The organism is Stenotrophomonas muris (assembly GCF_052751275.1).
On record NZ_CP199879.1, the window covers coordinates 906,709 to 1,131,217 of the forward strand.

Genomic DNA, 224,509 nt, shown 5'->3' on the forward strand with positions numbered 1-224,509 from the left:
AGGCGCGCGCCAAGTACCAGCCATCGGCCAGCCGTGGCAGGCGCGGGCGGGCGGGCAGCAGGTGGCCCTGCGCCAGCACGGTCCCGGCCAGCACGCCGATGCCCACCGCCTGCAACTGGTCGATCAGCGGTTCGCGGTCCTGCTGCAGGGCGTTGTAGTCCAGCAGCACCACATCGAAGGCGTCGGGATGGGCGATCATCCAGCGCAGGGTCGAGGCCGAGTGGGTGTTGATGCCGGTGTGCCGGATCAACCCGCGTTCGCGCAGGCGCTGCAGCGCGGCCAGCAGGTCGTCGTTGATGTCGTGCTCGCTGGCGCCATGCAACTGGTAGATGTCCAGGTGATCCAGGCCGAGATTGCGCAGCGAAGCCTCGCAGCTGGCGATGATGGCTGCCGGCGAGAAATTGCGTTGCTCGGCGCCGCTGACGCCGGCCTGGCCGGTCAGCGTGCCCCCCTTGCTGGAAATCACCAGCGCGTCGCGTGGGTATTGTTTCAGCAACGGGCGCAGGATGCGGCCCAGCCGCGGCTCGGCGTGGAAACCGGAGTAGTTGTGGCCGGTGTCCAACAGGTTCACGCCCTGTGCCAGTGCATGCTCGACCACGTTCGCGGCCGATTGTTCCGGGAATCGGCGATGCCCCCAGAAGCCGGAACAGCCCAGGCCCACCGGCGAAACCGCCAGGCCGGTGCGGCCCAGCGTGCGGCGTTGCTGTGCCAATGGCATCAGAATTCCAGGTCCAGCGCCGCGCACAGGTAGTCGACGAACGGGCCGAGCGCGGCCAGATCCTTGCCCAGCGTGGACAGCAGGCGCGGACCGGTCATGGTGGCGTCGTCCAGCGAGCGCCACATCACCCAGTTGCGGTGCTTGAGGTCGTCGATGAACTCGAAGTCGGCGGGGAAGCCACGCGGCGGACGCACCAGCTTTTCGCTCTCCTCGAAATCGAAGCGCTTGCGCAGGCCCGGTGCGTGCGCGGCGGCCTTCCAGCTGCCCGGGTTGTCGAGGATGAAGTGGCGCACGCGGCGCTGGGTTTCCGGTTCCGGATGCCACAGGCCGGCACCGACGAAGCTCTCGCCCGGCTGCAGGTGCACGTAGAACGAAGGCGCGGCTACTTCACGGCGGCGCTCATGGAACAGGCGTGCGCCCTGCCAAGTCTTGTACGGTGACTTGTCGTTGGAGAAGCGCGCGTCGCGGTGGATGCGGAACAGCGAGCCGCCGACGCCGCGCGTATCGGCACGGAAGTGTTCGCTGACCTCGGCCAGGGCCGGTTGCAGGTCGCCCAGCAGGCGCAGGAACGGCTGCCGTACGTGGTCTTCATACTGCTGGCGGTGGTCGTTGAACCAGGCCTTGTCGTTGTGCCGCGCCAGGCTGCGCAGGAACCTGAAACTGGCGTCCGAGAAGTAGGTGCTCACAGTGTCTCCCGCAGGTGCTGGCCCCAGTCGCGCAGCGATTGCAGCAGGGCCTGGCGCCGCGCATCGTCGGGCGCTTCGGCGGCCAGTGCATCGAGCTGCTGCTGGTACTGGGGCAGGTTGAGTTCGCCCAGCCCGCCGTCGCCGAGCAGGCGCTGGCGGCGGTAATCCTGCCAGCGCTGGCGTTCCGCCGGCGCGAGGCTGTCGGGGTGGTTGCGCGCGCGGTAGCGGAACAGCAGCTCCGGCAGGCGCGGGTCGCGGAAACGGCCTTCCAGCGCGGCCAGCTGCTCGGGCGCGGTGGTGCGTGCCAGCGCAAGCAGCGGTTTGTCGCCGTTGCCGAGGAAACCGTCGTACAGCGAGGCATCGACGTCGGCCACGGTGGCGACGCGGGGCTGGTTGTAGACCTGGCGCGCCTTCTCGGCCAGCTGCGGGGCGAACGCGCGCAGCCGTTCCACCTTGGCCTCGATCGCGGCCACGTCCAGGCCGAGGCGCGCGTGGTCATCGGCGCGCAGGTGGTTCCAGGCGATCAGCGCTGGCACCTTGTTCAGATGCACTTCCTTCAGCGGCACCCGCGCCACGCCTTCGGGCAGCTCGCTGGCGCGCAGGTAAAGGCGCTGTGCGATCACCTCGGCCGGCAGTTCCAGCAGGTCGTCGATCTCGCCTTCCAGGTCGAACACGATCACCCGGTTGTTGATGATGGGGTGCACGGCCAGCGGCAGTACTGGCGCCGCGCACAGGCGACTGGCCGGGTAGCGCATGGAAATGTGCAGTACCGGCTTCATCGCGGCCACGTCCAGCAGGCCGCCGACGAAGCGCTTGTCACGCAGCTTCAGCGCGTACTCCCACAGGCGCGGCTGCGACTGCTTGAACAGGCGTGCCATGCCGATGGTGGCACGTACGTCGGACAGCGCTTCGTGCGCATCGCCCTCGCGCACGTTGTTGGCCTCGGCCAGGTGCTCGAGCTTGAACGAGGTGGCGCCGTCCTCGCGCAGCGGCCACTGGATGCCGTCCGGGCGCATCGCGCGCATCAGGCGCAGCATGTCCAGCAGGTCCCAGCGCGAATTGCCGTTGCGCCACTCGCGCTCGTACGGGTCGTGGAAATTGCGGAACAGCCCGTAGCGGACGAATTCATCGTCAAAGCGCAGCGTGTTATAGCCCAGCGCGCAGGTGCCGGGGCGCGACAGCTGTTCGTTGATGCGGTCGAAGGCCTCGGCCTCGCTGATGCCCTCGGCCAGGGCCTGCTGCGGGGTGATGCCGGTAACCAGGGTGGCCATCGGCGAGGGCAGCAGGTCATCGGCCGGGCGCACGAAGAAGCTGACCGGCGTATCGATCTCGTTGAGGTCGGCATCGGTACGGATCGCGGCGTACTGCGAGATGCGCGTGCGCCGCGGGTCCTGGCCGAAGGTTTCCAGGTCGTAGAACAGGAAGCTGTCGGCCATCAGTGCGCGCCCTCCAGGACCGGCAGCTGCGCGTGGATCTGCGCTTCCAGCGCGGCCCAGTCGATGTTGTCCAGTGAATCGTGACCGGTGGTGGCGGCCACCAGCATGTCGCGTTGCAGTTCGGTGCGGCGCAGCGCCTCGGCGTACGGTGTGTGCAGGAAGGTGACCATCGTGTAGTGCGGCACGAAGCGGGTCGGCCAGCGCCGCTGCAGTTCCTGCTCCAGTTCGCGCTGCAGCAGGAACGCAGGATCGGCGACACGGTCGCGCATCTCCAGGTAGTTCTCCAGCGCCATCTGCTGGATGGCACGTGCATTCGGCTTGCGCTCGGCTTCGAACGCGGCGAACGCGCCTTCCAGGTCATCCGCTTCCATCAGGTGGCGGGCCAGCGCAACGCAGTCCTCGAACGCGCAGTTCATGCCCTGGCCGTGGAACGGCACCATCGCATGCGCGGCATCACCGATCAGTACGGCGCGACCGTGCTGGTGCCAGCGCTCCAGGGTGAGCGTGCCGAGCAGCCCCGGCGGGTGCTGTTCCCAGTCCGCGCGCAGGTTCGGGATCAGCGGCAGGGTGTCGGCGAACTCCCGCGCGAACAGCGCCTCGGCCTGCGCGCCGGTGTTGACCGTGGCGAAGCTGGGATCGCCCTGGTTGGGCAGGAACAGGGTGACGGTGAAGGTGCCTTCGTGGTTGGGCAGGGCGATGCACATGTAATGGCCACGTGGCCAGATGTGCAGCGCATTGCGCTCGATGCGGAAGCTGCCGTCGGCGGCCGGAGGGATCTCCAGCTCCTTGTAGGAGTGGTCGAGGAAGGCGATGTCCTCGCCCAGCGGGGCACGGCGGTTCATCGCTGCGCGCAGGGCCGAACCGGCGCCGTCGGCACCGATCAGGGTGTCGAAGCGGATGTCGTGCGGGCTGTCGTCGCGGTCATCGATGAAACGCGCGTAACCGGCGTCGAAATCAACGGTGTGCAGGCGCCGATGGAAGTGCACGGTGGCGCCGGCCTGCTCGGCCAGTTCCAGCAACGTGGTGTTCAGATCGCTGCGGTGGATCGACCAGATCACTTCGCTGTCATCACGGCCATAGCGCTGCAGCTGCGGTTCGCCGTCGCGGGGGTGCACCATGCGGCCGCGCATCATCACCGCGCGTGCCATCACTTCGTCCTCCACACCCGCCTGGCGCAGCGCATTGCGCCCACGCTCGGCCAATGCCAGGTTGATCGAGCGGCCACTCTCGTAATCAGCCACGCGCGGATCACCGCGGCGTTCGTACAGGGTGATGCGCCAGCCTTGCCGCGACAGCAGGATGGCCAGCAGGGACCCGGCCAGGCCGGCACCGATAATGCTCAACGAGCGGGAAGCATGTGCGATCAACGAACTGTCCAGCAGCAGGGGAGGGACCGGCTCAAAGGCCGGCCCAGGCTTCCACTTCCTCGACGAAGTGGTGCACGTCCAGGTAGCGGTTGTAGAGCGGGGTGGGCGAGATGCGGATCACGTCGGGTTCGCGCCAGTCGCCGAGCACACCGATGCCGCGCAGGTGCTCGAACAGTGCGCGGCCACGCTCGCGGCCACCGATCACGCGCAGCGACAACTGGCAGCCGCGGCGCTGCGGATCGGCCGGGGTGATGATGTCCAGCACCTGCGGCAGGCGCGCGCGCACCAGTGCTTCGAGCATGCCGGTGAGCGCCAGCGATTTGCTGCGCAGCGCCTCCATGCCGGCACGTTCGAACAGGTCCAGCGAGGCACGCAGCGGTGCCAGGCCGAGGATCGGTGGATTGCTCAGCTGCCAACCCTCGGCGCCGATGGCCGGGGTGAACTGCGGCGCCATCTGGAAACGGGTGGCTTCCTCATGGCCCCACCAGCCAGCAAAGCGCGGCAGGGTGGTATCGCGGTGGTGGCGCTCGTGCACGAAGGCGCCAGCCACTGCGCCCGGGCCGCTGTTGAGGTACTTGTAATGGCACCACACGGCGAAATCGGGGGCCACGTCATGCAGGCGCAGCGGCAGGTTGCCGACCGAGTGCGCCAGGTCGAAGCCGATGCGTGCGCCCTGCAGGCGGGCGGCGCGGGTGATCGCATCGAGGTCGAAGGCCTGGCCGGTGCGGTACTGCACGCCAGGCCACAGCACCAGCGCCAGGCGCGGGCCGTGTTCGGTCATGGCGCGCTCGATGGCGTTCAGTGAAATCGTGCCGTTGGCTTCGTCCGGCTGCACTTCCACCAGGCACTCGGCCGGGTCGAAGCCATGGAAGCGGATCTGGGCTTCCACCGCGTGGCGATCGGTCGGGAACGCGCCGGCTTCCATCAGGATCACCGGGCGCTGCGTGGTCGGCCGGTAGAAGCTGACCATCATCAGGTGCAGGTTTACGCTCAGCGTGTTCATCGCCACCACTTCGCTGGGCAGCGCGCCAACCACGCGGGCCAGCTGCGCGCTCACCAGGCGGTGGTAGGACAGCCATTGCGTCGGGCCGGTGAAGTGGCCTTCCACCGCCAGTTCGCCCCACTGCTTCATCACTTCCTGCACCGCTGCCTGCGCGCCGCGCGGCTGCAGGCCCAGCGAGTTGCCCACGAAGTAGGTCTGCTCGCCGCCCTCATGGCGCGGAATCAGGAATTCACTGCGCAGCGGGCGCAGCGGATCGGCGGCGTCCAGGGCGATGGCGTGGGTGCGGCTGAGCAGGTCGGACATGGTCGGGCAACAGGCTGCAACGGGACCGCCAGTGTAGCGCCTGGGGCATGGCCCGGTAGCAGCCGGCCCGGCACCAGCGCCGTGTGATCCGGTAGTCGCCAACCTTGGTTGGCGCACGTACAAGAAAGCGCCCACCAAGGTGGGCATCTACCAGGGCGGGAGCGAGCAAGCGCCCACCAAGGTGGGCGACTACCGTTCGAGGGGCTCAGCCCGCCGCCGGCGCCGGCAGCGGATCCACGTGCCCGCACTGGCTGCAGGTACGCAGCTCCAGGCTGGCGTGGTAGCGCGCAAACACCTTGGGCAGGTCGGTCTCGATGTTCTGCAGCGGGAAGAACTCTTCGTGCAGCTTGTGGTTGCAGCGCTCGCAGTGCCAGATCACGCCGTCCATCTCGTGCGGCAGGCGCTTGCGCTCGACCACCAGGCCGATGCCACCGGGCGGGCGCCGCGGCGAGTGTGGAACCTTTGCCGGCAGCAGGAAGATCTCGCCGGCGCGGATCGGGATGTCGCGCACCGCGCCGTCTTCCTGCACCTTCAGCACCATCTCGCCTTCGAGCTGGTAGAACCACTCGGGGCCTTCGTCGTAGTGATAGTCGGTGCGCGAATTCGGCCCGCCGACCACCATCACGATGAAATCGCCGTTGTCGATCATCTTGTTGCCCACCGGCGGCTTCAGCAGGTGGCGGTTCTCTTCGATCCAGGCGTGCAGGTTGATCGGCGAAGCGAGCATGATGGTCATCCGTAAGGGATCAGTCGCGCTTGCCCTTGCGCGGGATGTAGGACAGGGCCTTTTCATATGCAGGCTGCAGCTCTTCCTGCGAACCGACGTCGATGCCCATCTCGCGCACGCGTCCGTCCTTCAGGCTGTAGACCCAGCCATGCACCATCAGCTTCTGGCCGCGGGCCCACGCATCCTGCACGATGGTCGAGCGGCACAGGTTGGCCACCTGCTCGATCACGTTCAGTTCGCACAGGCGCGCGTGCTTGAGCTCATCGGTCTCGATCGCATCGAGGATGCCGGTGTGCTTCTGCATCACGTCACCGACGTGGCGCAGCCAGTTGTCGGCCAGGCCGACGCGGGTGTTGTGCAGGCAGGCATGCACACCGCCGCAGCCGTAGTGGCCAACGATCAGGATGTGTTTCACCTTCAGCTGGTCCACCGCGTACTGCACCACGCTCAGGCAGTTCAGGTCGGTGTGCGCGACCACGTTGGCGACGTTGCGGTGCACGAACACTTCGCCCGGGGCCATGCCGATGATCTGGTTGGCCGGCACGCGCGAATCGGAGCAGCCGATCCACAGGTATTCCGGGTGCTGCTGCTTGGCCAGCTGGTGGAAGAACTCGGGGTCTTCCTTCTCGATCCGGTCGGCCCAGTCGCGGTTGTTCTGCAGCAGCTTGTGGATGTCTTTCATGTTCGGGTCCCTGGCGTCGGGTGGGGGCGCGCCGCAGCCGTCCGGCTGCGTCGTCGCGGGAATCTGCGGCGTTCAGTCGCTGCGGGCGGCCTGTTCGCGGTGCCAGCGCATCCACTGCGCCAACTCGGTGGAAGAGGGGGTGCCCAGCTGTTCCAGTTCGGCGATCACCGCACGCTGGTTGGCGTCGGGATGGTTCTGGCTCAGCTTGAGCTTCATCTGCACATGTTCGACCTGGAAACGGAAGCCGACGATGGCGCGCAGCTCCGGGCCATGTTCGGCACGCGTGGCATCGAACTGCCAGGCCTGGCCGACGCTGGCTTCGAAGCGGTCGCTGATCGCGCCGACCAGCTCCGCCAGCGCGCCGGCATCGTCGAAGGTCTGCAGCTGGCCACGCAGCTCGGCAGCAGCGTAGTTCCAGGTCGGTACCCGCGCGGCAGGCTCCTTGTCCGGATACCAGCTGGCCGAGACGTAACCGTGCGGTCCATCGACCAGCACCTTGGCCGCGCCGCTGTGGCGCGACTGCGGGTTGGCGCGGGCCCAGTGGCCGCGCAGTTCGATCTGGTCGCCGTCACGCCGGTACAGCACCGGCATCCGGGTCAGCTCCGGCAGGCCATCGCTGCCGGGGGTGAGCACGGTAACGAACGGGTCGCGCGCCAGCAGGCGGTCCAGCCAGAGCAGGTCGGTCTCGGCGAAGGCGCGCGGGGTGAACATGCAGGGGTCAGGCGCGCCCGCCGAGTGACTGGATCATGCGGCCACGCAGGCCCTCGTCGCTGTCGGCCTGCGGCGGCTGCACTTCGTGCAGGCTGAAGCCGCGCACCAGTGCGTCCTCCTCGTCCAGGCCGTCGTACTCGACGAACTCGGCGTCGAACAACTGCGAACGGGCGGTGTCTTCGCTGTCGTAGCTCAGCGTGTTGCCATCGCTGTCGAGCACTTCGGCAGTGCCGGCCGGGCGAACGCGCAGGCGCGCCCAGATGAGGGTGTTGCCGAGGCTGGCCAGCCACCAGCTGTCGCGCGAGGCGGTGATGTCATTCATGAGCGTATTACCAGAGCGAGGCCAGCCAGAGCAGGGCGGCCATGCCCAGTCCGGACAGCAGGGTCAGCAGCGATACCCAGGCCGGTGTCGCCAGCCCGGACAGCGAGCGGTCCGGTTGCTGCCGATAGTCGCGTCGCAGCAGCCAGGCCAGGGCATCGGGCTTGAGGAAGGCGCCGCTGCCGAAGCGCGCGGCGAGCGCCGGATGGCGGTCGCGCACGTGCACCAGGGTCAGCGGCCAGAAGATCACGAAGGCACTGAACCCGGCCACTGCAACGCCGACGAAACAGAGGGCGAAGAACAGGGTCATGGGGCGGTACCTCCGTGGTCGTGTGGGGCTTAGAAGTCCGCGCTGCCCGGCGCGCGCGGGTAGGGGATCGCATCGCGGATGTTGGACAGCCCGCAGACGTACACCACCAGGCGTTCGAAGCCCAGGCCGAAGCCGGCGTGCGGCACCGAACCATAGCGGCGGAAATCGCGGTACCAACTGTAGTGCTCGCGATCCAGGCCGAACTGGGCCATGCGCGCGTCCAGCACGTCCAGGCGCTCTTCGCGCTGGCTGCCGCCGATGATCTCGCCGATGCCCGGGGCCAGCACGTCCATCGCGGCAACGGTCTTGCCGTCGTCGTTCAGGCGCATGTAGAAGGCCTTGATGTGCTCCGGATAGTTGGTCACCACCACCGGGCGGCCGACGTGTTCCTCGGTCAGCCAGCGCTCGTGCTCGGTCTGCAGGTCCAGGCCCCATTCGACCGGGAAGTCGAACTTCCTGCCGGACTTCTGCAGCAGGCTGACCGCGTCGGTGTAGTCGATGCGCTCGAACGGTGCGTTGATGAAGTCTTCCAGCTTGGTGATCGCGTTCTTGTCCACGCGCTCGGCAATGAAGGCCAGGTCGTCGCTGCGTTCGTTCAGCACTGCGCGGAACAGGTACTTCAGGAACTCTTCGGCCAGGCGCGCGTCTTCGGCCAGGTCGGCGAAGGCGATTTCCGGCTCGATCATCCAGAACTCCGCCAGGTGGCGGGTGGTGTGGCTGTTCTCGGCGCGGAAGGTCGGGCCGAAGGTGTAGACCTTGCTCAGCGCCAGGCAGTAAGCCTCGACGTTCAGCTGGCCGGACACGGTCAGGAAGGTTTCCTTGCCGAAGAAGTCGCGGCTGAAATCGATCGCGCCCTTCTCGTCACGCGGCAGGTTCACCATGTCCAGGGTGGACACACGGAACATCTGCCCGGCGCCTTCGGCGTCGGAGGTGGTGATGATCGGGGTGCTGATCCAGTTGAAGCCGTTCTCGTGGAAGAAGCGGTGCACGGCCTGGGCCAGGCAGTTGCGGATGCGGGTGACCGCGCCGAACAGGTTGGTGCGCGGACGCAGGTGCGCCACTTCGCGCAGGAACTCCGGCGACATCGGCTTGGGCTGGATCGGGTAGGTGAGCGGGTCTTCGACCCAGCCGACCACGTCCAGCGTGCTGGCCTGGATCTCGAACGACTGGCCCTTGCCCTGCGACTTCACCAGCGTGCCGGTGGCGATGACCGAGCAGCCGCTGGTCAGGCGCTTGATCTCATCGAAGTTGGCCAGGCTGTCGCCGGCCACGACCTGGATCGGGGCGAAGCAGGAGCCGTCGCTCACATTCACGAAGGCCAGATTCGCTGAACCGCGCACCGTGCGCACCCATCCGCGTACCGTGACTTCGCCGCCTTCCGGGATCTTCCCGGCAAGCGCATGTTCAACGCTGACCACCGTCATGACTTGAATCCTCTGCTGATCGACTCGATCTGTGAACACGGGAGTTTACCGGTTGCAGCGTTCTGCTTGCGAGGCATTTTTCGTGGCAACGGCTCCTTATAATGTCCCCGTACCTCTGGAGTAGCCCCATGGCCGTCAGCCTGACCCCCATTGCCTTTGAGCGCGTGCAGCGCTTCGTCGCCCAGACCCCCGGCGCGCTGGGCCTGCGTTTCGGCGTGACCAAGACCGGCTGCTCCGGCTGGGGCCACGTGACCGACCTGGCCCGCGAAGAGCGCGAGGGCGACACGGTGTTCGAGCAGGAGGGCGTGAAGATCTACGTCGACGCCAAGAGCCTGGCCCTGGTGGACGGCACCGTGATCGACTTCGGCAAGCACGGCCTGAGCGAGACCTTCACGTTCAGCAACCCGAACGCCACCGCCGAGTGTGGCTGCGGCGAGAGCTTCACCACCGACGCCGACAAGGCCTGAGGGCCCGCCACCGGGCATGGCCCGGCGCTGACCAGGCGCGCTCTGGTGGGCGCCGACCTTGGTCGGCACGCTGGGCTCGGCAGGGATCCCACGGATGGAACGACCGCTTTTCACCTATCACCCCAACGCCTACGAGCTCTCCTTCGAAGAGGTCGAGGGGATCTGCGACTGCTGCGGCCAGGCGCGCGCACTGCGCTATCGCGGACCGTTCTACACCCGCCTGCGCCCGGATTACCTGTGCCCCTGGTGTATCGCCGATGGCAGGGCTGCGGCCAGTTACGAGGGGGAGTTCACCGGCTGGAGCGATATCGAGGGGGTATCCCCGGATCCGGCTGATCCGCCGCCGACCATCGCCCGTGAGCTGCTGCTGGAGGTCTGCGAGCGCACCCCGGGCTACTCCTCCTGGCAGCAATCGGTCTGGTTGAGCCATTGCGAACGGCCCTGCGCCTTCCTCGGCTACGCCGGCAGCGACGATCTGCTGCCGATCCTCGACCAGGTCCGGCCGGACGTGGCGGCGGTCAATCCGCGCGACGCCGACTGGGTGCTGGAGCATCTGAGCCGGGACGGGATGATGGTCGGCTGCCTGTTCCAATGCCTGGAATGCGGCCAGCATCGTCTTCACGTCGATCTGGAATGAGCACATGCCGGACATGGGCCGGCGCTCCCGTTCAGGTTGCCCGGTCTGCGCCCGGTTGCCCGGTGGCGCCGCTTGCCGCATAATGCGCGGCTTCCTGCCTCCCCGGCGGGAATCCTTGCCCCACCGCGGTCTCAACGGCGGGGGGCTGTCCGGCCGCAAGGCCACATCCGAAAGGTAGAAAAAAACATGAGTCGTCATTACGAAATCGTGTTCATGGTCCACCCGGACCAGAGCGAGCAGGTCCCGGCCATGATCGAGCGCTACAAGTCGCTGGTCGAGAACGGCAACGGCACCATCCACCGTCTGGAAGACTGGGGCCGCCGCCAGCTGGCGTACCCGATCCAGAACCTGGTGAAGGCCCACTACGTGCTGATGAACATCGAAGCCGACCAGGCCGTTCTGAACGAACTGACCGAAAGCTTCCGCTTCAACGACGCCGTGCTGCGCAACCTGGTCATCAAGCGTGACGAGGCTGACACCGAGCAGTCGCTGATCATGAAGAGCAAGGACGAGAAGGGTGACAAGCCGGAGCGCGGTGAGCGCCGTCGTCGTGACGACGAAGAAGGCGAGTCCACCACCACCGCTGACAACGAAGCCGGCGACGACGCCGCTTCCGCCGCCTAAGGAGCCTTCCCATGTCCAAGTTCTTCCGTCGCCGCAAGTTCTGCAAGTTCACGGCTGAAGGTGTGAAGGAGATCGACTACAAGGATCTCAACACCCTGCGCCAGTACCTGACCGAGAACGGCAAGATCGTGCCGAGCCGCGTCACCGGTACCAAGTCGAAGTACCAGCGCCAGCTGGCGACCGCCGTCAAGCGCGCTCGCTTCCTGGCCCTGATCCCGTACACCGACAACCACGACGTCTGATGCCCGGCGGGGCGGCCCGGCGCCGCCCCCGCTGTGCCAGCTATTCGGACAGCCTTTGTTGCGGGGCATCGCCTCGCTAACGAATAACTCATCTGGAGCAATACCATGCAGCTGATCCTCCTGCAGAAAGTCACCAACCTCGGCAACCTGGGCGACCTGGTCGACGTGAAGCCGGGCTACGGCCGTAACTTCCTCGTGCCGCAGGGCAAGGCCGTTCCGGCCACCGAGAGCAACAAGGCCGAGTTCGAAGCCAAGCGCGCCGAATACGAAGCCAAGGCCCAGGCCATCCACGCCGACGCTGACGCCCGCAAGGCCAAGCTGGACGGCGCGAGCGTGACCATCCCGGCCAACGCTTCGACCGAAGGCAAGCTGTACGGCTCGGTCGGCGCCCGCGAAATCGCCGATGCCTTCACCGCTGCCGGCCTGCCGGTCAGCAAGAGCGAAGTCATCCTGGGCGAAGGTGCCTTCCGCAACATCGGCGAGTACGACGTGCTGATCCACCTGCACGCCGACGTCGAGACCACCGTCAAGGTCGTCGTCGTCGCCGAAGCCTGATCCCACGCCGCAAGGCCTGGCATCACCGCAGAACGGGCGCCCGCAAGGGTGCCCGTTTTGTTTTATGGCTCCGTTTCGTGGCGTGCGGCCACGTCCGGCCGACGGGGTGGGGCTGGACAATGTTCCACGCCCATTCGTAGAACACGGCCACATCGGTATACTCAGGGCGTCACACCCGTTCCACGGGCATCGATCCCAGCAGGATCAATGACTTGGAGGGTAAACGCAGGCCGCTTGCCGGCCCCAGTCCGGAACCCCTATGCGTCTTTCCACGATCAAGCTGTCCGGCTTCAAGTCGTTCGTCGATCCGACCACCCTGCACCTGCCGACCAACATGACCGGCGTGGTGGGCCCCAATGGCTGCGGCAAGTCGAACATCATCGATGCCGTGCGCTGGGTCATGGGCGAGAGTTCGGCCAGCCGCCTGCGTGGCGACTCGCTGACCGACGTGATCTTCTCCGGGTCCAATGCCCGCAAGCCGGTCTCGCAGGCTACCGTCGAGCTGATCTTCGACAACTCCGACCACACGATTTCCGGCGAGTACGCCTCGTTCAACGAAATCTCGGTCAAGCGCACGGTCAGCCGCGACGGCACCAGCAACTATTACCTCAACGGCACCAAGTGCCGCCGTCGCGACATCACCGACCTGTTCCTCGGCACCGGCCTGGGCCCGCGCAGCTACTCGATCATCGAGCAGGGCATGATCAGCCAGATCATCGAGGCGCGACCGGAAGACCTGCGCGTGTACCTGGAAGAGGCAGCCGGCATCTCCAAGTACAAGGAGCGCCGCAAGGAGACCGAGACCCGCATCCGCCACACCCGCGAGAACCTGGACCGGCTGGGCGACCTGCGCGACGAGATCAGCAAGCAGCTCGAACACCTCAAGCGCCAGGCCAGGCAGGCCGAGCAGTACCAGGCCCTGCAGGAAGAGCGCCGGGTCAAGGATGCCGAGTGGAAGGCGCTGGAATTCCGTGGTCTCGACGGTCGCCTGTCGAAGCTGCGCGAAGGCCTGTCGCAGGAAGAGACCAAGCTGCAGCAGCTGATCGCCGACCAGCGTGATGCCGAGGCCCGCATCGAGACCTCGCGCGCGCGGCGCGAAGAGGCCGCCGACGCGCTCAACACCGCGCAGGCCGCGGTCTACCAGGTCGGCAGCACGCTGGCGCGCCTGGAACAGCAGATCCAGCACCAGCGCGAGCTGTCGCAGCGCCTGCACAAGGCGCGCGATGAAACCCAGCAGGCCCTGGCCGAACTGGGCCAGCACATCAGCGGCGACGAGGCCAAACTGAGGGTGCTGCGCGAGGCAGTGGAGGCCGCCACCCCGCAGCTGGAAGCGCTGCAGGAAGAGAACGAGATCAAGCAGGAAAGCCTGCGCGAGGCCGAAGACCGGCTGGCTAGTTGGCAGCAGCGCTGGGAGCAGCACACCTCGCAGAGTTCGGAGGCGTCGCGCGCCGGTGATGTCGAGCGCACGCGCGTGGACTACCTGGACAAGCAGATCCTCGACGCCGACCGGCGTCGCGAGGCCCTGGCCGCCGAGCGCGCCGGGCTGGACGTGGACGCGCTGGAAGAGGCCTTCGAGCAGCTGCACCTGCAGCACGACACGCAGAAGGCCGCGCTGGATGAACTGAGCGAAGACGTCGAGCTGCGCAAGCAGGGCGTGGCGGCCGTGCAGGAACAGCAGCGCAATGGCCAGAACGAACTGGCCGAACTGCGCAAGCAGGCCAACGGCCTGCGCGGTCGCCTGGCCTCGCTGGAAACCCTGCAGCAGGCCGCGCTGGGCCAGGAGCAGGGCGCGGCCGTCGCGTGGCTGAAGGCGCGCGGGCTGGATTCGGCGGCACGTGTCGGCGAACGCCTGGACGTCGATGCCGGTTGGGAAAACGCGGTGGAAAGTGCGCTCGGCCAGCTGATCGAAGGCGTGCTGGTCGATGACCCGGGCAGCCTGGTCAACGCCCTCGGCGAACTCGGCGACGGCCACATTGCGCTGGTCGCCAGCGCGGATGCCGAGGTCAAGGCTGCACCGACGTCGCTGGCCGCACGCGTGCGTGGCCCGGCGGCGATCCGTCGCCTGCTGGCGCACCTGCATGGTGCCAAGGACCTGTCCGAGGCGAAGGCCCTGCAGGCCAGCCTTCCGGAAGGCGATTCGATCATCACCCAGAGCGGCGAGCGCCTGGGCCAGGGCTGGCTGCGCGTGTCGCGCTCCGGTGCAGCCCAGCAGGGCGCTCTGCTGCGCGAACGCGAGATCAACGAGCTGCGCGAGCAGATCGAGCAGCTGCAGGACCGCGAGGCCGAGCTGGAAGAACAGCTGGCCGGTTTCCGCGAGCAGCTACAGGCGGCTGAACAGCAGCGCGAAGACGCGCAGCGTGCGCTGTACCAGGCCCATCGCGCGGTGTCCGAGCTGGCTGGCCAGCTGCAGGGCCAGCAGGGCAAGGTAGAGGCTGCACGCACGCGCATCGACCGCATCGAAGGCGAGCTGAAGCAACTGCAGGAAACGATTGAAGCCAACAACGCGCAGGCGCGCGAAGCGCGCTCGCGGTTGGAGAACGCGGTCAGCAGCATGGGTGACCTGGAGTCGACCCGGCAGCGGCTGGAGGGCGAGCGCCGCCAGCTGACCGAGGCGCGCGACCTGGCCCGCGATGCTGCCCGTGCAGTGCGCGAGCGCTCGCATTCGCTGGCCCTGACCCTGGAATCGCAGCGTGCGCAGCTGGCCTCGTTGAGCCAGGCGCTGGAGCGCATGGGCACCCAGCGCGGGCAGCTGGATTCGCGGCTGGGCGAGCTGCATTCACAGCTGGACGAAGGTGATTCGCCGGTCGAAGCGCTGCAGGCCGAACACCAGAACGCGCTGGAAGAGCGCGTGCGCGCCGATCGCGTGCTGACCGAGGCGCGGACGCTGCTGGACGGCATCGACGCCGAGCTGCGCAACTACGAGCAGACCCGCCACCAGCGCGACGAACAGGCGCTGGCCCAGCGCGAGCGTATTTCGCAGCGCAAGCTGGACCAGCAGGCGCTGGTGCTGAGCGCGGACACCCTGCAGGGCGCGGTGGAGAAGGCCGGTTTCGTGCTGCAGGACGTGCTCAACGCACTGCCCGAGGATGCGCGCCTGGGCGACTGGGAGCAGGCCGTGCATCAGATCGACGCACGCATGCGCCGGCTGGAGCCGGTCAACCTGGCCGCCATCCACGAGTACGGCGAGGCTTCGCAGCGCTCGGATTACCTGGATTCGCAGCACGCCGACCTGACTACGGCGCTGGAAACCCTCGAGGATGCCATCCGCAAGATCGACCGCGAGACCCGCGGCCGTTTCAAGGACACCTTCGACCGCGTCAATGCTGGCGTGCAGGCGCTGTACCCGCGCCTGTTCGGTGGCGGCCACGCCTACCTGGAGCTGACCGGTGAAGACCTGCTCGACACCGGTGTGACCATCATGGCGCGCCCGCCGGGCAAGCGCGTGTCCAGCATCTCGCTGCTGTCCGGCGGCGAGAAGGCGATGACGGCAGTGGCGCTGGTGTTCGCCATCTTCCAGCTGAACCCCGCGCCATTCTGCCTGCTGGACGAGGTGGACGCGCCGCTGGACGAAGCCAACGTCGGCCGGCTGGCCAACATGGTCAAGGAAATGAGCGAGAAGGTGCAGTTCCTGTTCGTCAGCCACAACAAGGCGACGATGGAGGCCGCGCACCAGCTCTCGGGCGTGACCATGCGCGAACCGGGCGTCAGCCGCCTGGTCAGCGTGGACCTGGAAGAAGCCGCGCGATTGGCGGGCGCGGCCTGACGTGCCATCCTAGTTACCTGAATGGACTAGCCGGAGAACCTATCGAATGTCCGACACGGCACTGTTGCGCATCGGCATCCTGGCCGCCGGCCTGCTGTTGATCGCCGCGATCTTCCTGTTTGGCCGTCCGAAGAAGAAGCCCCAGGGACGCCGCGTGGAAAGCGCGGAACCGGCCAGCGGCGAGCGCCGCGAACCGGTATTGGGCGAGGACGGCGTTGTCGTGGCCGATGGCCGCGTCGAACCGGGAATGGGCACGGAAGGCGAACAGGCCGAACTCGGCCTGGGCGATACCGACCCGGGCGCCAGCGATCTCGGCAAGCGCGCCACCCAGGATTTCGACAAGATCGTTTCGCTGTTCGTGGCCGCCCGGGCCGGCGAGCAGCTGCGCGGCGAAGACATCGTGGTAGCGGCGGAGAAGACCGGCCTGGTGTTCGGCCACATGAACGTGTTCCACCGTCTGGTGGAAGGCCATCCCGAGCGCGGGCCGATCTTCTCGATGGCCAGCATCATGAAGCCAGGCAGCTTCGACATGGCCAACATCCGTGCCATGGAAACCCCGGCCATCGCCTTCTTCCTGACCCTGCCGGCGCCGCTGACCGCGCTGGATGCCTGGGAGAAGATGCTGCCGACGGTGCAGCGCATGGCCGAACTGCTGGATGGCGTGGTGCTGGATGACAGCCGCAACGCCCTGGGTCGCCAGCGCATCGCGCACATCCGTGACGAGCTGCGCGCCTACGACCGCCAGCACCAGGCGCCGCCGCTGACCAAGACCCCGCGCTGGTGAGCGCCATGGCGTGCCGACCAACGGTCGGCACCCACCCCGACCAACGGTCGGCACCCACAACAGTAGATCCACGCCATGCGTGGATGGGGTCTACGCCGGTACGCCGGCCACCTTGGCAAACGCGCGGCGGAACGCGGCCATCTCGTCCTCGCTGCCGACGGTCACGCGCACGTGCTGCGGCCAGATCGGCCAGCTGCGCCCGATCACCACACCGTTGTCGGCCATCGCCTTGGCGAACGTGCTGCCGTCGCGTTGCACGTCGACCACGAAGCAGTTCGCTTCCGACGGCAGGCAGCTGAAACCACGCTTGCCCAGCCATGCGATGGTGGCCTGGCGCACCTTGGCGTTCTGCAGGCGACGCTGCGGAATCAGCTGCGGATCCTGCAGGCTGGCCAGCGCCGCCGCCAGCGCGGGCACCGGTAGCGGGTTGTCGCCGGGGCTGGCCAGCTCGCGCAGACGCTCGGGATGTGCGGCCGCCAGGCCCAGGCGCAGGCCGGCCATGCCGTACAGCTTGGAGAATGTACGCAGTACGATTAGATCGTCGCGCTGCGCCACCTGCGCGATCAGGCTGGGCTGCTCGCTGTATTGCAGGTAGGCCTCGTCGACCAGCACGCGGGTGGAAGCAGGCTTGTGGGCCAGCAGCCAGGCGAGCTCATCCGGTGGGCTGATCGAACCGGTCGGGTTGTTCGGATTGCACACGTATAGCAGCCCGGTCGGGCGCGCATGCGCGGCTGCGACCATCGCACGCAGGTCGTGTGCGCCGTCATTGCGCAGCGGCACCTTCTGCACGTGTGCACCATGTGCGGCAGCGACCTCGCCCAGGGTCTCGAAGGTGGGGTCGGCCACCACCAGTCCCGCCTGCGGGCCGGCCCACAACGTGGCGGCGCGGTTCAACGGTTCGCTCGAGCCCGGATAGAGGCGCACATGGTCGGCCGGGATACGGGCCTGCTCGATGAAGGCATCGCGCACCTGTGCCGCCAGGGCGAAGCGGTAGCGGCCGCAGCTGGCGATGCTGTCGCGCGCCGCCTGCTGGGCAGCGGGGGAGGGGCCGTAGGGGCATTCGTTGAAGTTCAGTAGTACCGCGCCTTCGGCAGGGGCCGCACCGACGGTGGCCACGGATTGGGCCTGGCCACGCAGCGGCAGGCCGCTGCCGGCGACGGCAAGGCTGGCACCGGCCAGCTGCAGGAAGCGTCTACGGGAGTCAGGCAGGGTCATGGGCAGGATTCCGATGGGGCCGTCGCACGCTAGCGCCGGCGTGAGCGGGCGGCAAGGTGCTTTTTGTGGCGTCGAGCCATGCTCGACTACAGACGTGCCAACCAAGGTTGGCACCTACCGGAGCGGGGAGTGCCCGTCGAGCACGCTCGACGCTGCAAAGGCGGGGCGTTACAGGGCCTGACGGCCGGGCGCGGTAGAATCCCCGGCCATCCCAGAACCACCGGATCCCGATGAGCCCCAGCCCCGCCGAACGCGCCGAAGATCTCCGCCGGCAGATCGCCCAGGCCAACCGCGCCTACCACGAGCTGGACGCGCCGGAGATCCCCGACGTCGACTACGACCGGATGGTGCGCGAGCTGGAAGCGTTGGAGCGCGAGCACCCGGAACTGGCCCGTGCCGACAGCCCGACCCAACAGGTCGGTGCACGCCCGTCCGGCCGCTTCCCCGAAGTGCGCCATGCGGTGCCGATGCTGTCGCTGTCCAATGCCTTCAGCGATGAGGAAGTGGCCGACTTCGTGCGCCGCATCGATGAGCGCCTGGGCCGCCGCAGCCTGCAGTTCTCGGCCGAACCGAAGATGGATGGCCTGGCGATCAGCCTGCGCTACGAGGACGGTCATTTCGTACTCGGCGCAACCCGCGGTGATGGCAGTACCGGCGAGGACGTGACCGCCAACCTGCGTGAAATCGGCGATGTTCCCAAGCGCCTGCACGGCAAGGACTGGCCGGATGTGCTGGAGGTGCGTGGCGAGGTGTACATGGCCCGCGCCGATTTCGAGGCCTACAACGAACGTGCGCGCCAGCAGGGCGGCAAGGTGCTGGCCAACCCGCGCAACGCGGCAGCGGGTTCACTGCGCCAGCTCGATCCGAAGATCAGTGCGCAGCGCCGGCTGAGTTTCTTCGCCTACGGCACCGGTGAAGTGCAGGGCGGCGAGCTGCCGGACACCCATTCGGGCACACTGGCCCAGCTCGGCGCCTGGGGCTTCCCGGTCAGCGGGTTGTGCAAGGTGGTGCAAGGCGCCGACGGCCTGCTCGGCTACTACCGTGACATCGGCGAGCGTCGCGATGGCCTGCCGTTCGACATCGATGGTGTGGTCTACAAGCTGGATGACCGCGCCGGCCAGCAGGCCATGGGTTTTGTCTCGCGTGCACCGCGCTGGGCCATCGCGCACAAGTTCCCGGCGCAGGAACAGAGCACCACGGTGGAGGCGATCGAGATCCAGATCGGCCGCACCGGTGCCGCCACGCCGGTCGCGCGGCTGGCACCGGTGGCTGTGGCCGGCGTGATCGTGTCCAATGCCACGTTGCACAATGCCGATCAGATCGCGCGTCTCGATGTGCGTGTCGGTGACAGCGTGATCGTGCGACGTGCTGGCGACGTGATTCCGGAAGTGGTCAGCGTCATCCTCGACCGCCGTCCACAGGGCACCTCGCCCTGGCAGATGCCGACGCGCTGCCCGGTGTGCGGCTCGGAAATCGTGCGCGAGGAAGGTGCAGCTGCGTGGCGCTGTTCGGGCGAACTGTCCTGCCCTGCGCAGCGCAAGGAGGCCATTGCCCATTTCGCTTCGCGCCGTGCGATGGATATCGACGGCCTCGGCGACAAGTACATCGAAACCCTGGTCGACGCCGGCATCGTCAGGAGCGTGGCCGATCTGTACCGGCTCAACCGCGACCAGCTGTTGCACCTGAAGCTGGTGCTGGATGCCGAGGACCCTTCCGCACTGGCCGCCGCGCTGAAGCTGCACCTGCCGGCAGAAGGCAGCGGCGCGGTGCTCAATGCGGTGCTCAAGCTGGATGGCAACGATCCGGCGTGGCGCGCGCAGGCGCTGGCACAGCCGGCCAGCTTCGAATGGAACACGAAGAAGATCGCCACCAGATGGGCCGACAACCTGATCGCGGCAATCGACGCCAGTCGCGCAGCCACGCTGGAGCGCCTGCTGTTCGCACTTGGCATCGAGCACGTCGGCGAGAGCACGGCCAAGGCGCTGGCGCAGTGGTTCGGTGACCTGGAACTGATCCGCCACCTGCCATGGCCGTTGTTCAAGCGCGTGCCGGACATCGGTGGCGAAGTGGCGCGTTCTCTCGGCCATTTCTTCGAGCAGCAGGGCAACCAGCAGGCCATCGACGACCTGCTGCAGGTCGGGCAGGTGCGCATCAGTGATGTGCACGCGCCCAGTGCCAAGCTGCGCGAAGGCCTGGATCTGGCGCAACTGCTGGTCGAATCGGAAATCCCCGGCATCACCCGCCTGCGTGCGGAGAAGCTGGTGGCTGCCTTGCCGGGTGCCCAGGCGGTGCTGGATGCCGAGCATGGCCAGTTCGTCAACGCCGGCCTGCCGGACGACACTGCGCGCGGTCTGGCCGACTGGCTCGATGCCGATGGCCATGGCGCGATGCTGCTGGCAGCCGAGAAGGCGATGCAGCAGATCCTGGCCAAGGCGCCGGCGCTGGCCGAGATCGTGGCCGGCCCGCTGGATGGGCAGACCGTGGTGCTGACCGGCACCCTGGCCCAGCTCACCCGCGATGCCGCCAAGGAACGCCTGGAAGCGCTGGGTGCCAAGGTTTCCGGCAGCGTGTCGAAGAAGACCAGCTTCGTGGTCGCCGGCACCGAGGCCGGCTCCAAGCTGGACAAGGCGCAATCGCTGGGCGTGCCGGTGTGGGACGAAGACCGCCTGCTGGCCTACCTCGCCGAACACGAATGATGACCCGCCGGGTGCCCGGCGCCCGGCATGAAAGACGAAGGAACACCGATGCAGACCGCCCCGCTGGATTTCCGCCTGGCCACCCGTGCCGACGAAGAACTGTTGATCGCGTTGATGCGCGAGTTCTACGCCGAAGACAGGATCGACTTCGATGACGCGCGCGTGCGTCGCGGCGTGGACGCGCTGCTGGCCGATCCGCGCAATGGCGAAGTGCTGCTGTGGCTGGACGAGGCCGGCGAGGTGGTCGGCTACGCGGTGATCGCGATGGGCTTCAGCCTGGAGCAGGGCGGCCACTTCATGCTGCTGGACGAGCTGTACCTGAGTCATCGCGCGCGCGGTCGTGGTCGCGGCAAGCAGGCGCTGGCCATCTGTGAACAGCGCGCTCGCGGGCGTGGTGTCAGCCGCCTGCGCCTGGAGGTGAACCACCACAACGAACTGGCCCGCCGCCTGTACCTGGCCAGCGGCTACATCGACGACACCCGCGATCTGCTGACCCTGCCGCTCGACCATCCGCGCCCGGAGGGCATCCTGTGAGCGACGCCCTGCTGCGCGCGCTGCAGCAGCGCGCCACGCTCAATGCACTGGTGCGCCGCTTCTTCGCCGAGCGCGATGTGCTGGAGGTGGAAACGCCGATCCTGTCGGTGGCAGGCAACACCGAGCCGAACATCGACAGCTTCCATACCGATTTCACCGGCCATGTCGATGCCGGTGGCCGTCGTCGCTGGCTGCGCACTTCGCCGGAATATCCGCTCAAGCGCCTGCTGGCGGCCGGTGTGGGCGACTGCTACGAACTGGGCCGGGTGTTCCGCAACGGCGAGGCCGGTGGCCGCCACAACCCGGAATTCACCATGCTGGAGTGGTATCGGGTCGGCTGGGACCACCACCGGTTGATGGAGGAAACCGCCGAGTTGGTCGGCCAGGCGCTGGCCCTGGTCGGACGCCGTGCAACGCTGCGTGTGTTGAGTTACCGCGAGCTGTTCCAGCAGCACGTGGGCCTGGATCCGTTCGAGGCCGATGAAGCCGCGCTGCGTGTTGCACTTGGCGACGTGCACATCGACCCGGTCGGGTTGACCCGTGATGACTGGCTGGACCTGTTGATGACCCACCACATCCAGCCGCAGTTCGATGACGCGGTGATGACCGTGGTGCATGACTGGCCGGCCAGCCAGGCCGCGCTGGCCCGCATCCGTCCGGGCACGCCGCCGCTGGCCGAGCGTTTCGAGCTGTACCTGGGTGCAGTGGAGCTGGCCAACGGCTATCACGAACTGAACGACGCCCACGAGCAGCGCGCCCGGTTCCAGCGTGACCAGCAGCGCCGCCACGAACGTGGACAGGTGCAGCCGGCCGTGGACGAGGCACTGCTGTCGGCGTTGCCGTCGATGCCTGCCTGTGCCGGCGTGGCGGTGGGTGTCGATCGCCTGTTGATGGCGATGAACCGCACGCCACGCATCGCCGATGTGCTGGCCTACGACTTCGCCCACGCGTGATCCCCGCGTGTTGCTGAACATCGCAGGCTGAACGAAACGCGGGTTCGGTGCGCTTGCGTCGGTAAGCACGATGATGCTCTTATCACGGCCAATGCCGGACACTGGCATCCAGTTCATCCATTCCTGCTGGGGAAGGCTTTGGTCAAGTGGTTCGCGGTTGTCGCTGCACCGGTGTACTCCATTGCGCTCTGGGGTGCCTGGCTGCCGTCGCCGGCGTCGGCCCAGCAGGTGGGCTACGACGATGAAGTGGTGACCTGCGAATCACGCGACATGGGTTGGGTGCACTGCGATATCGAGGTTGCCAACGGCGTCGACCTGGTACGCCAGCTGTCCAGCAACAGCTGCATCCGCGGCAGCGAGTGGGGCACTGACCGCAGTGGTGTGTGGGTCACCCTGGGCTGCCGTGCCGAGTTCCGCGCCCGGCGCGCAGCGGGCGCGGCGCCGCCGGCTGACAGCTCGGGCAAGCGCCTGGTGCGCCGTGTGGTGCGCTGCGAGTCCAATGGCCGTCCGCAGAGTTGCCCGGTACGACTCGATGGCGCGCCGGTGCGCCTGCTGCGCCAGTTGTCGGTGTTGCCGTGCCGCGAAGGGCAGGGCTGGGGCTACAAGCGCAATGAAGTCTGGACCAGCCGTGGCTGCCAGGGTGACTTCGAAGTGGCCGATGACGATGGCCGCTTCGTCGACATGCCGCGCCGCCTGACCTGCGAATCGAAGTCGAAGAAGCGGCGCTTCTGCGGTGCCAGCATCTCGGTTGGCGCCGTGGTCTCCGAGCAGCTGTCCAGCACGCCCTGCGAGGAAGGCAGTACCTGGGGCTGGAGCCGCAACGGGATCTGGGTGGACGGCGGCTGCCGCGCCGAATTCTCGGTGAATTGAGCCCGGGCAGGCTCCAACCCTGCGGGGCGTGGCCCTACAATGGGCCCATGAACACTGCCTCTGACATCGACTACGCCCGTTACGACCACATCCGCCCGATCCTGTGGACCGGCGATGCCCTGCAACTGCTGGACCAGCGCAAGCTGCCGTTCGTGGTCGAGCACGTGGTCTGCCATGACAGCGACGAGGTTGCCAGCGCGATCCACGCATTGACCGTGCGTGGCGCGCCGGCGATCGGCATTGCCGCTGCCTGGGGTGTCGTGCTGGCTGCACGCGAGGTGCAGGCCGCCGATGGTGCGCACGCCCTGCAGCAGCTGGAACCGGCCCTGCAGCGCCTCAATGCATCGCGCCCGACTGCGGTCAACCTGGCCTGGGCGCTGGCGCGCATGCGCCGTTGCCTGAACGCCGCCGGCGCCGACTGGAAGGCGTTGCTGGAATCGGAAGCGCAGGCCATCGCCGAGGAAGACCTGGCCGCCAACCGCCACATGGGTGCACTGGGCGCGGGCCTGATCGAGGCTGGCAGCGGCGTGCTGACCCACTGCAATACCGGCTCGCTGGCCACTGCGGGGTTCGGTACCGCGCTGGGCGTGATCCGCGCCGGCATGGCCCAGCACCGCATCGCCCGCGTGTTCGCCGGCGAGACCCGGCCGTGGCTGCAGGGGGCACGCCTGACCGTGTGGGAACTGCAGCAGGACGGCATCGATGCCACCCTGATCGCCGATTCGGCTGCCTCGCACCTGATGAAGACCGGCGCCGTGCAATGGGTGATCGTGGGCGCGGACCGCATCTGCGCCAATGGCGATACCGCCAACAAGATCGGCACCTACCAGCTGGCCATCGCCGCCCGCCACCACGGCGTCAAGTTCATGGTGGTCGCACCGTCCTCGACCGTGGACATGGAGACCGTGGACGGCAGCCAGATCGAGATCGAGCAGCGCGACCCGGGCGAGCTGTACGGCGTGGGGGGTACCCGTACCGTCGCCGAGGGCATTGCTGCCTGGAACCCGGTGTTCGACGTCACCCCGGGCGAGCTGATCGACGCCATCGTGACCGAGCGCGGGGTCATCCTGAACCCGACCGCCGGGAACATGCGCACCGCCTTCGGCGGCTGAGGCGGGCAGGAAGGTCCCGGGGTCGGATCCCTTTTCGCAGGAAAGGGCTCTGACCCCAGGCAGGCCTCATCCACGCACGGCGTGGATCTACTGATTTCGCGCAGCCGAGCATGGGCTCGGCTCTACAGGGGCGGTATGGGGCCCTAAGTTCCTGATTTGTGCCGGTAAAATCCCCGTAAAGGGAGGCGGAAAACGGCCTGTTGTGGTAGTATCCACAGGTTGAATCGAGGTTCCGGCGCGACCCCCTCCCGCAGAGGGCTGCGCCGGACTGGACCGCTACCAGACAACGGAACCCGAATGGCAGAAACCGCCAAGGAAATCATCCAGGTCAACCTGGAAGACGAGATGCGCAAGAGCTACCTCGATTACGCCATGAGCGTGATCGTGGGCCGCGCGCTGCCGGATGCGCGCGACGGCCTCAAGCCGGTGCATCGCCGCGTGCTGTACGCGATGAACGAACTCAACGCGCACAGCAACAAGCCCTACTTCAAGTCGGCGCGTATCGTCGGTGACGTCATCGGTAAGTACCACCCGCATGGCGATCAGTCGGTGTACGACACGCTGGTGCGCTTGGCACAGCCGTTCTCGCTGCGCTACATGCTGGTCGACGGCCAGGGTAACTTCGGTTCGATCGACGGCGACTCCGCTGCAGCAATGCGATACACCGAGGCGCGCATGTCGCGCCTGGCGCATGAGCTGATGGCGGACATCGACAAGGAAACCGTCGATTTCCAGCCCAACTACGATGAGAAGGAACTGGAGCCGACGGTCATGCCGACCCGGTTCCCGAACCTGCTGGTCAATGGTTCGGCTGGCATCGCGGTGGGCATGGCGACCAACATTCCGCCGCACAACCTGAGCGAATCGATCAACGCCTGCATCGCGCTGATCGACAACCCGGACATCGATGTCGACGGCCTGATGGAATACATCCCGGGCCCGGATTTCCCGACTGCCGGCATCATCAACGGCACTGCCGGCATCGTCGCCGGCTACCGCACCGGCCGTGGCCGCGTGCGCATCCGTGCCAAGGCCGATATCGAAGTGGCCGACAACGGCCGCGAATCGATCATCGTCACTGAAATTCCTTACCAGGTGAACAAGGCGCGTCTGATCGAGAAGATCGCCGAGCTGGTCAAGGAAAAGAAGATCGAAGGCATCAGCGAGCTGCGCGATGAGTCCGACAAGGACGGCATGCGCATCTACATCGAGATCAAGCGCGGTGAATCTGCCGAGGTTGTGCTGAACAACCTGTACCAGCAGACGCAGATGGAATCGGTGTTCGGCATCAACATGGTGGCGCTGGTCGATGGCCGCCCGCAGTTGATGAACCTCAAGCAGATGCTGGAGGCGTTCGTCCGCCACCGTCGCGAAGTGGTCACCCGCCGCACCGTGTTCGAGCTGCGCAAGGCGCGCGCCCGTGCCCACGTGCTGGAAGGCCTGACCGTTGCGTTGGCCAACATCGACGAGATGATCGAACTGATCAAGACCTCGCCGAACCCGAACGAAGCCCGCGAGCGTATGCTGGCCCGCGTGTGGGAGCCGGGCCTGGTCGGTGCGATGCTGGGTGCGGCCGGTGCCGAGGCCTCCCGTCCGGAAGACCTGCCCAAGGGCGTGGGCCTGATCGAGGGCGGCTACCAGCTGACCGAGATCCAGGCCACCCAGATCCTGGAAATGCGGCTGCACCGCCTGACCGGGCTGGAGCAGGACCGCCTGACCGACGAGTACAAGCAGCTGCTGGAAGTGATCGCCGGGCTGATCCACATCCTGGAAGATCCCGACCGCCTGCTGCAGGTGATCCGCGAGGAGCTGGTCAACGTCAAGGCCGAATTCGGCGACGAACGTCGCACCGAAATCCGCCACAGCGAAGAGGACCTGGACATCCTCGACCTGATCGCGCCGGAAGACGTGGTGGTTACCGTGTCGCATGCCGGTTACGTGAAGCGGCAGCCGGTGAGCGTGTACCGCGCACAGCGCCGTGGTGGCCGTGGCCGCAGCGCGGCGGCGACCAAGGAAGAGGATTTCATCGAACAGCTGTGGCTGGTCAACACGCACGACACGCTGCTGACCTTCACCAGCTCGGGCAAGGTGTTCTGGCTGCCGGTCTACCAGCTGCCCGAAGCCGGTTCCAACGCCCGCGGCCGTCCGATCATCAACTGGATCCCGCTGGAGCCGGGCGAACGCGTGCAGGCCGTGCTGCCGGTGCGCGAGTACGCCGATGGCCAGTTCGTGTTCTTCGCCACGAAGAACGGTACGGTCAAGAAGACCCCGCTGAGCGAGTTCGCCTTCCGCCTGGCCCGCGGCAAGATCGCGATCAACCTGGACGAGGGCGATGCCCTGGTCGGTGTCGGCCTGACCGATGGCGAGCGTGACATCCTGCTGTTCGCCTCCAACGGCAAGACCGTGCGCTTCGGTGAAGACAAGGTCCGCTCGATGGGCCGTACCGCCACCGGCGTGCGCGGCATCAAGATGCCGGCCGGCGAGGAAGTGGTCAGCCTGATCGTGGCCGAAAGTGCCGGTGGCAGCGAGGACGAGAACGAGGACGACAGCGGTGTCGAGGAAGCCGCTGCCAATGGCGACGCGGTGATCGACGGCGCCGACGACGCCAGCGTTCAGTACATCCTTACCGCCACCGAGAACGGCTACGGCAAGCGCACCCCGCTGCCGGACTACCCGCGCAAGGGCCGTGGTACGCAGGGCGTGATCGGCATCCAGACCACCGAGCGCAACGGCAAGCTGGTCGCCGCAGTGCTGATGGGCTCCAGCGACGAAGTCCTGCTGATCTCCGATGGTGGCACCCTGGTGCGTACGCGTGGCTCGGAAATCAGCCGCGTCGGCCGCAACACCCAGGGCGTGACCCTGATCCGCCTGTCCAAGGACGAGAAGCTGCAGGCGGTGGAGCGCATGGATGCCTCGATCGACGAGGACGAGGATGAGGTGGCAGTGCCTGCCTCTGCCCCGGCCGCGACCACGACCGATGGCGCCCCGGCGGCTTCCAGCAGCGAGGACGCCGCGCAGGAGTGATCCTGCCGCAAGGTTGAGCTACGCGACGACGCCGGCCCTGTGCCGGCGTCGTCGTATCCGGATGCCGCACATACGCGCGCGCTTCACGTCGGCGGTGGGATAACGGCGCATGCTGCCCCCGGAGATCGACGATGTCCGCCACGCCGCCGTCCGCTCCTGCTCCCGTCCGCGCCTCCCGGCATCCTCTCGTTACCGTGCTGTCGCTGCTGCTGGTCCTGCTCGGCCTGGTCATCGGCGGGCTCGGCGCATGGCTGCTCAGCCTGGGCGGCTCGGCGTACTACGCCATCGCCGGGGCCGGCCTGCTGGCCAGTGGCCTCCTGTTGTTCGGCAATCGCCGCAGCGGCGCGCTGCTGTATGCGCTGGTGTTCGCCGGTACGCTGTTGTGGACCTGGTGGGAGTCGGGCAGCGACTACTGGCGCTGGGTACCGCGGCTCGGCCTGGTGACCGCGCTTGGCATCGTGCTGGCGCTGCTGGCGCCCACCCTCCACCAACCGGTTTCCAGGCGCCTGTCGCGCAGCGTGGCCGGCGTGCTGATGCTGGTGTTCGTCGCTGCCTTCGGATTGGCGTTCGCGCCGCACGGCGAAGTGGACGGGCACCAGCCGTTCCCGGAAGGCGCGGCCAGCGTCGGGCTGGAACCGACCCGCGACACCACCGGCCTGCAGCCGGCCGACCAGCCTGCCGAAGGGGACTGGCCGGCGTGGGGGCGCAGCAATGCCGCCACCCGCTATTCGCCGCTGCAGCAGATCACCCCGGCCAACGTGGCCACGCTGCAGCTGGCCTGGCAGTTCCGCACCGGCGATATGCCGAAGAAGCGCTGGGGTGCGGAAACCACGCCACTGAAGATCGGCGACCGTCTGTACCTGTGCACCGCCCGCAACCGCCTGATCGCACTGGATGCGGCCAGCGGCAAGGAAGTGTGGCGGTTCGATCCGAAGGTAAAGGACGCTTCGATTCCATACACCGCCGCCTGCCGTGGCGTGAGTTATTACGAGCAACCGGCCACGCCGATCCTCGCCGATGCCGCATTGGCCGATGCCGCTGCTGATCTGGCGTTGCCGGAACCGCCGCCCAGTGCCACCCGCAGCGCTGCACCGGGCAGTCGTCCGGCATGCTGGGCGCGCATCATCGAGGGCACGCTGGACGGGCGCATCATCGCGGTGGATGCCGACAGTGGCCGCCCCTGTGCGAATTTCGGCAACAACGGCCAGGTCGACATCACTCTGGGCATGGGCGAGGTGCCACCGGGCTATGTGTCGATCACCTCGCCACCGGCCATCGTGCGCGGGGTGATCGTCACCGGCCACCAGGTGCTGGATGGTCAGCGCCGCGACGCGCCGTCGGGCGTGATCCAGGCCTACGATGCGATCACCGGCAAGCTGCGCTGGGCGTGGGACATGGACCAGCCCGAACGCAGCGGCCTGCCGCCGCATGAGCAGACCTACACGCGCGGCACGCCGAACATGTGGACCACCGCGACCGGTGATGAGGCGCTGGGGCTGGTCTATCTGCCGCTGGGCAATTCCGCTGGCGATTACTGGAGTGGCTCACGCACGGAAAACCAGAACCGCTATGCGACGTCGCTGGTGGCGATCGATGTGGCCACCGGCAAGCCGGCCTGGCATTTCCAGGCGGTGCGCAAGGATGTGTGGGACTACGACCTGGGTTCGCAGGCCAGCCTGATCGATTACCCGACGGCGGCTGGCAAGGTGCCGGCGCTCCTGCTGCCGACCAAGCAGGGTGATCTCTACATCCTTGACCGCCGCAACGGCCAGCTGCTGACCGCCGCCGAAGAGCGCAGGGTGCCGGTCGGCGGTGTCGAACCGGAACAACGCTCACCCACGCAGCTGTTCTCGCTGTATCACACGCTGCGCCGGGAGCATGACCTGACCGAGCGCGACATGTGGGGCATCACCCCGGTCGACCAGCTGATCTGCCGCATCCAGTTCCGCAAGGCGTACTACGAAGGCTTCTACACCCCGCCGAGCAGTGATCGCCATTCCATCGAATATCCCGGCTACAACGGCGGTTCGGATTGGGGAAGTGTGTCCATCGATACGCGCCGCGGCGTGATCGTGGCCAACTACAACGACATGCCCAACTACAACCGGCTGGTGCCACGCGCCGAGGCCGACAGGCTGGGCTGGCTGCCACGCGAGAAGGTCCGGTTCGACAAGGGCGGCGCCGAAGGCGCGGGCGACCCACAGGTGGGCACACCCTACGCCATCCAGGTGAACGCCGGTTGGCGCCTGCCGTTCACTGGTCTGCTGTGCAAGCAGCCACCCTATGGCGGCATCCGGGCCATCGACCTGCGCACCGGCAAGCTGCTGTGGGACCGTCCGTTCGGCAGTGCGCGCGGCAACGGACCATTCGGCATCCGTTCGGGCCTGCCCATCGAGATCGGCACGCCGAACAATGGCGGTTCGGTAGTCACCGCCAGCGGCCTGATCTTCATCGCCGCCGCCACCGACGACCTGCTGCGCGCCATCGACCTGAAGACCGGCAAGGAGCTGTGGCATGCCAAGCTGCCCGCGGGTGGCCAGGCCAATCCGATGGTGTACGCGCAGGGCGGGCGCCAGTACGTGGTGATCATGGCTGGCGGCCACCATTTCATGGAAACCCCGAACGGCGATTACGTGATGGCCTACGCGCTGCCGAAATAGCGCTGCCGGCCTGAATGCGGCCTACGGGCTGTGACCGCTGGTCGCTGAAGTTGCGCTGGCGACCGGGCAGCATCCATCATCGGAACAGGACGGGGCCGGCCAACGCCCCCAGGGAAGGAAACGCATGCTGAACTCCGAACGCCTGCCGGGGCGTGCCACCCGGTTGCTGGCAGGACTGCTTCTGCTTGGCCCTTGCCTGTGGACAAGCGCGCAGGCGTCGCCCCAGGCCGCGGCACGCAAGGTGCCCAGCGGTGCCGAACTGATCGCAGGCGATGCGCGCTCTCTGAGCCCCGCCCATGCGCCCTGCATGGCGGCCGCAGGCACCGCGCTGGACGCCCGTCGCCGTTGTGCCGACGCTGAACTCAAGGTGCACGACGATGCACTCAATGCCGCCTACAGCGCGGCGCGCTCCGCACTGACCGCCAGTGATCAGCAGGTGCTGCGCGATCTGCAGCGGCAATGGCTGCACCAGCGCGACAGCCGGTGCCCGGAAGGCAGCACGGCCGTTGCCCAGCTGGATTCACAGCAGTGCCGCACGCACATGACCCTGCTGCGTGCCCGCCAGTTGCAGGGCGGCGGTGCGGCGGCGCTGGTGGCGGAAGCCAAGGCGGCCCCGGCGCCGGCGCAGGCCGCTGTGCATGCCGCCGATGCCGCGCCCGACAAGCAGGGCAGGATCGTCCTGCGGCCCGGCGAGGGCAGGCTCACACCGGCACTGCAGGTGGTCTTCCAGGTGACCGATTGCAGCGGCACCGACAACGTGACGACCTGCCAGGTGCGGAGCATGGGCGTGACCCGTGGTGGGCGCAACGTGGTGGTCACGGACGTGCAGCCGCGCCTGACCCGCGCCGGCACCGGTGCCCAGGGTGCGACCGCCGTGCTGCTGACCGTTTCGGATTTCAATGGTGATGGCGTGCCGGACCTGCAGGTGTGGCAGGACAACAGCGGTGTCTACAACGTTCCGGTGCATGCGTTCTACCTGTTCGATGCCAAGCGCAACCGCTATGTGCGTGCCAAGGCGTTGGAAGCGGCCATCGGTGGGCGCGACATCGACCATATCGACAATGGGCGGTTCGTGCTTCGCGCGAAGGTCAGCCCGTGCGAGCGCGAGGACAAGGTCATCCAGCTGCGCGGAACCGGCGCGCGCACGTTGCTGCAGCGCCGCTATGACACCTGCAGGGGCGAGGCCCCTACCGAATCGGACCTGCTGAAGTAGGTCTTCCCCCGACGAATGGATGCGTTCCGGAACTGGAGAGCTGAAGGATGAGCGAAGGCTATGGAAAAGGTGGGTCGGGCTTCGGCCTGACCCGGGACCAGTCGGTCGAGATGATCGTGCGTACCTGCATCGACAACGGCATTACCGACCATCGGCAGATTGCCTATGTGCTGGCCACGGCGCAGCACGAATCGCGTGATTTCGCCGCGCCCGAGGAAGACTGGGGCAGGAAGCAGGCGGTGGATCTGCGCTACTTCGGCGGCGAGGAGTACTTCGGCCGGGGCTTTGCCCACCTCACCCACGTCAACAACTACGAGCGGCTGGGCGAGGCGCTGGGGATCGGCCGCGAGCTGGTCGAGCATCCGGAACGGGCTGCCCAGGCAGACATCGCCACCAAGGTGCTGGTGGTGGGGATGCGCGACGGCCTGTTCGGTGCGCGGCTGTCCGACAACGTCAACGCCAACCATGCCGACTACCGGCAGGCGCGGGCCTCGGTCAATGGCGGTGAGCTGAACAACGGCAGTCCCTATCCAGACGCCATCGCCACACGGGCCACTGAATGGGAATCCCAGGTTGCCGGCCTGGTCCAGCGTGTGCAGCAACCAGGCTTCCAGATGCCGGTGCCGACCCCCCAGGCGCCCGCCGGGGCGATGGACCTGCACCGGGGTGACGCCAACCAGCACGTGCTGGAAGCGCAGCAGTACCTGCAGCGCTTGGACATCCGCAACAACGCCAATGCCGCGATCAAGCCCGACGGTGATTTCGGCGCCTCCACCGAGCAGGCCGTGCGCCGCTTCCAGACCGAGCGGGGTATCAGCCCGGCCAATGGCCGCATCGACGCTGCGCTGCTGGAACGCATGCGCAGCGACACGCTGGCGGTCGATCCGGACTTCAAGCGCCGGACGGTGACCGACCTGACCGGCCCGCTGGCCGACGGCAACCTGGGCCCCGGTGAGAAGGGCGAGCCGGTGTTCGAAATGCGCCGGCAGCTGGAGGCGTTGGGGTACCTGACCGAACCGAACCCACGTGCCGAGCGCGATGCGCGCACGTTTGATGCCGGCATGCAGGCGGCCATGCGCAACTTCCAGCAGGACTATGGCCTGCCGCTGCGCCCCGGCGGCGTCATCGACACGGATGCGCGCCGGCAGTTGAACGATGCCGCCGTCGCTCGCGAACATGCGCCGACCACCGAGTTCGACCGCGCGGAGAACTGGCCGCCGCAGCGTCCGCCCTATACGCGGGCGGAGTTCCAGCCGGAGCAGGTGCAGGCGCGGCAGCAGGCCGCGGCGAATGCACCGGTCGCTGGTCCGGCCGCGCCGGAGCCCGCACCGCAGCCCAATGGCATGGAATCGCTGTCGCCCAGGGACGCCGCGCTGTTCGAGCGCATCCGCCAGGGGGTACCTGGCACCATCGGCGACGAGCACGTCATGCAGGCAGTGCTGGAGTCCAAGCGCAACGGCATCGATGATGCCGCGCGCGTCGACCGGGTGATGATGGCCGGAGACCGCCTGTGGGTTGCCGGGTTGATTCCCGGTGAGCGCGCCAGTGTGGATACGGCACAGCCGGCGCGCTCGATGGAGGAAACGGTGAATGATCTGGCCGGTGACAACCGGCAGCGCGAGCACCAGCTCACCCTCGAAAGCCGCCAGCATGAGAACCGCGGGCCTTCAATGGCCTGAGCCTGCGGCAGCGACGTGCCCGCAGTGGGTCCGTCGCTGCCGGCAGGGTGTTTACAGCGTCACCACCACTTTGCCGATCTGTTCGTTCGATTCCAGGTAGCGGTGGGCGTCCTGGATCTGTGCGAAGGGGAACACCTTCGCGATCTTCGGCGCCAGCGTGCCCTTGTCCAGGCCGTCGACGATGAACGCCTTGGCACGTGCCAGCGCGGCATCGTCGGAGACGATTTCCGAGTACAGGTAGCCCTTCAGCGTCAGCGACTTGCCCAGCACGTTGAACAACGGGAACGGGGTGGGTTCGCTGCTCAGCGCGCCGTATTCCAGCAGGATGCCGCCACGGGCCATTGCCTCGGTCAGCGGCACGAACTGCGGGCCACCGATCGGGTCGAACACCACGCGGGCGCCGGCACCGCCGGTGATGCGCGCCACTTCGGCTGCCAGGTCCTGTTCCTGGGTGGCGATGACATGGGCGGCACCGGCATCGAGCAAGGCCTGGCGCTTGCCCGGGCCACGGGTCACCGCAATCGGCGTGGCACCCACTGCATTGGCGATCTGGATCGCGGCCAGGCCGACGCTGCTGCTGGCAGCGGTGATGATGACGGAATCCCCGGCGGCCAGCTGCGCCTGCTCCAACAGTGCGCCCCAGGCGGTGACGTACTGCATCCACACCGCAGCCGCCGTTTCGAAGCCCAGCGCCTGCGGGTGCTTGACCACCAGTCGTGCCGGCACGTTGGCCAGCTCGCCGTAGGTGCCCCAGCGGGCGATGTCCAGCGGCGGCACCACGCTCACCGCATCGCCAGCAGTGAATCCGCTCACCGCACTGCCGACCGCCTCGACCATGCCGGCCGCTTCATAGCCCAGCCGGCTGGGGAACTGCGCCTCCTGCAGATAGGCGCCGTTGCGGAACATCACCTCGGCACGGTTCAGGCCGATGGCCTTGACCCGGATCTGGACCTCGTCGGCGGCGGGGGCGGGAACATCGATGTCGTCGATGCGCAGCACATCGGCGCTGCCATATTCGTGGATGCGGACAACCTGGCTCATGGGGGGGGCTCCTGGGCAAGGCCGGCGCTGGGGCCGGCGGAAAGGTGGAGGCTACTGTGCGCGTGGCCTGCCTCCAGAATAAGGGGTAATCTGGCGTTTCATTGAAAACCAATTGTTTGCAATGGACCTGATCGCTCCCCTGCGGACCTTCGTCAAAGTGGCCGAGGTTGGCTCCTTCGCCGCTGCCGCCGACGCGCTGGGCCTGTCGCCGCAGCTGGTCGGCAAACACGTGCAGTCGCTGGAACAACACCTGGGCGTGCGCCTGCTCAACCGCACCACGCGCAAGCAGAGCCTGACCGACTTCGGCCAGGCCTATCTGGCCCGTGCGCGGGTGATCCTGGAGGAGGTGGAAGGCGCCGAGCAGCTGGCCGAAGTGGCGCGCGGGCGGCCGATGGGGCGCCTGCGCGTCAGCGCACCGGTCACCTTCGGCGTGCATGCACTGGGACCGGCGGTGGTGGCCTACCTGCAGCAGTACCCGGACGTGCAGGTTGATCTGAACCTGTCCAACAGCCTGGTGGACATCGTCGAGGACGGCTTTGATCTGGTATTCCGCACCGGTGATCTGGCCGACAGTGGGCTGGTGGCGCGACGGCTGGGGCCGTATCCGCTGGTGCTGTGTGCATCGCCGGCGTACCTCGCATCGCGCCCGGCCATTGTCCATCCGGCCGATCTGAGTCGGCACGAGTGCCTGGGCTTCGCCCATTCGATCATCCGCACGCGCTGGAGTTTCCGCGATGCTGACGGCAGCGTGCTGAGCGTGCCGGTGTCCAGCCGCTTCATGGTCAACCAGGCCGAGCCGCTGCTGACCGCGGCAGTCGGAGGGCTGGGGTTGATCCTGCAGCCCCATGAAATGCTTGCCGCCGCGCTGGCGCGTGGTGAACTGGTGGAAGTGCTGCCGGACTACGTGCCGGTATCGACGTGGATCAACCTGGTGTACCCGCGCGACCGCCAGCTGACGCCCAAGCTGCGCAGTTTCCTGGACTTCTGCGTGGCTCGCTTCAGCGAGCAGACGATGGCACGGCGATAGCACGGCATCGGTTGGTATTCCTGTGACTGCCTGCGAAGGATCGCCCTGAGACGATTGGCCGGTTGCCGCTGCGTAGCGCGCGCTTGCTGCTGGGGCTGGCGGCATTGCTGTTCGCCGCCAACGTGATTGCGCAGCAGACGACTGCGCAGGCGCTGGCCGCGTGGGAAGCGCAGGGGCGTGCGGATGGCCTGGCGCGACCGGATATCGAATGCCAGGATTTCCTGCAGGCGATGGGCCGGAAGCCTGCGGGACTGGAATACAGCGGCTGCAGCCAGGACGACGCGTCCTGCATCAAACCCATGCAGGCCCACTACCGCGTTCCAGGTACCCAGGCAGTGAAGGTGGAAGCCTATCTGCGCGAGACCTTTGCCATGCCTGCATTGCGCTACGCCTGTTGCGGCTGGAGCAATGGCGCGCCGTACTACTGGCGCGACGGCCCGGATGCGGTGAGGTACCAGATCGGCATGGGCGTGGAATCGCTGCCGCATGAGCGGGGCGATTGGCATCGCATCGAGGCGTTCATCGTCACGGCTGAGGTGCTGCGGCAGGGTCCCTGGCATGGATGCAGCGGGCGGTTCCATGATCTAGGATGCGCCCAGGGATACCCGCAAAGGAACTGCCATGAAGGCTGTTGGATGCCTGCTGCTCTGCAAAGTACTGGCCTGTTCGGTGCTGATGACGCTTTGGGCTGTTCCGGCAGTGGGCGCCGCCTCCAGCGTGCGTGCACATCCGCATGCGCAGGACGCCATCGGTGACTGGCTTGCGGCCTTCAATGCGGGCAGCCTCGAGGGGTTGCAGGCATTCGCCGATAGATACGCGAAGAAGCAAGGCAGCGGTCCCAAGGACTATCTCGAGTTCCGCGAAAGCACAGGCCCCTTGCGCGTACTCGAATCAACCGAGAGTGCACCCGGCCAAGCGAAGCTGCTGGTGATGGGCCAGATGAACGAACGCGCGATGTGGGTGACCGCCGTCATGGACCCGGCCAATCCGTCGCACCTGATGCAGTTCCAGATCGAGGGTACTGAAACGCCGGACAAGCACAAGCCGGCACGGGTTGCATTGCCTGCCCTGATGGCCGACGTCACAGCAAGGCTGGAGGCGCTGCGGGCACAGGACGCGCTGTCGGGCGCGTTGCAGGTGGCACAGAATGGGAAGGTGCTGCTGGACTGGCGCGGTGGTAATGCCGATCGCAGCACTGGAATTGCAGTGGGCGTGGAGACGCAGTTCCGCCTTGCGTCCTCCAACAAGATGTTCACCGCCGTGGCCATCCTGCAACTGGTGCAGGATGGCAGGCTCAGTCTCGATGACACGATCGGCAAGCACTTGCCGGACTATCCGAACAAGGCTGTCGCCAGCAGCGTGACCGTGCGCGAGTTGCTGTCACACACCAGTGGCCTGGGGGACTTCTTTGGCGATGGTTTCGAACAGTATTCCGCGTCCCTGAAGACGCTGGATGACTACGTGCAGCGGTTCGCCAGGGATGCGCCGCAGTTCACGCCCGGCAGCCAGGACAGCTACTCCAACTATGGCTTCATCGTATTGGGACGCATCATCGAGGCGGTATCGGGGCAGTCGTACTACGCATATGTGGAGGAGCACATCCTGCACCCGGTGGGCATGACCGGCACCGGCTTCGAGCCGGAAACAGCGAGCGTTCCAAAGCGTGCCGTCGCTTACACGAAGCACGATGGGCAATGGGTCCGTGAAACGAAGTCGCTGCCCTGGCGCGGCATGTCGGCCGGTGGTGGCTACAGTACAGTGGCCGATATGGTGAAATTCGCCGAGGCACTGCAAGGCGGGAAGCTGGTTTCACCTGCATTGCTGCGGCAGGCCACTACGGCGCAGAACCACAAGGGCTGGTATGGCTTTGGTTTCGTGGTTCAGGGCGAGGGCAGGGAGCATCAGTACGGCCACGAAGGCGGTGCGCCCGGATCGAACAGTGCCATCGTGGTGCTGCCGGCGCAGGGCTACGTGATCGTTGGCCTGGCCAATGTCGATCCGGATGCGATCGGCAATGTGGTCAACTACATCGCGCGAAGGTTGCCACTGTGAACGCGGCAGGTGCCGTTCATTCCGGTACCCGCACCATCTTCGTCATCAAGTGTTCCACCACACCCGCCGGGTCCGCAGTGCGGCCGACATGCGTGCTCGACATCTGTACAACCGAGCTGCGCTTGGCGGTGAGGAAATGAAAGCGGGCGCGCGCGGGCAGCTTTGCGATGGGTCCGGCGCTGGCGTCGCCACGGCAGATGGCCACGATTGCATCCAGCCATGGCTGCAGCGCGTCCTGGTCCAGCGCCGGTGCGAAGGCACGCAGGCGCTCAGGATCGATTTCGATGGCCGCCTCCAGATGGCGCGCGCCAGGGCAGGAGACGATCACCCCGACGTTGATGAATTCCTCGCGTTCCACCCGCGGCACGACGCGGATGACCGCATAGTCATACGTGTGCAGCGTGGGCACGGATGGCCTCCTGCACGAACACTGCACGCACTTTCAGGCGGTGCTTGAGATAGTCGATATAGCCCTGGCGATAGGCCTGTGGGCTGTCGAACGCCGGTTCGTCCACCAGCCAGCTGTCCGGCACCAGGCCAACGATGCGCTCGATTTCGGCATCGGTCAGGCACGCAGCCAGTTCTGCGTCCACCTCGGCAATGCGGCTGGCGAACGACAGCAGCACGTGGTCGCGGATCAGCACGAACGGCTTCTCGCAGGCATCGCCGGCGCTGGCCCAGTCGTGGTGGAAGTACATGGCCGCACCGTGGTCGATCAGGTACAGCTTGCGATGCCATACCATCAGGTTGGGGTTGCGGGTGGTGCGATCGACGTTGCTGGTGAATGCATCGAACCAGACGATGCGCGAGGCCAGCTCGGCATCCACAGGCATCGCGGCCGGGTCGTAATTGATTGCACCGGGCAGATAGTCCAGGCCCAGGTTCAGGCCCTCGCTGGCGCGGATCAGCTCCTGGATTTCCGGGTCGGGCTCGGTGCGGGCGAACTCGCGGTCCAGCTCGACGAACAGGATTTCCGGAATCGGCAGGCCCAGCGTGCGTGCCATCTCGCCGGCGATCAGCTCGGCGATCAACGCCTTCGGGCCTTGGCCGGCTCCACGGAATTTCAGCACGGCCATGCCGTCGTCGTCGGTCTCGACCACGGCGGGCAGGGAGCCGCCTTCCCGTAACGGGGTGATGTAGCGGAGGGCATGTACGGTGCGCATGGACGCATTCTAGCGTCCTGCCAGGGCAGGCGTGCCGCAGCAGAGCGGGGCGCCAGCTTAATGAACGGGTACCGCGCGAACCGCTTGTTGCAGGTCGCCTGCAATCTTCACTTGTTCCTTCCGCGTGGAGTGGCAGCATTCGTTCCAACGGAGCAACGCACCCGCGTGTGACCTTCAACAGGAGGCGCTCATGCCACTACAGTGCAGCTGTCACGCTTCACCGTGTATGCAACGCAACGCGTGGTGTTGATCTTGACCTGACACGGTCACGCCATCGGCGCAGGTGGCCATCCGCCGCAGTTCCAGCCAAGTTCCAGACACCTTTCACCCATCGCACCCCCGCGTTGCCCGGTCGGGCCTGCGATCCAGCTACTTGCGCCCCGAGAGAGATTCCTGCGTTGCCGTCGACGCTGGCAGCGTGGGACCGCCGAACCCACGCTATCCCCACAGGCTTTGGAGGTGCACCGATGAACGACGAATTCAATGCCATGCTGCCCCCACTGGACGATGCCAAGGCCGAGGAAATGATCGGCAAGGTCGTGCTGGTGGGTGTCACCCGCTATGGTGGCGACGGCCAAGTGCAGGGTCTGGAGCAGTACGCGGGCACCGTGCTGCGCATCAGCGCCGACGAAGGCGTGGTGCTGGCCGACGAAGACGATGGTCATGAGCGCTACCTGCCGCCCATGCTCGACCAGTACCAGCGGGCCGAGCCAGGCGAATACCGCATGCGGAACAGTGGCATGATCGTGGTCGACCCCGATTACCTGACCGCCTGGGACCTGCACGCCCAGCAGTGACGACAGACCACGTCTGGCAGATGCCGGTCCATTGCCGGCCTCTCCGGGCGTGTCCCACTTTGCCCCATCCGGCCTCTAGCCCTTCCGGCCCATTCACCCCATCCCCTGCGGTGCTAGATTCGGGTCCATGCCCGATTCCGGGTACCCATTCACACCCAGGGGATAAGGATGCTGATCCGTCGAACCTCTCTGGCGGCGGCTGTTGCCGTTGCCACCGTCGGCCTGTTGGCCGCTGGCCCGGCCTTGGCCGACTACGCCAAGCCGCCGGAACACCTGCTCAAGGTGCTGAAGGCACCGCCACCGCCGGCGCCGAACGTGGCCCCGGGCGGCCAGCGCCTGCTGCTGACCACCGCGCAGACCTATCCCTCGATCAGCCGCGTCGCCCAGCCCTACCTGAAGCTGGCCGGCGTGCGCCTGGAGCCGAAGAACCGCAGCCGCCATGACACGCCCGGTGGCTACGGCATTCCGGCCTGCGTGGCCGACTTCACCCTGGTCGACATCGGCAGCGGCAAGGAGACCAAGGTCAACCTGCCGCAGGGCTGTGCCACCGGCGCGCTGTGGTCGGCCGATGGCAGCCACTTCGCCTTCCAGAATGCGGTCGATACCAGCGTGCAGCTGTGGGTGGGCGATGCGTCCACCGGCCAGGTGAAGCAGGTGCCGAACGTGCAGTTGAACCCGATCTTCGGCAACACCGTGCAGTGGCTGGGCGGCAGCCAGAACCTGCTGGTGAAGCTGGTCCCGGCCAACCAGGGCCCGGCGCCGTCCAACGGTGGCGTGCCGACCGGCCCGGATGCACAGGAGTCGCTGGGCAGCAGTGGCGAGAGCAGCACCTATGAGGCCCGCGACACGCTGACCAGCGTGCACGACGAAAAGCTGTTCGCTTACTACGGTGCCTCGCAGTTGGCCGTGGTAGATACCGCCGCAGGCAGCGTGCGCCCGGTCGGGCAGCCGGCACTGTTCAACGAAGTCAGCGCCGCGCCCGATGGCGTGCACGTGCTGACTGAATCGATCAAGGCACCGTATTCGCACGCGGTGACCTACCAGCGTTTCGCCAACGACGTGGCCGTGCTGGATATCAGCAGTGGCCGCAGCACGCCGATCGCCAGCCTCCCGCTGGCCGACCGCGTGCCGGTGCACGGCGTGCCGGAAGGCCCGCGCGGTTTCGACTGGCGCGCCACCGATCCGGCTACCCTGGTCTACGCCGAAGCGCTGGACAAGGGCGACTGGAAGGTCAACGTGCCGCATCGCGATCGCGTGCTGATGCTGAAGGCGCCGTTCAACGGCAAGCCGACCGAAATCACCCGCACCGCGCAGCGCTTCGAAGGCTTCGCGTGGACCGCCGATCCGGCCGTGGCCTTCCAGTACGAGAACGACGAGAATCGTCACTGGATGCAGACCCGCATCGTGGATGTGGACCAGCCGAAGAAGGAAGGCCGCCTGCTGTGGGACATGTCCAGCGATGAGCTGTACGGCAACCCTGGCAATCTGGTCTTCACCCGCCTGCCGAATGGCGCGCAGGTGGTGCGCCGTGAGGGCAACCATGTGTTCCTCAGCGGCCGCGGTGCCTCGCCGCAGGGCGACCGTCCGTTCCTCGACCGCCTCGACCTGGCCACGTTGAAGAGCGAGCGCCTGTTCCGCAGCAGTGCAGACGCCTACGAACAGTTCCTCGGTTTCAGCAACACGCCGGGCCACTACCTGACCTGGCATCAGTCGGTGATCGATCCGCCGAATGCCTTCGTCCGCCAGCAGGGTGAGGCGGTGGCTGATGCGAAGGCCGGCGAAGCGCAGTTCGCGTCCACCGCGACCGCACTGACCAAGCTGGTCGACCCGACACCGGAAGTGCGCCAGATCAAGAAGCAGCTGGTGACCTACAAGCGCGCCGACGGCGTGGACCTGTCGTTCACCCTGTACACGCCGCCGGGCTACAAGGAAGGCCAGCGCGTGCCGGCGATCCTGTACGCCTATCCGGCCGACTTCGCCAACGCCGCGCAGGCGGGGCAGGTGTCCGGTTCGCAGCAGACCTTCACCCGCCTGCAGCCGTACCGCCTGATGCTGCTGGCCGGCTACGCGATCATCGACAACGCCTCGTTCCCGATCGTGGGCGATCCGAAGAACGCCTACGACACCTACCTGGAGCAGCTGGAAGCCGACGCCAAGGCGGCGGTGGACAAGGCCGTGGACATGGGCGTGGTTGACCGCAACCGCATCGGCGTGACCGGCCACAGCCACGGCGGCCTGATGACCGCCAACCTGATCGCGCACACCAAGCTGTTCAAGGCCGGTGTGGCGACCAGCGGTTCGTACAACAAGACCTTTACCCCGTTCGGCTTCCAGAACGAGCGTCGCTCGGTGTGGCAGGCGCAGGACGTGTACCTGAAGGCCTCGCCGTTCTTCTATGCCGACAAGATCAAGCTGCCGCTGCTGCTGGTCCACGGCGAGGACGACGCCAACCCGGGCACCGAGCCGTTCCAGTCGCGCAAGCTGTACCAGGCGATCCGCGGCAACGGCGGCACCACCCGGCTGGTGATGCTGCCGAACGAGCCCCACTGGTACACCGCGCTGGAATCGAACGAACAGTTGGTGGCGGAAATGCTGAACTGGTTCGATACCTACGTGAAGAACGCCAAGTGAAGGAACAGGAAGGCCGCCTCAGAGCGGCCTTCCTGCATTCTGTAGAGCCGAGCCCATGCTCGGCTGCCGCTCGTCGGAACCCCAGAGGCAAGGCAGCTCCATGAAGATTTGGTTGTTGGGACTGACAGCGGTGTGCGCATCGTCTGCGGCGATGGCGGCACAGCCACAGATGAGCGTCGATGTGAGATACGACTGGTACGGCTGGGGCTCGGTATCAGAGCACTGGGTGATCCGGCGCGATGCCTATGGCCTGACCACCCGCGTGCAGGTGGTGGAGACGCCCGACGGCAAGGCGCGATTGCCGGAGCTGCTGCCGTTTGGCGCCATGGCGGCGCTCGACACCGCGCTGCAGACCGCCCCGCTGACCAGGGCGGCCGCGGTGCAGCGGATCGCTTCGCGGCTGGATCGCGCCGAAATACTGTCCCTGGACCCGGGGCTGCACAGCTTGGACACGGATGCCTGTTCGTTCGCACAGCAGCGCGCGTGGGCGCGCAAGGCGCTGTCCGGACGGAGCCTGCAGTCGCGTGTCGACCGGCATTTCTCCGGGCTCTGGACCGATGATGTGCCGATGATGACGGTTGTCGTGAGCCGGCCGGGGCGTCCGGATGTGGTGCTGGTGTCGACCTCACAGAAGGTAATGATGCTGCCCTGGAAACGCCTGCCCTCGGTGGTCTTCGAGCAGCAGGACCTGGACAACGCGCAGGAGCAGTGGCACCCGGAACTGAGCGAAGCGGTGATTGCCCTGCTGCCGGAAGGGGAAGACTCACGCAGGCGTTTCCAGACTCGCTGGTTGCATGACCGGCTGCGCAGGGATCTCGCGATGGAGTCGCTGGACTGTGGCGCCAGGGGCAGGGAATCCGCCATGTGATCAATTGCGCATGTCCTGAAATCAACCGTGGAGACACGGTAACGGCGTGTTACCGGCACATTCGCACGCCACGCAAATGATCTAGGCTGAACCTGATAGCTCGTTTCAGGTCACTGCGATGAAAGCCATTCTCCTTGCTGCAACGTTGTCGTTGGCCCTGGTTTCAACCGCCCATGCCCAGTCGTTTCCTGCTGAGCTGACGCAATTGGGCATCGTCGCCGGCATGCCCTATGCCAAGGCCAAGCGCCTGCTGGATGCGGCAGGTTGGCAGGCGAGTCCGGCACAGGGCGCCCCCGAGTCACTTGAGGGCTTTCCGGAAGTCGGATGCCAGAAGGGCGGAAAGCAGTGCGCGACAATCTTCGAGAAGGGCGGGCAGCAGATCGCGGTGCAGCTGGGCACTACCTTGGCAGGGCAGCCGTTCGTGCAGGGCGCTGATTGAGCGTCTGCCACTCTCACGCCAGCGGTAGGCGATCCTGCGCGCGTGACAGCCGGTCATGCAGGTCACGCACATGCTCGGCCTTGGCATGCACCCGGGTGGTATCACCGAAGCTGCGCAGGTAGGCGCAGGCGGCGAAGCCGGCACTCTTCTTTTCGTAATCGGCAATCCAGGCCAACCGGTCCGGGTTGTTGGCCTGTTCGGCTGACCACGCAGCCACCGGTGGCCTGATGCGATAACGCAGGCCGACGCGCCACGGCTTCGGTGTCAGTCGGGCACGGAAGCAATGCTGCAGCCGGCACATGCGCGCGTACAGGGTGTCGGTGCCCAGTGCCTTGAAGAATGACTGGAGCTGCTCGTCCTCGGGTGAGAACGTGGCATGCATCGCCAGCACGCGCAGCCCCGCCGGGGTGCGGTAGACGCGCAGATGCCAATCGGGATGCTGCTCGCTGAAGGCGTCCACGCGCTTCAGCGCAAGCCCTTCAGCACCGCCGGCAGCGGCCAGGCGCTGCTTCCGCCGCATCAGCAGTGCCGCGTTGACCAGCAGCACTGCCGCCACGCCCAGTACCAGGCCCACCAGCCAATGCCAGAGCACGGTGCCGATGACGGCGCCGGCAAGCAGTACGACCGCCGCGACGATGGCCGGTATCACGCATCCAGCCGGTGGCTGCGCATGGTCGATGTCGGCGAACAGCACGTCGGGGCTGTTGAGGCACAGCGCGCCATAGCTGTTGCGGGTGATGATGACATCGCCATCGCGCTGTACGATCTGCTCGCGGATCGGCACGCCCTCCACACCGTAGTTGCTGCGCACTTCGCGACGCGGCAGCACCTGCCCGGCGATGATGGCGTTGAGGGCTTCATGGGCACGTGCGTCGGCGTGGGCCTGGGCTTGGGCAGGCCCCTCGTCGGACCAGCCGAAGCGGCGCACGACCATCGGCCGGCCACGGAAACGGGCCTGCAGGCGGGCTTCGGCCCAGTACGCGGGAACGATCATCATCGTGCGGTGCTCCATCATCCATGGCAGGTGCCTGAGTGAGTCTGGCACAGCCCCGAAGGGCCTGCATGTGCCCGCTGCGGTGGCCGGGGCGGAGTGGTAGATTGCGCGCTTCGCATGCACTCCACCAAGGACGGAGCGATGTCCAGTTTCCTGCGTTGCCTGCTTGCCCTGGCCTGTGCCGGGGCGGTCGGCGTGGCGTCGGCGGGAACCCCGCCGGGGCCGCAGATCCTCACCACCGATGCCAGCCGCTTCTACGCGCTCTACGACAGCACCGGCGGCAAGCCCAGCATCGCCCAGCTGGCCGGTTACCTGGCCGAAGGCAGTCCGGGCCTGGGTGAACTGGCGAAGGCGCGCCGGGTCACGCCCGAGCGTATGGCCGAGGCCATTGCCAGCCAGCCCGGGGTGTATGCGCAGGGACGCGGTTGCCTTGCAGAGCTGCCGGCGGTGAAGCAGCGCCTGGTGCAGGTGTTCGGCAACCTGCAGGCGATCTATCCGCAGGCCGCGTTTCCGCCGGTGACCATCGCGGTCGGCCGCGGCCGACCGGTCGGGTTGACCTCCAAGAATGGGGTGATCATCGGCCTGGAAGCGCTGTGCGCAGCCGATTTCATGAATCCCAATGTGCAGGACCGCTTCGTGCACGTGATCGCGCACGAGTACGTGCACATCCAGCAGACCGGCCTGACCGACGTCGAGCCGGGCGACCCGCATGCGACGGTGCTGCGTGTTTCACTGGGCGAAGGCATCGCCGAGTTCATCGGCGAGCTGATTTCCGGCAATGTCGGCAACGGTCGCCACGCGGCCTGGACCCGTGGCCGGGAAGTACATATCGAAAGCGCCTTCGCACTGGATGTGGACAGCACCGATCTGTCGCCGTGGCTGTACAACTACAAGCCCGGTTCGCAGGAACCCTATGATCTGGGCTACTGGGTGGGCTATCGCATCGCCAAGGCCTATTACCTGCAGGCCAAGGACAAGCGTGACGCGGTGCGTGCGCTGATCCAGCAGGACAACCCGAAGGCGATCCTGGCCGCCAGTGGCTGGACGCCAGGCATGTGGATGCCGGCCAAGGTGACCGGCGTGGCGGCGCGGTCGGCGGCACGCTGAGCGCGGGGCCGCGCGCTAGACTGGCGCAGACATTCAACGGAGAGACCCCATGCGTTCCTTGTCCGCTGGCCTGGCCGCGGTTGCCCTCGGTAGCGCGATGAGCGCCCATGGGATGGCGGCCGACGTGCCCGCCGTCAACCCGTTGTTGGTGGAACCTGTCGAGCGACTGCGCCCGGACGAGGTGCGCTTCATGCAGCAGCGCCTGGCCGATTGGCCGGAACTGCAGCGTTACCGCGATGCCAACGCGCGACTGCCTGCCGCCGTACCGGGGCAACCACGCGTGGTGCTCTTCGGTGACTCGATCACCGAAGGCTGGGGCAGGGAGGGCAGCGCGACGTTCTTTCCCGGCAAGGGTTGGCTCAATCGCGGGATCAGCGGCCAGACCACGGCGCAGATGCTGGTGCGTTTCCCGCAGGACGTGCTGGCACTCAAGCCGCGGGTGGTGGTGATCCTGGCTGGCACCAACGACATCGCCGGCAACACCGGCCCGTCCACGCAGGCGATGATCGAAGACAACCTGCACGCGATGGTGGACCTGGCTCGTGCACATGGCATTGCCGTGGTGCTGGCATCGGTGCTGCCGGTCAGCGATTACCCGTGGTTGCCGGGCACGGCACCTGCGCCCAAGGTGCGCGCATTGAACGCGGCATTGAAGCGCTATGCCGATGCGAAGCAGCTGGTCTATCTGGACTACTACACGCCGATGGCCAATGCCGCCGGAGGGCTGGATCCGCAGCTGGCCGACGACGGCGTGCATCCCACCGCGAAGGGCTATGCGGTGATGGCGCCGTTGGCCGAGGCGGCGGTCAAGCGCGCAATGGCGCTGGAGTAGGCACAGTACCCGCACTGCACAGGATCCAGCCCGCCAAGGTACAGTGGCGCCGAAGATGGCCACGCCGCGTGGCCGCCAGGGACGATGGGGTGGGTGATGCGGAAGGGAATCCAGGGATGGCTTTGCCGCAGTGGCGCAACGATGGCCTTGCTGCTGGCCGCCGTGCCGGCGTTCAGTGCAGACACGGCGGTGCCTTCGCCGCTGACGCGTGAACCGGTGGGCGGCGTTTCGTTGGCCGAATGGACCGCCCGCTGGTGGCGCTGGGCCGACGCCCAGGGCGGCGCGCCCTATCTCGACCCGGATGGCCGTGTGTGTGATCTGGGCCAGGAAGGCCCGGTCTGGAACCTGGCCGGCACCAATGGCCGTTTCCGGCCACATCGCGAATGCGTGGTGCCGGCTGGCAAGTACCTGTTGCTGCCGATCATCAACATGGCGCACTACCAGGTGGATGAGGCTGTGTCCTGCAAGGAGCTGCAGGCGGGGGCGGCGGTCAACAACGATTACCTGATCAGCGCGGTGGTGCTGCTGGACGGCCAGCCACTGGGCGACATGCGCAGGCATCGGGTCCGCAGCGAAGGCTGCTTCCGCATGGATGCCGGCGACGAACACTCTCGGCTGGCCGCCGCCGACGGCTACTGGGTAATGCTCAAGCCGTTGCCGCCGGGCCGGCATACCCTCAGCGTGGGTGCCAACTACGGCGTGCCGGATGGCGGCGCATACAGCCGCATGCGGCAGTCCTTCGAGTACGTGCTGCACGTGGGAGGGCGCACCCAGGTCGTGTCGCGCGAACCGCACGCGGTGCCGGTGGCGGCCCCCTGAAGCTCAGGCGTCGTCCTGCTTCAACGCCGCATCGGCGGCCAGCAACGCTTCGGCGGCCGCACTGAGCGGCGGCGACGGCGGGGCGACCACGCCGATCGCTTCCATCATCTTCGGCATGCCCAGGAACTGCCGCGCACGCCGGTCGTAGATGCCGGTGACCAGCAGCGCGCGCGTGGCGATCTTCTGCTCGGCGCCGATCAGCACGCGCTGCTCCATGATGCCGCGCGAGCCGACCCAGCCCACCAGGCGCGTTTCCAGGGTGAAGCGCTGGAACGGCTTCAGCTCGCGACGGAACTGGATGGTGCCGGCGCCTACGATGGGCGCCCACTTCTCGCGCAGCGCCACCCGGCCCAGGCCCATGCGCAGGATCAGGTCCAGCCGGCCCAGGTCGAAGATGTTCCAGTAGCGACCGTTGGTCATGTGCAGGTTGCTGTCCAGGTCGTTGGGCAGCACCCGGAACTGCAGGCGCGAGACCCCGAACGGGGCCTCCAGCTTCGGCCGGAACAGGCTGTACAGCAGCAGGTGGAGCAGGCGGAACCAGAGATTCATGGTTATGACGACTGTTATAGAATCGCCGGTACGCTAATCTATGACGACTGTCTTAGCAAGGAGCCCGCCGTGAGCCCGCGTCCCTCTGATGCGCCACAACGCGTGATTGATGCTGCGGCACAGATGCTGGCGCGCGTGGGTCTCAATGCCACCAGCATTCGTGAGGTGACCAAGCTGGCCGAGGCACCGCTGGGCTCCACCTATCACCACTTTCCCGGCGGCAAGCAGGAGTTGCTGGCGCGCGCCACCCACATGGCTGGCGACAAGGTAGAAGCGCTGCTGGTGGAGCTGCTGAAGGGGGGGGCGGTGCAGGGCCTGCAGCAGTTCCTGGCGATGTGGCGTGAGCGCTTGCTGCGTTCCGGGTTCCGCGCGGGCTGTCCGGTGCTGGCCGCGGCAGTGGAAGAGCCGGTGGAGGCCGTGCCCAGCCAGCCACGTGTTGCTGCTGCCGAAGTGTTCGCGCGCTGGCAGGGGCACCTCGCCTCGGCGTTCGTCGCTGAAGGGCGCGCCCCCGCAGCGGCGGGCGAGCTGGCCAGCCTGGTGATTGCCAGCGTGGAAGGCGCAGTGGCGATGTGCCGCGCACTGCAGGACATCGCCCCGTTCGACCAGGTGGCCGCGCAGTTGCTGAAGGCGGCCGCGCGTCCTTGATCCGGCTATCCGCGTGCGGAAGACGCGCAGCAGGTCATCGGAAGATCATCAGATAGCCCCAGCCGAGCCCGATGGGCAGGAAGGCAGCGATGGCCGACGCGCCCAACCAACGCAGGTAGCTGCGGGAGGCGGGGGATCCCTGCCGCTTGAGGGCCCAGGCATGCGTCGGGAGCACCAGCAACGCCTGCACCGCAAAGGTGGCCACGGCGGCAAGCCATGCCACCAGGACGCCGAGGCAGCCATCGCTGATGCAGCGGCTACCAAACCACGAACCCCAACCGGCGAGGCCAATCATTGGAACGAACATCACGAGGGCGGTGGAGCGGGTGAGCTGGGAGACGTGCATGCCGTAGAGCATACTTTTTCGTAGCGGAAAGTCATGATCCAGCCGCCGGCGCGCGGGTACAAGGCCGGCGCCAGTGCGGCCTGTGGGTGATGGACCCACGGCCCCATCGCGCTGGAATCCGTCCACCACCGCCTACGCGTGCCCGGCAAGGATGTCCGCATGCAGCATCAGGTTCCCGAAGTCCCTGGCCGCGCTGCCTCCGGCCCCCGGCGGCGGAATGAAGCGCTCACGCCATTTTTCACGCGGTCCACTGAAATTGCCCGTAAACCACGGCAGCGAAGTCGTGCGTGCGCGCCAGCACCTGCAGCAGCGGGGTTGGCCACGCCTGCAGATGGCCCTGATCGTCGCCCTGACCGGTGCGGCCGGATTCCTTGCCTCGTACCTGCTGCGCCTGGCCGGCATCGACGCGATGTTGCTTCGCTACCCGATGGCCGTGTTGCTGGCCTATGGCGTGTTCCTGCTGCTGGTGTGGATCTGGATCCGCTGGCGCTGGGCAACGTACTGGAGGGACTGTCGCCGGATGTGGGCGGTGGCAGCCCATCGCCTCGCATGCAGGGCATGCAGGAACAGGGATGGTGGCGGGTATGCGTGTCGCATACGATCTGGCCGCTGCTCGGCCTGCTGCTGTTTTTCGCCGTACTGGGCTGGCTCGCGCAGGAATGCGTGCCGGGTGCGAGCCATCTGCTGCAGGTCATCCAGGGGGGGGAGTGCGGTTGGCTCCTTCATATCGCCTGGACCCGCCCCGTTTTCAGCTGCACTGAACAGTAGGCTATGATCGCGGTCGGCCGGGATTCGTGTCCCGGCGGTGTCACCTATCGGGAGCTTGTCGTACTGCATCTGAAACAGGGGCGCTGGATGGCCGGACGCCCACTGGGACACACAACCACTGACGAGGAAGAGCGCATGGATGTCGCTGCACGCAGGAACAGGACGTTGTTTCGTTGGATCATGGTGACGCTGCTGGCGGCGTTGTTGCCGTTTGCAGCACTGGCGCAGCCCGCAGCCGGGCAGGCCGATGGCGCCGAAGCCGCCACCGCCGCGGAAGAGGCGCAGTGCCGCGCCTGTACCTATGAGCGCATTGGAACCAAGGTCGATATCGGCCTGGTGGCACTGGTGTCGCTGCTGGTGGTGGGCCTGCTGACCGCGGCGTCGCGGGAATGGGGCACTACCTCGCAGCGCTGGACCTGCCGCACGCTGGCCCTGCTGCTGGTGGGTGTCGGTCTGGCGTTGCTGTGGTGGGCTGGCAGCGTCGTCTACCTGGGCTACAACCCGTGGCAGGAAATGGCCGCCCCCGCCGATGGCTCGCTCACCTCGACACTGCTCAGTACCTCGCCGAAGTGGTTGGCGGCACTGGTGCTGATCGGCTTGGCGCCTTCCATCTGGAAGCGCAGCGAGCGCCTGCCGGCCTGGCGTATCGGCTGACACTGGAACGGCGGCGCCGGATCACACCCGGCGCCGCCTGCGGTCATCAGTCAAACCGCAAACGCACACCAGCGTAGATGCCACGGCCTTCGCCCGGCGTCGAGCGGGCAATATCCCTGCCTACGTCGTCGTAGCCCGGCGTGACCGTGGCGGTGTAGTGGCGGTTGCCGAGGTTGCGCATCTCCGCCCAGGCCTGCCAGCGGCCACCGGGTGCGTCGTAGCCGATGCGGCTGCCGAAGATCACGTGGCTGTCGGCCCAGTAGCTGTTGGCGTAGTCGACGGCGATGCGCGAGGCGTATTCGGTATTGAGCGCGGCGTACAGGCCGGATGCGTGATCGAAGCGCAGCTCGGCCTGGTAGGCGTGGCGCGGCAGGCCGGGCAGGCGGTTGCTGCCGAAACGCGCGTCGTGGCGGTAGCGGAAATCGCTGAAGGTATAGGCCTGGCGAAGCGACAGCCGGCCCGGTGCAGCCCGCCACAGCGTGCTGTCCAATCCGGCCTCGATGCCGCGGTGAACGGTGGGGCTGGCGTTGTTCTCGGCGATGAACAGGTTCGGCACCGGTTGCAGTTCAACGCTCAGCAGTTCGTGGTTCACGTGCGCGTAGTAGCCGGTCAGTTCCCAGCGGCCCAGCGCCGCGTCACCGCGCGCGCCCAGTTCCAGCGTGGTGGCGGTCTGGTTCTGCATCGGCACCGGCGCGCGCTGGCGGCCGGTAGACGGGCCATTGCCTGGCCCGAAGTACTGGTTCGAGCCCCAGATCATCGACCACGGGTGCGGCGCCTCCACCGAGCGGCTGAGGTTGCCGAACCACTGGGTCCGGGCGCTGTGCTGCCAGGTGAAGCCCAGTCGCGGCGCGTAGTCCCAGTCGTGGTCGCGCAGGCGGCCACCGCTGCTCGGCCAGGTCACCTGCACATCGCGACGGGTGTTGATCAGTGCCAGCCCGGTCTGCATGCGCAGGCGGTCATTGAAGGTGAGGGTGTTGCCGACGTGCAGCGTGCTGTCGGTGCCGTGGTGCCGGAAGTCACGCGTGCGCGTGCCGGCGGCATAGCCGTTGCTGGCAAAGCGCAGCGACTCGCGCACATCGGCGTCCAGATCGTGGGTGACGCGCAGGCCGACCGTGGTTTCGCTGTCCAGGCCGAACAGCCGGTGGCGGCGGCGGTAGTCCAGCGTGGCGTTGAGGTTGGCGTAGTCCAGCTGCTGCCGGTACAGGCTCTCGTTCAAGTCCATCGGGTACTTGTGATAGACCAGCCCGGCCTGCAACGAGGAGTCTTCATCGATCTGCAGCGTGGTGACGTTGCCCACCCAGGTGCTGCCCGGCTGCGGGCGACGCGCATCGATGGCCAGGTTGGCCGCATTCGCGGCACGCGGATCGTTACGGATCTGATCGCGGGTCAGGCGACCGGGCGTTTCATGATTGGTTTCGCGGTAGCGCACGAAGAAACGCGTCTGCAGGTCGGGCGTGATCTGCCAGCCGATGTTGGCCATCGCGCCCTTGCCGTCGCCGCGCGCATGACGCTGGTAACCGTCGAATTCGGTATCGGTGTAGGCCAGGAAGTAGTCGACATCACCACTGACGCCGCCCCAGCTGATGCCGCGCTTCTGGTAGCCACGGCTGCCGGCTTCGTAGTGAAGCTGCACGCCCGCCGAATCACGACCGCTGCGGCTGACGTAGTCGATGGCACCGCCCAGCGCCAACGCACCGCGCTCGAAGCCGTTGGCGCCCCGCAGGACTTCCACGCGCGACAGCCACAGCGGTTCCAGCAGCTCGTAGGGCGTGCCGCCCGGGCCGGTCAGTGGCAGGCCGTCGATCGACACCGCAATGCCCGAGGCGTGCGCGCCCGGGCCCCGGTTGATGCCCGAGCCACGGATCGAGATCTTGGTGCCCTCATTACCCGGCGACTGCGCGCTGATACCCGGCTGGTAGGCCAACACATCGGCGCTGGTGGATAGTCGGCTGTCGGCCTTGGCCACGTCGATGACGTTGCTGGCGCCGGGGATGCGCTTCAGGGCCTCGCGCGCCTGCGCGCTGGCATCGGCGGCAGCGGTGACCTGCACGGCATCGAGGGTGGTGGCCTGCGGGGCGGCGGCGGCGGTGGAAGCCAGGGCGAGGGAAACAGCCAGGAACAGCAGCGACGGGTGAGGGCGGTACGACGGAAGCGACATGCGGGAATGCTGTAAACCACGAAAGTGGCGCGCAAGTTAACAGGTCGACAGCGCCGCGTCACCCGCCGGCGGCGTATGGCCGCCCGCCGTGTTCCTGTAGAGCCGAGCCCACGCTCGGCTAATCGCGCGAAGCGCGGGTTGTCTGCCATCGCGGCGAAGATCAGCCGAGCACGGGCTCGGCGCTACAGCAGGGTTTATGGCGAGGGCTTCGCCAGCTTCTTGGCCTTCGCGTACAGCCGATCAGCCGCTTCCCTCTCCCCCAATGCAGCGTGGCACTCGGCCAGGCTGTCCCACGTGTTGGCGGACTGCGGATACAGCTCGGTGTTCAGCGCGAACACCTTCAGCGCCTTGCGTGCACCGAGGCTTTCGCGGATGGCATAGCCATCACCGTTGATCGCACGCTCCAGTTCGCCGGTGGGAACGCCATTGCTGTCGCGCAGCCAGCTACGCATCTGCGGTTTCGCATCGGTGCTGTCATCCAGCGCATAGCCGATCAGCCGCTCGGACAACACCGCATGCGGAAACTCCCCGGGCGCAACCACCGCCATCGTGCTCTCCACCAGCGTGCTGGACCAGACATTGCGGGCGCTGCCATTGGTCAGGTACACGAACACCCAGTAGCCGCTGGCCAGCGTGCCCTTGTAGGCCAATCGCGCACGTACACGGGTGCCACCATCGTGGCCGACCTGGGTGTAGCCGTCGCTGCGGGTGGTGTCCCAGCCGGTGGAGAAGAAGTTGCTGCCGCCACCGCTCAGCTTCTGCGGCTGCCAGAGTTTTTCCAGGGTCGCCGTGCGCACCAGCTTGCCGGTCGCCAGCGCCTGCAGGAAACGGTTCATGTCGCCCACGGTGGTCTGCAGGTCGGCATGCCCCCAGCCGTAGTTGGGCCAGGGATCTTCATTGGCCGGTTGCAACGCGCCATCCTTGCCGATGTACGGCACCGCCGCGCGCTCGACCGGCACGTTGGCGATGCCCCATGACGTGCTGGTCATCTTCAATGGCTGCAGGATGCGTTCGCGCGCGATGGCCGGGTAGGGCGTGCGGTAGTGTGCTTCCAGCAGCGCTGTCAGTACCAGGTAGTTGGCCTGGGTGTACTGCATGCGGCTGCCGGTGGCGAACTGCATCGGTGCCGCGCCGGCGACTTTCAGCGCAGCGGCAAGGTCAGGCGCTACACCGGGGTAGCCCTTGCTCACCCAGCGGTTATCCACCCGGTCGTAGTACTCGCCGATGCCGGAGCTGTGGTTGAGGAAATCACGCACGTGGATCGCCTGCCATGCAATCGGCAGGCCCGGCACGTAGCGGCTGGCCGGCGCATCCAGATCCACCTTGCCCTGATCGACCAGTTGCATCACCAGCGTGCTGGTCAGCAGCTTGGCCATCGACTGCGCGGCGAAGATGGTCTCGACGGTGGCAGGGGCATGGGCAGCGGGATCACGTTCACCGCTGGCGCCCTGGTAGAGCACCTGGCCGTTGTGTGTGACCAGTACCGCCTGGCCGGCAATGCCGTAGCGCTCGCGGTTGCTCTGCAGTTGGGCGTCGAGCTGAGTGGAGAGAGTGGTGGGGACGTCACGCGCCGAAGCGGGCGGGATCGCAAACAGCGTGCAGAGCAGTGCGGCAGCGAGCGTGCGGTACATCGCGGTGATCCATCAGCGGTGATGGCGCATGTTGGTCACGACCGACGAGCGGGTCAAGGCCGCCGATTCCCGCATCGGGGAGAGCCGGCCAGCGGCCGGCACTACCACACGTTTCGGTAGTGCCGGCCGCTGGCCGGTACCTCCGTGATCAGCCGAGGATTCCCGGCAGATCCAGTCCCTTTTCCTTCGCGCAGTCGATCGCGATGCCATACCCCGCATCGGCATGGCGCATCACGCCAGTGGCCGGGTCGTTCCACAGCACGCGGCCAATCCGCTTCGCCGCCGCTTCGGTGCCATCACAGACAATCACCATGCCGGCGTGCTGCGAGAAGCCCATGCCCACGCCGCCACCGTGGTGCAGCGACACCCACGTCGCGCCGCTGGCGGTGTTGAGCAGGGCGTTCAGCAGCGGCCAGTCGGACACCGCATCGGAACCGTCGGCCATCGCTTCGGTTTCGCGGTTCGGCGAAGCGACGCTGCCGCTGTCCAGATGGTCACGACCGATCACCACCGGTGCCTTCAGTTCGCCGTTGGCCACCATTTCATTGAAGGCCAGGCCGAGGCGATCACGATCACCCAGGCCGACCCAGCAGATGCGTGCCGGCAGGCCCTGGAACTTGATCTTCTCGGCGGCCATGTCCAGCCAGCGGTGCAGGTGCGGGTTGTCCGGAATCAGTTCCTTCACCTTTGCATCGGTCTTGGCGATGTCTTCCGGATCACCGCTCAGTGCGGCCCAGCGGAACGGGCCGATGCCGCGGCAGAACAGTGGACGGATATAGGCCGGCACGAACCCCGGGAAATCGAAGGCATTGGCCACGCCTTCTTCCAGTGCCATCTGCCGCAGGTTGTTGCCGTAGTCCACGGTCGGCACGCCCAGCGCGTGGAAGCCGAGCATGGCGCGGATGTGGTTGGCCATCGATGCACGCGCGGCCTTCTCCACTTCCTTGGGGGCGGAAGCGCGCTTCTCATCCCACTGTTCGACCGTCCAGCCCTGCGGCAGGTAGCCGTTCACCGGGTCGTGCGCGGAGGTCTGGTCGGTCAGCAGGTCCGGCTTCACGCCGCGCTTGAGCAGTTCGGCCAGCACATCGGCAACGTTGCCGAGCAGGCCCACCGACTTCGGCGTGCCGGCCTTGCACGACTCGTCGATCAGGCGCAGCGCTTCGTCCAGGTTGTCGGTCCAGGTATCCAGGTAGCCGGTGCGCAGGCGCATGTCGATGCTGCTCTTGCGGCACTCGACGGCCAGGCAGGAGGCGCCGGCCATCACGGCAGCCAGCGGCTGTGCACCACCCATGCCGCCGAGGCCACCGGTGAACAGCCACTTCCCGGTCAGGTCGCCGCCGAAATGCTGGCGCCCCATTTCCACGAAGGTCTCGTAGGTGCCCTGCACGATGCCCTGCGCACCGATGTAGATCCAGCTGCCGGCGGTCATCTGGCCGTACATGGCCAGGCCTTTCCTATCCAGCTCGTTGAAGTGGTCCCAGTTGGACCAGCGCGGCACCAGGTTGGAATTTGCGATCAGCACGCGCGGCGCGTCGGCGTGGGTGCGGAACACGCCTACCGGCTTGCCCGACTGCACCAGCAGGGTCTGGTCGTCGTCCAGGCGCTTGAGCGTCTCGACGATGGCATCGAAGCTTTCCCAGTCGCGCGCGGCGCGGCCGATGCCGCCGTACACCACCAGTTCCTGCGGGCGCTCGGCCACGTCCGGGTGCAGGTTGTTCATCAGCATGCGCAGCGGCGCTTCGGTCAGCCAGCTTTTGGCGTTGAGCGTGGTGCCGGTCGGCGCGGCAATGGTGCGGGACGGGTCGTTGCGGGTCATGCGGCGCTCCGGTTCGTAGCGAATTCAAGGCAGGCGTTGAGCACCTGCGCCAGGGTGTGGCGCAGCGGTGCGGCGTGGGCGGGGTCGAGCGGGGTGGGCCAGCTGTGTTCGTCCACCTGGTCGGGCAGCGGCTCGTGCATGTAGCCGCGGCAGGCAAGTTCCATCTGCAGGCTATGCACGCCGCCCGGGATGTTGCTGTAGTGGCGGGTGATCCAGCCGCCCTTGAAGCGGCCGTTGCGCACCTGGCTCATGCCACTGAGCGCCAGCAGGTTCTCCACCACATCGCTCAAGGCGTTGTCGCAGGAGGTGTCCGGTGCACCGGAGGGGCCGGCGGTACCCAGGTTGAACTGCGGCAGCTCGCCTTCGAACAGGTGCGGGATGTGTGAGCGGATCGAGTGCGCGTCGTACACCACCACGGTAGCGTGGCGTGCGCGCAGGCGCGTGATCTGCGCCGCCAGCGCATCGTGGTAAGGCAGGAAATACGTGTCGCGGCGACGGGCGATTTCCGCTTCGTCCGGTTCGCGCCCGGCGTGGTACAGCGGCTGGTTGTCGAAGGTGGTCAGCGGGCACAGGCCGGTGGTGTTCTGGCCCGGGTACAGCGACACGCCGCTGGGATCGCGGTTGAGGTCGATCACCGAACGCGAGATCGCCGAGCGCACCGTGGTCGCGCCCATGCCACGCACGAAGTCGTACAGTTCGTGTACCCACCAGTCTGTGTCGCGGCGGGCCAGCCACGGTGAGTGGTAGTCGCCGATCAGGTCGTGCGGCAGCTCGCTGCCGGTATGCGGAAAGCTGACGATGAGGGGGGCGTCGCCTTCGTGCACCGTCAGCCATTCGGGATGGGTATTCATGCCTGCGGTTCCACGGTTGGCAGCAGGTCGGTCAGGCCCTGCGCCAGCGCGCCACTGCGCACCAGATTCGTGGCGGTCACCATGTCCGGATGGAAGTAGCGGTCTTCTTCCAGCGTCGGCACCTGCGCACGCAGGGTGGCGCGCACGGTTTCCAGCGCGGCGCTGGAGCGCAGCGGGGCGTGGAAGTCGCAACCCTGCGCAGCGGCCAGCAGCTCGATGCCGATCACGTTGGCGGCGTTCTCGGCCATCTGCATCAGCCGGCGTGCGCCATGCGCGGCCATCGACACATGGTCTTCCTGGTTGGCCGAGGTCGGGATCGAGTCAACGCTGGCCGGGTAGGCGCGCTGCTTGTTTTCCGAGACCAGTGCAGCAGCAGTCACCTGCGGAATCATGAAACCGGAATTCAAACCGGGACGCGGGGTCAGGAAGGCGGGCAGGCCGGACAGCGCCGGATCGACCAGCATCGCCAGGCGGCGCTCGCTGATCGAACCGATCTCGCACACCGCCATCGCCAGCATGTCGGCGGCAAAGGCCACCGGCTCGGCGTGGAAGTTGCCACCGGACAGCGCTTCGCCGGTATCGGTGAACACCAGCGGATTGTCGGACACGCCGTTGGCTTCGATTTCCAGCGTGGTCGCGGCCTGGCGCAGGATGTCCAGCGCCGCGCCCATCACCTGCGGCTGGCAGCGCAGGCAGTACGGATCCTGCACGCGCACGTCGTTGTCACGGTGTGATTCGCGGATGTCCGAGCCCTGCATCAGCGCGCGCAGGGTGGCGGCGGTGGCGATCTGCCCGCGCTGGCCGCGGATCGCGTGGATGCGCGGGTCGAAGGGCGTGTCGGAACCCTTGGCAGCTTCCACCGACAGCGCGCCGGTCACCAGTGCGGCCTGGAACACGGTCTCGATCTCGAACAGGCCGGCCAACGCATAGGCGGTGGAGAACTGGGTGCCGTTGAGCAGCGCCAGGCCTTCCTTCGCGCCCAGTTCGATCGGCTGCAGGCCGGCACGTGCCAGTGCGTCGGCTGCCGGCAGGCGCTCGTCACCGATGAAGGCTTCGCCTACGCCCAGCATCACGCTGGCCAGGTGCGAGAGCGGCGCCAGGTCACCCGAGGCACCCACCGAGCCCTGCGCGGGCACCACCGGCAGCACGCCCTTGACCAGCATCGCTTCCAGCAGCAGCAGGGTTTCCTCGCGGATGCCCGAAGCACCCTGCGCCAGGCTGACCAGCTTCAGCGCCATCATCAGGCGCACCACGCTGGCCGGCATCGGCTCGCCCACGCCAGCGGCATGCGAGAGCACGATGTTCCGCTGCAGGGTGGCCAGGTCTTCGCGCTCGATGCGCACGCTGGCCAGCTTGCCGAAGCCGGTATTGATGCCATACACCGGCGCGCCCTTGGCGACGATGGCGGCCACCGCCGCCGCACTGGCGCGCACCACCGGCAGCGCGGCCGGGTCCAGTGCGAGCGGCGCACCGCGATAGACCTGCCGCCACTGGGCGAGAGTGACATGGCCGGGGCGAAGAACCAGGGTGTTGCTCATGTGTTGCTCCAGGAGGCAGGCAGGTCGGGCTGTCCGCGCACCACGCGCGCGTGCAGCGGGTTGAATCCAATGCGATAGACCAGGTCGGCGGGGGCATCGATGTCCCAGATCGCCAGGTCGCAGTCCATGCCCACCGCCAGGCGGCCGATGCGCTCGCCATGGCCCAGTGCGCGCGCCGCTTCACGGGTGAAGCCGGCGATGCACTCGTCCACGGTCAGGCGGAACAGGGTGGCGCCCATGTTCATCGCCAGCAGCGGGCTGGTCAGCGGCGAAGTGCCCGGGTTGCTGTCGGTGGCCAGCGCCAGCGGTACGCCGGCCGCACGCAGCGCGGCGATCGGCGGCAGGGTGGTATCGCGGGTGAAATAGAAGGCACCGGGCAGCAGCACGGCGACGGTACCGGCAGCGGCCATCGCGGCGATGCCGGCATCGTCCAGATGTTCGATATGGTCGGCCGACAGTGCCCCGAAGCGGGCCGCCAGTTCGGCGCCATGCTGGTTGCTCAGCTGCTCGGCGTGGATCTTCACCGACAGCCCGTTGGCGCGCGCCGCCTCAAAGACCTGGCGCGCCTGCGCCGGCGAGAAGGCGATGTTCTCGCAGAACACATCCACCGCTTCGGCCAGGCCTTCGGCGGCGATGGCCGGAATCATCACCTCGCACACTTCGTCGGTGTACTCCTGTGCTTCGCGGCCTGGCGGAACCGCGTGCGCGCCGAGGAAGGTGGTCACCACGTTGACCCGGCATTCCTCGCCCAGCGCACGCGCCACCTGCAGCTGCTTGCGCTCGTCGGGCAGGGTCAGGCCGTAGCCGGACTTGATCTCGAGGGTGGTCACGCCCTCGGCGCGCATCGCCAGCAGGCGTGGCCGGCTTTCGCGGGCCAGCTGTTCCGGCGTGGCGGCACGGGTGGCGCGCACGGTGGAAACGATGCCGCCGCCGGCACGGGCGATCTCGGCATAGCTGACGCCCTGCAGGCGCTGCTCGAACTCGTTGGCGCGGTTGCCGGCGTAGACCAGGTGGGTATGGCAGTCGATCAGGCCGGGCGAAATCCAGCGGCCTTCGCCGTCGATGCGGGTGGTCGGCTGCAGGTGGGCATCGCTGCCGGCCGCGCCGACATGGACGATGCGGCCGTCGGCGCAGGCCAGGACGCCATCGCGGATGACACCCAGCCCTTCGCCATCAAGGGTGATCAGGTGGACGTTAGACCAGAGGGTATCGACGTGCATGGCATCCACAACGCGGCTGTGCTTATATGTCTATACAATATAGGCGTCCATTTCGGGTTGTCCAGCCATGTCCGATTCGCGTTCCCCGCACAGTTTCCATGCCGCCCACGCCCTGCTGGCCGAGGGTTGGGCCCGCAATGTCCGCCTGCAGGTGCAGGACGGTCGCATCGCGGCCATCAGCACGGGGCAGGGCGCGCAGGCGGGCGACACCCGCGTCGGAATCCTGGTGCCGGGCCTGCCCAACCTGCACAGCCATGCCTTCCAGCGCGGCATGGCCGGGCTGACCGAGATCGGCGGCGGCGACGGTGACAGCTTCTGGAGCTGGCGCGAGCTGATGTACCGTTTCCTGGCCCACCTGCGCCCAGACGCGGTGCAGGCCATTGCCGCCCAGGCCTACATGGAAATGCTGGAAAGCGGCTTCACCCGCGTCGGCGAATTCCATTACCTGCACCACGATGCCGACGGCCGGCCGTATACCAACCGCGCCGAGATGAGTGCGCGGATCGCCGCCGCCGCCGACCAGACCGGCATTGGCTTGACCCTGCTGCCGGTGTTCTATGCACATGCCGATTTCGGCGGGGCGGCGCCGAATCCAGCGCAGCGGCGCCTGATCCACGACGTGGACGGCTTCGCGCAGCTGCTGGAGGCCGCCAAGCCGGCCTTGGCCGCGCTGCCCGACGCGGTGCTCGGCATCGCACCGCACAGCCTGCGTGCGGTCACCGGCGAGGAACTGAGTGCGTTGCTGCCGCTGACCGACGGCCCGGTGCACATCCATATCGCCGAGCAGGTGCGCGAAGTGGAGGCCTGCCTGGCCTGGAGCGGCCAGCGCCCGGTGCAGTGGCTGTACAACCATGCGCCGGTGGATGCGCGCTGGTGCCTGGTGCATGCCACCCACATCACCGATGACGAGCGCGCGGCCATTGTGGCCAGCCAAGCCGTGGCCGGCCTGTGCCCGATCACCGAGGCCAACCTGGGCGACGGCCTGTTCCCGATGCAGGCGTTCGCGCGCGAGGGCGGGCGCTTCGGCGTCGGTTCCGATTCCAATGTGCTGATCGACGCGGCCGAAGAACTGCGCCTGCTCGAATACGGCCAGCGTCTGACCCTGCGCGGTCGCAACGTACTGGCCCCGGATGCCACCCGCAGCACCGGCCGCTTCCTGTTCGAAGGCGCACTGCACGGTGGTGCACAGGCGCTGGGCGTGGCCGCTGGCCTGCAGGTGGGCGCCAGTGCCGACCTGGTCGAACTGGATGCCGGGCACCCGGCGCTGCAGGCGCGACAGGATGACGCATGGCTTGACAGCTGGGTGTTCGCCGCACGTAATGGCGCGCTGCGATCGGTCTGGCGCCATGGCCGCCAATGCGTGGCCGAGGGCCGCCACCTGCAGCGCGAGGCGATCACCACCGCCTTTACCGCCGCCCTGCGTGGCGTGCTGGGCTGATCGCCTCCCGCCACCGAGACCCCATTACGTGAAGGCCAGCAAGTCCGCCACGCTCAACCAGCGTATCCGCAGCGATCTGGAAAGCCGCATCCTCAGTGGAGAGTGGGCGCCGGGCTTCCGGATTCCGTACGAGCACGAGTTGATGGAGCAGTACGGATGCTCGCGGATGACAGTGAACAAGGTGCTGACCGCACTGGCCGAGAGCGGCATGATCGAGCGCCGCCGTCGCGCGGGTTCGTTCGTGGCGCGTCAGCCACCGCACCTGGAGCAGGTGGCGCTGGAGATTCCCGATATCGCGATGGAAGTCGGCTCGCGGGGACATCAGTACGCCTATCGACTGCTGCAGCGCGATCTGCGCCTGGCCGATGCCGGCAATGCCGGCGAAGTGGAGCTGGCCGGCAGCGAAATGCTGCTGGCGATGCGCTGCCTGCACCTGGCCGATGGCCGCCCGCTGGCGCTTGAGCACCGCCTGATCAGCCCGGTGGGCGTGCCCGAGGTGTTGGAGGTCGACTTCAGCACCACCGCCCCGGGCAGCTGGCTGCTGCAGAACGTGTCCTGGACCCGTGCCCAGCATCGCATCAGTGCCTGGGGCGCGGATACTGCCACCGCCAGGCTGCTGGATGTGAAGCCCGGTACCGCCTGCCTGGTGATCGAACGCCTGACCTGGCGTGGCGAACAGCCGATCACCCGCGTTCGCCAGGTGTTCCTGGGGGATGCCTGGGACCTGGTGGCGCGCTTCGCGCCGGGCGCGCGATAGGGATTCCATCCACGCATGGCGTGGATCTACTCTGCCGAAACGACTGTCGCCTTGAACTCTGTCGGGGCGTGTGTACGATGTGTATCGTCCCTGCATGAAGAGCAGGGACCTCATCCGGGAACTGGAAGCGGCAGGTTGGATCTGTCGTCGGATCCGCGGATCCCATCATGTATTCGTGCACTCGCAGCACCCTCACATCATCACCGTTCCTCACCCAAGGAAGGATCTGGGGAAAGGGCTGGTGCAGGCGTTGCGGAAGCTCGCAGGACTGACGTAGGAGGGCCCATGCGATATCCAGTCTTGATCGAGGCGGGCGATGAGCGCACCGCGTGGGGTGTGGTCGTTCCAGATCTGCCGGGGTGCTTCTCGGCGGCCGACACGCTTGATGATGCGCTCAGCGCTGCCGAGGAAGCTGCACTCGCCTGGATTGATGTGGCCCTGGATGAGGGGCGCTCGATTCCGACACCTTCCGCGCCGCAGAAGATCGCCGCCGAGGCATCCAAGGACATCTGTTGGATTCTTGCGTACATCTGCATTGATCCGGCTCTGCTGGACGACACCATCGAGCGGGTCAATATCAGCCTGCCACGCCGGATCCTGGCGAGGCTGGATGCGCAGGCCAGAGCGGCGGGTGAATCGCGCTCCAGTTACATCGCCCATCTCGCGGCATTGGGCTGAGCAGGCGCCACGTGGAGCCGAGCCCATGCTCGGCTGCTGTTCGCGCGTGGCTCAACTCTGCAAAGGCATCCACGCGTGGCGTGGATCTACCAAGGGGTCGCGCATCGGGGTTCAGTAAATCCACGCCACGCGTGGATGCAGCCCCATCAGTACGTGGCGCACTGCCGCCAGCGCACCGGCTCATCCACGCCGGGGCGGGCGTTGAGCTGGATGCGCACGTTGCGCAGGGCGGGGTAGTGCAGCACTTCCTCGCAGACCAGCGGCCACACCGCGTCCAGTTCGCCGGTGCGGTTGATCGCCAGTGTCTGCCGGGTCAGCCAGACACCGCTGGCGATGCCGGGCTTGCCGGCCAGGGCGCGGGCCAGATCGGCCTGGAAGCGCTCCAGCGTGGCGGCATCAGGGTCGGGATTGCTGCGCGCGTCGGTCGCCGGGGCGACGGCAGGCGTGGGAGCGGGGGCGGCCGCAGGGACTGCTTCGATCGGGGCGGGTGCGGCTGAAGGCGCGGCCGAAGGCGTTGCCACCACCGGCGCCGCAGCGACCGGAGTGGCCTCTTCCACATGCAGGCCCTGCAGACCCAGGCCGACAAGCAGCCCCAGCGTGGCCGAACCCAGTGCGGCAATGGCAATGCGGCGCAGCGCTTCGTGCCGGGCGCTGGCGCGCACGCGCGCTTCGATATCGGCAGGGAGGTAGGGCTGCAGCAACGGCCACAGGCGCGGCCCATCCAGCACTTCAACCGCCTGCTTCTCGGCGGCGCCACGGCCGTCGCGCTCGATACGGCCTTCGGTCAGCAGTACGCCACCCTTGGCGCCGGCCAGGCGCGCGGCCGCACCCAGTTCGTTCACTGCGGCGGTGCCGATGCGGTAGGCCAGGCCGTGCTTGCACGACACCAGCCATTGATTGGGGCCATCGCTGAGCAGGAAGTCGCTGCTCGGCTCGCGGGCATCTTCGGCCGGATCGATCAGCTCACGCAGGCCGCGCTGTTCGCGCAGCATGCGCTTGACCAGAACCGAGAATTCGCGCCAGTGCATGCCTGCCAGAGCCTGCAGGCCGAGTTGCATCTCCTTCTGCCGCCGCTTGATCCACCACAGATAGACAACGGCCAGGGAACAGGTAAGCAGGGCCGACAGCAGGGCCAGGATCCAAGGGAGCATGCAGGAGTAGGGCGGAAGGGGCGAAAGCGGATAGCGACAGTGTAAAGGTCGCGGTGCCCGGCTGGGTCAGGATGTTCCTGACAGGAAGCGTGATGGAGCGCGCAGAACGGTATACGACGGACACGAAAAACCCGCCAATCCTGAAGCCGTGAGGGGAGGGAACAAACGGCAGCCGAAGCGATTGGCGGGTTGCTCGCGATTGTCAATCAAAATTTATTGCATTGCAACAATTGCGCTCAGGGAATGCTGTCCGGCGATTGATGGCTGCCCGGTGAGGGGGCATCTGCACCCGAAGCCGCCCGGTTTTCCAGCCTGGCCAGGCGCGCGTGCAGGGCATCGATGCGGGCTTCCAGCGCGGTCACCTCGTCGGCAGTGGGCACATGCAGCCGCTTGAGCACGCCCTGCACCTGGTCATCGAAGGCCTTCTCGACCTTGTTCCAGGTGCCCGAGGCCTTCTCGCGGGCTTCATCCAGGGACGATTCGACGTTGTCACGCCAGCCCGGGCCCTGTTCGCCGCTGCGTTCACGGCGGCGGGCTTCCCAGGCTTCGCCTTCCTTCACCAGGCCGTCGAAGAAGCGGCTGCCCTCGGCCTGCGCGCGCCCCAGCGCACCCAGCCCGGCCAGCCAGACCTGTTGCGCCGAATCGCTGAGCTTGCGCGAGAAGCGCTCGGCCTGGTCACCGAAAGAGGCGTCGTCGTTGCGGCGGTCGTCGTTCTCGTAGTGGTTCATCGCACTTCCCGTGGGAGTTGGGCCTGCCCCGAGAGTAGCGCGCGGTGGCGTTGCACGGCCGTGATGGCCGCCGCTGGGGTTCAGCCCAGCTTTTCCTTCAGCACGCGCTGGATCTCGCCTTCGACCATGCCCTTCATCGCCGACAGCAGGAAACCGAGCTTGGCGGTCACGCGCACGGCGCCCGGCTGCAGTTCGATCGCACCGTCCACACCGCTGCCGGAGAAGTTCAGGACGTCGGCGGTCCAGGACGACTTCAGGCCGAAGCGCTCGGACAGCTTGGCAGCGACCTGTTCGATCGCGGCGCGCGCCTGTGCGTCGGGCAGGGCGTGGGCGTGGCGGACATCGATGGTGGACATGCAGGCTCCTGGCGCAGGGCGGGGATGATCAAAGAGGGCGAGCATTGTGCGCATCAAGGGCCGCCGCGCCAAGCACTCATCGTGGGTTCTTCTTCGTTGGCGACCAACCTGCTAGGCTGCGCCGCGTGCAGAACCTGCTAGTTCACTTCAGTCAGCAACAACAGCCCGACCAGCCCCTGCGGCCCGGGGTGCAGCGCATCGTGCGCCAGGCCAACGGCAGCGTGCGGCTCGGTGATGCCGGCCACGGCGCCCTGCTGCTGGCCCAGTTCTGCATGGACGATCGCGGCCTCTGGCTGCAGGTCGGCAATGGCATCCGCGGCATCCACGTCAATGGTCGACCGGTGCGCCGGATGGCCCTGCTGCGCGCGGGCGATGCGGTATACGTGGATGGCGTGGAGATGGTGCTGCAGGGCGAAGTCGAGAGCCTGCTGCAGGCGCCTGCGCCGAAGAACGAGGATGGCAGCGACGAGCAGCAACGACTGCTGCGCGGTGTCGGTGGCCTGCACCATGGCCGCAGTTTCACCCTGTCGCAGGCCCGCCTGATCGGCCGCGGCAACGAGGCCGACATCGCCATCGATGACCCGGCCTTCGCCGAACAGCATGCCCGCGTGGAAGTGCACGGCGAGCGCGTGCTGCTGCGCGACCTGGGCAGCGCCGACGGTACCCGGGTCAACGGCGTGGCCGTGCGCCACTGCTGGCTGCAGGCCGGCGACCAGGTCGTGTTCGATGGCCAGCACCGGTTCGTGCTGGAAGTGCCGCACGATCCGCGCCGGCGGCCGCTGCCCGCCGAGGACGACGCCAGCCACGAGGCCGAGCAGGCGCCGGTGCTGCCGGCCGCGCCGCGCAGGGTCCGGCGCTGGCCGTGGCTGCTGGTGAGTGCGCTGCTGCTGGCCGCACTGCTCAGCCTGCTGCTCTGGTTCGGCGCGCGCTGATCTGAATCCGCTGGGTCCGCGCCCTGGTGGGTGCCGACCTTGATCGGCACGCTCCGTCGGCGGGCTTGACGCCTGGCAGCACACGGCTTTGGTAGGTGCCGACCTTGGTCGGCACGCTTTTTCGGCGGGCATGACGCCTGACGGCGTACGCCGACCAAGGTCGGCGACTACCGGGGCTTTGCTGCTGATCTGAATCCGCTGGGTCCGCGCCCTGGTGGGTGCCGACCTTGATCGGCACGCTCCGTCGGCGGGCTTGACGCCTGGCAGCACACGGCTTTGGTAGGTGCCGACCTTGGTCGGCACGCTTTTTCGGCGGGCATGACGCCTGACGGCGTACGCCGACCGAGGTCGGCGACTACCGGCGCCACGCCGGCGGCGAATGGATTCCAATGAAACCAAATTTCCCTTGCCGCACTAGGCCGCAAGGCTGGTGCACTGCGGCATACTAGGGGTCTTGCCCCACAGGTGTGACATGACGCGCGCGTTCAACTTCAGTGCCGGCCCTGCGACCTTGCCGGAAACGGTCCTGCGCCAGGCGCAGGCGGAAATGCTGGACTGGCACGGTAGTGGTGCCTCGATCGTGGAAATGAGCCATCGCGGCGCGGAATTCATGTCCGTGGCCGCCGAGGCCGAGGCCGACCTGCGCCGCCTGCTCGATATCCCCGACGACTACGCGGTGCTGTTCCTGTCCGGTGGTGCCACCACCCAGCAGGCGCTGATCCCGCTCAACTTCGCCAGCCCCGGCCAGCGCGCCGACTACGTGGTCAGTGGCCATTGGGGAAAGACTGCGGTCAAGCAGGCCGGCGTCTACGTCGACGTCAACATTGCCGCCAGCAGCGAGCCCGACGGCTATCGCACGCTGCCGCCCCGCGCCGACTGGCAGCTCTCGCCCGACGCCGCCTATGTGCACATCACCGCCAACGAGACCATCCACGGCGTCGAGTTCCGTGATGTGCCGGATACCGGCGATGTGCCGCTGGTGGCGGACTTCAGCTCGTCCATCGCCAGCGAGCCGCTGGATGTACGCCGCTACGGTGTGATCTATGCCGGCGCGCAGAAGAACCTGGGCCCGGTCGGCATCGCAGTGATGATCGTCCGCCGCGATCTGCTCGAGCGTACTGGCCAGCCGCGCGCGGACATCTTCGATTACCGCTCGCATGTCGCCCGCGATTCGATGCTCAACACCCCGCCGACCTGGAACTGGTACCTGGCCGGCCTGGTGTTCAAGTGGATGCTGGCCGAAGGCGGCGTGGCCGAATTCGCCAGGCGCAATGCCGCCAAGGCGGCACTGGTGTACGGCGCCATTGATGGCTCCGGCGGCTTCTACCGGAACGAGGTCGCGCATGCGGCACGCTCGCGGATGAACATCCCGTTCTTCCTGCCCGATGCCGGGCTTGATGCCCGCTTCGTCGCCGAAGCCAAGGCTGCCGGCCTGCTGGCGCTGAAGGGACACAAGGTGGTCGGGGGCATCCGTGCCTCGCTGTACAACGCCATGCCGCTGGCCGGGGCCGAGGCGCTGGTCGCCTTCATGGCCGATTTCCAGCAGCGTCACGGCTGAGCAATGAACGGCGCGCACCGTCGGGTGCGGGTCCCGCAACAAGGAATTCCGATGGCAAGCAGCAAATCCAGCAAGACGGCGCCGAAGAAGGCCGAACCGGCCAAGGACAGCGCGCCCAGCAAGGCGAAGGGCAAGGCCAAGGCCGCCTCGAACCCGGCACCCACCCTGGCACCGCTGGCGCTGGCCGATGTGCGCTCGAAGATCGACCAGATCGACCGTGACATCCAGAGCCTGATCGCCGAGCGCGCGCGCTTCGCCCACCAGGTCGGCAAGGCCAAGGGCAAGCTGGCCGCCGCTGTCGACTACTACCGCCCCGAGCGCGAAGCGCAGGTGCTGCGCATGGTGGTGGACCGCAATGAAGGCCCGCTCAGCGACGAGCTGCTGGTGCATGTCTATCGCGAGATCATGTCGGCCTGCCTGGCCCAGCAGGAGCCGCTGAAGATCGGCTACCTCGGCCCGGAAGGCACCTTCAGCCAGCAGGCCGTGCTCAAGCACTTCGGCCGCTCCGCGCTGGGCCTGCCGATGGCCAGCATCGAGGAAGTGTTCCAGGAAGTGGAAGCGGGCAACGCCGATTTCGGCGTGGTGCCGGTGGAGAATTCGGGACAGGGCACCATCCAGATCACCCTGGACATGTTCCTGACCTCCAACCTGAAGATCTGTGGCGAAGTGGAACTGCGCGTGCAGCAGTTCCTGATGTCGCGCAGCGGCCGCATCGAGGACATCGAGCGCATCTACGCGCATCCGCAGTCGTTCATGCAGACCTCGGCGTGGCTGCGCGCCAACCTGCCGAAGGCCGAGAAGATTCCGGTGTCGAGCAATGCCGAGGGTGCGCGTCGCGCGCGCAACGCCGACGACGCGGCGGCCATCGGCGGCGAGAGTGCCGGCCACGTGTACGGCCTGAAGAAGGTGGTCACCAAGCCGATCCAGAATGATGCCGACAACACCACCCGCTTCCTGGTGGTGGGCCGCAACATCTTCCCGACCTCCGGTCACGACCGCACCTCGGTGCTGGTGTTCATCCATGACAAGCCCGGTGCGCTGTTCGATGTGCTCAGCCCGTTCGCCCGCCACGGCATCAGCATGAACCGCATCGAGTCGCGGCCGTCGCACCACGGCAAGTGGGAATACGGCTTCTTCATCGACCTGGCCGGCCACATCGACGACGCGCCGATGCAGGCGGCGCTGGCCGAACTGGAAGCGCACTCGGCGCAGATCAAGGTGCTGGGCTCCTACCCGGTGGCCGTGCCCTGAGTGCTGCTGTGGCGGCCCTGGCCGCCGCTCCCTGATGCATCGCCGGCGCTGCCGGCGTTTACGGAACGATCGAACGATGAGCAACGCGCAACACTGGATCGCCCGCAAGGGCCAGCCGCTGCAGGGCAGCCTGACCATTCCCGGCGACAAGTCGGTCTCGCACCGCTCGGTGATGTTCGCCGCGCTGGCCGATGGTACTTCGCATATCGAAGGCTTCCTGGAAGGCGAGGACACCCGCGCCACCGCGCGCATCTTCAGCCAGCTGGGTGTGCGCATCGAAACCCCCAGCCCGTCGCAGCGCATCGTGCACGGCGTCGGTATCGACGGCCTGAAAGCGCCGGAGGCACCGCTGGACTGCGGCAATGCCGGCACCGGCATGCGCCTGCTGGCCGGCCTGCTGGCGGGCCAGGCGTTCGACTGCACGCTGATCGGCGATGAGTCGCTGTCCGGCCGCCCGATGCGCCGTGTCACCGGCCCGCTGTCGCAGATGGGCGCAAGGATCGATACCCAGGACGACGGCACGCCGCCGCTGCACGTGCATGGCGGCCAGACGCTGCATGGCATCGACTTCGCCTCGCCGGTGGCCAGCGCACAGATCAAGTCGGCCGTGCTGCTGGCCGGCCTGTACGCGCAGGGCGAAACCCGCGTGGTGGAACCCCACCCGACCCGCGACTACACCGAACGCATGCTGTCCGCGTTCGGCGTGGACATCGAATTCTCGCCGGGCAAGGCGCGCCTGCGGGGCGGCCAGCGCCTGCGCGCCACGGACATCGTAGTGCCGGCCGATTTTTCCTCGGCGGCGTTCTACCTGGTCGCCGGCAGCATCATTCCCGGCTCCGAGCTGCGCCTGAAGCAGGTCGGCCTGAACCCGCGTCGCACCGGCCTGCTGCACGCGCTGCGCCTGATGGGGGCGGATATCACCGAAGAGAATCCGGCCGAGCAGGGCGGTGAGCCGGTGGCCGATCTGGTGGTGCGCTACGCTCCGCTGAAGGGCGCGCGTATTCCCGAAGCACTGGTGCCGGACATGATCGACGAGTTCCCGGCGCTGTTCGTGGCCGCCGCCGCCGCCGAAGGCCAGACCGTGGTGAGCGGTGCTGCCGAACTGCGGGTGAAGGAATCCGATCGTCTTGCGGCGATGGCCACTGGCCTGCGCGCGCTGGGCATGCAGGTGGACGAGACCGAGGATGGCGCCACCCTGCATGGCGGGGCTCGGCTGGGGAGTGGCACCATCGAAAGCCACGGCGACCATCGCATCGCCATGGCATTCACCATTGCCGGCCAGATCAGCGACGGCGAAGTGCGCATCAACGACATCGCCAACGTCGCCACGTCCTTCCCGGACTTCGATGGCCTGGCGCGCAGCGCCGGCTTCAACCTGGCCTGATCGGCGGATCGCGTTTTCCGGTAGGTGCCAACCTTGGTTGGCACGCTCACATCACCCGGTAGGTGCCAGCCTTGGTTGGCACGCTCACATCGCCCGGTAGGTGCCAACCCTGGTTGGCACGCTCACATCGCCCGGTAGGTGCCAACCTTGGTTGGCACGCTCACATCACCCGGTAGGTGCCAACCCTGGTTGGCACGCTCACATCACCCGGCAGGTGCCAACCCTGGTTGGCACGCCTCTCCAGATAAAAGGACGGAGGCCGAAGCCTCCGTCTAAACATCACGAACCCCTCGTCCGCGATCAACGCTGTTCGGTACGGAAATCCACCGGGACCCGCACCACACTGGCCACTGCACGGCCTTCATGCATCGCCGGCTGGAACTTCCAGTTCTGCACGGCGCTCAGCACCGCGCGATCCAGGTCACGGCTGCGTTCGCCGCTGCGCGAAACAATCGCGGCATTGGTCACCTGGCCGCGGCTATCGACATTCAGGCTGGCGATCACGCTGCCCTGTACGCCATTACGCAGCGCGGCGGCGGGGTAGGTCGGCTTGATGTTGCCTGCCAGCGGGCGCGCCTCGCGATTGCGTACCGCAGGGGCGGCTTTGCGCTGGTTGCCGACCGGTGCGGCCTGGCGGGCCGCCGGCTCCTGCGCGTCGGCCACCGGCGCCTGCTCGGGGGCGGGCAGCATGCGCTCGCCGACCGGTGCCGGCGCCACGTCCTCCTGATTCGAGTGACGCAGCCAGAGCAGCGCGGCGGCAAACATCGCCACGATCAGCGCGATCCACATCCAGGGCGACGTGGGCTTGTGCTGTTCGCTGGCGTCTTGCTGCAGCTGCGGCGAATGAAGGTCTTCGTGGGTGGTGGCGGTCATCGCAAACTCCTTCCGTCAATGGACGACGGGGAGAGTGTTGCGCGGGCCAGTGGCGGGAAGTGTCAGCGTTGCGTCAACGTCACCGGCAGGGTTCAGGTTGCCTGCCGGGAAACGTTCAGTTACTGGGTCTTGAAGTCGAACGGCACTTCAATGCTGCCCGGTACGGCCTGGCCGTTGCTCTGCGCCGGGGTGAAACGCCAGCGGCGCACGGCGTCGGTGGCGGCACGGTCGAGCTCGCGTGAGCCGCTGCGCTGGATGACCGTGGCATTGTTCGGGTAGCCGGTGGCATCCACGTCCACGCGCACCACCACGCTGCCGGTCTCGCCCGCGCGCAGGGCCGCGGCCGGGTAGGCCGGCGGCGGCGACTGGCCGGCAATCGGCATCGGCTGGCTGTTGCCGGTGGCGGCTGGCGCAGGGGCCGGCGTGGCCGGGGCCGGTTCAGCGATGGGCGCCGGCGGCGGCGGGGCGGTTTCGACCAGCTTCGGGGCGTCGTCCTCTACCGGGGCCGGCTTGGCATCGGGCATGTCGCTGGAGCCTGCGGCGGCGGCCAGCGGTTCCGGCAGCGGTTCCACCTGCGCGGTCTCCTGCGGGGTCTGCGCGGCCGGATCGGCACGGAAGAACTCCTTGTCGCGGCCGGTCAACCAGACCAGCACGAACAACAGCACGCCCACGCCGAAAGCGATGCCGGCGATCTTCAGGGCGTTGCGCGGGATATGCACAGTGAACGACTTGGCGGACGACGAGCGGGGTGCAGACATGGACCGGACCAGTACGGAATAGCCCGATTCTGCCACGCCAGGAATGAACCGGGCGGCAGAAATCCGTATAACAAGCGATAATCCCATCCCTGATACCCACCACGACACCTGCCATGCTTGATCCAGCCCTGCTCCGCCACCAGCCCGCCGACCTCGCCGAACGCCTGCGCACCAGCCGCGGCTTCGAGCTCGACGTGTCTGCCCTGGAGTCCCTGGAGGCGGATCGCAAGCGCATCCAGGTGCGGACCCAGGAGCTGCAGAGCCTGCGCAACAGCCGTTCCAAGGCCATCGGCCAGGCCAAGGCCAAGGGCGAGGACGTCTCGGCCATCATGGCCGAGGTCGCTGCCTTCGCCGACGAGCTGAAGGCTTCGGAAGTGGCGCTGGACGAGCTGCGCGAGAAGATCGAAGCGATCTCGATGGGCATTCCGAACCTGCCGGCCGACGACGTGCCGGCCGGTGCCGACGAGAACGACAACGTCGAGCAGGCGCGCTGGGGTACCCCGCGCCAGTTCGATTTCAAGGTGCTTGACCACGTCGAACTGGGCGCCCGCAACGGCTGGCTGGACGGCGAGACCGCGGCCAAGCTGTCCGGCTCGCGCTTCACCGTGCTGCGTGGCCCGATCGCGCGCCTGCACCGCGCCCTGGCCCAGTTCATGGTCGACCTGCACACCGGCGAGCACGGCTACGAGGAGACCAATGTGCCGCTGCTGGTCAACGCCGACTCGCTGCGCGGCACCAGCCAGCTGCCGAAGTTCGAGGACGACCTGTTCAAGACCGCCGTGGGCGACTCCACGCGTTACCTGATCCCGACCTCGGAAGTGCCGCTGACCAACATCGTGCGCGAAGAGATCGTCGACGCCGAGCGCCTGCCGCTGCGCATGACCGCCCACTCGATGTGCTTCCGTGCCGAGGCCGGCAGCGGTGGCCGCGACGTGCGCGGCATGATCCGCCAGCATCAGTTCGAGAAGGTCGAGCTGGTCTCGATCAGCCGCCCGGAAGACAGCGACGCCGAACACCAGCGCATGACCCGCTGCGCCGAAGTGGTGCTGGAAAAGCTGGGCCTGCCGTACCGCAAGGTGCTGCTGTGCACCGGCGACATGGGCTTCTCGGCGGTGAAGACCTATGACCTGGAAGTCTGGCTGCCGTCGCAGGAGACCTACCGTGAGATCTCCTCGTGCTCGAACTGTGGTGACTTCCAGGCCCGCCGCATGCAGGCGCGCTGGCGCAACCCGGCCACCGGCAAGCCGGAGCTGGCGCACACGCTGAACGGCTCGGGTGTGGCCGTTGGCCGCGCGATGATCGCGGTGATGGAGAACTACCAGAACGCCGACGGCAGCATCACCGTGCCGGAGGCCCTGCGCCCGTACATGGGTGGCCTGGAAACCATTGGCTGATAGCCGGCGCTGCGCGCCGCCGCCCGAGCATGGGCTCGGGCGCTACAGATCTGTGTAGAGCCGAGCCTATGCTCGGCTCTCCTTTATGGCCCGCAGCTTCTCCAGCGGCACCCATCCCGGTTCACCGTTCTCCGGCACGCACCATGCCCAGCCATTGAGCGTGCGCATCCCGCGCAGCGTCTGCCCAGGGTCCACATCCAGTTCGCGCGCGCAGTAATCCTGCGTGGCAAACGCGCCACCCTGCGCATCGCCGCCGATCACCGGCGTCGGCACGAATCCGGGCTGCTGTCCCTCGGCCTCGCAGAGGAACCAGTCGTCCCAGCCCTCCGGGCCTTCATAACGTTCGCCCACCACCAGCGCCTGGCCGCGGCGCAGGATGATCGGGTGCGGAAATTCGCTGCGGTGCGCAGCCGTCACGATGTAGTTCATGCCCCCAGCCTAGCGCGCCGCAAAAGAAAACGGCCCCGCACAGCGGGGCCGCCAGGGTGGGCCGGGAGGGGGAGGGGATCCCGGCCCGCGTTCAGCGCCCAGACGAGGAGGGAGGGGCGCCGAACGTTGGAACGCGTTACGCCGCGACGGCTTCGGCCGCTTCGTGCGACGGCAGCGCCGCCAGCGCACCGGCGATGGCGTCTTCACGGTGCTGCGGCGAGTAGGCGATGCCCTCGGCGCGCACGAACTCGACTTCGTTGATGCCCATGAAGGCGAACACCTGGCGCAGGAACGGCTCCTGGAAGTCGGCCGGCGAGTCGGTATAGATGCCGCCACGGCTGCTGGCGATGATCACCCGCTTGCCACCGGCCAGGCCCACCGGGCCGTTCTCGGTGTACTTGAAGGTGCGGCCGGCCACGGCCACGCGGTCGATCCAGGCCTTCAACGTGGATGGGATGCTGAAGTTGTACATCGGCGCGCCGATCACCACGATGTCGGCCTCCAGGAACTGCTGCATCACCTGTTCAGCATCGGTCGCTTCAGCGGCGTCGGTCTTGGCCAGCGAGCTGCTGCGCAGGTGCGGTACCGGATTGGCGTCAAGATCGCGATAATCGACCTGCAGGCCGTCGATCTGGCTGGCGAGGCGGGCGACCACGGCGGCCGACAGCTGGCGCGAGACGGAGTTGTCGCCAAGCACGCTGGCGTCGAGATGCAGAAGCTTCATGGCAGTCACCTATGTTCTGGGAGGAAGGGGGCGGGGTGGCCCCGCCGACGGAGAGAACGATAGGTTGTTGCAAAGGCGGAATAAAGGTGATTGAATGCCACGTATTGTTCTAGATATGGAACTCGGGCATGCATGACCTGAATGACCTGTACTACTTCGCGATGGTGGTCGACCACGGCGGATTCGCCGCCGCCGAGCGCGCTTTGGGCATCCCCAAGTCGCGACTGAGCCGCCGCATCAGCCAGCTGGAAACCGACCTGGGCGTGCGCCTGCTGCAGCGCTCCACGCGCCGTTTCGCGGTCACCGATGTCGGCACCAGCGTGCACCGGCATGCGCAGACGATGCTGGCCGAGGCCCAGGCCGCCCGCGAAGTGGTGGACCGCCTCAGCGCCGAACCGCGCGGCGTGGTGCGCGCCAGCGTGCCGGTGTCACTGGCGCAGATGCAGCTGCCCAAGCTGCTGCCCAAGTTCCTTGAGCAGTATCCGAAGGTGCGGCTGCAGCTGAACATCAGCAACCGCCGCGTGGACATCATCAACGAAGGCTACGACGTGGCCCTGCGCGTGCGTTCGCGCCTGGACGACGACGGCAGCCTGGTGATGCGCAGCTTCGGCCAGGTGCAGGAACTGCTGGTGGCCAGCCCGAAGTACCTCGACCGCGCCGGCCGCCCCAAGGACCCGGAAGAGCTGACCCAGCACGTGACCCTCAGCATCAGCGAAGACGAAGCCCGCCAGCGCTGGGAACTGCATGGCCCGGAAGGCGAAGTGCGCCGGGTCGACCTGCAGCCGCGCGTGGCCGGCTTCGACTTCCCGCTGCTGCAGAGCATGGTGAAGGACGGTTTCGGCATCACCATGCTGCCGGAAACCGTGTGCGCCGACGCCGTGCGTAATGGCGAGCTGGAAGTGGTGCTGCCGGACTGGTCGCTGCCGCAGGGCGTGTGCCACGCCGTGTTCGCCTCGCGCCGCGGCCTGCTGCCGGCGGTGCGCGTGTTCATCGACTTCCTGGCCGAGCACCTGCCGCCGCAGCTGGAGGCCTCGCGCCTGGATTGCGGTGGCGCCTGTGAAAAGGCCAAGGAGCGGATCAAGGCCAGTGCACTGGGTGCGCTGGCGGTGGATGCGGGCTGAGAGCTGCTGCACCGCTTCCGTGAAGAAAAGCCCCGGCGACGTTCCGGGGCTTTTTACTTCAATGCGACGGTGTCATCCGCACGCCCAGTCGATCTTCATCTGCTGCAGATCCAACTGTGCGTTGCCGCCACCGAAATTGAAGCCGCCAAAACCCTCCTCGAATTCGAGGTAGTAGGGGCCGAACTCAGGGTAGCCCTGCTGGGGCTGCATTGTTCCGCCGAGGTGGGCAATGGAATCCCAGCGACTCAGGTTCAGTTCCTCACCGCGCTCGCTGAATGCTTCGATGTATCCACTGATGGCGCATTCGCTTTCCCACTCCCGCGGTGATCTCCCAACGTTGGGATCGTCAGCGCGGATGCCTGTGCTGATCGGCAATGCAACGGCCTCGCTGGAGGCGCCTCCGATTCCTGCGCCCGGGATGACGGCATTTCCGTTCCTGGTGTACAGCCATCGCTCGTAGAAATAGCTCGCGTAGTCCTGTCCGATCCAGCTCGGAGGGGCACCCAGCAGGGCTGAATTCAGCTTGGGCGGCAGGCTCAGCTCACCATCAAACTCCTGCTGTGTAAGCCAGATGGCGCAGAATTGCGTTCCAAGGATGTCTTCCATGCTGTGGCTGTGCGCATGCTTGGCCTGGCGATGCTGCCAGAAGGGAAGCAGGTCGCGGCCCTCTGGCGGGGTCATGGAAAGGGGAGAGGTGAAGTATTCCGCGATTTCCTCGACGGTGCAGAGTTCCTCCTGCTGGTCGTCGACGAACAGAGAGAGAGCAACCAGCTCATTTCCCTTGGTTCGGTACTCCGAGGGCAGGTGCAACGTAAAGGCGTGCCGCAGCGGGTGCCCGTTGCTGGAACTCAAAGGCCATTGTTCAGCGGTGATGCCTGGGGGAAGGCCCAGTGTCCAGCCTCCGGCCCATTCGCTGCCCCGGCCTGCTTTGGGGAGCACGCGCTGAGGGCCAAGCGCGATGTCAAAGGCCTTGGTCAACGTCGGATCGAATATGGGCGCTGCAGGTTCACAGTAGGTGGCATTCGGGTTCTCCAGGCGAATGCTCCTTACCGTGTTGTCCCGCGTGTTCACGTTCGCGGCCACCTGCAATCCGTCATCCGTGATGAAGCCGAAGGTCGCCCATCCCTCGCATGAGTCCTCTGGCTCTTCCGGCAGTACAGCGAGGCGAGGATTGTTGGCGAGAGCGTCGCCGATGGCCATGCCTGTACGCAGGCCCTCGACCAGCACCGTCTTGGGCATTGAACAGGCGAAAATGACGTATCCAATGGCTCGATCGCTATCCAGTCGAACGAAAACGTCCTTGCTCAGGCAAGTCAGATGACCTTGTTCATCCGGCTCCTTCCATCGGGTGCCCAGAAGTTGGGCCAGGGCGCTTGAAGGCATGCCCGGGCGTATGTTCAGGAGGCTGGAGTTGTCCATGGGGTGGGGACCAGAGGGAATTGGTCACTCTAGCCAGCCGGGGCGTGGGAAGGCTATCGGATTAGTTGCAGATGGGCGTGGCGTAGGGGTCTTGGGCAAATCGCCCGGCCGTGCGAGAATGCGTGCCCGGCCAGCAGGCTGTGCCGACACGGAGAGATGGCCGAGCGGTTTAAGGCACCGGTCTTGAAAACCGGCGAAGGGTCAAACCTTCCGTGGGTTCGAATCCCACTCTCTCCGCCAGTTGATTCAAAGAGCCCCTGGATTCAGGGGCTTTTTCGTCTCGTCAGTCCACGCCATCGATCTGCACGCGAGCCGGGGTAGCACGGCGGCCTTGCATGAGGAGCCCGACGCCGGCCACGAGGCAGGCCGCCAACGTTGCGATGGAGAACGGAAGCAGGAACTCGTCACGACCGGCCGCGGCGAAGCCCGCATGAATCATGGCGGTGCCGGCGCCAACTGTCCCGCACAGGCTGGCATACGCCCGCGCGGAGGGCTTGGCCAGCACAACCTGGCGATAGCCATGCAGCAGGGCGCCCACAGCGATCAGGTTGAAAGCCAGAAACCCCTGGACGCCGCCGGGAAGGCCGAACAGGGTCCACTCGTGCCAGAACGCTGCATCAATCTGGTGCAGGACCAACGCCAGCAGTGTTGCCAGATACCACCGTTCCATGGGGTCGTCCATTTGAATGTCGGCAAAGTCTAGCAGCCGGAGTGAGTAGTCGATCTCCGGCCTGGGCGAAGCTCACGGTGACGGTGAGGGCAGTGCGCACATCGCCAGGAAAGCGCAGAAAATGCGCTCACCCCCTACGCCCGGCCTTAGGCTTGTTGTGGCACAACGGGTAACTCGAGCACGACCGGAAAGCCCCATGTGGCCCATTCCGGTCCACGAATACGCCCACCTTGCACATCGGGCAGCGCTCATCGTGGATGGCCGCGCCTGAAATCGCGGTTACTTCCACTGCCCCGTCCTTCACCAGCTCATCCAGGAATGGCGAGTGCTTGCCCTGCAGGGTGAACATCGCGACCGACCGTCGCGCACGCGTCAGCGCGACATAGAACAGGCGCCGTTCTTCGCTCAGCGGATAGGTATCGCCGTCCGGCATTGCCAGCGAAAGCACCGGGTCATCCGCGCGCAGGCTCGGGAAGCTGCGGTTGATCATGCCCGGCAGGATCACGTAGTCCGCCTCGCGCCCCTTCGATCGATGTGCGGTAAGGAACTCGACGTCCATCGTGCTGCCGAAGGCCGTCTTCCAATCCGAAGGCATCGCACCGCGATCCGCGCGATACCGCCCCAGAACAAAGACCGTCACGCGCCCGGTGCGGCCCTGCGGCACTGCACCTGACAACAGTTGCTGGTGCAGCTTCGCAAGGTACTGGCGAACGCCATCCTGCACCTCCTCGCGCCGGTTCATCTGGAACGCCTGCAGCACCGGGCCCATTGCCGGCGCAGCAGAGCGAACGTTTTTGGCGATCTGCGCGGGGTTGCGGCTGATGAAGCGGCTGGACACATCACACAGTGCCTGTGGGCAGCGGAACGTCTGCTCCAGTTTCAGCACCTGGCCATGCCCCATCCATTCGCGGAATCCAGTCATCACCGCAACATCGGCACCGGCGAAGCGATTGATCGATTGCCAGTCATCGCCCACCGCAAACAGATGGCGGCCCGGTTGGCTGACCAGGGCACGGCAGAGGCGCGCGCGGGCGCGCGATGCGTCCTGGAATTCGTCGGCCATCACCAGTTCGTAGGGCGATTCATAGTGGCCCTGTTCCAGCAGCCCGGCCGCCATGTTGAGCATGTCCTCGAAATCGATGCTGCGCTCGTCAGCCAGTGCGTTGTCCCAGGCCTGGAAAACCGGCCCGGCGATCTCCAGGAAGCGCCGGTAGCGTTCCTTGAACTGATCCTCGGGCATCTGCCGCAGGCGCGCCGCCATATCGTCCAGTGTCAGGCAGTTGCTCTTGGCATGGGCAATGAAGGTGCGCATCAGGCCAATCAGGTCTGCGTCCGGCATCGGCTTGGCGCCTTGATCAGGCAGCTCGCGGTCCGGGTTCGGGTCGAGCTCGACATCAGACGCGCCAAGCCGCTCGGCAAGATGCTGCAGGGCCTGTCCACTGCGCAGGCCAAACGACGTCGTCTCGACCAGAGCGGTGCCGCGCGCCACATGCTGCTGGCGCTTCCAGTGCATCCCTTCGCTGTAGTTGGCAAAGTGCTTCGGCGGCTGGCCATCGGCATCCAGCGCAAAGTGCTCGTGATACAGCTGGGCGTCCGGATAGTAGAAGTCCGGGCGATACTGGCGATGGGTGTCTGTCGCGGTATCGAATTCGTAGCGCCGCTCGTAGTCGTACGCCACGCCGTTGTAGAACAGCCAATCGGCGATGACGCACTCCTCCAGGCTCTTCACCCGCTCACCCTTCAGGGTGCGGATGTAGGGCGTGCCATCGCGGTCGTAACCATCGGCCATCATGTCGGCACCGAACGGCGGCAGGTCGCGCCCGAACACCAGGCGGAACATGTCCCACTGGGTGCGGAAATGGGTCGAGCGGTCCTTCAGGTCGTCCACCAGTTCGGCCAGCTTGTTGAAGCCCAGCGTGGCGTCGATCGCCCATTCCGGGATATCAGGCTTGCGTCCCGTGGCCTTGGCGATGATGGCCAGGCCCAGGGCGTGGAAAGTCCGGGCTTCCACCACGGTGTCGCCCATGCCGAGCCGGTCGAAGCATCGCTGCGCGCGCTCCTCCAGCTCCTGGGCGGCGTCCTTGTTGAAGGCGAGCATCACGATCCGTTCGGGTTCGACAAAGCCGCGGTCGATGGCATAAGCGGCCTTGGCGACCATTGTGGAGGTTTTCCCAGAGCCGGCCGCGGCCACGACCTGTACCCGGTTGTCGAAGCAGATGACGGCGTGGGCTTGTTCCTCGGTCAGGGGCTTGCTCTCGACCCGGTCCAGGAAGTCCTTGGCCAGCACCCGCTCGCGCTCTGCCATGGTCGCGTTGGCCTCGGCCCAGACGGCGGGCCAATCCAGCTGCCAGTCGTGCAGGGCGTCCAGCGCCATGCGGTGGCCGGGCGCGTGCAGGTCGTCGTGCACCTCCTCGTCGAGGAACAGCTGCTCCAGCTCGGCGGGCGGCAGGGGCAGGGCGGGGCGGTCGGCCAGCAACGCCTGCTGCTGTTCGTGGGTGATCCAGCGGCGTCCGGTGGTGCCTCGGTCGGTAAGCGCGTCTGCTTCGGCCAGCCACGCCTGGATCTCCGCCAGAGCGCGCTCAAACAGTGCTTTGCGCCCCCGCCTGGAGCGCGCGAAAAGCATATGCTGCACGGCAGCCGCAAGCCGGGAGCCCTGGCTGTTGGGCAGCCCATCCACGGACAGTGCTTCACCGTGCTCGGTCGTCAGTTCGACCCGGGACCAGAGCACGCCGCGAACGACCCGCACGCTGTGTTCGTTCGCCACCTGCTGGCGGTACTGCCTGCCGTCGATCAAAAGCGCGAGCTGTTCGCCATCCAGCTGCAACTGCCAGTCCGGCGAGCGGGTCACACGCTGGCCCCAGCCCGAGGGGCGCCATTCCATAGACATCCAGATACTGCCTTGCGTACGTCACCGGGCGTAAAGTGCCCTTGCCGCCCCATGATAAGGCGGCTTGGCATGGCGCGCTGGGATTCCGGTCACTCGCGCACGCGCGCCAGCGATGGCATTGCACCCTCGCCGGCGCGGCAGGCGTCAGGCGTTCACATCCACGACAATGCGGCCACGCACCTTGCCGGGGATGATCTGCTCATAGACATCCAGCACCTCGGCGAGGCCGATCTGCTGCACGGTGCTTTCCAGCTTCTGCGGGTCCAGGTCGGTCGCGAGCCGATCCCAGGCGCGCTGGCGAACCTCTTGTGGGGCATTCACCGAATCCACGCCCGCAAGGGTCACATTGCGCAGGATGAAGGGCAGCACCGAGCCGTGCAGTGCATCGCTCTGGGCCAGGCCACAGGCGGCCACGGCACCGCGGTACTTCGTTTCGGCGATGGCATTGACCAGCGTTGGGCCGCCGGCCACATCCACCACGCCGGCCCATCGCTCGGCACTCACCGGCCGCTCGCGCGGCTCCGAGAGCTGCGCACGATCGATGATCTCGGCCGCACCCAGGTTGTGCAGATACTCGGCGTGCTCCGGCCGCCCGGTGGCGGCCACCACGCGATAACCCAGCTTTGAAAGGATCGCCACCGCAATCGAGCCGACGCCGCCGTTGGCACCGGTAACCAGCACATCGCCCTGTGCAGGCGTCACCCCTGCATGCTCCAGGGCCAGCACGCACAGCATCGCGGTATAGCCAGCGGTGCCGATGGCCATGGCGTCGCGGGTGCTCAGGTTGCCGGGAATCCGGTTGAGCCATTCGCCGCGTACGCGGGCGCGCTGTGCCAGGCCGCCGTGGTGGCCCATGCTCAGGTCCCAGCCATTGAGCACGACGCGGTCGCCTGGCTTGAAGTCGGCCCTGCTGGATTCCAGCACCACGCCTGCCAGATCGATGCCGGGAATGAGCGGGAACGTCCGGATGACCGGACTCTTGCCGGTGAGGGCAAGCGCATCCTTGTAGTTGAGCGTGGAGTACTCGACCTGTACCAGGACGTCGCCGTCCACCAGGTCGGCTTCATTGAAATCGACCAGTTCCGTGGATACGCCGTCGTTCGTCTTGCGGGTCAGCAGTGCCTTGAAACTCATGGTGGGGGCTCACGTTCAGTGGATGGCCCCATGCTAGGCTCGCACCGTTATCGCAACAAGAACGACGATTTTCCGTAGGTACTATGGTTTTCCGGAGTATGCATGCGTAGCAAGCGTTGGGATGGCAAGAGCGGTTGCGCGGTGGAAGTCACGCTGTCGGTGATCGGCGGCGTGTGGAAGCCGATCATTTTGTTTCACCTGATGACCGGCAAGCGGCGTTTCATGGAATTGACGCGACGGGTGCCCAATGCCACCCAGTCCATGCTCACCAGCCAGCTGCGTGAACTGGAAGCCGATGGCGTGGTGATCCGCCACGTGTACCCGGAAGTGCCGCCGAAAGTGGAATACGAGCTGTCCGAGTTCGGGCGCACGCTGGTACCGGTGCTGCTGGCCATGCGCGAGTGGGGCGAGACCTATCGCGGCCATGGAAGCACGGAAGGCGATTGCCAGCGTTGAAGACACTTTTGGCTCTGCGCGAGCGCATTCTGGATGCGCCCGCGCCTGGATGGCTCAGGCCGGCTGCGCTTTCCGGTCCTGCACCACCCGGGTGGCCAGCAGTGCCAGGGTGACCAGCGCGGAGGCGATTGCCAGCCACAACAACAGCAGGGAGTTGTCCGTTTCGCCAACGGCCATCGCCACGGACGGGTCTTTGGCGTTGTAGCGGATATCAATCTCTTCCGCCTCGTCGGTGGCACGCATCCGATTGCCAAGGTCGTTGGAGACCGCGATCTTCTCGACGCGTGATTGGCCGTCTTCGGTTTCGAACTCGACATTCAGGACGAAGTTGCTCTTTCTTCCCCTTTTCTCATCCCAATGCACTTCGGTGACGAGGCCCACCGTATCGCGCCCCTCGGCACCGTCAGTGAGGGCATGACGGTGATGGTCGTTGTAGGCGGCCACGGAAAGTGCGACCGCCACGCCAGCAGCAACAAGAATGTTGCGCCAGGAAGTGAATTCCATAATGAGCTCCTGATCCATTGAGGTCGGCGACTATAGCCTTCACCTCGCGGATCTCGTACGGAAATGGCCTGGCGCAGAAATTTCGTTGTGATCAGATCGCGCTCGAATGTGCCTGTGGGCTCCTACATGCAAGCGTTCCCGGTGTGTATCCAGCGCGGAACGTCTGTGCTGGAGCTGAAGGCGGAGGCCGTGCGTAGCGACTTTCTGCGCGATCGCCATGGTCGGCGTGTCGCGTTCGGCTCGATGTGATCGTTGGGTAGTACGCGCAGGCAGGCGCGATGTATCAACGAAGCACGTCAGTCGGTGGACGGTTCGCCATCCCGTGACGCAACCAGCGTAGGAACGCGTCAGCGCGGACTTTTCCTACTTTGCTTCGGCGATGGAGTGCGCCCATCATCGCCGCGCCAAGGCACTCGCCCTGGCCGGGATTGGCGTCCCGAACTTACATGATGCGCGGCGTCACGGTTGCAGCCAGAGTTGCAACCGTGACAATGCATCGCCTGTCAGTTCATGGCGGACGGTGCGTGGGGATCTCTCGATCCGCCGGCTTCTTGCATCATGTATCCGGCACGCCAACCCGCACCGTCCGCCACCTTGCATCTGCAGGTGGCCACATCGTGAGGTTGCCGTCATGCCCGAACGTCTTCCCGACCATCCCCGCCTGCACGCGCTGCTGGGTGCCGCCGTACTTGATCTTCCCGCTGCCTCGGCCGAAACGCTGGAGGACGCGCTCCGCGAATCCGCCGAGTTCGTCACCCCATCGGCATTCTTTGCACACCTGAAAGGCCACGGCAGGAACCTGCGCGCCGATGGCGAGGCCTGGGTTGAAATGCACCTGAGCCCTGGCCGGGCCTTCGACATGGCCCTGGCGACCCGCAGCGTTTCGGGCATCACGGCGTTGACCGCGGTGCTGCACGCTGCGCATGTGGCGCGGGAGAGCGACGATCCCGCCTGCTGTCCCTCCGCCGCCGTGGTCGAAGGTCTGTTCAACGCCTGTCAGGCGTTGTCGCTGCAGGTGGAACGCTGCCTGGTGCCGTGAAGGGCTGCGACGCGGTTCCTGTTCCGTTGACGCCCGGTTCCCTATAGTGGCGCTGGAACTCTGCAATGGAATGCCCATGCACGTGATGTCCCCCGGCCGTTGCCTGACGCTTGCACTTGCCGTCGCGGTGAGTGCCGGCGCGTGTGCGCGGCCGCCGTCCACCGAACACGAAAGGAATCCCGCCATGTCCGGCGCAACGCAGACCGGCCGCACGATCAACGGCCACACCTATACCGATGCGCCCGTGGACGTGAAGCTCGGGCCGAACACTTTCCGCATTCCGGCCAACTACCTGGACAGCCAGATCGCACCGTGGCCCGGCGAGGGCGTGACGCTGGTCATCGAGTGGCCGGACATGAAGCCGACGCCGCCGGGTGCCCGGGCCAATCCGCGTACGAATGATTTCCGGAAGGAGATTGCTGTTCGTATCAACTACATCGATCGCATTCCAATTGAGACTTCGCTTTCAAGGCTTTCCTCAAATGAAGCCATCACGGAGGAGGGTTCTGTGGAAAGGGAGGATCCCAGGGACCGTCTCGATCAACGCGTTGCACAGCCGGAGACCTTGGGCCTGACGCCCTATGCAATCGATGAAGCGAAGATGGTGTTGTACGCGAAGAAGTACGAGGCCCGGTATGGGAAGCCGCCTGTCCGCAATCCGGCATTCGAGCGCGACTGGTATGTTGCACGGGACGGTGCTGGGGGACTGACAAGCTTCATCAAGTGCGATAGCGCAACGTTCCTGGGGGACGGAGTGCGCCTGACGCAGGACGAGGTCATTGATCTGGACGATCCTGTGGCTGCCGGATGCGTTCACTACTTTGTCGATATCTCTGACAGCCTATCCATCTCCCTGCATTACAAGAGAGCTTTCTTGAAAGACTGGAAACGCATGGAAGATGCTGTTCGCGATGTTCTTGCTGCAGCACGGACGCGCTAAACGACGAGGCTCAAGGAGAAAGCAATGAGCGGCCTGACCCAGAAGGACATCAGAATCCTCATCGATTATGCAGATGCCGGTAATCGTGAGCTGTACTGGAACTACCTGTCGCAACTGCCGGGTTCGGACGGCTACGGTACGCTGGCGCTAGGTGTGGTACGTAATGACAGTTTGCCTGGACGCGTGGCCAATGCCTACGCGCAAAGCCATGCCAGATCTCAGAATGACGAAGGTTCGCGCTTTCCAAATGCCGAGCTGAGCGAGCGCCAGTGGGAAGCATTCGGGCGGACACTGCTGCGGGAAGATCTGGAGCTTCGACAGGCGTGGATGGGAAACGGACGTGCGGATCTCGCGCTGAATCTGCCTGGCGCTGACGTCATGCTGGCTCATGACCGCGCTTTCGAGCAGCACAGACTGGACCCCAATTGCTGGACTCCTCGAGTGCTCCTGCAAGCCGCCTCGGACAAGAGCGGCCCCGAGAAGCTGGAACAGATCTGGACCAACATGCTCAACAATGACTACGCCGGGGGCCCGCGCGTAGGCAACACCAGCGTCGATGCCATCAGCCAGATGGGATGGGCGAAGGGCGGGCAGTACCTGACCCGGTTGAGCGTGCTGGAAGCTACCCAGGCATTGGAAGGACGCTCGGCGGTCGATCCGAACGTCATCGGTGGCAACAGCTACTACGCGATGTACTTCGAAGCGGACAGGAAGTGGGCCAGTGTCAGCGCGGGTGGCGGCCATATGTCGATGCGGGAGATCACTGACCCCGCCCGTATCGCCGAACTCAACGACGCGCGCGAGGTTCGTCTGGAACGGCAGGAAAAGCGAACCCAGTTCCACCCGGACGACCCGTACCGGACCATCACCCGCAGTCCGCTTACCGCAGCCGTGGACGACGTGCCGGATCCCGCGCAGGCCCCGACCCGTCTGGCCGACATTGGTCCTGGCCACCGTGAGTACGCCTTGATGCAGCAGGTGCGCGAAGGCGTGGCCGCGATTGATGCCAGCGCGGGACGTACCCATGATGAGAACAGCGAGCGCCTGGTGGCGAGCGTGATGGCCTTGGCGCGTCACAACCAGCTTGAACGTGCCGACCATGTCCTGCTGAGCGCGCAGACCGCCGATCATCCGGCCGGCCGCAACGTGTTCGTGGTGCAGGGCGAGTTGAATGATCCGGCGCATCTGCGGGCCTCCATGCCCACGGACCGGGCGGTGCAGACGCCGGTCGAGCAGTCACTGCAGGCCCTGCAGGCAGTGGGTGCGGAACGTGAACAGGCACACGCGCAGCGCCAGCAGCAGGAGGTCGATGCGCGGGCGCGCGACACCCCGGCCATGCGGATGGCCTGACCGGCCCCCCGGGTGAGCCGGTCACGGGCTCGGGTCTAAAGTGGTTTTCGCCTAGGCCTTTAAGCCTTGGGGCGCGGACCCTTCGTTCGCCTCCGCAGTTTTACCTATAATCGATTGGGAACTCTGCAATGGAATGCCCATGCACGTGATGTCCCCCGGCCGTTGCCTGACGCTTGCACTTGCCGTCGCGGTGAGTGCCGGCGCGTGTGCGCGGCCGCCGTCCACCGAACACGAAAGGAATCCCGCCATGTCCGGCGCAACGCAGACCGGCCGCACGATCAACGGCCACACCTATACCGATGCGCCCGTGGACGTGAAGCTCGGGCCGAACACTTTCCGCATTCCGGCCAACTATCTGGACAGCCAGATCGCACCGTGGCCCGGCGAGGGCGTGACGCTGGTCATCGAGTGGCCGGACATGAAGCCGACGCCGCCGGGTGCCCGGGCGAATCCGCGTACGAATGATTTCCGGAAGGAAATTGCTGTGGCGATCGACTACATCGATCGTGCGCCAATCGAAACATCATTGGAGCGATTGTCCTCCAACCAGGCATCCGCCGAGGAAGGATCGGTGGAGCGAGGGGATCCTCGGGATCGACTCGATCTGCGTATTGCGCGGCCCGACGTCATGGGACTGACGCCTTACGCCATTGATGAAACGAGGATGGGGATTTTCTCGAAGGAATACGAGGCACGCTATGGAAAACCGCCCACCCGTAATCCTGCCTATGAAGATGACTGGTACATCGCGCGCGCTCCCAACGGCAGCCTGACCACATTCATCAAATGCGAAAGCACGGCGTTTCGGGGGGATGGCGTTCGCCTGCAGGGCGATCAGGTCATCAGTGAGCAAGGGCAAGCCGCTGCGGGGTGCTTCCACTATTTCTCGGATGTGGAGAACAAGCTTTCCATCTCGCTGAACTACAAGCGGGCCTTCCTGGCGGACTGGAAGCGGATGGAAGATGCGGTGCGGGATCTTCTCGCGCGCTCCCGCGTCCGGCAGTGAGTGCATTCAGGAGCAGGCGATGGGCGGATTGACGCAAGAGAATCTCAGGATTCTGGCCAGCTATGCCAAGGCCGGAAACCGTGAGTTGTACTGGAACTATCTGTCGCAGCTGCCAGATGCGGATGGCTATGGCACGCTTGCGCTGGGTGTTGTTCGCAACGACAGCCTGCCAGGCCGCGTTGCAAACAGCTACGCACAGGATTACGCCCGAGATCAGGAAGGCAAGGGCTCCGGCTTTCCCGATGCGCAGCTGAGCGAGCGGCAATGGGAGATGTTTGGGCAGACGCTTCTGCGCCAGGACCTGGAGCGACGCCTGTTCTGGATGGAGCAGGGGCGTCCCGAATTTGCACTGAATCTCCCCGGCAAGGACGTGATGCTGGCACACGACCGGGCATTCGAACGGCATGAACTCGATCCCAACTGCTGGACGCCGCGCGTGTTGCTGCAGGCGGCTGAGCAGAAGAGCGGCCCCGAGAAGCTGGAACAGATCTGGACCAACATGCTCAACAATGACTATGCCGGAGGCCCGCGCGTAGGGAACACCAGCGTCGATGCCATCAGCCAGATGGGATGGACGAAGGGCGGGCAATACCTGACCCGTTTGAGCGTGCTGGAAGCCACCCAGGCACTGGAAGGGCGCTCGGCGGTCGATCCGAACGTCATCGGTGGCAACAGCTACTACGCGATGTACTTCGAAGCGGACAGGAAATGGGCCAGTGTCAGCGCGGGTGGTGGCCACATGTCGATGCGTGAGATCACCGATCCGGCCCGCATCGCTGAACTCAACGACGCGCGGGACGTTCGTCTGGAACGGCAGGAAAAACGTACCCAGTTCCACCCGGACGACCCGTACCGGACCATCACCCGCAGCCCGCTGACCGCAGCCGTGGACGACGTGCCGGATCCCGCGCAGGTAGCGACCCGCCTGGCCGACATTGGTCCGGGCCACCGCGACTACGCACTGATGCAACAGGTGCGCGAAGGCGTGGCCGCGATCGATGCCGGCGCCGGGCGTACCCACGACGAGAACAGTGAGCGCCTCGTAGCGAGCGTGATGGCATTGGCCCGTCGCAACCAGCTTGAACGGGCCGACCATGTGCTGCTGAGCGCGCAGACCGCCGAGCATCCGGCCGGCCGCAACGTGTTCGTGGTGCAGGGCGAGATGAGCGATCCCGCGCATCTGCGAGCGGTCATGCCTACGGACACGGCAGTGCAGACGCCGGTCGAACACTCGCTGCGGCAGATCGAGGCCGCCAGCCTGGAGCGACAGCAGGCGGCCATGCAGCGCCAGCAGGACAACGACGTCCACGCACGTGACAACCCTGCGATGCGGATGGGCTGAGGTTACGTAGCAGAGCCGAGCGGGCGCCCGGCTCTGCTGGAAGGCCTTCTCAGAAGCGGTAGGCCGCCTGCACATACACCCGCCGCGGCTCGCCCGGGAAATGCCCGTTGCGCTCGATGAAGCCGCTGGCCGCGTACACCTTGTCGAACAGGTTCTTGACGTTGGCCTGGAACTGCCACTGCTTCCACGTGGTCTTCCAGCTCATGTCGAATACCGTGTATGCCTTGACCGCCTGCCCATCCAGGCTGACACGCTCGCCCACATGGTCGGCGCCGAAGCCGATGGCCGAGTTGATCGACGGCAGGTCGTAGCGCGTCCACAGGCCGAGCTTGTTGCGTGGCGCATTGGCGAAGCGGTCGCCGGAGGCATTGGTGATGCCGTTCGGTCCGGCATCCTTCACCCGTGCGTCGTTGTAGGCGTAGGTCAGGTTCACCACCCAGCGCTCGGTCACGTCGGCCAGCAGGTCCAGTTCCATGCCCGTGCTGCGTACCAGGCCCAGTGCAGCGAGTTGGTTTACCCCGCCGATCACCTCGCCGGTGGCCTGCACGATGTTGCTGCGGTCGATGCGGTAGGCCGCCATGTTCAGGGTCACACGGTCGGCCAGCAGGGACTTCAGACCGACTTCCCATTGCCTGCTGCGCTCCGCGTCGAACGGTCCGCCGGCCGCCGGGTTCTGGTTGGTGGCACTCTGCGGCACGAAGCCGCTGGCGATGTTGGCATACAGGTTCACGCCGTCCCGGACGGTAAAGGTACTGCCCAGGCGCCAGCTGAGATCGTTGCCATCCACGCTGCCGCCACCCATGCGGTCCTGATCCTTGAAGCCATCCCAGCGCAGCCCCGCCAGCACATGCCAGCGCGTGCCCAGTGCCAGCTCATCCTGCAGGTAGCCGCCGTAGCGCTTGCTGCGGGTGGCGGTGCTGCGCCAGGGCAGAGCGGCCAGGTTGTAGTCATGCCAGGTGCTCGCGCCATAGACCGGGTTGAACAGGTCGATGCCGCGCACCGGGCCGGCGCCGCGTGCCAGGTCGGCGCTGTTGGCGGTCTGCGCGGTGAAGTCGGCGTCGAGCTGGTACACGTCGGCGCCGAACAGCACCTTGTGTTCGATACGGCCGGTGTTGATCCGCCAGACGGCATTGCCGCTGGCGGTGAAGGCAGTGTTGTCACGGATCTGGTTGCGCAGCTGGCGCGTCATCCACTCGGCCACGCCGTCGCGGTCACGATCAATCAGCCCCATCGGCTCGTGGTACATCTGGTGCTCGTTGTTGCTGAACCAGCGCGCAGCAAGGTCCACGTCCAGGTTGTCGCGCGGTGCGAAGCGATACTGCGCCAGTGCGACCTTGGCGCGCATGTCGAGGAAGTCACTGGCCTCGTTGTGGTTCCAGCGGCGGTCGGTCAGGAAGCTGCCGGCATCGTTCACCGGCACGCCGCGCAGGCGGTTGCCGCCCAGGTTCTGGGTGATGTCGGTGAACTGCAGCACCAGCTCGCCGGTCTGGCCAACGTCGAAGGCCAGCGAGGCATCGCCGATCACGCTTTCGCTGTCGGCATTCCAGCGCACGCCCTGCTCGCTGTCGGCATACAGGCCGGCGCGATAGCGAATGCTGCCGCTGGCATTCAAGGGGCCGGTGCCTTCGATCGATCCGGCGCGGAAGTCCTTGTCGCCTGCCTGCAGCTCGATGCGGCGTTCGGCGCGCGCCTTGGGCTTGCGCGTTACATAGTTGATGACACCGCCCGCATCACCACCGCCGTACAGCGCACCGGCCGGACCTTTCAGTACTTCCACGCGTTCGATATTGAACAGTTGCGGCACCGAGAAGCCCGCATAGGGATCACCACGCAGGCCGTCGTAGAGAACGTTCTCCTGGCGGAACCCGCGCAGGGTGACGCCGGCATAGCTGAAGAAGCTGATGCCGCTGATGCTGCGGTACAGATCGGTGACCTGGCGCGCGGCCTGGTCGTCGATCAGCTCGCGCGGCACGACCTGGATCGACTGCGGCACCAGTTCCAACGGGGTATCGGTGCGGGTGCCGACGGCCGCATCGTTGGCGCGGTACAGGGTCTGCGCGCGGCCGCGGACTTCGACCTTGTCCAGGTCCTTCGGGGTGTCAGCGGAGGCCTCGGAGGCCAGTGCAGGCGTAGCCAGGGAAAGGGGCAGCGCCAGGCAGAGGGCGTGCTTGAGCGGGGTTGGAAGCGGCATGAGGGGGTCGGGACGGGCTGCAAATGAGAAAGATTAGCATTTGCAACGCTTCGTGACCTATCCCCCGAGTGCGCTATGGACGCAGGCCCGGGTCGGTATATGGGGTGCCGGCCAAGGCCACCAGCACGCCGGTGCCACCGCGCACGATCAGCTGCAGCATCGCTTGGCGCGGATCCTCGCCCCTCTGCTGGCTGGCCAGTCCACTCTCATAGGCGGCCACCATCGACGCCAGCAGCATGGCTGCGCCCAGGCGTGCCTCCGCGTCCTGCGCGGGCCGACCGGCCGCGTCGGCCATCAGCTGGGCCAGGTCGTCGGCCAGCTGTGCCTGCAGCCGTCGCGCGTGCGCCACCAGCACCGGACTGTCGGCCACGGTTGCCCAGAAGGCCGCTGCACCGGAGTTGATCCGTAACAGCGGATGGCCGCTGTCCAGCAGCTCCCGCACCAGCGATTGGAAGGCGGCCAGCGGGGCCATGCCACGGCGCGCCGCCATGCCTTCGCGAAGCAGGGTCCGGGCCTCCTCATCGCGGTCGAACACCAGGTCTTCCTTGCTGGCGAAATAATTGAAGACCGTCTTGCGCGAGACCCCCGCCGCATTGGCAATCTCGGACATGGACACGGCTTCGAAGCCGCGGCGGATGATCAGTTCGGTGGCGACGTCCGAAATGGTCTGTCGGGTTTCGGTCTTGCGCTGCTCGCGGCGGCCCCGGGGCGGGATCATGGGCGGTTCACTTGTGGAAACGTACACCGAGTGTAACATTGGCGTCGCCAGAGCGCCGGCCCGGCGCTCACAGGGAAATCCCATGTTGTACGACGTCGTCATCGCCGGGGCCGGCCCGGTCGGCCTGTTCCTGTCCTGCGAGCTGGCCCAGGCCGGCTGTTCGGTCCTGTTGCTGGAGCAGGCAGTGTCGCCCGAGACACCCTTGAAACGCCTGCCCTTTGGCTTGCGCGGCTTGAACGCGCCCACCCTGGAGGCCCTGGATCGACGTGGCCTGCTGGATGCGGTTGCCGCCAGTCAGGTGCTGAAGCCGGACAACGGCGCACCGCCGCCCGGCACCGCCCATTGGCTGGCGCAACCGCGGCCGCTGGGCGGCCACTTCGCCGGCATTCCTTTTGCGCTGGACAACGTGGACAGTGCGCGCTGGCGCCATCGCCTGCCGACGCCGGTGCCCACCCAGATGGCGGTCGAGCTGCAGTCGCTGGAGGCGGTGCTGGCCGAGCGTGCGGTGTCACTGGGTGTACAGATCGAGCGTGGCTGCACGGTGCAGGCGGTGCACGCACGCGAAGCACAGATGCAGGTCCAGACCGGTCGCGGGCTGATGCGGGGCCGCTGGCTGGTCGGTTGCGATGGCGCCCGCAGCACGGTACGCAAGCAGTCGGGGTTCGTGTTCGCAGGGACGGCGCCGGAGTTCACCGGGCACACGCTGCAGGTCGAACTGGCAGACCCGTCGGTGCTCGTCCCGGGGCGCCAGTTCACCGAACACGGCATGTGCAATTTCAATCCGCCGGGCATGCTGGCGCTGGCCGATTTCGACGGTGGCGCCGGCCATCGCACGCCGCTGGACCGGCACACCGCCCAGGCGCTGCTGCGGCGTGTGTCCGGGCGAGAGGCAACGATCACGGCGTTGCATCTGGCCACCACATGGACCGATGCCGCGCGCCAGGCCACGGCCTATCGCAGCGGCCGCGTGCTGTTGGCCGGTGATGCCGCGCACATGCATTCGCCGTTGGGCGGGCAGGGGCTGAACCTCGGCATCGGCGATGCGATGAACCTGGGGTGGAAGCTGGCCGCGGTGGTGCGAGGTGATGTGGCAGAGTCGCTGTTGGACAGCTATCAGGCTGAGCGCCATCCGATCGGCGCGCAGGTGCTCGACTGGTCACGTGCGCAGGTGGCGTTGATGCGGCCAGGCCCCGGGTCGCGCGCGCTGGCGGCGGTCATCGCCGACCTGGCCGCGACCCGCGACGGTGCCACCTATCTCGCCGAGCGGCTGTGGGGTGTAGCACCGCCACCGGTGCTCGACGGCAGCCATCCGCGGGTTGGCCGAAGCGCACCGGACGTCCAACTGGCTGATGACCGTCGGATGGGAGAGCTGCTGCGTGCAGGGCAGGGCGTGCTGCTGGGGCTCGATACCGGCGATTCGCTCGGTCCGATCATTGAGCGCTGGCAGCGGTCGGTCACCTGCGTGATGTCCACGGCGCGTGACACGCTGGGACTGGGCGCCGTGCTGGTCCGCCCCGACGGTATCGTCGCCTGGGCCTGCGATGCTGGCGGTGACACGTCGGGGCTGGAGCCTTCGCTGGAACGCTGGTTCGGTTCGCTGCGGTGACCGCCCGCTAGGGCGACGCCACCACGGCCTGCGCGCAGCGCCCGGCTTCGGTCATCACCGAGGCCAGCTGCTTCAATGAGTAAGGCTTGCGCAGCAGGGTGAAGCCATGGCCAGGGTCCCGGGCCAGCAGTTCGCTGTAGCCGCTGGTAAGGATCACTGGAAGCCCAGGCAGGCGGCTGCGGATGGTACGGGCCAGATCCAGGCCGTTCATGCCAGGCATCACTACGTCGCTGAACACTACATCGAAGCGGGAGGCATCCCGTTCGAGCTCCGCCAGGGCCTCGTCCGCATTGTGCGCAAGTACCACGTTGTAATCGAGCTCGCGCAGGGCGCCGACGGCAAATTCGGCCACATCGACGTTGTCTTCCACAACCAGCACGCAGACACCGTGACCATGCTGCAGCCCCGGTAGCGTCGCCGGCCGTTCCGTCATTTCTCTCGCCTGCGCCAGCGGCAGGTACAGGGTGAAGCGGGTACCGGCGCCCGCCTGGCTCTGCACGTCCACCTCGCCTTCCGACTGCTTGACGAAGCCGAACACCTGGCTGAGGCCGAGGCCGGTTCCGGCGCCGACGCTCTTGGTGGTGAAGAAGGGCTCGAAGATGCGGTCGACGACGGCGGGGTCGATGCCTGCTCCGGTGTCGGTCACGCTGATCGCGGCGAAGTCGCCCTTCATCGGCGCGGCGAAGCGCACCGAAGGCACCGCGGTTACCTGCTCCACCTCGATGGTCACCCTGCCGTGTCCCTCGATCGCATCGCGCGCGTTGACCGCGATGTTGATCAATGCAGTGTCCAGCTGGGTCCGGTCCAGCAGCACCGGCAATGGCGTGCCGGGCAACGTCAACGACACCTGGATGCGTGCACCCAGTACCGTGGTGATGATGTCCGAAAGCGCGTGCACGCTCTCGCAGAGATCGAAGACCTCCGGCGACAGGCTCTGGCGACGCGAGAACGCAAGCAGTTGCGCGGTCAGCTTGGTGGCGCGGTCCGAGGCTGTGGCAATGGCCTGGATGTAGCGGCGCCGGGTGTCGTCTGACGGCCACGTGTGCAGGAGCATGTCCACCGAACCGGTGATGACCTGCAGCAGGTTGTTGAAGTCGTGGGCCACACCGCCGGTGAGCTGGCCGATCGCCTCCAGCTTCTGCGACTGGCGCAGCTGCTCGCGGGCGCGCACCAGTTCCAGATGGGCCTCCCGCGCCTGCTCGGTGATCGCCGCGACCTGGCGGCTGTGCAGGTCGCGCTCGATCACCCGTTCGGTCTGCTCGCTGACCACGCACAGGATACCGGCGACACTGCCGCAGCCGACGCGCAGCGGTGAATAGGAAAACGTCCAGAAAGTTTCGCGCAGCGTGCCGTCGCGATCCATCATCAATGGCATGTTCTTGAAGCTGCGGCTGGTGCCGGCAAAGGCGTCGTCGACGGCATGCACCACGTCCGGCCATACGTCCGCCCAGACATCCTCCAGACGGTTGCCCATCGCGCCGTGCAGCTTTTCCCCCAGCATCGGCAGATAGGCATCATTGAAGAAGAACGCCTTGTCTTCCTTGCCCCAGGCAAGCCACAGGGGTTCCGGCGAATCCAGGATCATCGCCAGCAAGGTGCGAAGTTCGGCGGGTGCGCTTGCGGCAGTGGCCGAGCGGGCCCAGTCACTGTCCTGCAGCAGTCGGTAGGCGAGCTGATCAGGTGCAGAGACTGGCAAGGGAAAAGGATGCATGGCCGCCATTGGCGCAGGGAGGTGGCGCAGCATAGCCGAGCGCATGTCATGACGCCCTGCACACCGTGGGCATGAAGGGCCTCGCCACTTCGCCGTTGACGTGGCAGGGATGCACCCTTTGTTCAGCAGGTTGCCGCTATCGCGACGCAGCGCGAAGGGAGGCGAAGCTGGCCTGATCGGCGGGTCTAGCCCTTACGACCTGCCTGCGCGGTGAGCACATCCCGGCCAGCCTCGGTCAGATCGATATCCCCGTCTTCCGCCTGTACCGCCCATCCGGCGGTCACCGCCCACGTTGCGGCATCGCCGCGCACCGGCTCTGCAGCGGCGATTGCCTGGAGTATTTTCCGCTGTTCCGCAGTCATTTCCACGTGGCGGCCCTCAGATACCCAGCAACGACGCCGGTTGCCAGTCCGACAGGCGGGCGTGGCTGACCGGTTGATGGCAGCCGCACCCGTCACAACGGAACAACGCCCCGCCCGGAAGTTGCACCAGGTTGTCTTCGCTGGCAGAGCTGGTCGACGAGCAATGCCGGCAGGTGACCGTGAGCGCAGTGATGCGCTGCACGCTGCCCGATAGATCGAACACGGCCTCGAACGCGCGAATGACAGGGTGGGCAGTGTCCGGCATCTGAGTCTCGACAGGGTGGGGAGACCTCATCGTCGCGCGCCGGCTGTGATGGAGCAGTCAGCCGGATGCATGGGCGCGATCAAGACAGGCGCGGCAACCGGGCGCGCACCTTCGTCAGGGATTGTTCTTCTTTCCGCTCAGGTCCAGCGGCTTGTCACTGCCCTTGCGCTCGCTCGACCACACTTCCATGCCCTTGTTGCAGCGGCTCTCGCGGGCAGCGACCTCGGGCGGCAGGTCCTTCAGGTGCGGCGACTCCTGGCAGGCTTGATGCATGTTGCTGTCGTCATAGGTGGCGCAGGCGCTGAGCGATGCGAGGGCGATGGCAATGAGGGTCGCGCGGAGCGGGGGCTGCAGGTTCACGGGGGGCCTCGGGTGATGCCGGGATGGCCATGGAATTCAAATCCGTGACACCGGGCATGCACAATCGGACCAACCGCACTTGTTATCCTATAACAGATGCGCGATAGTCCGGCCCCTGCCGGCGTCAGGCGATGCAGATCACCAGTACCGTGCACAGCACCAGCATCAGCACGAACACGCGCCGGCTCAGTGCCAGGCAGGCCAGATAGGCTGCGAGCGCCCACGCTGCCAGCAGCGCGCAGGCCATCACCCATAGCCCGATACCCATCATCGAACCCGTCGCCAACGCAGACAGTGCGATGGCCTTGAACAGCGCCACGCCCAACACGCTGCCCAGCATGCCGGCCTGCAAGGCGATGGCATCATGGCGGGCAGGTGCGCGATGGGGGGGCATTGCGGGTCCGGTACGGGCCGAGAGCGCGGCGTCGGCTGCACTGTGCCCAAATGCACATCCACGAAATGTGTTCATCGCGCGCGAAGACCGCGATGAAGCCCGTTCAGTCGAACTCACCCTCGGCCGATTCCAGACGCTGCCGGTACGCCGCGCGATGCTGGTACAGCCGCTGGCACTCGGCCGACCTGTGGATGCGGCTGCCGGGTTCATTGGCCACCGAGTCGCACATCCGCGCGATGTGATTGTTCTCCGCCAGTTCGGTGACGAAGAACACGGCAGTGATGCCGGTGCCAAGCAGCACGACATACAGCAGACGGCTGAGCCAGCGTGACAATTTCCGCTCGAAGTGCTGCTGGATGGTCAGGTCGAAGCGGATGATGCTGAGCACGATCCAGACGATGGCGACCAGGAAGCAGAGCGTGGGCAGCAGGTCGCGCCAGATGCCTGCTTCGTAGACCGACTCGCTGTAATGGACCGCAGCTCCGGCACCTGCGATGGCAATGGCCAGCGCCCAGTTGCGGCCCAGTGAGAGCAGGTCATCGAGCAGCTTTTCGTGGTTCCTGGTTGGTCCTGCTGCCACGAGGGTTCCTTCTGCGTGTTGCGACCGGCAAACGGGCTGCCGCCGATCATGCAGATGGTGAAGCATCGATTCGGTGATGAGAAGCCTGCCCGCTCAGTATCCTCCTGCGCGTGCACCGATCCAGCGCCGGTAGCGGCGGGTCCGGCACTTTGCGGCCGCCTGTGCCAGCAGCAGTGCCCAGACGGGCGAAACACCCGGCGCCGTGGGCCGGAGCCTGCTCAGCCGCGCCAACTGGTACTTCACTGCGGCCATGTGTGCGCTGGCGGCCAACGGTTTGTTGCGCCAGTCGATGGTGCGCAGTGTCGGCACCGGGTCGCGGCCCTGCTGCCAGCGGTGGGGCAGATCCGGCTCGATCGCCAGCGCGGTGGCGACGCCGACCATGGCCACACCGCTGTCAAGTACCTGATCGGCCACGGCGCGACGGCGGATGCCACCGGTGACCATCTGCGGCATGGTTGCCACCGTGGCGATCTCACGCGCGAACTCAAGGAAGTAGGCCTCGCGGTCCAGGCTGCGCTGGTCGCGCGCGGCACCGGTCATGGCCGGTGCTTCGTAGCTGCCACCGGACAGTTCGACCAGGTCCACGCCGAGCGGCGCCAGCATTTCCACCACTGCGCGCGCATCCTCGGGCGAGAAGCCACCGCGCTGGAAATCGGCGGAATTGAGCTTCACGGCCACCGCGAACGTGGGCGACACGGTGGCGCGCACCCCCTGCACGATCTCCAGCAGCGGGCGCGCACGGTTGTGCAGGCTGCCGCCCCAGCGGTCGTCGCGGCGATTGGACAGCGGCGACAGGAACTGGCTGAGCAGGTAACCGTGCGCGGCATGGATCTGCACGCCACTGAACCCGGCGCGCTCGGCCAGCTCGGCGCTGCGGATGAAGCGGGCGATCACCTCTTCGATGTCCGCCTCGGTCATCGCCCGCGGCGGTGCGAACTGCCTGGACAGCGCGCCAATCTCCAGGGCGACGGCTGACGGCGCGAGTGCCGGTTGGCCGAGTGCGGCCGGCATCTGCCGCCCGGGATGGTTGATCTGCATCCACATCTGCGCGCCCCGTGAGCGTGCCGTTTCGGCCCAGGCGATGAAGCGGTCAAGGTGGCGGTCGTCTTCCAGCACCACGCCGCCGGGGCCGGTCATGGCGCGGCCATCGACCATCACGTTGCCGGTGATGATCAGTCCTGCGCCGCCATCGGCCCAACGCTGGTAGAGCTGCAGCAGTGCAGCGGACGGCGCGTGGTCGGCGTCGGCCATGTTTTCCTCCATCGCGGCCTTGGCAATGCGGTTGCGGATGATGGCACCGGAGGGTAGTGCCAGGGGCGAGAACAGCGACATCGGACAGCTCCAGGACAGGGGAATGGCGCTACGCTAACCTTCAAGTTTTATTGAAGGTCAACAGGCTCCCATGGCGAGGATTCAGGCAGATGAAGATCGGTGAGCTGGCCCGCCTCACGGGCCTCGCGGCGTCGCGCATTCGCTTCTATGAAGACGCGGGGCTGCTGGTGGCGCAGCGCCAGGCCAATGGCTACCGCGACTATCCGGAACAGGCGGTGCTGTTGCTGGAGTTGATCACGGGCGCGCAGCGTGCAGGCTTCAGCCTGGAAGAGATCCGCGCCCTGCTGCCACCGGACATGGGCCAGTGGCAGCATGAGGCGTTGATCGCGATGCTGCAGCAGAAGGTGGCTGACATCGAAGCGTTGCAGCTGCGGTTGGCAGAGAGCAGGGCGCACCTGCTGGCCCTGATCAAGGACATCCAGGCGCGGCCGGACGGCATCGACTGTGCAGCCAATTCGCGGCGGGTGCTGGACCGTGTGAAGCGCGGTGAGCTGGCGCGGCCGACCCTGGTGGCCGGCGATACAGCGTTGCTGCGACCGGATCGCCGTCGCCGCAGAGGCAGCAACTGACGATCCGGCGCAATGTTCAGTGGCTGCCGGCGACGGCGGTGCTGCGCTTCTTGTCCAGCATCACCGCCACGCACCACAGCAGCAGGCCGCCGATCGCGGTAGCCGCGCCGACATAGCCGGTACTGGCCGGGCTGAAGCCGGCGCTGATTGCCATGCCGCCCAGCCACGGGCCGAGTGCGTTGGCAGTATTGAAAGCGGCGTGGTTGGAGGCCGCCGCCAGCGTCTGCGCCTCACCGGCCACGTCCATCAGGCGGGTCTGCAGCACCGCCGCCAGTGCGCCCATGGTGCCGACAGTGATGATCATCGGGCCGATGGTCCACACCGACTGTGCGGCCAGCGGATACAGCAGCAGCATCACGATCGACCACAGCAGCACCACGGCGGCGGCCTTGAAGTGGAACTTGTCCACCAGCCAGCCACCGGCGATGTTGCCGATGATCGCGCCGATGCCGAACACGCCCACCGCCAGTGGCATCCACGATTCGGCCACGCCGGTGACCTGCACCAGGGTCGGTGCCAGGTAGGTGAACACGCAGAACATGCCGGCGAAGCCGACCGCGCCGATCGCCAGCGCCAGCCACACCTGGGACGTGTTGAAGGCGCGCAGCTCGCGCATCGGCGAGGTGCGTACTTCATCCGGGTCCGGCAGCAGGAAGCGCGCGATCATCGCCACGGTGGCGATGGCCAGCACGCTGACCAGGGAAAAGGCGGTGCGCCAGCTCAGCTGCTGACCCAGCCAGGTCGTCAGCGGGTTGCCGACCAGGATCGCGATCGACAGGCCCAGCAGCACGCGTGACATCGCCTGGCCGCGCTGGCCTGCGGGACTGATCGCCGCGGCCACCAGCATCGCCACGCCGAAGTAGGCGCCATGCGGCAGGCCGGCAACGAAGCGCGCCACCAGCATCGTGCCGTAGTTCGGTGCCAGCGCGCTGGCCAGGTTGCCGACCGCGTAGAAGCCCATCAGTGCCAGCAGCAGCTTGCGGCGAGGGAAGCTGGCGCCGACGAAGGCGAGGATCGGGGCGCCGACCACCACGCCGATGGCATAGGCGCTGATCAGATGCCCGACCTGGGTTTCGGAAATCGACAGGCCGCGGCTGATCTCCAGCATCAGGCCCATGCTGGCGAACTCGCTGGTGCCGATGGCGAAGCCACCCAGTGAAAGGGCGAGGATGATCAGGGTGCGCTGGCGGGGCGTCAGCCGCGCAGCCAGGGAAGAGTTGGGGCTCATGCGGGGGCGCGATGGGGGCGGTAGCCGCCCATTGTACTGCTGCACTGCAGCAGGAGCAGCAGCACTCAGGGTAAATCAGCGTTTGATCGGTGACACGCCGGCCCGCCGCGCCTCGTCGCGCCCGGCTCAGATGCCCAGCGCCGCCCGGGCATGAGCGTACTTTCCGTGCAGGCGCGCGGCCGTCGCCGCATCGAGCATTGCCAGTCGCTGCGGATCGGCGTTGTCATCCAGATCGGCGCGCTTCACTTTCAGTGCCAGCGGGTGGGCGGCAATGCGCGCGTAGTAGCTGTCCGCGTCGGGTGCTGCATCGCGGTTGAGCAGTTGCACCGCCTCGCGCAGCGGTGCGGGAAATACCTCGATCCGCGCGGCAAACGCCGGGCAGTCCTCGGCCACGTCATGCAGCCAGGCCACCACTTCGGCGTCATCGTCGCCGCACACCGCAGCCGCCACCCGCGCCACATGGCCGATGTAAGGCTGGCCGGCCTTGTCGATCCGCCCCGCGTGGGCCTCGGTGGCCAGCGTACGGGCAAGTGCTACCCAGTCCATTGCGGTCTCCTTGGATATCCGCGCACAGTTTCGCGCAGAAGACGCAGCGGTTGTGGATGCGCCCATGACGCTGCCACCGGCATGATGGCGGGGCAGGGGGCGCAGTGTTGCCCCGACAAGGAGGAGTGCGATGCAGGAATTCAGGCATGTGCTGGAAACCCGTGGCCGCTACCAGCTGGTAGCGGTGTCCCACGAGCCGGTGTACGCTCCCGGCGATGTGGTCGGCCATGCGGTCGTCGCCGACGATGGGGATCGTCTGACCGACCTGATATCACTGGCCGAAGCGCGCCAACGCTTGCTGCAACTGGTGCGTGAAGAGGGCGAGGAGCCCGGGCTGGAAAACGAGAACCACCTGCGGAAGAAGGCGTCGCGCTGGCGCCACCGCTAGGCCGTCGCGCCGCGTGCGCATCATGGAGGATTCGGGTGTTGCCCAGTAAGAAGTATCTGCTCATCGCCATCATCACGCTGGCGACCCTGTTGCTTGGTTTCGTGTTCTCCGGCTACTTGACCTTGCTGTTCCTGGGGCTGGACACCCAGCTGTTCACCTGGAACACCTACTACCAGTACGTCCACGCCATCGGCCAACCGCAGGTCGCGCCCTTCGTGGGCAAGATCAAATGGGCGGGCTACGTAGGCTTCGGCCTGCCCCTGCTGGTGCTGCTGGTGGCCGGCCTGGTGCTGCTGCTGAAGAAGGACAAGCGCTCGCTGCACGGCGACGCGCGCTTCGCCACCGGTGCCGACCTGGCCAAGCACGGCATGTTCAAGAAGACCGGCCAGAGCATCGTGGTCGGCAGCCATGGCGGCAAGCTGGTGCGCCTGGATGGCCAGCAGTTCGTGATCCTGGCCGCGCCCACCCGCTCGGGCAAGGGCGTGGGCGTGGTCATCCCGAACCTGCTCGAGTACGGCGAATCGCTGGTGGTGCTGGACATCAAGCAGGAGAACTTCGACCTGACCAGCGGCTGGCGCGCCAGCCAGGGCCAGGAGATCTACCTGTTCAACCCCTTCGCCGAGGACCGGCGCACGCACCGCTGGAACCCGCTCAGCTACGTCTCCGACGATCCGGCCTTCCGGGTGTCGGACCTGATGAGCATCGCCGCGATGCTGTACCCAGACGGGGCCGAGGACCAGAAGTTCTGGGTCAGCCAGGCACGCAATGCGTTCATGGCCTTTACCCTGTACCTGTTCGAGAACTGGGACGACGAGCGCAGCAGCGGTTTCCCGGGCGGCGCCGGCACGCCCACGCTCGGTGCGGTGTACCGTCTGTCCTCCGGCGACGGCACCGACCTGAAGAAGTACCTCAAGACCCTGTCGGAGCGACCGTTCCTCAGTGCCAATGCCCGTTCGGCGTTCGCCAACATGCTGTCGCAGGCCGATGAGACCTTCGCCTCGATCCTGGGCACCTTCAAGGAGCCGCTCAATCCCTGGATCAACCCGGTGCTGGACAAGGCCACCAGCAGCAACGACTTCCTGCTGACCGACGTCCGCAAGAAGAAGATGACCATCTATATCGGCATCCAGCCCAACAAGCTGGCCGAGAGCCGGCTGATCATCAACCTGTTCTTCAGCCAGCTGATCAACCTCAACACCAAGGAACTGCCCAAGTCCAACCCGGACCTGAAGTACCAGTGCCTGCTGCTGATGGACGAATTCACCTCGATCGGCAAAGTGGAGATCATCGCCTCGGCGGTCTCCTACATGGCCGGCTACAACATCCGCCTGCTGCCGATCATCCAGAGCATGTCCCAACTCGACGCCACCTACGGCCGGGAAGTCTCGCGCACGATCATCACCAACCACGCGCTGCAGATCCTGTACGCGCCGCGCGAACAGCAGGATGCCAACGACTATTCGGACATGCTGGGCTACACCACGGTGCGCAGGAAGAACGTCACCCATGCCCGCGAGAAGACCCACAACTTCACCGAGGAACGGCGCGCGCTGATGCTGCCGCAGGAGCTGAAGGCGATGGGGCCGGACATGGAGGTGTTCCTGTACGAGGGGATACCTCACCCGGTGAAGTGCGACAAGATCCGGTACTACAAGGATCGCTACTTCACCTCGAGGCTGCTGCCGAAGGTGGACGTTCCGATGCTGAACGTCTAATTCACGTCGCTGAATTTGTGATCACCATTCGTAGTTAAGAATGTGAATTCGTGATTTCGGTCAAGAATTTGGCATTTGTTCATGGATTTTCAGACTTGTCTGACATGGAATTGACGCGTGGTTGTGCGACCCTGTGCATGTCGTTCAGAAATGTGTGATGGATGGCAGATGTTGTAGAGCAGGGTGGCCAGGAGTTTGTGCCATGAAACAAGGATGGTTTCGACGTTGGTGAGGTATGCGGGTGTGTCGTCGGCAGTGTCTGGCGGCCCCGCGACTTGGTTGGCAGCCGTTGGCTGCAGGGGAGCCGGAGCAGGTGTGCTGCCAGTCAGTGCGTCGCTCCGATTCCGGCGTGCGCGACGCAGCGCCGGACGACCAGGGGGCCAATGCTCGGGACTGCTTTTTCGTACGTCAAAGTGAAGCCCGTATGAATCAGGCGTTTATCGCGAAAATGTCCATCGCCGCAGTGACGGCGTTGATGGTGGCCGGTTGCGCCACCAAGTCCGCTCCCGATTTCGGAGGCCGCTGGAAGCCGGTCAACCGCTTTGCTGCGGCACCCACCGAGATCCCGCTGTACTCCAGCTACGTCTACCAGGCCTCGCCGATGGATGGCACGCTCAAAGCCATGCTCGAGCGCTGGGCCAAGGATTCCGGACGCACGCTGGATTACCGCCTGAGCTCGGACTTCACCCTGTACGGCGCGGTCTCCAGCATCGACACCACCAACGCTCAGCAGGCCGTGATCGATCTGACGGCGGCCTATGCAGCGCAGGGCATCTCCGTCTCCATCGTTGGCAACCAGATCGTTGTGCAGAGCGCTGGCTCGACGCCGACCGCGTCGGCACAGGGCGCTGATTCCAACAGCGGCACCTGAGTCCACCTCGAAATCATCGAACGTGCCGCTCCCCGCGCCTGTCGCAGGGGTGCCACGCCCATTGATGTTTCAGCAGTACGGAAGAATCCATGTTCCGCAAGAAGGATCCCGGCAATAGTCCCAAGGTCGAGCAGTCGGTCGCCAAGGCGGTCAGCTACGAGATCACCGTGGCCGACATGGCGCGCCGCAGCGAGCGGCGTGCGTGGTGGGTCGCCACAGGCTCGTTGCTGATGTCGCTCGCACTGGCGGGCGGCTACTACTACATGCTGCCGCTGAAGGAAAAGGTGCCGTTCCTGGTCATGGCCGATGCCTACACGGGTACGGCGACCGTCGCGCGGTTGAGTGGCACGTTCCAGGGCGAGACGATCACCACCAACGAAGCGATCAATCGCAGCAACGTCGCCCAGTACGTGCTCGCGCGCGAATCGTATGACTCGGCGGTGATGGGCCTGCGTGACTGGGAACTGGTGTTCGTGATGTCCACCGATCCGGTGGCGCAGTCCATGCGTGTCCGCTATGCCGGCAACAATCCGCAGAACCCGTTCGTGATGTACGGTCGCGAGCGCGCCATCCGGGTCAAGATCCTCAGCATCACGCCACTGGGGGCCGAGCCGAACGGCAGCTTCCGCGGCGCTTCGGTGCGCATCCAGCGCAGCCTGCTGGACAAGCGCACCGGCGTCTCTACCTACCTGGACAACCAGCTGGTGACGATGCGCTTCAGCTACAACCAGAACCTGGCGCTGTCCGAACAGGATCGCATCCTGAACCCACTGGCGTTCCAGGTCACCGAGTACCGCGTCGACAACGACTACTCGCGTGGCGTGCCGGTGCCGGATGACGGCGCCATGCAGGCGCAGGCGCAGCAGGCCGCACAGGCGGCGCAGCAGGCACAGGGTGTCTACGATCCCAACAATCCGGCCGCGGCCACCATGATCGATCCGGCCACCGGCCAGCCGGTCGCGGCTCCGGTCAACGGCCAGGTGCCGGGCCAGGCAATGCCGGGCCAGCCGGTACAGGGTCAACCCATGCCGGGTCAGCCGGTGCAGGGGCAAGCAATGCCGGGGCAGGTCACGCCCGGACAGCCGGCCATGAGGCCGGCGCAGAACAATTCCACCGGAACTGCTGATGGAGCAAGCAACCGATGAGTAGTCGAAATATCAGGGGAAGCGCGCTGGCGCTGCTGTCGATGTTGTCGTTGCTGTTCTCAGCAGCGGCGATGGCGCAGGCGGTTGACCACTACGAGTACGAGAAGGACCGTATCTATCCGGTTCGCACCGGCCTGGGCCTGACCACCCAGATCGAGTTGAGCCCGAACGAGAAGATCCTCGACTACAGCACCGGCTTCAGCAGCGGCTGGGAACTGACCCGTCGCGAGAACGTGTTCTACCTCAAGCCGAAGAACGTCGACGTCGACACCAACATGATGGTGCGCACCGAGACCCATTCCTACATCTTCGAGCTGAAGGTGGTGGCCACCGACTGGCGCCAGCTGGAACAGGCCCGTCGTGCCGGTGTGCAGTACAAGATCGCCTTCGTCTATCCGAACGACACCGTGTTCGGCGTCGCCCAGGAAGCGGTCGAGGAAGAGGCCAAGCCGTTGTTGAGCTCGGAACTGGCCAAGGACCGCCAGTACAACTTCAACTACTCCTATTCGACCAGCAAGGCGAAGAAGATGGGGTGGCTGATCCCGGTCAACGCCTATGACGATGGTCGTTTCACCTACCTGAAACTGCCGAATTCGCCGGAGTACAAGACCGGCATCTTCCCGGCGGTGTTTGGTCGTGAAACAGAATACGGTGAAGACTTCGTGGTCAACACCACGGTTGAAGGCAATACGCTGATCGTGCACGGGACACACCCGTACCTGGTCATCCGCCACGGCGACTTCGTCGTCGGCCTGCGAAGGAACGTGAAGAAATGAGCCAGCAGAACACTCCCGGAAACGACCCGAACAACGGACGCGACGAGAGCCAGAGCCCGTACGGCGCACAGGGTGCTTCGGACGCGCAGTCGAACCCGTACTTCGGCACGACCCAGGCCGAGCCTGCGCCGGATCTGGATGCGGCCGCGCCGCAGCTGCGCTCGGCCGAAGAGCAGCGGCTGAACCGAAAGGCGCTGCTGTTCCTGGGCGGCATCGTGGTGCTGCTGGTGGCCATGGGTTTCCTGCTGTTCCGCAAGGGCCAGGATGACAAGGACGCTGTGCAGAAGGTGCCGGACGTTGCGCGCGTGTCTACGCCGACTCTGCCGGACGCCGTGCAGACGAGTCCGGTGCCCTCCCAGGCCATGCAACCGGTTGATCCGATTCCGATGACGCCGCCGCTACCGCCGCCGCCGCTGGATTCCACCCCGCTGTTCGTTCCCCAGTCCGATTCGGCGCGCGAGATGGACCGTGGCCCGACTTTGCTGGACCGCCGCATCGGCTCCGGGAGCGGGGTGGGTGGTGGTGATGGACAGGATGGCAACGGGAGCAATGGCGGCCGCGGCATGGATGAGTACACCCGTGCCATGCTGGCCCAGCTGCCCAACAATCAGGCGGCGCCGGCAAAGGTTCGCCGCGGCCCGGACGTCGAGGATGTCTCCAGCGCCACCTACATCCAGAGCCCCGATGCGCTGCTGGTGCGTGGCACCTACCTGCGTTGCGTACTGGAAACCCGCATCATCACCGATCTCGCCGGCTACACCTCGTGCCTGCTGACCGAGCCTGTGTACTCGATCAACGGTCGCAACCTGCTGCTGCCGAAGGGCTCCAAGATCTATGGCGCTTACGGCGGTGGTCCGATGGGCAAGCGCGTGGAAGTGATCTGGGATCGCATCACCACTCCGAATGGCATCGACGTTGCGATGTCCAGCCCGGGCGTGGATCAGCTGGGTGGCGCCGGTCATCCGGGCCAGTACAGCGCGCACTGGGGCAGCCGTATCGCCTCGGCGCTGATGATCAGCCTGATTTCCGACGCCTTCAAGTACGCGGCCGCCGAACACGGTCCGGAGACGACCACCATCGCCAACAACGGCATGACGGTGCAGTCGCCCTATGAGAGTGCTACCGCACGCACGATGGAGCGCCTGGCCAACGAGGCACTCAGCAGCAACCGTCGTCCGCCGACCGTCACCATCAACCAGGGCACGATCGTGAACGTCTACGTCGCCAAGGACGTCGACTTCACCAACGTGCTGCACCCCCGCCGGTAACCCAACGAACGATCATGGACGCCGAAGTGTCACCCCTCGCCCTCGTCTCCAGCGATTTCCTGCGCTATCAGTACGAAGTGCTGGGCATCGCCGAGTACATGACGTCTCCGGAAGTGACGGAAATCTGCATCAACCGTCCCGGTGAGCTGTACCTGGAAACCCGGGCGGGGTGGCAGCGGGTGGACGTGCCGAGCCTGACCTTCGAGCGGGCCCGGCAGTTCTGCACGGCGGTGGTGAACGAGAGCAACACCGGCCAGCGCATCACCGATGCCGATCCGGTCGTGTCGCTCACGTTCCCCACTGGCCAGCGTGCCCAGTTCGTGATTCCGCCGGCATGTGATGCAGGCAAGGTGTCGATCACCATCCGTCTGCCGTCCAAGCACACCAAGTCGCTCAGCCAGTATCACGAAGACGGCTTCTTCAACCAGATCCTGGAGAGTGATGGCAGCATCAGCGAACAGGATCGCGAGCTGCTGGAGCTGCGCCATTCGCGCGAGTACGCCGAGTTCTTCCGGCGTGCGGTGATGTACCGCAAGAACATCGTGGTATCCGGTGCGACCGGTAGCGGCAAGACCACCTTCATGAAGGCGCTGGTCAACCATATCCCGGACAGCGAGCGCCTGGTCACGATCGAGGACGCGCGCGAACTGTTCCTGACCCAGCCCAACGTCGTGCACCTGCTGTATTCCAAGGGTGGACAAAGCACCAGCAATGTCAGCGCCAAGAGCTGCATGGAAGCCTGCCTGCGCATGAAGCCCGAACGCATCATCCTGGCCGAGCTGCGCGGTGACGAGGCGTTCTACTTCATCCGCAACTGCGCGTCCGGTCATCCGGGTTCGATCACCAGCTGCCATGCGGGCAGCCCGGAGCAGACCTGGGACCAGTTGGCGCTGATGGTGAAGGCCTCGACCGAAGGTTCGGGCCTGGAATTCAACGTGATCAAGCGACTGTTGATGATGACCATCGACATCGTCGTGCATATCAAGGCGCATGCCGGCTCGCGCTACATCACCGGCATCGACTTCAATCCTGGGCGTGCCCAGGGGCAGGGGGGCTGAAGGATGCTGCCAGGACTGGAAATGATGGCGTGCCCGGAGATGGCCGTGTCGATGGATGTGATGCAGCACGTCATCAACGTCGAATCGTCGCGCAATCCCTACGCGATCGGCGTGGTTGGCGGTGCACTGGTGCGCCAGCCCAAGGCCTTGGATGAAGCACTGGCGACGGTGCGCATGCTGGAAGAGAAGGGCTACAACTTCTCGATCGGGCTGGCCCAGGTCAATCGCTACAACCTGGGCAAGTACGGCCTGGATTCCTACGAGAAGGCCTTCCAGCAGTGCCCGAACCTGCAGGCCGGTTCGCGCATCCTCGCCGAGTGCTACAAGCGCTCCGGTGGTGACTGGGGCAAGTCGTTCAGCTGCTACTACTCGGGCAATTTCGAGACCGGCTTCCGTCATGGCTACGTGCAGAAGATCTACGACTCGATCCGCCGCGGGCAGCAGGTCGCCAGTAATGGTGTCGCACCGATCGACGTGGTCAGTCGGGGGGAGCGCCGCGCGGTGAAGGTCGAGCATCACCCGCAGCTGGCTTCGCCGGCGCAGGCGCGCATCGTTGCTCAATCCAATGGCCCCGTGTACGTGCCGTCGGAAGATCCCGCACGCGCCTATGTCGTGTACCCGTCCACCGGGGCGATGGCGCGGGGCAGCCTGCTGAATCTCGCCGACCAGGCGCTGTCCAAGGTGGTGCTGGGTTCAGTGGACAGGATGATGCAGCCTCAGGCGCAGCCCAGCCAAGGGCCCGCCTATCCCCAGCAACAGGCCGGTGGCATGCCGCAGCAGCTGCCTCAGCAGGGTGCTGCACGGGCGATGGCCATGCCGCAGCAGTTGCCAGGCGCTGCCGGCGCCGGCAATGAGGGGCCAGTGATGCTGCGGCCCTGGAGCGAGCGCAACCAGCCTGTCGCCGGTGGCGACAATTCATTCAACGCACCGGTGCAGGCTGCGCCGGTGCAGCAGATTCCCGCAGGGGATGCGGCCTTCGTGTTCTGACGAAGTCGTGGTGCGGCCAGTCCCCCGGCTGGCCGATTCAGTTGTGTTAGTCCATCAACAAGGAAATCAATCCATGAAGCGATCCAATCTCGACCTCGTCCAGGCCCAGCGCACGCTGAAGACCCTGCTGATGGCCACGATCTTCGTTGGCGCACTGTTCGCCCCGCAGGTGTTCGCCACCAGTCCCGACTTCGGCGGCACCGACAAGAAGGTCTGCGGTTTCTTCTCCAACATCAACGGCCTGCTGAACATGGCCTCGATCGCCGTCGTGACCATTGCGGTGATCTTCGCCGGCTACCAGATCGCCTTCGCGCACAAGCGCATCGGTGACGTCGCGCCGATCCTGATCGGTGGCGTGCTGATCGGTGCCGCCGGCCAGATTGCGCGCATGCTGCTGGGCGAGGGTAGCGACGGCAAGTGCGGTGGTGGCACCAGCACCTCCTACCTGATCAACCACGTGATCCAGTACTACAGTGCATAAGAACGTCGTGTTCCGCGGCTGCACGCGCCCAGCGATGTTCCTGGGTGTCCCCTACCTGCCATTTTTCATGGTGGCAGGTGGGTTGCTGCTGCTCAGCATGTACACGAACTTCTGGTTCCTGCTCACCATTCCGGTGGCGGTCTTCATCATGCGGCAGATGGCCAAGCGTGACGAAATGATCTTCCGCCTGTTGGGCCTGCGCCTGATGTTCAAGCTGAAAGTCCGCAACGTGCAGGAACACGATGGCATGTGGGTATTCAACCCCAACCATTACCGCGACAAGCCGGCCCGAATGGATTGAGGTCCGGATCCGGCCTGGCGGGCGTCTGCGCCCGCCGGGTCTTTTGTAACTCCTTGGCACTACCTCTTTGGAAGCAGTCGTATGTTCAGCCCTGACACCTCCATCAGTGAGTTCATTCCGTTGTCGTCGCATGTCGCTCCGAACGTGGTCAAGACCACGGGCGGCGATTACCTGCTGACCTGGCATCTGGAAGGGCTGCCGTTCGTCGGCCGCGAGGAGTGGGAGCTCGAACATCGCCACAACACGTTCAACCGCCTGCTGCAGACGCTGCGCGCGCCGGATTTCGTCAACGTCGCCTTCTGGGTGCACGACATCCGTCGTCGCCGCACCCTGAAGGGCAAGAGCAACTACAAGCAGCGCTTCAACCAGGATGTGTCCGATCAGTACATGGGCATGTTGTCCTCACAGCGCATCATGCAGAACGAGCTGTACCTGACCATGATCTACCGCCCCGTGGTGGCGGGTAAGCGCTTCGTAGAGAAGTCGGCGAACGTGGACAAGCTGCGCGCCGAGCAGGAGCAGGCGGTCGAAAAGCTGATGGAGCTGGCCGGCAACGTCGAGGCCGTGATCCGCGATTACGCACCGTATCGCCTGGGAATGTACGAGGCCAAGAACGGCGTGGTGTTCTCTGAAACGCTGGAGCTGTTCGGCTACCTGATCAATCGCATCGACGAGCCGGTGCCGGTGCTGTCGGCACCGATCAAGGACTACCTGCCTGTCAGCCGCCATATGTTCTCGGCCAAGACCGGCGATTTCGCGATCAATACCCCCAATGGTGCCAATCACTACGGCGCCATCCTGAACATCAAGGAGTATGCCGAGGGCACTTACCCGGGCATCCTCAACGGCCTGAAGTACCTCGACTACGAGTACGTCATCACCCATTCGTTCAGCCCGATGGGGCGGCAGGACGCGCTGAAGGTGCTTGATCGAACCAAGGGCATGATGATCTCCTCCGGCGACAAGGCGGTCAGCCAGATCGTCGAGCTCGACCAGGCCATGGATCAGCTGTCGTCCGGCAACTTCGTGCTGGGTGAATACCACTTCATCATGGCGGTCTACGGTGACACTCAGGCCAAGCTATCGCAGAACGTCGCATCGACCCGCGCCGAGCTGTCCAACGCCGGCTTCGTGTCGACCAAGGAAGACCTTGCGGTCACCTCGTCCTTCTATTCGCAGCTGCCGGGCAACTGGCGCTATCGTACCCGCCTGGCCAATGTCAGCTCGCTGAACTTCCTGGGCCTGTCGCCGCTGCACAACTTCGCCACTGGCAAGCAGCACAACAACCCGTGGGGCGACTGCGTCACCACGCTGCAGACCACCAACGGCCAGCCGTACTACTTCAATTTCCACGCGACCCATCCGTCGGAAAACTCGCTGGGGGAGAAGGCGATCGCCAACACCATGGTGATCGGCAAGTCCGGTACCGGTAAGACCGCGCTGATCAACTTCCTGCTCAGCCAGGTGCAGAAGTATGAGCCGTCGCCGACCATCTTCTTCTTCGACAAGGATCGTGGTGCGGAGATCTTCGTGCGCGCCTGCGGAGGCAACTACCTGGCCCTGGAGAACGGCGCGCCGACCGGCTTCAACCCGTTCCAGTGCGAGAACAACGAAGCCAACGTGCAGTTCCTGGCCGACCTGATCAAGGTGCTGGCCGGCAAGCGTGAGTACAGCGCCCGCGAGGAAGAAGACATCTATCGCGCGGTGGAAAGCATGCTCGATACGCCGATGCATCTGCGCAGCATGACCAATTTCCAGAAGAGCCTGCCCAACATGGGTGACGATGGCCTCTACGCGCGCATGCGGCGCTGGACCTCGGGCAATTCGCTGGGCTGGGTCTTCGACAATCCGGTCGACACCGTTGATCTGAGCAAGGCCAACATCATCGGCTTCGACTACACCGACATCATCGACAATCCCGAAGTGCGCGTGCCGGTCATCAATTACCTGCTGCACCGCCTGGAGTCGCTGATCGATGGTCGTCCGCTGATCTACGTGATGGACGAATTCTGGAAGATCCTGGATGGCGAAGGTGGCCTGAAGGAGTTCGCGAAGAACAAGCAGAAGACCATTCGTAAGCAGAATGGCCTGGGCATCTTCGCGACGCAGAGCCCGGAGGACGCGCTGAAGAGCGACATCTCGGCAGCGCTGATCGAGCAGACTGCCACGTTGATCCTGCTGCCGAACCCGAACGCCAGCAAGAGCGACTACATGGACGGCCTGAAACTGACCGAGGCCGAGTTCAAGGTGGTCACTGCCCTGGACGAGCGCTCGCGCTGCTTCCTGGTCAAGCAGGGTCACGCGTCCAGTGTGTGCCAGCTCAACCTGCGCGGCATGGATGACATTCTGTCGGTGATCTCGGCGTCCACTGACAACATCGACATCATGCATCGGGTATTGCAGACAGCTGCGGTACGCGCACGAGTGACGGTGGATGAGCTGACGCCGGAACAGTGGCTTGAAGATTTCTACAAGAATCGAAAGGGCTCGGGCAAGGCGGCTGTCGCAGCGCGCGACACTGTTACCTGATCCGCGAGACGGCCTGCCCGAAGACTACGAGTTCCGATCAATGGAGACTGATATGAACAATACCAAGCAAGCTTCCTCGCCCCGCCGCCGCGCGCCCCGTCTTGCAGCGATGACCGTGGCAGCCGTGATGGCGCTCGGCACCGGCAATGTCAGCGCCTGGATTCCCGTGCAGGAGACCGGTACCAGCCTCATCCAGCACCTGCTCAATCAGATCAACACCTACAAGACCGAGGCGACCGTCTACGCGGCCAAAGCGCAGGACGCGGCCGAGTACGTCGAGCAGAACACCCGCTGGATCCGCACGCTGGAGCAGTATCGCCAGGCGCTGATCCAGGTGCAGGCGGCGGTGAACAGCTTCGGCATGCCCGACAGCGCGCCGCTGGTGCCGGTGGCACCGAACTATCTGGTTGCCGAAACCTGCGGCAAGGCGCTGGACTTCAGCCTGGAGTCCGCCTTCAAGGTGTTCGTGTTCAATCCGCAGGCGGATGTGAAGGAGCAGCAGATGCAGATCTGCGTCAACATCCGGATGATGCAGAACCGCAAGTACAACGACGCGATCGATTTCCTGACCCAGACCGTTCCGCGCATCAACAACTCCTTGACCCGCATCCTCAAGATCCGCCTCACCAACAACGATCAGGGCACCGTGCAGGGTGCCGACAGCGAATCGCTCCGCACCGCCAATGACATTGCCGCACTTGCCCAGAGCTGGGAAGCACGGATGAAATCCTATGATGCCTATATCGAGGTCATGGAGGCCAACCAGAAGGTGGTGGCGCAGGCCGCATTGAAGGGGGACCCGACCAAGCAGCTGATCAGCGACATGGTCAAGACCACCGCACTGAAGGCCGCGCTCAGCGTCAAGTGATCGCAGGCCGCTAATACGTAGACATGCGCTGCAAAGCAATGCGGCATTTCATGCAGTAACGGAATTACCAAGGGATTGTGGAAATGACGATCAGGTGGCTGGCCAACTTTGATTTCTCAGGCGGATTGCAGGATCTGCTGGGCTACGCTGTGCGTGTCCAGTCGATCGGCGATTTCGTCTTCTTCAAGCTGATCATGGATTACCTGCGCGACAGGATCAGTGACTACGGCATCGACCTGATGGGGCGCATGATGTCCTGGGTCGGTGGCATTGCCCTGGTGCTGATGACGCTGTGGGTACTGATCCAGGGCTTCCGGATCGTCACCGGCCGCAGTCGCGACTCCATGATGGTGCTGGTGACCAATATGGCGCGCGCGGCGTTGATTGTGAGTGTTGCCACCAGCATGGCGATGTTCGGCAGCAACCTGCAGAAATTCCTCAACGAGGACGTCAAAGGCCTGATCACCCACGTGGTGACCGGCAAGGACCAGCAGCCGGAAGACCAGATCGACAAGAGCCTGGCGTGGATGCAGGTGGCGCTGTCGAGCATTGATGGCATCAAGATCCTGAATGATCCAGGGTTGCAGGCGGACAAGACGCGGGCGCTTTGGTTCATCGGCATGGGCACGGGCGGTCCGGCCGTCACCGCTGGTGCGATGTTGCTGCTCTACGAGGTCGCGCTGGCGCTGTTCATCGGCCTGGGTCCCTTGTTCATTCTGTGTCTGCTGTTCGACCAGACCAAGCAGCTGTTCCAGCGATGGCTGTTCTACGGCATCGGCACGATGTTCTCGATGGCGGTACTGGCAGCGATGGTATCGATCGCGCTGGACATGGTGATCCGTGTCTCGACCGCGTTCTGGTCCACCGCCCTGGTCAACAAGTTCCTGCTCGAAGGCGCCTCCAGCGACGGCATGACCAGCCAGGCGATGCAGCAGGGCGGCATGGGCCTGATTCTCACGACCCTGATCCTGACCGCTCCCCCAATGGCAGCGATGTTCTTCCAGGGCACGCTGGGTAGCTTCATGGCATATTCGCAGATAGGCGGCAGCCCGGTTGCTGCTGCGCCGGGACCTAATGGACAGCCGCCGGGTAGTTACAAGCCTACTGATCCCACGAGTACCGAGAGGCGCGCAGAGAGCAGTCAATTGACGATGCCGAAGGTGGCGCCAAGTCATGATGCGCCGAGCCACACTCCCGGAGCGCTTGGAAATGCGCCCACTCGTTGACTGAAAGCGGAAGCGTTTCCGCAGAAATTGGAGAGTCGTCATATCATGCGCATGTATCCGTTCATTTTGTTGGCATCGTTTGGTGTTCTTGGCGCCTTTCTTCCAAATCTTGGTCGTGCAGAGGGCGGAAGTTGCCCTCCGGGCTTCTACCCAATTGGGGGGCAGGGCGCGAGCGGCTGCGCTCCAATTCCTGGCGGCGCTGCTGGATCAGGTGACCAGATACCCTTGCCGCCTCGGCCCACGGGCGAATGGATCAGCACTTGGGGAGCGATAGCGACCTCTCTTGCTACTTCCGAGGTGGGAATGGTCTCAGATATGCGATCTGCAGAGCTTGCTGCTTCTGAAGCCATGCGGCGGTGCGCTGGTGGTGGAGCACGGGATTGCAAGGTTACGGTATCCTACTCAAACCAATGCGTGGCATGGTTAGTTCCATCTGCTGATTTACCTGGAGCCCAATCTGCGGTTGGCCGTGCTCCAAAAAAGAGGATTGCGATTGCAGAAGCGCAGAGAAAGTGCGTGGATCCGAGTGGCAAAAAGTGCACCGTTTTTTACGCTGATTGCTCCGAGCCAGTTTTTCGAAAATTTTGAAAGTTGAGTTGACTCAATTGAAGTCTGTCCAACGGCGCCACGTTCGTGATCAGGCTCAATGCATGTGCGTTGGCTGGATGCTTATCTCAAAACGCCATGTGGGTCTGATCGATCGGGGACTTCGTGTTCTTCCGGTCGATCCTGTCGTATCCGCGCAAGAGGATTGACGAGTTCGGCATCGAATTGCTCGGCAACATGATGGCGTGGGTCGATAGCATCGCCCTGATACTGATGACCCTGTGGGTGCTGATCCAGGGCTTCCGGATCGTCACCGGCCGCAGCCGCGACTCCATGATGGTGCTGGTGACCAACATGGCGCGCGCGGCGTTGATTGTGAGCGTTGCCACCAGCATGGCGATGTTCGGCAGCAACCTGCAGAAATTCCTCAACGAGGACGTCAAAGGCCTGATCACCCACGTGGTGACCGGCAAGGACCAGCAGCCGGAAGACCAGATCGACAAGAGCCTGGCGTGGATGCAGGTGGCGCTGTCGAGCATTGATGGCATCAAGATCCTGAATGATCCGGGGTTGCAGGCGGACAAGACGCGGGCGCTGTGGTTCATCGGCATGGGCACGGGCGGTCCGGCCGTCACCGCTGGTGCGATGTTGCTGCTCTACGAGGTCGCGCTGGCGCTGTTCATCGGCCTAGGTCCCTTGTTCATTCTGTGTCTGCTGTTCGACCAGACCAAGCAGCTGTTCCAGCGATGGCTGTTCTACGGCATCGGCACGATGTTCTCGATGGCGGTACTGGCAGCGATGGTATCGATCGCGCTGGACATGGTGATCCGTGTCTCGACCGCGTTCTGGTCCACCGCCCTGGTCAACAAGTTCCTACTCGAAGGCGCCTCCAGCGACGGCATGACCAGCCAGGCGACGCAGCAGGGCGGCATGGGATTGATCCTGACGACCTTGATTCTGACTGCGCCCCCAATGGCGGCCACGCTCTTCCAGGGGACATTGGGTGGTTTCGCGCCATACTCCCAGATCGGTGGATCGGCAGCGGGCCAGCCGGGTCCACAGGGCCAGCCGCCGGGTTCGTATACGCCGCCGGCACCAAATGCGAGTGCGGCACAAAGTACGACAACACAGGCGGATACATCTTCGCGAGTGTCAGGACAAGGGGTATCTTCAAGCCCGTCTGAAATTGATCCAGGCCGATATGGTTTGGCAAGCAAGGTTAAATGAGGTGAAGGCCTATGATTCGGCGAACATGTAGCGTTGCAGTCTTGCTGAAGACAATGCGGGTGCTAGTACTCATTTGCGTTGCATCACTTGGCGTCTTCCCATTTGTGGTCAGTGCAGAAGGGCGCTGTCCCCCGGGTCAGTACCCGATTGGGGATGATCGTGCGCCTGGATGCGCGCCAATCCCTGCAGGTGGGAGCGCCGACTCCGGCCCAAGGGCGACTGGTCGGTGGATCAAGACTTGGGGCGCGGTAGCAACCTCCTCAACAGGTGAGGTTGGCGTGGCAATTGAGAAGCGGTCGAAGTCTGACGCCGCCAAGGAAGCTATGTATCAATGCGCAAAGCTGGGTGGTCAAGATTGCAGAACAGTGAAGGCTTACAAGAATCAGTGCGTTGCACTAATCTCGCCATCCACATCTGAGCGCGGAGGTTCGGTTATCTCTAGCGCGGAGACTGAACAGATTGCCACCGAGCTGGCTATGAGTACCTGCACAACACGAGGTAGTAGAGGATGCAGCAAGCTCTACAGTGCATGTACGAAGCCGCTCTTCGAGAGCTTCTAAAATTGAAAGCAGCAGGTTGCGATAGTTGGTGTTGCTATCAGCCTGGTCTTGTTCGGTGCCAGCATCGAGGGTTTCCTTGTCCACGATGTCAAGGTGGTGATCTCGACGGTTAGGTACTAAGCAAGCGTGAGAGGCTGCTTGCTCTGCTTGCAAGAAGGGCGTGGCGAGCATTGATGGCATCAAGATCCTGAATGATCCAGGGTTGCAGGCGGACAAGACGCGGGCGCTGTGGTTCATCGGCATGGGCACGGGCGGTCCGGCCGTCACCGCTGGTGCGATGTTGCTGCTCTACGAGGTCGCGCTGGCGCTGTTCATCGGCCTGGGTCCCTTGTTCATTCTGTGTCTGCTGTTCGACCAGGCCAAGCAGCTGTTCCAGCGATGGCTGTTCTACCGCATCGGCACGATGTTCTCGATGGCGGTACTGGCAGCGATGGTATCGATCGCGCTGGACATGGTGATCCGTGTCTCGACCGCGTTCTGGTCCACCGCCTTGGTCAACAAGTTCCTACTCGAAGGCGCCTCCAGCGACGGCATGACCAGCCAGGCGATGCAGCAGGGCGGCATGGGATTGATCCTGACGACCTTGATTCTGACTGCGCCCCCAATGGCGGCCATGTTCTTCCAGGGCACGCTGGGTAGCTTCATGGCATATTCGCAGATAGGCGGTAGCCCGGTGGCGCAGGCACCGGGCCCGAATGGGCAGCCGCCGGGTAGCTATTACACGCCGGATAAACCTTCAACGAGCAGTGGCAGTCAATCGGGTGGATCGACTTCAGTTGGGAGCAATGTCGTAGTCACTGGCAGCAACTCCACAGCTGGGTCAGGCAATTCTGATACTGGCCGTAAAGGCTTAGCTTCGAACTAGAGGCCGGAGATGAAGTCAATTCGTGTCTATTCAGGTGCAGTAATCCTGCTGGGTCTGGGAATCATTGCCTGAGTTTGAGAACTCCTGAGGTTGCGCTTATGAGTTTCTGGCTGAAAACGTAGAAATGCCTGATTAGCCGGAAAAGACAAGGCGCCGGATGAGCAGATCGACAAGAGTCTTTCTTGGATTCAGATAGCGCTGTCCAACATTGCAGGAAGACAAGACACGCGCCGTGTGGTTCATCGGCTTGGGTGCCGGTGGCCCGGCAGTGACTGCTGGCTCGATGCTGTTGCTCTATGGAGTCGCGATGGCGTTGTTCATCGGCTTCGGTCCACTGTTCATCCTTTGTCTGTTGTTCGATCAGAGCAGGCAGTTGTTCCGGCGATGGCTCTTCTACGGAATCGGGACCATGTTCTCGATGACGGTACTGGCAGCGATGGTATCGATCGCGCTGGACATGGTGATCCGTGTCTCGACCGCGTTCTGGTCTACCGCCTTGGTCAACAAGTTCCTACTCGAAGGCGCCTCCAGCGACGGCATGACCAGCCAGGCGATGCAGCAGGGCGGCATGGGATTGATCCTGACGACCTTGATTCTGACTGCGCCCCCAATGGCGGCCATGTTCTTCCAGGGCACGCTGGGTAGCTTCATGGCATATTCGCAGATAGGTGGCAGCCCGGTTGCTGCTGCGCCGGGACCTAATGGACAGCCGCCGGGTAGTTATAGTTACTACACGCCGGATAAGCCATCCAACAACGCTAATGTGTCCACCAACACCCAGGACGCGACCGCTGGAGTATCACGCATGACGTTGCCGCAGAGTTCGACGTTGGGAGCACAGGAGACGGGTCTTCGGGGAGCAAATCGTTAGGTCCGCCGTCCTCCATGATGGCCGTTTCACCGAATTGTCTTGGTCGTTGAATAGAGCTTATGAAAATTGAGAAAGTGATGCTGTTAGTTCTGTTGCTCGCGTTCTCTGTAAGTGCATATGCGGAGGGTCGTTGTCCGCCCGGACAGTACCCGATTGGCGGCCAAGGAGTAGGCGGCTGCGCTCCGATCCCTGGTGGAACTGGTGGGGGGGAGGTTCCGAGCCCTCGAGCGACCGGGCGTTGGATAAAGACCTGGGGGGCCATCTCTCGTTCGATTACAACGGGTGACGTGGGCGCTTCTGTCGGAAAGCGTGCCAAGGCGGATGCAATAGCTGAGGCGCAGTCGCGATGCGCATCGTATGGGGCGGTGGACTGCGCTGTTGGGCTCACCTACAAGAATCAGTGTGCTGCTCTCGTGGCTCCTGAATCTGGGTCTGGTGGGAGGATATCAATGGCTGGAGGGCCTTCTAAAGATGTCGCTACAAAGGCAGCGATGAAGAGTTGTTTAGATAACGGGGGGAGGGCTTGCGTGGTTAAGTACACCGACTGCAGTGAGCCCTTGTTTGAGAAGTTCTGACTCAACTGTGAACTTGTCCTGCTCGCTGCCGTTGTCCACATTGATTGCGCCCGGCGATCCTCGCTGGGCTGCCAACCTTGTCATTGCCTCCGCCACATGCTCCCCGCGTAGCGACTGGTCCACGACGATGGCAAGACACTCACGCGCGAAGTAATCAACCACGGTCAGCATCCGGAAACGGCGACCGTCAAACAGTGCGTCGCTGACGAAGTCCATTCCCCAAAGTGCATTGGGAGCAACGGCTACCTTTATCGGCTGACGCTGGCGCGCACTTCTACTGCGCCGAGGCAGGCAATGCCCTAAAGAAAGGCCTTCCTCCTTGCAAATACGATGGACCCGCCGACCAGGGTGCGTCGCTGGGCAGGCCTCAGAACTTTTTTGTGACCACCTCCTGCAACATGGCTTTGTCCAGGCTGAGATCAGCAACCAATTGCTTGAGCTTTCGGTTTTCCTCTTCCAGCAGCCTTAAACGTTTCAATTCCGAAGGGCCAAGCCCACCGTACTTATTTCGCCATACGTAGAAGGTGGCCTCGGCAATACCCATTTTCCTGCAGATCTCGCCTACTGCCGTTCCCTGCTCTGCCTGCTTCAGCGCGTAGGCAAACTGCTCCTCGGTGAAACGCGACTTCTTCATGCCTGAATCCTCGTTTGTCACGGGGCCCAATGTGCCGACGTCTCTACTCTCGCCTGCACCAGATTTCTGGGGGTGGGTCACTTTCGTTCAGGCTTAAGGTGCCGACTCTGCGCCAACGGGGGGCGTCCCGCGAGGCGACGCGCCAGGCCGTGCTATAGGGCGCCATCCGCGCTACCGTAAGTCTTCGCGCCATTCGAAGGAACGAATCATGCAGAATCCAGGCCGTGTTGCCTCACTGATTGGCGGACTGCTGTTCGCCTCGTCGACCCATGCGGCTGATAGCTGGGTCATCTTCACCGGTGGCGAAACGCCGAACCGCGAGGCATGGGTGGTCGATGCGCAAACGCTCGCCGACCGCTCGGATCTGGTCGGTTTTCTGCAGCGTGCCACGCCGGCAGAGCAGAACGCGTACCTTAAGCAGTTGCGCCGCAGGAAGCCGCCCAAGCCCGGTGACCCGGTTGCGGGTCCGGAGCCGGTGTACGAGATCCAGGTCAATACCGTCTACGAGAACGCGACCAAACCGAATCGACTGGTCAGAAAGTACTGGGTGAACTGCTCACGGAACACCGTGGCCACCAGGACGAGTCTGATCCAGTGGCGCGATCGGCCAATGGAGAACGTCCCTCCGGATAAGTTCGAACCGCGAACCGAGGCGATTGCTCCTTGGCAGGTGCAACTGGTGCGTTTTGCCTGTCTCGTGGGGCCTGATCCCAAGGCCAAGGCGCCAGCGGAAATGATGAAGCGTGGCTTCCTTTCCATCGGTGACGTCGGGCAATCGCCTGTGGATTTCATCTGGGCCAGCCTGTGGAAGGACGGCAAACGTCCAGCATTCACCTATCTGCCGGGCGACGCTGAAATGGATCGTACTGTGCGTAGTCTGGAAGCGACTGTGGCGCGCGGCCAGAGTGAAACCAGCAAAGCTCTGGATGAGTCGCGGCGCGCAGCCAACCGAGTGGGTCGCAACAATCTCATGGACCTGTGGATCGGCAAGACAGAGCAGGAATTCGTGCGGACGTGGGGCCCACCGGATCGTGTGGAGAACGGGGCCGATGGTTCGCGCACGTTGTACTTGCATCGTGGCGAGCGTGTGCAGGGATTGAATGCTTCTGGGCATGTCGTCAGTGACGTAAACAATCGATGCGATATCACGGTGCTGACGACGGACGGCTACGTCCGCGACTACGCCACACAGGGGGCCGCATGCGCCCAGCAGTTGCGCTGAGCGCGATTGCTGGCCACAACGCGAGGAAGCATGGCTTGTGCTGGGTCCCGCACCCGTCGACTTAAGCGGCGTAGGCTTTCCGTGCAACATCGCCCCGGCCGGACCAGACCGTATGTGGGAATGCGAGCCATACCTGCGGTGCCATCCACCGCGTGTCTGATGGTCGGATAAGCCACCATTCACGTTAACCGCGCTGTTTCTGTGATCAAGTGCGCTTTTCATCCCAAGCACCCTTCGACGAGCGCTGCCTCCTCGAAGTAAGCTGCGTGCGCGTCAAAATCCCGACGCGCCGGTGCCATCCAACACAGGAGCTTTTCCGTCCATGAGGACTGTGTCCCCCCGCGGTGCGGGTGACGCTTGCCACCATCGCGGTTGCCGTGGGCTCGGGGCTATCATCCGCCATGGCGGCCGCAGGGCACGTGCGAGGCATCGCCCCGTTTCCGGCCTCCGCTCGGGAACTGGCAAGACGGGATTGAAGGAGTTGCAGGGGATGGAGAAGGGGAGTGGCACGCACATGGACAATGCCCTGGCGTTCGTTCCGTCCGGCGCGAACCTGCTGGAAGCCGTACGCGGCGATCTGACCGGTAATGGTTTCCAGGACCAGCTCCTGGTGATCGACCAACCTCCTCCGGAGGGCTTGCTGCCCGGCGAGCACGGACCGAACCGGGTCCTGTTGTTGCTGCTGGGCGATGCCACGGGCCGCTGGCAGCTGGCGGCACGCAACGACAAGCTGGTGCCGTGCTCAACGCGCGGTGGCATTGCCGGTGATCCCTTCGCCTACGTGACGATTGAAGACGGCGCGTTCAGCGTGATCACCAACGGCGGCAGCCGCGAACGCTGGAGCAGCATCTACACCTTCCGGTATGCACCTGCCGAGCAGGCGTGCTGGGTGCATGGCGTGCAGCGCAAGGTGGTGGACACCGAAACCGAAGCAACCCACACGCGCGATTTCTCCGCGGCCGAGCTTGGCCGGGTGCGGTTCGAGGATTTCGATCCGTCCGTCGTCGCCGACGTCAGCTTGCCTTGAGTGCCATGCCTGTGAGGAGGCGGGAGTATCCAACGATGATCGAGCAGGAGTTTCACCGTGTCGCAGGATAGGGAGTCGTTGCTGTTGCGGCAGGCCACGGAGGCCGGCATGACTTCGTCCCGGGAACTGGCCAACTTCATGGCGCAGGCCGGGCATGAATCCCGTGGCTTGAGCCGTCTCAACGAGAGTTTCAACTTCACCCGGGGCATCTCGCAGATCCCGGTGGAAGCAGCGTGGCGCAATGGCAATGGCGCGCTGGAGAGCGCCCGCCAGGAGGCGCTGCGTGGGCGGCCGGAGAACCTGGCCGAACTGATGTATGGCGGGCGCATGGGCAATGACGCGCCCGGTGATGCACTGAAGTATCACGGCCGTGGCTATCTGCCGCTGGTCGGCAAGGAGAATTACGAGCGTGCCGGCAAGGCGCTGGACCTGGACCTGGTGAATCAGCCGGAGCTGGCCGCGCAACCCGAGCACGCAGGCCGTATTGCCGTGTGGCAGTGGCAGACGCGGGTGCCGGAAGCGGCGCGCGAGGACGTGCGCGAAGCGACGCGTGCCCTGAATGGCGCGCTCAACGGCATCGAAGCCCGCCAGCAGCGTTTTGACGTGTGGCAGCAGAAGCTGACCCCCGATGTGATGGCGCGCCTGGAGCGTGGCGAAGTGGGGGCGCCTGCCCAGCCCACAACGGGACGCGACATGTCGCAACCGGGCGAGCCGGGATACACGCTGTTCTCGGGAGCGCGCCAGCACCTGCAGCAGATGGGGCCGCAAAGCGGTCTGCGCAGCGTGCAGGAACTGGACAATGCCGCCGGCGCACTGGCGCTGAGCGCGCAGAAGGCGGGGATGTCGCGCATCGATCATCTCCTGGCGGGTAATGACGGTCGCACGCTGTTTGCTGTACAGGGCGCGCTAGGCGATCCGGCCATGCTGCGCGCATCGGTCGATCGCGAACAGGCGGCGCAGCAGCCGCTGGCGCAGAGCAGCCAGCAATTGGCTGCCAATGTCGCCCAGCAGGACCCGGCGGCCGCGCTCGCCCGCGAGCAGGAGCAGCGTTCTCGATCCCTGTAACACCGATGCCGGCGGGCAGGGTGCCCGCTGGCGCTTTACGTACGACGCGTGGCGCCCTGTGGCGCCGACATGGAAACCCACCCGTAAGGACACCACATGCGAATCGTTCCCCCGAATGCCCGCCACGCCGCTGCCCGCTGCAATGCACCCGTGCGTCGCCTGCCGCCGCTCTGGCTGCTGTCACTTGGACTTGCCGCAGCGTCGGCACAGGCTCAGGAGGCAGCGGCGCCCGTCGTGGAGACGCGCCCCGCTGCCGAGGCTACCGTTGAGGCGCCTGCAGGGGCGGCGCCCGTTGCAGCGCCCGCGGCGGCCGACGCCGTTGTCGCGGCGCCGGCTCCCGAAGTACCGGCTGCCGCGACACCCCCTGCGACACCGGTGGTGGACACGCAGCCGGCGCCGGCTGCGGACCCGGCGCCTGCGCCCGTTCCGCCCGCAGCGGCGGCGCCTGTGGCTGCACCGCCTACAGTCGTCGAGTCAGCGGTCCCGGCGGTAGCGCCGGCACCGCCTGCATTGGCCATCGTGCCGTTGCCGCCCGAGCAGGCGACCGAGCGTGCGCTCGGTGCCCGCTGCCCGGTGGATCTGGCCGGGCGGCTGGCGAGCCAGGGCGACCTGCTGATCGGCGCCTGCCAGGGCACCATGCCGGCGCATCTGGCTGCGATGCTGGTCGCGCTGCCCGAGCAGGACATCCACCTGCCGCGCAGCTGGCGCGAGCGTGAGGTGCGGCAGAAGGCCTGGTTCAAGGCGGTGCCGGGCTACGGCCAGCGCCCGGACTTCATCGTGCGGATGGGCGACATCTGGGTGCGCTCGTTGGAAGGGCGCGACGCCGACAGCACGTTCTACCTGGTGTCGGCGCCGTTCACCTGCAGCGACCAGGTCGCCAACCGGGATGAGTACGGCGCGGAGCCGGTCCGCGTGCCAGCGGGTGAATGCCGCGAGGCCCATGTGGCCCAGCGTGTGTACCAGGTCCGCGGGGATGCGGCGCCGAGGGATGTAACCACCGATGCCATGCCGGCCATGCCGCAGCAGGCGGAAGCTGATCGTGCGCGCCAGCTCTCGCGTGAGGGACGGATCAGCCTGGACCACAGCAAGTTGCAGTATGGCCCGGCCATGCGCTGGTTCGTGCAGTATCCGGAGTCGGCGCAGAAGGGTGGTCCGCGCGCCTACGGTGACTGGAACCGCGAGCACATCGCGTTCGTGGTCTGGACCGGCGATCGCTTCGAGCTGCGCGACAAAGTCGCGCGGGCGCAGTGGCCCTGTGATCCGGTGGCGCCCGGCGATCGCGCCTGCGGTGGATTCCCGGATTCCGGGCCGGATCTGTTCGTGACGGCCGGAGCATCGCTGCCGGTGGCGGCCTCCAGCCCCTGAACCAGAGTGCCGATGTACAACGGGAGCCGGAAAGACCGGCTCCCGTGCTGTCCATCAGGCCTGCAGGCTGCGGGTCTGGTTCTGCTGCTGTTCCAGCTGCTGGTCGCGCTCCAGTGCAAGGCGCTGACCTGCGGCCTGCTGGTCGATGCGCTGGCTGCTCTGTTCCAGCGGTGTGTTCATCGCCACCGCCGTATCCACTGACACGCGAAGGTGGGCCGGGTCACCGCCCTGGCCCTGCACGGCAAAGCTGCGCGAGGCATCGGCATTCATGACCACTTCGTCGATGCGCTTGCCGCCCGCCGCATGCATTTCGGCGGCCAGGCTGCCGGCCAGTTGCGTGCTCATTACGTCTGGTACCCGGCCGACGCGGACGTCCTGCGCGTGCACGCCACGGATCGCGTCGTTGAACAGTGGGTTGCCCACATGGTTGGCGTCGTCCATGCGCAGCATGCTGGTGTGATGGCCGTTCTTCTCCGCTTCGCGGCGTGCCGGCTCACCGGGCTGCAGCGGGCCGCGGATATGGTCGTACAGATCGACGGCGCCGCCCGGAATGCCGCGCGCCGCGCGGGTGACACCACGGCGCAGTGATTCAACGTCGTCGCGGTACTCCTCGATCATCCTGGCGTTGTCTTTTGCCAGCTTCTGCGTTTCCGGGTGTTTCAGCACCGAGCCGTCGCCGAGGAAGTTGCCCAGCTTGTGCGCACCGAACGAGCTGCCTGCGGCGATGATCGGCCGGTCAGGGATCAGGGCGCGCAACGAGTGATTGCTGAAGCCGTTCGCGGCAAGCGTGCTGATTTCATTTGGCCGGGCGTAGATGCGCACCTGGCCGAAGTGCGGCGACGCCGCGCTGACCGGATCGGACGCCATGACATGGTTGATCATGGTGTTGCCGCCTTCCGGGATGCGGTAGCTGAGGCTGACCGCGCCATAGGCGTTGAAGGTCTCGCCCTTGACATTGAAATGGTGCGAGGTGATCTGGGCCAGCGCGCCACCGAGAGAGTGGCCGGTGACGGTGACTTCGGGTGGGCGCTGTCCGAGATCCTGCCCCTCCTTCTTGGCGTAGGCCAGGGCGCGTTGGGTCAGCGCGATGGCGTCCGGTGCCTGGACGTTGGTGCGGGCGACAACCATGCCACCATCGGTCAGGATCGCATCGCGGGCGATCTGTTCGGTGCCGCGATGTGCGACGACAATTTCATTGGTGTCGACTCGCTGGTAGATCGTTCCCTGATAACCGTTCAATCGATTATCAACGTGCTCGAGGATCTTGTACTCATGCCCGTTGATCGCTACGAGCTCTTCCTTGCCGGGAGCGCGTCGACCGACCGCACGGTCCTTGTACACGTCGTCGGAAATACCCGCATAGTCTTGGCTGCTGAGGCTCATTGGCGGACCTCATTGGCTTCAAGTGAAGCCGAGAACAGCGAATTCTGCAGCTCAGGGCGGAACTTGGTGGGGTCTTCTTGGCCGCTTGCGCCGTAGTCAGGAATCTCGTTCACGCGCGGATAGTCCGAACGAGGATAGTGGCGAGTCTCGGTCTCGCCTTTCACGAATGGCGCTGCTTCAATAAATGAAAGGAAACGCGTCTCGCCCTCGGCCCCCGTCGCCTTCAGCATCGCGCCTGCACCGGTGAACTCCCACTTGCAGACACCGCGACCGTAGTAATCCTCATCCAGCATGCGGTCGATGTATACAGTGCCCCGGTACTCGCCATCAGCGACCTTGCGCAGTTCCACCGGTTCCTGGCTGGTAATCCGTGCAGCCGTGCCGGTGGCCGGCTCGATATAGCCACACTGGTCTTCGTTGGTGACGTCGTACTGCGCGACACCTTCGACCACCGCGAAATCGCCCGGGGCGTCCTTCAGGCGCAGCACCAGTTCATAGGCCTTGCGCGGGCTGGGGTTGAGCTTGGCGAGGCCGCGCCCACCCTGGGCGACATCGGCTTCAGCAGCGGCACGTTCCTGGTTCATGGCGGTCTCCGGATGGCAGGCGGTCAACAGAAGTAGAGCAAGGCACGGAATCATCTTGTGGCGCAATGTCGGCCTCCTGGTGTGTAAGGGTGAATGTGGAACTGGCGGCTCATGGCACGAGCTTCTGCACAGTGGTGGTGGTTGAGAACAGCGCATTGCGCAGCTCTTCGCTGTACCCCGACGGAGCTTCCTCGCCACTGGCGCCAAAGTTGGCGACAGTGTCGGCGCGCGGATAGACAAGGTTCGGGTAATAAAGCGTCAGAGGCGAGTCGTACTCCATGCGCTTCTTGTCGATGAACGTCAGGAATCGCGTATCCGCCTTGCTGGTCGTGGCGCGCAACATCGCACCGACACCCGTCAGCGTCCAATGGCAGACGCCACGCCCGTAGTAGTCCTCATCCAGCATACGGTCCAGGTAAAACGTACCGCGGTACTCGTTCTCGCTGACCTTGTGCAGGGTGATGGGCTCCTGGCTGGTGATGCGGCCTGCAGTGCCTGTTGCAGGCACGATCCGTCCACAGTCTGCGTAGTTGATGGCGTCGTACTGGGCCACGCCCTCAACAACGGCGAACGGGCCTGGCGCGCCCTTAAGTGTCAGCACCAGCTCATAGGCCTGCTTCGGCGCCGGGTTGAGTTTGGCCAGGCCGCGTCCACCCGCGGCGACGTCGCGCTCGGCATCGGCGTAGGGCGAGCATGCCGCCAGCAGGACGAGGGCGAGCACTGCCAGCAGCGGCCGTCCCCTGTGTGCGAGGTGCGCTACACCCATGGCCCGATCCTGCATCGTGCGTCCGTGTCCATCTATCCTTCCTGGGTGGCAGGTTTCTCGATTATGGAACGTGCCGGGAGCCCTGTGCCACCCCTTGGAGACGGATTTTTGACGCTCCCGGGGCGCGCCGCCGGCAGATCGCTTGCCGCACAGGGCATCCGATCGTCGCGTTGGCTCTGACGCCGGACGCAGGTTCGCCGCTGAATCCGTGACCGGAATCGATCATTCACATGTCCATCACTTCATCAAAGGTGTTGTCCTTGAACTGCACGATCCGCCCTGAAACCCGCGAAGACCACGCGGTCATCCATGCACTCACCGAGGCGGCCTTCCGCGAAGCCCCGCACAGCAGCCACACCGAGCAGTTCATTGTGGATGCGCTGCGTTCGCGTGGAGAGTTGAGTCTTTCGCTGGTCGCCGAGAAGGACGGACAGGTCGTCGGGCACATCGCGCTGTCGCCGGTGACGATCAGCGATGGCAGCACCGGCTGGTTCGGCCTCGGGCCAATCTCGGTACTGCCGGACTGGCAGGGGCAGGGCATCGGTGCGGCGCTGATGCACGCGGCGCTCGGCGCATTGCGTGAGCAGGGGGCACAGGGCTGCGTATTGCTGGGAGAACCCGCGTATTACGGTCGATTCGGATTCCGCGCCGAGCCGGGCCTGGTGCTGCCGGGTGTGCCGCCAGAGTACTTCCAGGCGCTGTGCCTGCGGCCACCGATGGCGCAGGGAGAGGTGCAGTACTCGCCGGCATTCGAGGCCACGGCCTGATGATCGGGGCGGGCCTCGAACATCCGTCGAATGTCAGCCGTTGTACCGGAGATGGATCAGGGGATACGGGCGGCCCTGCGAATCCAGCGGTGAACGTCCGGTTTCGACGAAGCCCATGCGCTGGTAGAAGCCGACGGCCTGCGCGTTCTGTTCGTTGACGTCGGTACTCAGCTGCGGATGCAGGGCCAGCGCGTGCTGCAGCAACTGCCGGCCGATACCGGTGCCGCGTACGTCCGGATCGATGAACAGCGCTTCCATGTGCGTGCCGTCGATCAGCATGAAGCCAAGGGGGCGGTCCTGAGCGTCGACGGCCACGGTCATCGGAGCCTGCGGCAGGAAGCCGGCGACTTCGGCATCGATGGCCTGGCGGTCGTCGGCGCTGAGGAAGTTGTGGGTGGCGTCGACGGCGCGGCGCCAGAGGTCGACGAGGGCGGCGCCGTCGTCGGCGCGCGAGGGACGGAGGGTGGTCATGGGTTCACCAAGGTGCTTGCAAAGAGCGCGTAGTATGGCGCGTCCCGACCCAGCGCGCAGGCGTGGATTCCTCCGGTGTTGCGATGGCGGATGAAGGGGCTGTAGGCAGTGGCCTCCGCGCGCAGCACCACGCCATCCTCGAAATCGCCGCTGTCGTTGAAGGGCACGGTGGGCCACCGCGGCCATTGCGCCAGGCGTTCGCGGTAGTAGTGGGTTGCTGCAGCCAATGCCTCGTCGTGTGCCTGCACGTGCTCCGCTGCCAGCCCGGAACGCACGCCATGCACCAGATGCGGCTCCAGCACGTCGAAGCCGACGTAGCGCAGGCTGTACATCAAGGGCCACAGCAACAACCGGGTATCTCCCTCGCGGCCGTCGACGGCGCAGGCCCGTGCCGATGAGCCGGTGGTGACGCTCAGCAACGCACGCTTGCCGCGCATCGCGCCGTGCTCGTGGCGCAGGCGGCTGTTGTACATCGGCCCGTAGACCAGCACGCGATCCAGCCAGCCCTTGAGGATTGCCGGCGGCGCGAACCACCACAGCGGGAACTGCAGGATGACCAGATCCGCGGCCTGCAGCAGCTGCAGATGGCGCTGCACATCGGCGGGCAGCCGACCCTGTTCGGCGCCGTGGCGTTGTTCGCGCTGGGCATCGAAACGGCCGGGCTGCAGGCGACTTGAATGATGGTGGGCCGCTTCCAGCGGATCGAAGCCCTCTGCATACAGGTCGACCACGTCCACCTGCAGTGCGTCATGCCGCAGCTGCTCCGCGGCCTGCGCGGCCAGGTGGGCGTTGAAGGAGCGGGGTTCGGGATGGGCAAGCAGGATGAGGGCGCGCATGGGGCGAGGTGTTCGAGGAGTGTGCGACCATCCTCGCGGCGCCGGTATGCCCCGGCAATTACGCACCTTGAGGTAACCATGGCCTATCCGGGCGATGTCTATGCCGCCGATTGCTCGGCACGCGATGCGCTGGCGCTGATCTCCGGCAAGTGGGTGATGCTGCTGTTGCCGGCGCTGGCGCAGGGCCCGCAACGCAATGGCGCGCTGCTGAGGAAGATCGAAGGGATCTCGCAGAAGGTGTTGACCCAGACCCTGCGGCAGCTGGAGCGCAACGGCCTGGTCGAGCGGTGTGATCTGGGCAGCAAGCCACTGCATGTGGAATACCGGCTGACCGAGGTCGCACGTGGACTGGTTGACACGCTGTCCGCCCTGGACCGTTGGGCCGAGCACAATTTCCCGGCGCTGGACGCTGCCCGCGAGCGCTTCGACGCGCGTTAGCGGCGCCTGCACGGCCGCGGGCGTACAATGCGGCCCCGGCGGCCATCCTGGCCCTGCAGACACGCGAGAACCGCCATGACCGACGCCCTGGGTGTACCGGTGCACGACGCCGATGAACACTGGATGCGCCATGCGCTGGCGCTGGCCGAGCGTGCGCAGCGCGAGTACGACGAGATCCCCGTTGGTGCGGTACTGGTGGGCGCCGATGGCCAGCTGCTGGGCGAGGGCTGGAACCTCAACATCGCCTCGCACGATCCCAGTGCGCATGCTGAGATCGTGGCCATGCGGGCCGGTGGCACGCGGCTGGCCAATCATCGGCTGCTCGGCAGCACCCTGTACGTGACCCTGGAACCGTGCGCGATGTGCGCGATGGCCATCGTGCATGCACGCGTTGCCCGCCTGGTCTACGGCGCCAGCGACCCCAAGACCGGCGCCTGCGGCAGCGTGTTCGACCTGCTGGGCGATGCCCGCCACAACCACCGGGTGGAGATCCACGGTGGGGTGCTGGCCAAGGAGGCCAGCATGCGCCTGACCAACTATTTCCGTGCCAAGCGTGGCAAGCCGCCGCTGCTGCTGGAAGACCATGCCGGCGAGGCCTGAGGGGGCGAACCGGTATGATGGGCGCCTCTTTCCATCACCGGCAGGCCGCGCGCCTGCCCAGCAACGAGGCGACACATGGCGGACAACGGCGCGGCCAACGAGCGACTGATCTGGATCGACCTGGAAATGACCGGGTTGGATACCGACAACGATTCGATCATCGAGATCGCCACCGTGGTCACCGATGCCCAGCTCAACGTGCTGGCCGAAGGGCCGGAATTCGCCATCCACCACCCGCTGGAAACGCTGGAAGCGATGGACGAGTGGAATCGCAACCAGCACCGCCGCTCGGGCCTGTGGCAGCGCGTGGTGGACAGCACCACCACCCTGGGCCAGGCCGAGGCGCAGACGGTGAACTTCCTGGCGCAGTGGATCCCGGCCGGCCTGTCGCCGATGTGCGGCAACTCGATCTGCCAGGATCGCCGCTTCCTGCACCGCCAGATGCCGCGACTGGAGAAGTACTTCCACTACCGCAACCTGGACGTGTCCACGGTGAAGGAACTGGCCAAGCGCTGGGCGCCGAGCGTGGCCGCCGGCGTCGGCAAGAACAGCAACCACACCGCGCTGAGCGACGTGCACGATTCGATCGCTGAGCTGCGCCACTACCGCCAGTTCATGGGCGCGCTGTCGGGGCTGCCGGTTGCCTGAACAACGACGCCGGGCATGGCCCGGCGCTATCGGATGACACGCCAACGGGTAGTGCCGACCGCTGGCCGGCAAGGCGCCGGGGTCGGATCCCTTTCCTGCGGAAAGGGCTCTGCCCCCTCTGTCGTACCCCGCGACGAACCGTTCAACTTCCTGGCGCTAAGATCGGCGCCATGAACGAGCCGATCCTGCTCCCCCGCGACATCGCCCATGACGCCCGCGACTGGTCCGACCTGCAGCGCGCGGTGGCCCTGCTGGAAGCGCCGACCCTGACCGCGCGCATGGCCAACCTGGTCGGCACGCCGCTGGAGTTCGCGGTGAAGGCGCTGCCCAGCTCGGTCTCCAACCGCATCCACGGCGCTGTGCAGGCGGCGCTGAGCAAATCGGCGCAGGCCGCGCTGTGGAGCATGGACAACAGCCCCGGCAAGGGGGCGTCCACCCGCTGGCACAAACTGGCGGCGGCCACCTCGGGCGCGGTCGGTGGGGCCTTCGGCTTCGCGGCCTTGTTCATCGAGCTGCCGGTGTCGACCACCATCATGATGCGTGCGGTGGCCGACGTGGCCCGCAGCGAGGGCTTCGACCTGTCCGAGTTCAGCACCCGCCAGGCGTGCCTGGAGGTATTCGCGTTGGGCGGCAACTCGCCGCGCGATGATGCCAGCGAGACCGGCTACTACCTGGCCCGCGGCTTCACCACGGATGTGATGCGCCACCTGTCGGCCGAGCTGGCCGGGCGCGTGGTGACCGGCCGCGACCTGACCCTGGGCGTGGCGCCAAAGGAAGCTGGCAAGCTGCTGGCGAAGATGGTGGAAAAGGTGGCGGCGCGCTTCGGCGTGGTGGTTACCGAGAAATTCGCTGCGCAGGCGGTGCCGATCGTCGGTGCCGCCGCCGGTGCAACACTGAATACCATGTTCACCGACTACTACCAGGACATGGCGCGCGGCCACTTCATCGTGCGTCGGCTGGAGCTGAAGTACGGGGAAGACGTGGTGCGCGCCTGCATGACCGCGTGGCGCATGGCGGCGTGCTGATCGAGCCCACGCTGTAACCGGCTTCGGGGTCGGAGCCCTTTGCGTTGCAAAGGGATCCGACCCCGGTTGCGCGCGGGGTCGGATCCCGTTCCGCAGGAAGGGGCTCTGCCGGTCATCCTTGCCTTGGGGGAACAATTGTTTTGCCAGTACATGCCTGTTGCCTGGCAGCTGGCATCCCCATCCTTTGCGGCAGTCCCCCCCGCAAGAGATCGCCGCCATGTTGTTCACTCCCCACCGCTTGGGCGCCTTGACCCTGCCCAACCGCATCGTGATGCCGCCGATGACCCGCTCGCGTGCCGCCGACGGCAACGTCGCCACCGCGGACATGGCCGCCTACTACGCCCAACGCGCCAGTGCTGGCCTGATCGTCAGCGAAGGCACCCAGATCAGCCCGCAGGGCCAGGGCTATGCCTGGACCCCGGGCATCCACAGCCCGGAACAGGTGCAGGGCTGGCGCCGGGTGACCGATGCCGTGCATGCCGCTGGCGGCCGCATCTACGCCCAGCTGTGGCATGTGGGCCGGGTCTCGCACGTGGCCCTGCAGCCGGGTGGTGCCGCACCGGTGTCGTCGTCGGCGCTGCTGGCCGAAGGCGTGAAGGTGTTTGTCGACCCTGCAGGCGCTGGCCCGGAAGCGGGCGTGGGCGAGATGATCCAGCACTCGATGCCGCGCGCGCTGCGCGAAGACGAGATTCCGGGCATCGTCGCCGACTATGCACAGGCCACCCGCAATGCACTGGCCGCCGGCTTCGATGGCGTGGAGCTGCACGGGGCCAATGGCTACCTGATCAACCAGTTCATCGACTCGCAGGCCAACCGGCGCACCGACGGCTATGGCGGCGCGTTGCAGAACCGGCTGCGGTTCCTGCGCGAGGTCGTGCAGGCGGTGACGGCCGTAGCCGGTGGTGACCGCGTCGGTGTCCGTCTGGCGCCGCTGACGACGTTGCAGGGCGCGGTGGACGATACGCCACAGGCGACCTATCTGGCCGCGGCGCACCTGCTGGGTGAGCTGGGCGTGGGCTACCTGCACATCGCCGAAGCCGACTGGGACGATGCACCGCTGATGCCGGTGGCGTTCAAGCAGGCGCTGCGCATGGTCTACCCGGGTACGCTGATCTACGCCGGCAAGTACACCGCCGAACGCGCCGAGCAGGCACTGGCTGAAGGCTGGGCTGACCTGATCGGCTTCGGCCGGCCGTTCATCGCCAACCCGGACCTGCCGGAGCGACTGCGTACCGGTGCGGCGCTGAATCCGCCGGATCGTGCGACATTCTTTGGCGGTGGCGCGGCGGGCTTCACCGATTATCCGACGCTGGAAGAGAGCGTCGCGGCCTGATCCTGGACGCTGCCGGCCAGCGGCCGGCATTCCGATGTCGTATCGCCGATGGGTGGGTGCCGACCGTTGGTCGGCACTACCGGCATGGATCAGGGCTTGTCGCGCACCAGCGCGTCAGCCTCTATCACCCCGCCATCCTTTCCATGCAGGTACAGGTGCATGTCCTGCTGCGGATACGGGATGTTGATGCCGGCCTTGTCATAGCCCAGCTTCAGCTGCTCCAGCAGCGTGACCTTGGTACCGAACCAGTCGGCCGACTTCACGTAGCAGCGGATGCCCAGGTTGATGGCGTGCGCGCCCAGCTCATACACCACCACGTCCGGTGCCGGTGTCTGCAGCACGCGTGGGTCGGCCTTCATCAACGCCAGCGCGGTATCGCGCGCCAGCTGGATGTTGTCTTCATAGCCGATGCCGATCACCAGTTCGACGCGGCGGGTCGGTTCGGCGGTGAGGTTGATGATCGGTGCTGCGGTGATCAACGTGTTCGGAATGGTGGTGTGCTGGTTGTCGGCACCGGTGATGACGGTCTGGAAGATGCGCACTTCGCGCACCGTGCCGGTCTGTCCGGCCACGGTGACCACATCGCCCACGCGGAACGGTCGCAGCGTCACCAGCATCACGCCCGAGGCGATGTTGGACAGCGAATCCTTCAATGCCAGGCCGACGGCCAGGCCAGCGGTACCGAGCACGGCCAGCAACGGGGTGATCTGCACGCCCAGCGTGCCGATCGCCAGCACCACCACGATCACAAGCGATGCGGCATACACCACGTTGCGCAGGAAGCTGCCCAGCATCGGGTCCACGCCCATGCGAGCCGTAGCGCGCGGCATCGCGTTGGACAGGCGCCGTGCCACCCACAGGCCCACCAGCAGCACCACGATCGCGGCCAGCAACGGTACGCCGTAGGTTTCCAGCAGGCGCTCCCAGTTGAGCGAGTGGAACCAGGGCGTTGCGGCGGGGGCGGGTCGGGCGGCGGCGATCATGCGGGAGTTCCTTTGCTGCTGAGGGACAGGCGCGAGGTGCGCGTGGCGTGCACGGACGCCAGAAACAGCAAGCCCCGCAGAGGCGGGGCTTGCGTGCGGCAGCAGTATGTGCGGACGTCGATGAAAGCGACGTCAGCCCATTACGGCATCAGCCGTTGGCCTTCAGCTTGGCCAGGCGCAGCCAGGTATCGACCACGGTGTCCGGGTTCAGCGACACCGACTCGATGCCTTCCTGCATCAGCCATTCGGCCAGATCCGGGTGATCGGACGGGCCCTGGCCGCAGATGCCGACGTACTTGCCCTTGGCGCGTGCGGCCTTGATCGCCATCGACAGCAGCTTCTTCACTGCCGGGTTCCGTTCGTCGAACAGGTGCGCGACGATCGACGAGTCGCGGTCCAGGCCCAGGCTGAGCTGGGTCAGGTCGTTGGAGCCGATCGAGAAGCCGTCGAAGATCTCCAGGAACTCATCGGCGAGCAGTGCGTTGGACGGCACTTCGCACATCATGATGATCTTCAGGCCGTTCTCGCCCTGCTTCAGGCCGTTCTGTTCCAGCACCTCGACGACCTTGCGGCCTTCTTCCAGGGTGCGCACGAACGGAATCATGACCCACAGGTTGTCCAGGCCCATTTCGTTGCGCACGCGCAGCACGGCCTTGCACTCCAGCGCAAAGGCGGCCGAGAAGCTCGGGTCGACGTAACGGCTGGCGCCGCGGAAGCCGATCATCGGGTTTTCTTCGTGCGGCTCGTAGTTGCTGCCGCCGATCAGGTTGGCGTACTCGTTGGACTTGAAGTCCGACAGGCGCACGATCACCGGGTTCGGTGCAACCGAGGCGGTGAGCGTGGCGATGCCTTCGGCCAGGCGGTCCACGTAGAAGCTGACAGGATCACCGTAGCCGGCGATCTTCTCGTCGATCTTCTTCTTGGTCGCCGCATCCTGGCGGTCGTATTCCAGCAGCGCGTTCGGATGGATGCCGATGTGGCTGGCGATGATCATTTCCAGGCGGGCCAGGCCGATGCCGGCGTTCGGCAGCTGGCCGAAGTCGAAGGCACGTTCCGGGTTGGCCACGTTCATCATGATCTTCAGCGGTGCCGGCGGCATGTTGCCCAGATCGGTGGTGGTGCGCTCGAAGCCGAGCTTTCCTTCGTAGATGAAGCCGGTATCGCCTTCAGCGCAGCTGACGGTGACCAGCTGGCCATCTTCGATCACCTTGGTGGCGTTGCCCGAACCGACCACGGCCGGCACGCCCAGCTCGCGCGCGATGATCGCGGCGTGGCAGGTACGGCCGCCACGGTTGGTGACGATGGCCGAAGCGCGCTTCATCACCGGTTCCCAATCGGGATCGGTCATGTCGGCGATCAGTACGTCGCCCGGCTGCACGCGGTTCATGTCGTCCAGCGTCTTCACCACGCGGGCCACGCCCGAGCCGATCTTGGCGCCGACGGCGCGGCCTTCGGCCAGCACGTTGCCGCCCTTCTCGGTCAGCGCGAAGCGCTCGATCTGGGTGGCGTGGCTGCGCGACTTCACCGTTTCCGGGCGCGCCTGCACGATGAACAGCTTGCCGCTGACACCGTCCTTGGCCCACTCGATGTCCATCGGGCGGCCGTAGTGCTCTTCGATGACCAGCGCCTGCTTGGACAGTTCCTGCACGTCCTCGTCGCTGATCGAGAAGGTGTTGCGCAGCTCGGCCGGGGTGTCCTCGATCCTGACGCGCTCACCCGGAACATCGGAATACACCATGCGGATCGCCTTGCTGCCGAGCGAGCGGCGCAGGATCGCCGGCTTGCCGGCCTGCAGGGTGGGCTTGTAGACGTAGTACTCGTCGGGATTGACCGCGCCCTGCACGACCATTTCGCCCAGGCCGAACGAAGAGGTGACGAACACCACGTCGCGGAAGCCGGACTCGGTGTCCAGGGTGAACAGCACGCCGGACGAACCGACGCCCGAACGCACCATCAGCTGCACGCCGGCGGACAGGAACACATCCTCATGCTTGAAGCCGTGGTGCACGCGGTAGGCGATGGCGCGGTCGTTGTACAGCGAGGCGAACACTTCCTTGACCTTGTGCACGACATCGTCGGCACCGGTGACGTTGAGGAAGGTTTCCTGCTGGCCGGCGAAGGAGGCATCCGGCAGATCCTCGGCGGTGGCCGAGGAACGCACGGCCACGGCCACATCGCCGCCGCCGTTGTCGGCGCTCAGCTTGGCGTAAGCGGTGCGGATGTCCTGGTCCAGCTGCGGCTGCAGCGGCGCATCGATCACCCAGCTGCGGATTTCCTTGCCGGCGGCGGTCAGCGCGTTGACGTCCTCGACGTCCAGCGTGGCCAGCCTGTCGAAGATGCGCTTGGACAGATCGTTGTGCGCAATGAAGTCCTTGAAGGCTTCAGCGGTGGTGGCATAACCGCCCGGCACCGAAACGCCCAGACCGGCCAGGTTGCCGATCATCTCGCCCAGCGACGAATTCTTGCCGCCTACGCGGGCCAGATCGGCCAGACGCAGTTCGTGCAACCACAGGATGTTCTCGTTCAAGCGCGATGCTCCGTTTGGCCATCGCCCGAGGCGGGCTGAGTGGCCGCGTCCGTAGGAAGAAGCCGATATGATGCCGGGCAGAGCACCGTCGGCACAAGCTTGTGCTGGCGGCCTTTTTAAGCTTCGTAGGGGGTAAAAGCGCGCATGTCGACCATCCGTCCGGTGTTCTACGTTTCCGATGGAACCGGTATCACCGCTGAAACCATTGGGCATAGCCTGCTGACCCAGTTCTCCGGGTTCAGCTTCATTACCGACCGCATGTCGTTTGTCGACGACCCCGAAAAGGCGCGTGAAGCCTGTGCCCGGATCCAGGCGGCAGGGGAGCGCTACCAGGTCCGGCCGATCGTGGTGAACTCCTGCGTGGACCAGAGCCTGAGCCTGATCCTGGCCGACAGCGGGGCGCTGATGCTGGATGTGTTCGCGCCGTTCATCGAGCCGCTGGAGCGTGAACTGGCCAGCCCGCGCCTGGCCCGGGTCGGCCAGGCCCACGGCATGGTCGATTTCGATACCTACCACCGTCGCATCAACGCGATGAACTTCGCCCTGACCCATGACGACGGCATCGCGGTGAACTACGACGATGCCGACGTGATCCTGGTGGCGGTGTCGCGCGCGGGCAAGACGCCGACCTGCATCTACCTGGCCCTGCATTACGGGGTACGCGCGGCCAACTACCCGCTGACCGACGAAGACCTGGAAAGCGATCGCCTGCCGCCGCGACTGCGCAATTACCGGCGCAAGCTGTTCGGCCTGACCATCGATCCGGACCGGCTGCAGCAGATCCGCCAGGAGCGCCGTCCGAACTCGCGCTACGCCAACCTGGAGACCTGCAAGCGCGAGGTGGCTGCGGCCGAGACCATGTTCCGCATGGAGCGGATCCCGACCCTGAGCACCACGCATACCTCGATCGAGGAGATTTCCAGCAAGGTGCTGGCCACGCTGGGGCTGCAGCGCGAGCTGTATTGAGCCTTTCCGGCGCGCCGCACTTCGCCCTGTAGAGCCGAGCCCACGCTCGGCTGGGCCGCCGGGTTCTTCCCGAACAGCAGCCGAGCATGGGCTCGGCTCTACACGGGGATCGTCGTTGTCGGGTTGGCCGTGGCTTGAGGCGCCCCCACGTTGAAGCACCAACGTGTAGGATCGACCCATGGCCCAAGCCTCGCCCCGCACCGAACGCATTCCCCGCCTGAGCCGGTTGAGCTGGCTCATGGGCCTGTACGCGGAGAACTACCGCCATCTGGTGCGCCTTTTCGAACCGGCCGGATTGGTGGCGGGCAGCTACATTTCCTCGATCGGCGACGGCCTGGACGTACGCCTGGACGTGATCGAGTGCCACCGCTACACGGTGGAACTGCGCCTGACCTACGACCTGGCCGACCCGGTCACCGGTGAGCCGGATCCCTCGGCGTATGTGCGCCTTTACCGTGACGCACGCCAGGCCGAGACCACCCATTGCTACGTCGGCCGCCGCTGGCAGGACACGATGGGCCTGTACCCGCCGCCGGCCGAGCTGATCAGCCACCGCATGCGGATGAACACCTTCCTCGGCAAGTGGCTGGAATACCTGGCTGAGCGCGGTCACGGCGTGGCCACCCTGCGCCGCGATCCCGATGGCGCAGGCACACTCGCCGAGCGCCGCCTGTCGCTGGTGCGCTGATCGGCCATAATCCACGGCTGACCTGCCGCTGGATGCCGCCCATGCCGTACACCCCGATCGTCGCCACCCTGGGCTACGTGCTGTCGCCTGATCGTCGCCAGGTGCTGATGATCCATCGCAACACCCGTCCGGGTGACCACCACCTGGGCAAGTACAACGGGCTGGGCGGCAAGATCGAAGCGGACGAGGACGTGGCAGCCAGCATGCGTCGCGAGATCGCCGAGGAAGCCGGCATCGACTGCACCGGCATGCGCCTGCGCGGCACCCTCAGCTGGCCGGGCTTCGGCAAGCACGGTGAAGACTGGCTGGGCTTCGTGTTCGTCATCGACACTTTCGAAGGCACCCCGCACGGCGGCAACCACGAGGGCACGCTGGAGTGGGTGGACCTGGACAAGCTGGACACGCTGCCGATGTGGGAGGGCGACCGCAACTTCCTGCCGCTGGTGTTCGACGCCGACCCGCGCCCGTTCCACGGCGTGATGCCGTACAAGGACGGCCGCATGGTCAGTTGGTCCTACAGCCGGCTGTGAGGTGACGAATCGGGTGGGTGCCAACCTTGGTTGGCACGCTCTTCTGGCAAATTAATACCCGGACAATATTGACTCGGTGAAATTACCCGGGCAATATTCACGCATCGCCTCTGATGCCATTGCCATGCCTGTGTCCCGACTTCCTCCCTTCAGCTGTTTCGACGGCCATCGCCTGGTCGCTTCCGGCACGCCGGAAGTGGCAGCGCTGGCGTTGAAACAACTGCGTGCCGACAACGCAGCCGGTCCGCTGCTGGTGTTCGACAACGCCAGCGGGCGAACCCGCGATTTCGACACGCGCGGCAGCGACACAGAGCTGCTGGCACGGGTGACCGAAGCGTTTCCCTCCGCCGTGGAGGCGGATGCCGACGTCACTACCGGAGAGGCGCCCGCAACCCCGCGTGGCCGTGGCCGCCCCAGACTGGGCGTGGTCGCCCGCGAAGTGACGCTGCTGCCGCGGCATTGGGCGTGGTTGGCCGAACAGCCGGGTGGGGCTTCGGTGGTGCTGCGCAGGCTGGTGGAAGCGGCCAGCCGTGCCGGTGCCGACGAGGATCGGCAGCGCCGCCACAGCGAGCGTACCTATCACTTCCTGCAGGCCATCGCCGGTGACCTGCCGGGCTTCGAGGAGGCCATTCGGGTGCTGTTCGCGCATGACCGCGCGGGCCTGGAAGCGGCGCTGCATTCCTGGCCCAGGGATGTGCGCGACCACGCCCTGCGGCTGGCGTTCGAAGACGCTGACGGCTGAGCCATCGCGCCGTTGCTGAGCGACGGCGTCATCTGATCGCGGGCCGCGGCCCGCTTCCCCTGTGCTTGCTTTGCTGGCGGAAACGCCGGGCAAGGCGGCGCCTTGCCCAGAGAATCCCATGAGCCCCCCTGTACATCCGACACCTCCGGCAGCACCCCCGCTGTGGCGCACCTACCTGACGCTGCTGCTGCCGATGCTGCTGACCAATGCGTTGCAGCTGGCCGCAGGCACGCTGGACAACATCTATCTCGGCCACCTGCTTGGCACACAGGCGGTGGCTGCGGCCGCGGCGTTCTTCCCGGTCTTTTTCCTGCTGCTGGCCCTGGTGATGGGCCTGGCCACGGGCGCGATGGTGCTGATCGGCCAGGCCTGGGGCGCGGGCCGCCCGCAACAGGCGCGCGCGGTGGCCGGCAGCGCGGTGGCGCTGATCCTGCTGTTGTCGGTGCTGGTGATGGCCCTGGGCGGCGGTTTCGCGCCACAGCTGCTGGCGGCACTGGGCACGCCGGCAGCGATCCTCGGCGAGTCCATCGTGTACGCGCGCGTGCTGTTGCTGGCGGCTCCGGTGTTCTTCCTACTGTGGCTGGCCACTGCCGTGAGCCGCGCGGTGGGCGATGCAAAGACGCCGCTGCAGGCGCTGCTGCTGGCCACGGTGGTCGGCCTGCTGTGCACGCCGCTGCTGATCCTGGGCTGGGCCGGCCTGCCGCGGCTGGGGTCGGCCAGTGCGGCTGTATCGGCGGCGTTTGCCTCATTGTTGGCCTTGGGCTGGTTGCTGTGGCGCTGGCAGCGGGTAGGACATCCCCTGGCGCCACGGCGCGAGCTGCTGCGTGCCATCCGTTTCGATGGCGCGCTCATCCGTGCGATGCTGCGCATCGGCGTACCGTCTTCGCTGCAGATGCTCAGCCTGGCCATTGCCGAGATCGTATTGCTGGGCTGGATCAACCGCTACGGCTACACGGCCACGGCGGCCTACGGTGCGGTCAACCAGTTGATGAGCTGGGTGCAGCTGCCGGCCATGTCACTGGGCATTACCGCCACCATCCTCGCGGCGCATGCGATGGGCGCGGGGCGTACGGCACGGCTGCCCGGCATCGCCCGCACCGGCGTGCTGCTTGGACTGGCGATGCTGAGTGCAGTGGTGCTGCTGGTGATGGCGCTTGCGCCCTGGCTGACCGGCCTGATCCTGGTGGCTGCCGAAGCGCGTGAACTGGCGACGCTGCAGTTGCGCACGGTGGCATGGGGCGTGCTGGCGATGGGCGGCAGCACCGTGCTGGTAGGAGTGATGCGCGGCAGTGGCACGGTATGGCGGCCAGCGCTGCTGGGCATGGCGGCGGTATTGCTGCTGGAGCTGCCGCTGGCGATGTGGATGCAGGCGCAGCACGGGCTGGCCGGCGTGTGGTGGGCGTGGCCGCTGGGGTTGCTGGCGATGCTGGTGATGCAGGTGTTCTGTTTCGAGCGCTGGCGGCGGGTGCAGGCTGGGTAGTGCCGGCCGCTGGCCGGCAACGCGGAACGGTCGGGGCAGCCGGCCAGCGGCCGGCTCTACCACTTCAGGGCCGCTGCGCCAGCGGCAGATGGAAGCATCCGGCATCATCGCCGCCCGTCACCAGGAATCGGACGCGGCGGCGGCGGGCCCGCCGGTGACCATAGCGCCGACTCTGCGGCTTGGGAAGTAGGGAAACCCCGCGGAAGAGTGATGAGGAAATGTCCACCGTCGCAGTCGGTGAGATCTGGTTGTCCACAGGGGGTGTGGATTACGCGTGGGCAACTTTGTGGATAAGCCCCGACAGGCGCCACCCCCCTAGGCTGTCAAGATGGGTGGCGAAAAATTCACCGCCGGTGACGACGGGTGAGGGGGCGGTGAAGGATCGGCTGAGCCAGCGCTGTCGCCAGCGGCGGCGCTCGCGGTAACCTGTGGGCCTTGATGCTCCGTGAGACCCCATGAAACGTCACTTCTCGATGCTGCGCGAATTCCAGCTGGCCGACTGGTTCACCCTGGCCAATGCTTTCTGCGGCACCGGTGCGGTCTTTGCCGCGATGCGCTTCCTGCAGGACGGCGAGCGCGGCTATCTGCTGTTCGGCATGGCGCTGATCCCGCTGGCCTTCATCTTCGACGCCCTCGACGGGCGCATCGCGCGCTGGCGCAAGTCCAGCTCCACCCTGGGCCGCGAGCTGGACTCGCTGTCCGACGTGATCTCCTTCGGCGTGGCGCCGGCGGCGCTGGCCTATGCCTGCGGCATGCAGGGCGGATGGGACTGGCTGGTGCTGAGCTACTTCGTCTGCTGCGGCGTCAGCCGCCTGGCACGCTACAACGTCACTGCCGAGGCGCTCGCCGGCGACGAGGGCAAGGTCACGTATTTCGAGGGCACCCCGATCCCGACCAGCCTGGTGCTGGTGATCGCACTGGCGATTGCCGCCGGCACCGATGCCATCGGCCAGAACATCTGGTTCGGCCAGTGGCAGATCGGCCCGTGGCAGCTGCACCCGATGGTGCTGTTGTTCGCCCTGTCCGGGTCGCTGATGATCAGCAAGACCCTGCGTATTCCCAAGCCATGAGCCAGCCCTGCGGAGGCCTGCGATGACCAGCTCGGCCCACGACACCGGCAGCAGCGATTTCGAAACCCTGGCCCGGCAGTATTTCGGCGCCTGGGGCGATGCCCTGCGCCATGCGAGCACGCCCGGCGCACCCGCCGGTGACGATCCCGGCAGTTGGCAGCGGTTGTTCGACTGGTGGGGCCAGCTGTTGCCCGAGCAGGCGCAGGGCGCGCCGGAAGATGCCGTGCGCCGGTTCCGCGAACAGGCGGGCAGCTGGTACGGCACCATGCAGGAGGTCGCCGCACGGTTTGCGGGCCGCGACGCCAGCAGTGCCGATGTGGCCCAGGCCTGGCGCGAGGCGGTGCAGGGGCAGGGCGACGGCATGCTCCAGTGGATGCTGCAGGGCGCCCGTGGCAGCACGCACGCCGGCGCCGCGATACCCGAATTCGCCGCCTGGCTGCAGCAGTTCCAGCTGCAGGCGGGCCCGTGGCTGCAGAGCCCGGCATTCGGCCCCGGCCGCGAGCACCAGGCGCGCTGGCAGGCCCTGCTGCGTGCGCAGGAGGAATACCAGCAGCATTCGCGCGCCTATGTCGATCAGATCAAGCAGGCACTGGACGAAGCCTTTGCGCTGTTCGAGCAGCGCCTGGCCGAGCACGAACAGCCCGGCAGCCAGCTGACCAGCGCCCGCGCGATGTTCGACCTGTGGATCGAAGTTGCCGAGGAGGCCTACGCCAAGGTCGCCATGTCCGAACCGTTCCAGCAGGTGTACGCCTCGCTGGGCAACGCGCAGATGCGCCTGCGCGCCGGCCTGCAGCGGGAGGTGGAACAGATGAGTGAACGGATCGGCCTGCCCACCCGCAGCGAGATGGATGCCGCACACCGCCGCATCGCCGAGCTGGAGCGCAGCCTGCGCCGCCTGCAGGCGCAGGTGGCTGTGCTGGCCGGAACCGCTGAGGTCGATCCGGTGGCGCAGCCGGCGCCGGCGAAGGTGAAGCCAACTGCGCGCAAGGCCGCGAAGAAGGCCGCGCCGGCAAAGAAGGCGCCTGCGAAGAGGACATCTGCGAAGAAGGCCGCACCTCGCACTTCCGCTCGGGCGCGTGACCGATGAAGGGACCATTGGGCTTCAACGCCGATGACCTGATGCAGGAGAGCCTGGCCATGCAGCGCAAGCTGATGGAAGGGCTGAAGCTGCTGCCGCAGGTGGAAGACGTGGACTATGGCGTGACCGCGCGCGAGGAAGTCTGGCGCGACGGCAAGGTGGTGCTGTATCGCTTCGTCGGTGAGCAGGCGCCGACCCGGCGCACGCCGCTGCTGATCGTCTACGCGCTGGTCAACCGGCCGTACATGGTCGACCTGCAGGCCGACCGTTCGCTGGTGCAGAAGCTGCTGGCGCTGGGCCAGGACGTGTACGTGCTGGACTGGGGCTACCCGGACCGGTCCGAACGCTTCCAGACCCTGGAGGACTACCTGCTGCGCTACATCGACGGAGCGGTCGATGCGCTGCGCGTGCGCAGTGGTGGCCCGGTCGACCTGCTCGGCATCTGCCAGGGCGGCGTGTTCGCGCTGTGCTACGCAGCGTTGCGCCAACAGAAGCTGGGCAAGCTGATCACCATGGTCACCCCGGTCGATTTCCAGACCGCCGACAACATGCTCTCGCACTGGGCGCGGCAGGTGGACGTGGACCTGCTGGTCGATACGCTGGGCAACATCCCGGCCGACCTGATGAACGCCAGCTACCTGATGCTCAAGCCGTTCCGCCTGAACGTGCAGAAGTACGTCGGCCTGCTCGACATCCTCGATGACAAGGCGGCGCTGGAGGACTTCCTGCGCATGGAGAAGTGGATCTTCGATTCGCCGGACCTGGCGGGCGAGGCGTTCCGCGATTTCATCAAGCAGTTCTACCAGGCCAATGGCCTGATGAAGGGCACGGTAAGGATCGGCGAGGAAGCAGTGGACCTGTCGCAGGTGACGCTGCCGGTGCTGAACATCTACGCCGAGCAGGATCATCTGGTGCCGCCGGACGCCTCGCGCGCGATGCGCGGGCGCCTGGGCACGGACGACTACACCGAGTCCAGCTTCCGCGGTGGCCATATCGGCATCTACGTGTCCGGGCGCGCGCAGCGCGAAGTGCCGGCCACGATCGATGGTTGGCTGAAGGCGCGCGACCTGTAGAGTCGAGCCCTGCTCGACTGACTTGGAGGGATGATGACGTACCGGGTTTTGTTGATTCTTGCGGTACTGCTGGCAGCGCCCCTTGCCCAGGCCGCACCCAGTGCGGATGCACGGCGGGAGATCGCCCAGTTGATCGCCAGCCTGGACGGCTCCCAGTGCCGGTTCCAGCGCAATGGCAGCTGGTACGACGGCGGCGATGCGCGCGCGCATCTGCAGCGCAAGTACGACTATCTGCTGAAGAAGGACATGGTGGACAGCGCCGAGCAGTTCATCGAGCGCGCCGCCAGCCAGAGCAGCATGAGCGGCAAACCCTATCGCATCCAGTGCCCGGGGCAGCCTGAACAGACCGCAGCCGCCTGGTTCGGTGCGCGCCTGCAGGCGCTGCGTCACCGCACGCCGTAGACATGGGCAGGGTGTAGAGTCGAGCCACGCTCGACTGCCCTGTCCGTTGCCCGGAGCCGCCGCCATGAACACCACGCCCAAGACACTGTCGCGTTCATTGAACGACCGCATGATCGCCGGCGTGATGGGTGGCATTGCCCATCGCTTCGGCTGGAATGCCACCCTTCTGCGGGTGGTCTACGTGCTGCTGTCGCTGGCCTCGGCGGCCTTCCCCGGCATCCTGGTCTACCTGATCCTGTGGCTGCTGATGCCGAACGAGGCCGATTGAACACCGCCTCCCGGCCTTGGCCGATCTGGCTGCGCGCGCTGCAGGTGCTGGGCGCGGTGTGGACCCTGCCCAACACCCTGATCGGCCTGATGGGTGGGCTGGCCGGCATGCTCGGCGGCGCGACATTGCGCTGGAGCCGGCGTGACTGCGCGCTGGTGTTCGACCGCTGGCCGTGGGGGCCGGGTGGGGCGATCACCTTGGGCAATGTGATCCTGCACACGGGCCACGATCTTGGCATTTCCTGCCGGACCTACGCGCATCAGGCGGGGTGGGGCGTGGAGCCGCTGATCCGGCTGGACGACCATGAGCGTGCGCATGTCTACCAGTACATGGTGCTGGGGCCGCTGTACCTGCCGGTGTACCTGCTGTGTGGCGGGGTGAGTGCGCGCAATCCGTTCGAGCGGGCGGCCGATCATTTCGCCCGGTTCGGGCACGGCTGGTGGCCGTAGTTTCCAGCCAACGGCGCAGCCCCTCGTGGCTTGGTCGCGGAATGCCTGCTTCCTGGGGGCTGGCCGGGTGGGTGGGGCCAGCGCGGACGCCGTGAACCCATCCATGGGGGCTTGGCCGCGGCTTGCACGTGTGCGCTGTCCTGCGCACACGGCAAGACCGGGGTTGGGCGTCCTGCCCAACCCGTCGGGCGCATGCGCCCGACCCATGCCGCAGATACCCCGCCACCCCCACCCACCCGGCCGCTGACAGATTCCGTGCGCGTCCAGCCACGGAAGAGATAAAGAACAGCAGAAGCGGGTCGCGCGCTGCGCTTGCTCGTGTAGAGCCGAGCCTGCGCTCGGCTTCGCGGACTGGCCTGAAAGCAGCCGAGCGTGGGCTCGGCTCTACAAAAAGCGGCCAGGCAAGCTGTTTTTGCTTTTGATCTTCTTTTTTCTTTTCCGTGGCTGGACGTGCCCGAAAAACTGTCAGGGGCCGGGCGAGGTGGGTGCGCGGCCCAATCACATGAAACGCGTTACACGACCACCCACGAGGGGCTGCGCCGTTGGCGGGAATCCCCCACGGATTGGTTAGCCGGAAGTTAAGGATCCGTAAGCATTCTGCTGCGATCCCGCAGTCATCTGCATGCAACCGATCGTCATTAGCCTTCGTGACGTTCCAGTCAGGTTCGACGCGGTAAGCTCTCCCCCGATGAGCTCGCAGCATCGCTCATCGAGTGCAGTACGCAGTAGCAATTTGGAGGAATACATCACATGGCAATCGTTCTTTATGTCGGTGGTAGCAAGGATGGCGAGAAGGGCGTGGTGCCCTACGGCTTCAGCAAATCCCGCGCCGACACCGCGCTGGGGCCGGAGTTCTACACGGAGCGGTTCATGGAACTGCAGGGTGTCGGCAAGGTCCGCCTGATGGCCCTGGAAGGCATGCGTGACGAGATCGTCATGCAGCGCGCCGCCCGCCACTACCGCTGACCTACGCAACACGCGGCAGGGCGCGCCCACCATCGCGCGCCCGCGCCGGCATCCCAGCCCCGGGCCAGTCCGGGCCCGCTCTTTGCCAGGATGCCGGCGTCCACTCCGGCTACGCCGCTGAACCCCGTCCCCTGTCAATGCCTTGTCCGGCTCCGTCGTCGGTTGCCAGAATGGGGTCTTCCCGTAACGCGGCTCAGACCTGAAGCAATGCACGACGCCAAGAACGCCCAGAGCGCGCTCGCCCAGCAGATCGCCCAGACCATCGCCGACGAGATCGGTGCCCAGTCCGCCCAGGTACGCGCCGCCGTCGGCCTGCTCGACGAGGGCGCCAGCGTTCCGTTCATCGCGCGCTACCGCAAGGAAGTGACCGGTGGCCTGGACGACACCCAGCTGCGCAACCTGGAAACCCGGCTGACCTACCTGCGCGAGCTGGAGGACCGCCGTGCGGCGGTGCTGGCCAGCATCGGCGAGCAGGGCAAGCTCAGCGACGAGCTGCGCAATGACATCCTGGCCGCCGATACCAAGAGCCGGCTGGAAGACCTGTACCTGCCTTACAAGCCCAAGCGACGTACCCGCGCCCAGATCGCCCGCGAGGCCGGTCTGGAGCCGCTGGCCGATGGCCTGCTGGCCGATCCGACGCAGGACCCGCAGACGTTCGCGGCCACCTTCGTCGATACCGACAAGGGTGTGGCCGACACCAAGGCCGCGCTGGAAGGCGCCCGCGCGATCCTGATGGAGCGCTGGGGCGAAGATGCCGCGTTGGTTGGCGAGCTGCGCACCTGGCTGGGCGAGACCGGCGTGATCCGTGCCCGCGTGGCCGAGGGCAAGGAAACCGAAGGCGCCAAGTACCGCGACTATTTCGAACATGCCGAATCTCTGGCGAAGATTCCCTCGCACCGGTTGCTGGCGCTGTTCCGCGCGCGCCGCGAAGAGATCCTGTTCCTGGAACTGGACCCGGGCAGCGATGCCGAAGCGGGCCACCAGTACGCCGAGGGTCGGGTGGCACGCAAGGCCGGCATCGCCGACCGGGGGCGTGCCGCCGACCGCTGGCTGCTGGATGCCTGCCGCCTGACCTGGCGCGCCAAGCTGCACACCCATCTTCTGCTGGACCTGTTCAACCAGGCCCGCGAAAAGGCCGAAGCCGAAGCCATCGCGGTGTTCGGCGACAACCTGAAGGACCTGCTGCTGGCCGCACCGGCCGGCCCGAAGACTGTGCTGGGCCTGGACCCTGGCATCCGTACTGGCTGCAAAATTGCCGTGGTCGATGCCACCGGCAAGCTGGTCGCCACCGACACCATCTACCCGCACGAACCGCGCCGCCAGTGGGAGCAGTCGGTGCAGACGATCAAGCAGCTGTGCGCCAAGCACAACGTGGAGCTGATCGCGATCGGCAATGGCACCGCCAGCCGCGAAACCGACAAGCTGGCCGGCGAAGCGATCAAGGCTGCCGCCAACCCGAAGCTGCAGAAGGTCGTGGTCAGCGAGGCGGGCGCCTCGGTGTACTCGGCCTCCGAGTTCGCGGCCAAGGAGTTCCCGGGGCTGGACGTGTCGCTGCGTGGCGCGGTATCGATCGCTCGTCGCCTGCAGGACCCGCTGGCCGAACTGGTCAAGATCGAACCCAAGGCGATCGGTGTCGGCCAGTACCAGCACGACGTGGACCAGTACCGCCTGGCGCGGGCGCTGGACGCGCGCGTGGAGGACTGCGTGAACGCGGTCGGCGTGTATGTGAACACCGCCTCGGCCGCGCTGCTGTCCCGGGTGTCCGGCCTGTCGGCCACGGTGGCCGAGAACATCGTGCGCCATCGCGACGACAACGGCCCGTTCAAGCGCCGCAAGGACCTGCTGAAGGTCGCGCGCCTGGGCGAGAAGACCTTCGAGCAGTGCGCCGGCTTCCTGCGCATCGCCGATGGCGACCAGCCGCTGGACGCCTCGGCGGTACACCCTGAAGCCTATCCGGTGGTTGAGCGCATCGTGGCCAGCACCGCGCGCCCGATCAAGGCGCTGATCGGTGACGGCAGCTTCCTGCGTGGCCTGAAGGCAGAACAGTTCACCGACGACACCTTTGGCGTCCCGACCGTGCGCGACATCCTGAAGGAACTGGAAAAGCCGGGCCGCGACCCGCGCCCGGAGTTCAAGGCGGCGCGCTTCGCCGAGGGCGTCGAGGACATCAAGGACCTGCGCGAGGGCATGGTGCTGGAGGGCGTGGTCAGCAACGTGGCCGCCTTCGGGGCCTTTGTCGATATCGGCGTGCACCAGGACGGCCTGATCCACATCTCGGCGCTCGCCGATACCTTCGTGAAGGACCCGCGCGACGTGGTCAAGGCCGGTGACATCGTCAAGGTGAAGGTGCTGGAGGTGGACGTGGCGCGCAAGCGCATCGCCCTGACCCGGCGCCTGGACGATACCCCGGGCCAGGCCACCAGCCGCCCGGGCCAGCGCGATGAGCGGGGCCAGGGCCAAGGGCCGCGCCGTGACGCTGGCGGCCAGAACCGTGGACCGAACCGCGGCCAGGGCGCTGGCGGCCGTCCGGCCCAGTCTGCGCCGCCGGCCAACAATGCCCTGGCCGAGGCCTTTGCCCGGGCCAAGCGCAGCTGAGGATCGTGCCCCCCGTCACGGTTGATCCGGGTCGGGGGACTTGTCGGTTTTCCCCGTGATTGCGCACACTTGCGCCTGAGGGGGGCGTTTGGCCTCCCCGCTGTCGCTGGGGAGGACCATGACGCCAGCACGACCCGCCGTCTTCGTTGCAGACCGCAGTGCTTCGCTGCGGTCGGCGCCTGCCCGTGCCGGCAGGGGACCGGAGTGATGCCGGGCCAGGGCACCCACGGCAATGGACTGCTGGAGCGCCGCCTGCAGGCGTTGGCGGAAGAGCGTCGCCGGCTGGCGATGATCATCGACGGTACCGCTGCGGGTACCTGGGAATGGAACGTGCAGACCGGCGAGATGCGGGTCAATGCGCGCTGGGCCGAGATTGTCGGTTATCGCCTGGATGAGCTGGAACCGATCTGCCAGAAGACGTTCCTGAAGCTGGTCCATCCCGATGACATTGCGCTGTCCGATGCAGCGCTGGACGACCATTTCGAAGGGCGCAGCGACAACTACGCCTGCCTGCTGCGCATGCGCCACAGGAACGGCCAGTGGATCTGGATCCAGGACCGTGGCCGGGTCTTTGAATGGGACGGGCAGGGCAAGCCGCTGTGGATGGCCGGTGCCCATGCCGATGTCACCGAACTGCAGCAGGCAAGGCAGGACGCGGCCGAGACCCGGCAGCGCCTGCAGGCCGTGGTCGATGCGTCCGATGAGGTGGCGGTGATCGCCACCGATACCGATGGCACCATCACCCTGTTCAACACGGGGGCGGAGCGCCTGCTGGGCTACAGCGCGGCGGAGGTGGTCGGCCAGCGCCGGCTCGACGCCTTCCACGATCCAGCCGAACTGAAAGCGTGGTTGCAGCCGCTGGCTGATGCTGATGGCAATCTTCCCGGCGTGTTCGAGGCGCTGAGCGCGCGTGCCGACGGGCAGACCTACTCGCGGCAGTGGACGCTGCTGCGCAAGGATGGCCAGTCACGCCAGGTACGCCTGTCGATCAGCCGCATGGAGAGTGCCGATGGAACGCGCATCGGCTACGTCGGCATGGCCATCGACATTACCGAGATCCTGCAGGCACGCGCCGAAGCACGACTTTCGGCAGAGAAGTTCGCTGGCGCGTTCACCTCCGCCGCACTGGGCATGGCACTGGTGTCGCTGGAAGGACGCTGGCTGGATGTCAACGACGCGCTGTGCCGGATACTGGGCTACCCGCGAGAAGAGCTGCTGCAGGTCGATTTCCAGCGCCTGACCCATCCCGATGACCTGCAGACCGACCTGGCCCTGGTACAGGACCTGTTGGCCGGGCGACGCAGCCACTATCACCTGGAAAAGCGCTACCTCGACCGCGACGGCCGCATCATCTGGGCGCGGCTGTCGGTGTCGCTGGTGCGCAACGAGCATGGCGAACCGCTGCATTTCGTGTCGCAGATCCAGGACATCACCGCCCAGCGCAGCAGCGAGCAGCGCCTGTTCGAGAGTGAACAACGCAGCCGAATCACGCTGGATGCGGTGGCCGACCTGGTGCTCAGCGTCAGCCTTGATGGCCGCATCGACTACGCCAACGCGGCTGCGGTGCGCACCCTGGCCGGTGATGGCGCATTGTCGCTGGCCGGGCACAAGGTTCAGGACGTGCTGGCGCTGACCACCGAGTACGCGCCCGGTTCGGTACTGGATGTGACGGTGCTGCTGGACCCGGAGAGCAACGCGGTGGACCTGCACGCCGACCTGCTGCTGCGCCTGGGCACGGCAACGGTGCCGGTGGACCTGACCCGCGCCTGGCTGCGCGATGACGAAGGCCACGTGCGCGGCGCGGTGTGGGTGCTGCGCGACGACACCCAGCAGCGGGCACGCCAGCGCGAAGCCCGCCACCTGGCCGAGATCGATCCGCTCACCGAACTGAGCAACCGCCGCGGTTTCGAGGTACACCTGCAGCAGGCGATCACCCGCGTGGAGCGCACCGGCCAGGCTGCCTCGCTGATGTACATCGATCTGGACCGCTTCAAGCCGGTCAACGACACCTGGGGCCATCTGGCCGGCGATGCCGTGCTGTGGGCGGTGGCCAGCGTGCTGCGCCATGGCGTGCGCGATTCGGACGTGGTGGCACGGTTGGGCGGCGACGAATTCGCGGTCATCCTGTCCGGTTGCACGCCGCGGCGTGCGGCCCGCATCGGGGGCGAGCTGCTGCACACCCTGGCCGCGCTGTCCATTCCGTGGGACCAGGACCGGCTGCGGATCGGTGCCAGCATCGGTATCGCGCCGCTGGCCGGCGGCATGAGCGTGGACCAGGCGGTGGCTGCGGCCGATGCCCAGTGCTACCGGGCCAAGGCGATGGGGCGCAACAACGTGCAGGTGCAGGGCGAGTTGTCCCAGCTTCCGGGTGACGATCCCGACGCCGCGGAGGACTGATCTCAGCCTGTGAGAGGACGCGCGCGAATACTGCGCGCACTCCACTCACGCAGGTAACCTCCATGAATGCCTGGAACCCGGTTGCGGTACGCAAGTTCATTCCGGCCCTGATCGGCTGGTGCCTGGCGCTGGCCGCCTGTCTACGCGCCGAACAGCTGCGCGGCGACCTGCACGCACGGGCGTTGTTGCCCGTGTTGCAGCAAGGTGCGGTCGCGCTGCTGGTCCTGAGCCTGTCCTGCACGGTTGCGGCCTGCCTGTTGCTGTGGCGGCATGGCCGCAGCGATCATGTGCATCCCGCTGCAGGCACTACACCCGTACGGCATCCATCAGCAGGAACCGGCACGGCGCACACTGGAAGGCATTGATCTGTGGCACAAGGCGCTGGAAGTGTTCGCTGGCACAGTGCAGGTCGAGCGCGGCGCGGTCGGGCCACAGCTCGATGAAGATGAAGTGGCCCGGATCCTTCTGGTCGACGAACAGTTCATAGCCGAGGCAGCGCGGCTCGCGCAGCGTGCATGCGACCAGCTCCCGGTACAGGGGAAGCACGGTGTCCACCGCATCGGGATGGATGAAATCCTCGGCGATCACTTTCAGCATGTCGGCACCTGCGAATCGGGCCTTGCAGGATAGCGCCGGCGCATGGCCGGCACCTGTTCCCGTCAACGCAATACCGTGTCCGCACTGACCAGCCGCACGTCATGCATCTGATTGAGGTAGGCCTCGTAGTAGCCCTTGTGCGAGGCACCCACGATGGCCAGCATGCGTCTGCCAGGATGCTGGCTCAGCACGTCGCGGATGTTGGCGACCATGCGCAGGTTGCGGGTTTCCCAGTAACCGACGTACATCCGGCCGAACGCCTTGGAGGACGGCTCGACGAGCGTCGCGCCGAAGTCGCTCTGGTAGGCGGCCATCGCCGCCGCCGGGCTGTTGTAGTCCCGATACAGCGCCATGACACCGCCGGGCTTGTCCAGATCGGCCACGAGGCGTTCATCGGCCTCCCGCCGCGCGCGCGAGTGCGTATTGTTCCAGGCACCGGTGATGGCCGCGCTGGCCGCCGCTTCATCCTCGGCGGGCGTGGGCGAATCGGCCGTGTGGTCGTCCACGGCCCACAGGCGTTCCTGCCCGAGGCGGGCGGCGACCTCGGCGGCGATCAGGTGGGTTTCATTGCGGCGAACCAGGCCTTTTTCGAGGATCTCGACCAAGGCAGGTGTCAGTCCATCACCGCCTTTGCGCTCGGACGCAGGCAGGCGCAGCCACTGCACCTGCGCCGAGCCGCGTTCACCCGCTGCCAGGAACAATGCTGCGAGCCGACGACGCTGGGCGGGCGTCGGCTCGTCCGGCCAGGTCGCAAGCAGGTGCTCGGCCTGGGTGTTCGCCGTAGGCACGTCCAGTCCGGTCGCAGCCTGCGCAGCGGTGGTGTCGAAGCAGTAGGTGGCCACGCTCTCCGCATAGCGTGCCGGGTAGCGACGCATGAAATCGCACTGCAGGCCTGACAGGTCTTCGGTGGCGATCAGCTCGGGCTTCCAGGCGACCAGTCGCTGCAGCAACGGTTCAAGCAAGGCGGGCTGGAAGGACTTGGGCAGGCCGGACAAGTGGGTGGTGCCCAGTACCAGCACTTCGTTCGGGCGCCCGGCAGGCGGGCCCTTCAGCTGGTCGGGATGGAAGCTGGGGCGGTAGGTGGCGTCGGCAGCGAAGGCGCCGCTGCTGCACAGGCCCAGGATGAGGAAACTGGCCAGGCGTGGGAACATGCGATCTCCGTGTCAGTGAGCGTCCTGCGGTTCGCTGCATGCTGGCCAGTTTCATCTGCCACCGGATCTCCCGTTGGTCATGCAAACCTTTTCCGCTTGAACTGCATCCGCGTGCCGGGCAAGGCTATGCCCAGTGACGGCGACAACGCGCGACATATGCCCTGACGACACCCGGTGCCGAGCAGAACCTGCCCAGCCGGCGCCTGGCGAAACCGCTCGGCGGTGCCCCTGTCTCGCGTGAGCAGAATGTGAAGTGCATCGCGATTGTCTACCGCATCCCTGCAGCAGCATCTGAAGATGCGACGGACGTCGCGGAATCCGGCTAAAGCCACCGATCGCATCGCCGATATTCCCTCTGGATCCCGCTCAAGTCGCCCGCTGCAGGACCCCAGGCTGCCCCCGACGGGCGGCCCGCGCTGTGTGTTCCGCCGCTCCTTATGCCGATCGCACCCGCACCAGACGTTCTTGCCAGCCGCTCGAGGGGTGCCTGCCGGTACCTGTAGTCCCAAGCAACTGAAGTTGCCGCCGGGCATCCCGCCCGTCGGGTCGCAACCGCTTACCGGACACCGAGGATCAGACAATGCTCATTCCAGGCTTTACGGCGGGCGCGCAGGCGCCGGCCGAGCTGCATACCCGTTGGTCGCCGTGGCGCGCCCTGCTGGGCGCGCTGGCACCGCAGCACCGCAGCGGCGTCGAGGCGGCGGCCGATGGCCGTGCCGAGCTGGAGGCGCAGGTCGCGGCGCTGCACCGGGTCCAGGCGGTCATCGAGTTCGCCCTCGATGGCACCATCCTGCAGGCCAACGAGAACTTCCTGCAGGCGATGGGTTACCGGCTGGAGGAGATCCAGGGCAAGCATCATTCCCTGTTCGTCGACCCCGAGCAGGCGCGCAGCGCCGGATACCGTGACTTCTGGGCGCGGCTGGGTCGTGGCGAATATGACGCGGGCCAGTACCGGCGTTTTGGCAAGAACCAGCGCGAGATCTGGATCCAGGCCTCGTACAACCCGGTGCTGGACCGGCAGGGGCGTCCGTACAAGGTGGTCAAGTTCGCCACTGACATCACTGCGCAGAAGCTGCAGGCGGCCGACTCGGCCGGCCAGCTGGCGGCGATCGACAAGTCGCAGGCGGTGATCGAGTTCAGCATGGATGGCCGCATCCTGTCGGCGAACGACAACTTCCTGGCTGCCACCGGTTACAGCCTGGATGATGTGCGTGGCCAGCACCACTCGCTGTTCGTCGAACCTGAGTATCGCAGCAGTGCCGAGTATCGGCAGTTCTGGGAAAAGCTCGGCCGTGGCGAATATGATGCCGGCCAGTACCGGCGCCTCGGCAAGGGCGGACGCGAGGTCTGGATCCAGGCGTCCTACAACCCGATCCTGGACCTCAACGGGAAGCCGTTCAAGGTGGTCAAGTACGCCACCGACATCACCGCGCAGGTGCATGAGAACCAGGCCATGCAGCGTGCCGTGGCGCAGACCCGTGAAGTGGTGGCGGCCGCCAAGGAGGGCGACCTGACCCGGCGCGTGGCCACCGCCGACAAGAACGGGCCGATCGCCGAGCTGTGCGAAGGGGTGAATTCGCTGGTCGAGGCGATGGCCGCGATCATCGGCCAGATCAAGTTCGCCGCTGACACCATCGCCGTCGGTGCCACCGAGATCGCGCAGGGCAACAGCGATCTGTCGCAGCGCACCGAGCAGCAGGCAGCGTCGCTGGAAGAGACCGCGGTGTCGATGAAGGGCCTGGCCGAGACCGTGCAGCGCACCGCGACCAACGCACGGCAGGCCAGTCAGCTGGCTGGTGGTGCCGCCGATGTCGCCGCGCGCGGCGGTAACGTAGTGCACGAAGTGGTGGAAACCATGGCGGTGATCAACGCGTCCTCGCGGCGCATCGTCGACATCATCGGCGTGATCGACGGCATCGCCTTCCAGACCAACATCCTTGCACTGAACGCCGCGGTGGAAGCCGCGCGTGCGGGCGAACACGGGCGTGGCTTCGCCGTGGTCGCCACCGAGATCCGGGAACTGTCGCAGCGCTCGGCCAGTGCCGCCAAGGAGATCAAGCAGCTGATCGATGCGTCGGTGGCCAATGTCGGTGCCGGTACCGCGCAGGTTGAGAGCGCCGGCCGCACCATGGACGAGATCGTGGTCAACGTGCGCCGGGTCAGCGACCTGATGTCCGAGATCAGCACGGCCGCGCAGCAGCAGAGCGACGACATCCAGCAGATGAACCATGCCGTCGATCTGATCGACCAGGGCACCCAGCAGAACGCCGCGCTGGTCGAGGAAGCTTCGGCCGCGGCGCGCAGCATGGAAGAACAGTCGGCGCAGCTGCTGCAGACGGTGGCCAGCTTCCGCGTGCAGGGTGGGGCGGGGCACATGCATGGTGCGGCGGTGCTGCGCGCGGTCTAGGCGCGGCGGTCGGCGTGTTGTTCCCCGGCCTCGACGGCCGGGGCGGCGTGCACGCAGTTGCGGCCGGCATGCTTGGCCCGGTACAGGGCCTGGTCGGCACGCTCGACCAGGCTGCACGGGTCACCCTCATCATGCGCGGCCTGCCAGGCCACGCCGATGCTGATGGTCACGTGGGCCTGGGCGGCGGGCAGGGCGGCGGCTTCCACGGCGGCGCGCAGGCGCTCGCCCAGGCACAGGGCGTGGCCGATGTCGGGCGCGGGCAGGGCGGCGATGAACTCCTCGCCGCCGTAGCGGGCCAGCAGGTCATCACCGCGTTGCAGGCAGCCGTCGAGGATCGCGGCGACCGCCTGCAGGCGGCGATCACCTTCCGGATGCCCGTAGGTGTCGTTGAGTCGCTTGAAGTGGTCGATATCGATCATCAGCACCGCCAGCCCCACGCCCTGGCGACGGGCGCGGCCGTGCGCGCTGCCGAGCGCTTCATCGAAGTTGCGCCGGTTGCCGAGCCCGGTCAACGGATCGCGCCGGGCCAGCAGCGCCAGCTCGTCGCGCTCACGCTGGATCTGCACCTGGGTGAGCACGCTGCGCAGGGCATGGCCGAGCATGGCACCGATGAACCCCACGGTGGCCAGGGTCGGCTGCAGGCGTGCCACCAGCAGCGCCACCATCATCAGCAGCAACGGCAGCATCAGCGGCACGCCGGCATCGACGATGCGGCGGAGGTTGCGCGGCACAGCCACCGCCGGTGGGCGGTACGTGCTGCCGGCCAGCACTGCCAGCAGCACGAACAGCCCGCTGATCAGCAGGTCGCCCCAGCCACCATCGGGTACCTGCGGCTGCCAGTTATTGATGTAGAGCGCCATCAGGAAGTAGCCGAGCGCGTAGATCGTCAACGTGCGGAAGAAGTCGCGGCGGTCGGCATTGTCCTCGGCCAGGAAGCGGATCAGCGCGAAGCAGAACACCAGGCTGTTCTGCACGTTGCTCAGGGTGTGCAGGCATTGCGTCCACAATGCGGTGTTGAGGTGTGCCATCGCCCGCGTATGCACGAAGTACAGCAACCACAGCAGCGCGATGACCGCCAGGTCCACCGCACGGATACAGCGGTTGCCGCCGCCTGGGCTGGCGGCAACGTAGGTCAGCGGAATCCGGTAGAACACATACAGGATCAGCGACGAGGCGGTCATCTGCGCAGGGCTGAGACCGGCCACATTGCGATACAGCAGGGCCAGCAGGGCCAGCGAGAACAGGCCGACGGCAGCGCCCAGCGTTCGCCACTTGCAGGCCGCCTGGCTGTCGCGCGCGCGTCGCGCGCAGGCCAGAGCGGCCAGAAGGGGGGCGGTGATCAGCATCAGGTAGGAGCCAACCGGGTCCTGCGGGCCGATCAAGGCAATGACGAGCGCGTGCGTGACCATGAAAAACAGTGCCGCACGCAACGTCATGCATTCCCCCGCCCCCAGATCCGGCTGGGATCACGATAGGCAGAAGTAGGTGAGGCTGGCAAGAAAAGTGTGCGCTAGTGCTATTCGCAACCTTGTCGGCTGTCACATTTTCGTTTCAGCGGGGTGACACGACGGCGTTGACGTGGGCGTACGTCCAGACGTCGCGGGGCTGCCCCCGCACGTGGCGATGGGCGCGCAGTATGTCGGCAAGCGTGGGAGGGGCATGCTGGGGCATCCTCGCCAGTGCCGGCGCTCCGGCCCGGGAAATGCAAAAGGCCAGGTCATGGACCTGGCCTTTGATGCAGTGGTGCCGGTGAAAGGACTCGAACCTTCATGGGGTCACCCCCGGCTGATTTTGAGTCAGCTGCGTATACCATTCCGCCACACCGGCAGGCAGCATGCGAGTGTAACCGAGGTCGGCAGGAGATGCCTAGTAGGAGAGCCTATCAGGGCGGTTCCTGTCGGCATTGGCCCCTTGGTAGCTATACTCCCGACGTGCAATTGCCTCCAGGAGCGGTAGCTGATGACAGTGTTGCAGGACCTGAGGGTGCTGGTGGTCGAGAACGACGAGATGAGTGCGGCCCTGCTGCAGATGCAGCTGGTGCATGCCAGTGCGACTGTGGTCGGGCTTGCCGCGAGTGTGTCCGAGGCCCTGCGGCTGCTGGAGCAGAGCACTCCTGACGTGGCCCTGCTGGATTACCGGCTGGCCCGCAACGAGACCAGTGAGCCAGTGGCTGCAGCGCTTTCGGCGCGTGGCATTCCGTTCGTGCTGGCCACCGGGATGCTGGCCGAGCAGCTGCCTGCGCCGATGCTGGCCGGCCTGTTGCTGGTCAAGCCGTACCTGTCGGCCGATCTGTCGCGGGCGCTGGCGCGTGCGGTGGGACGCTCCAGCGCCAAGGCCTGAGCCGCTCGCCACGCACCGGCAGGGGGAAGCTGCGGGGGCTGAATCCTCACGTCTGCGATGCGCGGCGGCAACCCCTGATCCAGGAGCCCTGCCCACGCGCGGTTTTTCATTCGCGTCCGGCGCTCAGCCCGCTTCCTCGTACACGTAACGGATTTCCTCGCGGTCATCGAGGATGCGGTACTGGCGCGCCAGATCATCCGGTTCGGGGTTGAGCCAGGCGTCCAGGTGTTCCCTGCGGATCGGTACCACGCCGCGGTCATGCCCGGCAGCGGCGACGTCGCTGGGCGGTGTGTCGGTGATCGTGGCAAACGAAAGCAGGCGGCCTTCCGGTCCTTCCCATTCCGCCCAGAGGCAGGCCAGCAGCAGGTCGCGGGGTGGATCGGGGCGGAATTCGAGCACCACGTCCTGCTCCTTTTCGTCGGCACCGAGGCTGCGGCCGGCGATGGCGTGGCGGGGCACGTGCTCGTAGAACGCCTGCACCACCACCACGCCGTGGCGCAGTCCGAACGCACCCCGCCAGTAACCTTCCAGGCTGTCGCGCCGCGCGTTGTAGGTGCCGGGGTACAGCACGTCGTTGCGCGCCGGCTTGTCCGGCAACCGGCACTGGTAGCGCATCGGCTTGATCACGCGCCGGCCGTTCTCGCTGACCATCACCGGCGCGTAGGTGCCGGGGAAAATGCGGTTGTCGCGCGGCAGCAGCTGCACCCGATGCAGGTCGTCCAGCCGGGCCTGCGCGCGCTCGATGCGGTTGCCAGCCACGCGCAGGTCATTGCGCGCTTTCTGCGTGGGCCGGGTGGCCAGCGTGGCATGGGCAATATCGCGTCGTTCGCGCTGCCGGACCAGTTCAGCCTCCAGTGCCTGCTGCTCCTGCGCATGCCATTGCTGGATCTTCGCCACGATGTCCCGGCCCTGTTCGGTACGCGCACCGGCGAACCCGTCATCCATCGCCTTCGGCGTCTTCGGCCGCTTCTTGCCTGGATCGTGTGCGTACAGTTCGGCGAACTCCTCCAGCGACAGGATGGCGCCGAACTCGCGTACCAGCTTGGCGTAGTCAGCGCGGATCAGGGCGGAATAGCACATGGGACTCTGGGGGCCTGGGTCGCAGCGGCTGCGACGTGGATGCGGCAGGATAGCCCGACCCATCTGGAGATGCCGCATGACTGATTCCATCACCTGCCAGTTCCGCGAAGCCGTGCCCACGGTCGAGGACTACTGCCGGTTGCGCGTGCTTGCAGGCCTCAGTGCCAAGGCCCGGGAAGCGGCCGCCCGCGCGCTGCCCAATACGCTGTTCGGCGTGTGTGCCTACCAGGGCACTGAGCTGGTGGCGATGGGCCGTATCGTCGGCGATGGCGGCTGCCACCTGCAGGTCTGTGATATCGCGGTGCTGCCGCGGTTGCAGGGGCAGGGCCTGGGCAAGGAAGTGATGCGGCGCCTGGATGGCTGGATGCAGGCCAACCTGCCGCCATCGGCGTACGTCAGCCTGCTGGCCGATGGCGAGGCGCATCGGTTGTACGCACAGTTTGGTTTCGCGCCCACGGCACCGGCATCGATCGGGATGTATCGGCGGTTCTGAGCCGTAATCGGGGTGAAGCCATCCACACCATGCGTGGATAGGGCCTTCCCAGGAATCACAGGCAAAGAAAAACCCCGATCGGAGTCGGGGTTTTCAAGAATTGGCGTCCCCACGGGGATTCGAACCCCGGTCGCCACCGTGAAAGGGTGATGTCCTAGGCCTCTAGACGATGGGGACGCACGAAAACTTCAAGTTGTAGAACCTTCGACGGCCTAATGTCGAAGTGGTGGAGCCAAGCGGGATCGAACCGCTGACCTCCTGCATGCCATGCAGGCGCTCTCCCAGCTGAGCTATGGCCCCATGAAACTCCGGATGATCTGCCGGGAGCAGAGTCCGTTTTGAAACTGGCGTCCCCACGGGGATTCGAACCCCGGTCGCCACCGTGAAAGGGTGATGTCCTAGGCCTCTAGACGATGGGGACGCACGAAAAACTTCAAGTTGTAGAACCTTCGACGGCCTAATGTCGAAAGTGGTGGAGCCAAGCGGGATCGAACCGCTGACCTCCTGCATGCCATGCAGGCGCTCTCCCAGCTGAGCTATGGCCCCGTGTTACCGAGCCGCCTATCATACCTGCGTGTTCACGTTTGTGGAAGTTTTTTTTGAACTTTTTTCGTTCCGGTTCGACCGTCGCCACGAGGGCAGGGGAACCGCAACGCCACAACCTGAATGCCGGTAGGCGGTGAACAAAAAAGACCCGGTTATCGGCCGGGTCCTCGTTGTTCGTGATGAGTGGCGTCCCCACGGGGATTCGAACCCCGGTCGCCACCGTGAAAGGGTGATGTCCTAGGCCTCTAGACGATGGGGACGCAATTCTCATCAATGTTCTTTAGCGACCTTTCGACGGCCTAATGCCGAAAGATTGGTGGAGCCAAGCGGGATCGAACCGCTGACCTCCTGCATGCCATGCAGGCGCTCTCCCAGCTGAGCTATGGCCCCACGTCGCTGAGGAGCGAAATAATAGCCTTGCCCCCGGGGGTTGGCAAGCATTTGTTGCACTTTTCTTCACGCGCGTTGCTATGCCGCGTCGTCGGTCAGCGCCGCCAGGATCGGGCACTGATCCAGCGTGCCGTGGCCGGGGCAGGCGTCGACCAGCTGAGAAAGCGCGGTGTGCATGCGCTGCAGTTCGGCCATGCGTTGTGCAATGTCCTGCAGCCGGGCCTGCGCCGTGTCGCGCACACTGCCCATGTCCTGTGAGTGGCGGTCACTGAGCGCCAGCAGTTCGGCGATTTCTTCCAGGCTGAAGCCCAGCGTCTTGGCGCGGCGGATGAAGCGCAGCCGGCGCAGGTCCTGCTCACCGAAGATGCGGTAGCCCCCGGCCGAGCGTGCCGCCGTGGGCAGCAACTGCTGGCGTTCGTAGTAGCGCACCGTATCGATCGGCACGCCGGCCCGGCGTGCCAGTTGACCAATGTTCATGGCGGATTCCTGCGGATGCTGCCGCTCATTGTGAAGCCTTGAGTCTGGTCCAGGGTCAAGGTCTCGTCGCTGACGGCGCATTCAGCGCACTTTGCAACTTTCTTCATAGCCCCACCGTCGTGGCAGTTCCTACCCTGCGCCTGAACCGGCCGCTGGACGGCCTGCAACGAACCGAGGAGATGGTCTGTGGAAGGATTCAGGAACGAAGGATTCGTCGAGGTCGCGGTGGTCGAATACCCAGGAGGCGACCCGTCGGCCGCCTCCGTGCTGACCGAGATGGCACATGTCGCCAACCGGCTTGCCCAGCAGCAGCGCCGTCCATTCAAGCGTGTCCTGGTGACCCGCTGGATCGTGCCGGCCAGCCAGACCGGCGTGCATCGCATTGCCGGCGCGGAGATGCTCGAGGCGGACATCCCCGCCGTGATCGCCGTGCCTGGCCAGATCAGCCAGGGCGTCTGCCTGCGCGCCGATGAGGTGCTGCTGGATTGGCTGCGCGCGCATTACGACGGTGGCAGTCTGCTGGCTGCCGCCAGCGACGGTGTCAGCATGCTGGCACGCGCCGGTCTGCTGGCTGGGCGCACCGTCAGTGGTCCGGACCTCGGGCGCCATCCGGGCCTGCAGGGGCAGTCGGCCAGCTGGGTACCCAGCGAGCGCGCGCTGGTCGATGACGGCGACCTGCTGACGGTGGCCGGTTCCCAGGCCTGGCGCTTCCTCGCCCTGCGCCTGCTGTACCGGCTGCACGGCCAGGGCGTGGCGAGTTCCGTGGCGCAGCAGCTGGGGATCACGGTTCCGGCGGCGATCCAGCAGGATCTCGAGCGTTTCAGTGCCAACTTCGCCCACGGCGATCGCGACGTACTGAAGGCGCAACGCTGGCTGCATACCACCGCTGCGCGCGGCGCCACGCTCGGTGCGATCTGTGAGATTTCCGGGCTGGAGCCGCGCACCCTGCAGCGGCGCTTCCTGAAGGCCACCGGCCTGCGCCCGATCGAGTATTGCCAGCGGTTGCGTATCGCCAAGGCGCAGACGCTGTTGCAGCAGGGGGCGGGCATCGATGAAGTGGCCTGGGGCGTGGGCTATGCCGACCAGAGCGCATTCCGTCGTCTGTTCCTGCGCATTGTTGGAATGACGCCGGCCAACTATCGCCGGCTGGTCCACAACAAGCGGCGCGAGCGGCCGCTGTTGTCATCGGTGGCAGGCAGCCTGCGCGGGCTGCAACCGGCGCCCGGCATGCAGATGCCGCGCAGCGTGGCCTGATGCCTGCAGTAGGCGTCGCGCTTGCAACCTGGGCGCGACGCTTCGACCATGCAGGTAACGGATGATGGGGCAGGTGGGCTGATGTCGAGTGTGGGACCGGTGCCGATGCCGGTGGTGTTGATCCTGATGTGCGTGCTGCTGGCCATGGCGGTAGCACGCCTGTGGCCGCGTCGGAAAGACGGGATGGCAGTGCCTTCCGCGGCCAGCCTGGTTCTGGACATGTTGCTGATCGGCCTGCTGTGCGGACGCATCAGCTTCGTCGCCTTGAACTTCGCGCTTTACCGTGAGGCCCCGTGGAGCATCCTGCAGATCGCCGACGGTGGGTATCACCTTGCAGTCGTGCTGGCTGCGGGCCTGGCGTGGGGCACCTGGCGGCTGCGGCTCTGGCGCGCGTTGCGTGCGCCGGTGCTGGCGGGCGCACTGGTGGGCGTGGTGTCGTGGGTGGTGGGCAGCCACCTGCTGTCAGCCTGGCAGGAGCAGCGGATGCCGCTGCCGGCGGTGCAGGTGGCCGATCTGCAGGGGCGCGTGATCGACCTGCAGCAGTTCCGGGGCAAGCCACTGGTGCTGAATCTCTGGGCCAGCTGGTGTGGGCCCTGCCGGCGCGAGATGCCGGTGCTGGCATCCGCACAGCAGACCCACACCGACGTGCAGTTCGTGTTCCTCAACCAGGGGGAAACCCTGGACGAAGTGAAGGGTTTCATTGCATCCGAACAGCTCCGGCTGGGCAATGTACTGCTGGACGATACCGCCTCCGCGTCAACCGTGCTGGGTGTGCAGGCCTATCCGTCGACGCTGTTCTTCGACGCCGAAGGTCGCCTGCGTGAACTGCACCTTGGCGAACTGACCGCGGCGGGCCTTGAACACAAACTGCGCCGGCTGCGGTAGCCTGCGCGGGCATCTCATTACGGAGTTCCCATGTTGTCGACTTCCCTGCGCATCGCTCCGGCGGTGCTGTTGCTGCCGGTCATGCTGGCATTGGCCGCCTGCAGCCAGGCCCAGACCCCGCCGGGCAAGACGGCGGCAGCGCCGGCCGCCGGCGCTCCGGCCACCGCGGCCAAGGGCGACCGTCCCGCAGTGCTGAAAGGCATCGAGAAGCACGGCTTCGAAGTCGTTGCCGAGTTCGATGCGCCGGGTGGCCTGCGTGGCTTCGCCGGCGTGGTGGGGGGGCAGCAGCCCGCCGCCGCGTACGTGACCGCCGACGGCAAGCATGTGCTGGTGGGCAGCCTGTTCGATGCCGAAGGCAACGATGTGGCCGCCGAGGCGGTGGAGAAGCTGGTCGCTGCACCGATGTCGGCCAAGATGTGGACCAAGCTGGAAGCCAGCGCCTGGGTGCGTGACGGCAAGGCCGATGCACCGCGTGTGGTCTATACCTTCAGCGATGCCAACTGCCCGTACTGCCACAAGTTCTGGGAAGCGGCGCGTCCGTGGGTTGACGCCGGCAAGGTGCAGTTGCGCCACATCATGGTCGGCGTGATCCGCGAGGACAGCCCGGCCAAGGCCGCCGCCATCCTCGCGGCGCGTGATCCGAGCGCGGCGCTGCTGGAGAATGAGCACCAGTTCGACCGTGGCGGCATCAAGGCGCTACCAAGCATCAGTCGCGAGATCGCAGGCAAGCTTGATGCCAACCAGGTCCTGATGATCGAGATGGGCTTCCAGGGCACGCCGGGCATCCTGTTCCAGGATGCACAAGGGCAGGTGCAGCGTCGCGCGGGCCTGCCGCAGGGCGCCGACCTGCAGACGGTGCTGGGTCCGCGCTGATCGCCGCCAACGTCGTGATGTAACCGACAGGCCCGCATGGCAGCATGCGGGCCTGTTGCATTTCGGCGCTCCTGCGGCGGGCGGAGAGGGCAGCAGGGCTGCGCAGCAGCTGTTCGTCGTCACATCTGAATCGTGACTGACATCAAGCATCGCGCCTTGATTCCAATCAAGGTCAAAAACGACAGGCGGATTAGCCTGTTGACGCATGGAATACAGCGTCAACGCGCCATGGATGCCGCGCCAGACATGCCTTGAACCAGGGCGGTCGGCACAGCCATTCACGACACTCTCACTCCCCGATTGTTACCCAGACCGCTGCGGTCGCCACCTCTCTGGCAGCGCGGCCTTGATGGACTCGACACCGGTGCGGGCAGGGCAGTGTCATCGTCCTGTTGCCTGCCGGATGCAGGCTGGCCGGTGTCGTCAACGCAGTATCCGCATTTCCAGCAACGGCAACGCGAGGCCAGGGCACTGTGCGCCTGTATCCGGCCAGCGCGCTGCGAATGTTTGTCCAGGGAGGATGCAATGCGCTTGGCGGTACTGAGTCTGGCCTGTTCGACCGCACTGGCGATCGCGCCAGCGTATGCGCAGCAGCATGGCCAGGAAGATGCGCAGGCGTTGCGGCAGGAAATCGCTGCCATGCGCCAGGCATTGGAAGGCATGCAGCAGCGCCTGGATCGGCTTGAGCAGCGCGAGGGCTCAGCGCCTGCCGCCGTGGCGCAGGCCCCGACCCCGGCAGCAACGGCGGGCGGCAGCGCCAGCATGCTGCACCCGACCCAGGTGCCGGGCGTGGCGCAACCGGTGCTGCCGCAGCGCGAATCGGTGGCCGATCCCTCAACGGCGGCGTCGCGTCCCGACAGCGCAGCCGGTCCGACCGACCCCGATCTGAAAGGCTTCTTCACCATTCCCGGCACCGATACGGTGATCCGCATTGGCGGCTACGCCAAGCTCGATGCGATTGCCGATTCGCGTGCGGCCGGTGACGAAGATCAGTTCATTCCGTCGTCGATGCCGGTGGGTGGCAGCCATCGCGATGTCTCCAATTTCAACATCCATGCCAAGCAGACCCGCTTCAGCTTCGAGGCGCGGCGCCCGACCACGCACGGCAACCTGCGTTTCTACCTGGAGAACGATTTCTTCGGCAGCAGTGAGGGGTATGAGTTCCGCCTGCGACACGCCTATGGACAGCTTGGCAACACCTATGCCGGCTATGGCTACTCCAGCTTCATGGACCCGGACAGCCTGCCCGATACGCTTGACTTCGCCGGGCCGGGCGGCGCCGGATACCTGCTGGTGGCGGGCATCCACCACAGTTTTGCGATAGGCAAGGGCAACACCCTGACCGTCGCTGCTGAAGACCCGAAGACTGAACTCGCCGGCGCCAGCGATGCTCGCACGGCAGTCAACCGCCTGCCCGATGTGACCGTGACCGCGCGCCTGGAGCGCGACTGGGGCCACCTGCAGCTGGGCGCGGTGGCACGCAGCCTGGCCTACGACGGCGATGGCGAGCGCGACCGGCGCATGGCCGGTGGCCTGCAGCTGAGCGGCTCGGCGTCAGTGGGCGAGCGCGACCTGCTGCTGTTCGGCGTACTCGGCGGGCGCGGCCTCAGTCGCTACACCGCCGACCTGACCGGCTCCGGACTGGACGCAGTGGTCGGTGCCGATGGCCGCCTCGCCGCGTTGGACCTGCACGGCGGTTTCGTCGGCTACACCCATTACTGGTCCGCGCTGTGGCGCTCCAACCTGATCTTTGGCCAGCTGACCCTGGAGCGCAACGCCGCACTCGCCGCTGATGCATTCCGGCAGAGCCGCTACGGCGTGTTCAACCTGATCTGGAGCCCGGCGCCGTCCTGGACGATGGGCATGGAGCTGCTGTACGGCCGGCTGGAACAGCAGGGCGGCGCACGCGGCGACACGGTCCGGGTGCAGGGCAGCCTGCAATACAACTTCATCAAATAGACGCCAGCGGTCGTACGCCAGCGTAACCGTCCCCACGCCCGGTGCTGCCGGGCTCATGCCAGTACCGGAGATCGTCATGGCAGAAGCAAAGAAAATCGGGGTGGTCGGAGCCACCTTCCTCGTCGCCGGCAACATGATGGGCTCAGGCGTGTTCCTGTTGCCGTCCAGCCTGGCCAAGATCGGTACCGCCTCGATCTGGGGCTGGCTGATCACCACCGCCGGTGCGCTGCTGCTGGCCTTCGTGTTCGCCAAGCTGGGCAAGCTCGCACCCAAGGCGGGCGGTCCCTATGCCTACGCGCGCGACTGGTTCGGGCCGTACATGGGCTTCCAGACCAACACCATCTACTGGTTCGCCAACTGGATCGGCAACGTCGCCATTCCGATCGCGGCGGTGGGCTATTTCAGCTATTTCTTCCCGATCCTGTCCGAGCCGCTGGTGCGTTGCATCGCGGTGCTGGTGCTGGTGTGGGCACTGAGCTTTGCCAACGTGATCGGTCCGGCCTTCGTCAGCCGCGTGCAGACGGTCACCACCAGCTTTGCGTTGGTGCCGATCCTGGGCATCGCCATTTTCGGCTGGTTCTTCTTCGATGCCGACATCTTCAAGGGCGCCTACAACGTGTCTGGCGAGTCGAACTTCGGTGCGATCTCGAGCGCTGCGGCACTGACCCTGTGGGCCTTCATCGGCGTCGAGTCTGCATCGGTGACTGCCGGTGTGGTCGAAAATCCGGAGAAGAACGTCGCCCGCGCGACGCTGGCCGGCGTGTTCCTGGCTGCCATCGCCTACATCGCCAGTTCGTCGGTGATCATGGGCATGGTGCCGAACGCGGAACTGCAGGTGTCCGACGCACCGTTCGCGCTGGCGGCGGCCAAGGCGGTCGGTGGCTGGGGCGGCGCGCTGGTCAGCCTGTGCGCCTTCATCGGTGCCGCCGGCTCGCTGGGTGGCTGGATCCTGCTGACCGCGCAGAGTGCCAAGGCAGCGTCGGATGACGGCCTGTTCCCGAGCATCTTCAGCAAGACCAACAAGGACGACGTGCCGGTCAAGGGCGTGCTGATCGTGGCGGTGCTGATGACCCTGGCGGTGCTGGTGACCTCCACCTCGGAAACCGCGTCGGCCCAGTTCGACGTGATCACGTCGGCGGCCGTGGTGCTGACCCTGCTGCCCTACATCTACTCGTGCGTGGCGTGCTACTTCGTGGTCGAGCGTTCGCACACCCTGGTCCACACCGGTGCGTTCTGGACGCTGACCAGCCTGACCGTCGTGTACTGCCTGTGGGCGATCTACGGCTCGTCGGGGACCATCGTGCAGTACGCCTTCCTGTTCGTGCTGTTCATCACCGTGTTCTATCCCTTCTTCAGCGAGGAGCGCCGCCAGCAGCGGCAGCGCGCCCGCGAGGCCTCGGCGATCAGCGCCGGCGCCCGGCATTCCTGAGTTCGACAAGGAGAATCAACGTGTACTTCAAGTCCCTGGACTACCCGGTCATTGTCATCGACAACGACTACGAGTCGCCGCGCATCGGTGGCATCCTGATCCGTGCGCTGGTGGAAGAGCTGCGCAGCAACGACCAGCGCGTGCTGTGCGGGCTGAACCTGGATGACGCCCGGGCCGGTGCCCGCACCTACGTGGCGGCCTCGGCGGTGCTGATCTCGATCGATGGCAGCGAAGAGGTGGATGGCGAGTTCCAGCGCCTGACCGCCTTCCTGCGCGAGCAGAGCGCACGCCGTGCCAATCTGCCGGTGTTCCTGTACGGCGAGCGCCGCACCATCGAGAAGGTGCCGAGCAAGCTGCTCAAGTACATCCACGGTTTCATCTTCCTGTTCGAAGACACCAAGAGCTTCATCTCGCGGCAGGTGATGCGCGCGGCCGAAGACTACATGAAGAACCTGCTGCCGCCGTTCTTCAAGGCGCTGATCCATCATGCGGCCGAGTCGAACTATTCCTGGCATACGCCGGGCCATGCCGGCGGCGTGGCATTCACCAAGTCGCCGGTCGGCCGCGCATTCCATCAGTTCTATGGCGAGAACACCCTGCGCAGCGATCTGTCGATCTCGGTGCCGGAGCTGGGCTCGCTGCTCGATCACACCGGCCCGATCAAGGATGCCGAGAACGAGGCGGCACGCAACTTCGGTGCCGACCACACCTTCTTCGTCACCAATGGCACCTCCACCGCCAACAAGATCGTCTGGCATGGCACGGTGGCCCGCGGCGACGTGGTGTTCGTTGACCGCAACTGCCACAAGTCGCTGCTGCACGCGCTGATCATGACGGGTGCGGTGCCGGTGTACTTCACGCCCAGCCGCAATGCGCACGGGATCATCGGGCCGATCAGCCTGGACCAGTTCACGCCGGAGTCGCTGCAGCAGCGCATCGCGGCCAACCCGCTGGCCAGCCAGGCGTACAAGGCCGGTTCCAAGCCGCGCATCGCGGTGGTCACCAACTCGACCTATGACGGCCTGTGCTACAACGCCGAGAAGATCGCCGACGAGATCGGCAGCGCGGTCGATTTCCTGCACTTCGACGAAGCGTGGTACGCCTACGCCGCGTTCCATCCGTTCTACGAGAACCACTACGGCATGGCCAAGGGCAAGCCGCGTGAGCAGGATGCGATCATTTTCACCACGCATTCCACCCACAAGCTGCTGGCTGCGTTCTCGCAGGCGTCGATGATCCACGTCCGCAACTCGGCGCAACGCAACCTTGATGCCGAGCGCTTCAATGAGTCGTTCATGATGCACACCTCGACCAGCCCGCACTACGGGGTGATTGCCGCCTGTGACGTGGCCTCGAAGATGATGGAAGGCGATGCCGGGCGCTCGCTGGTGCAGGAAATGCATGACGAGGCAATTGCCTTCCGCCGCGCGATGCTGCACGTCCGCGATGATCTCGGTCGCGACGACTGGTGGTTCAGCGTGTGGCAGCCAACCCAGGTCGAGCGCAGCCTGGACAAGGGCGATACGCCGGCACCGCTGGTGGCCAAGCGCGAGGAGTGGTACCTGCGGCCGGACGCGCACTGGCACGGCTTCGAGAACCTGGTTGACGACTATGTGTTGATCGATCCGATCAAGGTGACCCTGCTGACCCCGGGCCTGGCAATGGACGGCAGCATGGGCAGGCTGGGCATCCCGGCGGCGGTGCTGAGCAAGTTCCTGTGGGGCCGCGGCATCACCGTGGAAAAGACCAACCTGTACTCGGTGCTGTTCCTGTTCTCGATGGGCATCACCAAGGGCAAGTGGAGCACCCTGGTCACCGAGCTGATGGCGTTCAAGGAACTGTACGACCGCAATGCGCCGCTGAGCCAGGCACTGCCGACGCTGGCCGCCGATTATCCGAATGCCTACGCTGGCTGGGGCCTGCGTGACCTGTGCGACGCGCTGCATGCGTTCAACCAGGAATTTGCCGTGGCCAAGGTGATGCGCGAGATGTACGTGGACCTGCCGACGCCGGTGATGACCCCGGCCGATGCCTACAACCACCTGGTCAAGGGCGAGATCGAGCGGGTCGACATCGAGCAGATCAGTGGCCGCATCGCGGCGACCATGCTGGTGCCGTACCCGCCGGGCATCCCGACCATCATGCCGGGCGAGCGCTTCGGCGACAGCGACGAGCCGATCATCCAGTCGCTGCGCATCGCCCGCGAGCAGAACGCCCGTTTCCCGGGCTTCGAATCGGACGTGCACGGGCTCATCATCGAGCAGGAGGGTGATGCGGTCTCGTACAAGGTGGAGGTGCTGAAGGCCTGACCCGTAACGGTCGGCTCATCGGCGAACGATGGATACCGCGCGCGAGCAACGCATCCTGACGTTCTCGATCGGGGTCACCCTTGCGGTGAGCGCGGTCGGCTTCGGCGGTGGCCTGCTGGTGGGATCGCAGGCCATCCTGTTCGACGGCGTGTACAGCCTGGTCGACGTCGCCCTGACCCTGGTGTCGTTGTCGGTGCTGCGGCTGGTGGCGCGGGAACAAAGCCCGCGCTTCCAGTATGGCTACTGGCACCTGGAGCCGATGGTCGAAGCGCTGGGTGGTGTGATCCTGTCGCTGGCCTGCGTGTATGCGCTGGCCAACGCGGTGATCGGCCTGACCACGGGCGGGCACGAAGTGAAATTCGGGCCCGCGCTGTGGTGGGCGGCGCTGCTGAGTGCCAGCAACCTGGCGATGGCGGCGTTCGTTGCGCAGCGGGCGCGGCATCTGCGCTCGGCGCTGTTATGGCTGGATGTGCGGGGCTGGCTGCTGGGCGGGTTGATGAGCCTGGCAGTGGTGCTGGCCTTCGTGTTGGCGCTGGTCCTGCACGGTGGTGAGTGGCACCATTGGGTGCCGTACCTGGATTCGATCGTGCTGGCATTGATCAGCCTGGCGATGCTGCCGGTGCCGGCGCGCAGCGCGTGGAAGGCCATGCGCGAAGTGCTGCAGGTGGCGCCGGATGATCTGGACCGGCGCGTGCAGCAGGTGATGCAGGCGTTCGTGGCCGAGCGTGGCTATGCCGGTTTCACCAGCCATGTGGCGAAGATGGGGCGGATGCGCTTCATCGAGATCCATGTATTGGCTGACCCGATCACGCCGCTGGGGTCGGTAGGCGAAGTCGATGCGATGCGCGATGAGATCGCGGTGCGGCTGGATGCGCGGGGCAGTACTTTCTGGTTGACCATCGATTTCACCGCAGACCCGGCGTGGACGTGAGCCGGGAACGGTAGAGCCGAGCCCATGCTCGGCTGCCATTCGCGCTGAGCAGCCGAGCGTGGGCTCGGCTCTACACGTGGGCACGATCGTTGCGCATGGCGGACCGGACTGTTGCAGCGGCTCGGTTTGACCTCAACTCTGGTTGAGGTCGCAGACTGCCTCGCATTCCCCATGAGGCATGCGGCATGAACCTGCTGACCACCCCGGACCTCAGTCACGGCCTGCTGGAACTGTTCAATCCTGCGGGGCTTTACGACCCCTCGGCCAACGGCTACTCGCACGTGGCGGTGGTGCGCCTTCCCGCCCGGGTGATCCATATCGCCGGGCAGGGCGGTGAGGATGCCGATGGTCATCTCTCTCCCGGCTTCGGGGAACAGGTCGAGCAGGCACTGGACAACCTGCAGATCGCATTGCGTTCGGCGCAGGCCAGCCTGGCCGATGTCGCGCGGTTGCGCATCCTGGCGGTCGACCACGACGAGGACCGGCTGGGCATCATCGCCCGGCAGGTACGGCGGCGTTGGCCGAACGGCGCAGCGCCGACCTGCACCCTGATTCCTGTGCCACGGCTGGCGCTGGACGGCATGCTGTTCGAGATCGAGGCGGAGGCCTACGCCGCCTAGCGCAGGTAGTACTCCACCGGCACCACCAGTTCCTGCGGTGCCTTCATTTCCATGGGAATGGGCGGCAGCGGCTGCGCGCGGCGGAACGTCTGCAGTGCGGCGTCGTCGAGCATCGGTTGGCCGCTGGACTGCTCCAGCCGCAGGGCCTGCAGGCGTCCCTCGCGATCGATGCTGGCCCTGACCCAGGCCGTCCCCTGCTGACGGCGCGAGCGCGCGGCGGCGGGGTAGTAGCGATAACGCTCCAGCCGCGCCATCAGGCGGGCTTCCCACTGGTCGCTGGCGGCGCCGGCCTGGAAGTCCGCCGGTGGTGCGTCGGGAGCGGGCGGCGCGGCCGTGATCGATGCCGGTGCGGGACTTGCATCGGTCACGGCCGCAGGCGGGGCGACCGGCAGGGCTTGCCGGCCAGGGCCACCGAGCTCGCTGGCGGCCACCTCGCCCTCGCGCGCGGCGATGGGCTTTGGCGGAGGGGGCGACTTCGCCGGTTGCGACGCGCGCGCCTGCTGCGCCTGGCTGGGGGTGTCGGCCTGGCGCTCTTCGACCGGCTGGGGAGGCGTAGCCGGTGCCAGCAGGCGCAGGCTGATGCGCACATCCTGCTCAGGCGGCGGCAGCAACGGTGGCGCGGCCATCCAGTGCACCAACAGCAGCAAGGGCAACAGGTGCAGGCCGATGCTGATGGCAATCGCCTGCCAGTGTTGGCCGCGTTCACTCATCGCCCGGCACCCACAGCAGATCGGCATCGGCCGCATCGACGCCTTCGTCGGGTGACGCAAGCGCGATCACCAGTGCCGGTACCTCCGGTGGCAGGTAGCCCGGCACGCCGGTGCCGCGCAGTACATGCCAGCGGCCGGCCACCAGCAGCGCGGGTGCAGGGGCTGCGGTCAGTGCCTGTGCCATGCGGGTGTCGCGGGCCTGTTGCACGGCCAGCATCCCTTCCAGCATCGGTGCGGCGTCTGCGTGCTGGGCCAGCACCACGGCCGACAGGCGTTGCCGGGCGGTGGGCATCGGAAACCGCACCGACGTGTTGGAGGCAAGCAACGCATTGACCTCGGCACGCGACAGGTTGCCGCCGAACAGGGGGATGCCGGCGGCGGTGGCGTCCTGTACCAGCCCGCCATAGGTGGCCCACGGCCAGCGCGTATCCCAGCCCAGCAGCGCCTGCAGGCGCGCACCATCGGCATGGTTGCCCTTGGCCAGCCAGCGCTGCACCCGCTGCAGGCGCGGTTGGCGTTCACTGGCGATCATCTCCATCACCAGCGCGCCTTGTGGACGCTGCCGTTGCAGCGCGTGCAGCAGCCAGCGCTGGGCGGCGTGGTCACCGGCCAGGTCGTGGCGTTCGCCCAGCAGCAGCCGCGGGGCGTTCGCTGCACGCTTCACGAACGCGGCTTCGTCCAGGCGCTGCCCGCTGGCCAGGTCGATCACCGTGCCGGGCATAGGCTGCGCGCTGGCGATTGCGGCCAGTGCGAGCAGGCACAGCGGCAGCCAGCGACGGCTAGAACGCCACATTGACGCCCATCGAGACGGTGCGGCCACGGCCGTTGCCGCGGTCCAGGATCGGGCTGAAGATGCTGTCGATCGAGGCATTGTTGTCATAGGCCTTGTTCTGCAGGTTTTCGATGTTCAGCCACAGCGTGGTGTTGGGCTGGGGCTTGAAGCTGGCGTAGAAGTCGAGCAGTACACCGGTACCGCCGGTCCTGCGGGTCTGGAAGAAGTCGTAGCCTTCTTCGGTGGGCCCGGAGTATTCGGCGCGCAGGCCGGCCTGCACGCGCTGCTGCCACCAGCGGCCGCCGACATCCAACGTCCAGAAGCGGTCGGGCAGGGCGGTGATGTCTTCCAGGTTGACGAATTCGATGGCAGGCGCACTGGTGCGCGAGCGGGTCCAGCTCAGCGTGGCGTGGTAGTGCGCGCTGGCGTAGTGCGCTTCCAGCTCGATACCGCGCATGCGCACCACGCCGGGGTGGTTCATCCAGCGCGTGGTGGTGCTGAAGTCGTCCACGTCCAGGGCATCGGTCCAGGCAGTGAGCTGCTGATCGCTGTCGATCGGTACCACGAAAGGCCCCACCTCCGGCGGGTGCACGATCAGCAGGTACTGCGGCTTGATGTAGTCGCGTATGCGGTTGTCGAAGCGGGTGACGCGCAGCTGCGCGAGGTCACCGTCGGTCAGCAGCGAGGAGGCGCTGAGGTTGGCGCCGAACTGCAGGTTGCGCGAGCGCTCACGGCGCAGGAACGGGTTGGCACCCACGCCGTCGGCATCGCTCATGCCTTCCAGAGGGATCTTCTCGAAGAACATCTCCTGCACGCGCGGCGGGCGGGAAGTACGCGAGGCTTCGGCGAACAGTTGCAGCCAGTCGGTGGCCTGCCACGATACCGCCAGGCTGGGGCTGAGTGCGCGCTGGGTACGGCGCACGTCGATGCCGCCGCCGTTGATCTCGGCGCACTGGCCAGGCACATCCGAGCACACCGGGACGTGGCCGCGGATGCCATAGCGATCCTGGCGCAGGCCTGCAGTCAGCGCGTAGATGTCGTACTGCAGTTCCAGCGTGCTGAACACGCCGTCCAGCTGGCTGCGGCCCTGGGGGTTGGCGCCGCGCAGGATGGGGGTGTCGGCCACGTAGACGTCCGACTGGTGCTTGATGCCGGTGTTCCAGCGTGCCTGCAGTGCACCGATATCGAAGCGGCTGGTGTTGTCGAGCGTCCAGCTGCTCAGGCTGCTGTGGGTGCGGCGGCCGATGTAGCTGGAATCCTCCACGGGTGGATAGAACAGCCGGGTCTTGTTGCCGGCGAAGGTCGCGCGCAGGTCGATCCACGGCGTGTAGGGCGTGTAGTGGTAGCTGGCGCGCTGGTTGCGTGCGGAAATCTGCCACGGGTAGTTGTGGTAGAAGTCGTTTTCGTAGCGCATGTGGCTCAGGTCCAGCCGATGCTGGTCACTGGGCTGCAGGCGTGCTTTCAACAGCCAGCTGCTGGGCTGCTGGCTGCCGGGGTCGGCATTGTTCTTCTGCCCGCGTGCCGTGGCGTACTCGCCGCTGCGACTGCTGCTGGCAGCGGCCAGCAGGCCGAACTGGCGGTCACCGCCGTCCTCGCTGTGGCGCCATGCGCCGGCGAAGGTGCGGCCGCTGCCATAGCCGTTGTTGCCATGGCGATAGCCCGCACGCAGGCCCCAGTCACGGCCTTCGCCGAGCAGGTCGTCGATGTCCAGCGTGCGGAAATTGGCACTGCCGGCCAGCGTGCCGACACCATCACCACCGGCGACCGCACCGCGTTGCACGTCCACACCGGCCAGCAGGAAAGGGTCGACGTAGGCGAACGGACCGCCGGAGCCATGGCCCGCGTTGTTGCGGAAGGTCTGGGTGACACCATCGATCATGGTGTTGACCCGCCCGGCGCCGGTCATGCCGCGGATGTTGACCTGCAGGCCGGGCTGGCTGCGCGAGTGGAAACTGTGGGTGCCGGGCATCGAACGCAGCAGGCTGTTGCCGTCCTGGCGTTCGGCCATCGCCACGCGCTCGCTGCCGACGGCGGGCGCAAAGCCATCGCGGGCCGCCGGGACATACTGGCTGGCACCTGCACCGGGGGAATGGCCGTGTGCGATATCGCCCTGTACGCGCAGCGGGCCGGTTCGACGGCTGCCATCGGAGGGGGCGGCCGGCGCCGGTTCCAGGGTGGCGCGGCGCGCGTCGATGAAACGGGGGCGCAGGCCGCTACCGGCCAGCAGGCGCGACAGGGCCTGCGCGTCGTCGAACCGTCCGCGTAGTGCCGGCGCCGTCTGGCCGCCTGGCAATGCCGCGCCGATCACCAGATCGACACCGGTCAGCCGGCTGTAGGCATCCAGCGCGCTGGCCAGCGGTTGCGCAGGAAGATCGAAGTGACGGGAGGCGGCCTGCGCGTGTGCGCTGGCAGGTAACAACGGAAGCGGACTGGCGCAGGCCAGTGACAGGGCGAGGACAAGGGGACGGTGAAACAGCATCGGGAGCTCCAGGGGCTGACGCAGCGCGTCGTCATCCTGGGTAGACGCAGTGGCAGGGCCGATGTCAGGGTGCATCGCGATGTTCCCTGCGTGGCGGCAGCCACACCTGCACGCCCGCGCCCAGGCGGAGCACGCGTACATGCAGCTGCGTGGCCAGCTGGTCGCGGCTGCGCGCCGCGCCGTCTGCACTGCCGAGCAGGGTGACCGGCTGCTGGCGCAGGTGTGCGCCGATGATCCAGGTGTGGCCGCCATGCCAGCGATCCAGGCCCTGGGTGACCTCGGCCAAGGGCGTGGAGACCCAATGCAGGCGACGCTCGCGCCAGGCCAGGGCACTGTGGCTGGCGGCCAGGCCGATGATCGGTGCCTGGCCATCGAAGCGCAGCTGCTGCCCTTCGATGGCCTGCTCACTGCGGGTGCCGCTGTCCACACGGACGCGATGCTCGGTGACGGTGACCACGCTGTCGTTGTCGTGCACGGCAAGGTCGAAGGCCGTGCCGAGCGCGGTGACCATGCCGTGCGTCGTATGCACCTGGAACGGATGCTGCGCATCGGCGGCTACCTTGAACCAGGCTTGGCCGTGCTGCAGCTGCAGCTGGCGGCGCTGTGCATCGATGCGGACATGGACTTCGCTTCCGGGTGACAGCAGCACGTGCGAGCCGTCCGGCAGTACTTCTTCACGGATCTCGCCTGTCGCCGTGCGCATCACCTGCGCGGCCGGTGGTGCGGCCTGGCGGGTATACAGGCCCAAGGCGCAAAGCAGCAGCACGGCAGTGCTGGCGTCGCGCAGGTGCCGGCGCTGCCGCTTGCGCTGATGCCGCTGCAGGCTGGGCGTGGCATCACCGGCCTGCCAGAGCGCCTGCAGGTGCTGGTACTGCGCGGCGTGGCGGCAATCGGCGTAGTACCACTGGTTGAAGGCACGCTCGTCGCGACCGCCGTCGTGGCCGTCCAGCCACCAACGTGCGGCCTCGCGCGCGATCGCCTCCGGGCTCATGCGCCGGGTACCTGCTGCAGCGCCACCAGCGCACGCAGCAGATGGCCGTGCGCGGTCTGCCGGCTGATGCCGAGCCGGCGGCCGATCTCGGCCAGTGCCATCTGCTCCACCCGGGCCAGCAGGAATACCTGGCGCGAGCGCGGTGGCAGCGCGGCGATGATCGCGTCGAGATGGCGCAGCTGTTCGGCGTCCAGCAGGTGCTGCTCCGGCAGCGGTGCAGGATCGGCGAGGGCGTGCAGTTGGGCGTCATCCAGCGCTTCCTCACGACGGCGCTGGCGTTGCCGGTAGTGATCGGCGATCAGATTGTGGGCGACGCGGTACAGGTAGGCGCGGCCGTTGCGCAGCAGGCCGCTGGCGGCGACCTTGATGACACGCAGCCAGGTTTCCTGGACGACGTCATCGGCGTCGCTGCGTTGCGGGAGTTTACGGCGGACATGGGCGTGCAGCGGCCGGTAATGGGCCGCGCACAGCTGCGCGACATCCGTCGGTTCGACAGGCGTGGACACGGGGCGGGCGACAACTGGGAAAGGGAACAGCCCGCGGCGGCAAGGGCAGCGGCTGCACCTTACAGCAAAAGAGAATCATTTGCATCTATCGATGGGCGTGACACGCCTGCCCGGGACGGGAGATCAGCGCGGGCGATAATCGCAGTGGATCTGCAGGGCTTCGGTGGGGTTGTGATGCAGCTTGAAGCCGCAGCGCTGCAGGCTGCGCTTCACCCGCGCGACCGCTTCGGCATGGCGGGCGACGCGACGATCCTGCCAGCGTGGCGGGGTGAATACGCCCACGGGCAGCAGCCGTAGCCGCTTGCCGTGCAGTACCAGCGAGACATCGATATGACGGCCATCGATGTCGTGGCCGTTGGCGCCGAAGATGGCATCGACCTCATCATGGCGTTGCGGATAGCAGGCCCGGAACAACGCGATACCGAGCCAACGCACGCCACGACGGAAGCTGCCGAGCCGGCTGTGGCTGGGTTCGAAGCCGCGCGTGAGCAGCAGTCGCAGCCCGGCAGGCAGCATTGCCTGCGCATCGAGCAGGCGTTGCAGTACCTCTTCTTCCAGCTGGATACGGGTGGAGGGCCAGCGCGGGGCGACCAGCAGCCCGTGGTGGCTGCCGCGTTGCAGGGTCAGCATGCGTGAAGCTTCGCACGCGGGCGAACAGCCGTGGTAGTGCCGGCCGCTGGCCGGCCAGATTCGGGTGCCGGCCAGCGGCCGGCACTACCGTGACGATCGTCAGATGTCGCGGTACTGGATCTGCGAAGCCAGTACGCGCAGGCCGTCGGCATTGCTGGACAGGATGCGCTCTTCGCCGACACCTTTCTGCCGTTTCAGCTGGAAGCCCTGTTCGGCAGGCAGCTGCGCGGCGATGGTGTCCATGCGTTGCATGGCATCGGGGCCGCTGCAGTCGAAGTGGCCCCAGTGGGCGCCATCGCGGTGGATCTGCAATCGGTAGTTCATTGCGGTGTCTCCGGCAGCTCCTGCAGCCAATGGTCGAACATCGCGGTGGCCGCCGCCGCCAGCGGTGCACCGTAACGGCGTGCCTGGGCGCGAAGATCGTTCGGATCGATGCCGGCCTGCGCCAGCTCCAGGGTGTGGCCGATCAGCCAGCGTTCGAACTGGCGGGCATCCAGTTCCGGGTGGCATTGCAGGGCCAACGCATGGCTGCCCATGGCGAAGGCCTGGTGGCGGCAGGCCGGCGTGCTGGCCAGGCGACGTGCACCGGCCGGGAGTTCGAACGCCTCGCCATGCCAATGCAGTACCGGAATGCCCTGCAGGGACTGCAGCGGAGAACGCTGGCCTTCATCAGTCAGCAGCAGCGGCGCAAAGCCGATCTCCTTGCCACCACTGGCGGCGACGTCGGCACCGAGTGCGCGCGCCATCAGCTGCGCGCCGAGGCAGATGCCCAGCGTGGGCCGTTGCTGCTGCAGCCGACGTTGCAACAACGCGATGCTGTCGTTGAGGAAGGGATAGCGATCAACATCGTTGACGCTGACCGGGCCGCCCAGCACGACCAGCAGGTCGGCGGTTTCGGCCGGATCGAGGGTGTCGACACCGGCCTGCAGCACCTGCAGCTGCCAGCCCTGTGCCGACAGCAGTGGCTGCAGGGTGCCGAGGTCTTCAAAGGCGACGTGTTGCAGGACGACCGCGTGCTTCATGCGGAGGCTCCATTGCTGGGCCAGTAGAAACTGTCCGGGGTGGCGCGTGCGCCGAAGATGGCCTGCCCGACGCGGACCACGGTGGCACCTTCCTCGATCGCCACTTCGAAGTCTCCGGACATGCCCATCGACAACTGCGAAAGGTCGATGACGGGAGGTGCAGTGCGCTGCAGCTGGTCGCGCAGTTCGCGCAGGCGCACGAAGCAGGCACGCACGCGCTCGACCTCCGGGGTGAAGATGGCCAGCGTCATCAGGCCGCGCACGCGCAGGCGATCGAACGCTGGAAGCTGCTGCACAAAGGCCTCGACGGCAGCGGGTTCCAAGCCGTACTTGCTGGGTTCGGCGGAGGTGTTGACCTGCACGAACACATCCAGCGTGCGGTCTTCCAGCTGCAGGCGCTGCTGCAGTGCTTCGGCCACGCGCAGGCTGTCCAGCGCCTGGAACTCGCTGGCGAAGCGCGCCACGTAGCGCGCCTTGTTGGTCTGCAGATGCCCGATCACCGACCAGTGCACGCCAAGATCGGCCATCGTCTCGGCCTTGCGTTGCGCCTCCTGCACCTTGTTCTCGCCCAGCTCGCGGCAACCGGCGGCCACCGCCATGCGGATGCGGGCGTCATCGACGGTCTTGCTGACCGGCAGCAGGCGCACGCTGGCCGGGTCGCGGCCGACGCGGGCGCAGGCATCGGCGATGCGTTGGCGCACCGTGACCAGGTTGGCGGCGATCTGTTCAACGGACTGGGCGACGGGCCAGTCGGCAGCGGCAAGGGGCATGCGGGCACCTCCAATGCAGGGTGGCCAGGGTGGGATACACTGGCACAGGACAAGAGATATTTTGGCATAGGACAAAATGAAAATCACCGGGCACAGCGCCGAGTCGATCTTCGACAGCATCCGCGACGGCATCGGCAAGGGTCGCCTGCCGGCCGGTAGCGTGCTGCCGCCGGTGCGTGAACTGGCCGAGCAGCTGGGCGTGAACCGCAACACCGTGGCTGCTGCCTACAAGCGCCTGGATGCGGCGGGACTGGCCAGCACGGCGGGCCGCCGCGGCACGGTGGTGCGTGGCCTGCCGCCGCCGCTGGCGCGCGAGGGCAGCACCCCGGGGCTGGCGCTGCAGGACCTGGCCGGTGGCAACCCGGATCCGCGCCTGCTGCCGAACCTGCGCCTGACCCCGGCGGCGCCGCGGCTGTATGGCGTGGGTACGGTCGACACGAGGTTGCAGGCGCTGGCACGCGCCTCGCTGGATGCGGATTGCCCCGAGGGATATGCGCTGGAGCTGACCCATGGCGCCGTCGATGGCATCGAGCGCCTGCTGGCGGCGTGGCTGCTGCCGGGTGATCGCATCGCGGTGGAGGATCCATGCTTCCTCGGCAGCCTCAATGTGCTCAATGCGTCGGGTCATGCGCCGTTGCCGGTGGCGGTGGATGCCCAGGGCATGCAGGTCGAATCGCTGCGGCAGGCGCTGGAGGCTGGTGCACGTGCGGTGCTGCTCACCCCCCGGGCGCACAATCCGACCGGGGCCAGCCTGGATGCGAAGCGGGCGCGGGCGTTGCGGCAGTTGTTGGCGGCGTACCCGCAGGTAGCAGTGCTGATCGACGATCACTATGCGCTGCTCTCGCAGCAGGCCTATCACTCGGTACTGCCGCTGGATGGGCGGCGCTGGGCGCTGCTGCGTTCGTTGTCCAAACCGCTCGGCCCCGACCTGCGGCTGGCCTGGCTGGCCTGCGATGAAGAAACCGCGATGCGGTTGCGGCTGCGATTGGCATCCGGTATCGGCTGGGTCAGTCACCTGCTGCAGGACGCGGCAACCTCGGTGCTGGCGTCGTCAACGCAGCGGGCGAAGATCGCCTCGGCAGGCGAGCGTTACCAGCAGCGCCTGCAGTCGCTGCAGGAACTGCTGCGCGCGCGTGGCGTGCCGACGCCGCTGCCGATGGAGGGATTGAACCTGTGGCTGCCGTTGCCGGGCGACAGCCATCCGCAGGTGCTGGCGCTGGCCGCGCGCGGATGGCATGTGCGCGCTGGCGAGGTGTTCGCGGTGGCGGCGCCGGCACATGGCCTGCGCATCACCTGCGCGGCGCTGGGCGCGGCGCAACTGCGGCCGCTGGCTGACGACCTGGCGGCGGTGTGCGGTCTGTAGCGTCGAGCGATGCTCGACGTTGCTTCGCCTTTGTAGAGCCGAGCCATACTCGGCTGCTGTTGGTAGAAGCAGTCGAGCATGGCTCGACGCTACAGAAGCAGATCAGGGCGCGGCGTTGGCGCCCGGGCGCACGTAGTGGGACTGGCCGCTGTCATCGACGAACATCAGTTCCGGCTTGCCCTGCCATGAGGTGAGCATGGCGCCGGTGTTGTTCTGGTGCTTGACCATCAGGCTGGCACCACGGTCCGGGTTGGCCACCACCTTGAACACTTCCGTGGTGCCATTGGCATCGTCCAGGGTCAGCACGGCTTCACCGCCGCGATCGCTGGTGCCATAGCCCCCGCGTTCGGAGCCATCCGGGCCGAGCAGGATCAGGCCGGACAGGGCGGTAGCGCGCGGCCCCTGGATACGGCCCCGGCTGAGGGGGTCGGGCACCGGCGCGCCTAGGATCACCCGGGGTTGGCCCGTGCCATCGTGGATGATCAGCCCGCGCGCTTCGATGATGCGCTGTGGCGATTGGCTGCGATGCAGGCTCCAGGCGGTCCAGCCGGAAACCAGCAGGGCGAGTGTGGAGACCACCAGCGTGGTCAGCAGCAGTGCGCGCGGCATCGTGTCGTCCTTCCTTGGATGCAGCGACGATAGCGGATGCGGGCGACCGATGGCCAGTTCATTGTGTGACGCTGTGTATCGTCAATGGAAATCGCGGCTGTGGCTGCGCAACCCCTGCAACAGTTCATCCAGGCAGTGCATGCGCTGCACGATGACATGCTGCACGCCATCGACGCGTTCCAGGCGGCCGTCGATCTGCATCAGCCGGGTATCGACCAGGACCCGGTGCTGGCGATCGGCCAGGTGCCGCCAGACCACGGCATTGACCATGCCGGTCTCGTCTTCAAGGGTGAGGAAGGTAACGCCACTGGCGGTCTGCGGGCGCTGGCGCATGCGGACCAGGCCGGCGATGCGCACGCGACGGCCATGGCCGTGGCCCGCAAGCTGCGCGGCATCCAGGCAGCCGCGGCTGCGCAGTTGCGTGCGCAGGAACGAGATCGGGTGGCGGCCGAGGGTGGTGCCGATGCTGCGGTAATCGGCCTGCATGTCCTCCCAGGCGCTGGGCAGGGGCAGCGGCACGCGTGCTTCAGCGGTGGCGCGGGCCTGGTCGAACAGCGGCAGCCGGTTCTCCACGCCGGAGATATCCCAGCGTGCACGATGGCGATGGCCGCTGAGCCCGCGCAGCGCACCGGCATCGGCCAGCAGGCCCTGCTGGCGGCGATCCAGGGCGGTGCGCTGGCACAGGTCGCCCACATCGTCGAACGGGCGCCGTGCACGTTCGCGCATGATGGCCTGTACAGCCGCTTCATTGCAGCCGTCGACCAGGCGCAGGCCGAGCCGGATCGCGGCCGCGCCCCTGCTGAAATCCAGCGTGCAGTCCCAGTCGCTGTGGCGCACGTCCACGGGAAGCACGCGGATGCCATGCCGGCGCGCGTCCTGCAGCAGCTGGTCGGGGCTGTAGAAACCCAGCGGCTGGCTGTTGATCAGGCTGGCGGTGAACGCGGCCGGATGGTGGCATTTCAGCCAGCAGCTGTTATAGGTCAGCAGGGCGAAGCTGGCGGCGTGGCTTTCCGGGAAACCGTAATCACCGAACCCCTTGATCTGCTCGAACAGGTGCTCACCGTATTCGCGGCTGAAGCCGTTTTTCAACATGCCTGCCAGCAGTTTTTCACGATGCGGTTCCAAGCCGCCACGGCGTTTCCAGGCCGCCATCGAACGGCGCAGGGCATCGGCCTGGCCAGGCGTGTAACCGGCTGCTTCGACCGCCAGCTGCATCACCTGTTCCTGGAACAATGGCACGCCCAGCGTGCGTGCGAACACGCGTTCCAGCTGCGGTGGGTAGAGCGGGTTGTCCGGGTCGTTCAACGCGTCCGGTCCCTGTTCGCGCAGGATCCGGCGCCGCTCCAGATAGGGGTGCACCATGTCGCCCTGGATCGGGCCAGGGCGCACGATTGCCACCTCGATCACCAGGTCATAGAACGTGCGTGGCTGCATGCGCGGCAGCATCGCCATCTGTGCGCGCGATTCGATCTGGAACACGCCGATGGTGTCGGCGGCGCAGATCATGTCGAAGGTCTTTGCATCCTTGGGCGGGATCGCATCCATGCGTCCTTCATGCAGGCCATGCTGTTTCAGCATGGCCAGGCACTTGCGGATGGCGGTAAGCATGCCCAGCGCCAGGCAGTCGACCTTCATCAGGCCGGTGGCATCCAGATCGTCCTTGTCCCATTGGATGACGGTGCGGTCGGCCATCGCCGCGTTTTCCACCGGCACCAGGGTCGACAGGGGATGTTCGGAAATCACGAAACCGCCGGGGTGCTGCGACAGGTGGCGCGGGAAGTCGATCAGCTCGGCGGTCAGCGCCAGCAGGCGCCGCATCAAGGGCGTGTCCGGATCGAAACCGCGCTCGCGCAGGGTTTCCGGCAATGGGATGTTGCCGCCCCAGTGGTCCATCGCCGCGCCCAGTTCGTTGACCTGGTCCATCGGCAGGCCAAGTGCACGCGCCACGTCGCGGATCGCGCTGCGGCCACGGTAGCTGATTGCCACCGCGGTCAGTGCGGCGCGCTCGCGGCCATAGCGCTTGAACACGTACTGCAGCACTTCCTCGCGGCGCTCGTGCTCGAAATCGATGTCGATATCCGGTGGCTCGTCGCGCTCGGCGGAGATGAAGCGCTCGAACAGCAGGTTGCTGCGTGCCGGGTCGATCTCGGTCACGCCCAGCACGAAGCACACCGCGGAGTTGGCCGCCGAGCCGCGGCCCTGGCAGAGGATGTCCTGGCTGCGCGCGAAGCGCACGATGTCCTGCACGGTGAGGAAGTACGAGGCGTAGTTCTTCTGCTTGATCAACGCCAGTTCGTGTTCGATCTGCTCGCGTTGTTTCGGTTCGATGCCGCCTTTCCAGCGCCAGGGAATGCCACGCTCGACCAGCACGCGCAGCCAGCTGTCCGGGTCATGCCCCTCGGGCACCAGCTCGCGTGGGTAGGTGTACTGCAACTGTTCCAGGGTGAAGTGGCAGCGCTCGGCGATGCGCAGGGTCTCGGCCAGCAATTCGGGCGGATACAGTTGGGCCAGCGCGGTGCGCGGACGCAGATGGCGCTCGCCGTTGGGGAACAGGCGCCAGCCAGCCTCGGCCACGCTGCAGCGGTGGCGGATCGCGGTCAGGGTGTCCTGCAGGGCGCGGCGGCGGCGCACGTGCATGTGCACGTCGCCACTGGCGACCAGCGGCAGGCGGTGGCGTTGGCCGAAGGCCTGCAGCTGCTGCAGGCGGCGTGCGTCGTCGTGTTCGTGGTGCAGCTCCACCGCCAACCACAGCCGATCATTGAAGCCGGCGCGCAGCAGTTCCAGGTCGGTGGCGGCCGGTTGCCGGTCCAGCCACAGGCACAGCAGGCCGTCGGGCAGGCCGAGCAGATCCTCGCGCAGGCAGCGGTACTCGCCCTTGGCTGCGCGCCGCCGGCAGGTGGTGATCAACTGGCAGAGCCCGGCATAGGCGGCCTGGTCGGTGCACAGCAGGGCCAGCTTCGGCCCGTCCTCGACCTGGAATTCGGCGCCGACGATCAGCGCCACGCCATGCGCCTTCGCCGCCTGCCAGGCGCGCACGATGCCGGCCAGCGAGCATTCGTCGGTGATCGCCAGTGCCCGGTAACCCTGGCCAGCGGCGCGCGCGAACAGTTCTTCGGCGATCGAAGCACCGCGCTGGAAACTGAAGGCCGACAGGCAGTGCAGTTCGGCGTAGCCGGGCAGTTCGCTGTGCATGGCGGCTCAGCCGAACCAGCCGTGCAGCATCCACGGCGCATGCGGATCGTTGCGCTCACGGAAGGCCCAGCCGCGCTGGCCGTGTGCGGTTTCCACCACGTAGTAGTCGCGGCGTGCGTCGGCCTGGTCCCACCAGCCCGATTCGATCCGCTCCGGCCCGGCGACGATGCGCAGGCGCGGGTCACGCAACGGTTGTGGGGTGTCCAGCAACCAGCCGGGGCGCAGTGGCCAGTACGACGGGGGCTTGGCCGGTGGCTGGGTGCCACTGGCGCGTTCGGGGCGATGGTCGGCCTGCACCGCCAGCGGCTGCACGGCGTCATCACCCAGCCGCGCACGCAGGCGCTCGCGCAGCTGGTTCCAGGGCATCGCCTGCGCCGGCCGGGTATCGAACAGGTCACGCGCGGCGGGCACGAACGGTGGCAGCTGCTCGGCCTGCAGGCGCAGTGCGCGGCTGCCGGCCGGCAGGGCGAACGCTTCCATGCGGTTGCGTGCGATCTCGAACAGCAGCGCAGGATCGCGTTCGGGGGCCAGCAGGCCGATGGTCAGCACGCTGGCCGGCAGCAGGTCGTGCTCGAAATGCAGGTCGAAGCGCTGCACGCCGCCATCGCGCGAACACAGGAAGGCGGCCAGGTCCAGCAGCAGGCGGCGCAGCGGGAACAGCAGGGCCTGGCTGGATTCGATCTCGTATTCGAATTCGATGCGCGCATCGAAACGGTCCGGTGGCTGGTAGTAGCGCAGCGGCGCGGTGGGCAGGCCGCGCAGTGCATCCAGCTGCTGCAGTACCTCCGGTGCGAAGCGCCGGGCCAGGCTGTCACGCGGCAGCTCGAGCACCGCACCCAGCGTGCGCAGGCCGGAACGGCCGAGCACGGTCACCGCGTCGCTGGGCAGGCCGCAGCGCGGCAAGGGTAGCTGTGCCAGTGCCGCTGGCAGCTGCTGCGCATCGATGCCGAGGCCGTCGTGGACGTTGGCCAGCACGCGCGCGGCATGTGCCGTGGGGGCGGCCACCAGGCGGTGGCGGAAACCGAGTTCATGCAGTTCGTTGCGCAGGCGCTTTTCGATCGTCAGCCAGTCACCGAACAGGGCACGGCTGGCGCCGATTTCCAGCACCAGTGCATGCGGGAAATCGAGGCTGACCTGCGAGCTGTAGGCGTAGGCCCAGCTGGCCAGCAGCTGCCGGGTGTGCTGTTCCGCGTCAGGGTCGTAGTCGTGCAGGTGCATGTCCTGCACCAGCACCTGCGCAGCCGACAGCAGCATGCCCGGGCGCAGCCCTGCTGCGCGCGCGGCCGGGCTGACCGCACGCAGCACGCGGCGCTGCGCTGGGCCCTGCAGCAGCACCAGTGGCCGCTGGGGGTCCGGCTGCAGGCGCAGCACGCTGTCCAGCGCCAGCTGCGGCAACAACAGGCAGGCCCAGTGCATGGCGCGGCCTCAGTGGGTGATGGCCAGTGGCAACGGCTGCGCGGGTGGCAGGCCGCCACGGCACTTCAGCACCCTTACCTGGCCGTGGTCGAGCTGCAGGCGCAGGCTGGCCGGGGAGGGGTTGCGCGCTGCCTGCGCCTCGCGGAACACGAAGCCCAGGCACTGGCCGCTGTCGGCGGCGACCTGCAGCCGGCGCAGGGCGCGATCGTCGGCCTGGTGCGGCCAGCACAGCACCGCCGCGCAGGCGGCAGAGCGCAGGCATTGTTCGGCCGCCCACAGCGCCTGCTTCGGCGCAGCGTGGATGATCTGCAGCTGGGCCAGATCCAGCCCGGCCGCGGCCCAGGCCGGGGCATGCGGGCGATAGGGTGGGGCGACCAGCACGATCGGGCGGTCGCGCTGGCTCAGCCTGGCCAGCGCCGGCCAGACCAGGGCCAGTTCGCCAACGCCCGGCGCCGCCTGCAGCACCTCGCACAGCCCGCTGGCCGGCCAGCCGCCGCCGGGCAGGCGTGCGTCCAGCGCCGGGTGGCCGCTGGCCAGGTGGTCGCTGGCCGGCCCCTGGCGGGCCGGGCCGCGCCACAACTGGCGGCCGTCCAGCAGCCGGTCGAGGGCGACGACGGCGCCCATCAGCCGGTCCTCCAAGGGAGGCGCCGGGCGGGCTGGAAGCGGCAGGAACGGGCGGAAACGACAGGCATGGAGCGAGTATCGGCGGGCTGGTATCAGGGGCTGAGACCAGACATGCTACTCGCCTTGTGAGTAGAATTACTAATGAAATTGGCGGGCCGGGTTTCAGGTTGCTGAAGTGGAAAAGGAGTGCCGAGCCAGGTCGGCACCCACAGGGCCCGGTTACGGGCGGACCGGCAGCGCGACCGGGCGCAGCGGCGCGGCATCGCCGCCGCGGATCTTCAGCGGGCCGCCAATGAAGGCGAACTCGTAGACCTTGTCGCGGGCCAGTTCATCCAGCGCCACCAGTTCGATGATCGGCGCGCCCTGCTGGGCCAGCAGGTAGGTGTGCAGCGGCACGTAGTCGTCGGCCACCTCCGAGGGGAAGGTCTCGAAGCTCAGGTTGTCGGCGCCGACGATCATCGCGCCGCTGTCCTCAACCAGGAAGCGCGCCGCGTCCAGGCCCATGCCCGGCGGGTTGGCCATGTAGGCCTTGGGCTGTTCGAACAGGCGCATGCGGCCGGTACGGATCAGCACCACATCGCCCTGCTGCAGCTTCACCCGCTGGCGTGCCAGCGCATCCTTCAGGTCCTGGCGGGTGACGCGGTAGCTGTCCGGCAGCATGTCCACGCCCTTGGCGGCGGCCACGTCGATCAGTACGCCACGCGCGATCAGCGGCGGGAATTTCTCGATGCCGGTGACATTCCAGCCACGATCGCCGAGATGCTTGTCGGCCTCGAAGCCGTTCCAGATCTTTCCGTGGATGCCGAAGTGGTTCAGCGCATCGATGTGGGTGCCGGTGTGGCTGTACATCGAGAACGCGGTGCCGGTGTAGCTGCGGGTGAGGTTCATGCTCTCGCCCACGCCCATCGGATCATCCATCACCGTGCCGCGCGGGGTGTGGGTCATCCAGAACTGGTAGTGCGGGTCGCCGGCGTCCTGCCAGCTGGGCATGCCGACGTAGTAGTCGGTGGCCAGGTCATAGGCCTTGCCGCCGCTGACCCGCGACAGGATCGCCGCACGCGAGGCTTCGGTAATCAGGTTGAGCCGGCCGATCTCGTCCTTCGGCCCCCAGGGGCTGGTGCCGACCTGCTGGCCGGAGGGAACGCGTTCGTGCGCGGACACGGTGGTGGACGCCGCGGTGCCGGCCAGCAGCAGGGCCAGCGCGCTGGCCAGGATACGTGGGGTCATGGGGGAATCTCCTTGCAGGGTGGGGAGGGTGCGGCTCAGGCCGCGACCAGGGGCGCCAGGGCCTGGCGCAGTTGCGGCAGCGGCAGGGTCTGCAGGCGCAGGCCGTTGCCGCCGATCACGGTGGGAATGGAGCGGATGCCGAGGGCAGCGGCGTCGGCACGATCGGCCTGCACGCGCTGGCGCACTGCGTCGCTGCGCATGTGGTCAGCGAAGGCACCACGGGGATGGCCCAGTGATTCGGCGATATCCAGCAGCACTTCGGCGTCGCCGATGTTGCGGTGCTGGTGCAGGTGCGCCCATTGCACCGCGTCGAACATTGCGCCATGGGCATCATTGCCGCCGATCAACCCTGCGGCCTGGCAGGCCAGTGCGCCGAGCCAGCCGGAGGGATATTCGAAGTCCTGTGCGCGCATGCCTTCGATATCGATGCGCGCGCTGTCTTCATGCGCGGCGCAGTCGGTCCAGTGGCGCAGGATGATCGCCTTGGCGCGCTCCATCGAGCCGAACACCTCGACCATCTGCGCGCGCGAGTCCTGCAGCACGAAGCTGCGATGGCGCACCTGGATGCCGAGTTCGGCCGAGACCTGCTGCAGGCGCGGGGCCAGCACGAAGCACCAGCCGCAGACCACGTCGTGGAAGAAGTCGACCACCGGCGCGGCGGTGGCGGGGGAAGGAACGGGAGACATCTGCCTGCCATCGGTGAGAGGGAGGCGGCAGATTAGGCAGCGCGGCGGGGCCGAAACAGCGCGCCGTGGGCAGCTCAGTTTTCGCTGGCGGTTACGAATCCAGGCCGGCGCAGCGGGGCAGCTCGGCGTGCAGGAAATCGATGAAGGCACGCACCTTGGGTTGCAGGTGGCGCGACGTGGGATAGACCGCATGCACGAAGCGTGGCGGATAGCGGTGGTCGGGCAGCACCTGTTGGAGTTCGCCACGGGCCAGCGCTGGTGCCGCCAGGAACGAGGGCAGGGCGCCGATGCCCATGCCGGCCACCAGCAGGTCGCGCAGCAGCAGGCTGTTGTTGACGGTGACGCGCGCCGGCAGGGTGATGGTCACCTGCCCATCCGGGCCGAGCAGCGGCCAGCTGCCGGGGGAGTCGGACAGGCTGTAGGCCAGCACACTGTGCACCTGCAGATCGTCCACCGACTGCGGTGCTGGACGCTGCCGCAGGTAGGACGGGGCAGCGCACAGCACCTGTTGCAGCGAGGCAAGCCGGCGCGCCACCAGTCGCGAGTCGTCCAGCTCGGCACGCAGCCGCAACGACACATCGAAACCCTCACCGACCGCATCGAGCAGGCGATCTTCCATCACCAGGTCCAGCGACAGCTGTGGATGCTGTTGCAGGAAGCGTGGCAGCAGCGGCGACAGCGTGCTCAGTGCGAACGACTGCGGTGCATTGACACGCAGGCGCCCGGCCACCTCGCCACGCTGTTCGGCGATGCCACGTTCCAATGCGTCCAATTCGTCGAGCAGGCGGCAGCATTCGCGGTAATAGGCGTGGCCGGTCTCGGTCAGGCTCATGCGCCGCGTGGTCCGCTGCAGCAGCACCACGCCCAGGTGCGTTTCCAGCGCGCGCAACTGCTTGCTCAGCCCGGCCGGCGACATGCCCAGGTCTTCGGCAGCGCGGGCCAGCCCGCCGCGTTCGACGATGCGGCGGAAGGCGCGCATCAGGTTGAAGGAATCCATGCCGGTACCGGGCGCGATGAGGGCGCCATTGTAGATCCACGCCATCCGTGGGTGGGGGAAACGCGGTGTCGGCCAAAGGGGGGATATCCACCGAGGCGGGGCGGGTTGCGCCGTTTGTTCAAGCGCGCAACCGTCGTGCCGCGCCAGCATGCAGGCCCCTCACGTTCCGGGTTGCCCATGAAACACTGGATCCTCCGCCTGTATGCCCCGTTGTTCCTGCTCGGTTTCGTTGCCGCCGCCGTCGTCTGGGTCGGCCACCTCCATGGCGATCCGCTATGGCTGCTGGCCTTGCTGGCGGTCGCCATCGCGGTTTCGTTCGCTGCCGAACGTGCCTGGCCGTATGACCCCGCGTTCAACCACGACCACGGCGACAGTCTGCGTGACACCCTGCATGCACTGGTCAACGAAAGCCTGAACCTGCTGTCGATCGCTGCGGTGCCGCTGCTGGCAGCGCTCCTTCCGTGGCAGCTGTGGCCGCTGCAGTGGCCGTTCGTTCTGCAGGTACTGCTGGCCATCGTCTGCGCCGACCTTGGCATTACCCTGGTGCACTACGCCAGCCATCGCATCGGCTGGCTGTGGCGGTTGCACGCGGTGCATCACAGCGTCACCCGCATGTACGGCTTCAACGGCTTGATGAAGCATCCGTTGCACCAGGCGGCCGAAGCAGTGGGCGGCGTACTGCCGCTGCTGCTGTTGGGCCTGCCGATGCCGGTGGCTGCGGTGCTGGCCTTCGCCATTGCCATCCAGCTGCTGCTGCAGCACTCCAACGTGGACATGCGCCCGGGCCTGCTGGGCCGGGTGATGGCGTGGGCGCCGCTGCACCGCTTCCACCACATGCGTTACGGCACCGCTGGCGACGTCAACTTCGGCCTGTTCCTGACCGTCTGGGATCACCTGCTGGGGACCGCCTTCGATGCGCCGGGCTATCGGCTGCAGCAGCGCGACCTCGGCATCGGCAGCCAACCGGACTATCCGCGCGATTATCCGGGACAGCTGCTGGCGCCGTTCCGCGAACTGCCGCACGGCGAGGTGCCGGAGCTGCCGGAAGGTCTGCGCAGGCGCGGATGACCGTGTCAGGCCGCGTGAAGCTGCAGGCCCTGCAGCTGCGCGGCACCGATACCGAACATGCGGCGCAGGCTGCGCGACAGATGGGCCAGATCGGCGAATCCAGCGGCATGCGCACTGTCGGTCAGGGTGTGCCCGCGCAGATGATGCATGAGTGCGCGGCGCAGCCGCTGCCACAGCACCCAGCCGCGCAGGGTCACCGCCAGATCAGACTGGAAACGCCGGTGCAGCTGGCTGGTCGACAGGTGCGCCGCCCCGGCGATATCGGCGGCCGGCACCGGGCCGGGCAGGTGCTGGGCGATACGGGCCAATGCCGCCTGCACGCGGCGGTCCAACGGTTGCGGGCGGCTCAGCCGGGGCAGCCAGCCGTGCAGTTCCAGCGCGTTGCCCGGCAGTGCGTGCAGGTATTGCTGGATCTGTGCGGGATTGGCATGCGTCGGCTCAAGGAACACCGTGCAGCCTGCTTCTGGCGCTAACAGGATCGCGTGCGGCTGGAATGACGGCAGCCACAGCCGCTGGCCTTGCTGCTGCACGCCATCGACCTCGACCTTCCAGGCTGCGCCATCGCTGAGCAGCAGTTGATGGGCGTAGTGCGCGTGCGCGGCGCTGTCACCGGCATGACCCTGCAGCACGGCCACGTGAGCATCCAGCAGCAACGTGCCATTCCAGGGCAGGGCGGGGGAGGACATTGAGGGATTGTAGATCCACGCCATGCGTGGATGAATCTCAATCGAAATCGATTATTTCGACAGACGGATTCACGGCGTCCCCGCAACCGGCCCCCACCCCCGCCAACCCACAGGAAGCCCGCTTTTGCTTCGGCTGTTGCTTCTGAGGTTGCCGGCCAGCGGCCGGCACTACCGCGGGTGCCGGGCGCCGCCCGGCCGTGCGCCCCCTCAGCGCCCGTGCGGATCCGGCCGGTGATGCACGTATTCAACCACGGTGCCATCGGGATGCACCGCATTGAACGCCGCCCCGGTCGGGACTACCTGCAGCGGGAAGATGATCTCGGCGCCGGCGGCGACCAGTTTGTCGTGATAGGGCCGAACGTCATCGACCAGCAGTGTCCCCGTGGTCGAGGTGAACGGTGCCAGTGCCGCCTGGCTGCCTTCGATCAGCAGGAAGGCGCCGACCATCGCCAGGCGCAGCCCGGCTTCCGGGAACGGGAACCCCGCATCGGCTACCACGCCCTGCAACTGCTCGTAGAACGCCACGCTGCGCTCCAGCTCGCCCGGGGCCACAAACACCCGGATCAGCACGCGCGGCGCGCGCTGGCTGGAGGTGTCACAGCGGTCGCGCCAGAGATGATCGAAGTCGCGATGTACGGTCATGGGCTCGATTCGTGGCCAGGGATCTCCATTATCAGCAGCCTCGCGCGGCGCGCTGATGACCGCCAGTGATGGCCTGATAACCATTGGCCGGGTTGCCTCTGTGACTTAGGTCCTGTTGACAGGTGTGAACGCCCTCGCACAATCTTCACAGGATTGGGTCGCCCTGCGCGGCCCGGGCAGGCAGGTTGTCACGCCGGGAGGAGGGTCCCGCGCGCAGACCGGCCCGTCCATCGGCCTGCGGGGCGTTGCTTGGCAACCCCTGCGCGGCATGAACGCTGCACCCTTCGGCGGCACTTTCCCTGGACCGATTGCCTTGGCAACGGAATTACGCCTGCCGATGAAAACGTTTACAAAACCGCTTGCACTGTCTCTGGCCCTGTCTGCCGCACTGGCCGCTCCGGCCTGGGCCGACCCGGCCGCGTTCACTGTGCTGACCCTGGAACAGGCGCCCCACGCCGAGGCGATGCCGGCGCTGGCCGCGCAACTGAAGAGCCTGAAGGTGGACGCGGTGAGCGTGCGCCAGGTGCAGCGCGGCATCGGCCAGGTCGATCCGCTGCAGGTGCTGGCCGATGGCCTGGGCTACGAGTACCGCTTCATTGCCGCCGGCAAGGACGATGGCCAGACCCAGCGCGGCCAGGCTGTTCTGACCCGGCTGCCGATCGCCGCTGAATCCGGCCCCGACCAGCCGGGCCTGAACTACCTGCGCCTGGACGACGGCCGCCACACTGTGGCGGTCTATACCGATGCCGGTGCAGGTGCGGCGCAGCTGCCGGCGCTGGTCACCCGTTCGCGGCTGGGTGCACCGGCGGTGCTGCTCGGCGCGGTGGCCGGTGAATCGGCCAAGGCCGCAGGCTTCGATCCGGCGCGTGTGGCGCTGGAAGCCGATGCCAGCTATTTCAGCGACGGCTTCCAGGCCGCCAGCAGCGCGCCGTTCAAGGTGGAAGGCAGCACGCTGCGTGCCACCCTGCTGACCCTGGCCTATGCCGCCGACAAGCACGGCGACACGCCGTGGATGGACACCACGCTCAACGCCGATGCGCGCGCTGCGCTGCTGCTGAAGGCGATGACCGAGGATGAGAAGTTCCAGATGCTGCACAGCTACTTCGGGCTGGGCAAGGACGGCGGCCCGCTGCCGGAAGGTGCGGTCGGTTCGGCCGGCTTCGTGCCGGGCGTACCGCGGCTGGGCATCCCGTCGCAGCAGTCGGCCGATGCCGGTGTCGGCGTGACCAATCCGGGGGGCATCCGCCCGGGCGACTTCGCCACGGCGATGCCATCGGGCCCGTCCACCGCATCGAGCTGGAACCGCGAAGTTGCCTTCGCCGGTGGCGCCACGATGGGCCGCGAGGCGTGGCAGCAGCGCTTCAATATCCTGCTGTCGGGCAGCGTCAACCTGCAGCGTGACCCGCGCAACGGCCGCAACTTCGAGTACGCCGGCGAAGACCCGCTGCTGGCCGGCTCGATGGTTGGCGCGCTGATCCAGGGCGTGCAGAGCCAGCACGTGATCTCCTCGATGAAGCACTTCGCGCTGAACGACATGGAGACCCGTCGCAACTTCCACGACGTGCGCATCGGCGAACAGGCCATGCACGAGTCGGACCTGTTGGCCTTCGAGATCGCGCTGGACGCCGGTCGCCCGGGCGTGGCGATGTGCTCGTACAACAAGATCAACGGCACCTACGGCTGCGAGAACGGCTACCTGATGAACCAGGTGCTGAAGCAGGAATGGAAGTTCCCCGGTTTCGTGATGTCCGACTGGGGTGGCGTGCACAGTGGCTCGAAGGCTGCGCTGGCCGGCCTGGACCAGCAGTCGGCAGGTGAGGTGTTCGACGCGGCGGTGTTCTTCGATGAACCGCTGCGCCTGGCCGTGCATGGCGGCGTGGTGCCGCAGGCGCGCCTGAACGACATGGTGGCGCGCATCCTGCGCACGATGTTCCTGCATGGCAACTTCGACAACCCGCCGCAGCACCAGAAGGTGGATGCCGAGGCCGGCTTCGCCGTTGCCCAGCGCACGGTGGAGGAGGGCAGCGTGCTGCTGCGCAATGAGGGCAACCTGTTGCCGCTGGCCGACAGCGTGAAGCGCATCGTCATCATCGGCGGCCATGCCGACAAGGGCGTGATCGGTGGCGGTGGTTCATCGATGGTGGGCGTGACCGCCAAGGGCACCAACGCGGTGCCCGGCGTGATGCCGACCACCTGGCCGGGCCCGGTGATCTTCCATCCGTCCTCGCCGCTGGAATCGCTGCGTGCGGCGCGCCCGGACGCGACTATCACGTATGTGGATGGCACCAACGCCGCTGCTGCGGCCAAGGCGGCCGCGCAGGCGGATGTGGCCATCGTGTTTGCCACGCAGTGGGCTGCCGAATCGGTGGACCTGCCGGACATGCAGCTGCCGGACAACCAGGATGCCCTGATCTCGGCAGTGGCCAAGGCCAACCCGAAGACCGTGCTGGTGCTGGAAACCAACGGCCCGGTGCGCACACCGTGGCTGGCGCAGGTGCCGGCGATGCTGCAGGCCTGGTACCCGGGCATCCGCGGTGGCGAAGGCATTGCCGCACTGCTGACCGGCCAGGTCAATCCGTCCGGCCGCCTGCCGGTGACCTGGGTGACGGACGAATCGCAGCTGCCGCGCCCGCACATCGACGGCCTCGGCTTCAAGCCGGCCAAGCCGTTCGGTGATGTGTTCGATTTCGATATCGAAGGCGCCAACGTCGGCTACAAGTGGATGGCGGCCAAGGGCCTGACCCCGACCTTCGCCTTTGGCCATGGCCTGTCCTACACCTCGTTCGCCTATGACAACCTGAAGGTGAGCGTGGAAGGTTCGCGCCTGGTCGCCAGCGTCGACATCCGCAACACCGGCAAGCGCGCCGGTGCCGACGTGGCCCAGCTGTACCTGAAGCTGCCGGCCGGCAGCACCACGCCGATCCGCCTGATCGGCTATGACAAGGTGACCCTGCAGCCGGGCGAACAGCGCCGCATCCGCATCGAAGCCGAGCCGAAGACGCTGGCCCACTACGATGCACAGGCGCGCCAGTGGAAGATCGACGGTGGCACCTACCAGGTGCAGCTGTCGCGCAACGCCGCCGAACCGCTGCAGACGGTGGACGTGCAGCTGGTGGAGCAGGTGCTGCGCTGAGGCTTGAAGGCACGGCCCGCAAGGGCCGTGCCTGAAAAAGGGGACGGAGGGGATTAAGTCGTTTATGCATAAACGACTTAATCCCCTCCGTCCCCTTTTCATATGGCGAACCACCCGCGCAGGAAATCGATCAGCTGCCGCACCTTCGGCGAGGGCTGCGTGCTGTGCGGGTAGACCGCGTACACGCTCTGCTGCGGGAAGCGGTGCTGGCGCAGCACCGGGCGCAGGCGGTCCTGGGCCAGGTCGTCCTCGATCAGCCAGCGTGGCAGCACGGTGACCCCGGCGCCGGCCACGGCGAAGGCGCGCAGGCTGCTGGCACCATCCACGCGCACCACTGCATTGCCCGGATTGGTGGCAAACAAGGCGTCGCTGCCGTCGGGCGCGACCACCGGCACGTCGGCCAGGCGCGGGTAACCCAGGCGGGGCAGGGTGCCCAGCTGGGCCGGGTCATCGGCCGCATCGGCAGAGGGCAGGCGTGCCAGCAGTGACGGAGCCGCCACCGCGCACAGCGGGTGCCGTTCCAGTTCACTGGCATGCAGGCCCGAATCGGGCAGACGGCCGAGACGGATCGCCAGGTCGAAGCGCTCGGGAATCAGGTCTGCCGGCGCGGGAGACGTGGACAGATGCAGCTGCAGGGCCGGATGCCGCGCACGGAAGGCTTCCAGTGCGGGAATCAGGCGAAGCTGCGCGTACTCCGGGGTGGTGGTCAGGCGCAGCACACCCTGCAGCTGGTGCTGGTCGCGCCGCGCGGCATCGATTGCCGCCTGCGCGGCATCCAGCGCCTGTACGCAGTGCTGCAGGAACTGTTCGCCAGCGTCGGTCAGGGCCAGGTGGCGGGTACTGCGCAGCAGCAGGGTCACGCCCAGCTCCTGCTCCAGCCGCTTCAGGTTGAAGCTGACCACCGCACGGCTCAGGCCGAGCCGATCGGCCGCTGCGGTCAGGCTGCCGGCCTCGACCACGGCACGGAAGATATCGAAGCGATCGAGGCTGACCATGGCGATTCATTGTCAAAACAGATTTGACAGTGTTGCAGGTGTTGTCGTGTTTTTCCAACAAAGCCCGGACGGCATGCTGGACGCTTCCTTGCTGGAGCGCCGCCGATGCCGTCCCCCCGCCTGCGCCATGAGGCGATCTTCCTGCTGGTGTTCGCCCTGGATCTGGTCAACATGTTCATCGCCACGGTGGCCTATCCGGCACTGGCAGCGGAACTGCACGCTGATGTCGGTACCCTGGCCTGGGTGGGCACCGCCTACATGCTGGGCCTGAGCGTGGTGATTCCGCTGGCGCCCTGGTTGGCCGCGCGCTGTGGTGAGCGTCGCCTGCTGCTGGTGGCGTTGCTGTTGTTCGCGGTTGCCGCTGTGCTGGCCGGCGCCGCACCGGGTATCGGCTGGCTGCTGGGCTGGCGCCTGCTGCAGGGGCTGGCCGGTGGCCTGCTGATTCCGGTGGCACAGGCGGCAGCGTACCGACAGTGCACGCCGGACCAGCGTGGCGCGCTGACCCGCCGCATCCTGCTGGTGGCGCTGCTGGTGCCCGCACTGGCGCCGGCGCTGGGCGGGTTGCTGGTGCAGTGGTTGTCCTGGCGCGGCGTGCTCTGGGCCAGCCTGCCGTTGGCGGTGGTGGCGATCGGCCTGGTGCTGGCCTGGATGCCGGCCGATGGCGCGCGCAGTGCGCCGCGCCTGCAGGCCTATGCGCTGTCCACCGCGATGCTGGCGCTGGGCGCGCTGCTGCTGGCGCTGACCTGGCTGGGTGAACCCGGCCATCGGGCCGCCGGTGCCGTACTGCTGTTGATCGCAATGCTGTTGGCGGCGGTCCACCTGCGGCATGCACGGCAGCAGGCGCAGCCCCTGCTGCGCTGGTCGCTGCTGTCCCATCGGGGCCTGCGCCTGGCGATGCTGGTCTATCTGGCAGTGCCCGGTGTGTTCATCGGCAGCCAGCTGGTCAGTACCCTGCAGCTGCACCAGGCCGGTTACAGCGCGGCACGCATCGGCGCGTTGATGCTGCCCTGGGCGCTGGCCTCGGCCATTGCGATCACGGCCAGCAAGCGCCTGCTGGCGCGCTTCGGCCCGGCCACGGTACTGCGTACGGGCATGCTCCTGCAGGCCAGCGGCCTGCTGTTGATGGCGCTGCTGCCGCAGCCGGCCTTCGCGTTGGCCGGGCTGCTGTTCGCGCTGATGGGCGCCGGCGGCAGCCTGTGCAGCAGCACCGCGCAGACGCTGGCCTTCCATGGGGTCGAGGGCGAAGCATTGGGCGATGCCAGCGCACTCTGGAACCTCAACCGCCAGCTCAGCTTCTGCCTGGGCACCGCGGCCATCGCGCTGCTGCTGGCATTGGCCATGCAATGGCTGCCGGCCCACGCCACCGGCATGGCGCTGGGTCTGGCCGCGGTACTGACCCTGCTGCCGATGGCGCTGCTGCGCCGGCCGCAGTTGCTCACCCTTTCGCAACCGGAGAACATCTGATGGATACCACCGCAGAACATGAAATCCACCACCTGCACGACAAGCTGCAGGCCTGGTTCCGTGCCGATGTCGGCGCCGATGCGCTGGAGGATCTGATGGCGCACTTCAGCGCGGACTTCAGCATGGTCGGCATCGCGGGTCGCCGATTGGATCGGCAAGCCGTGCAGGCGTTGTTCGCGGGCGGTCACGGCGCGCGCCCCGGGCTGCGGATTTCCATCGACGCCGTGCACGCGGTGGAAGCGCCTTCACCGCTGGCGGTGCTGCGCTATCGCGAAGGGCATTCGCTCGATGGCGGCACGCCTGCATGGCGGGAGTCACTGGCGGTGCTGCGGCAGGAAGAGGGTCGCTGGCGCTGGCTGGCACTGCATGAGGTGGTGGTGGCCTGATGTTGTAGAGCCGAGCCTACGCTCGGCTGCTCTTCGGGTAGGTCGCGGCGGTCTGAGCCGAGCGTGGGCTCGGCTCTACAGGACGCACTGCCCCCACATTGGCCGCACATGTGCCATCAGTCCTGCCTGCATCCACCGCAGAATGCAAAGCCCGCACACACTTCATGGCTCGGGGCAGGAGTAGGCTTGGAGCTTTCCTGCCGGGAGGGGTTGTCCATGCGTGTGCGTGCCGTCGCTGTAGCCATTGCCCTTTGCCTGTCCAGCGCCGTGCTGGCCGCCGATACCCCGCCGATGACCCCGGACATCAGCGGCAAGCCCTTCGTTGCCCCCGATGTCGGTCGTGACTACGACAAGCGCGTGGTGATGGTGCCGATGCGTGATGGCACCAAGCTGTATACGGTGATCGTGGTGCCCAAGGGTGCCCGCAATGCCCCGATCCTGCTGACCCGCACCCCCTACGACGCTGCTGGCCGTGCCAACCGCAGTGACTCGCCGCGCATGCGCGACCTGCTGCCACAGGGCGACGAGGTGTTCGTCGACGGCGGCTACATCCGCGTGTTCCAGGACATCCGTGGCAAGTACGGCTCCGAAGGCGATTACGTGATGACCCGGCCGCTGCGCGGGCCGTTGAACAACACCAGGGTGGATCACTCCACCGACGCCTGGGACACCATCGACTGGCTGGTGAAGAACGTGCCGGAGAGTAACGGCAAGGTCGGCATGCTCGGCTCGTCGTACGAGGGTTTCACCGTGGTGATGGCGCTGACCGACCCGCACCCGGCACTGAAGGTGGCCGCGCCGCAGAGCCCGATGGTCGATGGCTGGATGGGTGACGACTGGCTCAACTACGGTGCGTTCCGCCAGGTCAACTTCAACTATTTCGCAATGCAGACCGAGAAGCGCGGCAAGGGCACGCCGCTGCCCAGCCTCGGCTATGACGACTACAGCACCTTCCTGCGCCTCGGTTCGGCCGGTGACTACGCGCGTTTCACCGGCGTGGACCAGCTGACCTGGTGGAAGAAGCTGGTCGAGCACCCGGCCTATGATGGTTTCTGGCAGGGCCAGGCGCTGGACGCGGTGATGGCCAAGACACCGTTGAAGGTGCCGACCATGTGGCTGCAGGGCCTGTGGGACCAGGAAGACATGTGGGGTGCCAACCACGCCTACCAGGCGATGGAAGGGCGCGACAGCGGCAACAACCGCAACTATCTGGTGATGGGCCCGTGGCGGCACAGCCAGGTGAACTACGGCGGCAGCGAGCTGGGTGCGCTGAAGTTCGATGGCGATACCGCGCTACAGTTCCGTCGCGATGTGCTCAAGCCGTTCTTCGACCAGTACCTGGTGGATGGCGCGCCGACGGCCGATACGCCGCCGGTGCTGATCTACAACACCGGCGAAAACCACTGGGACCGCCTGAAGGGTTGGCCGCGCAGCTGCGACAAGGGCTGTGCCGCCAGCAGCAAGCCGCTGTACCTGCGCGCCGGCGGCAAGCTGGCGTTCCAGGCACCGGCGGCGGGCGAGGGGGACTTCGAGGAATACGTGTCCGACCCGGCCAAGCCGGTACCGTTCGTGCCGCGCCCGGTCCGCTTCGGCGACCGCGACATGTGGACCACCTGGCTGGTCAAGGACCAGCGATTCGTTGATGGCCGCCCGGACGTGCTGACCTTCATCACCGAACCGCTGACCGCGCCGCTGCGCATTGGCGGCGCGCCGGTGGTGCACCTGCAGGCTTCGACCAGTGGCACCGACAGCGACTGGGTGGTGAAGCTGATCGACGTGTATCCGGACCAGGAAGCGTCGACGCCGGAGATGGGTGGCTACGAGCTGCCGGTGTCGCTGGCGATCTTCCGTGGCCGTTACCGCGAAAGCTTCAGCGATCCGAAGCCGCTGGCCGCCAACCAGGTGCTGCCGTACCGCTTCGACCTGCCCAACGCCAACCACACCTTCCAGAAGGGCCATCGGGTGATGGTGCAGGTGCAGTCCAGCCTGTTCCCCCTGTATGACCGCAATCCGCAGACCTACGTGCCGAACATCTACCTGGCCAAGCCGGGCGATTACCAGAAGGCCACGCAGCGGGTCTGGCACAGCGCAGCGCAGGCCAGTTACATCGATCTGCCGGTGTATTGAGGTTGATGAGTACGCCGGGTGCGCGATGCCCGGCGGCGGTAGTGCCGGCCGCTGGCCGGCATCCGCGACGGCGCGAGAGCGTGTCGACCAAGGTCGACACCTACCGGGGCTGAGTCATGGCATGTCGAATCAGGCGGCTTTGGTAGTGCCGGCCGCTGGCCGGCTACCGCGACGATGCAGGAGCGTGTGGACCAAGGTCGACACCTACCGGGGCTGAGTCATGGCATGTCGAATCAGGCGGCTTTGGTAGTGCCGGCCGCTGGCCGGCATCCGCGACGGTGCAGGAGCGTGTCGACCAAGGTCGACACCTACCGGAGCGGGGATCCTCACCCCACCTTCGAGGGGCCCGTACGCCAGCGGCTGGGGACCAGGCCGAAGCGCTTGCGGAACGCGGCGGCGAAGTTGCTGGGGTGGCGGTAGCCGCTGGCGGCGGCGGCCTGCTCAACCGTCCATCCGTTTTCGCGCAGGCCCTGTTCGGCATGGCGCATGCGCTGTTCATGCAGGTAGTCGAACACCGAACTTCCATACTGCTGGGCAAAATGGCGGCGCAATGAGCTGGGGCTCATGCAGGCCAGCCGGGCCAGCTCGACCAGGCTGTGTGCATGGCTGGGGTCGTCATGCAGGTAACTGCGTACCCGTTCCAGGCGCTCGCGCTGGCCGGCACGCAGCGTGCGCACCGGGTCGGTCTGCAGATCCTCGGCCTGCAGGCCGAGGGCCAGCAGCTGCAATGCCACGCCTTCGCGCCACAGCGCGTCGATGCCGTCCTGCCACGGGCTGTCGAACAACTGGCCCAGCACCGGCAGCATGGCGTGGGGAATGGCCCAGTGGCGGCATTCCAGGTGCGTGCCAAGCGCTTTTTCCAGCTGTGGCATCTGGAAAACATCCGCGTCGATGCCACCCGGCACGATCACGCTGACCCCGCGCAGGCGCGTTTCGCCGGGGTGCGCGCCGGTCATCTCGATCTGGTCGCGATGGTGGGCGGTCATCGCGGTGCCGGCACGCAGGGTGAAACTTCCGCGTCGCGGGATACGCACGTCGACCTGACCCTGCAGCATCACGCGGATGGCGAGCCCGGGCCGCTGTTGCGCGGTCGCCACATAGGGGAACCGGTTATGCACGTCGGAGGCGATCAGGCTCATGCCACCGCGCATGAACTGTTCGTTGACTTCGCCGCGGCCGGCCCACTGGTCGTCGCGCAGGTGTTCCGGATCAGCGCGGTAATCGAAGCCGTGGCGTTGGCCGAAGCGGCGGTAATCGGCAAAGGTGAAGTATCGGGACATCGCTCGGCACGTACAGGAGGGGAGGCGCTGGCACCATGGCCCATGTGCTGCCCCGCGTAGCGGGCAGCCTGGAAGGCCGGAAAACGCCAGGTTGGAAAAAATGTGTCGAAGAAACTGGAAACGTTTCCCATTGTCGCTGCGAATCATTCGCAGGGGATTTGAATACGGTCAAACCGATTGGTCATTACGGCCAAGTTGAACGGGGTGCCGGACATACGCCAGCGTTTTGCCGCTATATCCGTACTTGATTCCCTACATGAACTTCGGTTGAGGTTTCATTGCTGGAACGATCATCCGCGGACAGGCTGTTGGTCTGCTCGTCACAGCGGCCGGCGTAAGGTGATGGATTGGCGGCCGCGCGCCGCATCGCTCCCCCCACCGATGGAGAATGCAGATGATTGATTACCAGCTGACCGGCAAGACCGCGATCGTGACCGGCGGCGTGTCGGGCATCGGCCTGGCCGTGGCACAGACGCTGGCCGCATCCGGTGCCCGTATTTCGGTCTGGGACCTCAAGCAGGATGCGGTGGATGCCACCGTGGCGCAGTTGCGCAGCACCGGCGCACAGGCCATCGGCATCGCGCTGGACGTCACCGACGATGCAGCGGTGGAGGCGGCGGTGCAGCGCACGGTCAAGGAACTTGACGGCCTGCATGTGGCGGTCAACAACGCCGGTATCGGCGGGCCGGCGGCCAGCAGCGGCGACTATCCGATCGAGGGCTGGCAGCGGGTCATCGACGTCAACCTCACCAGTGTGTTCCTGTGCCAGCGTGCGCAGATCCAGGCAATGCGGGCCGCTGGAACCGGCGGCAGCATCATCAACATGGCCTCGATCCTGGGCCAGGTGGGCTATGCCGGTTCCACCGCTTATGCGGCGGCCAAGCACGGCGTGGTCGGGCTGACCCAGACCGCCGCGTGGGAACATGCGGCCGACGGCATCCGTGTCAACGCGGTGGGTCCGGGTTTCATCAGCACACCGCTGCTGGAGAAGATGGACCCGAAGGTGCGCGCCACGCTGGAAGGACGGCACGCGCTGAAGCGGCTGGGCACGGCCGAGGAAGTGGCGGCATTGGTGGCCTGGTTGGCCAGCGACGACGCCTCGTTTGCGACCGGCGCGTACTACGCCATCGATGGTGGCTACCTGGCGCAGTGATGCGTTGAACGCAGGGTGCGGTGCCGCCGGGTGTCGCCCGGCGCTACCGGGTGAACGGACTGTGGTGTGGCCTTCACCTCTGTGCCACGGGGGCCACGCGACGCTCCGGGAAAACCCCGGAGCTTGACCATGGAACTCACCCAGGATGTCTCGATCCTGCTGCGCGTAGCCGCAGCGATGCTGTTTGGCGGCGTGCTCGGCGTCGAGCGCGAGATGGGCAAGCACGCCGCTGGCCTGCGTACGCACATGCTGATCGCGGGGGCCGCTGCGCTGATCGTCGGCCTCGGCGACTCGGTGGCCGAGCATTTCCAGCAGGAGCGCTACCGTGACCTGCTGCAGGTCGATCCGGTGCGCCTGATCGAAGCGGTGGTGGCCTGTGTCGGCTTCGTTGCCGCTGGCACCATCCTGCGTGGGTCACGCGAGGACCAGGTCAGCGGCCTGACCACGGCCAGCTCGCTGATCATGGCAGCGGCCATCGGGATTGCGGTGGGGATCAGCAAGTACGTGATCGCCATCGGGGTGAGCGTGCTGTGCGTGCTGGTGCTGGCAGTGATGCGGCGGTTGGAGAAAAGGATTCCGTAGGGAAGGGCTAGTTGCCGGCCAGCGGCCGCCACTACCGTGAGAGCCGTAATGGTCGGACCAATATGAAGTCTAGCCCTATGGTCTAATAGGCACTTCGTCGGAGCGGCGGTTAAATCCGCTGCAAGTGGTCTGATCGAAATCATTATTGGTACGACCAATAATCGACAGCCACGGCGACCCACCGCCTGCGGTGGAGCACATCCCGCCCCAGTCGAGAGCCTTCATGCAGCCCTGGCAACACCTGTACGACCCCGCCGGCAACCTGTGGTTGTCCAGCCTGATCGCGCTGCTGCCGATCGCGTTCTTCTTCGTTGCCCTTGCGGTGCTGCGCATGAAGGGCTGGCTGGCCGGCACGATCACCGTGGCCATCGCGCTTGGCGTGGCCCTGTTGTTCTACCGCATGCCGTTGAGCCAGGCGCTGGGCGCGGCCGGTTTCGGCTTCGTCTACGGCCTGTGGCCGATCGCCTGGATCATCATCGGCGCGGTGTTCCTCTACAAGGTCTCGGTCAAGACCGGTCAGTTCGACATCATCCGCGCCTCGATCCTGTCGGTGACCGAAGACCAGCGCCTGCAGATGCTGATGGTCGGTTTCGCGTTTGGTGCCTTCCTGGAAGGCGCGGCCGGCTTCGGTGCGCCGGTGGCGATCACGGCGGCGCTGCTGGTCGGGCTGGGCTTCAAGCCGCTGTATGCCGCCGGCCTGTGCCTGATCGTCAACACTGCGCCGGTGGCGTTCGGTGCGATGGGCATTCCGATCATCGTGGCCGGGCAGGTCACCGGCCTGGATGCATTCGAGATCGGCCAGATGGCCGGCCGCCAGCTGCCGTTCCTGACTGTGATCGTGCTGTTCTGGATCATGGCCATCATGGATGGCTGGCGTGGCATCAGGGAAACCTGGCCGGCGGTGCTGGTGGCCGGTGGCTCGTTCGCCATCGCGCAGTACCTCACCTCGAACTTCATCGGCCCGGAGCTGCCGGACATCACCGCCTCGCTGGCGTCGCTGGTGTGCCTGACCCTGTTCCTGCGCCGCTGGAAGCCGGCACGGATCTTCCGCTTCGATACCGAAACCAGCGCCGAGGCGGCCGCGCAGGCACTGGAGGCACCACGCTACAGCGTCGGCCAGATCGCCAAGGCGTGGTCGCCGTTCCTGATCCTCACCGCGATGGTCACGCTGTGGAGCATCAAGCCGTTCAAGTCGCTGTTCGCGGCAGGCGGCCCGTTGGAAGGCTGGGTGCTCAAGCTCCCGGTGCCGGGCCTGGACCAGAGGGTGCAGAAGATGCCGCCGATCGTCGACGCGCCGCTCAGCTATGAGGCGATCTACAAATTCGACTGGTTCTCGGCCACCGGCACCGCGATCTTCCTTGCGGCGGTGATCGCGATCATCGCACTGCGCATGCCGGCCCGGTCGGCGCTGCAGACCTTCGGCGAAACCGTGCGTGAGCTGCGCATGCCGATCTACTCGATCGGCATGGTGCTCGCCTTCGCCTTCATCGCCAACTACTCGGGCCTGTCGGCAACACTGGCGCTGGCATTGGCGCACACCGGCGATGCGTTCCCGTTCTTCTCGCCGTTCCTGGGCTGGCTGGGCGTGTTCCTGACCGGTTCGGATACCTCGTCCAATGCGCTGTTCTCGGCGCTGCAGGCCACCACCGCGCAGCAGATCGGCGTATCCGACGTGCTGCTGGTGGCGGCCAACACCACCGGTGGCGTTACCGGCAAGATGATCTCGCCGCAGTCGATCGCCATTGCCTGCGCGGCGGTCGGCCTGGCCGGCAAGGAGTCGGACCTGTTCCGCTTCACCGTCAAGCACAGCCTGATTTTCACCACGATGGTCGGCCTGATCACCCTGGCCCAGGCCTACTGGCTGACCTGGATGATTCCCTGAGCCATGCATGGCTGGCCGACCACCCGCTGTGCGCTTCGGGCCACAATGGCGCCATGAGCACGCAACGTATTTCGGACAGGGTGGCCGCGCAGCTGCGCGGCCTGGTGCAGGAACAGCGGCTGCGGCCGGGCGACCGGTTGCCCGCCGAGCGCACCCTGGCGGTGCAGCTGGGGGTCTCGCGCACCGCGCTGCGCGAGGCCATCGCGCAGCTGGCCAGCCAGGGCCTGCTGACCGCACGCATCGGTGGCGGCACTTACGTGGCCGAACCGGCGGCGCGCGCGCGGCAGGCGCTGGATGAACCGCTGGCGCCGTACCTGCCGCTGTTCCAGGGCGACCCGGAATACCGTTTTGACGTGCTGGAGATCCGCCACGCGCTGGAAGGTGCCACTGCCTGGCATGCGGCGCTGCGAGCCACCGATGAGGACCGTACGCGCATCGCGCAGGCCTTCCAGACCATGATGGACGCGCACGGCAAGGACGACCCCACCGGTGAAGCAGAGGCTGACGCGGCCTTCCACCTGTCCATCGCCGAGGCCTCCCACAACCTGGTGCTGCTGCAGGTGATGCGCGGCCTGTTCGAACTGCTGCAGACCAACATCTCGCAGAGCCGCGAGAAGCTCTACACCTCAGCGAGGACCTTCTCGCCCCTGTCCGACCAGCACCGCGAAATGATGGATGCGGTGCTGGCCGGCGACCCCGAACGCGCGCGCGCCGCCGCGCATGCCCACCTCGAGTTCGTGCACACCACGCTGCGCACGCTCGATGACAACGAAGCCCGGCGTGCGCGGGCCTCGCGCCTGCCTTCCCCACACGGTTGACCCCATGATCATCTCCGCCTCCACCGATTACCGTGCCGCAGCGCAGCGCCGGCTGCCGCCGTTCCTGTTCCACTACATCGATGGCGGCGCGTATGCCGAGCACACGCTGAAGCGCAACGTTTCCGACCTGTCCGACATCGCGCTGCGCCAGCGCATCCTGCGCAACATGTCCGATCTGAGCCTGGAAACCGAGCTGTTCGGCGAAACGCTGGCAATGCCGGTGGCGCTGGCGCCGGTCGGCCTGACCGGCATGTATGCCCGCCGCGGTGAAGTGCAGGCGGCGCGCGCGGCCGACAGCCGGGGCATCCCGTTCACCCTGTCCACCGTATCGGTGTGCCCGATCGAGGAAGTGGCACCGGCCATCCAGCGGCCGATGTGGTTCCAGCTGTACGTGCTGCGCGACCGTGGCTTCATGCGCAATGCGCTGGAGCGGGCACAGGCCGCCGGCGTGACCACGCTGGTGTTCACCGTGGACATGCCGGTGCCGGGCGCGCGCTACCGTGATGCACACTCCGGCATGAGCGGCCCGAATGCCTCGCTGCGCCGCATCGGCCAGGCCGTCACCCATCCGCACTGGGCGTGGGACGTCGGCCTGTTCGGCCGTCCGCATGACCTGGGCAACATCTCCACCTACCGCGGCAACCCGACCGGGCTGGAGGATTACATCGGCTGGCTGGGCAGCAACTTCGATCCGTCCATTTCGTGGAAGGACCTGGAGTGGATCCGCGAGTTCTGGAAGGGCCCGATGGTGATCAAGGGCATCCTCGACCCGGATGATGCGCGCGATGCGGTCAGGTTCGGTGCCGATGGCATCGTGGTCTCCAACCACGGTGGTCGCCAGCTGGATGGCGTGCTGTCTACCGCACGTGCATTGCCGGCCATCGCCGATGCGGTGCAGGGCGACCTGAAGATCCTCGCCGATTCGGGCATCCGTACCGGCCTGGACGTGGTGCGCATGCTGGCGCTGGGGGCCGATACCGTGCTGCTGGGGCGCGCCTTCGTCTATGCGCTGGCCGCGCAGGGCGAGGCCGGCGTGGCCAACCTGCTGGACCTGATCGCCAAGGAGATGCGCGTGGCGATGACACTGACCGGCGCGCGCCGCATCGCCGACATCAGCCGCGATTCGCTGGTCAACCTGCCATGAGTGGCCATGACGCCGTGCTGGCGCAGTTGCGCGACGCGGTCGGCAGCCGCCATGTGTTGACCGGCGACAAGACCACGCGCCGCTTCCGTCGTGGCTACCGCTTCGGCGATGGCCCGGTGCTGGCGGTGGTGCGCCCAGGTACCTTGCTGGAACTGTGGTATGTGCTGCAGGCAGCGGTGCAGGGCGGAGCGGCGATCATCCTGCAGGCGGCCAATACCGGCCTGACCGGTGGCTCGACCCCGGATGGGGACGACTATGGGCGCCCGATCGTGCTGGTCAGCACGCTGCGCCTGACCGGCATCCAGCTGTTGAACGAGGGCCGCCAAGTGCTGTGCCTGCCCGGCGCCACGCTCGACCGCCTGGAGCAGACCCTGGCACCGCTGGGCCGCGAACCGCATTCGGTGATCGGCTCCTCCTGCATCGGCGCCTCGGTGCTGGGCGGCATCTGCAACAACTCCGGCGGCGCGCTGGTGCGCCGTGGCCCGGCCTATACCGAGCTGGCGCTGTATGCGCAGGTCGATGCGCAGGGCCAGTTGCAGCTGGTCAACCACCTCGGCATCGCGCTGGGTGATACGCCCGAGCAGATCCTGCAGCGCCTGCAGGCCGGTGACTATGCCGCTGAGGACGTGGGTGACGGCGATGGCCGCGCCGCGTCTGATCCACGCTACGCCGAGGAAGTGCGCCGGGTCGATGCCGATACGCCGGCACGCTTCAACGCCGACCCCAGCCGCCACTTCGAAGCGGCCGGTTCGGCCGGCAAGCTGGCGGTGTTCGCGGTGCGCCTGGATACCTTCGAAAAGGAGCCCGCCGAGGTCTTCTACATCGGCAGCAACCGCACCGACAGCCTCACTGCGATCCGGCGCCAGCTGCTGACCGGCTTCGAGCGCCTGCCGATTGCCGGCGAGTACATCCACCGCGATGCCTATGACATCGGCGAGCGCTACGGCAAGGACAGCTTCCTGTTGATCGACCGCCTCGGCACTTCCCGTGTGCCCGCCGCGTTCGCATTGAAGAGCCGGGTCGATGGATGGTTCGAGCGGCTGGGCCTGCGCGGGGTGACCGACCGGGTGATGCAGGTGCTGACCGGCCTGCTGCCCTCGCACCTGCCCCGGCGCATGGGTGAATTCCGCCAGCGCTACGAGCATCACCTGTTGCTGAAGGTCTCCGCACAGGACGCGGCGGCAACCGAGGCCTGGCTGCGCGGCTTCTTCGCCGATCATGAGGGTGGTTACTTCCACTGCACGGCCGATGAGGGGCGCAAGGCGTTCCTGCATCGCTTCGCGGTGGCCGGCGCGGCGGTGCGCTACCGCGAAGTGCATCGGGACCAGGTGCAGGATATCGTGGCGCTGGACATCGCCCTGCGCCGCGATGATGCCGACTGGTTCGAGCAGTTGCCGGCCGATATCGATGGCCGCCTGCTGCACAAGCTGTATTACGGGCACTTCCTGTGCCATGTGTTCCACCAGGACTACATCGCACGCAAGGGCGAAGACCCGATGGCGATCGAGCACGCGATGTGGGCGCTGCTGGACCAGCGCGGCGCCGAGTATCCGGCCGAGCACAATGTCGGCCACCTGTACCCGGCCAAGCCGGCCCTGGCCGGGTTCTATCGGCAGCTGGACCCGAGCAATACGTTCAATCCGGGCATCGGCCAGACCTCGAAGGAAAAAGGGTGGGGTGGCTGCGACTGCGGATGATGTAGAGCCGAGCCCATGCTCGGCTGCTCTTCCCGACAGATAGCCGTCGAGCATGGCTCAGCCCCACCCGGACAGCGGTTACCATCGGAATCCCGTACGCAGGAGCCGCCCATGCCCACCATCGTTGCCCGCGCGACCCTGTGCGCTGCATTGCTGGCAACACCGCTGCTGGTGCTGGCGCAGTCCGCGATCCTGCCGCAGCAGCGCGACGCCGCCGGCAACGTGATGGAGCCGCTGGGGCAGGTGCTGGAACAGGGAGGGCAGGGCGAAGCACGCATGCAGTACTGCACCCTCGATCGTGCCTGGTGCGTGCGTGTGCAGCCGGTGGCCGAGGACGGCGATCGGCCGACGACGCTGGAAGTCTCTGAACGGGAGGCCGGCGAAAGCGAGCCGCACGTCTACCACGTCAGCATCGACGTGCCGCAGGAAAGCGAGCTTTCGCTGTGGCCGTGGATCGTGCGGCTTGCGCCTGGCGTTGGCAGCGATGAGGCAGTGAGCGACCCGCGGCAGCGCGCCCGCCAGAACGTGCTGGTGGGCGGTATCGTCAAATTCAGCACGATGTACTCAGGCGGTGGTGCCGACGCGTCCACGCTGCAGCTGGCGCGCGTGCGTCACCTGCAGGATGACATCCAGGTGGACGACGACGTGCTGACCCTGCCATGGCTGGGCAACGCGATGATCCGCGCCTGTTTCAGCGAGCAGGACATGAAGCAGCGCGCAGGCGCCTGCCACGACGAGTATCGGTTCTCGGCAAGGCTGGCGCTGGATACCGCCGCCGGGGGCATGCCGGTGTTGCGCTACCAGACGGTGGCGACGCGGTTCCCGGCCGGTGTCTCACGCTTCGAGGATTCGCTGGCCAAGGGGCCGTTGAAGAAGAAGGACCTGCGCACCGAGCAGGACCCGGCGTGCAGCTACACGCGGTTGTTCCGCTTCAGTGATGGGGTGTTCCACCCCGACCAGGCGCTGCCGGACTGCGCGGGGTATACCGAGCCCTGAGCTGTAGAGCCGAGCCTGCGCTCGGCTGTCACGGAAGCGCAGCCGGGCATGGGCTCGGCTCTACAGCGCCTACTCGCAGCGGGTGGCGGTGATGATGTTGTCCTTGTCCACGTACACACGCAGGCGGTCGTGGCGGATGTCCTTGGTGGTGATGGTGTTGGGGCCGATCGGGTTGACCAGGCCGGCACCGCTTTCGCTGGACAGGCGGCGGATGTTGGGTTCATTGGCGGGCTGGCCGATTGCCCAGCCCAGCTGGCTGGCGTCGCAGTGGCCGGTACCCTTGACCTGCGGACCGGGGGTGCTGACGCAGGCCGACAGCAGCAGGGCCGACGCGGGTAGCAACAGGGACAGACGGAAGGCGGACATGCAGCGCTCCTGCGCAGGGAAGATGGGCGGAACGATAGCACCCGGCGCGCGAAAGGCGTCAGCGCCCCGGTCATTGCCGGCACGGCGTAGCCACTGCATAGTGGGAGGGATGACTGGCATCGCGCCAGCGGGCAGGCCGGGCCATTCCGGTGCAGGTGCTGGATACGGTATGACGGCAGACAGTTTCCGCGACAAGCGCAGGGCGATGACGGTACTTGCAGTATCGGTGCTGGCCGTGGCGTGTGCCGCCACTGCCGCCGAGCCAGTGCCGGCCGCAGCCGCGGAAACGCCGGTGTTCGGCGCGTGGCGCAACCTTCAGACCGAGGCCGGCTACGCGCCGGCCCAGCGCAATCTGGCCTTCGCCATGCTGCCGCAGGCGGCGACCCGCGGCGACCGTTTCGCCATCCTCGACCGTGAAGGCAAGCGGGCGGTGTGTTGCCTGCAGGTGGCCAGCCCGTCGCTGGGCGTGGCCGCGCTGCGCGAGCAGTACCACCTGCCGCAGGCCTGGGTGACCGACCTGAGCAATGGCCGCAGCCCGGCGCGTCCTTATCTGCCGCATGTCTATGCGATGCAGCGTGTGGACGAACTGGCAGACTACGGCTTCGCCGATGTGCCCGGGGCCTACAGCGACCTGGGTGGGCTGCTGATCCCCGAGGGCGCCGCCCTGGAGGACGATGGCAGTGCCGTCCTGCTGGGCGACAACCGTTATTCCCTGCATTTCCAGCGCCAGCCGCACGCCGATGATGATGGCGCGCTGGACCGCTACACCCTGCAGGGCGGCGACGGCGAGGCCCCGTTCGTGGTTGAAGTGCCGTTCGGCACCTACTGACTGCAGCACTGCACTGGCTAGAATGCAGCGCGGCGCCGTCTGCCGTGCCTGTTCCGTGAGTTGCTGCCGTGTCCCTGCGCCCTTTGCTGCTGTCGTCCCTGCTGCTGTTGTCCGCCTGCGCCAGCGCGCCACCTCCACCGTCGGCCCATTCCGATGCGCTGTGGCGCTTGATCGAGCGTGACTGCAAGGCGGTGGAAGGACCGCGTGGCAGTTGCCTGCGGGTGGAGACGGCGGCAGACCGCCGCGACGTGCTGGTCAAGGATGCGCACGGTGACTACCAGTTCCTGCTGATGCCGCTGGACAAGGTCAGTGGCATCGAGAGCCACGGCCTGTACCAGCGTGGGGTGCCCAACTATTTTGCGGCCGCCTGGCAGGCGCGCGGGCATACCGAACAGGCCCTGGGCCGGCCGCTGCCGCGCAGCGTGGCCAGCCTGGCACTGAATTCGCCGCACGGTCGCTCGCAGCACCAGCTGCATATCCATGTCGACTGCCTGCGCGCGGATGTGCTGCAGGCACTGGATGCACATGCCGGTGCGCTCGGTCCGCGCTGGTCACCGTTTCCGGTGCCGCTGCGCGGGCATCAGTACCAGGCCTATCTGCTGCCCGGTGCAGAACTGACCGCCAATCCGCTCAATCTGCTGGCCTATGGCCTGAGCGGCGTGGGCGATGTGGGCCAGTGGAGCCTGGTGGTGGCCGGGCGCGGCGAGGTGCAGGGCGGCCCCGGCTTCATCCTGCTGGCTACCCGCGTGGATGCCGCCAGCGGCAACGATGCCAGCGGCGAGGAACTACAGGACCATGCCTGCAGGGTCTTGACCGGTGCCGGTGCGGCACTGGAGCGGGTGCGCTAGCCGATCGGCTGCTGGCAGCTGCGCCAGGCCGACGCGGTCAGCGCCAGCAGCTGACGGTCATGCCATCCCTGCGCGTCCAGATGGTAGTCGCGCAGGATCCCTTCGCGGATGAACCCATGGGCCTGCAGCGCCTGGGCAAACGGGCTGGTGCAGCCTGGCGGCAGCAGCACGAAGAGGCGGTGCAGGCCGACATCGTCGAACAGGAACGGGCACAGTGCCCGCAGTGCCGCCTGCGGATGGGGGTGCCGGTGCTGCAGCGATTGCAGCTCGGCGCAGCGCGAGTGCAGCGACTGCAGGCGGATATGCAGCTGGTCGTGCAGTACGCCCTGCACGTCGTCGAACACACCCAGCACCAGCAGGTCGTTGTCTTCCTGCAGGCGTGAACGATAGACGCTGGCGAGGAACCGCGCCTCTTCATCAATGCCGTAGGACGGCCGTTGGCCGCGCTGGCGACGGTCGTCGAAGGCACGCCAGCGTGGCAGGTCGGTGCGCTGGAACGAACGCAGGGTGATGGGCGTGGCCTGGAGGTGGAGCAAGTGGCGGCGCAGGACGGGTCGTAGTGGAGCGAAGTGGGTGGAAGGGGCGCTGTTGGTCATCCCGGCACGATGCGCATCACCGACGCGCCAGGCCATGCAATTCATTGCAAAAGTGGGGTGGTGCCGTAAACGCGTCTGATTCGGTTCAGGCATAAGCCCATCAGGGCTGGTCATTTCCGTTGAAACCACCCATTCAGGACACTTTCGTTACGGGATCGTTATGTGTCGTACCGGCTGCGGCTCCCGTACCACCCGCCCACTCCCCCAGGAAGCCCATGTCCGCCTCCCACAAGGCGATGCGCCCGCGTCCGCTGGTGCTCGCGCTGTCGTCCCTGATGCTGGCCTCGCTGCCGGCCTTCGCGCAGGAAAGCGCGCCCACCACATTGCAGGAAGTGAAGGTCACCGGCTCGCGCATTCCACGTGCCAGTGTCGAGGGACCCTCGCCGGTGACGGTGATCAGCCGCGAGCAGATCGACGCACAGGGCTACCGCAATGCCTTCGACGCCCTCAGCGCGCTGACCGAGAACACCGGCAACGTGCAGGGCGAGGATTTCGGCAATACGTTCACGCCGGCCGCCAACACCATCAATCTGCGCGGGCTGGGTCCGAACCGCACGCTGGTGCTGGTCAACGGCCGTCGCCAGGCCGACTACCCGCTGGCCTACGAAGGCTCGGTGAACGTTGTCAACCTGGCCAACATTCCCAGCGCCCTGATCGAACGCATCGAAGTGCTGGCTGCCGGTGCGTCGGCGGTGTACGGCTCCGACGCCATTGCCGGTGTGGTCAACATCATCCTCAAGGACCGCTTTGAAGGCGTGGACGTGAACGTGCGCGCCGGCGGCACCCAGCAGGGCGGCGGTGACAACCAGCGCGTGCAGGTGGTGGGCGGCAGTTCCGGCGAGCGCTGGGACGGCCTGTTCGGTTTCGAGTTCGACGTGCGCAAGGCGATCCACGCGCGCCAGCGCGACTTCATGGATTCGCTGGACGATGACCCGGCCGGCAAGGCGCCGCAGGCGACCGCGATCGCCTATCGGCGCAATGCTGCCACCGGCCGCAACATCGATCCGGGCGTCAACGGCTGCGACGCCGCGTCGGACATCTATGGTGGCAGCGTGTTCCGTGCCAACAACCCGCGCCAGGGCTGGTACTGCGGCAGCAACGAGGCCGCCGCCAGCTACTGGACCGTGCAGACCCAGAAGCGCAATCTCAACGGCTACGGTCTGCTGACCTTCCACGTCAACGAGACCACCGACCTGTTCGCCGATGTCGCCGTGGGCAGCGCGCGGATCTACAACAACACGCGTGCACCGACCTGGACCTCGGCCCGCAACTACTTCTACAACCAGACCACCGGCAACCTGGAAAGCTGGTACCGCCGCTTCGCGCCGGAGGAAATCGGCGGCCTGCCGCGCAATGCCAACCGCTTCCTGGAAAACTCGTGGTCGTTCAACGTCGGCGCACGTGGCCAGATCGGCGACAGCGGTTGGGATTACGAAGCGGTCTACAGCCGCTCGCGTTACGAGAACCGCACCCGCCGACCGGTGCTGCTGGCCGGCATCAACGAATACCTGCTCGGTCCGAAGCTGGGCGTACGCAATGGCGTTGAGGTCTATGCGCCCGACCCGGCACGCCTGTTCAAACCATTGACCCCGGGCGAATACGAGGGCCTGTCCGGCTACCAGGAAAGCCGCAATGCGGCGTGGCTGCAGACCTTCAGCGCCAGCGTCAACGGCCGTTTGTTCGCGCTGCCCGGTGGCGACGCTGCATTGGCGGCGGTGGTCGAGGCCGGCAGCCAGGGCTACCGCAACCGCCCGGACCCGCGACTGGGCACGGGCGAGTTCTGGAACACCAGCGCCGGTATCGGTGCCGGCGGTGATCGTGACCGCTATGCGGCCGGCGTGGAGCTGCAGTTGCCGTTGCTGAAATCGCTGACCACGACGCTGGCCGGTCGCTATGACCAGTATCGCGCCGGTGGCGAGCACATCGGCAAGGCGACCTGGAGCTTCGGCGTCGAGTTCCGCCCGATCGAGAGCCTGTTGATCCGCGGCTCTGCTGCGACCAGCTTCCGTGCGCCGGACATGAACTACGTGTTCGCGACCGAGACCCGCGGCTACAACCCGGGCATGACCGACTACTGGCGCTGCCGCACCGCAGGCCAGTCGTACGACAACTGCGACTACAACGGCCTGTCGATCGACTACAGCAACCGCGCCAACGCGCAGCTGCAGCCGGAAACCGCTAAATCCTATGGTTTCGGCGTGGTCTGGTCGCCGCTGTCCGGCCTGGATTTCAGTGCCGACTACTACGACATCCGCATCGACAACGAGGTCACCAGCCTCGATACCAGCCGCATCCTGCGCGACGAAGCCGATTGCCGCCTGGGCCGCACGCTGGGTGGCGAAGCGCGCGATATCGGTTCACCGCTGTGCCAGGACGCGCTGTCGCGGGTGATCCGCAACCCGTCCACTGCAACCGTGCAGCCGGACCAGGTGACCCGCGTGCTGATCAATCCGATCAACGCGGCCTCCGAATCGGTGCGTGGCCTGGACCTGAAGGGTAACTGGCGTTTCGATGCCGGCCGCTATGGCCGCTTCACTACGCGCCTGGCCTATACCGTGGTGCTGGAGCACACGTACCGGCAGTTCTCCGATGATCCGGAGCGTGACATCCGCAATTCGCTGGATGACTACCAGTGGCGCAGCAAGGCCAATGGCAGCATCACCTGGAACCAGGGTGACTGGACCACCACGCTGTACGGCAACCGTTTCGGTTCACTGCCGAAGACCGATGGCAGTGGCCGCATCGCGCCGTACATGACCTACAACGCCAGCGTGTTCCGCCAGTTCGGCGAGAACCTGTCGGTGGGCGTGATCGTCAACAACCTGCGTGACAGCCGCCCGCCGGCGGACAGGAACGGTGGCGGCTGGCCGTTCTATCCGGTTGGCAACTACGACCCGTATGGCCGCCAGTACTGGCTGCAGCTGGACTACCGGTTCCGCTGATCCGGCTGGCAAACAGAAGGCCCGGCAATGCCGGGCCTTCTGCTGTGTCGATGTCCGCTGTGATGGCGGGCGCCGGTGGCCTAGGGCAGTGCCTGCTGCAGGTACGACTCGATGACGTAGCTGAAGGGCTGCTGCTGGCGATCGCGCAGCAGGGCGCGCACTTCCAGGATCACGCTGCGGTCGCCTTCGCCACGCGGTGGCCAGAAGGTCTGGTCAGCCAGTGTCTGGCGCTGGAAGCCGAGCGGGCCAACCACGCGGCCAAAGGGTTCGTCGGTGCTGTCCAGCACCTGGTTCATGGCGGGACTGAGGTGGTCCGGCAGGTACCAGTTGTCGGCCTCGGAGAGTACGCGGCTGCCACAGACCAGCTGCACACGGCGGTAGCGAAGGGCGGTGCCGGGTTTCGCACCCAGTGCCTGCAGCACGTCGGCCGGTGCTGTCTTGTCCTGGCCGTGTACACGCACCGCGCGCACCCGCGCCTGTTCGGCCAGGCCGTGTTCGGCGCACCAGTGTTCCAGGGTGGCGGTGGCGCTCTGCCCGGAAAGCACACGCTGGTGCAGCCGCTCGACCAGCGCCGCCGGGGCGATGCGCTGTTGGCCAGGCGGCGCCTGCAGCGGCGCGGTGGCGGCCGCATCAGTGGCGGACAGGCTGGCCATCGGGGCAGCAGCCAGCAGGGACGCGGCCTGCCAGCGGCGGAGACGATCGTGGCGGTCGGACGGGCCCATGCGGCATCACAGCGGAAACAGGTGCCTATGGTACCCGTTCAGGCGTGTGCACGGCGTGGCTGCGAGCCGCCGTCGCGGCGGCATTCATCGTTCTGATGAATGTGTGGCATCCAGATATTTCGTTGGCCGATGGCAGTGCCAGCGCGCAGGATGGCGCCATGACTTGGCTTTCCGGGAGTTTCCGATGACGCTTCAGTTCGTCCATGGCGGTGTAGACCGCTACGGCGCGCCACTGCATTTCCATATCCGTGGCGGCCGCATCAGTGGCCTCAATGGCGAGGCCTCGCCGGCCGACGGGGCGGAATGCGTCGACCTGCAGGGCTTCGCAGTCCTGCCCGGGCTGGTCGACGGCCACATCCATCTGGACAAGAGTTTTGTCGGCGACCGCTGGCACCCGCATCAGCCGGTGAACAGCCTGCGTGAGCGGCTGGCGGTGGAGAAGGCCGCGGTAGCGGGTGCCGCGCCGATGGTGGACCGTGCCGAGGCATTGATCCGCCAGTGCAGCCGCTTCGGCACTGTGGCGATGCGCTGCCACGTGGATGTGGATGGCAGCACCGGCCTGCGCCATCTCGAGGCGGTCCGCGAAGCGGCGCGGCGCTGCGCCGACATCATGCGGATCCAGCTGGTGGCGTTCCCGCAGGCCGGGGTGATGTCCTGTCCCGGCACCGCCGCCGTACTGGAGCAGGCGCTTGCCGCAGGGGTGGAGGTGCTGGGCGGCATAGATCCGACCACGCTCGACGGCGATGCCGAAGGCCAGCTGGCCCTGCTGTTCGGCCTGGCCGAGCGCTATGGCGTGCAGCTGGACATCCACCTGCATGAGCCCGGCGAAACCGGACTGGCCCAGCTGCTGCGCATCGCCGCACGCACCCGTGCCGCCGGCCTGCAGGGACGCGTTGCGGTCAGCCATGCCTACTCGCTGGGCGACGTGCCGCTGGCGCGCGCGCTGCAGGTGGGTGAAGCACTGGCCACGGCGGGCGTTGCGATCATGAGCAACGCGCCGGGCGACCATCCGTTCCCGCCGCTGCGTGCATTGCACGACGCCGGCGTGCGCATGTTCGCCGGCAATGACAACATCCGCGACTGCTGGTGGCCGTATGGCAATGGGGACCTGCTGCAGCGCGCGATGCTGCTGGGCTACCGCTCGGGCTTCTACACCGATGGCGACCTGATGCTGGCGCTGGACATGGTCACCACCCATGGCGCGCAGGTGATCGGGCTGCCGCAGCACGGCATCGCCGAAGGCCGGCCGGCGACGTTCGTGGCCGTGCGTGCGGACCATGGCCCGGCGGCCGTGGCCGGGGTGCCGGTGGAGCGCCGGGTGGTGGTTGACGGCCGCTGGTTGTAGATCCACGCCGTGCGTGGAGGGAGCCATCGCGTGGTCTCATTCATCCACGCATGGCATGGATCCACCTCGATGTGTCGTCAGGCGTAATCGTCGGCGCGGGTAGCGACGAACGCTTCCAGCCACGCAAGCAGGTGGGCGATGTCGATGACTTCGCCCTCTTCGACGCGCTTGAGCAGCAGTGTGCTGGCGCCGATCTGCAGGCTGCTGTCGGCATAGCGCAGCACTGCATCGATGCCCCAGGCGTCGGTGACCTGCATCCAGGCCAGCCCCGGCACGCGTTGGGCCAGGGTGTCACCGAACGCCACGCCCAGCGCTTCCCAGCCATCGCAGTCGGCACGGTCGATCAGCTCGGCATCGACCACGCGCTGCAGTGTGCTGGCCGCCAGCGGCCATTGCACCGGCAACGTCGGGAAGCCGGCCGCCACGCGCGCGGCGATCAGCGAGCGCTGGTGCTGCAGGTGCGTCTGCAGGGCGGCGGGCAGGGGGTCGAAGCGGGCGGGGATTTCGTCGGACATGACACGATGCCGTGGAGCACGGAAACAGGGGGCACTCTAGCGGCAGAGCCGTGACTTCCGCGCGACAGGCGTGATCAGCTTTCGATGGTCAATGCGCGGATTTCGCTTCGGGGTCAGATCCGTTTCGGAAAACGGATCTGACCCCACGCGGGACGATGTTGCCGTCGCGGCTGCCGGCCAGCGGCCCACGCTACCGCAGTTGCAGTGGTCAATCCGGTTCGCGCTGCACCTGCCGCCACAGCTCGCTGGCCAGCGCGCGCACCGCATCGTCGGCGTCCGCACGATGCAGCAGGCCGATTTCGTAGTTGTCGATCACCGGCAGGTCGCGCTCACCATCGATGATGCGATGATCGCGGGCGACCGCGCGGCGGGGCAGCAGGCTGATGCCGATGCCATCGGCCACGGCGCCCTGGATGCCACTCAGCGACGAGCTGGTGAAGGCGATGCGCCAGCGCAGGCCCAGCGCTTCCACGGCGTGGATCATCTCGTCGCGGTACAGCCCGCGCGGCGGGAAGGTGACCAGCGGCAGCGGGTCCTGCTGCAGGCAGCTGCTGCGCAGGCTGTCGATCCAGTGCATCGGCTCGCGGCGGCAGTGCACCGCCTGACGGCTGTTGCGCCGCTGCTTGACCAGCACAAGATCCAGTTCACCGTGGTCGAAGCCGTGCGCCAGGTCGCGGCTGAGGCCGCTGCTGATTTCCAGTTTCACCTGTGGGTGACGGCGGCTGAAAGCGGCCAGCATGCGTGTGGTCTGCGCGTTGACGAAGTCCTCGGGGACACCGATGCGCACCGCGGTTTCCACGGTGGCGCCGGCCAGCGCCTGCGCCATTTCCTCGTTCAGGTCGAGCATGCGCCGCGCATAGCCGAGCAGGGTGTGGCCGGCGTCGGTGGGGTGCACGTCGCGGTGGCCGCGCTCGAGCAGGCGATGCCCCGCCAGCTCTTCCAGGCGGCGCACCTTCTGGCTGACCGTGGACTGGGTCGAATGCAGGCGGGTGGCGGCCGTGGTGAAGCTGCCGCAGTCGGCCACCATCACCAGCGCCCGCAGCAGGTCCAGTTCGAACAGGGTTCTATTCGATTTGGCACTGTCTTGCATTTGAACATTTCACTTCTGGATACCCAGGCCGACTTCTACCATGCAGGGCAGGGGCCGGCAATGCCCGGCTGTTGCTACCGTCGCACGGCGTTCCGTGGCGACGGACATGAGGAGACACTGTCATGCGCGTCCATCATTCCGCTGGCTGGCCTGCGCCGTTCACGCGCGTGCTGCTGTTGTGCCTGCTGGCCATGGTCACCCCCGCCTGCACCGCCACGTCCCGGGCCGACGCAGACGCGCGCCTGCGGGATGCCGCCAGCCGCGGCGACGCCGATGCGGTGCGGCAGGCGATCGAGGATGGCGCCACGCTGGAGGCGCGCGATGGCCAGGGTCGCACGGCGTTGCTGCTGGCCACGCAGGGCAACAACGTGGATGCCGCGCGCGAGCTGATCGAAGCCGGTGCCGACGTCAATGCCAAGGATGTGTTGCAGGACAGCGCCTACCTGTATGCCGGCGCGCGCGGCCTGGATGAGATCCTGGCGATGACGCTGGCGCATGGCGCCGATCTGCGCAGTACCAATCGCTATGGCGGCACCGCGCTGATTCCGGCCGCCGAGCGCGGCCATGTCGCCACCGTGCGCACGCTGCTGCGTGCCGGTGTGGCGGTCGATCATGTCAACCGCCTGAACTGGACCGCGCTGCTGGAAGCGATCCTGCTCGGCGATGGCGGTGCGCGCCACCTGCAGATCGTGCAGTTGCTGCTGGAGGCCGGCGCCGACCCGGAGCTTGCCGACGGCGACGGCGTGACGCCGCTGGCGCACGCGCGCCAGCGCGGCTATACCGGAATTGAGACCCTGCTGCGCCAGCACGGCGCGGTGCGCTGAATGCAAACCCCTTCCACCCGCACGCTGGGCGTGCCCATCAGGATGCTGTCCATGTTCCGTTCCCGTCCGTTGTCCCTTGCCATCCTCCTTGCGGTGGCACCGCTGTCGGCGTCTGCCGCCGAGCGCGCCGACCTGCTGATCCGCAATGCCACCGTGGTCGATGTCGAGCACGCCAGTACCCGGGCCGGGCAGAGCGTGGTGATCCGTGGCGAGGACATCGTCGCCGTCGGCCCGGACGCGCAGCTGCGCAGCCAATGGAGCGCGGCCCGCCAGATCGATGCCAAGGGCAAGTACCTGATCCCGGGCCTGTGGGACATGCACGTGCACTTTGGTGGTGGCCCGGCGCTGATCGAAGAGAACAAGGCACTGCTGCCGCTGTACATCGCGCACGGCATCACCACGGTGCGTGACTGTTCCGGCGACCTGCCCGAGCAGGTGCTGCAGTGGCGCGGGGAAATTGCCAAGGGCACGCTGTTCGGTCCGCGGCTGCTCAGCTCGGGCGCGAAGATCGAAGGCCTCAAGCCGGTCTGGAAGGGCACGATCGAAGTGGGCAGCAAGGCTGACGTCGACAAGGCGATCACCCGCCTGCAGCACGACAAGGTCGATTTCGTGAAGATCACCGACAGCACGCTGAAGCCGGAACTGTTCCTGTACTCGGCCAGTGCCGCGCGCAATGCCGGATTCAAGGCGTCGGGGCACATCCCGATGGCGCTGACCGTGGAGCAGGCAATCGATGCCGGGCTGGCCTCGATCGAGCATCTGGACTACGCATTCAAGGCCGGGAGCAAGGACGAGGCGCAGATTGCCGGCGACTTCGGTGCCGGCCGCATCGACCGCGCCGAAGCCAACCGCCGCCTCGACGCCAGCTTCGACCGCGATACGGCGATGCATGCCTACCGCGATTTCGCCAGGCGCGGCGTGTTCGTGACCCCGACCCTCAACGGTGGCCGCATCCTCGATTTCCTTGACCAGGATGACCACGCGAACGATCCGTACCTGGCTTACATCGGCCCGGGCCTGCGCGCGACCTACCAGTGGCGCGTTGAACGTGCCGCCAAGGCAACGCCAGCGCAGATCGAAGCGCGCCATGCGCAGTACCACCAGGTGGCCGCCGTGCTGCCGATGCTGCAGGAAGCCGGCGTGACGATCATCGCCGGCACCGATGCGGGCTTCCTCAACTCGTTCAACTTCCCGGGCATCGCCCTGCACCAGGAACTGCAGCTGTTCGTGAAGGAGGGCTTGAGCGCGCCGCAGGCGCTGTCTGCCGCGACCCGTTCCGGCCCGGCCTGGTTCGGCCAGATGAATCGTTACGGGGGTGTTGCTCAAGGCAAGGCCGCCGATCTGGTGCTGCTGACCGCCAACCCGCTGCAGGACATTGCCGCCACCGAAAAGATCGACAGCGTGATCCTGCGTGGCAACGTGTATGACCGCGCCGCGCTGGACAAGATGTTGGCTGATACCAAGGCCAAGGTGGCGGCGTGGAATGCCGAGGCGGCGAAGGCGCAGTGATCGACAGGGTCAGAGCCCTTCCCCGTGGGAAGGGATCCGACCCTGTGGCTTCTATGCGGTCGGTGACCTAACGCGGTGCCGGCCGCATTCCGTGCAGCTGCGGCAGTGCGGCCTTCATCGCATCGATGAAGGCGCGCAGCCGTGGCGGCTGCTGGCGCGCGGTGGGAAATACCACGTGTACCGGCAGCGCCGGCGCCTGCCAGTCCGGCAGCAGCTGCACCAGCCGCCCTTGTGCGAGGTCTCCGGCCACCAGCCAGGCCGAGACCACCGCTGCACCCAGCCCAGCACATGCGGCCTGTTGCACCACGAACAGGTTGTCGCTGAGCAGGCGCGGGCTGATCGAAAGGGTATGCGCACGCCCCTGCGCGTCATGCAGCAGCAGGCGTTCGCGGTAGTAGGTGACCAGTGAAATCCACGGCAGTGCCTGCGCCTGTTCTGGTGTGCTGATCGCGGTGGCCTGCACCAGCGAGGGCGCTGCCACGACGATGCGCGGCACTTCGGCGAGCGGCAGTGCGACCATGCGCGGTTCGTCGACCGGTCCCACCCGCACCGCGCAGTCGATGCCTTCGGCGATGAAATCCGGGCGACGATCTTCCAGGATCCACTCCAGGCTCAGCTGTGGGTGCTGGGCGAGGAACGCGAGCATGGTCGGCAGCAGCTGCGCCTGGCCGAAGGCATGCGGCACCATCACCCGCAGGCGTCCGCGCAGCGTTTCCGGTTCGCCGTGCAGTTCGGCCTGCAGCGACTCCCATTCGTCGACCACGCGTTGCGCATGGCGCTGGCAGCGCAGGCCATCTTCGGTCAGCTGCAGGCCATGGGTGGAGCGCTGCAGCAGGCGCAGGCCGAGCTGCCGCTCCAGTGCCTGAAGGCGCCGGCTGACCGTCGGCTGGGTGGTGCCCAGCTGCACGGCGGCGGCAGACAGGCTGCCGGCATCGACGATGCGCAGGAAGGTGCGCAGCAGATCCAGGCGATCGGCGCCGGTGGCGAGGTCATTCATGCGTGTCACGTATGAAGTATATGTGCAGGAGCCTACTACAGACGCACGGCGAATACGGGCAGGATACGCCCACTTCCTCCACCGGACTCCCCCATGTCTATCCCTTCGCTGTCCGTCGTCGCACCCGCGAACGCGCCTTCCACCCCGCTGGTGCTGGCGATGGCGGCCGGCGCCGGCTTTTCGGTCGCCTCGCTGTACTACAGCCAGCCGATGCTGGGCCTGATCGCGCAGGACCTTGGCGCAGGTGAGCGCGCCGCCGGGCTGGTGCCGACCCTGACCCAGCTCGGCTACGCGCTGGGCATCCTGCTGCTGGCACCGTTGGGCGACCGCTTCGACCGCCGCCACCTGATCCTGTTGAAGTCCGCGCTGCTGGCGTTGGCACTGGGCGCCGCAGCGATGGCCGGGCACCTGCCGGGCCTGCTGATGGCCAGCCTGCTGGTCGGGTTGATGGCCACGCTGGCGCAGGACATCGTGCCGGCCGCTGCGGTGCTGGCGCCGGATGCACAGCGCGGCCAGATCGTCGGCCGGGTAATGACCGGCCTGCTGCTCGGCATCCTGCTGTCGCGCGTGGTCAGTGGCGTGGTGGCCGAGGCATGGGGTTGGCGCACGCAGTTCGTGCTGGCCGCGGTATCGGTGGCGGCGATGGGCGCAGTGATGGCGCGTGCGCTGCCGCGTTTCGCACCGACCAGCACGCTGCGCTATCCGGCGTTGCTGGGCTCGTTGCTGGCGTTGTGGCGCGAGCAGCCGCAGCTGCGCCGCGCGGTGGCGAGCCAGTCGTTGCTGGCGGTCGGCTTCAGCGCATTCTGGTCGACGTTGGCGCTGATGCTGCATGCCCGCCTGGGCCTGGGCAGTGCGGCGGCGGGTGCGTTCGGTATTGCGGGTGCGGCCGGTGCGCTGGCCGCACCGTTCGCAGGACGTTTCGCTGATCGCCTGGGTTGCCATGCCGTGGCGCGGTTGGCGATCGCGGTGGCGCTGCTGGGCTTCGGCCTGCTGCTGGCCGAAGCCTGGCTGCCGGCCGCCGCGCTGCTGCCGCTGCTGGTGGTGAGTGCGCTGCTGTTCGACTTCGGTTTCCAGTCGGCGCTGGTGGCGCACCAGACGCTGGTCTATGGCCTGGTGCCGCCGGCACGCAGCCGGCTCAACGCGCTGCTGTTCACCGGCATGTTCATCGGCATGGCCGCTGGCGGTGCGCTGGGCAGCCTGGCGCTGGCCCAGTGGGGGTGGCACGGCGTGGCCTGGCTGGCGGTGATGTGCGCGGGCGGCAGTCTGCTGCTGCGTTTGAAGTAGGGGTGGTGTTCGGCAGGGCTTGCAGCCCTGCACCTGCTGGAAGCCGGAGCCACAGCAACATCAACATCAACAGCGTGGATTCCATGGGGTGGTGGGGCGGTGTCGGAATGCGGGGACGCCGCAAGTACGTCCGTGTAGGCTTGGCAGCCGCATCCATGCGGCTGACACCCCGCACTCCGACACCGCCCCACCTCTGACAGATTCTCGCGATCTGGTAGATCCACGCCATGCGTAGATGAATCTCCATCGAAATCGAATATCTCGAAATCGGAACGATTTGAGCCGAGCATGGCTCGGCTCTACAGAAAACCATGCCCGACAGCTCGCAGAGATCTGTTGAAGGCGGGGTGGGTCCGGTTGCGGGGGCGTGAGCCGCATGGATGCGGCGACCGAGCTTACATGGACGTACTTGCAGCGACCCCCGCAACCGGACCCACCCCGCCTGCCCACAGGAAACCGCTGTTGCTTCAGTTGTTGCTGTTGCTGTTGCTCCAGCCCGTAGCGGGTGCAGGGCTGCAAGCCCTGCCGAACAACCCCCTAATCGTGACCGCTGTCGTCCAGGCTGATGATGCCGCGCCGCAGCGCCTGGGTCACCGCGTGCGTGCGATCACCCACCCCGAGCTTGTCCATCAGGCTCTTCATGTGCGCCTTCACCGTCTGCTCGGAAATCTGCATGCGCTCGCCGATGCGCTTGTTCGACAGGCCACCGGCCACATGCCGCAGCACCTCGGTCTCGCGCGGCGACAACCGGTCCTCCACCACATGTGCGGCAATGCTCGCAGCGACTGCCGGTGGTATCGGTGCGCGCCGGCCGCCAGCGACCATGCGGATCGTATCGACCAGCTCGTGGCGCAGCATGTCCTTCAACAGGTACGCACTGGCGCCGGCCTGCAGCGCCCGTACCGCACGCACGTCACCGCGATAGGTGGTCAGCACGATGATGCGCGCACGCGGGTCCATCGCGCGGATCCGCACGATGGCTTCCACACCATCCAGGCGTGGCATCTGCAGGTCCATCAGCACCACGTCCGGCTGCAGCTGCTGATAGCGCTCGATGGCTTCCTCGCCATCGGCGGCCTCGCCGAGCAGGCGCAGGTCGGAATGGGCGCCCAGCAGCGCGGCCAGGCCGTCACGCAGCAGCGGGTGGTCGTCGACCACCAGCACGCCGATCGGGGCAGGGGACTCAGTCATGGTGGCTTCTACTCCAGGGCCAGCGCCAACGCGATGGGCGGCGGTGATATAGGCGACGGGCGGGAACCGCCAGCGCGACTTCAGTGCCCAGCCCGGGGCGGGTCCACAGCCGCAGCTCCGCGCCAAGGCGCTGCGCGCGCTCACGCATGCCCTGCAGGCCCCAATGGCCATGCCCGGCATTTTCGTCGGCGATGCCGACGCCATCGTCGCGCACGTGCAGCAGGAAGCACCGCGCGCCGTAGGACAGCTCTACCTCGATGGCGCTGGCATTGGCGTGGCGCAGTGCATTGCGGATGGCCTCGCGGCCGATCAGGAACACCTCCTCGGCGGCATCGGCCTGCAGCGGTGGTGTTGCGCCTTCCACAGTCAGGCGCAGCGGATTGGTGCCGTGCCCGGCGTATTCGGCGTGAACATCGGCCAGCGCCGAAGCGAGGTCGCGGCCCGCGAAAGGACCGTCGCGCAGTGCGTTGACCCGCTCCCGGCCCTCGGCCAGGTTGCGTTCGGCCAGCTGCATCGCCGATTCCAGCTGGCCGCGCACCCTGTCCGGGGTCTGCGGCGACTGGCTGATCGCGTGCAGCCGCAGGATCAGGCCCTGGCTGCCCTGCAGCAGCGTGTCGTGCAGGTCGCGGGCAATGCGTTCGCGTTCGCCATGGCGTTCCTGCAGGCGCGCACGGAACAGTGCAGCCAGCTGCCCGCTGCGGATGCGCACCGCCAGGACCAGCAGCGCAAGCACCGCGGCGGCGCACAGCAGCTTGAACCACAGGGTCTGCATGAAGGTAGGGGCGATGCGGAAGGTGCGGCTGGCGGGTGCAGTGCTCCAGATGCCGTCTTCGTTGGCGGCTTCCACCTCGAACCGGTAATTGCCCGGTGCGAGGTTGGTGTAATACGCGCGCGTGCTGCTGCCGGCATCCTGCCAGCCGTCGTCGACCCCGGACAGGCGATAGCGGTAGCGGTTGCGCTCCGGGCGCGCCAACGACAGCGCCACGTAATCGATCTGCAATTGGCTGGTGCCGGCCGGAAGGCGCAGGCCGTCGCGCAGTGGCTGGTGTTCACTGCCATACAGCACGTCGCCGATGTGCACGCTGGGCGCCATGGTGTTGACGTGCGAGCGGGTGGTGTCCAGCCAGGCCAGGCCCTGGTTGGTGGCCAGCCACAACAGGCCATCGCTGGCCAGAGCGGTGGTGGAGATCGGTCCGCTCTGCAGGGCGATGCCCGGCATGCCATCCACCGCATCGAACAGGCGGGGCGTCACCGGCTGCCGGCTGCGCAGTGCGCGCCGCAGCTGATCGCTCCCGAGCCGGACCAGGCCACGACTGCCATTGAGCCAGAGGTAGCCATTCGCATCGGCCACCATGCCGGTGATGCCTTCCATGACGCCGGCCATGTCGGTGCTCACCTGAACGAACCGGCCATTGCCCGGGCGCACGGCCAATCCGGCCTCGCCGGCTACCAGCAGGAGGTCCTGATGATCGAGTACCGCCGTGATCGGCCCGACCGACAGGCCGTGGCTGGCGTCGAAGGTTTCGATCTGCGTCGCCCCCATGCGGCGCAGCCGGCCGTCTGCATAGCCGAGCAGCAGCTGGCCGTTGGCATCCAGCGCCAGTGACGAGCAGGCCTGTTCGGGCAGGCGGCGTTCGCGTTGCCACTGGCCCTGCTGGTAGTGCAGCACCCCCCGTTCGCCGGTGCAGACCCAGGCCTGTTCGTCGTCGGGGAACAGCAGGGCATGCAGTGGTTGCCCGGTGAACGGCGCAGGCAGCGGAATCCGCGTGGTGCGGCCGGCCACGGTGCGCGCAAGGTTGACCCAGTCGAACTGCCAGATCGGGGCAGCGGCCTGGCGCGCGGCGGCCTGCAGCTGCGTGGCGCTGCCATCGAGCAGGGTGCGCTCGAGGTCGTAGGGCTTGAGGTCTTCGCCATAGCCATACACATGGCCATCGCTGGCCCGCACCAGCGAGCGGTAGGGATCACTGGGACCAACCGCCAGCGTGTGCACGCTGCGCGCGCGGAAGCGGTTGAGGCCGAGATTGGTGCCGACCCAGAGATTGCCTTCGCGATCAACGATGATCGGCACGGCCGAGGTGGCGGTCAGCCCGTGCGGCGAATCGAAGCGCTCCATGCGTATGGCGCGGTCGCCATCGAAGGTGACCCGGGCGACACCGCCATGCGGGCTCATCGTTGCCCACAGCGCGCCATCGGCAGTGAACTGCAGGCGCGCCGCCACCAGCTCCGG

Annotated in this window: 207 protein-coding genes, 8 tRNA genes and 3 pseudogenes (2 of these 218 running past the window's edge); 123 read left to right on the top strand and 95 right to left on the bottom strand. The window is 66.5% G+C overall.

The genetic code is table 11. The features are described from left to right. The 11 genes from ACUVWL_RS03955 to asnS form a co-directional block, all read right to left on the bottom strand. Positions 1-718, bottom strand: the 5' portion of a protein-coding gene (locus tag ACUVWL_RS03955; RefSeq protein ID WP_014647671.1) for an aldo/keto reductase. 263 nt of this gene lie to the left of the window's left edge; 718 of the gene's 981 nt are visible here — the first part of the coding sequence; its start codon is at positions 716-718; its stop codon lies off the left edge, out of view. Continuing rightward, positions 718-1,404 (bottom strand): DUF2461 domain-containing protein, encoded by a 687-nt coding sequence (locus tag ACUVWL_RS03960; RefSeq protein WP_032962055.1) that lies wholly within the window; start codon positions 1,402-1,404, stop codon positions 718-720. Before ACUVWL_RS03960 ends, ACUVWL_RS03955 begins: the two co-directional genes overlap by 1 nt. Beyond that, entirely contained in the window at positions 1,401-2,840 is a 1,440-nt protein-coding gene (sbcB, locus tag ACUVWL_RS03965) for an exodeoxyribonuclease I (protein WP_445978835.1), read from the bottom strand. The genes ACUVWL_RS03960 and sbcB overlap by 4 nt, the downstream gene beginning before the upstream one ends. Then, the gene (locus ACUVWL_RS03970) at positions 2,840-4,207 is read right to left on the bottom strand and encodes an FAD-dependent oxidoreductase (RefSeq protein ID WP_014647668.1); all 1,368 of its coding nucleotides are present in this window, start codon (positions 4,205-4,207) and stop codon (positions 2,840-2,842) included. Before ACUVWL_RS03970 ends, sbcB begins: the two co-directional genes overlap by 1 nt. A gap of 31 nt (positions 4,208-4,238) precedes the next feature. Beyond that, positions 4,239-5,513, bottom strand: a complete 1,275-nt coding sequence (gene kynU / locus ACUVWL_RS03975) for a kynureninase (RefSeq protein WP_014647667.1) — start codon at positions 5,511-5,513, stop codon at positions 4,239-4,241. Positions 5,514-5,718: 205 nt separating this feature from the next. Next, positions 5,719-6,240 carry a 3-hydroxyanthranilate 3,4-dioxygenase gene (locus tag ACUVWL_RS03980; protein WP_126411140.1) on the bottom strand — a complete coding sequence of 174 codons (522 nt, stop codon included), beginning with the start codon at positions 6,238-6,240 and terminating at the stop codon, positions 5,719-5,721. A 19-nt stretch (positions 6,241-6,259) separates the two neighbouring features. Beyond that, positions 6,260-6,922: a carbonate dehydratase gene (gene can, locus ACUVWL_RS03985; protein ID WP_010480460.1), complete on the bottom strand. Its 663-nt coding sequence runs from the start codon at positions 6,920-6,922 to the stop codon at positions 6,260-6,262. Positions 6,923-6,994: 72 nt separating this feature from the next. Then, a complete protein-coding gene (locus ACUVWL_RS03990) occupies positions 6,995-7,633 on the bottom strand; it encodes an FMN-binding negative transcriptional regulator (RefSeq protein WP_014647665.1) in 639 nt (212 codons plus the stop codon). A gap of 7 nt (positions 7,634-7,640) precedes the next feature. After that, the gene (locus ACUVWL_RS03995; RefSeq protein ID WP_006453002.1) at positions 7,641-7,955 is read right to left on the bottom strand and encodes a hypothetical protein; all 315 of its coding nucleotides are present in this window, start codon (positions 7,953-7,955) and stop codon (positions 7,641-7,643) included. Between the two features lie 7 nt (positions 7,956-7,962). Continuing rightward, positions 7,963-8,262 (bottom strand): hypothetical protein, encoded by a 300-nt coding sequence (locus tag ACUVWL_RS04000; protein WP_049408582.1) that lies wholly within the window; start codon positions 8,260-8,262, stop codon positions 7,963-7,965. Positions 8,263-8,291: 29 nt separating this feature from the next. Beyond that, positions 8,292-9,686 carry an asparagine--tRNA ligase gene (gene asnS / locus ACUVWL_RS04005; protein WP_111207034.1) on the bottom strand — a complete coding sequence of 465 codons (1,395 nt, stop codon included), beginning with the start codon at positions 9,684-9,686 and terminating at the stop codon, positions 8,292-8,294. Positions 9,687-9,814: 128 nt separating this feature from the next. Here asnS and ACUVWL_RS04010 point away from each other — a divergent pair, with 128 nt between their 5' ends. The 7 genes from ACUVWL_RS04010 (at position 9,815) to zipA (ending at position 16,758) form a co-directional block, all read left to right on the top strand. Continuing rightward, a complete protein-coding gene (locus tag ACUVWL_RS04010) occupies positions 9,815-10,153 on the top strand; it encodes a HesB/IscA family protein (protein ID WP_046431542.1) in 339 nt (112 codons plus the stop codon). A 94-nt stretch (positions 10,154-10,247) separates the two neighbouring features. Continuing rightward, the gene (locus ACUVWL_RS04015; RefSeq protein ID WP_046431540.1) at positions 10,248-10,790 is read left to right on the top strand and encodes a CbrC family protein; all 543 of its coding nucleotides are present in this window, start codon (positions 10,248-10,250) and stop codon (positions 10,788-10,790) included. A 186-nt stretch (positions 10,791-10,976) separates the two neighbouring features. Next, the gene (gene rpsF / locus ACUVWL_RS04020) at positions 10,977-11,414 is read left to right on the top strand and encodes a 30S ribosomal protein S6 (protein WP_006452997.1); all 438 of its coding nucleotides are present in this window, start codon (positions 10,977-10,979) and stop codon (positions 11,412-11,414) included. 11 nt (positions 11,415-11,425) lie between these two features. Further along, complete coding sequence (gene rpsR / locus ACUVWL_RS04025; RefSeq protein WP_002804494.1) at positions 11,426-11,656, top strand: 30S ribosomal protein S18; 231 nt, start codon at positions 11,426-11,428, stop codon at positions 11,654-11,656. Between the two features lie 105 nt (positions 11,657-11,761). Further along, positions 11,762-12,211 carry a 50S ribosomal protein L9 gene (rplI, locus tag ACUVWL_RS04030; RefSeq protein ID WP_014647660.1) on the top strand — a complete coding sequence of 150 codons (450 nt, stop codon included), beginning with the start codon at positions 11,762-11,764 and terminating at the stop codon, positions 12,209-12,211. Between the two features lie 259 nt (positions 12,212-12,470). Then, complete coding sequence (smc, locus tag ACUVWL_RS04035; protein WP_197621661.1) at positions 12,471-15,974, top strand: chromosome segregation protein SMC; 3,504 nt, start codon at positions 12,471-12,473, stop codon at positions 15,972-15,974. Positions 15,975-16,020: 46 nt separating this feature from the next. Further along, complete coding sequence (zipA, locus tag ACUVWL_RS04040; protein WP_014647658.1) at positions 16,021-16,758, top strand: cell division protein ZipA; 738 nt, start codon at positions 16,021-16,023, stop codon at positions 16,756-16,758. A gap of 90 nt (positions 16,759-16,848) precedes the next feature. On the opposite strand, the gene ACUVWL_RS04045 is transcribed toward zipA, so the two are convergent. Next, on the bottom strand, positions 16,849-17,973 hold the full coding sequence (locus ACUVWL_RS04045) for a pyridoxal phosphate-dependent aminotransferase (RefSeq protein ID WP_445978836.1): 1,125 nt from the start codon (positions 17,971-17,973) through the stop codon (positions 16,849-16,851). A gap of 224 nt (positions 17,974-18,197) precedes the next feature. Here ACUVWL_RS04045 and ligA point away from each other — a divergent pair, with 224 nt between their 5' ends. The 9 genes from ligA (at position 18,198) to ACUVWL_RS04090 (ending at position 32,714) form a co-directional block, all read left to right on the top strand. Continuing rightward, positions 18,198-20,669: an NAD-dependent DNA ligase LigA gene (gene ligA / locus ACUVWL_RS04050; protein ID WP_185741890.1), complete on the top strand. Its 2,472-nt coding sequence runs from the start codon at positions 18,198-18,200 to the stop codon at positions 20,667-20,669. Positions 20,670-20,717: 48 nt separating this feature from the next. Further along, positions 20,718-21,203 (top strand): GNAT family N-acetyltransferase, encoded by a 486-nt coding sequence (locus ACUVWL_RS04055; RefSeq protein ID WP_010480482.1) that lies wholly within the window; start codon positions 20,718-20,720, stop codon positions 21,201-21,203. Further along, positions 21,200-22,156, top strand: a complete 957-nt coding sequence (gene epmA / locus ACUVWL_RS04060; protein ID WP_445978837.1) for an EF-P lysine aminoacylase EpmA — start codon at positions 21,200-21,202, stop codon at positions 22,154-22,156. The genes ACUVWL_RS04055 and epmA overlap by 4 nt, the downstream gene beginning before the upstream one ends. A 138-nt stretch (positions 22,157-22,294) precedes the next feature. Then, on the top strand, positions 22,295-23,026 hold the full coding sequence (locus ACUVWL_RS04065; protein WP_014647653.1) for a DUF3011 domain-containing protein: 732 nt from the start codon (positions 22,295-22,297) through the stop codon (positions 23,024-23,026). 47 nt (positions 23,027-23,073) lie between these two features. Then, entirely contained in the window at positions 23,074-24,138 is a 1,065-nt protein-coding gene (mtnA, locus tag ACUVWL_RS04070) for an S-methyl-5-thioribose-1-phosphate isomerase (protein WP_014647652.1), read from the top strand. Between the two features lie 297 nt (positions 24,139-24,435). Next, a complete protein-coding gene (gene gyrA, locus ACUVWL_RS04075) occupies positions 24,436-27,162 on the top strand; it encodes a DNA gyrase subunit A (RefSeq protein ID WP_142234954.1) in 2,727 nt (908 codons plus the stop codon). 131 nt (positions 27,163-27,293) lie between these two features. Continuing rightward, on the top strand, positions 27,294-29,822 hold the full coding sequence (locus ACUVWL_RS04080; protein WP_445978838.1) for a membrane-bound PQQ-dependent dehydrogenase, glucose/quinate/shikimate family: 2,529 nt from the start codon (positions 27,294-27,296) through the stop codon (positions 29,820-29,822). Positions 29,823-29,946: 124 nt separating this feature from the next. Continuing rightward, positions 29,947-31,035 (top strand): lysozyme inhibitor LprI family protein, encoded by a 1,089-nt coding sequence (locus tag ACUVWL_RS04085; RefSeq protein ID WP_445978839.1) that lies wholly within the window; start codon positions 29,947-29,949, stop codon positions 31,033-31,035. A 47-nt stretch (positions 31,036-31,082) separates the two neighbouring features. Beyond that, positions 31,083-32,714 carry a peptidoglycan-binding domain-containing protein gene (locus tag ACUVWL_RS04090; protein ID WP_262093093.1) on the top strand — a complete coding sequence of 544 codons (1,632 nt, stop codon included), beginning with the start codon at positions 31,083-31,085 and terminating at the stop codon, positions 32,712-32,714. 51 nt (positions 32,715-32,765) lie between these two features. Here the strand turns inward: ACUVWL_RS04090 and ACUVWL_RS04095 are convergent, their stop codons facing one another. Then, positions 32,766-33,755, bottom strand: coding sequence for a zinc-dependent alcohol dehydrogenase family protein (locus ACUVWL_RS04095; protein WP_046431502.1), 990 nt, complete (start codon positions 33,753-33,755; stop codon positions 32,766-32,768). 121 nt (positions 33,756-33,876) lie between these two features. Between ACUVWL_RS04095 and ACUVWL_RS04100 the strand changes: the two genes are divergently transcribed. The 3 genes from ACUVWL_RS04100 to ACUVWL_RS04110 all read left to right on the top strand — a co-directional run bounded on the left by ACUVWL_RS04100 (position 33,877) and on the right by ACUVWL_RS04110 (position 36,834). Beyond that, a complete protein-coding gene (locus tag ACUVWL_RS04100) occupies positions 33,877-34,782 on the top strand; it encodes a LysR family transcriptional regulator (RefSeq protein ID WP_032962018.1) in 906 nt (301 codons plus the stop codon). Positions 34,783-34,844: 62 nt separating this feature from the next. Continuing rightward, a complete protein-coding gene (locus tag ACUVWL_RS04105) occupies positions 34,845-35,537 on the top strand; it encodes a DUF4952 domain-containing protein (protein WP_227863922.1) in 693 nt (230 codons plus the stop codon). Continuing rightward, a complete protein-coding gene (locus ACUVWL_RS04110; RefSeq protein ID WP_445979154.1) occupies positions 35,458-36,834 on the top strand; it encodes a serine hydrolase domain-containing protein in 1,377 nt (458 codons plus the stop codon). The genes ACUVWL_RS04105 and ACUVWL_RS04110 overlap by 80 nt, the downstream gene beginning before the upstream one ends. 16 nt (positions 36,835-36,850) lie before the next feature. On the opposite strand, the gene ACUVWL_RS04115 is transcribed toward ACUVWL_RS04110, so the two are convergent. Both ACUVWL_RS04115 and ACUVWL_RS04120 read right to left on the bottom strand, forming a co-directional pair. Further along, positions 36,851-37,243, bottom strand: a complete 393-nt coding sequence (locus ACUVWL_RS04115) for a DUF3037 domain-containing protein (RefSeq protein WP_014647643.1) — start codon at positions 37,241-37,243, stop codon at positions 36,851-36,853. Further along, entirely contained in the window at positions 37,221-37,997 is a 777-nt protein-coding gene (locus ACUVWL_RS04120; RefSeq protein ID WP_046431494.1) for a HipA family kinase, read from the bottom strand. Before ACUVWL_RS04120 ends, ACUVWL_RS04115 begins: the two co-directional genes overlap by 23 nt. Positions 37,998-38,464: 467 nt before the next feature. Here ACUVWL_RS04120 and ACUVWL_RS04125 point away from each other — a divergent pair, with 467 nt between their 5' ends. The 4 genes from ACUVWL_RS04125 (at position 38,465) to ACUVWL_RS04140 (ending at position 42,732) form a co-directional block, all read left to right on the top strand. Then, a complete protein-coding gene (locus ACUVWL_RS04125; RefSeq protein WP_014647641.1) occupies positions 38,465-38,794 on the top strand; it encodes a hypothetical protein in 330 nt (109 codons plus the stop codon). Positions 38,795-38,962: 168 nt separating this feature from the next. Beyond that, the gene (locus ACUVWL_RS04130) at positions 38,963-41,425 is read left to right on the top strand and encodes a S9 family peptidase (protein WP_445978840.1); all 2,463 of its coding nucleotides are present in this window, start codon (positions 38,963-38,965) and stop codon (positions 41,423-41,425) included. A gap of 169 nt (positions 41,426-41,594) precedes the next feature. Next, positions 41,595-42,293, top strand: a complete 699-nt coding sequence (locus ACUVWL_RS04135; protein WP_445978841.1) for a hypothetical protein — start codon at positions 41,595-41,597, stop codon at positions 42,291-42,293. 118 nt (positions 42,294-42,411) lie between these two features. After that, positions 42,412-42,732 (top strand): hypothetical protein, encoded by a 321-nt coding sequence (locus tag ACUVWL_RS04140; protein WP_049442473.1) that lies wholly within the window; start codon positions 42,412-42,414, stop codon positions 42,730-42,732. 13 nt (positions 42,733-42,745) lie between these two features. On the opposite strand, the gene ACUVWL_RS04145 is transcribed toward ACUVWL_RS04140, so the two are convergent. Next, positions 42,746-43,729, bottom strand: a complete 984-nt coding sequence (locus tag ACUVWL_RS04145; protein WP_049442512.1) for a membrane protein — start codon at positions 43,727-43,729, stop codon at positions 42,746-42,748. 138 nt (positions 43,730-43,867) lie between these two features. On the opposite strand from ACUVWL_RS04145, the gene ACUVWL_RS04150 reads away from it, so the two are divergent. The 3 genes from ACUVWL_RS04150 to ACUVWL_RS04160 all read left to right on the top strand — a co-directional run bounded on the left by ACUVWL_RS04150 (position 43,868) and on the right by ACUVWL_RS04160 (position 46,484). Continuing rightward, positions 43,868-44,833, top strand: a complete 966-nt coding sequence (locus tag ACUVWL_RS04150) for a DUF2268 domain-containing putative Zn-dependent protease (protein WP_445978842.1) — start codon at positions 43,868-43,870, stop codon at positions 44,831-44,833. Between the two features lie 49 nt (positions 44,834-44,882). After that, positions 44,883-45,665, top strand: a complete 783-nt coding sequence (locus ACUVWL_RS04155) for an SGNH/GDSL hydrolase family protein (RefSeq protein ID WP_014647636.1) — start codon at positions 44,883-44,885, stop codon at positions 45,663-45,665. 141 nt (positions 45,666-45,806) lie between these two features. Beyond that, positions 45,807-46,484, top strand: coding sequence for a hypothetical protein (locus ACUVWL_RS04160; RefSeq protein WP_075076610.1), 678 nt, complete (start codon positions 45,807-45,809; stop codon positions 46,482-46,484). Positions 46,485-46,487: 3 nt separating this feature from the next. On the opposite strand, the gene ACUVWL_RS04165 is transcribed toward ACUVWL_RS04160, so the two are convergent. Next, positions 46,488-47,033 carry a thioesterase family protein gene (locus tag ACUVWL_RS04165; protein WP_046431478.1) on the bottom strand — a complete coding sequence of 182 codons (546 nt, stop codon included), beginning with the start codon at positions 47,031-47,033 and terminating at the stop codon, positions 46,488-46,490. Between the two features lie 69 nt (positions 47,034-47,102). On the opposite strand from ACUVWL_RS04165, the gene ACUVWL_RS04170 reads away from it, so the two are divergent. Beyond that, on the top strand, positions 47,103-47,678 hold the full coding sequence (locus tag ACUVWL_RS04170) for a TetR/AcrR family transcriptional regulator (RefSeq protein ID WP_049442476.1): 576 nt from the start codon (positions 47,103-47,105) through the stop codon (positions 47,676-47,678). 34 nt (positions 47,679-47,712) lie between these two features. Here the strand turns inward: ACUVWL_RS04170 and ACUVWL_RS04175 are convergent, their stop codons facing one another. Then, a complete protein-coding gene (locus tag ACUVWL_RS04175) occupies positions 47,713-48,024 on the bottom strand; it encodes a hypothetical protein (protein WP_227863918.1) in 312 nt (103 codons plus the stop codon). 217 nt (positions 48,025-48,241) lie between these two features. Here ACUVWL_RS04175 and ACUVWL_RS04180 point away from each other — a divergent pair. Together ACUVWL_RS04180 and ACUVWL_RS04185 are read left to right on the top strand one after the other, a co-directional pair. Continuing rightward, positions 48,242-48,723, top strand: a pseudogene (locus ACUVWL_RS04180) (hypothetical protein); the annotation flags it as partial. Between the two features lie 204 nt (positions 48,724-48,927). Then, positions 48,928-49,446 (top strand): hypothetical protein, encoded by a 519-nt coding sequence (locus tag ACUVWL_RS04185; protein WP_014647630.1) that lies wholly within the window; start codon positions 48,928-48,930, stop codon positions 49,444-49,446. A 46-nt stretch (positions 49,447-49,492) separates the two neighbouring features. On the opposite strand, the gene ACUVWL_RS04190 is transcribed toward ACUVWL_RS04185, so the two are convergent. The 6 genes from ACUVWL_RS04190 to hutI all read right to left on the bottom strand — a co-directional run bounded on the left by ACUVWL_RS04190 (position 49,493) and on the right by hutI (position 58,660). Continuing rightward, positions 49,493-51,604 carry a TonB-dependent receptor family protein gene (locus tag ACUVWL_RS04190; RefSeq protein ID WP_288496554.1) on the bottom strand — a complete coding sequence of 704 codons (2,112 nt, stop codon included), beginning with the start codon at positions 51,602-51,604 and terminating at the stop codon, positions 49,493-49,495. Between the two features lie 194 nt (positions 51,605-51,798). Then, positions 51,799-53,235 (bottom strand): serine hydrolase domain-containing protein, encoded by a 1,437-nt coding sequence (locus ACUVWL_RS04195; RefSeq protein ID WP_049442513.1) that lies wholly within the window; start codon positions 53,233-53,235, stop codon positions 51,799-51,801. A gap of 148 nt (positions 53,236-53,383) precedes the next feature. Beyond that, positions 53,384-55,051: a urocanate hydratase gene (gene hutU / locus ACUVWL_RS04200; protein ID WP_445978843.1), complete on the bottom strand. Its 1,668-nt coding sequence runs from the start codon at positions 55,049-55,051 to the stop codon at positions 53,384-53,386. Continuing rightward, positions 55,048-55,902, bottom strand: a complete 855-nt coding sequence (gene hutG / locus ACUVWL_RS04205) for an N-formylglutamate deformylase (protein WP_445978844.1) — start codon at positions 55,900-55,902, stop codon at positions 55,048-55,050. The genes hutU and hutG overlap by 4 nt, the downstream gene beginning before the upstream one ends. Continuing rightward, positions 55,899-57,440: a histidine ammonia-lyase gene (hutH, locus tag ACUVWL_RS04210; protein ID WP_014647625.1), complete on the bottom strand. Its 1,542-nt coding sequence runs from the start codon at positions 57,438-57,440 to the stop codon at positions 55,899-55,901. The genes hutG and hutH overlap by 4 nt, the downstream gene beginning before the upstream one ends. Next, complete coding sequence (hutI, locus tag ACUVWL_RS04215; protein ID WP_046431452.1) at positions 57,437-58,660, bottom strand: imidazolonepropionase; 1,224 nt, start codon at positions 58,658-58,660, stop codon at positions 57,437-57,439. The genes hutH and hutI overlap by 4 nt, the downstream gene beginning before the upstream one ends. A gap of 67 nt (positions 58,661-58,727) precedes the next feature. Between hutI and ACUVWL_RS04220 the strand changes: the two genes are divergently transcribed. From ACUVWL_RS04220 to ACUVWL_RS04235, 4 genes are all read left to right on the top strand, one after another. After that, complete coding sequence (locus tag ACUVWL_RS04220) at positions 58,728-60,098, top strand: formimidoylglutamate deiminase (protein WP_445978845.1); 1,371 nt, start codon at positions 58,728-58,730, stop codon at positions 60,096-60,098. Positions 60,099-60,126: 28 nt separating this feature from the next. Further along, positions 60,127-60,855: a histidine utilization repressor gene (gene hutC, locus ACUVWL_RS04225; protein ID WP_032957259.1), complete on the top strand. Its 729-nt coding sequence runs from the start codon at positions 60,127-60,129 to the stop codon at positions 60,853-60,855. Positions 60,856-60,949: 94 nt separating this feature from the next. Then, complete coding sequence (locus ACUVWL_RS04230) at positions 60,950-61,132, top strand: type II toxin-antitoxin system HicA family toxin (protein WP_080053039.1); 183 nt, start codon at positions 60,950-60,952, stop codon at positions 61,130-61,132. Positions 61,133-61,140: 8 nt separating this feature from the next. Beyond that, on the top strand, positions 61,141-61,533 hold the full coding sequence (locus ACUVWL_RS04235) for a type II toxin-antitoxin system HicB family antitoxin (protein ID WP_100450295.1): 393 nt from the start codon (positions 61,141-61,143) through the stop codon (positions 61,531-61,533). Positions 61,534-61,679: 146 nt separating this feature from the next. Here ACUVWL_RS04235 and ACUVWL_RS04240 read toward each other — a convergent pair whose 3' ends face one another. The 3 genes from ACUVWL_RS04240 to ACUVWL_RS04250 all read right to left on the bottom strand — a co-directional run bounded on the left by ACUVWL_RS04240 (position 61,680) and on the right by ACUVWL_RS04250 (position 63,768). Next, on the bottom strand, positions 61,680-62,684 hold the full coding sequence (locus tag ACUVWL_RS04240) for a restriction endonuclease (RefSeq protein ID WP_445978846.1): 1,005 nt from the start codon (positions 62,682-62,684) through the stop codon (positions 61,680-61,682). Positions 62,685-62,920: 236 nt separating this feature from the next. Beyond that, entirely contained in the window at positions 62,921-63,412 is a 492-nt protein-coding gene (locus ACUVWL_RS04245) for a phasin family protein (protein ID WP_180834921.1), read from the bottom strand. Between the two features lie 80 nt (positions 63,413-63,492). Continuing rightward, the gene (locus ACUVWL_RS04250; RefSeq protein WP_005417302.1) at positions 63,493-63,768 is read right to left on the bottom strand and encodes a polyhydroxyalkanoic acid system family protein; all 276 of its coding nucleotides are present in this window, start codon (positions 63,766-63,768) and stop codon (positions 63,493-63,495) included. A 125-nt stretch (positions 63,769-63,893) separates the two neighbouring features. Here ACUVWL_RS04250 and ACUVWL_RS04255 point away from each other — a divergent pair, with 125 nt between their 5' ends. From ACUVWL_RS04255 to aroA, 4 genes are all read left to right on the top strand, one after another. Then, the gene (locus ACUVWL_RS04255; protein ID WP_032961655.1) at positions 63,894-64,700 is read left to right on the top strand and encodes an FHA domain-containing protein; all 807 of its coding nucleotides are present in this window, start codon (positions 63,894-63,896) and stop codon (positions 64,698-64,700) included. A 472-nt stretch (positions 64,701-65,172) separates the two neighbouring features. Next, the gene (serC, locus tag ACUVWL_RS04260) at positions 65,173-66,258 is read left to right on the top strand and encodes a 3-phosphoserine/phosphohydroxythreonine transaminase (protein WP_445978847.1); all 1,086 of its coding nucleotides are present in this window, start codon (positions 65,173-65,175) and stop codon (positions 66,256-66,258) included. A gap of 51 nt (positions 66,259-66,309) precedes the next feature. Further along, entirely contained in the window at positions 66,310-67,509 is a 1,200-nt protein-coding gene (gene pheA, locus ACUVWL_RS04265) for a prephenate dehydratase (RefSeq protein WP_425604363.1), read from the top strand. Positions 67,510-67,585: 76 nt separating this feature from the next. Beyond that, positions 67,586-68,893 (top strand): 3-phosphoshikimate 1-carboxyvinyltransferase, encoded by a 1,308-nt coding sequence (aroA, locus tag ACUVWL_RS04270; protein WP_445978848.1) that lies wholly within the window; start codon positions 67,586-67,588, stop codon positions 68,891-68,893. 300 nt (positions 68,894-69,193) lie between these two features. Here aroA and ACUVWL_RS04275 read toward each other — a convergent pair whose 3' ends face one another. Then, positions 69,194-69,766: an energy transducer TonB gene (locus ACUVWL_RS04275; RefSeq protein WP_046431429.1), complete on the bottom strand. Its 573-nt coding sequence runs from the start codon at positions 69,764-69,766 to the stop codon at positions 69,194-69,196. Positions 69,767-69,885: 119 nt separating this feature from the next. After that, entirely contained in the window at positions 69,886-70,524 is a 639-nt protein-coding gene (locus ACUVWL_RS04280) for an energy transducer TonB (RefSeq protein WP_111207052.1), read from the bottom strand. A gap of 113 nt (positions 70,525-70,637) precedes the next feature. Between ACUVWL_RS04280 and serS the strand changes: the two genes are divergently transcribed. Further along, entirely contained in the window at positions 70,638-71,918 is a 1,281-nt protein-coding gene (serS, locus tag ACUVWL_RS04285) for a serine--tRNA ligase (RefSeq protein ID WP_445978849.1), read from the top strand. A 66-nt stretch (positions 71,919-71,984) separates the two neighbouring features. Here the strand turns inward: serS and ACUVWL_RS04290 are convergent, their stop codons facing one another. Further along, positions 71,985-72,347 carry a variant SH3 domain-containing protein gene (locus ACUVWL_RS04290; protein WP_049404486.1) on the bottom strand — a complete coding sequence of 121 codons (363 nt, stop codon included), beginning with the start codon at positions 72,345-72,347 and terminating at the stop codon, positions 71,985-71,987. Positions 72,348-72,483: 136 nt separating this feature from the next. Continuing rightward, positions 72,484-73,071, bottom strand: coding sequence for an FMN-dependent NADH-azoreductase (locus tag ACUVWL_RS04295; protein WP_014647610.1), 588 nt, complete (start codon positions 73,069-73,071; stop codon positions 72,484-72,486). A 128-nt stretch (positions 73,072-73,199) separates the two neighbouring features. On the opposite strand from ACUVWL_RS04295, the gene ACUVWL_RS04300 reads away from it, so the two are divergent. Then, positions 73,200-74,192: a LysR family transcriptional regulator gene (locus tag ACUVWL_RS04300; RefSeq protein ID WP_005410175.1), complete on the top strand. Its 993-nt coding sequence runs from the start codon at positions 73,200-73,202 to the stop codon at positions 74,190-74,192. A gap of 72 nt (positions 74,193-74,264) precedes the next feature. Here ACUVWL_RS04300 and ACUVWL_RS04305 read toward each other — a convergent pair whose 3' ends face one another. After that, on the bottom strand, positions 74,265-75,611 hold the full coding sequence (locus tag ACUVWL_RS04305; RefSeq protein WP_111207054.1) for a DUF7256 domain-containing protein: 1,347 nt from the start codon (positions 75,609-75,611) through the stop codon (positions 74,265-74,267). Positions 75,612-75,761: 150 nt separating this feature from the next. Between ACUVWL_RS04305 and ACUVWL_RS04310 the strand changes: the two genes are divergently transcribed. Next, a tRNA-Ser gene (locus ACUVWL_RS04310) sits at positions 75,762-75,851 on the top strand. Between the two features lie 43 nt (positions 75,852-75,894). Here ACUVWL_RS04310 and ACUVWL_RS04315 read toward each other — a convergent pair. From ACUVWL_RS04315 to acuI, 3 genes are all read right to left on the bottom strand, one after another. Beyond that, positions 75,895-76,281: a DUF6713 family protein gene (locus tag ACUVWL_RS04315; RefSeq protein WP_111207074.1), complete on the bottom strand. Its 387-nt coding sequence runs from the start codon at positions 76,279-76,281 to the stop codon at positions 75,895-75,897. 127 nt (positions 76,282-76,408) lie between these two features. Further along, positions 76,409-79,162: a UvrD-helicase domain-containing protein gene (locus ACUVWL_RS04320; RefSeq protein ID WP_445978850.1), complete on the bottom strand. Its 2,754-nt coding sequence runs from the start codon at positions 79,160-79,162 to the stop codon at positions 76,409-76,411. Between the two features lie 150 nt (positions 79,163-79,312). Further along, the gene (gene acuI, locus ACUVWL_RS04325; protein ID WP_014647607.1) at positions 79,313-80,302 is read right to left on the bottom strand and encodes an acrylyl-CoA reductase (NADPH); all 990 of its coding nucleotides are present in this window, start codon (positions 80,300-80,302) and stop codon (positions 79,313-79,315) included. Between the two features lie 102 nt (positions 80,303-80,404). On the opposite strand from acuI, the gene ACUVWL_RS04330 reads away from it, so the two are divergent. After that, positions 80,405-80,758: a winged helix-turn-helix transcriptional regulator gene (locus ACUVWL_RS04330; RefSeq protein WP_445978851.1), complete on the top strand. Its 354-nt coding sequence runs from the start codon at positions 80,405-80,407 to the stop codon at positions 80,756-80,758. A 54-nt stretch (positions 80,759-80,812) separates the two neighbouring features. On the opposite strand, the gene ACUVWL_RS04335 is transcribed toward ACUVWL_RS04330, so the two are convergent. Then, complete coding sequence (locus tag ACUVWL_RS04335; RefSeq protein ID WP_445978852.1) at positions 80,813-81,262, bottom strand: hypothetical protein; 450 nt, start codon at positions 81,260-81,262, stop codon at positions 80,813-80,815. A 631-nt stretch (positions 81,263-81,893) separates the two neighbouring features. Between ACUVWL_RS04335 and ACUVWL_RS04340 the strand changes: the two genes are divergently transcribed. The 5 genes from ACUVWL_RS04340 (at position 81,894) to ACUVWL_RS04360 (ending at position 86,939) form a co-directional block, all read left to right on the top strand. Next, on the top strand, positions 81,894-82,301 hold the full coding sequence (locus tag ACUVWL_RS04340) for a hypothetical protein (RefSeq protein WP_049442492.1): 408 nt from the start codon (positions 81,894-81,896) through the stop codon (positions 82,299-82,301). Positions 82,302-82,377: 76 nt separating this feature from the next. Next, entirely contained in the window at positions 82,378-83,241 is an 864-nt protein-coding gene (locus ACUVWL_RS04345) for a Smlt3025 familytype IV secretion system inhibitor (RefSeq protein ID WP_445391772.1), read from the top strand. A 24-nt stretch (positions 83,242-83,265) separates the two neighbouring features. Further along, positions 83,266-84,591, top strand: a complete 1,326-nt coding sequence (locus ACUVWL_RS04350) for a Smlt3024 family type IV secretion system effector (protein ID WP_014647604.1) — start codon at positions 83,266-83,268, stop codon at positions 84,589-84,591. A 139-nt stretch (positions 84,592-84,730) separates the two neighbouring features. Then, the gene (locus ACUVWL_RS04355; protein ID WP_053451569.1) at positions 84,731-85,597 is read left to right on the top strand and encodes a Smlt3025 familytype IV secretion system inhibitor; all 867 of its coding nucleotides are present in this window, start codon (positions 84,731-84,733) and stop codon (positions 85,595-85,597) included. 19 nt (positions 85,598-85,616) lie between these two features. Further along, positions 85,617-86,939, top strand: coding sequence for a Smlt3024 family type IV secretion system effector (locus ACUVWL_RS04360; RefSeq protein ID WP_445978853.1), 1,323 nt, complete (start codon positions 85,617-85,619; stop codon positions 86,937-86,939). Between the two features lie 49 nt (positions 86,940-86,988). Here the strand turns inward: ACUVWL_RS04360 and ACUVWL_RS04365 are convergent, their stop codons facing one another. Together ACUVWL_RS04365 and ACUVWL_RS04370 are read right to left on the bottom strand one after the other, a co-directional pair. Continuing rightward, complete coding sequence (locus ACUVWL_RS04365; protein WP_329768177.1) at positions 86,989-89,130, bottom strand: TonB-dependent siderophore receptor; 2,142 nt, start codon at positions 89,128-89,130, stop codon at positions 86,989-86,991. Between the two features lie 73 nt (positions 89,131-89,203). Then, positions 89,204-89,848, bottom strand: a complete 645-nt coding sequence (locus ACUVWL_RS04370; RefSeq protein WP_046431363.1) for a TetR/AcrR family transcriptional regulator — start codon at positions 89,846-89,848, stop codon at positions 89,204-89,206. Positions 89,849-89,930: 82 nt separating this feature from the next. On the opposite strand from ACUVWL_RS04370, the gene ACUVWL_RS04375 reads away from it, so the two are divergent. Beyond that, entirely contained in the window at positions 89,931-91,454 is a 1,524-nt protein-coding gene (locus ACUVWL_RS04375; protein WP_445978854.1) for an FAD-dependent monooxygenase, read from the top strand. Between the two features lie 7 nt (positions 91,455-91,461). On the opposite strand, the gene ACUVWL_RS04380 is transcribed toward ACUVWL_RS04375, so the two are convergent. From ACUVWL_RS04380 to ACUVWL_RS04410, 7 genes are all read right to left on the bottom strand, one after another. Then, the gene (locus ACUVWL_RS04380; protein ID WP_049442514.1) at positions 91,462-93,165 is read right to left on the bottom strand and encodes a hybrid sensor histidine kinase/response regulator; all 1,704 of its coding nucleotides are present in this window, start codon (positions 93,163-93,165) and stop codon (positions 91,462-91,464) included. A 185-nt stretch (positions 93,166-93,350) separates the two neighbouring features. Then, positions 93,351-93,527 carry a hypothetical protein gene (locus tag ACUVWL_RS04385; RefSeq protein ID WP_172980598.1) on the bottom strand — a complete coding sequence of 59 codons (177 nt, stop codon included), beginning with the start codon at positions 93,525-93,527 and terminating at the stop codon, positions 93,351-93,353. A gap of 16 nt (positions 93,528-93,543) precedes the next feature. Then, positions 93,544-93,792, bottom strand: a complete 249-nt coding sequence (locus ACUVWL_RS04390) for a hypothetical protein (RefSeq protein ID WP_014647589.1) — start codon at positions 93,790-93,792, stop codon at positions 93,544-93,546. Positions 93,793-93,906: 114 nt separating this feature from the next. Further along, on the bottom strand, positions 93,907-94,152 hold the full coding sequence (locus tag ACUVWL_RS04395; protein ID WP_014647588.1) for a hypothetical protein: 246 nt from the start codon (positions 94,150-94,152) through the stop codon (positions 93,907-93,909). A gap of 124 nt (positions 94,153-94,276) precedes the next feature. Beyond that, entirely contained in the window at positions 94,277-94,546 is a 270-nt protein-coding gene (locus ACUVWL_RS04400; protein ID WP_014647587.1) for a hypothetical protein, read from the bottom strand. 103 nt (positions 94,547-94,649) lie between these two features. Continuing rightward, the gene (locus ACUVWL_RS04405; RefSeq protein ID WP_046431353.1) at positions 94,650-95,126 is read right to left on the bottom strand and encodes a hypothetical protein; all 477 of its coding nucleotides are present in this window, start codon (positions 95,124-95,126) and stop codon (positions 94,650-94,652) included. Positions 95,127-95,219: 93 nt separating this feature from the next. Beyond that, positions 95,220-96,458: an NADH:flavin oxidoreductase/NADH oxidase family protein gene (locus tag ACUVWL_RS04410; protein ID WP_445978855.1), complete on the bottom strand. Its 1,239-nt coding sequence runs from the start codon at positions 96,456-96,458 to the stop codon at positions 95,220-95,222. 89 nt (positions 96,459-96,547) lie between these two features. Here ACUVWL_RS04410 and ACUVWL_RS04415 point away from each other — a divergent pair, with 89 nt between their 5' ends. Further along, on the top strand, positions 96,548-97,027 hold the full coding sequence (locus ACUVWL_RS04415) for a MerR family transcriptional regulator (RefSeq protein ID WP_197605944.1): 480 nt from the start codon (positions 96,548-96,550) through the stop codon (positions 97,025-97,027). A 16-nt stretch (positions 97,028-97,043) separates the two neighbouring features. Here ACUVWL_RS04415 and ACUVWL_RS04420 read toward each other — a convergent pair whose 3' ends face one another. Both ACUVWL_RS04420 and ACUVWL_RS04425 read right to left on the bottom strand, forming a co-directional pair. After that, entirely contained in the window at positions 97,044-98,255 is a 1,212-nt protein-coding gene (locus ACUVWL_RS04420) for an MFS transporter (RefSeq protein ID WP_445978856.1), read from the bottom strand. A gap of 126 nt (positions 98,256-98,381) precedes the next feature. After that, positions 98,382-98,801, bottom strand: a complete 420-nt coding sequence (locus tag ACUVWL_RS04425) for a phosphohydrolase (RefSeq protein WP_049442498.1) — start codon at positions 98,799-98,801, stop codon at positions 98,382-98,384. 130 nt (positions 98,802-98,931) lie between these two features. Here ACUVWL_RS04425 and ACUVWL_RS04430 point away from each other — a divergent pair, with 130 nt between their 5' ends. From ACUVWL_RS04430 to ACUVWL_RS04520, 19 genes are all read left to right on the top strand, one after another. Then, entirely contained in the window at positions 98,932-99,189 is a 258-nt protein-coding gene (locus ACUVWL_RS04430; RefSeq protein WP_014647581.1) for a hypothetical protein, read from the top strand. A 35-nt stretch (positions 99,190-99,224) separates the two neighbouring features. Next, positions 99,225-100,904, top strand: coding sequence for a type IV secretory system conjugative DNA transfer family protein (locus ACUVWL_RS04435; RefSeq protein ID WP_014647580.1), 1,680 nt, complete (start codon positions 99,225-99,227; stop codon positions 100,902-100,904). Between the two features lie 424 nt (positions 100,905-101,328). Next, positions 101,329-101,775 carry a hypothetical protein gene (locus tag ACUVWL_RS04440; protein WP_180834930.1) on the top strand — a complete coding sequence of 149 codons (447 nt, stop codon included), beginning with the start codon at positions 101,329-101,331 and terminating at the stop codon, positions 101,773-101,775. Between the two features lie 89 nt (positions 101,776-101,864). Further along, entirely contained in the window at positions 101,865-102,920 is a 1,056-nt protein-coding gene (locus ACUVWL_RS04445; RefSeq protein WP_346601163.1) for a virB8 family protein, read from the top strand. Further along, positions 102,917-103,696, top strand: coding sequence for a TrbG/VirB9 family P-type conjugative transfer protein (locus tag ACUVWL_RS04450; protein WP_014037652.1), 780 nt, complete (start codon positions 102,917-102,919; stop codon positions 103,694-103,696). Before ACUVWL_RS04445 ends, ACUVWL_RS04450 begins: the two co-directional genes overlap by 4 nt. After that, positions 103,693-104,964: a TrbI/VirB10 family protein gene (locus ACUVWL_RS04455; protein ID WP_049442499.1), complete on the top strand. Its 1,272-nt coding sequence runs from the start codon at positions 103,693-103,695 to the stop codon at positions 104,962-104,964. Before ACUVWL_RS04450 ends, ACUVWL_RS04455 begins: the two co-directional genes overlap by 4 nt. A gap of 14 nt (positions 104,965-104,978) precedes the next feature. Continuing rightward, the gene (gene virB11 / locus ACUVWL_RS04460; RefSeq protein WP_069118280.1) at positions 104,979-106,022 is read left to right on the top strand and encodes a P-type DNA transfer ATPase VirB11; all 1,044 of its coding nucleotides are present in this window, start codon (positions 104,979-104,981) and stop codon (positions 106,020-106,022) included. A 3-nt stretch (positions 106,023-106,025) separates the two neighbouring features. Further along, positions 106,026-107,009, top strand: coding sequence for a transglycosylase SLT domain-containing protein (locus ACUVWL_RS04465; protein WP_445978857.1), 984 nt, complete (start codon positions 106,026-106,028; stop codon positions 107,007-107,009). A gap of 130 nt (positions 107,010-107,139) precedes the next feature. Then, the gene (locus ACUVWL_RS04470) at positions 107,140-107,490 is read left to right on the top strand and encodes a TrbC/VirB2 family protein (protein ID WP_445979155.1); all 351 of its coding nucleotides are present in this window, start codon (positions 107,140-107,142) and stop codon (positions 107,488-107,490) included. Beyond that, positions 107,483-107,791 (top strand): type IV secretion system protein VirB3, encoded by a 309-nt coding sequence (locus ACUVWL_RS04475; protein WP_019660289.1) that lies wholly within the window; start codon positions 107,483-107,485, stop codon positions 107,789-107,791. The genes ACUVWL_RS04470 and ACUVWL_RS04475 overlap by 8 nt, the downstream gene beginning before the upstream one ends. 81 nt (positions 107,792-107,872) lie before the next feature. Then, on the top strand, positions 107,873-110,320 hold the full coding sequence (locus ACUVWL_RS04480) for a VirB4 family type IV secretion/conjugal transfer ATPase (protein WP_049408136.1): 2,448 nt from the start codon (positions 107,873-107,875) through the stop codon (positions 110,318-110,320). Beyond that, on the top strand, positions 110,250-111,188 hold the full coding sequence (locus ACUVWL_RS04485; protein WP_195840027.1) for a hypothetical protein: 939 nt from the start codon (positions 110,250-110,252) through the stop codon (positions 111,186-111,188). Before ACUVWL_RS04480 ends, ACUVWL_RS04485 begins: the two co-directional genes overlap by 71 nt. An 83-nt stretch (positions 111,189-111,271) precedes the next feature. Then, positions 111,272-112,414 (top strand): type IV secretion system protein, encoded by a 1,143-nt coding sequence (locus ACUVWL_RS04490; protein ID WP_111205489.1) that lies wholly within the window; start codon positions 111,272-111,274, stop codon positions 112,412-112,414. Positions 112,415-112,729: 315 nt separating this feature from the next. After that, positions 112,730-113,002, top strand: a complete 273-nt coding sequence (locus ACUVWL_RS04495; RefSeq protein WP_229301244.1) for a DUF4189 domain-containing protein — start codon at positions 112,730-112,732, stop codon at positions 113,000-113,002. A gap of 111 nt (positions 113,003-113,113) precedes the next feature. Further along, positions 113,114-114,187, top strand: a complete 1,074-nt coding sequence (locus ACUVWL_RS04500; protein ID WP_445979156.1) for a type IV secretion system protein — start codon at positions 113,114-113,116, stop codon at positions 114,185-114,187. A 53-nt stretch (positions 114,188-114,240) separates the two neighbouring features. Continuing rightward, entirely contained in the window at positions 114,241-114,747 is a 507-nt protein-coding gene (locus ACUVWL_RS04505; RefSeq protein ID WP_126412538.1) for a DUF4189 domain-containing protein, read from the top strand. Positions 114,748-114,907: 160 nt separating this feature from the next. After that, entirely contained in the window at positions 114,908-115,612 is a 705-nt protein-coding gene (locus tag ACUVWL_RS04510; protein WP_445978858.1) for a type IV secretion system protein, read from the top strand. 232 nt (positions 115,613-115,844) lie between these two features. Then, positions 115,845-116,483 carry a type IV secretion system protein gene (locus ACUVWL_RS04515; protein ID WP_445978859.1) on the top strand — a complete coding sequence of 213 codons (639 nt, stop codon included), beginning with the start codon at positions 115,845-115,847 and terminating at the stop codon, positions 116,481-116,483. A gap of 77 nt (positions 116,484-116,560) precedes the next feature. Then, positions 116,561-117,058, top strand: coding sequence for a DUF4189 domain-containing protein (locus ACUVWL_RS04520; protein ID WP_081280434.1), 498 nt, complete (start codon positions 116,561-116,563; stop codon positions 117,056-117,058). Here the strand turns inward: ACUVWL_RS04520 and ACUVWL_RS04525 are convergent. Further along, a pseudogene (locus tag ACUVWL_RS04525) lies at positions 117,035-117,692 on the bottom strand (transposase); the annotation flags it as partial. The gene ACUVWL_RS04520 and the pseudogene ACUVWL_RS04525 sit on opposite strands and share 24 nt — an antisense overlap. 208 nt (positions 117,693-117,900) lie before the next feature. On the opposite strand from ACUVWL_RS04525, the gene ACUVWL_RS04530 reads away from it, so the two are divergent. From ACUVWL_RS04530 to ACUVWL_RS04545, 4 genes are all read left to right on the top strand, one after another. Then, positions 117,901-118,914 carry a hypothetical protein gene (locus tag ACUVWL_RS04530; protein ID WP_445978860.1) on the top strand — a complete coding sequence of 338 codons (1,014 nt, stop codon included), beginning with the start codon at positions 117,901-117,903 and terminating at the stop codon, positions 118,912-118,914. Between the two features lie 490 nt (positions 118,915-119,404). After that, positions 119,405-119,941 carry a hypothetical protein gene (locus ACUVWL_RS04535; protein ID WP_014647568.1) on the top strand — a complete coding sequence of 179 codons (537 nt, stop codon included), beginning with the start codon at positions 119,405-119,407 and terminating at the stop codon, positions 119,939-119,941. 57 nt (positions 119,942-119,998) lie between these two features. Continuing rightward, entirely contained in the window at positions 119,999-121,006 is a 1,008-nt protein-coding gene (locus ACUVWL_RS04540; protein WP_075075582.1) for an XVIPCD domain-containing protein, read from the top strand. 96 nt (positions 121,007-121,102) lie between these two features. Continuing rightward, entirely contained in the window at positions 121,103-122,371 is a 1,269-nt protein-coding gene (locus ACUVWL_RS04545; RefSeq protein ID WP_425604365.1) for a hypothetical protein, read from the top strand. A gap of 54 nt (positions 122,372-122,425) precedes the next feature. On the opposite strand, the gene ACUVWL_RS04550 is transcribed toward ACUVWL_RS04545, so the two are convergent. From ACUVWL_RS04550 to ACUVWL_RS04560, 3 genes are read right to left on the bottom strand one after another with little or no spacing between them, the layout of a single operon-like run. Beyond that, positions 122,426-123,754: an XVIPCD domain-containing protein gene (locus ACUVWL_RS04550; protein WP_111205485.1), complete on the bottom strand. Its 1,329-nt coding sequence runs from the start codon at positions 123,752-123,754 to the stop codon at positions 122,426-122,428. Then, a complete protein-coding gene (locus ACUVWL_RS04555) occupies positions 123,751-124,404 on the bottom strand; it encodes a hypothetical protein (protein WP_014647564.1) in 654 nt (217 codons plus the stop codon). Before ACUVWL_RS04555 ends, ACUVWL_RS04550 begins: the two co-directional genes overlap by 4 nt. A 43-nt stretch (positions 124,405-124,447) precedes the next feature. Next, on the bottom strand, positions 124,448-125,104 hold the full coding sequence (locus tag ACUVWL_RS04560) for a hypothetical protein (protein WP_229653708.1): 657 nt from the start codon (positions 125,102-125,104) through the stop codon (positions 124,448-124,450). Between the two features lie 260 nt (positions 125,105-125,364). On the opposite strand from ACUVWL_RS04560, the gene ACUVWL_RS04565 reads away from it, so the two are divergent. Next, on the top strand, positions 125,365-125,871 hold the full coding sequence (locus ACUVWL_RS04565; RefSeq protein ID WP_049441675.1) for a GNAT family N-acetyltransferase: 507 nt from the start codon (positions 125,365-125,367) through the stop codon (positions 125,869-125,871). Positions 125,872-125,904: 33 nt separating this feature from the next. Here ACUVWL_RS04565 and ACUVWL_RS04570 read toward each other — a convergent pair whose 3' ends face one another. Further along, the gene (locus ACUVWL_RS04570; protein ID WP_049441672.1) at positions 125,905-126,342 is read right to left on the bottom strand and encodes an acetyltransferase; all 438 of its coding nucleotides are present in this window, start codon (positions 126,340-126,342) and stop codon (positions 125,905-125,907) included. Further along, positions 126,339-127,178, bottom strand: coding sequence for an NAD(P)H-dependent oxidoreductase (locus ACUVWL_RS04575; RefSeq protein ID WP_445978861.1), 840 nt, complete (start codon positions 127,176-127,178; stop codon positions 126,339-126,341). Before ACUVWL_RS04575 ends, ACUVWL_RS04570 begins: the two co-directional genes overlap by 4 nt. A 78-nt stretch (positions 127,179-127,256) precedes the next feature. Between ACUVWL_RS04575 and ACUVWL_RS04580 the strand changes: the two genes are divergently transcribed. The 5 genes and pseudogenes from ACUVWL_RS04580 to ACUVWL_RS04600 all read left to right on the top strand — a co-directional run bounded on the left by ACUVWL_RS04580 (position 127,257) and on the right by ACUVWL_RS04600 (position 131,222). Further along, complete coding sequence (locus tag ACUVWL_RS04580) at positions 127,257-127,616, top strand: winged helix-turn-helix transcriptional regulator (RefSeq protein ID WP_126411094.1); 360 nt, start codon at positions 127,257-127,259, stop codon at positions 127,614-127,616. Between the two features lie 75 nt (positions 127,617-127,691). Further along, positions 127,692-128,216, top strand: a complete 525-nt coding sequence (gene tadA / locus ACUVWL_RS04585; RefSeq protein WP_014647558.1) for a tRNA adenosine(34) deaminase TadA — start codon at positions 127,692-127,694, stop codon at positions 128,214-128,216. A 75-nt stretch (positions 128,217-128,291) separates the two neighbouring features. Beyond that, on the top strand, positions 128,292-128,864 hold the full coding sequence (gene orn / locus ACUVWL_RS04590) for an oligoribonuclease (protein ID WP_014647557.1): 573 nt from the start codon (positions 128,292-128,294) through the stop codon (positions 128,862-128,864). Between the two features lie 170 nt (positions 128,865-129,034). Then, positions 129,035-129,906 (top strand): annotated as a pseudogene (locus tag ACUVWL_RS04595) (EcsC family protein). A gap of 200 nt (positions 129,907-130,106) precedes the next feature. Next, positions 130,107-131,222, top strand: a complete 1,116-nt coding sequence (locus tag ACUVWL_RS04600; protein ID WP_014647555.1) for an alkene reductase — start codon at positions 130,107-130,109, stop codon at positions 131,220-131,222. Positions 131,223-131,311: 89 nt separating this feature from the next. Here ACUVWL_RS04600 and ACUVWL_RS04605 read toward each other — a convergent pair whose 3' ends face one another. After that, positions 131,312-132,205 carry a mechanosensitive ion channel family protein gene (locus tag ACUVWL_RS04605; RefSeq protein WP_136191781.1) on the bottom strand — a complete coding sequence of 298 codons (894 nt, stop codon included), beginning with the start codon at positions 132,203-132,205 and terminating at the stop codon, positions 131,312-131,314. A 148-nt stretch (positions 132,206-132,353) separates the two neighbouring features. Next, on the bottom strand, positions 132,354-134,732 hold the full coding sequence (gene ppsA, locus ACUVWL_RS04610; RefSeq protein WP_445978862.1) for a phosphoenolpyruvate synthase: 2,379 nt from the start codon (positions 134,730-134,732) through the stop codon (positions 132,354-132,356). Positions 134,733-134,876: 144 nt separating this feature from the next. Between ppsA and ppsR the strand changes: the two genes are divergently transcribed. The 15 genes from ppsR (at position 134,877) to ACUVWL_RS04685 (ending at position 149,801) form a co-directional block, all read left to right on the top strand. Next, positions 134,877-135,698 carry a posphoenolpyruvate synthetase regulatory kinase/phosphorylase PpsR gene (ppsR, locus tag ACUVWL_RS04615; protein ID WP_014647552.1) on the top strand — a complete coding sequence of 274 codons (822 nt, stop codon included), beginning with the start codon at positions 134,877-134,879 and terminating at the stop codon, positions 135,696-135,698. Between the two features lie 178 nt (positions 135,699-135,876). Then, positions 135,877-136,386 carry a DUF1249 domain-containing protein gene (locus tag ACUVWL_RS04620; RefSeq protein WP_049444258.1) on the top strand — a complete coding sequence of 170 codons (510 nt, stop codon included), beginning with the start codon at positions 135,877-135,879 and terminating at the stop codon, positions 136,384-136,386. A 41-nt stretch (positions 136,387-136,427) separates the two neighbouring features. Continuing rightward, complete coding sequence (locus ACUVWL_RS04625; RefSeq protein ID WP_014647550.1) at positions 136,428-136,916, top strand: NUDIX hydrolase; 489 nt, start codon at positions 136,428-136,430, stop codon at positions 136,914-136,916. Between the two features lie 124 nt (positions 136,917-137,040). Continuing rightward, positions 137,041-137,658 carry a DUF2239 family protein gene (locus ACUVWL_RS04630; RefSeq protein ID WP_032956104.1) on the top strand — a complete coding sequence of 206 codons (618 nt, stop codon included), beginning with the start codon at positions 137,041-137,043 and terminating at the stop codon, positions 137,656-137,658. A gap of 118 nt (positions 137,659-137,776) precedes the next feature. Next, on the top strand, positions 137,777-139,138 hold the full coding sequence (locus tag ACUVWL_RS04635) for an MATE family efflux transporter (protein WP_445978863.1): 1,362 nt from the start codon (positions 137,777-137,779) through the stop codon (positions 139,136-139,138). A 455-nt stretch (positions 139,139-139,593) separates the two neighbouring features. Next, complete coding sequence (locus ACUVWL_RS04640; protein ID WP_445978864.1) at positions 139,594-140,208, top strand: CDP-alcohol phosphatidyltransferase family protein; 615 nt, start codon at positions 139,594-139,596, stop codon at positions 140,206-140,208. A gap of 22 nt (positions 140,209-140,230) precedes the next feature. Next, the gene (phaE, locus tag ACUVWL_RS04645; RefSeq protein WP_445978865.1) at positions 140,231-141,295 is read left to right on the top strand and encodes a class III poly(R)-hydroxyalkanoic acid synthase subunit PhaE; all 1,065 of its coding nucleotides are present in this window, start codon (positions 140,231-140,233) and stop codon (positions 141,293-141,295) included. Continuing rightward, positions 141,292-142,359 (top strand): class III poly(R)-hydroxyalkanoic acid synthase subunit PhaC, encoded by a 1,068-nt coding sequence (gene phaC / locus ACUVWL_RS04650; protein WP_046431281.1) that lies wholly within the window; start codon positions 141,292-141,294, stop codon positions 142,357-142,359. Before phaE ends, phaC begins: the two co-directional genes overlap by 4 nt. A gap of 33 nt (positions 142,360-142,392) precedes the next feature. Next, positions 142,393-142,761, top strand: coding sequence for a YfeK family protein (locus tag ACUVWL_RS04655; protein WP_032956112.1), 369 nt, complete (start codon positions 142,393-142,395; stop codon positions 142,759-142,761). A 64-nt stretch (positions 142,762-142,825) separates the two neighbouring features. Further along, a complete protein-coding gene (locus ACUVWL_RS04660) occupies positions 142,826-143,029 on the top strand; it encodes a PspC domain-containing protein (RefSeq protein ID WP_014647543.1) in 204 nt (67 codons plus the stop codon). Continuing rightward, positions 143,026-143,478: a hypothetical protein gene (locus tag ACUVWL_RS04665; RefSeq protein ID WP_049408098.1), complete on the top strand. Its 453-nt coding sequence runs from the start codon at positions 143,026-143,028 to the stop codon at positions 143,476-143,478. Before ACUVWL_RS04660 ends, ACUVWL_RS04665 begins: the two co-directional genes overlap by 4 nt. Before the next feature lie 750 nt (positions 143,479-144,228). Further along, complete coding sequence (locus tag ACUVWL_RS04670; protein WP_005410085.1) at positions 144,229-144,444, top strand: hypothetical protein; 216 nt, start codon at positions 144,229-144,231, stop codon at positions 144,442-144,444. Positions 144,445-144,651: 207 nt separating this feature from the next. After that, positions 144,652-147,039, top strand: coding sequence for a Tex family protein (locus ACUVWL_RS04675; RefSeq protein ID WP_100450266.1), 2,388 nt, complete (start codon positions 144,652-144,654; stop codon positions 147,037-147,039). 207 nt (positions 147,040-147,246) lie between these two features. Then, on the top strand, positions 147,247-149,436 hold the full coding sequence (locus ACUVWL_RS04680; RefSeq protein WP_014647539.1) for a PAS domain S-box protein: 2,190 nt from the start codon (positions 147,247-147,249) through the stop codon (positions 149,434-149,436). 62 nt (positions 149,437-149,498) lie between these two features. Next, entirely contained in the window at positions 149,499-149,801 is a 303-nt protein-coding gene (locus tag ACUVWL_RS04685; RefSeq protein WP_080052993.1) for a hypothetical protein, read from the top strand. Here the strand turns inward: ACUVWL_RS04685 and ACUVWL_RS04690 are convergent. Both ACUVWL_RS04690 and ACUVWL_RS04695 read right to left on the bottom strand, forming a co-directional pair. After that, positions 149,743-150,033: a putative quinol monooxygenase gene (locus tag ACUVWL_RS04690; protein WP_046431272.1), complete on the bottom strand. Its 291-nt coding sequence runs from the start codon at positions 150,031-150,033 to the stop codon at positions 149,743-149,745. The two genes, ACUVWL_RS04685 and ACUVWL_RS04690, sit on opposite strands and share 59 nt — an antisense overlap. Positions 150,034-150,095: 62 nt before the next feature. After that, complete coding sequence (locus ACUVWL_RS04695; protein ID WP_197557358.1) at positions 150,096-151,184, bottom strand: DUF5694 domain-containing protein; 1,089 nt, start codon at positions 151,182-151,184, stop codon at positions 150,096-150,098. Positions 151,185-151,764: 580 nt separating this feature from the next. Between ACUVWL_RS04695 and ACUVWL_RS04700 the strand changes: the two genes are divergently transcribed. After that, a complete protein-coding gene (locus ACUVWL_RS04700) occupies positions 151,765-153,591 on the top strand; it encodes a methyl-accepting chemotaxis protein (protein WP_046431266.1) in 1,827 nt (608 codons plus the stop codon). Here the strand turns inward: ACUVWL_RS04700 and ACUVWL_RS04705 are convergent. Beyond that, positions 153,588-155,027, bottom strand: a complete 1,440-nt coding sequence (locus ACUVWL_RS04705; RefSeq protein ID WP_445978866.1) for a GGDEF domain-containing protein — start codon at positions 155,025-155,027, stop codon at positions 153,588-153,590. The two genes, ACUVWL_RS04700 and ACUVWL_RS04705, sit on opposite strands and share 4 nt — an antisense overlap. A gap of 305 nt (positions 155,028-155,332) precedes the next feature. Next, positions 155,333-155,418 (bottom strand) — tRNA-Leu (locus ACUVWL_RS04710). A 132-nt stretch (positions 155,419-155,550) separates the two neighbouring features. Here ACUVWL_RS04710 and ACUVWL_RS04715 point away from each other — a divergent pair. Further along, the gene (locus tag ACUVWL_RS04715; protein ID WP_445978867.1) at positions 155,551-155,931 is read left to right on the top strand and encodes a response regulator; all 381 of its coding nucleotides are present in this window, start codon (positions 155,551-155,553) and stop codon (positions 155,929-155,931) included. A 123-nt stretch (positions 155,932-156,054) separates the two neighbouring features. On the opposite strand, the gene ACUVWL_RS04720 is transcribed toward ACUVWL_RS04715, so the two are convergent. Next, positions 156,055-157,011, bottom strand: coding sequence for an SOS response-associated peptidase family protein (locus ACUVWL_RS04720; protein ID WP_049404942.1), 957 nt, complete (start codon positions 157,009-157,011; stop codon positions 156,055-156,057). A gap of 76 nt (positions 157,012-157,087) precedes the next feature. On the opposite strand from ACUVWL_RS04720, the gene ACUVWL_RS04725 reads away from it, so the two are divergent. Continuing rightward, complete coding sequence (locus ACUVWL_RS04725; protein WP_014647532.1) at positions 157,088-157,504, top strand: GNAT family N-acetyltransferase; 417 nt, start codon at positions 157,088-157,090, stop codon at positions 157,502-157,504. 101 nt (positions 157,505-157,605) lie between these two features. Here ACUVWL_RS04725 and ACUVWL_RS04730 read toward each other — a convergent pair. From ACUVWL_RS04730 to ACUVWL_RS04760, 7 genes are all read right to left on the bottom strand, one after another. Continuing rightward, positions 157,606-157,681 (bottom strand) — tRNA-Glu (locus tag ACUVWL_RS04730). Between the two features lie 47 nt (positions 157,682-157,728). Next, positions 157,729-157,804, bottom strand: a tRNA-Ala gene (locus ACUVWL_RS04735). A gap of 45 nt (positions 157,805-157,849) precedes the next feature. Then, positions 157,850-157,925 (bottom strand) — tRNA-Glu (locus ACUVWL_RS04740). Between the two features lie 49 nt (positions 157,926-157,974). Then, positions 157,975-158,050, bottom strand: a tRNA-Ala gene (locus tag ACUVWL_RS04745). Positions 158,051-158,234: 184 nt separating this feature from the next. Continuing rightward, positions 158,235-158,310: transfer RNA gene (locus tag ACUVWL_RS04750), tRNA-Glu, on the bottom strand. A gap of 54 nt (positions 158,311-158,364) precedes the next feature. Further along, positions 158,365-158,440: transfer RNA gene (locus ACUVWL_RS04755), tRNA-Ala, on the bottom strand. Positions 158,441-158,518: 78 nt separating this feature from the next. Then, positions 158,519-158,917, bottom strand: a complete 399-nt coding sequence (locus tag ACUVWL_RS04760) for a heavy metal-responsive transcriptional regulator (protein ID WP_014647531.1) — start codon at positions 158,915-158,917, stop codon at positions 158,519-158,521. Between the two features lie 186 nt (positions 158,918-159,103). Here ACUVWL_RS04760 and ACUVWL_RS04765 point away from each other — a divergent pair, with 186 nt between their 5' ends. From ACUVWL_RS04765 to ACUVWL_RS04800, 8 genes are all read left to right on the top strand, one after another. Then, complete coding sequence (locus ACUVWL_RS04765; RefSeq protein ID WP_180834939.1) at positions 159,104-160,171, top strand: GlxA family transcriptional regulator; 1,068 nt, start codon at positions 159,104-159,106, stop codon at positions 160,169-160,171. An 81-nt stretch (positions 160,172-160,252) separates the two neighbouring features. Then, a complete protein-coding gene (locus tag ACUVWL_RS04770; protein WP_032957295.1) occupies positions 160,253-161,056 on the top strand; it encodes a redoxin family protein in 804 nt (267 codons plus the stop codon). A 30-nt stretch (positions 161,057-161,086) separates the two neighbouring features. Beyond that, complete coding sequence (dsbG, locus tag ACUVWL_RS04775) at positions 161,087-161,929, top strand: thiol:disulfide interchange protein DsbG (RefSeq protein WP_032957294.1); 843 nt, start codon at positions 161,087-161,089, stop codon at positions 161,927-161,929. 525 nt (positions 161,930-162,454) lie between these two features. Next, complete coding sequence (locus tag ACUVWL_RS04780) at positions 162,455-163,888, top strand: DcaP family trimeric outer membrane transporter (RefSeq protein WP_014647527.1); 1,434 nt, start codon at positions 162,455-162,457, stop codon at positions 163,886-163,888. A gap of 76 nt (positions 163,889-163,964) precedes the next feature. Next, positions 163,965-165,317 (top strand): arginine/agmatine antiporter, encoded by a 1,353-nt coding sequence (gene adiC, locus ACUVWL_RS04785; protein ID WP_021204506.1) that lies wholly within the window; start codon positions 163,965-163,967, stop codon positions 165,315-165,317. Between the two features lie 20 nt (positions 165,318-165,337). Then, positions 165,338-167,626 carry an Orn/Lys/Arg family decarboxylase gene (locus tag ACUVWL_RS04790; RefSeq protein WP_049440967.1) on the top strand — a complete coding sequence of 763 codons (2,289 nt, stop codon included), beginning with the start codon at positions 165,338-165,340 and terminating at the stop codon, positions 167,624-167,626. Between the two features lie 28 nt (positions 167,627-167,654). Beyond that, entirely contained in the window at positions 167,655-168,557 is a 903-nt protein-coding gene (locus tag ACUVWL_RS04795) for a cation diffusion facilitator family transporter (protein WP_032957286.1), read from the top strand. A 185-nt stretch (positions 168,558-168,742) separates the two neighbouring features. Next, the gene (locus ACUVWL_RS04800) at positions 168,743-169,177 is read left to right on the top strand and encodes a RidA family protein (RefSeq protein WP_126412523.1); all 435 of its coding nucleotides are present in this window, start codon (positions 168,743-168,745) and stop codon (positions 169,175-169,177) included. Here the strand turns inward: ACUVWL_RS04800 and ACUVWL_RS04805 are convergent. From ACUVWL_RS04805 to ACUVWL_RS04845, 9 genes are all read right to left on the bottom strand, one after another. After that, entirely contained in the window at positions 169,174-169,887 is a 714-nt protein-coding gene (locus ACUVWL_RS04805) for an energy transducer TonB (protein WP_126412521.1), read from the bottom strand. The genes ACUVWL_RS04800 and ACUVWL_RS04805 overlap by 4 nt on opposite strands. Beyond that, positions 169,880-170,680 carry a ChaN family lipoprotein gene (locus ACUVWL_RS04810; RefSeq protein WP_014647521.1) on the bottom strand — a complete coding sequence of 267 codons (801 nt, stop codon included), beginning with the start codon at positions 170,678-170,680 and terminating at the stop codon, positions 169,880-169,882. The genes ACUVWL_RS04805 and ACUVWL_RS04810 overlap by 8 nt, the downstream gene beginning before the upstream one ends. Further along, entirely contained in the window at positions 170,667-173,138 is a 2,472-nt protein-coding gene (locus tag ACUVWL_RS04815) for a TonB-dependent receptor domain-containing protein (RefSeq protein ID WP_445978868.1), read from the bottom strand. Before ACUVWL_RS04815 ends, ACUVWL_RS04810 begins: the two co-directional genes overlap by 14 nt. A 64-nt stretch (positions 173,139-173,202) precedes the next feature. Next, the gene (locus tag ACUVWL_RS04820) at positions 173,203-174,129 is read right to left on the bottom strand and encodes a FecR domain-containing protein (protein WP_262093136.1); all 927 of its coding nucleotides are present in this window, start codon (positions 174,127-174,129) and stop codon (positions 173,203-173,205) included. After that, complete coding sequence (locus ACUVWL_RS04825) at positions 174,126-174,635, bottom strand: RNA polymerase sigma factor (protein WP_049440958.1); 510 nt, start codon at positions 174,633-174,635, stop codon at positions 174,126-174,128. The genes ACUVWL_RS04820 and ACUVWL_RS04825 overlap by 4 nt, the downstream gene beginning before the upstream one ends. Positions 174,636-174,758: 123 nt before the next feature. Further along, the gene (locus ACUVWL_RS04830; protein ID WP_014647517.1) at positions 174,759-175,265 is read right to left on the bottom strand and encodes a hypothetical protein; all 507 of its coding nucleotides are present in this window, start codon (positions 175,263-175,265) and stop codon (positions 174,759-174,761) included. 99 nt (positions 175,266-175,364) lie between these two features. Next, entirely contained in the window at positions 175,365-175,589 is a 225-nt protein-coding gene (locus ACUVWL_RS04835; RefSeq protein WP_014647516.1) for a hypothetical protein, read from the bottom strand. Continuing rightward, complete coding sequence (locus ACUVWL_RS04840) at positions 175,586-176,287, bottom strand: glutamine amidotransferase (protein ID WP_111205925.1); 702 nt, start codon at positions 176,285-176,287, stop codon at positions 175,586-175,588. The genes ACUVWL_RS04835 and ACUVWL_RS04840 overlap by 4 nt, the downstream gene beginning before the upstream one ends. Further along, complete coding sequence (locus ACUVWL_RS04845; RefSeq protein WP_041863572.1) at positions 176,284-177,057, bottom strand: YggS family pyridoxal phosphate-dependent enzyme; 774 nt, start codon at positions 177,055-177,057, stop codon at positions 176,284-176,286. Before ACUVWL_RS04845 ends, ACUVWL_RS04840 begins: the two co-directional genes overlap by 4 nt. A 76-nt stretch (positions 177,058-177,133) precedes the next feature. Between ACUVWL_RS04845 and ptsJ the strand changes: the two genes are divergently transcribed. Then, the gene (ptsJ, locus tag ACUVWL_RS04850; protein ID WP_046431219.1) at positions 177,134-178,420 is read left to right on the top strand and encodes a MocR-like B6 salvage transcription factor PtsJ; all 1,287 of its coding nucleotides are present in this window, start codon (positions 177,134-177,136) and stop codon (positions 178,418-178,420) included. A gap of 102 nt (positions 178,421-178,522) precedes the next feature. Here the strand turns inward: ptsJ and ACUVWL_RS04855 are convergent, their stop codons facing one another. From ACUVWL_RS04855 to ACUVWL_RS04885, 7 genes are all read right to left on the bottom strand, one after another. After that, the gene (locus ACUVWL_RS04855; protein WP_049440952.1) at positions 178,523-179,029 is read right to left on the bottom strand and encodes a hypothetical protein; all 507 of its coding nucleotides are present in this window, start codon (positions 179,027-179,029) and stop codon (positions 178,523-178,525) included. An 81-nt stretch (positions 179,030-179,110) separates the two neighbouring features. Beyond that, a complete protein-coding gene (locus ACUVWL_RS04860; protein WP_032957267.1) occupies positions 179,111-182,221 on the bottom strand; it encodes an error-prone DNA polymerase in 3,111 nt (1,036 codons plus the stop codon). Between the two features lie 6 nt (positions 182,222-182,227). After that, entirely contained in the window at positions 182,228-183,637 is a 1,410-nt protein-coding gene (locus ACUVWL_RS04865; RefSeq protein ID WP_046431214.1) for a Y-family DNA polymerase, read from the bottom strand. Positions 183,638-183,646: 9 nt separating this feature from the next. After that, complete coding sequence (gene imuA / locus ACUVWL_RS04870) at positions 183,647-184,261, bottom strand: translesion DNA synthesis-associated protein ImuA (RefSeq protein ID WP_014647509.1); 615 nt, start codon at positions 184,259-184,261, stop codon at positions 183,647-183,649. 219 nt (positions 184,262-184,480) lie between these two features. Next, positions 184,481-185,488, bottom strand: a complete 1,008-nt coding sequence (locus ACUVWL_RS04875) for a cyclase family protein (RefSeq protein WP_049418880.1) — start codon at positions 185,486-185,488, stop codon at positions 184,481-184,483. Positions 185,489-185,523: 35 nt separating this feature from the next. Next, positions 185,524-186,174 (bottom strand): DsbA family oxidoreductase, encoded by a 651-nt coding sequence (locus ACUVWL_RS04880; protein WP_014647507.1) that lies wholly within the window; start codon positions 186,172-186,174, stop codon positions 185,524-185,526. Positions 186,175-186,265: 91 nt separating this feature from the next. After that, the gene (locus tag ACUVWL_RS04885; RefSeq protein ID WP_014647506.1) at positions 186,266-187,216 is read right to left on the bottom strand and encodes a LysR family transcriptional regulator; all 951 of its coding nucleotides are present in this window, start codon (positions 187,214-187,216) and stop codon (positions 186,266-186,268) included. 132 nt (positions 187,217-187,348) lie between these two features. Between ACUVWL_RS04885 and ACUVWL_RS04890 the strand changes: the two genes are divergently transcribed. Beyond that, entirely contained in the window at positions 187,349-188,239 is an 891-nt protein-coding gene (locus tag ACUVWL_RS04890) for a sterol desaturase family protein (protein WP_032960191.1), read from the top strand. Positions 188,240-188,244: 5 nt separating this feature from the next. Here ACUVWL_RS04890 and ACUVWL_RS04895 read toward each other — a convergent pair whose 3' ends face one another. Next, positions 188,245-188,949 (bottom strand): AraC family transcriptional regulator, encoded by a 705-nt coding sequence (locus tag ACUVWL_RS04895; protein WP_343229549.1) that lies wholly within the window; start codon positions 188,947-188,949, stop codon positions 188,245-188,247. A gap of 183 nt (positions 188,950-189,132) precedes the next feature. Beyond that, complete coding sequence (locus ACUVWL_RS04900) at positions 189,133-189,567, bottom strand: VOC family protein (protein WP_014647503.1); 435 nt, start codon at positions 189,565-189,567, stop codon at positions 189,133-189,135. A 337-nt stretch (positions 189,568-189,904) separates the two neighbouring features. Here ACUVWL_RS04900 and ACUVWL_RS04905 point away from each other — a divergent pair, with 337 nt between their 5' ends. Continuing rightward, positions 189,905-192,700 (top strand): beta-glucosidase family protein, encoded by a 2,796-nt coding sequence (locus ACUVWL_RS04905; RefSeq protein WP_014647502.1) that lies wholly within the window; start codon positions 189,905-189,907, stop codon positions 192,698-192,700. 98 nt (positions 192,701-192,798) lie between these two features. Here the strand turns inward: ACUVWL_RS04905 and ACUVWL_RS04910 are convergent, their stop codons facing one another. After that, entirely contained in the window at positions 192,799-193,695 is an 897-nt protein-coding gene (locus ACUVWL_RS04910; RefSeq protein ID WP_126412509.1) for a LysR family transcriptional regulator, read from the bottom strand. Between the two features lie 105 nt (positions 193,696-193,800). On the opposite strand from ACUVWL_RS04910, the gene ACUVWL_RS04915 reads away from it, so the two are divergent. The 3 genes from ACUVWL_RS04915 (at position 193,801) to ACUVWL_RS04925 (ending at position 197,672) form a co-directional block, all read left to right on the top strand. Beyond that, on the top strand, positions 193,801-195,159 hold the full coding sequence (locus tag ACUVWL_RS04915) for an MFS transporter (protein WP_049440944.1): 1,359 nt from the start codon (positions 193,801-193,803) through the stop codon (positions 195,157-195,159). After that, positions 195,159-195,545 carry a DUF4440 domain-containing protein gene (locus ACUVWL_RS04920; protein ID WP_049440941.1) on the top strand — a complete coding sequence of 129 codons (387 nt, stop codon included), beginning with the start codon at positions 195,159-195,161 and terminating at the stop codon, positions 195,543-195,545. The genes ACUVWL_RS04915 and ACUVWL_RS04920 overlap by 1 nt, the downstream gene beginning before the upstream one ends. Positions 195,546-195,761: 216 nt before the next feature. Next, positions 195,762-197,672, top strand: a complete 1,911-nt coding sequence (locus tag ACUVWL_RS04925) for a CocE/NonD family hydrolase (RefSeq protein ID WP_014647498.1) — start codon at positions 195,762-195,764, stop codon at positions 197,670-197,672. 326 nt (positions 197,673-197,998) lie between these two features. On the opposite strand, the gene ACUVWL_RS04930 is transcribed toward ACUVWL_RS04925, so the two are convergent. Beyond that, entirely contained in the window at positions 197,999-198,952 is a 954-nt protein-coding gene (locus ACUVWL_RS04930) for a helix-turn-helix transcriptional regulator (RefSeq protein WP_049407541.1), read from the bottom strand. A 394-nt stretch (positions 198,953-199,346) separates the two neighbouring features. Between ACUVWL_RS04930 and ACUVWL_RS04935 the strand changes: the two genes are divergently transcribed. The 7 genes from ACUVWL_RS04935 to ACUVWL_RS04965 all read left to right on the top strand — a co-directional run bounded on the left by ACUVWL_RS04935 (position 199,347) and on the right by ACUVWL_RS04965 (position 207,224). Beyond that, positions 199,347-200,105: an SDR family NAD(P)-dependent oxidoreductase gene (locus ACUVWL_RS04935; RefSeq protein ID WP_014647496.1), complete on the top strand. Its 759-nt coding sequence runs from the start codon at positions 199,347-199,349 to the stop codon at positions 200,103-200,105. Between the two features lie 129 nt (positions 200,106-200,234). Continuing rightward, a complete protein-coding gene (locus tag ACUVWL_RS04940; RefSeq protein ID WP_014647495.1) occupies positions 200,235-200,687 on the top strand; it encodes an MgtC/SapB family protein in 453 nt (150 codons plus the stop codon). 223 nt (positions 200,688-200,910) lie between these two features. Then, complete coding sequence (lldP, locus tag ACUVWL_RS04945; RefSeq protein ID WP_197575064.1) at positions 200,911-202,569, top strand: L-lactate permease; 1,659 nt, start codon at positions 200,911-200,913, stop codon at positions 202,567-202,569. 53 nt (positions 202,570-202,622) lie between these two features. Beyond that, the gene (gene lldR / locus ACUVWL_RS04950) at positions 202,623-203,387 is read left to right on the top strand and encodes a transcriptional regulator LldR (protein WP_014647493.1); all 765 of its coding nucleotides are present in this window, start codon (positions 202,623-202,625) and stop codon (positions 203,385-203,387) included. Positions 203,388-203,391: 4 nt separating this feature from the next. Beyond that, positions 203,392-204,531 (top strand): FMN-dependent L-lactate dehydrogenase LldD, encoded by a 1,140-nt coding sequence (lldD, locus tag ACUVWL_RS04955; protein ID WP_014647492.1) that lies wholly within the window; start codon positions 203,392-203,394, stop codon positions 204,529-204,531. Next, positions 204,528-206,228: a D-lactate dehydrogenase gene (gene dld / locus ACUVWL_RS04960; protein ID WP_445978869.1), complete on the top strand. Its 1,701-nt coding sequence runs from the start codon at positions 204,528-204,530 to the stop codon at positions 206,226-206,228. Before lldD ends, dld begins: the two co-directional genes overlap by 4 nt. Positions 206,229-206,339: 111 nt before the next feature. Then, positions 206,340-207,224, top strand: coding sequence for a hypothetical protein (locus ACUVWL_RS04965; protein WP_046431179.1), 885 nt, complete (start codon positions 206,340-206,342; stop codon positions 207,222-207,224). Positions 207,225-207,293: 69 nt separating this feature from the next. On the opposite strand, the gene ACUVWL_RS04970 is transcribed toward ACUVWL_RS04965, so the two are convergent. Continuing rightward, positions 207,294-207,590, bottom strand: coding sequence for a hypothetical protein (locus tag ACUVWL_RS04970; RefSeq protein ID WP_014037553.1), 297 nt, complete (start codon positions 207,588-207,590; stop codon positions 207,294-207,296). Positions 207,591-207,759: 169 nt separating this feature from the next. On the opposite strand from ACUVWL_RS04970, the gene ACUVWL_RS04975 reads away from it, so the two are divergent. Together ACUVWL_RS04975 and ACUVWL_RS04980 are read left to right on the top strand one after the other, a co-directional pair. Further along, positions 207,760-208,419: a hypothetical protein gene (locus ACUVWL_RS04975; protein ID WP_032957698.1), complete on the top strand. Its 660-nt coding sequence runs from the start codon at positions 207,760-207,762 to the stop codon at positions 208,417-208,419. Positions 208,420-208,487: 68 nt separating this feature from the next. Then, positions 208,488-209,267 carry a CDP-diacylglycerol diphosphatase gene (locus tag ACUVWL_RS04980; RefSeq protein WP_445978870.1) on the top strand — a complete coding sequence of 260 codons (780 nt, stop codon included), beginning with the start codon at positions 208,488-208,490 and terminating at the stop codon, positions 209,265-209,267. Here the strand turns inward: ACUVWL_RS04980 and ACUVWL_RS04985 are convergent. Further along, entirely contained in the window at positions 209,264-209,899 is a 636-nt protein-coding gene (locus ACUVWL_RS04985; protein ID WP_014647486.1) for a GNAT family N-acetyltransferase, read from the bottom strand. The two genes, ACUVWL_RS04980 and ACUVWL_RS04985, sit on opposite strands and share 4 nt — an antisense overlap. 179 nt (positions 209,900-210,078) lie before the next feature. Here ACUVWL_RS04985 and ACUVWL_RS04990 point away from each other — a divergent pair, with 179 nt between their 5' ends. After that, positions 210,079-212,805: a TonB-dependent receptor plug domain-containing protein gene (locus tag ACUVWL_RS04990; protein WP_197575067.1), complete on the top strand. Its 2,727-nt coding sequence runs from the start codon at positions 210,079-210,081 to the stop codon at positions 212,803-212,805. Between the two features lie 80 nt (positions 212,806-212,885). On the opposite strand, the gene ACUVWL_RS04995 is transcribed toward ACUVWL_RS04990, so the two are convergent. Beyond that, the gene (locus ACUVWL_RS04995; RefSeq protein ID WP_049440926.1) at positions 212,886-213,527 is read right to left on the bottom strand and encodes a hypothetical protein; all 642 of its coding nucleotides are present in this window, start codon (positions 213,525-213,527) and stop codon (positions 212,886-212,888) included. 184 nt (positions 213,528-213,711) lie between these two features. Between ACUVWL_RS04995 and ACUVWL_RS05000 the strand changes: the two genes are divergently transcribed. Beyond that, positions 213,712-214,872: an amidohydrolase family protein gene (locus ACUVWL_RS05000; protein WP_180835378.1), complete on the top strand. Its 1,161-nt coding sequence runs from the start codon at positions 213,712-213,714 to the stop codon at positions 214,870-214,872. Positions 214,873-214,949: 77 nt separating this feature from the next. Here ACUVWL_RS05000 and ACUVWL_RS05005 read toward each other — a convergent pair whose 3' ends face one another. Both ACUVWL_RS05005 and ACUVWL_RS05010 read right to left on the bottom strand, forming a co-directional pair. After that, positions 214,950-215,387 (bottom strand): DUF3806 domain-containing protein, encoded by a 438-nt coding sequence (locus ACUVWL_RS05005; protein ID WP_445978871.1) that lies wholly within the window; start codon positions 215,385-215,387, stop codon positions 214,950-214,952. A gap of 208 nt (positions 215,388-215,595) precedes the next feature. Further along, on the bottom strand, positions 215,596-216,477 hold the full coding sequence (locus tag ACUVWL_RS05010; RefSeq protein ID WP_046431153.1) for a LysR substrate-binding domain-containing protein: 882 nt from the start codon (positions 216,475-216,477) through the stop codon (positions 215,596-215,598). Positions 216,478-216,599: 122 nt separating this feature from the next. Between ACUVWL_RS05010 and ACUVWL_RS05015 the strand changes: the two genes are divergently transcribed. Then, a complete protein-coding gene (locus ACUVWL_RS05015) occupies positions 216,600-217,301 on the top strand; it encodes an ankyrin repeat domain-containing protein (RefSeq protein WP_049440918.1) in 702 nt (233 codons plus the stop codon). A gap of 51 nt (positions 217,302-217,352) precedes the next feature. Continuing rightward, the gene (locus ACUVWL_RS05020; protein ID WP_445391750.1) at positions 217,353-218,810 is read left to right on the top strand and encodes an amidohydrolase family protein; all 1,458 of its coding nucleotides are present in this window, start codon (positions 217,353-217,355) and stop codon (positions 218,808-218,810) included. Positions 218,811-218,877: 67 nt separating this feature from the next. Here the strand turns inward: ACUVWL_RS05020 and ACUVWL_RS05025 are convergent, their stop codons facing one another. Beyond that, positions 218,878-219,807 carry a LysR family transcriptional regulator gene (locus ACUVWL_RS05025; protein ID WP_445978872.1) on the bottom strand — a complete coding sequence of 310 codons (930 nt, stop codon included), beginning with the start codon at positions 219,805-219,807 and terminating at the stop codon, positions 218,878-218,880. A 93-nt stretch (positions 219,808-219,900) separates the two neighbouring features. Between ACUVWL_RS05025 and ACUVWL_RS05030 the strand changes: the two genes are divergently transcribed. Next, a complete protein-coding gene (locus tag ACUVWL_RS05030) occupies positions 219,901-221,091 on the top strand; it encodes an MFS transporter (protein ID WP_445978873.1) in 1,191 nt (396 codons plus the stop codon). 537 nt (positions 221,092-221,628) lie between these two features. Here the strand turns inward: ACUVWL_RS05030 and ACUVWL_RS05035 are convergent. Together ACUVWL_RS05035 and ACUVWL_RS05040 are read right to left on the bottom strand one after the other, a co-directional pair. After that, on the bottom strand, positions 221,629-222,282 hold the full coding sequence (locus ACUVWL_RS05035) for a response regulator (RefSeq protein ID WP_014647476.1): 654 nt from the start codon (positions 222,280-222,282) through the stop codon (positions 221,629-221,631). Then, positions 222,275-224,509, bottom strand: partial view of a sensor histidine kinase gene (locus tag ACUVWL_RS05040; RefSeq protein ID WP_445978874.1) — the 3' portion only. Its footprint extends 795 nt past the window's final position; 2,235 of the gene's 3,030 nt are visible here — the last part of the coding sequence; the start codon falls outside the window, past its right edge — the gene reads right to left on this strand; its stop codon occupies positions 222,275-222,277. The genes ACUVWL_RS05035 and ACUVWL_RS05040 overlap by 8 nt, the downstream gene beginning before the upstream one ends.

Coding starts and splice junctions, on each gene's coding strand:
- sbcB (WP_445978835.1), bottom strand. CDS start 2,840: ATGGCCGACAGCTTCCTGTTCTACGACCTGGAAACCTTCGGCCAGGAC.
- kynU (WP_014647667.1), bottom strand. CDS start 5,513: ATGTCCGACCTGCTCAGCCGCACCCACGCCATCGCCCTGGACGCCGCC.
- ACUVWL_RS03980 (WP_126411140.1), bottom strand. CDS start 6,240: ATGCTCGCTTCGCCGATCAACCTGCACGCCTGGATCGAAGAGAACCGC.
- can (WP_010480460.1), bottom strand. CDS start 6,922: ATGAAAGACATCCACAAGCTGCTGCAGAACAACCGCGACTGGGCCGAC.
- ACUVWL_RS03990 (WP_014647665.1), bottom strand. CDS start 7,633: ATGTTCACCCCGCGCGCCTTCGCCGAGACCGACCTGCTCTGGCTGGAC.
- ACUVWL_RS03995 (WP_006453002.1), bottom strand. CDS start 7,955: ATGAATGACATCACCGCCTCGCGCGACAGCTGGTGGCTGGCCAGCCTC.
- ACUVWL_RS04000 (WP_049408582.1), bottom strand. CDS start 8,262: ATGACCCTGTTCTTCGCCCTCTGTTTCGTCGGCGTTGCAGTGGCCGGG.
- asnS (WP_111207034.1), bottom strand. CDS start 9,686: ATGACGGTGGTCAGCGTTGAACATGCGCTTGCCGGGAAGATCCCGGAA.
- ACUVWL_RS04010 (WP_046431542.1), top strand. CDS start 9,815: ATGGCCGTCAGCCTGACCCCCATTGCCTTTGAGCGCGTGCAGCGCTTC.
- ACUVWL_RS04015 (WP_046431540.1), top strand. CDS start 10,248: ATGGAACGACCGCTTTTCACCTATCACCCCAACGCCTACGAGCTCTCC.
- rpsF (WP_006452997.1), top strand. CDS start 10,977: ATGAGTCGTCATTACGAAATCGTGTTCATGGTCCACCCGGACCAGAGC.
- rpsR (WP_002804494.1), top strand. CDS start 11,426: ATGTCCAAGTTCTTCCGTCGCCGCAAGTTCTGCAAGTTCACGGCTGAA.
- rplI (WP_014647660.1), top strand. CDS start 11,762: ATGCAGCTGATCCTCCTGCAGAAAGTCACCAACCTCGGCAACCTGGGC.
- smc (WP_197621661.1), top strand. CDS start 12,471: ATGCGTCTTTCCACGATCAAGCTGTCCGGCTTCAAGTCGTTCGTCGAT.
- zipA (WP_014647658.1), top strand. CDS start 16,021: ATGTCCGACACGGCACTGTTGCGCATCGGCATCCTGGCCGCCGGCCTG.
- ACUVWL_RS04045 (WP_445978836.1), bottom strand. CDS start 17,973: ATGACCCTGCCTGACTCCCGTAGACGCTTCCTGCAGCTGGCCGGTGCC.
- ACUVWL_RS04055 (WP_010480482.1), top strand. CDS start 20,718: ATGCAGACCGCCCCGCTGGATTTCCGCCTGGCCACCCGTGCCGACGAA.
- mtnA (WP_014647652.1), top strand. CDS start 23,074: ATGAACACTGCCTCTGACATCGACTACGCCCGTTACGACCACATCCGC.
- gyrA (WP_142234954.1), top strand. CDS start 24,436: ATGGCAGAAACCGCCAAGGAAATCATCCAGGTCAACCTGGAAGACGAG.
- ACUVWL_RS04080 (WP_445978838.1), top strand. CDS start 27,294: ATGTCCGCCACGCCGCCGTCCGCTCCTGCTCCCGTCCGCGCCTCCCGG.
- ACUVWL_RS04085 (WP_445978839.1), top strand. CDS start 29,947: ATGCTGAACTCCGAACGCCTGCCGGGGCGTGCCACCCGGTTGCTGGCA.
- ACUVWL_RS04090 (WP_262093093.1), top strand. CDS start 31,083: ATGAGCGAAGGCTATGGAAAAGGTGGGTCGGGCTTCGGCCTGACCCGG.
- ACUVWL_RS04095 (WP_046431502.1), bottom strand. CDS start 33,755: ATGAGCCAGGTTGTCCGCATCCACGAATATGGCAGCGCCGATGTGCTG.
- ACUVWL_RS04100 (WP_032962018.1), top strand. CDS start 33,877: ATGGACCTGATCGCTCCCCTGCGGACCTTCGTCAAAGTGGCCGAGGTT.
- ACUVWL_RS04110 (WP_445979154.1), top strand. CDS start 35,458: ATGACGCTTTGGGCTGTTCCGGCAGTGGGCGCCGCCTCCAGCGTGCGT.
- ACUVWL_RS04120 (WP_046431494.1), bottom strand. CDS start 37,997: ATGCGCACCGTACATGCCCTCCGCTACATCACCCCGTTACGGGAAGGC.
- ACUVWL_RS04125 (WP_014647641.1), top strand. CDS start 38,465: ATGAACGACGAATTCAATGCCATGCTGCCCCCACTGGACGATGCCAAG.
- ACUVWL_RS04130 (WP_445978840.1), top strand. CDS start 38,963: ATGCTGATCCGTCGAACCTCTCTGGCGGCGGCTGTTGCCGTTGCCACC.
- ACUVWL_RS04135 (WP_445978841.1), top strand. CDS start 41,595: ATGAGCGTCGATGTGAGATACGACTGGTACGGCTGGGGCTCGGTATCA.
- ACUVWL_RS04140 (WP_049442473.1), top strand. CDS start 42,412: ATGAAAGCCATTCTCCTTGCTGCAACGTTGTCGTTGGCCCTGGTTTCA.
- ACUVWL_RS04145 (WP_049442512.1), bottom strand. CDS start 43,729: ATGATGATCGTTCCCGCGTACTGGGCCGAAGCCCGCCTGCAGGCCCGT.
- ACUVWL_RS04150 (WP_445978842.1), top strand. CDS start 43,868: ATGTCCAGTTTCCTGCGTTGCCTGCTTGCCCTGGCCTGTGCCGGGGCG.
- ACUVWL_RS04155 (WP_014647636.1), top strand. CDS start 44,883: ATGCGTTCCTTGTCCGCTGGCCTGGCCGCGGTTGCCCTCGGTAGCGCG.
- ACUVWL_RS04160 (WP_075076610.1), top strand. CDS start 45,807: ATGGCCTTGCTGCTGGCCGCCGTGCCGGCGTTCAGTGCAGACACGGCG.
- ACUVWL_RS04165 (WP_046431478.1), bottom strand. CDS start 47,033: ATGAATCTCTGGTTCCGCCTGCTCCACCTGCTGCTGTACAGCCTGTTC.
- ACUVWL_RS04175 (WP_227863918.1), bottom strand. CDS start 48,024: ATGCACGTCTCCCAGCTCACCCGCTCCACCGCCCTCGTGATGTTCGTT.
- ACUVWL_RS04185 (WP_014647630.1), top strand. CDS start 48,928: ATGGATGTCGCTGCACGCAGGAACAGGACGTTGTTTCGTTGGATCATG.
- ACUVWL_RS04190 (WP_288496554.1), bottom strand. CDS start 51,604: ATGTCGCTTCCGTCGTACCGCCCTCACCCGTCGCTGCTGTTCCTGGCT.
- ACUVWL_RS04195 (WP_049442513.1), bottom strand. CDS start 53,235: ATGTACCGCACGCTCGCTGCCGCACTGCTCTGCACGCTGTTTGCGATC.
- hutU (WP_445978843.1), bottom strand. CDS start 55,051: ATGACCCGCAACGACCCGTCCCGCACCATTGCCGCGCCGACCGGCACC.
- hutG (WP_445978844.1), bottom strand. CDS start 55,902: ATGAATACCCATCCCGAATGGCTGACGGTGCACGAAGGCGACGCCCCC.
- hutH (WP_014647625.1), bottom strand. CDS start 57,440: ATGAGCAACACCCTGGTTCTTCGCCCCGGCCATGTCACTCTCGCCCAG.
- hutI (WP_046431452.1), bottom strand. CDS start 58,660: ATGCACGTCGATACCCTCTGGTCTAACGTCCACCTGATCACCCTTGAT.
- ACUVWL_RS04220 (WP_445978845.1), top strand. CDS start 58,728: ATGTCCGATTCGCGTTCCCCGCACAGTTTCCATGCCGCCCACGCCCTG.
- ACUVWL_RS04230 (WP_080053039.1), top strand. CDS start 60,950: ATGAAGAGCAGGGACCTCATCCGGGAACTGGAAGCGGCAGGTTGGATC.
- ACUVWL_RS04235 (WP_100450295.1), top strand. CDS start 61,141: ATGCGATATCCAGTCTTGATCGAGGCGGGCGATGAGCGCACCGCGTGG.
- ACUVWL_RS04240 (WP_445978846.1), bottom strand. CDS start 62,684: ATGCTCCCTTGGATCCTGGCCCTGCTGTCGGCCCTGCTTACCTGTTCC.
- ACUVWL_RS04245 (WP_180834921.1), bottom strand. CDS start 63,412: ATGAACCACTACGAGAACGACGACCGCCGCAACGACGACGCCTCTTTC.
- ACUVWL_RS04250 (WP_005417302.1), bottom strand. CDS start 63,768: ATGTCCACCATCGATGTCCGCCACGCCCACGCCCTGCCCGACGCACAG.
- serC (WP_445978847.1), top strand. CDS start 65,173: ATGACGCGCGCGTTCAACTTCAGTGCCGGCCCTGCGACCTTGCCGGAA.
- pheA (WP_425604363.1), top strand. CDS start 66,310: ATGGCAAGCAGCAAATCCAGCAAGACGGCGCCGAAGAAGGCCGAACCG.
- aroA (WP_445978848.1), top strand. CDS start 67,586: ATGAGCAACGCGCAACACTGGATCGCCCGCAAGGGCCAGCCGCTGCAG.
- ACUVWL_RS04275 (WP_046431429.1), bottom strand. CDS start 69,766: ATGACCGCCACCACCCACGAAGACCTTCATTCGCCGCAGCTGCAGCAA.
- ACUVWL_RS04280 (WP_111207052.1), bottom strand. CDS start 70,524: ATGTCTGCACCCCGCTCGTCGTCCGCCAAGTCGTTCACTGTGCATATC.
- serS (WP_445978849.1), top strand. CDS start 70,638: ATGCTTGATCCAGCCCTGCTCCGCCACCAGCCCGCCGACCTCGCCGAA.
- ACUVWL_RS04290 (WP_049404486.1), bottom strand. CDS start 72,347: ATGAACTACATCGTGACGGCTGCGCACCGCAGCGAATTTCCGCACCCG.
- ACUVWL_RS04295 (WP_014647610.1), bottom strand. CDS start 73,071: ATGAAGCTTCTGCATCTCGACGCCAGCGTGCTTGGCGACAACTCCGTC.
- ACUVWL_RS04300 (WP_005410175.1), top strand. CDS start 73,200: ATGCATGACCTGAATGACCTGTACTACTTCGCGATGGTGGTCGACCAC.
- ACUVWL_RS04305 (WP_111207054.1), bottom strand. CDS start 75,611: ATGGACAACTCCAGCCTCCTGAACATACGCCCGGGCATGCCTTCAAGC.
- ACUVWL_RS04315 (WP_111207074.1), bottom strand. CDS start 76,281: ATGGAACGGTGGTATCTGGCAACACTGCTGGCGTTGGTCCTGCACCAG.
- ACUVWL_RS04320 (WP_445978850.1), bottom strand. CDS start 79,162: ATGGAATGGCGCCCCTCGGGCTGGGGCCAGCGTGTGACCCGCTCGCCG.
- acuI (WP_014647607.1), bottom strand. CDS start 80,302: ATGAGTTTCAAGGCACTGCTGACCCGCAAGACGAACGACGGCGTATCC.
- ACUVWL_RS04330 (WP_445978851.1), top strand. CDS start 80,405: ATGCGTAGCAAGCGTTGGGATGGCAAGAGCGGTTGCGCGGTGGAAGTC.
- ACUVWL_RS04335 (WP_445978852.1), bottom strand. CDS start 81,262: ATGGAATTCACTTCCTGGCGCAACATTCTTGTTGCTGCTGGCGTGGCG.
- ACUVWL_RS04340 (WP_049442492.1), top strand. CDS start 81,894: ATGCCCGAACGTCTTCCCGACCATCCCCGCCTGCACGCGCTGCTGGGT.
- ACUVWL_RS04345 (WP_445391772.1), top strand. CDS start 82,378: ATGCACGTGATGTCCCCCGGCCGTTGCCTGACGCTTGCACTTGCCGTC.
- ACUVWL_RS04350 (WP_014647604.1), top strand. CDS start 83,266: ATGAGCGGCCTGACCCAGAAGGACATCAGAATCCTCATCGATTATGCA.
- ACUVWL_RS04355 (WP_053451569.1), top strand. CDS start 84,731: ATGCACGTGATGTCCCCCGGCCGTTGCCTGACGCTTGCACTTGCCGTC.
- ACUVWL_RS04360 (WP_445978853.1), top strand. CDS start 85,617: ATGGGCGGATTGACGCAAGAGAATCTCAGGATTCTGGCCAGCTATGCC.
- ACUVWL_RS04365 (WP_329768177.1), bottom strand. CDS start 89,130: ATGCCGCTTCCAACCCCGCTCAAGCACGCCCTCTGCCTGGCGCTGCCC.
- ACUVWL_RS04370 (WP_046431363.1), bottom strand. CDS start 89,848: ATGATCCCGCCCCGGGGCCGCCGCGAGCAGCGCAAGACCGAAACCCGA.
- ACUVWL_RS04375 (WP_445978854.1), top strand. CDS start 89,931: ATGTTGTACGACGTCGTCATCGCCGGGGCCGGCCCGGTCGGCCTGTTC.
- ACUVWL_RS04380 (WP_049442514.1), bottom strand. CDS start 93,165: ATGCATCCTTTTCCCTTGCCAGTCTCTGCACCTGATCAGCTCGCCTAC.
- ACUVWL_RS04385 (WP_172980598.1), bottom strand. CDS start 93,527: ATGACTGCGGAACAGCGGAAAATACTCCAGGCAATCGCCGCTGCAGAG.
- ACUVWL_RS04390 (WP_014647589.1), bottom strand. CDS start 93,792: ATGCCGGACACTGCCCACCCTGTCATTCGCGCGTTCGAGGCCGTGTTC.
- ACUVWL_RS04400 (WP_014647587.1), bottom strand. CDS start 94,546: ATGCCCCCCCATCGCGCACCTGCCCGCCATGATGCCATCGCCTTGCAG.
- ACUVWL_RS04410 (WP_445978855.1), bottom strand. CDS start 96,458: ATGTCGCTGTTCTCGCCCCTGGCACTACCCTCCGGTGCCATCATCCGC.
- ACUVWL_RS04415 (WP_197605944.1), top strand. CDS start 96,548: ATGAAGATCGGTGAGCTGGCCCGCCTCACGGGCCTCGCGGCGTCGCGC.
- ACUVWL_RS04420 (WP_445978856.1), bottom strand. CDS start 98,255: ATGAGCCCCAACTCTTCCCTGGCTGCGCGGCTGACGCCCCGCCAGCGC.
- ACUVWL_RS04425 (WP_049442498.1), bottom strand. CDS start 98,801: ATGGACTGGGTAGCACTTGCCCGTACGCTGGCCACCGAGGCCCACGCG.
- ACUVWL_RS04430 (WP_014647581.1), top strand. CDS start 98,932: ATGCAGGAATTCAGGCATGTGCTGGAAACCCGTGGCCGCTACCAGCTG.
- ACUVWL_RS04440 (WP_180834930.1), top strand. CDS start 101,329: ATGAATCAGGCGTTTATCGCGAAAATGTCCATCGCCGCAGTGACGGCG.
- ACUVWL_RS04445 (WP_346601163.1), top strand. CDS start 101,865: ATGTTCCGCAAGAAGGATCCCGGCAATAGTCCCAAGGTCGAGCAGTCG.
- ACUVWL_RS04450 (WP_014037652.1), top strand. CDS start 102,917: ATGAGTAGTCGAAATATCAGGGGAAGCGCGCTGGCGCTGCTGTCGATG.
- ACUVWL_RS04455 (WP_049442499.1), top strand. CDS start 103,693: ATGAGCCAGCAGAACACTCCCGGAAACGACCCGAACAACGGACGCGAC.
- virB11 (WP_069118280.1), top strand. CDS start 104,979: ATGGACGCCGAAGTGTCACCCCTCGCCCTCGTCTCCAGCGATTTCCTG.
- ACUVWL_RS04465 (WP_445978857.1), top strand. CDS start 106,026: ATGCTGCCAGGACTGGAAATGATGGCGTGCCCGGAGATGGCCGTGTCG.
- ACUVWL_RS04470 (WP_445979155.1), top strand. CDS start 107,140: ATGGCCACGATCTTCGTTGGCGCACTGTTCGCCCCGCAGGTGTTCGCC.
- ACUVWL_RS04480 (WP_049408136.1), top strand. CDS start 107,873: ATGTTCAGCCCTGACACCTCCATCAGTGAGTTCATTCCGTTGTCGTCG.
- ACUVWL_RS04490 (WP_111205489.1), top strand. CDS start 111,272: ATGACGATCAGGTGGCTGGCCAACTTTGATTTCTCAGGCGGATTGCAG.
- ACUVWL_RS04495 (WP_229301244.1), top strand. CDS start 112,730: ATGCGATCTGCAGAGCTTGCTGCTTCTGAAGCCATGCGGCGGTGCGCT.
- ACUVWL_RS04505 (WP_126412538.1), top strand. CDS start 114,241: ATGCGGGTGCTAGTACTCATTTGCGTTGCATCACTTGGCGTCTTCCCA.
- ACUVWL_RS04520 (WP_081280434.1), top strand. CDS start 116,561: ATGCTGTTAGTTCTGTTGCTCGCGTTCTCTGTAAGTGCATATGCGGAG.
- ACUVWL_RS04530 (WP_445978860.1), top strand. CDS start 117,901: ATGCAGAATCCAGGCCGTGTTGCCTCACTGATTGGCGGACTGCTGTTC.
- ACUVWL_RS04535 (WP_014647568.1), top strand. CDS start 119,405: ATGGAGAAGGGGAGTGGCACGCACATGGACAATGCCCTGGCGTTCGTT.
- ACUVWL_RS04545 (WP_425604365.1), top strand. CDS start 121,103: ATGCGAATCGTTCCCCCGAATGCCCGCCACGCCGCTGCCCGCTGCAAT.
- ACUVWL_RS04550 (WP_111205485.1), bottom strand. CDS start 123,754: ATGAGCCTCAGCAGCCAAGACTATGCGGGTATTTCCGACGACGTGTAC.
- ACUVWL_RS04560 (WP_229653708.1), bottom strand. CDS start 125,104: ATGGGTGTAGCGCACCTCGCACACAGGGGACGGCCGCTGCTGGCAGTG.
- ACUVWL_RS04570 (WP_049441672.1), bottom strand. CDS start 126,342: ATGACCACCCTCCGTCCCTCGCGCGCCGACGACGGCGCCGCCCTCGTC.
- ACUVWL_RS04575 (WP_445978861.1), bottom strand. CDS start 127,178: ATGCGCGCCCTCATCCTGCTTGCCCATCCCGAACCCCGCTCCTTCAAC.
- ACUVWL_RS04580 (WP_126411094.1), top strand. CDS start 127,257: ATGGCCTATCCGGGCGATGTCTATGCCGCCGATTGCTCGGCACGCGAT.
- tadA (WP_014647558.1), top strand. CDS start 127,692: ATGACCGACGCCCTGGGTGTACCGGTGCACGACGCCGATGAACACTGG.
- orn (WP_014647557.1), top strand. CDS start 128,292: ATGGCGGACAACGGCGCGGCCAACGAGCGACTGATCTGGATCGACCTG.
- ACUVWL_RS04600 (WP_014647555.1), top strand. CDS start 130,107: ATGTTGTTCACTCCCCACCGCTTGGGCGCCTTGACCCTGCCCAACCGC.
- ACUVWL_RS04605 (WP_136191781.1), bottom strand. CDS start 132,205: ATGATCGCCGCCGCCCGACCCGCCCCCGCCGCAACGCCCTGGTTCCAC.
- ppsR (WP_014647552.1), top strand. CDS start 134,877: ATGTCGACCATCCGTCCGGTGTTCTACGTTTCCGATGGAACCGGTATC.
- ACUVWL_RS04620 (WP_049444258.1), top strand. CDS start 135,877: ATGGCCCAAGCCTCGCCCCGCACCGAACGCATTCCCCGCCTGAGCCGG.
- ACUVWL_RS04625 (WP_014647550.1), top strand. CDS start 136,428: ATGCCGTACACCCCGATCGTCGCCACCCTGGGCTACGTGCTGTCGCCT.
- ACUVWL_RS04630 (WP_032956104.1), top strand. CDS start 137,041: ATGCCTGTGTCCCGACTTCCTCCCTTCAGCTGTTTCGACGGCCATCGC.
- ACUVWL_RS04635 (WP_445978863.1), top strand. CDS start 137,777: ATGAGCCCCCCTGTACATCCGACACCTCCGGCAGCACCCCCGCTGTGG.
- ACUVWL_RS04640 (WP_445978864.1), top strand. CDS start 139,594: ATGAAACGTCACTTCTCGATGCTGCGCGAATTCCAGCTGGCCGACTGG.
- phaE (WP_445978865.1), top strand. CDS start 140,231: ATGACCAGCTCGGCCCACGACACCGGCAGCAGCGATTTCGAAACCCTG.
- phaC (WP_046431281.1), top strand. CDS start 141,292: ATGAAGGGACCATTGGGCTTCAACGCCGATGACCTGATGCAGGAGAGC.
- ACUVWL_RS04655 (WP_032956112.1), top strand. CDS start 142,393: ATGACGTACCGGGTTTTGTTGATTCTTGCGGTACTGCTGGCAGCGCCC.
- ACUVWL_RS04660 (WP_014647543.1), top strand. CDS start 142,826: ATGAACACCACGCCCAAGACACTGTCGCGTTCATTGAACGACCGCATG.
- ACUVWL_RS04670 (WP_005410085.1), top strand. CDS start 144,229: ATGGCAATCGTTCTTTATGTCGGTGGTAGCAAGGATGGCGAGAAGGGC.
- ACUVWL_RS04675 (WP_100450266.1), top strand. CDS start 144,652: ATGCACGACGCCAAGAACGCCCAGAGCGCGCTCGCCCAGCAGATCGCC.
- ACUVWL_RS04680 (WP_014647539.1), top strand. CDS start 147,247: ATGCCGGGCCAGGGCACCCACGGCAATGGACTGCTGGAGCGCCGCCTG.
- ACUVWL_RS04685 (WP_080052993.1), top strand. CDS start 149,499: ATGAATGCCTGGAACCCGGTTGCGGTACGCAAGTTCATTCCGGCCCTG.
- ACUVWL_RS04690 (WP_046431272.1), bottom strand. CDS start 150,033: ATGCTGAAAGTGATCGCCGAGGATTTCATCCATCCCGATGCGGTGGAC.
- ACUVWL_RS04695 (WP_197557358.1), bottom strand. CDS start 151,184: ATGTTCCCACGCCTGGCCAGTTTCCTCATCCTGGGCCTGTGCAGCAGC.
- ACUVWL_RS04700 (WP_046431266.1), top strand. CDS start 151,765: ATGCTCATTCCAGGCTTTACGGCGGGCGCGCAGGCGCCGGCCGAGCTG.
- ACUVWL_RS04705 (WP_445978866.1), bottom strand. CDS start 155,027: ATGACGTTGCGTGCGGCACTGTTTTTCATGGTCACGCACGCGCTCGTC.
- ACUVWL_RS04715 (WP_445978867.1), top strand. CDS start 155,551: ATGACAGTGTTGCAGGACCTGAGGGTGCTGGTGGTCGAGAACGACGAG.
- ACUVWL_RS04720 (WP_049404942.1), bottom strand. CDS start 157,011: ATGTGCTATTCCGCCCTGATCCGCGCTGACTACGCCAAGCTGGTACGC.
- ACUVWL_RS04725 (WP_014647532.1), top strand. CDS start 157,088: ATGACTGATTCCATCACCTGCCAGTTCCGCGAAGCCGTGCCCACGGTC.
- ACUVWL_RS04760 (WP_014647531.1), bottom strand. CDS start 158,917: ATGAACATTGGTCAACTGGCACGCCGGGCCGGCGTGCCGATCGATACG.
- ACUVWL_RS04770 (WP_032957295.1), top strand. CDS start 160,253: ATGTCGAGTGTGGGACCGGTGCCGATGCCGGTGGTGTTGATCCTGATG.
- dsbG (WP_032957294.1), top strand. CDS start 161,087: ATGTTGTCGACTTCCCTGCGCATCGCTCCGGCGGTGCTGTTGCTGCCG.
- ACUVWL_RS04780 (WP_014647527.1), top strand. CDS start 162,455: ATGCGCTTGGCGGTACTGAGTCTGGCCTGTTCGACCGCACTGGCGATC.
- adiC (WP_021204506.1), top strand. CDS start 163,965: ATGGCAGAAGCAAAGAAAATCGGGGTGGTCGGAGCCACCTTCCTCGTC.
- ACUVWL_RS04795 (WP_032957286.1), top strand. CDS start 167,655: ATGGATACCGCGCGCGAGCAACGCATCCTGACGTTCTCGATCGGGGTC.
- ACUVWL_RS04800 (WP_126412523.1), top strand. CDS start 168,743: ATGAACCTGCTGACCACCCCGGACCTCAGTCACGGCCTGCTGGAACTG.
- ACUVWL_RS04805 (WP_126412521.1), bottom strand. CDS start 169,887: ATGAGTGAACGCGGCCAACACTGGCAGGCGATTGCCATCAGCATCGGC.
- ACUVWL_RS04810 (WP_014647521.1), bottom strand. CDS start 170,680: ATGTGGCGTTCTAGCCGTCGCTGGCTGCCGCTGTGCCTGCTCGCACTG.
- ACUVWL_RS04815 (WP_445978868.1), bottom strand. CDS start 173,138: ATGCTGTTTCACCGTCCCCTTGTCCTCGCCCTGTCACTGGCCTGCGCC.
- ACUVWL_RS04820 (WP_262093136.1), bottom strand. CDS start 174,129: ATGAGCCCGGAGGCGATCGCGCGCGAGGCCGCACGTTGGTGGCTGGAC.
- ACUVWL_RS04830 (WP_014647517.1), bottom strand. CDS start 175,265: ATGCTGACCCTGCAACGCGGCAGCCACCACGGGCTGCTGGTCGCCCCG.
- ACUVWL_RS04835 (WP_014647516.1), bottom strand. CDS start 175,589: ATGAACTACCGATTGCAGATCCACCGCGATGGCGCCCACTGGGGCCAC.
- ACUVWL_RS04840 (WP_111205925.1), bottom strand. CDS start 176,287: ATGAAGCACGCGGTCGTCCTGCAACACGTCGCCTTTGAAGACCTCGGC.
- ACUVWL_RS04845 (WP_041863572.1), bottom strand. CDS start 177,057: ATGCCCCTTGCCGCTGCCGACTGGCCCGTCGCCCAGTCCGTTGAACAG.
- ptsJ (WP_046431219.1), top strand. CDS start 177,134: ATGAAAATCACCGGGCACAGCGCCGAGTCGATCTTCGACAGCATCCGC.
- ACUVWL_RS04855 (WP_049440952.1), bottom strand. CDS start 179,029: ATGCCGCGCGCACTGCTGCTGACCACGCTGGTGGTCTCCACACTCGCC.
- ACUVWL_RS04860 (WP_032957267.1), bottom strand. CDS start 182,221: ATGCACAGCGAACTGCCCGGCTACGCCGAACTGCACTGCCTGTCGGCC.
- ACUVWL_RS04865 (WP_046431214.1), bottom strand. CDS start 183,637: ATGCACTGGGCCTGCCTGTTGTTGCCGCAGCTGGCGCTGGACAGCGTG.
- imuA (WP_014647509.1), bottom strand. CDS start 184,261: ATGGGCGCCGTCGTCGCCCTCGACCGGCTGCTGGACGGCCGCCAGTTG.
- ACUVWL_RS04875 (WP_049418880.1), bottom strand. CDS start 185,488: ATGACCCCACGTATCCTGGCCAGCGCGCTGGCCCTGCTGCTGGCCGGC.
- ACUVWL_RS04880 (WP_014647507.1), bottom strand. CDS start 186,174: ATGTCTCCCGTTCCTTCCCCCGCCACCGCCGCGCCGGTGGTCGACTTC.
- ACUVWL_RS04885 (WP_014647506.1), bottom strand. CDS start 187,216: ATGGCGTGGATCTACAATGGCGCCCTCATCGCGCCCGGTACCGGCATG.
- ACUVWL_RS04890 (WP_032960191.1), top strand. CDS start 187,349: ATGAAACACTGGATCCTCCGCCTGTATGCCCCGTTGTTCCTGCTCGGT.
- ACUVWL_RS04895 (WP_343229549.1), bottom strand. CDS start 188,949: ATGGCGTGGATCTACAATCCCTCAATGTCCTCCCCCGCCCTGCCCTGG.
- ACUVWL_RS04900 (WP_014647503.1), bottom strand. CDS start 189,567: ATGACCGTACATCGCGACTTCGATCATCTCTGGCGCGACCGCTGTGAC.
- ACUVWL_RS04905 (WP_014647502.1), top strand. CDS start 189,905: ATGAAAACGTTTACAAAACCGCTTGCACTGTCTCTGGCCCTGTCTGCC.
- ACUVWL_RS04910 (WP_126412509.1), bottom strand. CDS start 193,695: ATGGTCAGCCTCGATCGCTTCGATATCTTCCGTGCCGTGGTCGAGGCC.
- ACUVWL_RS04915 (WP_049440944.1), top strand. CDS start 193,801: ATGCCGTCCCCCCGCCTGCGCCATGAGGCGATCTTCCTGCTGGTGTTC.
- ACUVWL_RS04920 (WP_049440941.1), top strand. CDS start 195,159: ATGGATACCACCGCAGAACATGAAATCCACCACCTGCACGACAAGCTG.
- ACUVWL_RS04925 (WP_014647498.1), top strand. CDS start 195,762: ATGCGTGTGCGTGCCGTCGCTGTAGCCATTGCCCTTTGCCTGTCCAGC.
- ACUVWL_RS04930 (WP_049407541.1), bottom strand. CDS start 198,952: ATGTCCCGATACTTCACCTTTGCCGATTACCGCCGCTTCGGCCAACGC.
- ACUVWL_RS04935 (WP_014647496.1), top strand. CDS start 199,347: ATGATTGATTACCAGCTGACCGGCAAGACCGCGATCGTGACCGGCGGC.
- ACUVWL_RS04940 (WP_014647495.1), top strand. CDS start 200,235: ATGGAACTCACCCAGGATGTCTCGATCCTGCTGCGCGTAGCCGCAGCG.
- lldP (WP_197575064.1), top strand. CDS start 200,911: ATGCAGCCCTGGCAACACCTGTACGACCCCGCCGGCAACCTGTGGTTG.
- lldR (WP_014647493.1), top strand. CDS start 202,623: ATGAGCACGCAACGTATTTCGGACAGGGTGGCCGCGCAGCTGCGCGGC.
- lldD (WP_014647492.1), top strand. CDS start 203,392: ATGATCATCTCCGCCTCCACCGATTACCGTGCCGCAGCGCAGCGCCGG.
- dld (WP_445978869.1), top strand. CDS start 204,528: ATGAGTGGCCATGACGCCGTGCTGGCGCAGTTGCGCGACGCGGTCGGC.
- ACUVWL_RS04965 (WP_046431179.1), top strand. CDS start 206,340: ATGCCCACCATCGTTGCCCGCGCGACCCTGTGCGCTGCATTGCTGGCA.
- ACUVWL_RS04970 (WP_014037553.1), bottom strand. CDS start 207,590: ATGTCCGCCTTCCGTCTGTCCCTGTTGCTACCCGCGTCGGCCCTGCTG.
- ACUVWL_RS04975 (WP_032957698.1), top strand. CDS start 207,760: ATGACGGCAGACAGTTTCCGCGACAAGCGCAGGGCGATGACGGTACTT.
- ACUVWL_RS04985 (WP_014647486.1), bottom strand. CDS start 209,899: ATGGCCTGGCGCGTCGGTGATGCGCATCGTGCCGGGATGACCAACAGC.
- ACUVWL_RS04990 (WP_197575067.1), top strand. CDS start 210,079: ATGTCCGCCTCCCACAAGGCGATGCGCCCGCGTCCGCTGGTGCTCGCG.
- ACUVWL_RS04995 (WP_049440926.1), bottom strand. CDS start 213,527: ATGGGCCCGTCCGACCGCCACGATCGTCTCCGCCGCTGGCAGGCCGCG.
- ACUVWL_RS05000 (WP_180835378.1), top strand. CDS start 213,712: ATGACGCTTCAGTTCGTCCATGGCGGTGTAGACCGCTACGGCGCGCCA.
- ACUVWL_RS05005 (WP_445978871.1), bottom strand. CDS start 215,387: ATGTCCGACGAAATCCCCGCCCGCTTCGACCCCCTGCCCGCCGCCCTG.
- ACUVWL_RS05010 (WP_046431153.1), bottom strand. CDS start 216,477: ATGCAAGACAGTGCCAAATCGAATAGAACCCTGTTCGAACTGGACCTG.
- ACUVWL_RS05015 (WP_049440918.1), top strand. CDS start 216,600: ATGCGCGTCCATCATTCCGCTGGCTGGCCTGCGCCGTTCACGCGCGTG.
- ACUVWL_RS05020 (WP_445391750.1), top strand. CDS start 217,353: ATGTTCCGTTCCCGTCCGTTGTCCCTTGCCATCCTCCTTGCGGTGGCA.
- ACUVWL_RS05025 (WP_445978872.1), bottom strand. CDS start 219,807: ATGAATGACCTCGCCACCGGCGCCGATCGCCTGGATCTGCTGCGCACC.
- ACUVWL_RS05030 (WP_445978873.1), top strand. CDS start 219,901: ATGTCTATCCCTTCGCTGTCCGTCGTCGCACCCGCGAACGCGCCTTCC.
- ACUVWL_RS05035 (WP_014647476.1), bottom strand. CDS start 222,282: ATGACTGAGTCCCCTGCCCCGATCGGCGTGCTGGTGGTCGACGACCAC.